Annotated in this window: 218 protein-coding genes and 3 pseudogenes (1 of these 221 running past the window's edge); 116 read left to right on the top strand and 105 right to left on the bottom strand. The window is 70.6% G+C overall.

Annotation, left to right across the window (positions count from 1 at the left end; genetic code table 11):
* Positions 1-519 carry the 5' portion of an HD domain-containing protein gene (locus ABEA10_RS31040; RefSeq protein ID WP_345469945.1) on the bottom strand. 120 nt of this gene lie to the left of the window's left edge, so 519 of the gene's 639 nt are visible here — the first part of the coding sequence; its start codon is at positions 517-519; its stop codon lies beyond the left edge, outside the window.
* Positions 520-611: 92 nt separating this feature from the next.
* Here ABEA10_RS31040 and ABEA10_RS31035 point away from each other — a divergent pair, with 92 nt between their 5' ends.
* Positions 612-1,571, top strand: coding sequence for a GlxA family transcriptional regulator (locus ABEA10_RS31035; RefSeq protein WP_345469943.1), 960 nt, complete (start codon positions 612-614; stop codon positions 1,569-1,571).
* Between the two features lie 57 nt (positions 1,572-1,628).
* On the opposite strand, the gene ABEA10_RS31030 is transcribed toward ABEA10_RS31035, so the two are convergent.
* Together ABEA10_RS31030 and ABEA10_RS31025 are read right to left on the bottom strand one after the other, a co-directional pair.
* Complete coding sequence (locus tag ABEA10_RS31030; RefSeq protein ID WP_345469941.1) at positions 1,629-3,686, bottom strand: NPCBM/NEW2 domain-containing protein; 2,058 nt, start codon at positions 3,684-3,686, stop codon at positions 1,629-1,631.
* Positions 3,687-3,968: 282 nt separating this feature from the next.
* Complete coding sequence (locus ABEA10_RS31025; RefSeq protein ID WP_345469939.1) at positions 3,969-5,039, bottom strand: DUF6348 family protein; 1,071 nt, start codon at positions 5,037-5,039, stop codon at positions 3,969-3,971.
* Between the two features lie 133 nt (positions 5,040-5,172).
* Between ABEA10_RS31025 and ABEA10_RS31020 the strand changes: the two genes are divergently transcribed.
* The 4 genes from ABEA10_RS31020 to ABEA10_RS31005 all read left to right on the top strand — a co-directional run bounded on the left by ABEA10_RS31020 (position 5,173) and on the right by ABEA10_RS31005 (position 9,479).
* Complete coding sequence (locus ABEA10_RS31020; protein WP_345469937.1) at positions 5,173-5,325, top strand: hypothetical protein; 153 nt, start codon at positions 5,173-5,175, stop codon at positions 5,323-5,325.
* 56 nt (positions 5,326-5,381) lie between these two features.
* Complete coding sequence (locus ABEA10_RS31015; protein WP_345469935.1) at positions 5,382-6,068, top strand: VC0807 family protein; 687 nt, start codon at positions 5,382-5,384, stop codon at positions 6,066-6,068.
* Between the two features lie 73 nt (positions 6,069-6,141).
* Positions 6,142-7,599, top strand: coding sequence for a hypothetical protein (locus tag ABEA10_RS31010; RefSeq protein ID WP_345469933.1), 1,458 nt, complete (start codon positions 6,142-6,144; stop codon positions 7,597-7,599).
* Complete coding sequence (locus tag ABEA10_RS31005; RefSeq protein WP_345469931.1) at positions 7,596-9,479, top strand: serine hydrolase domain-containing protein; 1,884 nt, start codon at positions 7,596-7,598, stop codon at positions 9,477-9,479. Before ABEA10_RS31010 ends, ABEA10_RS31005 begins: the two co-directional genes overlap by 4 nt.
* An 11-nt stretch (positions 9,480-9,490) precedes the next feature.
* On the opposite strand, the gene ABEA10_RS31000 is transcribed toward ABEA10_RS31005, so the two are convergent.
* Both ABEA10_RS31000 and ABEA10_RS30995 read right to left on the bottom strand, forming a co-directional pair.
* On the bottom strand, positions 9,491-10,036 hold the full coding sequence (locus tag ABEA10_RS31000) for a hypothetical protein (protein ID WP_345469929.1): 546 nt from the start codon (positions 10,034-10,036) through the stop codon (positions 9,491-9,493).
* Entirely contained in the window at positions 10,033-10,977 is a 945-nt protein-coding gene (locus tag ABEA10_RS30995) for an AraC family transcriptional regulator (protein WP_345469928.1), read from the bottom strand. Before ABEA10_RS30995 ends, ABEA10_RS31000 begins: the two co-directional genes overlap by 4 nt.
* Before the next feature lie 73 nt (positions 10,978-11,050).
* Between ABEA10_RS30995 and ABEA10_RS30990 the strand changes: the two genes are divergently transcribed.
* Both ABEA10_RS30990 and ABEA10_RS30985 read left to right on the top strand, forming a co-directional pair.
* Positions 11,051-12,055: an SDR family NAD(P)-dependent oxidoreductase gene (locus ABEA10_RS30990; protein WP_345469926.1), complete on the top strand. Its 1,005-nt coding sequence runs from the start codon at positions 11,051-11,053 to the stop codon at positions 12,053-12,055.
* A gap of 194 nt (positions 12,056-12,249) precedes the next feature.
* The gene (locus ABEA10_RS30985) at positions 12,250-12,552 is read left to right on the top strand and encodes a hypothetical protein (protein WP_345469924.1); all 303 of its coding nucleotides are present in this window, start codon (positions 12,250-12,252) and stop codon (positions 12,550-12,552) included.
* A gap of 55 nt (positions 12,553-12,607) precedes the next feature.
* Here ABEA10_RS30985 and ABEA10_RS30980 read toward each other — a convergent pair whose 3' ends face one another.
* Entirely contained in the window at positions 12,608-13,783 is a 1,176-nt protein-coding gene (locus tag ABEA10_RS30980) for an erythromycin esterase family protein (protein WP_345469922.1), read from the bottom strand.
* A gap of 254 nt (positions 13,784-14,037) precedes the next feature.
* On the opposite strand from ABEA10_RS30980, the gene ABEA10_RS30975 reads away from it, so the two are divergent.
* Entirely contained in the window at positions 14,038-14,544 is a 507-nt protein-coding gene (locus ABEA10_RS30975; protein ID WP_345469921.1) for a DinB family protein, read from the top strand.
* A 107-nt stretch (positions 14,545-14,651) separates the two neighbouring features.
* Here ABEA10_RS30975 and ABEA10_RS30970 read toward each other — a convergent pair whose 3' ends face one another.
* The 4 genes and pseudogenes from ABEA10_RS30970 to ABEA10_RS30955 form a co-directional block, all read right to left on the bottom strand.
* The gene (locus tag ABEA10_RS30970) at positions 14,652-15,404 is read right to left on the bottom strand and encodes a hypothetical protein (RefSeq protein ID WP_345469920.1); all 753 of its coding nucleotides are present in this window, start codon (positions 15,402-15,404) and stop codon (positions 14,652-14,654) included.
* Position 15,405: 1 nt separating this feature from the next.
* A complete protein-coding gene (locus ABEA10_RS30965; protein WP_345469919.1) occupies positions 15,406-15,912 on the bottom strand; it encodes a SigE family RNA polymerase sigma factor in 507 nt (168 codons plus the stop codon).
* Positions 15,913-16,012: 100 nt separating this feature from the next.
* Positions 16,013-16,666, bottom strand: a complete 654-nt coding sequence (locus tag ABEA10_RS30960; protein WP_345470000.1) for a maleylpyruvate isomerase N-terminal domain-containing protein — start codon at positions 16,664-16,666, stop codon at positions 16,013-16,015.
* A gap of 327 nt (positions 16,667-16,993) precedes the next feature.
* A pseudogene (locus ABEA10_RS30955) lies at positions 16,994-17,878 on the bottom strand (serine/threonine-protein kinase); the annotation flags it as partial.
* Positions 17,879-17,940: 62 nt separating this feature from the next.
* Between ABEA10_RS30955 and ABEA10_RS30950 the strand changes: the two are divergent.
* Positions 17,941-19,317: an SMI1/KNR4 family protein gene (locus ABEA10_RS30950; protein WP_345469918.1), complete on the top strand. Its 1,377-nt coding sequence runs from the start codon at positions 17,941-17,943 to the stop codon at positions 19,315-19,317.
* 63 nt (positions 19,318-19,380) lie between these two features.
* Here ABEA10_RS30950 and ABEA10_RS30945 read toward each other — a convergent pair whose 3' ends face one another.
* Entirely contained in the window at positions 19,381-20,148 is a 768-nt protein-coding gene (locus ABEA10_RS30945; RefSeq protein ID WP_345469916.1) for a class I SAM-dependent methyltransferase, read from the bottom strand.
* Between the two features lie 178 nt (positions 20,149-20,326).
* Between ABEA10_RS30945 and ABEA10_RS30940 the strand changes: the two genes are divergently transcribed.
* Positions 20,327-21,226 (top strand): winged helix-turn-helix transcriptional regulator, encoded by a 900-nt coding sequence (locus ABEA10_RS30940; protein ID WP_345469914.1) that lies wholly within the window; start codon positions 20,327-20,329, stop codon positions 21,224-21,226.
* Between the two features lie 72 nt (positions 21,227-21,298).
* On the top strand, positions 21,299-22,618 hold the full coding sequence (locus tag ABEA10_RS30935; RefSeq protein ID WP_345469912.1) for a hypothetical protein: 1,320 nt from the start codon (positions 21,299-21,301) through the stop codon (positions 22,616-22,618).
* Between the two features lie 24 nt (positions 22,619-22,642).
* Here the strand turns inward: ABEA10_RS30935 and ABEA10_RS30930 are convergent, their stop codons facing one another.
* From ABEA10_RS30930 to ABEA10_RS30920, 3 genes are read right to left on the bottom strand one after another with little or no spacing between them, the layout of a single operon-like run.
* Entirely contained in the window at positions 22,643-23,419 is a 777-nt protein-coding gene (locus ABEA10_RS30930; RefSeq protein ID WP_345469910.1) for an ABC transporter permease, read from the bottom strand.
* On the bottom strand, positions 23,416-24,990 hold the full coding sequence (locus ABEA10_RS30925) for an ABC transporter permease (protein ID WP_345469908.1): 1,575 nt from the start codon (positions 24,988-24,990) through the stop codon (positions 23,416-23,418). The genes ABEA10_RS30930 and ABEA10_RS30925 overlap by 4 nt, the downstream gene beginning before the upstream one ends.
* Positions 24,987-25,925, bottom strand: coding sequence for an ABC transporter ATP-binding protein (locus ABEA10_RS30920; protein WP_345469906.1), 939 nt, complete (start codon positions 25,923-25,925; stop codon positions 24,987-24,989). Before ABEA10_RS30920 ends, ABEA10_RS30925 begins: the two co-directional genes overlap by 4 nt.
* A gap of 150 nt (positions 25,926-26,075) precedes the next feature.
* On the opposite strand from ABEA10_RS30920, the gene ABEA10_RS30915 reads away from it, so the two are divergent.
* Genes ABEA10_RS30915 through ABEA10_RS30905 form a run of 3 tightly spaced genes read left to right on the top strand, consistent with a single transcriptional unit; the run spans position 26,076 to position 28,330 of the window.
* Positions 26,076-27,245, top strand: a complete 1,170-nt coding sequence (locus tag ABEA10_RS30915; protein WP_345469904.1) for a sensor histidine kinase — start codon at positions 26,076-26,078, stop codon at positions 27,243-27,245.
* Positions 27,242-27,931, top strand: a complete 690-nt coding sequence (locus ABEA10_RS30910; RefSeq protein WP_345469902.1) for a response regulator transcription factor — start codon at positions 27,242-27,244, stop codon at positions 27,929-27,931. Before ABEA10_RS30915 ends, ABEA10_RS30910 begins: the two co-directional genes overlap by 4 nt.
* 21 nt (positions 27,932-27,952) lie before the next feature.
* On the top strand, positions 27,953-28,330 hold the full coding sequence (locus ABEA10_RS30905; protein WP_345469900.1) for a hypothetical protein: 378 nt from the start codon (positions 27,953-27,955) through the stop codon (positions 28,328-28,330).
* A 62-nt stretch (positions 28,331-28,392) separates the two neighbouring features.
* On the opposite strand, the gene ABEA10_RS30900 is transcribed toward ABEA10_RS30905, so the two are convergent.
* Both ABEA10_RS30900 and ABEA10_RS30895 read right to left on the bottom strand, forming a co-directional pair.
* Positions 28,393-29,541: a hypothetical protein gene (locus ABEA10_RS30900; RefSeq protein ID WP_345469898.1), complete on the bottom strand. Its 1,149-nt coding sequence runs from the start codon at positions 29,539-29,541 to the stop codon at positions 28,393-28,395.
* Positions 29,534-30,091 (bottom strand): RNA polymerase sigma factor, encoded by a 558-nt coding sequence (locus ABEA10_RS30895; RefSeq protein ID WP_345469896.1) that lies wholly within the window; start codon positions 30,089-30,091, stop codon positions 29,534-29,536. The genes ABEA10_RS30900 and ABEA10_RS30895 overlap by 8 nt, the downstream gene beginning before the upstream one ends.
* 196 nt (positions 30,092-30,287) lie before the next feature.
* Between ABEA10_RS30895 and ABEA10_RS30890 the strand changes: the two genes are divergently transcribed.
* Positions 30,288-32,444: a peptidase M16 family protein gene (locus tag ABEA10_RS30890; RefSeq protein WP_345469894.1), complete on the top strand. Its 2,157-nt coding sequence runs from the start codon at positions 30,288-30,290 to the stop codon at positions 32,442-32,444.
* Positions 32,445-32,452: 8 nt separating this feature from the next.
* Here the strand turns inward: ABEA10_RS30890 and ABEA10_RS30885 are convergent, their stop codons facing one another.
* The 3 genes from ABEA10_RS30885 to ABEA10_RS30875 all read right to left on the bottom strand — a co-directional run bounded on the left by ABEA10_RS30885 (position 32,453) and on the right by ABEA10_RS30875 (position 36,616).
* Positions 32,453-34,144 (bottom strand): DEAD/DEAH box helicase, encoded by a 1,692-nt coding sequence (locus tag ABEA10_RS30885; RefSeq protein WP_345469893.1) that lies wholly within the window; start codon positions 34,142-34,144, stop codon positions 32,453-32,455.
* Positions 34,145-34,322: 178 nt separating this feature from the next.
* The gene (locus tag ABEA10_RS30880; protein WP_345469892.1) at positions 34,323-36,038 is read right to left on the bottom strand and encodes a WXG100 family type VII secretion target; all 1,716 of its coding nucleotides are present in this window, start codon (positions 36,036-36,038) and stop codon (positions 34,323-34,325) included.
* A gap of 173 nt (positions 36,039-36,211) precedes the next feature.
* Positions 36,212-36,616 carry a hypothetical protein gene (locus tag ABEA10_RS30875; RefSeq protein ID WP_345469891.1) on the bottom strand — a complete coding sequence of 135 codons (405 nt, stop codon included), beginning with the start codon at positions 36,614-36,616 and terminating at the stop codon, positions 36,212-36,214.
* Between ABEA10_RS30875 and ABEA10_RS30870 the strand changes: the two genes are divergently transcribed.
* Entirely contained in the window at positions 36,597-37,481 is an 885-nt protein-coding gene (locus tag ABEA10_RS30870) for an MMPL family transporter (protein WP_345469890.1), read from the top strand. The two genes, ABEA10_RS30875 and ABEA10_RS30870, sit on opposite strands and share 20 nt — an antisense overlap.
* 30 nt (positions 37,482-37,511) lie before the next feature.
* On the opposite strand, the gene ABEA10_RS30865 is transcribed toward ABEA10_RS30870, so the two are convergent.
* A complete protein-coding gene (locus ABEA10_RS30865; RefSeq protein WP_345469889.1) occupies positions 37,512-38,315 on the bottom strand; it encodes a helix-turn-helix transcriptional regulator in 804 nt (267 codons plus the stop codon).
* A gap of 74 nt (positions 38,316-38,389) precedes the next feature.
* Between ABEA10_RS30865 and ABEA10_RS30860 the strand changes: the two genes are divergently transcribed.
* On the top strand, positions 38,390-39,097 hold the full coding sequence (locus ABEA10_RS30860; RefSeq protein ID WP_345469888.1) for an SDR family oxidoreductase: 708 nt from the start codon (positions 38,390-38,392) through the stop codon (positions 39,095-39,097).
* Positions 39,098-39,259: 162 nt separating this feature from the next.
* Positions 39,260-40,000: an HD domain-containing protein gene (locus tag ABEA10_RS30855; RefSeq protein ID WP_345469887.1), complete on the top strand. Its 741-nt coding sequence runs from the start codon at positions 39,260-39,262 to the stop codon at positions 39,998-40,000.
* Between the two features lie 58 nt (positions 40,001-40,058).
* Here ABEA10_RS30855 and ABEA10_RS30850 read toward each other — a convergent pair whose 3' ends face one another.
* Entirely contained in the window at positions 40,059-41,951 is a 1,893-nt protein-coding gene (locus ABEA10_RS30850; protein WP_345469886.1) for an RNA polymerase sigma factor, read from the bottom strand.
* A gap of 150 nt (positions 41,952-42,101) precedes the next feature.
* The gene (locus ABEA10_RS30845; RefSeq protein WP_345469885.1) at positions 42,102-43,736 is read right to left on the bottom strand and encodes a hypothetical protein; all 1,635 of its coding nucleotides are present in this window, start codon (positions 43,734-43,736) and stop codon (positions 42,102-42,104) included.
* A gap of 146 nt (positions 43,737-43,882) precedes the next feature.
* Between ABEA10_RS30845 and ABEA10_RS30840 the strand changes: the two genes are divergently transcribed.
* Complete coding sequence (locus tag ABEA10_RS30840; RefSeq protein WP_345469884.1) at positions 43,883-44,434, top strand: RNA polymerase sigma factor; 552 nt, start codon at positions 43,883-43,885, stop codon at positions 44,432-44,434.
* Complete coding sequence (locus ABEA10_RS30835) at positions 44,431-45,324, top strand: hypothetical protein (protein ID WP_345469883.1); 894 nt, start codon at positions 44,431-44,433, stop codon at positions 45,322-45,324. The genes ABEA10_RS30840 and ABEA10_RS30835 overlap by 4 nt, the downstream gene beginning before the upstream one ends.
* Positions 45,325-45,345: 21 nt before the next feature.
* Here the strand turns inward: ABEA10_RS30835 and ABEA10_RS30830 are convergent, their stop codons facing one another.
* From ABEA10_RS30830 to ABEA10_RS30820, 3 genes are read right to left on the bottom strand one after another with little or no spacing between them, the layout of a single operon-like run.
* Positions 45,346-46,539, bottom strand: coding sequence for an FAD-dependent oxidoreductase (locus tag ABEA10_RS30830; protein WP_345469882.1), 1,194 nt, complete (start codon positions 46,537-46,539; stop codon positions 45,346-45,348).
* 35 nt (positions 46,540-46,574) lie between these two features.
* Positions 46,575-48,068, bottom strand: coding sequence for an amino acid adenylation domain-containing protein (locus ABEA10_RS30825; RefSeq protein ID WP_345469880.1), 1,494 nt, complete (start codon positions 48,066-48,068; stop codon positions 46,575-46,577).
* Positions 48,065-50,014: a beta-ketoacyl [acyl carrier protein] synthase domain-containing protein gene (locus tag ABEA10_RS30820; protein WP_345469878.1), complete on the bottom strand. Its 1,950-nt coding sequence runs from the start codon at positions 50,012-50,014 to the stop codon at positions 48,065-48,067. The genes ABEA10_RS30825 and ABEA10_RS30820 overlap by 4 nt, the downstream gene beginning before the upstream one ends.
* Positions 50,015-50,388: 374 nt before the next feature.
* Between ABEA10_RS30820 and ABEA10_RS30815 the strand changes: the two genes are divergently transcribed.
* Entirely contained in the window at positions 50,389-50,925 is a 537-nt protein-coding gene (locus ABEA10_RS30815; protein WP_345469876.1) for a tetratricopeptide repeat protein, read from the top strand.
* 73 nt (positions 50,926-50,998) lie between these two features.
* On the opposite strand, the gene ABEA10_RS30810 is transcribed toward ABEA10_RS30815, so the two are convergent.
* The 4 genes from ABEA10_RS30810 to ABEA10_RS30795 all read right to left on the bottom strand — a co-directional run bounded on the left by ABEA10_RS30810 (position 50,999) and on the right by ABEA10_RS30795 (position 55,370).
* Positions 50,999-52,153, bottom strand: a complete 1,155-nt coding sequence (locus tag ABEA10_RS30810) for an FAD-dependent oxidoreductase (protein ID WP_345469874.1) — start codon at positions 52,151-52,153, stop codon at positions 50,999-51,001.
* Positions 52,154-52,277: 124 nt separating this feature from the next.
* On the bottom strand, positions 52,278-52,934 hold the full coding sequence (locus ABEA10_RS30805; RefSeq protein WP_345469872.1) for a hypothetical protein: 657 nt from the start codon (positions 52,932-52,934) through the stop codon (positions 52,278-52,280).
* 87 nt (positions 52,935-53,021) lie between these two features.
* On the bottom strand, positions 53,022-54,470 hold the full coding sequence (locus ABEA10_RS30800; RefSeq protein WP_345469870.1) for a tetratricopeptide repeat protein: 1,449 nt from the start codon (positions 54,468-54,470) through the stop codon (positions 53,022-53,024).
* A 231-nt stretch (positions 54,471-54,701) separates the two neighbouring features.
* Positions 54,702-55,370, bottom strand: a complete 669-nt coding sequence (locus tag ABEA10_RS30795) for a hypothetical protein (protein WP_345469869.1) — start codon at positions 55,368-55,370, stop codon at positions 54,702-54,704.
* A gap of 130 nt (positions 55,371-55,500) precedes the next feature.
* Here ABEA10_RS30795 and ABEA10_RS30790 point away from each other — a divergent pair, with 130 nt between their 5' ends.
* Both ABEA10_RS30790 and ABEA10_RS30785 read left to right on the top strand, forming a co-directional pair.
* Positions 55,501-56,010: a SigE family RNA polymerase sigma factor gene (locus ABEA10_RS30790; protein WP_329244306.1), complete on the top strand. Its 510-nt coding sequence runs from the start codon at positions 55,501-55,503 to the stop codon at positions 56,008-56,010.
* 71 nt (positions 56,011-56,081) lie between these two features.
* Positions 56,082-56,774, top strand: a complete 693-nt coding sequence (locus ABEA10_RS30785) for a hypothetical protein (RefSeq protein WP_345469866.1) — start codon at positions 56,082-56,084, stop codon at positions 56,772-56,774.
* A gap of 131 nt (positions 56,775-56,905) precedes the next feature.
* Here ABEA10_RS30785 and argG read toward each other — a convergent pair whose 3' ends face one another.
* Positions 56,906-58,354 (bottom strand): argininosuccinate synthase, encoded by a 1,449-nt coding sequence (gene argG, locus ABEA10_RS30780; RefSeq protein ID WP_345469864.1) that lies wholly within the window; start codon positions 58,352-58,354, stop codon positions 56,906-56,908.
* Between the two features lie 308 nt (positions 58,355-58,662).
* On the opposite strand from argG, the gene ABEA10_RS30775 reads away from it, so the two are divergent.
* Positions 58,663-60,219, top strand: a complete 1,557-nt coding sequence (locus ABEA10_RS30775; RefSeq protein WP_345469862.1) for a hypothetical protein — start codon at positions 58,663-58,665, stop codon at positions 60,217-60,219.
* A gap of 11 nt (positions 60,220-60,230) precedes the next feature.
* Here the strand turns inward: ABEA10_RS30775 and ABEA10_RS30770 are convergent, their stop codons facing one another.
* Complete coding sequence (locus ABEA10_RS30770) at positions 60,231-61,400, bottom strand: helix-turn-helix domain-containing protein (RefSeq protein WP_345469860.1); 1,170 nt, start codon at positions 61,398-61,400, stop codon at positions 60,231-60,233.
* A 297-nt stretch (positions 61,401-61,697) separates the two neighbouring features.
* On the opposite strand from ABEA10_RS30770, the gene ABEA10_RS30765 reads away from it, so the two are divergent.
* Both ABEA10_RS30765 and ABEA10_RS30760 read left to right on the top strand, forming a co-directional pair.
* Complete coding sequence (locus ABEA10_RS30765) at positions 61,698-62,561, top strand: hypothetical protein (RefSeq protein ID WP_345469858.1); 864 nt, start codon at positions 61,698-61,700, stop codon at positions 62,559-62,561.
* Between the two features lie 143 nt (positions 62,562-62,704).
* Complete coding sequence (locus tag ABEA10_RS30760) at positions 62,705-63,448, top strand: dienelactone hydrolase family protein (RefSeq protein ID WP_345469856.1); 744 nt, start codon at positions 62,705-62,707, stop codon at positions 63,446-63,448.
* Here ABEA10_RS30760 and ABEA10_RS30755 read toward each other — a convergent pair.
* From ABEA10_RS30755 to ABEA10_RS30730, 6 genes are all read right to left on the bottom strand, one after another.
* Entirely contained in the window at positions 63,441-64,268 is an 828-nt protein-coding gene (locus ABEA10_RS30755; RefSeq protein WP_345469854.1) for an Imm1 family immunity protein, read from the bottom strand. The two genes, ABEA10_RS30760 and ABEA10_RS30755, sit on opposite strands and share 8 nt — an antisense overlap.
* Positions 64,259-64,771 carry a variant leucine-rich repeat-containing protein gene (locus tag ABEA10_RS30750; protein WP_345469852.1) on the bottom strand — a complete coding sequence of 171 codons (513 nt, stop codon included), beginning with the start codon at positions 64,769-64,771 and terminating at the stop codon, positions 64,259-64,261. The genes ABEA10_RS30755 and ABEA10_RS30750 overlap by 10 nt, the downstream gene beginning before the upstream one ends.
* A gap of 570 nt (positions 64,772-65,341) precedes the next feature.
* The gene (locus tag ABEA10_RS30745; protein WP_345469850.1) at positions 65,342-66,076 is read right to left on the bottom strand and encodes a DUF6348 family protein; all 735 of its coding nucleotides are present in this window, start codon (positions 66,074-66,076) and stop codon (positions 65,342-65,344) included.
* Between the two features lie 50 nt (positions 66,077-66,126).
* Positions 66,127-67,263: an ARPP-2 domain-containing protein gene (locus ABEA10_RS30740; RefSeq protein ID WP_345469848.1), complete on the bottom strand. Its 1,137-nt coding sequence runs from the start codon at positions 67,261-67,263 to the stop codon at positions 66,127-66,129.
* Positions 67,260-68,693, bottom strand: a complete 1,434-nt coding sequence (locus tag ABEA10_RS30735) for a hypothetical protein (RefSeq protein ID WP_345469846.1) — start codon at positions 68,691-68,693, stop codon at positions 67,260-67,262. The genes ABEA10_RS30740 and ABEA10_RS30735 overlap by 4 nt, the downstream gene beginning before the upstream one ends.
* A 258-nt stretch (positions 68,694-68,951) precedes the next feature.
* Complete coding sequence (locus ABEA10_RS30730) at positions 68,952-69,380, bottom strand: hypothetical protein (RefSeq protein WP_345469844.1); 429 nt, start codon at positions 69,378-69,380, stop codon at positions 68,952-68,954.
* Between the two features lie 78 nt (positions 69,381-69,458).
* Between ABEA10_RS30730 and ABEA10_RS30725 the strand changes: the two genes are divergently transcribed.
* Positions 69,459-69,620, top strand: a complete 162-nt coding sequence (locus ABEA10_RS30725; protein ID WP_345469842.1) for a hypothetical protein — start codon at positions 69,459-69,461, stop codon at positions 69,618-69,620.
* Positions 69,621-69,737: 117 nt separating this feature from the next.
* On the opposite strand, the gene ABEA10_RS30720 is transcribed toward ABEA10_RS30725, so the two are convergent.
* Positions 69,738-70,070: an ArsR/SmtB family transcription factor gene (locus tag ABEA10_RS30720; RefSeq protein ID WP_345469840.1), complete on the bottom strand. Its 333-nt coding sequence runs from the start codon at positions 70,068-70,070 to the stop codon at positions 69,738-69,740.
* 81 nt (positions 70,071-70,151) lie between these two features.
* Here ABEA10_RS30720 and ABEA10_RS30715 point away from each other — a divergent pair, with 81 nt between their 5' ends.
* Positions 70,152-70,991 (top strand): SDR family NAD(P)-dependent oxidoreductase, encoded by an 840-nt coding sequence (locus ABEA10_RS30715; protein ID WP_345469838.1) that lies wholly within the window; start codon positions 70,152-70,154, stop codon positions 70,989-70,991.
* Between the two features lie 45 nt (positions 70,992-71,036).
* Here the strand turns inward: ABEA10_RS30715 and ABEA10_RS30710 are convergent, their stop codons facing one another.
* A complete protein-coding gene (locus ABEA10_RS30710) occupies positions 71,037-71,681 on the bottom strand; it encodes an FMN-dependent NADH-azoreductase (RefSeq protein WP_345469836.1) in 645 nt (214 codons plus the stop codon).
* A gap of 86 nt (positions 71,682-71,767) precedes the next feature.
* Between ABEA10_RS30710 and ABEA10_RS30705 the strand changes: the two genes are divergently transcribed.
* The gene (locus ABEA10_RS30705; protein WP_345469834.1) at positions 71,768-72,253 is read left to right on the top strand and encodes a MarR family winged helix-turn-helix transcriptional regulator; all 486 of its coding nucleotides are present in this window, start codon (positions 71,768-71,770) and stop codon (positions 72,251-72,253) included.
* Between the two features lie 54 nt (positions 72,254-72,307).
* Here ABEA10_RS30705 and ABEA10_RS30700 read toward each other — a convergent pair whose 3' ends face one another.
* The gene (locus ABEA10_RS30700; RefSeq protein WP_345469832.1) at positions 72,308-72,775 is read right to left on the bottom strand and encodes a protein-tyrosine phosphatase family protein; all 468 of its coding nucleotides are present in this window, start codon (positions 72,773-72,775) and stop codon (positions 72,308-72,310) included.
* A 310-nt stretch (positions 72,776-73,085) separates the two neighbouring features.
* Here ABEA10_RS30700 and ABEA10_RS30695 point away from each other — a divergent pair, with 310 nt between their 5' ends.
* Positions 73,086-73,919 (top strand): GH25 family lysozyme, encoded by an 834-nt coding sequence (locus tag ABEA10_RS30695; protein ID WP_345469830.1) that lies wholly within the window; start codon positions 73,086-73,088, stop codon positions 73,917-73,919.
* A 251-nt stretch (positions 73,920-74,170) separates the two neighbouring features.
* Here ABEA10_RS30695 and ABEA10_RS30690 read toward each other — a convergent pair whose 3' ends face one another.
* From ABEA10_RS30690 to ABEA10_RS30680, 3 genes are read right to left on the bottom strand one after another with little or no spacing between them, the layout of a single operon-like run.
* A complete protein-coding gene (locus ABEA10_RS30690) occupies positions 74,171-75,058 on the bottom strand; it encodes an ABC transporter permease (protein ID WP_345469828.1) in 888 nt (295 codons plus the stop codon).
* A gap of 9 nt (positions 75,059-75,067) precedes the next feature.
* Positions 75,068-75,868 (bottom strand): ABC transporter ATP-binding protein, encoded by an 801-nt coding sequence (locus ABEA10_RS30685; protein ID WP_345469826.1) that lies wholly within the window; start codon positions 75,866-75,868, stop codon positions 75,068-75,070.
* 22 nt (positions 75,869-75,890) lie between these two features.
* Positions 75,891-76,664 (bottom strand): IclR family transcriptional regulator, encoded by a 774-nt coding sequence (locus ABEA10_RS30680; RefSeq protein WP_345469824.1) that lies wholly within the window; start codon positions 76,662-76,664, stop codon positions 75,891-75,893.
* Positions 76,665-76,967: 303 nt separating this feature from the next.
* Between ABEA10_RS30680 and ABEA10_RS30675 the strand changes: the two genes are divergently transcribed.
* The 12 genes from ABEA10_RS30675 to ABEA10_RS30620 all read left to right on the top strand — a co-directional run bounded on the left by ABEA10_RS30675 (position 76,968) and on the right by ABEA10_RS30620 (position 89,185).
* Positions 76,968-77,861, top strand: coding sequence for a DUF6282 family protein (locus tag ABEA10_RS30675; protein WP_345469822.1), 894 nt, complete (start codon positions 76,968-76,970; stop codon positions 77,859-77,861).
* 65 nt (positions 77,862-77,926) lie between these two features.
* Positions 77,927-78,766: a cupin domain-containing protein gene (locus ABEA10_RS30670; protein ID WP_345469820.1), complete on the top strand. Its 840-nt coding sequence runs from the start codon at positions 77,927-77,929 to the stop codon at positions 78,764-78,766.
* 16 nt (positions 78,767-78,782) lie between these two features.
* Entirely contained in the window at positions 78,783-79,868 is a 1,086-nt protein-coding gene (locus tag ABEA10_RS30665; RefSeq protein ID WP_345469818.1) for an ABC transporter substrate-binding protein, read from the top strand.
* An 81-nt stretch (positions 79,869-79,949) separates the two neighbouring features.
* Positions 79,950-81,059: an ABC transporter substrate-binding protein gene (locus ABEA10_RS30660; protein ID WP_345469816.1), complete on the top strand. Its 1,110-nt coding sequence runs from the start codon at positions 79,950-79,952 to the stop codon at positions 81,057-81,059.
* A 48-nt stretch (positions 81,060-81,107) separates the two neighbouring features.
* Complete coding sequence (locus ABEA10_RS30655; RefSeq protein WP_345469814.1) at positions 81,108-82,046, top strand: LLM class flavin-dependent oxidoreductase; 939 nt, start codon at positions 81,108-81,110, stop codon at positions 82,044-82,046.
* A 23-nt stretch (positions 82,047-82,069) separates the two neighbouring features.
* The gene (locus tag ABEA10_RS30650; RefSeq protein WP_345469812.1) at positions 82,070-83,077 is read left to right on the top strand and encodes a cyclase family protein; all 1,008 of its coding nucleotides are present in this window, start codon (positions 82,070-82,072) and stop codon (positions 83,075-83,077) included.
* Positions 83,078-83,090: 13 nt separating this feature from the next.
* Positions 83,091-83,771: a 3-oxoacid CoA-transferase subunit A gene (locus tag ABEA10_RS30645; protein WP_345469810.1), complete on the top strand. Its 681-nt coding sequence runs from the start codon at positions 83,091-83,093 to the stop codon at positions 83,769-83,771.
* The gene (locus ABEA10_RS30640; protein WP_345469808.1) at positions 83,768-84,436 is read left to right on the top strand and encodes a 3-oxoacid CoA-transferase subunit B; all 669 of its coding nucleotides are present in this window, start codon (positions 83,768-83,770) and stop codon (positions 84,434-84,436) included. Before ABEA10_RS30645 ends, ABEA10_RS30640 begins: the two co-directional genes overlap by 4 nt.
* Positions 84,429-85,640 (top strand): acetyl-CoA C-acetyltransferase, encoded by a 1,212-nt coding sequence (locus tag ABEA10_RS30635; protein ID WP_345469806.1) that lies wholly within the window; start codon positions 84,429-84,431, stop codon positions 85,638-85,640. The genes ABEA10_RS30640 and ABEA10_RS30635 overlap by 8 nt, the downstream gene beginning before the upstream one ends.
* A 553-nt stretch (positions 85,641-86,193) precedes the next feature.
* Positions 86,194-87,108 (top strand): LysR family transcriptional regulator, encoded by a 915-nt coding sequence (locus ABEA10_RS30630; protein WP_345469804.1) that lies wholly within the window; start codon positions 86,194-86,196, stop codon positions 87,106-87,108.
* A 285-nt stretch (positions 87,109-87,393) separates the two neighbouring features.
* Complete coding sequence (locus ABEA10_RS30625) at positions 87,394-88,278, top strand: SAM-dependent methyltransferase (protein WP_345469803.1); 885 nt, start codon at positions 87,394-87,396, stop codon at positions 88,276-88,278.
* A gap of 31 nt (positions 88,279-88,309) precedes the next feature.
* Positions 88,310-89,185, top strand: coding sequence for an alpha/beta fold hydrolase (locus tag ABEA10_RS30620; protein ID WP_345469999.1), 876 nt, complete (start codon positions 88,310-88,312; stop codon positions 89,183-89,185).
* A gap of 19 nt (positions 89,186-89,204) precedes the next feature.
* Here ABEA10_RS30620 and ABEA10_RS30615 read toward each other — a convergent pair whose 3' ends face one another.
* From ABEA10_RS30615 to ABEA10_RS30605, 3 genes are all read right to left on the bottom strand, one after another.
* A complete protein-coding gene (locus ABEA10_RS30615; protein WP_425550980.1) occupies positions 89,205-89,918 on the bottom strand; it encodes an MgtC/SapB family protein in 714 nt (237 codons plus the stop codon).
* Between the two features lie 72 nt (positions 89,919-89,990).
* On the bottom strand, positions 89,991-91,448 hold the full coding sequence (locus ABEA10_RS30610; RefSeq protein ID WP_345469801.1) for an MFS transporter: 1,458 nt from the start codon (positions 91,446-91,448) through the stop codon (positions 89,991-89,993).
* Positions 91,449-91,489: 41 nt separating this feature from the next.
* On the bottom strand, positions 91,490-91,960 hold the full coding sequence (locus ABEA10_RS30605; protein ID WP_345469799.1) for an RrF2 family transcriptional regulator: 471 nt from the start codon (positions 91,958-91,960) through the stop codon (positions 91,490-91,492).
* Between the two features lie 129 nt (positions 91,961-92,089).
* Here ABEA10_RS30605 and ABEA10_RS30600 point away from each other — a divergent pair, with 129 nt between their 5' ends.
* Positions 92,090-93,142, top strand: coding sequence for a sulfite oxidase (locus ABEA10_RS30600; protein ID WP_345469797.1), 1,053 nt, complete (start codon positions 92,090-92,092; stop codon positions 93,140-93,142).
* A 237-nt stretch (positions 93,143-93,379) separates the two neighbouring features.
* Positions 93,380-94,615, top strand: a complete 1,236-nt coding sequence (locus ABEA10_RS30595) for a cytochrome P450 (RefSeq protein WP_345469795.1) — start codon at positions 93,380-93,382, stop codon at positions 94,613-94,615.
* 248 nt (positions 94,616-94,863) lie between these two features.
* On the opposite strand, the gene ABEA10_RS30590 is transcribed toward ABEA10_RS30595, so the two are convergent.
* Together ABEA10_RS30590 and ABEA10_RS30585 are read right to left on the bottom strand one after the other, a co-directional pair.
* Positions 94,864-95,448 (bottom strand): hypothetical protein, encoded by a 585-nt coding sequence (locus tag ABEA10_RS30590; protein WP_345469793.1) that lies wholly within the window; start codon positions 95,446-95,448, stop codon positions 94,864-94,866.
* A 408-nt stretch (positions 95,449-95,856) separates the two neighbouring features.
* On the bottom strand, positions 95,857-96,165 hold the full coding sequence (locus tag ABEA10_RS30585) for a hypothetical protein (protein ID WP_345469791.1): 309 nt from the start codon (positions 96,163-96,165) through the stop codon (positions 95,857-95,859).
* Positions 96,166-96,638: 473 nt separating this feature from the next.
* On the opposite strand from ABEA10_RS30585, the gene ABEA10_RS30580 reads away from it, so the two are divergent.
* The gene (locus ABEA10_RS30580; protein ID WP_345469789.1) at positions 96,639-98,963 is read left to right on the top strand and encodes a fused MFS/spermidine synthase; all 2,325 of its coding nucleotides are present in this window, start codon (positions 96,639-96,641) and stop codon (positions 98,961-98,963) included.
* Positions 98,964-99,075: 112 nt separating this feature from the next.
* On the opposite strand, the gene ABEA10_RS30575 is transcribed toward ABEA10_RS30580, so the two are convergent.
* On the bottom strand, positions 99,076-100,329 hold the full coding sequence (locus tag ABEA10_RS30575; RefSeq protein WP_345469787.1) for a helix-turn-helix domain-containing protein: 1,254 nt from the start codon (positions 100,327-100,329) through the stop codon (positions 99,076-99,078).
* 220 nt (positions 100,330-100,549) lie between these two features.
* Between ABEA10_RS30575 and ABEA10_RS30570 the strand changes: the two genes are divergently transcribed.
* From ABEA10_RS30570 to ABEA10_RS30550, 5 genes are all read left to right on the top strand, one after another.
* Positions 100,550-100,828, top strand: a complete 279-nt coding sequence (locus tag ABEA10_RS30570; protein WP_345469785.1) for a hypothetical protein — start codon at positions 100,550-100,552, stop codon at positions 100,826-100,828.
* Positions 100,829-101,246: 418 nt separating this feature from the next.
* Complete coding sequence (locus tag ABEA10_RS30565; protein ID WP_345469783.1) at positions 101,247-101,402, top strand: hypothetical protein; 156 nt, start codon at positions 101,247-101,249, stop codon at positions 101,400-101,402.
* A 65-nt stretch (positions 101,403-101,467) separates the two neighbouring features.
* Complete coding sequence (locus ABEA10_RS30560; protein WP_345469781.1) at positions 101,468-102,028, top strand: hypothetical protein; 561 nt, start codon at positions 101,468-101,470, stop codon at positions 102,026-102,028.
* Positions 102,025-103,380, top strand: coding sequence for an SLC13 family permease (locus ABEA10_RS30555; protein ID WP_345469779.1), 1,356 nt, complete (start codon positions 102,025-102,027; stop codon positions 103,378-103,380). Before ABEA10_RS30560 ends, ABEA10_RS30555 begins: the two co-directional genes overlap by 4 nt.
* Before the next feature lie 13 nt (positions 103,381-103,393).
* The gene (locus tag ABEA10_RS30550) at positions 103,394-105,244 is read left to right on the top strand and encodes an ABC transporter ATP-binding protein (protein ID WP_345469778.1); all 1,851 of its coding nucleotides are present in this window, start codon (positions 103,394-103,396) and stop codon (positions 105,242-105,244) included.
* 22 nt (positions 105,245-105,266) lie between these two features.
* Here the strand turns inward: ABEA10_RS30550 and ABEA10_RS30545 are convergent, their stop codons facing one another.
* The gene (locus ABEA10_RS30545) at positions 105,267-106,703 is read right to left on the bottom strand and encodes a CNNM metal transporter family protein (RefSeq protein ID WP_345469777.1); all 1,437 of its coding nucleotides are present in this window, start codon (positions 106,701-106,703) and stop codon (positions 105,267-105,269) included.
* Positions 106,700-106,912: a hypothetical protein gene (locus ABEA10_RS30540; protein ID WP_345469775.1), complete on the bottom strand. Its 213-nt coding sequence runs from the start codon at positions 106,910-106,912 to the stop codon at positions 106,700-106,702. The genes ABEA10_RS30545 and ABEA10_RS30540 overlap by 4 nt, the downstream gene beginning before the upstream one ends.
* A 1,049-nt stretch (positions 106,913-107,961) precedes the next feature.
* On the opposite strand from ABEA10_RS30540, the gene ABEA10_RS30535 reads away from it, so the two are divergent.
* Together ABEA10_RS30535 and ABEA10_RS30530 are read left to right on the top strand one after the other, a co-directional pair.
* The gene (locus ABEA10_RS30535) at positions 107,962-109,218 is read left to right on the top strand and encodes an SLC13 family permease (RefSeq protein ID WP_345469773.1); all 1,257 of its coding nucleotides are present in this window, start codon (positions 107,962-107,964) and stop codon (positions 109,216-109,218) included.
* Between the two features lie 24 nt (positions 109,219-109,242).
* Positions 109,243-109,992, top strand: coding sequence for an aquaporin (locus ABEA10_RS30530; RefSeq protein WP_345469771.1), 750 nt, complete (start codon positions 109,243-109,245; stop codon positions 109,990-109,992).
* Between the two features lie 151 nt (positions 109,993-110,143).
* On the opposite strand, the gene ABEA10_RS30525 is transcribed toward ABEA10_RS30530, so the two are convergent.
* The 3 genes from ABEA10_RS30525 to ABEA10_RS30515 all read right to left on the bottom strand — a co-directional run bounded on the left by ABEA10_RS30525 (position 110,144) and on the right by ABEA10_RS30515 (position 111,946).
* Positions 110,144-110,758 carry a hypothetical protein gene (locus tag ABEA10_RS30525; protein ID WP_345469769.1) on the bottom strand — a complete coding sequence of 205 codons (615 nt, stop codon included), beginning with the start codon at positions 110,756-110,758 and terminating at the stop codon, positions 110,144-110,146.
* 222 nt (positions 110,759-110,980) lie between these two features.
* Entirely contained in the window at positions 110,981-111,283 is a 303-nt protein-coding gene (locus ABEA10_RS30520) for a hypothetical protein (RefSeq protein ID WP_329244153.1), read from the bottom strand.
* Positions 111,284-111,655: 372 nt separating this feature from the next.
* Complete coding sequence (locus tag ABEA10_RS30515; protein WP_345469766.1) at positions 111,656-111,946, bottom strand: hypothetical protein; 291 nt, start codon at positions 111,944-111,946, stop codon at positions 111,656-111,658.
* Positions 111,947-112,037: 91 nt separating this feature from the next.
* Between ABEA10_RS30515 and ABEA10_RS30510 the strand changes: the two genes are divergently transcribed.
* Positions 112,038-112,940: a hypothetical protein gene (locus tag ABEA10_RS30510; protein WP_345469765.1), complete on the top strand. Its 903-nt coding sequence runs from the start codon at positions 112,038-112,040 to the stop codon at positions 112,938-112,940.
* 150 nt (positions 112,941-113,090) lie between these two features.
* Here the strand turns inward: ABEA10_RS30510 and ABEA10_RS30505 are convergent, their stop codons facing one another.
* The 10 genes from ABEA10_RS30505 to ABEA10_RS30460 all read right to left on the bottom strand — a co-directional run bounded on the left by ABEA10_RS30505 (position 113,091) and on the right by ABEA10_RS30460 (position 125,288).
* Positions 113,091-113,375, bottom strand: coding sequence for a hypothetical protein (locus ABEA10_RS30505; protein WP_345469764.1), 285 nt, complete (start codon positions 113,373-113,375; stop codon positions 113,091-113,093).
* Between the two features lie 1,105 nt (positions 113,376-114,480).
* A complete protein-coding gene (locus tag ABEA10_RS30500) occupies positions 114,481-114,807 on the bottom strand; it encodes a hypothetical protein (RefSeq protein ID WP_345469762.1) in 327 nt (108 codons plus the stop codon).
* A gap of 251 nt (positions 114,808-115,058) precedes the next feature.
* Positions 115,059-115,445 (bottom strand): hypothetical protein, encoded by a 387-nt coding sequence (locus ABEA10_RS30495; protein ID WP_345469760.1) that lies wholly within the window; start codon positions 115,443-115,445, stop codon positions 115,059-115,061.
* A 2-nt stretch (positions 115,446-115,447) separates the two neighbouring features.
* On the bottom strand, positions 115,448-118,867 hold the full coding sequence (locus ABEA10_RS30490) for a polysaccharide biosynthesis protein (RefSeq protein WP_345469758.1): 3,420 nt from the start codon (positions 118,865-118,867) through the stop codon (positions 115,448-115,450).
* Positions 118,868-118,917: 50 nt separating this feature from the next.
* The gene (locus tag ABEA10_RS30485; protein WP_345469756.1) at positions 118,918-119,685 is read right to left on the bottom strand and encodes a polysaccharide deacetylase family protein; all 768 of its coding nucleotides are present in this window, start codon (positions 119,683-119,685) and stop codon (positions 118,918-118,920) included.
* On the bottom strand, positions 119,682-120,659 hold the full coding sequence (locus ABEA10_RS30480; protein ID WP_345469754.1) for a glycosyltransferase family 2 protein: 978 nt from the start codon (positions 120,657-120,659) through the stop codon (positions 119,682-119,684). Before ABEA10_RS30480 ends, ABEA10_RS30485 begins: the two co-directional genes overlap by 4 nt.
* Positions 120,656-121,735: a GNAT family N-acetyltransferase gene (locus ABEA10_RS30475; RefSeq protein WP_345469752.1), complete on the bottom strand. Its 1,080-nt coding sequence runs from the start codon at positions 121,733-121,735 to the stop codon at positions 120,656-120,658. The genes ABEA10_RS30480 and ABEA10_RS30475 overlap by 4 nt, the downstream gene beginning before the upstream one ends.
* Positions 121,735-122,541 (bottom strand): glycosyltransferase family 2 protein, encoded by an 807-nt coding sequence (locus ABEA10_RS30470; protein ID WP_345469750.1) that lies wholly within the window; start codon positions 122,539-122,541, stop codon positions 121,735-121,737. Before ABEA10_RS30470 ends, ABEA10_RS30475 begins: the two co-directional genes overlap by 1 nt.
* A 677-nt stretch (positions 122,542-123,218) precedes the next feature.
* Entirely contained in the window at positions 123,219-124,508 is a 1,290-nt protein-coding gene (locus tag ABEA10_RS30465; protein WP_345469748.1) for a HAMP domain-containing sensor histidine kinase, read from the bottom strand.
* A 99-nt stretch (positions 124,509-124,607) separates the two neighbouring features.
* Positions 124,608-125,288 carry a response regulator transcription factor gene (locus ABEA10_RS30460; RefSeq protein WP_329244120.1) on the bottom strand — a complete coding sequence of 227 codons (681 nt, stop codon included), beginning with the start codon at positions 125,286-125,288 and terminating at the stop codon, positions 124,608-124,610.
* A gap of 31 nt (positions 125,289-125,319) precedes the next feature.
* On the opposite strand from ABEA10_RS30460, the gene ABEA10_RS30455 reads away from it, so the two are divergent.
* The 3 genes from ABEA10_RS30455 to ABEA10_RS30445 are packed head-to-tail and all read left to right on the top strand — an operon-like array spanning position 125,320 to position 127,378.
* Entirely contained in the window at positions 125,320-125,769 is a 450-nt protein-coding gene (locus ABEA10_RS30455; protein ID WP_345469746.1) for a WYL domain-containing protein, read from the top strand.
* A gap of 60 nt (positions 125,770-125,829) precedes the next feature.
* Positions 125,830-126,603: an SDR family NAD(P)-dependent oxidoreductase gene (locus tag ABEA10_RS30450; protein WP_329244114.1), complete on the top strand. Its 774-nt coding sequence runs from the start codon at positions 125,830-125,832 to the stop codon at positions 126,601-126,603.
* A gap of 10 nt (positions 126,604-126,613) precedes the next feature.
* Positions 126,614-127,378 carry a crotonase/enoyl-CoA hydratase family protein gene (locus tag ABEA10_RS30445; protein WP_345469743.1) on the top strand — a complete coding sequence of 255 codons (765 nt, stop codon included), beginning with the start codon at positions 126,614-126,616 and terminating at the stop codon, positions 127,376-127,378.
* 55 nt (positions 127,379-127,433) lie between these two features.
* Here the strand turns inward: ABEA10_RS30445 and ABEA10_RS30440 are convergent, their stop codons facing one another.
* Positions 127,434-128,318 (bottom strand): oxygenase MpaB family protein, encoded by an 885-nt coding sequence (locus tag ABEA10_RS30440; protein ID WP_345469741.1) that lies wholly within the window; start codon positions 128,316-128,318, stop codon positions 127,434-127,436.
* A gap of 138 nt (positions 128,319-128,456) precedes the next feature.
* Between ABEA10_RS30440 and arfB the strand changes: the two genes are divergently transcribed.
* The gene (gene arfB / locus ABEA10_RS30435) at positions 128,457-128,885 is read left to right on the top strand and encodes an alternative ribosome rescue aminoacyl-tRNA hydrolase ArfB (RefSeq protein WP_345469739.1); all 429 of its coding nucleotides are present in this window, start codon (positions 128,457-128,459) and stop codon (positions 128,883-128,885) included.
* A gap of 20 nt (positions 128,886-128,905) precedes the next feature.
* On the opposite strand, the gene def is transcribed toward arfB, so the two are convergent.
* Both def and ABEA10_RS30425 read right to left on the bottom strand, forming a co-directional pair.
* The gene (def, locus tag ABEA10_RS30430) at positions 128,906-129,448 is read right to left on the bottom strand and encodes a peptide deformylase (RefSeq protein ID WP_329244103.1); all 543 of its coding nucleotides are present in this window, start codon (positions 129,446-129,448) and stop codon (positions 128,906-128,908) included.
* Between the two features lie 89 nt (positions 129,449-129,537).
* Positions 129,538-130,467, bottom strand: coding sequence for a DivIVA domain-containing protein (locus tag ABEA10_RS30425; RefSeq protein WP_345469737.1), 930 nt, complete (start codon positions 130,465-130,467; stop codon positions 129,538-129,540).
* A 263-nt stretch (positions 130,468-130,730) separates the two neighbouring features.
* Here ABEA10_RS30425 and ABEA10_RS30420 point away from each other — a divergent pair, with 263 nt between their 5' ends.
* From ABEA10_RS30420 to ABEA10_RS30410, 3 genes are all read left to right on the top strand, one after another.
* A complete protein-coding gene (locus tag ABEA10_RS30420; RefSeq protein ID WP_345469736.1) occupies positions 130,731-131,258 on the top strand; it encodes a gamma carbonic anhydrase family protein in 528 nt (175 codons plus the stop codon).
* 109 nt (positions 131,259-131,367) lie between these two features.
* Entirely contained in the window at positions 131,368-136,926 is a 5,559-nt protein-coding gene (locus tag ABEA10_RS30415) for a hypothetical protein (protein WP_345469734.1), read from the top strand.
* Positions 136,927-137,143: 217 nt separating this feature from the next.
* Positions 137,144-137,314 (top strand): hypothetical protein, encoded by a 171-nt coding sequence (locus tag ABEA10_RS30410; RefSeq protein WP_285568121.1) that lies wholly within the window; start codon positions 137,144-137,146, stop codon positions 137,312-137,314.
* A gap of 73 nt (positions 137,315-137,387) precedes the next feature.
* Here the strand turns inward: ABEA10_RS30410 and ABEA10_RS30405 are convergent, their stop codons facing one another.
* Positions 137,388-137,669, bottom strand: coding sequence for a metal-sensitive transcriptional regulator (locus ABEA10_RS30405; protein WP_345469730.1), 282 nt, complete (start codon positions 137,667-137,669; stop codon positions 137,388-137,390).
* Between the two features lie 219 nt (positions 137,670-137,888).
* Between ABEA10_RS30405 and ABEA10_RS30400 the strand changes: the two genes are divergently transcribed.
* Both ABEA10_RS30400 and ABEA10_RS30395 read left to right on the top strand, forming a co-directional pair.
* Entirely contained in the window at positions 137,889-138,506 is a 618-nt protein-coding gene (locus ABEA10_RS30400; RefSeq protein WP_345469728.1) for a DUF47 domain-containing protein, read from the top strand.
* 46 nt (positions 138,507-138,552) lie between these two features.
* Positions 138,553-139,551 carry an inorganic phosphate transporter gene (locus tag ABEA10_RS30395; RefSeq protein WP_345469726.1) on the top strand — a complete coding sequence of 333 codons (999 nt, stop codon included), beginning with the start codon at positions 138,553-138,555 and terminating at the stop codon, positions 139,549-139,551.
* A gap of 140 nt (positions 139,552-139,691) precedes the next feature.
* Here ABEA10_RS30395 and pstB read toward each other — a convergent pair whose 3' ends face one another.
* From pstB to mshD, 5 genes are all read right to left on the bottom strand, one after another.
* The gene (gene pstB / locus ABEA10_RS30390; protein WP_329244086.1) at positions 139,692-140,468 is read right to left on the bottom strand and encodes a phosphate ABC transporter ATP-binding protein PstB; all 777 of its coding nucleotides are present in this window, start codon (positions 140,466-140,468) and stop codon (positions 139,692-139,694) included.
* Between the two features lie 13 nt (positions 140,469-140,481).
* A complete protein-coding gene (pstA, locus tag ABEA10_RS30385; RefSeq protein ID WP_345469723.1) occupies positions 140,482-141,369 on the bottom strand; it encodes a phosphate ABC transporter permease PstA in 888 nt (295 codons plus the stop codon).
* Positions 141,370-141,433: 64 nt separating this feature from the next.
* Positions 141,434-142,411 carry a phosphate ABC transporter permease subunit PstC gene (pstC, locus tag ABEA10_RS30380; protein WP_425550979.1) on the bottom strand — a complete coding sequence of 326 codons (978 nt, stop codon included), beginning with the start codon at positions 142,409-142,411 and terminating at the stop codon, positions 141,434-141,436.
* Positions 142,412-142,493: 82 nt separating this feature from the next.
* Positions 142,494-143,582, bottom strand: a complete 1,089-nt coding sequence (gene pstS, locus ABEA10_RS30375) for a phosphate ABC transporter substrate-binding protein PstS (RefSeq protein ID WP_345469721.1) — start codon at positions 143,580-143,582, stop codon at positions 142,494-142,496.
* 224 nt (positions 143,583-143,806) lie between these two features.
* Entirely contained in the window at positions 143,807-144,694 is an 888-nt protein-coding gene (gene mshD, locus ABEA10_RS30370; RefSeq protein WP_345469719.1) for a mycothiol synthase, read from the bottom strand.
* 147 nt (positions 144,695-144,841) lie between these two features.
* Here mshD and ABEA10_RS30365 point away from each other — a divergent pair, with 147 nt between their 5' ends.
* The 3 genes from ABEA10_RS30365 (at position 144,842) to ABEA10_RS30355 (ending at position 146,670) form a co-directional block, all read left to right on the top strand.
* Entirely contained in the window at positions 144,842-145,516 is a 675-nt protein-coding gene (locus ABEA10_RS30365) for a hypothetical protein (protein ID WP_345469717.1), read from the top strand.
* A gap of 23 nt (positions 145,517-145,539) precedes the next feature.
* Positions 145,540-145,782, top strand: coding sequence for a hypothetical protein (locus ABEA10_RS30360; RefSeq protein ID WP_345469715.1), 243 nt, complete (start codon positions 145,540-145,542; stop codon positions 145,780-145,782).
* A gap of 456 nt (positions 145,783-146,238) precedes the next feature.
* Positions 146,239-146,670 carry an LppU/SCO3897 family protein gene (locus tag ABEA10_RS30355; RefSeq protein ID WP_345469713.1) on the top strand — a complete coding sequence of 144 codons (432 nt, stop codon included), beginning with the start codon at positions 146,239-146,241 and terminating at the stop codon, positions 146,668-146,670.
* A 42-nt stretch (positions 146,671-146,712) separates the two neighbouring features.
* Here the strand turns inward: ABEA10_RS30355 and ABEA10_RS30350 are convergent, their stop codons facing one another.
* Positions 146,713-147,414 carry a winged helix-turn-helix transcriptional regulator gene (locus ABEA10_RS30350; protein WP_329244068.1) on the bottom strand — a complete coding sequence of 234 codons (702 nt, stop codon included), beginning with the start codon at positions 147,412-147,414 and terminating at the stop codon, positions 146,713-146,715.
* Between the two features lie 141 nt (positions 147,415-147,555).
* Between ABEA10_RS30350 and ABEA10_RS30345 the strand changes: the two genes are divergently transcribed.
* The 10 genes from ABEA10_RS30345 (at position 147,556) to ABEA10_RS30305 (ending at position 153,808) form a co-directional block, all read left to right on the top strand.
* Positions 147,556-147,810, top strand: a complete 255-nt coding sequence (locus ABEA10_RS30345; RefSeq protein WP_345469711.1) for a MoaD/ThiS family protein — start codon at positions 147,556-147,558, stop codon at positions 147,808-147,810.
* 165 nt (positions 147,811-147,975) lie between these two features.
* On the top strand, positions 147,976-148,671 hold the full coding sequence (locus ABEA10_RS30340; protein WP_345469709.1) for an LmeA family phospholipid-binding protein: 696 nt from the start codon (positions 147,976-147,978) through the stop codon (positions 148,669-148,671).
* A 157-nt stretch (positions 148,672-148,828) separates the two neighbouring features.
* Positions 148,829-149,338: a sigma-70 family RNA polymerase sigma factor gene (locus tag ABEA10_RS30335; protein ID WP_329244062.1), complete on the top strand. Its 510-nt coding sequence runs from the start codon at positions 148,829-148,831 to the stop codon at positions 149,336-149,338.
* Entirely contained in the window at positions 149,335-150,045 is a 711-nt protein-coding gene (locus ABEA10_RS30330) for an anti-sigma factor family protein (protein ID WP_345469707.1), read from the top strand. Before ABEA10_RS30335 ends, ABEA10_RS30330 begins: the two co-directional genes overlap by 4 nt.
* Before the next feature lie 37 nt (positions 150,046-150,082).
* Positions 150,083-150,508 (top strand): thioredoxin family protein, encoded by a 426-nt coding sequence (locus ABEA10_RS30325; protein WP_345469705.1) that lies wholly within the window; start codon positions 150,083-150,085, stop codon positions 150,506-150,508.
* 13 nt (positions 150,509-150,521) lie between these two features.
* Positions 150,522-150,707 (top strand): putative leader peptide, encoded by a 186-nt coding sequence (locus tag ABEA10_RS51315; protein ID WP_425550978.1) that lies wholly within the window; start codon positions 150,522-150,524, stop codon positions 150,705-150,707.
* Between the two features lie 58 nt (positions 150,708-150,765).
* Complete coding sequence (locus ABEA10_RS30320; protein ID WP_345469703.1) at positions 150,766-151,188, top strand: DUF4395 domain-containing protein; 423 nt, start codon at positions 150,766-150,768, stop codon at positions 151,186-151,188.
* A 95-nt stretch (positions 151,189-151,283) separates the two neighbouring features.
* Positions 151,284-152,123, top strand: a complete 840-nt coding sequence (locus ABEA10_RS30315) for a sulfurtransferase (protein WP_329244051.1) — start codon at positions 151,284-151,286, stop codon at positions 152,121-152,123.
* Complete coding sequence (locus ABEA10_RS30310; protein ID WP_329244048.1) at positions 152,120-152,428, top strand: DUF1416 domain-containing protein; 309 nt, start codon at positions 152,120-152,122, stop codon at positions 152,426-152,428. The genes ABEA10_RS30315 and ABEA10_RS30310 overlap by 4 nt, the downstream gene beginning before the upstream one ends.
* 114 nt (positions 152,429-152,542) lie before the next feature.
* Positions 152,543-153,808: a hypothetical protein gene (locus ABEA10_RS30305; protein WP_345469700.1), complete on the top strand. Its 1,266-nt coding sequence runs from the start codon at positions 152,543-152,545 to the stop codon at positions 153,806-153,808.
* Here ABEA10_RS30305 and ABEA10_RS30300 read toward each other — a convergent pair.
* The 8 genes from ABEA10_RS30300 to ABEA10_RS30265 all read right to left on the bottom strand — a co-directional run bounded on the left by ABEA10_RS30300 (position 153,720) and on the right by ABEA10_RS30265 (position 161,631).
* A complete protein-coding gene (locus ABEA10_RS30300; RefSeq protein WP_345469698.1) occupies positions 153,720-154,319 on the bottom strand; it encodes a hypothetical protein in 600 nt (199 codons plus the stop codon). The genes ABEA10_RS30305 and ABEA10_RS30300 overlap by 89 nt on opposite strands.
* Before the next feature lie 200 nt (positions 154,320-154,519).
* Positions 154,520-155,107 carry a hypothetical protein gene (locus ABEA10_RS30295; protein WP_345469696.1) on the bottom strand — a complete coding sequence of 196 codons (588 nt, stop codon included), beginning with the start codon at positions 155,105-155,107 and terminating at the stop codon, positions 154,520-154,522.
* Complete coding sequence (locus ABEA10_RS30290; protein WP_345469694.1) at positions 155,104-155,790, bottom strand: hypothetical protein; 687 nt, start codon at positions 155,788-155,790, stop codon at positions 155,104-155,106. The genes ABEA10_RS30295 and ABEA10_RS30290 overlap by 4 nt, the downstream gene beginning before the upstream one ends.
* Positions 155,791-155,854: 64 nt before the next feature.
* Positions 155,855-156,022 carry a hypothetical protein gene (locus tag ABEA10_RS30285; RefSeq protein WP_345469692.1) on the bottom strand — a complete coding sequence of 56 codons (168 nt, stop codon included), beginning with the start codon at positions 156,020-156,022 and terminating at the stop codon, positions 155,855-155,857.
* A 48-nt stretch (positions 156,023-156,070) separates the two neighbouring features.
* Positions 156,071-156,376, bottom strand: coding sequence for a hypothetical protein (locus tag ABEA10_RS30280; RefSeq protein WP_345469690.1), 306 nt, complete (start codon positions 156,374-156,376; stop codon positions 156,071-156,073).
* Positions 156,373-160,836, bottom strand: coding sequence for an FHA domain-containing protein (locus ABEA10_RS30275; RefSeq protein ID WP_345469688.1), 4,464 nt, complete (start codon positions 160,834-160,836; stop codon positions 156,373-156,375). Before ABEA10_RS30275 ends, ABEA10_RS30280 begins: the two co-directional genes overlap by 4 nt.
* A gap of 23 nt (positions 160,837-160,859) precedes the next feature.
* On the bottom strand, positions 160,860-161,252 hold the full coding sequence (locus tag ABEA10_RS30270; RefSeq protein ID WP_345469686.1) for a YbaB/EbfC family nucleoid-associated protein: 393 nt from the start codon (positions 161,250-161,252) through the stop codon (positions 160,860-160,862).
* Entirely contained in the window at positions 161,245-161,631 is a 387-nt protein-coding gene (locus ABEA10_RS30265) for a YbaB/EbfC family nucleoid-associated protein (protein WP_345469684.1), read from the bottom strand. The genes ABEA10_RS30270 and ABEA10_RS30265 overlap by 8 nt, the downstream gene beginning before the upstream one ends.
* A gap of 319 nt (positions 161,632-161,950) precedes the next feature.
* Between ABEA10_RS30265 and ABEA10_RS30260 the strand changes: the two genes are divergently transcribed.
* The 3 genes from ABEA10_RS30260 (at position 161,951) to ABEA10_RS30250 (ending at position 164,987) form a co-directional block, all read left to right on the top strand.
* Positions 161,951-162,307: a YciI family protein gene (locus ABEA10_RS30260; protein WP_345469682.1), complete on the top strand. Its 357-nt coding sequence runs from the start codon at positions 161,951-161,953 to the stop codon at positions 162,305-162,307.
* The gene (locus ABEA10_RS30255; RefSeq protein ID WP_345469680.1) at positions 162,300-163,535 is read left to right on the top strand and encodes an RNA polymerase sigma factor; all 1,236 of its coding nucleotides are present in this window, start codon (positions 162,300-162,302) and stop codon (positions 163,533-163,535) included. Before ABEA10_RS30260 ends, ABEA10_RS30255 begins: the two co-directional genes overlap by 8 nt.
* Before the next feature lie 168 nt (positions 163,536-163,703).
* Positions 163,704-164,987 carry a S8 family serine peptidase gene (locus ABEA10_RS30250; protein WP_345469678.1) on the top strand — a complete coding sequence of 428 codons (1,284 nt, stop codon included), beginning with the start codon at positions 163,704-163,706 and terminating at the stop codon, positions 164,985-164,987.
* Positions 164,988-165,230: 243 nt separating this feature from the next.
* Here ABEA10_RS30250 and eccCa read toward each other — a convergent pair whose 3' ends face one another.
* Positions 165,231-169,196 carry a type VII secretion protein EccCa gene (gene eccCa, locus ABEA10_RS30245; RefSeq protein ID WP_345469993.1) on the bottom strand — a complete coding sequence of 1,322 codons (3,966 nt, stop codon included), beginning with the start codon at positions 169,194-169,196 and terminating at the stop codon, positions 165,231-165,233.
* Between the two features lie 132 nt (positions 169,197-169,328).
* Here eccCa and eccD point away from each other — a divergent pair, with 132 nt between their 5' ends.
* Positions 169,329-170,705 carry a type VII secretion integral membrane protein EccD gene (gene eccD, locus ABEA10_RS30240; RefSeq protein WP_345469676.1) on the top strand — a complete coding sequence of 459 codons (1,377 nt, stop codon included), beginning with the start codon at positions 169,329-169,331 and terminating at the stop codon, positions 170,703-170,705.
* A 78-nt stretch (positions 170,706-170,783) separates the two neighbouring features.
* On the top strand, positions 170,784-171,230 hold the full coding sequence (locus tag ABEA10_RS30235) for a YbaB/EbfC family nucleoid-associated protein (protein ID WP_345469674.1): 447 nt from the start codon (positions 170,784-170,786) through the stop codon (positions 171,228-171,230).
* A 12-nt stretch (positions 171,231-171,242) separates the two neighbouring features.
* Here ABEA10_RS30235 and ABEA10_RS30230 read toward each other — a convergent pair whose 3' ends face one another.
* Both ABEA10_RS30230 and ABEA10_RS30225 read right to left on the bottom strand, forming a co-directional pair.
* Positions 171,243-171,950 (bottom strand): hypothetical protein, encoded by a 708-nt coding sequence (locus ABEA10_RS30230; protein ID WP_345469672.1) that lies wholly within the window; start codon positions 171,948-171,950, stop codon positions 171,243-171,245.
* Between the two features lie 22 nt (positions 171,951-171,972).
* A complete protein-coding gene (locus tag ABEA10_RS30225) occupies positions 171,973-173,601 on the bottom strand; it encodes a hypothetical protein (RefSeq protein ID WP_345469671.1) in 1,629 nt (542 codons plus the stop codon).
* Between ABEA10_RS30225 and eccB the strand changes: the two genes are divergently transcribed.
* The 15 genes and pseudogenes from eccB (at position 173,488) to ABEA10_RS30150 (ending at position 186,363) form a co-directional block, all read left to right on the top strand.
* Positions 173,488-175,155 (top strand): type VII secretion protein EccB, encoded by a 1,668-nt coding sequence (eccB, locus tag ABEA10_RS30220; protein WP_345469669.1) that lies wholly within the window; start codon positions 173,488-173,490, stop codon positions 175,153-175,155. The two genes, ABEA10_RS30225 and eccB, sit on opposite strands and share 114 nt — an antisense overlap.
* A 219-nt stretch (positions 175,156-175,374) precedes the next feature.
* Positions 175,375-175,737: a WXG100 family type VII secretion target gene (locus ABEA10_RS30215; RefSeq protein ID WP_345469667.1), complete on the top strand. Its 363-nt coding sequence runs from the start codon at positions 175,375-175,377 to the stop codon at positions 175,735-175,737.
* A gap of 51 nt (positions 175,738-175,788) precedes the next feature.
* Complete coding sequence (locus tag ABEA10_RS30210; RefSeq protein ID WP_345469665.1) at positions 175,789-176,100, top strand: WXG100 family type VII secretion target; 312 nt, start codon at positions 175,789-175,791, stop codon at positions 176,098-176,100.
* A gap of 5 nt (positions 176,101-176,105) precedes the next feature.
* The gene (locus ABEA10_RS30205) at positions 176,106-176,417 is read left to right on the top strand and encodes a WXG100 family type VII secretion target (RefSeq protein WP_345469663.1); all 312 of its coding nucleotides are present in this window, start codon (positions 176,106-176,108) and stop codon (positions 176,415-176,417) included.
* Between the two features lie 40 nt (positions 176,418-176,457).
* Complete coding sequence (locus ABEA10_RS30200) at positions 176,458-176,979, top strand: hypothetical protein (protein WP_345469661.1); 522 nt, start codon at positions 176,458-176,460, stop codon at positions 176,977-176,979.
* A gap of 11 nt (positions 176,980-176,990) precedes the next feature.
* Positions 176,991-177,521: a hypothetical protein gene (locus ABEA10_RS30195; RefSeq protein ID WP_345469659.1), complete on the top strand. Its 531-nt coding sequence runs from the start codon at positions 176,991-176,993 to the stop codon at positions 177,519-177,521.
* 17 nt (positions 177,522-177,538) lie between these two features.
* Positions 177,539-178,435, top strand: coding sequence for a hypothetical protein (locus tag ABEA10_RS30190; protein WP_345469657.1), 897 nt, complete (start codon positions 177,539-177,541; stop codon positions 178,433-178,435).
* A 209-nt stretch (positions 178,436-178,644) separates the two neighbouring features.
* Positions 178,645-179,868 carry a S8 family serine peptidase gene (locus ABEA10_RS30185; protein WP_345469655.1) on the top strand — a complete coding sequence of 408 codons (1,224 nt, stop codon included), beginning with the start codon at positions 178,645-178,647 and terminating at the stop codon, positions 179,866-179,868.
* Positions 179,869-179,931: 63 nt separating this feature from the next.
* Positions 179,932-180,372: pseudogene (locus tag ABEA10_RS30180) on the top strand (glycoside hydrolase family 15 protein); the annotation flags it as partial.
* A gap of 521 nt (positions 180,373-180,893) precedes the next feature.
* Positions 180,894-181,331 carry a hypothetical protein gene (locus tag ABEA10_RS30175; RefSeq protein ID WP_345469654.1) on the top strand — a complete coding sequence of 146 codons (438 nt, stop codon included), beginning with the start codon at positions 180,894-180,896 and terminating at the stop codon, positions 181,329-181,331.
* A complete protein-coding gene (locus tag ABEA10_RS30170) occupies positions 181,283-182,071 on the top strand; it encodes a hypothetical protein (protein WP_345469652.1) in 789 nt (262 codons plus the stop codon). The genes ABEA10_RS30175 and ABEA10_RS30170 overlap by 49 nt, the downstream gene beginning before the upstream one ends.
* Positions 182,068-182,316: a hypothetical protein gene (locus ABEA10_RS30165; protein ID WP_345469650.1), complete on the top strand. Its 249-nt coding sequence runs from the start codon at positions 182,068-182,070 to the stop codon at positions 182,314-182,316. The genes ABEA10_RS30170 and ABEA10_RS30165 overlap by 4 nt, the downstream gene beginning before the upstream one ends.
* Before the next feature lie 72 nt (positions 182,317-182,388).
* Positions 182,389-183,678: a S8 family serine peptidase gene (locus ABEA10_RS30160; RefSeq protein WP_345469648.1), complete on the top strand. Its 1,290-nt coding sequence runs from the start codon at positions 182,389-182,391 to the stop codon at positions 183,676-183,678.
* 201 nt (positions 183,679-183,879) lie between these two features.
* On the top strand, positions 183,880-184,272 hold the full coding sequence (locus ABEA10_RS30155) for a hypothetical protein (protein ID WP_345469646.1): 393 nt from the start codon (positions 183,880-183,882) through the stop codon (positions 184,270-184,272).
* A gap of 153 nt (positions 184,273-184,425) precedes the next feature.
* On the top strand, positions 184,426-186,363 hold the full coding sequence (locus tag ABEA10_RS30150; protein ID WP_345469645.1) for a hypothetical protein: 1,938 nt from the start codon (positions 184,426-184,428) through the stop codon (positions 186,361-186,363).
* A gap of 55 nt (positions 186,364-186,418) precedes the next feature.
* Here the strand turns inward: ABEA10_RS30150 and ABEA10_RS30145 are convergent, their stop codons facing one another.
* Complete coding sequence (locus ABEA10_RS30145; RefSeq protein WP_345469644.1) at positions 186,419-186,787, bottom strand: hypothetical protein; 369 nt, start codon at positions 186,785-186,787, stop codon at positions 186,419-186,421.
* Positions 186,788-187,051: 264 nt separating this feature from the next.
* Here ABEA10_RS30145 and ABEA10_RS30140 point away from each other — a divergent pair, with 264 nt between their 5' ends.
* Together ABEA10_RS30140 and ABEA10_RS30135 are read left to right on the top strand one after the other, a co-directional pair.
* Positions 187,052-189,913, top strand: a complete 2,862-nt coding sequence (locus ABEA10_RS30140; RefSeq protein WP_345469643.1) for an ATP-binding protein — start codon at positions 187,052-187,054, stop codon at positions 189,911-189,913.
* Between the two features lie 37 nt (positions 189,914-189,950).
* Positions 189,951-190,472: a thermonuclease family protein gene (locus ABEA10_RS30135; RefSeq protein ID WP_345469642.1), complete on the top strand. Its 522-nt coding sequence runs from the start codon at positions 189,951-189,953 to the stop codon at positions 190,470-190,472.
* A gap of 17 nt (positions 190,473-190,489) precedes the next feature.
* On the opposite strand, the gene ABEA10_RS30130 is transcribed toward ABEA10_RS30135, so the two are convergent.
* From ABEA10_RS30130 to ABEA10_RS30120, 3 genes are all read right to left on the bottom strand, one after another.
* A complete protein-coding gene (locus tag ABEA10_RS30130; RefSeq protein ID WP_345469640.1) occupies positions 190,490-191,380 on the bottom strand; it encodes a DUF4429 domain-containing protein in 891 nt (296 codons plus the stop codon).
* 144 nt (positions 191,381-191,524) lie between these two features.
* Complete coding sequence (locus tag ABEA10_RS30125) at positions 191,525-191,887, bottom strand: DsrE family protein (protein WP_345469638.1); 363 nt, start codon at positions 191,885-191,887, stop codon at positions 191,525-191,527.
* Positions 191,888-191,897: 10 nt separating this feature from the next.
* Positions 191,898-192,551 carry a GIDE domain-containing protein gene (locus tag ABEA10_RS30120; RefSeq protein ID WP_345469636.1) on the bottom strand — a complete coding sequence of 218 codons (654 nt, stop codon included), beginning with the start codon at positions 192,549-192,551 and terminating at the stop codon, positions 191,898-191,900.
* A 128-nt stretch (positions 192,552-192,679) separates the two neighbouring features.
* On the opposite strand from ABEA10_RS30120, the gene ABEA10_RS30115 reads away from it, so the two are divergent.
* The 3 genes from ABEA10_RS30115 (at position 192,680) to ygfZ (ending at position 194,942) form a co-directional block, all read left to right on the top strand.
* Positions 192,680-193,165: a heme-binding beta-barrel domain-containing protein gene (locus ABEA10_RS30115; RefSeq protein WP_345469634.1), complete on the top strand. Its 486-nt coding sequence runs from the start codon at positions 192,680-192,682 to the stop codon at positions 193,163-193,165.
* Positions 193,166-193,552: 387 nt separating this feature from the next.
* Positions 193,553-193,969, top strand: a complete 417-nt coding sequence (locus ABEA10_RS30110; protein WP_329243969.1) for a Fur family transcriptional regulator — start codon at positions 193,553-193,555, stop codon at positions 193,967-193,969.
* A gap of 10 nt (positions 193,970-193,979) precedes the next feature.
* On the top strand, positions 193,980-194,942 hold the full coding sequence (gene ygfZ, locus ABEA10_RS30105) for a CAF17-like 4Fe-4S cluster assembly/insertion protein YgfZ (protein WP_345469633.1): 963 nt from the start codon (positions 193,980-193,982) through the stop codon (positions 194,940-194,942).
* Here the strand turns inward: ygfZ and ABEA10_RS30100 are convergent.
* Entirely contained in the window at positions 194,917-195,057 is a 141-nt protein-coding gene (locus tag ABEA10_RS30100; RefSeq protein ID WP_329243963.1) for a hypothetical protein, read from the bottom strand. The two genes, ygfZ and ABEA10_RS30100, sit on opposite strands and share 26 nt — an antisense overlap.
* Between ABEA10_RS30100 and ABEA10_RS30095 the strand changes: the two genes are divergently transcribed.
* Positions 195,056-195,511, top strand: coding sequence for a hypothetical protein (locus ABEA10_RS30095; protein WP_345469631.1), 456 nt, complete (start codon positions 195,056-195,058; stop codon positions 195,509-195,511). The genes ABEA10_RS30100 and ABEA10_RS30095 overlap by 2 nt on opposite strands.
* A gap of 13 nt (positions 195,512-195,524) precedes the next feature.
* On the opposite strand, the gene dtd is transcribed toward ABEA10_RS30095, so the two are convergent.
* Positions 195,525-195,959 carry a D-aminoacyl-tRNA deacylase gene (gene dtd, locus ABEA10_RS30090; protein WP_345469991.1) on the bottom strand — a complete coding sequence of 145 codons (435 nt, stop codon included), beginning with the start codon at positions 195,957-195,959 and terminating at the stop codon, positions 195,525-195,527.
* A gap of 88 nt (positions 195,960-196,047) precedes the next feature.
* On the opposite strand from dtd, the gene ABEA10_RS30085 reads away from it, so the two are divergent.
* From ABEA10_RS30085 to ABEA10_RS30075, 3 genes are all read left to right on the top strand, one after another.
* Complete coding sequence (locus ABEA10_RS30085; protein ID WP_345469629.1) at positions 196,048-196,872, top strand: beta-keto acid cleavage family enzyme; 825 nt, start codon at positions 196,048-196,050, stop codon at positions 196,870-196,872.
* A 112-nt stretch (positions 196,873-196,984) separates the two neighbouring features.
* Positions 196,985-198,490 carry a protein kinase domain-containing protein gene (locus ABEA10_RS30080; RefSeq protein ID WP_345469627.1) on the top strand — a complete coding sequence of 502 codons (1,506 nt, stop codon included), beginning with the start codon at positions 196,985-196,987 and terminating at the stop codon, positions 198,488-198,490.
* A 177-nt stretch (positions 198,491-198,667) separates the two neighbouring features.
* Positions 198,668-199,606 (top strand): asparaginase, encoded by a 939-nt coding sequence (locus ABEA10_RS30075; RefSeq protein WP_345469625.1) that lies wholly within the window; start codon positions 198,668-198,670, stop codon positions 199,604-199,606.
* Positions 199,607-199,775: 169 nt separating this feature from the next.
* Here ABEA10_RS30075 and ABEA10_RS30070 read toward each other — a convergent pair whose 3' ends face one another.
* Positions 199,776-200,069 carry a hypothetical protein gene (locus ABEA10_RS30070; protein WP_345469623.1) on the bottom strand — a complete coding sequence of 98 codons (294 nt, stop codon included), beginning with the start codon at positions 200,067-200,069 and terminating at the stop codon, positions 199,776-199,778.
* Positions 200,070-200,228: 159 nt separating this feature from the next.
* Positions 200,229-201,887: a DUF2207 domain-containing protein gene (locus ABEA10_RS30065; protein WP_345469621.1), complete on the bottom strand. Its 1,659-nt coding sequence runs from the start codon at positions 201,885-201,887 to the stop codon at positions 200,229-200,231.
* Between the two features lie 285 nt (positions 201,888-202,172).
* Here ABEA10_RS30065 and ABEA10_RS30060 point away from each other — a divergent pair, with 285 nt between their 5' ends.
* From ABEA10_RS30060 to ABEA10_RS30040, 5 genes are all read left to right on the top strand, one after another.
* Positions 202,173-203,018, top strand: a complete 846-nt coding sequence (locus ABEA10_RS30060; protein WP_345469619.1) for a neutral zinc metallopeptidase — start codon at positions 202,173-202,175, stop codon at positions 203,016-203,018.
* A gap of 27 nt (positions 203,019-203,045) precedes the next feature.
* Positions 203,046-204,479, top strand: a complete 1,434-nt coding sequence (locus tag ABEA10_RS30055; RefSeq protein ID WP_345469617.1) for a serine hydrolase domain-containing protein — start codon at positions 203,046-203,048, stop codon at positions 204,477-204,479.
* Positions 204,480-204,546: 67 nt separating this feature from the next.
* On the top strand, positions 204,547-204,954 hold the full coding sequence (locus tag ABEA10_RS30050; protein ID WP_345469615.1) for a helix-turn-helix domain-containing protein: 408 nt from the start codon (positions 204,547-204,549) through the stop codon (positions 204,952-204,954).
* Positions 204,951-205,331, top strand: coding sequence for a hypothetical protein (locus ABEA10_RS30045; protein ID WP_345469614.1), 381 nt, complete (start codon positions 204,951-204,953; stop codon positions 205,329-205,331). Before ABEA10_RS30050 ends, ABEA10_RS30045 begins: the two co-directional genes overlap by 4 nt.
* Before the next feature lie 166 nt (positions 205,332-205,497).
* Positions 205,498-205,833: a DUF2516 family protein gene (locus tag ABEA10_RS30040; protein WP_329243932.1), complete on the top strand. Its 336-nt coding sequence runs from the start codon at positions 205,498-205,500 to the stop codon at positions 205,831-205,833.
* A 51-nt stretch (positions 205,834-205,884) separates the two neighbouring features.
* Here the strand turns inward: ABEA10_RS30040 and ABEA10_RS30035 are convergent, their stop codons facing one another.
* Positions 205,885-206,604, bottom strand: coding sequence for an SGNH/GDSL hydrolase family protein (locus ABEA10_RS30035; protein ID WP_345469613.1), 720 nt, complete (start codon positions 206,602-206,604; stop codon positions 205,885-205,887).
* A gap of 49 nt (positions 206,605-206,653) precedes the next feature.
* Between ABEA10_RS30035 and ABEA10_RS30030 the strand changes: the two genes are divergently transcribed.
* The gene (locus tag ABEA10_RS30030) at positions 206,654-207,373 is read left to right on the top strand and encodes an alanyl-tRNA editing protein (RefSeq protein WP_345469612.1); all 720 of its coding nucleotides are present in this window, start codon (positions 206,654-206,656) and stop codon (positions 207,371-207,373) included.
* Positions 207,374-207,391: 18 nt separating this feature from the next.
* Here ABEA10_RS30030 and ABEA10_RS30025 read toward each other — a convergent pair whose 3' ends face one another.
* Positions 207,392-208,342, bottom strand: a complete 951-nt coding sequence (locus ABEA10_RS30025; protein WP_345469610.1) for an SDR family NAD(P)-dependent oxidoreductase — start codon at positions 208,340-208,342, stop codon at positions 207,392-207,394.
* Between the two features lie 125 nt (positions 208,343-208,467).
* Between ABEA10_RS30025 and ABEA10_RS30020 the strand changes: the two genes are divergently transcribed.
* A complete protein-coding gene (locus ABEA10_RS30020; RefSeq protein WP_345469608.1) occupies positions 208,468-209,355 on the top strand; it encodes a helix-turn-helix transcriptional regulator in 888 nt (295 codons plus the stop codon).
* A gap of 27 nt (positions 209,356-209,382) precedes the next feature.
* Here ABEA10_RS30020 and ABEA10_RS30015 read toward each other — a convergent pair whose 3' ends face one another.
* A complete protein-coding gene (locus ABEA10_RS30015) occupies positions 209,383-210,801 on the bottom strand; it encodes an MFS transporter (RefSeq protein WP_345469606.1) in 1,419 nt (472 codons plus the stop codon).
* A 287-nt stretch (positions 210,802-211,088) separates the two neighbouring features.
* Here ABEA10_RS30015 and ABEA10_RS30010 point away from each other — a divergent pair, with 287 nt between their 5' ends.
* Positions 211,089-213,353, top strand: coding sequence for a right-handed parallel beta-helix repeat-containing protein (locus ABEA10_RS30010; protein WP_345469605.1), 2,265 nt, complete (start codon positions 211,089-211,091; stop codon positions 213,351-213,353).
* Positions 213,354-213,489: 136 nt separating this feature from the next.
* Here the strand turns inward: ABEA10_RS30010 and ABEA10_RS30005 are convergent, their stop codons facing one another.
* The 4 genes from ABEA10_RS30005 to ABEA10_RS29990 all read right to left on the bottom strand — a co-directional run bounded on the left by ABEA10_RS30005 (position 213,490) and on the right by ABEA10_RS29990 (position 217,170).
* Complete coding sequence (locus ABEA10_RS30005) at positions 213,490-214,872, bottom strand: LamG domain-containing protein (protein WP_345469603.1); 1,383 nt, start codon at positions 214,870-214,872, stop codon at positions 213,490-213,492.
* 111 nt (positions 214,873-214,983) lie between these two features.
* Positions 214,984-215,586 (bottom strand): hypothetical protein, encoded by a 603-nt coding sequence (locus tag ABEA10_RS30000; RefSeq protein ID WP_345469601.1) that lies wholly within the window; start codon positions 215,584-215,586, stop codon positions 214,984-214,986.
* Positions 215,587-215,878: 292 nt separating this feature from the next.
* Positions 215,879-216,406, bottom strand: a complete 528-nt coding sequence (locus ABEA10_RS29995; protein WP_329243907.1) for a hypothetical protein — start codon at positions 216,404-216,406, stop codon at positions 215,879-215,881.
* 137 nt (positions 216,407-216,543) lie between these two features.
* On the bottom strand, positions 216,544-217,170 hold the full coding sequence (locus tag ABEA10_RS29990; protein WP_345469598.1) for a TetR family transcriptional regulator: 627 nt from the start codon (positions 217,168-217,170) through the stop codon (positions 216,544-216,546).
* A gap of 72 nt (positions 217,171-217,242) precedes the next feature.
* Here ABEA10_RS29990 and ABEA10_RS29985 point away from each other — a divergent pair, with 72 nt between their 5' ends.
* Both ABEA10_RS29985 and ABEA10_RS29980 read left to right on the top strand, forming a co-directional pair.
* On the top strand, positions 217,243-219,504 hold the full coding sequence (locus tag ABEA10_RS29985; protein ID WP_345469596.1) for an MMPL family transporter: 2,262 nt from the start codon (positions 217,243-217,245) through the stop codon (positions 219,502-219,504).
* A gap of 24 nt (positions 219,505-219,528) precedes the next feature.
* Complete coding sequence (locus tag ABEA10_RS29980; protein ID WP_345469594.1) at positions 219,529-220,461, top strand: DUF5996 family protein; 933 nt, start codon at positions 219,529-219,531, stop codon at positions 220,459-220,461.
* Between the two features lie 277 nt (positions 220,462-220,738).
* On the opposite strand, the gene ABEA10_RS29975 is transcribed toward ABEA10_RS29980, so the two are convergent.
* The 5 genes from ABEA10_RS29975 to ABEA10_RS29955 form a co-directional block, all read right to left on the bottom strand.
* Positions 220,739-221,644, bottom strand: a complete 906-nt coding sequence (locus ABEA10_RS29975; RefSeq protein ID WP_345469592.1) for a M56 family metallopeptidase — start codon at positions 221,642-221,644, stop codon at positions 220,739-220,741.
* Positions 221,645-221,649: 5 nt separating this feature from the next.
* On the bottom strand, positions 221,650-222,009 hold the full coding sequence (locus ABEA10_RS29970; RefSeq protein WP_345469989.1) for a BlaI/MecI/CopY family transcriptional regulator: 360 nt from the start codon (positions 222,007-222,009) through the stop codon (positions 221,650-221,652).
* Positions 222,010-222,094: 85 nt separating this feature from the next.
* Complete coding sequence (locus tag ABEA10_RS29965; protein ID WP_345469590.1) at positions 222,095-224,398, bottom strand: ABC transporter permease; 2,304 nt, start codon at positions 224,396-224,398, stop codon at positions 222,095-222,097.
* A gap of 3 nt (positions 224,399-224,401) precedes the next feature.
* On the bottom strand, positions 224,402-225,160 hold the full coding sequence (locus ABEA10_RS29960; protein WP_345469588.1) for an ABC transporter ATP-binding protein: 759 nt from the start codon (positions 225,158-225,160) through the stop codon (positions 224,402-224,404).
* Positions 225,157-225,663, bottom strand: a complete 507-nt coding sequence (locus ABEA10_RS29955; RefSeq protein WP_329243864.1) for a PadR family transcriptional regulator — start codon at positions 225,661-225,663, stop codon at positions 225,157-225,159. Before ABEA10_RS29955 ends, ABEA10_RS29960 begins: the two co-directional genes overlap by 4 nt.
* Positions 225,664-225,821: 158 nt before the next feature.
* Between ABEA10_RS29955 and ABEA10_RS29950 the strand changes: the two genes are divergently transcribed.
* Positions 225,822-227,093: an ABC transporter substrate-binding protein gene (locus tag ABEA10_RS29950; protein ID WP_345469583.1), complete on the top strand. Its 1,272-nt coding sequence runs from the start codon at positions 225,822-225,824 to the stop codon at positions 227,091-227,093.
* Between the two features lie 145 nt (positions 227,094-227,238).
* Positions 227,239-227,459 (top strand): annotated as a pseudogene (locus ABEA10_RS29945) (carbohydrate ABC transporter substrate-binding protein); the annotation flags it as partial.

Raw genomic sequence — 227,459 nt, 5'->3', positions numbered from 1 at the left:
GATGCCCTCGGTGAACGCGGCGAGGATCCGGTTCTTGAAGTCCGGGCGCGGGTGCGCCGCGACGACCGCCGCGCGCTGCTCGTCGGTGACCGCGTGGTAGCCGATCCCCAGGACGTCCAGCTCGACGCCGCGGGTGACCAGGGCCACCTCGGGCGCCATGTGCAGCGGGATCTCCGGGGTGGTGTGCAGGGCGATGCTCGTCCAGACGCGGTCGGCGGCCTCTCCGGTGATGCCATGGGCGCCCAGGAACCGGCGGGCCTCGTCGGCGCCGTCGATCTCGAAGCGCTGGTCGGTGCGGCGGAAGCGCGTCGTGAGCCCGAGGTCGTGGAACATCGCCCCGACGTACAGCAGTTCGGGGTCGAAGTCGAGCCGCTGCTCCCGGCCGCGCAGCGATCCCCACAGGAAGACCCGCCGGGAGTGGTGGAACAGCAGCGGCGGGGCGGCCTCGCGGACCAGTTCGGTCGCCTCCCGTACCAGGGCGGTGTCCGGGATCTCCACGCCTGCGATCAGGTCGTTCATCGTTTCTCCTCGATCGGTCATCTGTTTCCAGGGTTCCCCGGCGACGTAAACTGGGCCATGTCATTACTGCCAGGAAAACCACGGATTCGGACATGGCGCATCGGGTTGGCATCGTGGTCTTCGAGGGCGTGACCATGCTCGATGTCAGCGGTCCGTCGGAGGTGCTCCACCAGGCGGGCCGGCTCTCTCCCGGCTATGAGCTGGTGCTGGTCTCCCCGCACGGCGGCACGGTCACCACCTCCGCCGGGCTGGCGCTGACCGGCACGGTCCCCGAGGCCGACGCGGGCCCCGTCGACACGGTCATGATCGCCGGAGGCGACCTGCTGGCCCGGCAGCCGATCGAGGACGGGTTGCTGGCCGCGGTCCGCGGCCTCACCGCGCGGGCGCCACGGGTCGCCTCGGTGTGCACCGGGGCGTTCGTCCTGGCGGAGCTGGGCCTGCTCGACGGCCGCCGCGCGACGACGCACTGGCGCCACGCGGCCATGTTCGCGCGCCGTTACCCTCGCGTGCGGGTCGAGCCGGACGCCATGCACATCCGCGACGGGCGCTACGTCACCTCCGCGGGCATCAGCGCGGGCATCGATCTGACACTCGCCCTGGTGGAGGACGACCACGGAGCCGACGTGGCGAGGGACATCGCACGAGAACTCGTCGTGTTCATGCAGCGCCCGGGTGGGCAGTCACAGTTCTCCACGGCCATCACGACCCCGCCTGCCCGCGGTGACCTGCTGCGTTCGCTGATCGCATCCGTGCTCGCCGATCCGGCCGCCGATCACAGCCTGCCCGCCATGGCCGCGGCCGCCGCCGTCAGCACCCGGCACCTCGCCCGGCTGTTCCGCACCGAACTGGGCACCACGCCCGCGCGCTGGGTCGAGCGGGTCCGCCTCGACCGCGCCCAGCAGCTGCTCCTCGAAGGCCACAGTGTCACCTCGGCGGCGGTGCACAGCGGGCTCGGCACCGACGAGACCCTCCGCCGCGCCTTCGCGCGCCACCTGGGCACCACGCCGACCCACTACCGGAGGCGCTTCGCCACCACCCACCGACCGGAGTAGGCCGAAACGCCGACCGCGGCCCTGGCGGTGTCCGCCAGGGCCGCGGAGGCCGAACTGCTACGAATCCGCGCAGGTCAGCCGCGGCTGGGCGATGTCGGCGTTGTCGTAGGTGACGCCGTCACCGGCGTCGCCGACGTCGATCCGCACCACCTGCGCGCCGGTCAGCGGCACGTCGACGTGCGCGGTCGGCGTGCCGTTGGTCACGACGCCGCTGTCGTAGATCGACCGGCCGTCGGCGCTGATGCGGTACGTGACGGAGCCCTGCCCCTGGACCGAGTCGTCCAGGCCGAGGTCCGCGGTGAGCCGCGAGCACCGCCCGCCGAGGTAGTACTCGATCGAGGCGACCGCGTTGGTCCACAGGCCGTGCTGGTACGTCGTCCCGTGGATGGTCAGCGGCCCGCCGAAGTAACTCTTGTCGACGAGCACCGGCCCGTACCCGTTCGTCGCGGACAGCCACGACAGGTCGCTCAGGTAGGGCGACCCGGTGGGCCCCACGAGAACCCGTACGGTGCTCTCGGTCCGCGCCGTCGCCGCGTGCGCGCCGTCGCCCCACCGGTAGGTCGCCGTCCCGGTCAGGGTGTACGACCCGGGGCCGACGTCCGCGGGCACCGTCACCTGCCAGGTGCCGGACAGGCGCTTGCCCGTGGGCACGGCAGGCGCGCTGACGGGCCTGCCGTCGATCTTCCAGCCGGACGGACCCGTCAGGTTCAGCGTCGCGTCCGTGACCGCCGTCCGTCCGTCGTCGCCGAAGCCCGCCACCGTGGTGATCGTCTGTCCGGCCTTGGCGACGTGCAGGTCGGAGCCGGGATAGGCCGGCGGCACCTGCGGGTCGACGTCGACCTCGGTGGCCGGCGGGTAGTCGCCGGCCCCGTCCTTCAGCGGCGAGACGCGGTACAGCGCGGCGCTGTGGGCGGGCACGGAGGCGGCGATCACGCCCGCCGACTCGGCGGTCCGGTGCGCCCACAGGTCACGGACGGCGTAGGCGCCGGCGGAGGGCAGACCGGCGGCCTGGGCGGTGGTGGAGATCCTCGTCGTGGTGTCGCCCCGGTTGAGGAGCATGACGGCGCGGTCGCCGTTCGCGAGGGTGCGGATCCAGACGTCGGCGGCGTCGGTGTGGGACAGGCGCGTCGCCTGGGCGCCCCGCGGGTCCTGGTCGACGGCGATCACCTCGCGGTTGGTGAGGGTCGCCTTGGTGGCCGCGGACATGTTCCGCAGGTCGTTCCCGGCGAGCAGCGGGGCGGCGAGCATCGCCCAGGCGCTGAAGTGCGCTCGGCTCTCGGCGTCGTTCGCCATCTTGCCGACCATGAGGATGTCCGGGTCGTTCCAGTGCCCGGGCCCGGCGTACTGGGCCAGCGGCGCCTCCTGGTCGAGGTTGGCGAGGGTCTGGCTCCACTGCGAGCCGTAGTCGTTGTTGGTGCGCCACATGTTGCTGATGGCCGGCGCCCAGGTCCACGGCCGCAGCTTGGGGTCCCACTCGCAGATGCTGAAGAACATCGGCCGGCCGGTCGCCTTCAGCGCCTGGCTGTAGGCGGTGTACAGCTTCACCGCGACCTGCTGTTGCGACAGGCCCGGGAAGTCGCCGAACGGCACGTTGCACCAGTCGACCTTGACGAAGTCGACACCCCAGGACGCGAAGGTGTCGGCGTCGTCCTGGACGTGACCGTAGCTCCCGGGGTAGCCGGCGCAGGTCTTCGTGCCGACGTCCTCATAGATGCCGAGCTTCAGGCCACGGGCGTGGACGTAGTCGGCCACGGCCTTCATCCCGTGCGGGAACTTCGTGGGGTCGGCCCGCAGATGCCCGTTCGCGTCGCGGGTGGAGGCGGCCCAGCAGTCGTCGAGGTTGACGTAGCGGTAGCCGGCGTCGCGCATCCCCGAGCTGACCATCGCGTCGGCGGTCTGTTCGACGAGCTGCTCGTTGACGTCGCAGAAGAACGTGTACCAGTCGTTCCAGCCCATCGGGGGCGTGGCGGCCACCGGGGCGGAGGTGGCCGCTCGGGGCGTCTGGCCGAGCGGGCGGGCGGAGGCGGGGTTCGCGAGCGCCAGTGTGGCCACCAGCGCAGCGCCGATGGCGATGAGCGAGGTGATGAGGGAGGTGTGGCGGGTCGGGCGGATCACCTTTGCTCCTCTCGGGAGTCTGAGGCTTCCAGAACGTTGATCGCCGCGGAGGCCCGGCCGGACCGGTGTCTTCCCGTCTCGTCGAGGCGGTGATCCGGCCGATGTGATCCAGAGCATAAGGACCGTCTCGCCGGGCGGACATGTCTGAAGGAACGGCTCCCCTGGACAAAACGACGATCATGTCGCGAGGCGCGGTGCGATCGGCGGAGGTCCCTGGACGTTCCGGTGGCCCCGCCGCCTGCCGATGTCCACCCGGCGCGGCTGGTCGAGCGCGGTGGGCGGCTACGTGTTGCCGGTTGGTACGAGCAGGCCGAAGATGCGCACCGCGACTCTCCCGTCGGGCAGTGGCGCCCCGCCGTCCGCGACCACCGCCTCGCCGCCGGGCCACTGCTCGCCGTCCAGGAGCACCTCGTTGGTCTGGAGCCGGCCTTCGTGGTACGCGACGAACAGGCGGAGCCCGTGCACCGCTCGGGTGAGCGGCTCGGCGCGCAGCGCCTGCAGAAGCCGGTCGAACAGGGGCCCGGCGGAGGGCACCGACCGGTCGGTGAACAGGTTGATCTGGGCGCCCAGCACCAGTTCGAACGCGCCGCCCGGGTGCTCGTAACGCTCCCGTTCGACCTGGTCGGGGGCGGCACCGGGGCGGAGGAGGCCCTCGGCGATCGGGTGCAGCGCGCCGAGCCTGAACTTGTTCACCGCCCCGCCGATCGCGTCGCGCCAGGTGGTGCCGTGGCCGGCGAAGCTCTCCACCAGCCAGGGCCGGGCCAGTGCGGGGTGTGACACGGCGAAGTCGACCTGAGCCATCACCACGCCGGCCGGGGCGGGGTGGACGAACAGCTTCGCGTCCACGCTCGTCTCGCCGCCGAGCGGCACGCCGTGCCCGCGAAGGAAGCTCTCGAACGCGGCCCGCGGCGAGGGTACGCCGCCGTCGCCCGGCCCGACCGGCGGGAGGTCTCTGGCCAGCGCGGGCTCGCCCATCACCAGATCCGACAGCTGTGATCCGGCGTGCAGCGCGTTGTTGATCGCGTTGAACTCGCTGCTGCGCATCGCGATTCGCTCGATCTCGTCGCGGCCGGCCTGCTGCGCGCGGGCCGACGCGGCCACGAACACCGGTTCGGCCGAGAGGCTCACCCGCCCGCCGGGAGTCACCAGCGCGTCTTGGTACGAGACGTCCTGCAGCAACCGCCGCGTGTACGCCAGCGGCAGGAAGAGCAGCAGCCGCTCGGCCAGCCACGGCTCGACGCCGGCTCCGGTCAGCCGCTCCCAGACCTCATCGTCACCCGGCGGCTCGGCACCCGCGCAGAACGCGGCGATCCCCACCTCGACGGCGGCGTCGAACCCCGTTGCTTCGATCATCGCGCAACCCTACTTCCCGCCCGGAGACGGGACACGTCCACCGAGGACCTCCGTGGCCGAAGGTACGCTCCTTGCCCAGCGGAGGTACTTGCAGTACCTTCTAAGGAACTTCGAGTACCCATGAGGAGGAGTTGTGGCAATTCGACTGGCACTCGCCGGCGTCGTCCTGATCGTCGTCGGCGTCCTGGACCTCGGCGGCATCGGCCCGATCACGGCCGTGGCCGGCGCGGTCGCGCTCGTCGCGGCCGGAGTCGTCTGGAGCACCACGCGGAGGAGGACGTCATGAGCGAGCGGAGCGTGAGCACCGTGCGCCCGGTCACCACGCAGACGAAAGGAAGGCCCATGAGCGAGCACGGAGCGCCCGGTCGCTCCACCGGCGAAGCGGCGCCCACCGGAGGAGGCCGGCTCCGGGCCGTTCTGCCGAGCGTCGCGCTCAACGGCGTCGTCCCGCTCCTCGTCTACCTGCTCGCACGCCCGTACCTGCCGGGTGACGCCGTCGCACTGGCACTCGCGATGGCCGTTCCCGTCGTCTGCACCGTCGGCGCGTTCGCGTGGCGCCGGCGGGTGGACGCCATCGGGGCCATCGCGGTGGTCGCGTACGGCGTCGCGCTGATCGTCGTACTGCTGTCCGGCGGCGACCCGTTCGTGCTCAAGCTCCAGGAGGCCGTCGTCACCGGGCCGCTCGGGCTGGTGTTCCTGCTCTCGGCCGCGATGCGCCGGCCGATTCTCCTCCTCGCGGCCCGTCTGGCGAACCGGCGCGGCTCACCGGCGAGCGCGGAGGTCGAACGGCGACGCCGCCACGCCTCCACGGTGCTGACCGCGATCATGGGCGGCACGCTCGTCGTCCACGCGTCCGCGCTGACGGTGCTCGCGCTGGTGCTCTCCACGACCGAAACGCTGGCGCTGTCCCGCCTGGTCGGCCTGGCGATCCTCGGCCTCGGCCTGGCCGTGCTGCTCTGGTACCGCGCCCGGCTGCAGAGCGCCGCCCAAGCCGCCGCGCGGGCCGCCGAGGAGACCACGGGCCGGTGAACACCTCCCCATCGGCCCGTCGCCGGCAGCCTGCCCTGACGCCGGCCCCCGGAACACCCTGAAAGGGCCATCCATGCCTTCACCTCCAACCCCGCCACTCGCCGGGATCCGCATCGGGCTGTGCCGCGGCGTCTCGTACGGCCTGCTCGACTCCGCCGAGCACTTCATGCCGGCGATGCGGTCCCTGGGCTCCCGGCTCGTCCGCGTGAACCTGTACTGGTCGCAGGTCGAGCCGGAGCCCGGGCGGTTCACCTGGGACGTCGTGGACGCGTTCCTCGGCCAGCTCGACCCCGGCGACGAGGCGTGGGTCACGGTGTGTTCGAGCTCGCCGTGGGCGACGCGCCGGGCGACCCGCTTCCTGCCGTCCTCCCCGGCCCGCGACCTCGCCGAGTACCGGCGTTTCGTGGGGGAGCTCGTCCGGCACTGCGGCGGCGCCGTCCACTTCTGGCAGTGCGAGAACGAACCGTGCGTACCGCTGCTGTGGGCCGGCGGAGCCGATGAGTACCTGGCCCAGCTCGCGGTCTTCTCCCAGGTCGTACGGAAGGCGGCGCCGGACGCGCTCGTCGTGCTCGGCGCCGCCGTACCCGCCGCGATGTTCGCGCGGGAGTCCGGCGGTGACGAACGACGGGCCGGCTACTTCGAGGGGATCGTCCGCGGGGGCGGCGATCACTTCGACCTGTTCGACGTGCACCCGTACGGCGACCCGTACGCGATACCCGCGCTGATCGAGGCGTGCGGCTCTCTGCTGGCCGCCCACGGCGCCGTACGGCCGATCGTCGTCGGGGAGCACAACGGCCCGATGCCCACCGCCTTCCCGCAGAACCTCCCGCACCTCGGCGCGGTGCTCACCGAGCACCGGAACGTCTTCCTCGGGCGGACCATCCTGCCCGACGGCGGTCTGGACTTCGACCGGGAGACTCCCGCCGTGGCCGACCTCTACCGGCGGATGGACGACCTGCCGCCGACGCTGCGGATGTTCATGGCCGGCTGCCCCGCCGAACTGGCGGAGCGGCGCGACCGGATCCTCCGGGAGGAGCTGGTGATCCGCACCGTCCTCCTGCTGGCCGGCGGGGTCAGGCGCGTCGCGTGCTTCCAGCTGGCGCCGGAGGCGCCGGACACGGGTGGGCGTCTCAACGTGCGGTCGCTGATGTTCGACGCCTTCGCCCTCATGGACTACGAGAACGGGACGATCAGCGCCCGCCGTCCCGCGGCCGAGACGTTCGCGCTGATGGCGCGGGAGCTGGCCGACGCGTGCGAGGTCCGCCGGCTGGCGGCGGACCGGCCCGGCCTCCCGACGGACCGGCCCGGCCTCCACCTGTACGAGATCCGTCGCGAGACGCGTGACCCGGCCTATGTCGCCTGGAGCCGCGACGGGGAGACCGCGCACATCCCGGTGCCCTGGCGCTCCACCGGCCGGGCCGGAGGCGTCACCGCTCTGGGGGAGGACGTGCCCGTACGGTCGCGGGACGGCGAGGTCGTCGTCCCGGTCACCGCGACGCCGGTCATCGTCGGTCCGGGAGTCGCCCCGTGAGCCGGCCGGCGGCGATGCTGCTCGCGATCATGCTGGTCCTCGGCCTGCCCACGCCCGCGACCGCGGCCTCGCGTACGGACCTGCGCGGCGTCGGCGCGCTCGTCGACGAGATCGTCCCCGGGCAACTCGCACGGGAGCGGATCCCCGGCGCGGCGGTCACCGTGGTCGCGGGCGGGCGGACGGTGTTCGGCAAGGGGTACGGGCTCGCCGACGTCGAGCGGCACGTCCCGGTGAGCGCCGACCGTACGGAGTTCTTCACCGGCTCGATGGCCAAGACCATCACCGCGAACGCGGTTCTCCGCCTGGCCGCCGACGGCAAGCTCGACCTGAACGCCGACGTCAACACCTACCTGCGGCGGTTCCGGATCCCGGATGCGTACCCGGGCCGCCCGGTCCGGGTGCGGGACCTGCTCACCCACACGGCGGGGTTCGAGGACGACGTCCTCGGCAGGTCGTGGGACGATCCGGCCGAGGTCCCGTCCCTGGAGCGCATCGCCCGGCGCGTGCCGGCCCGCGTACGGCCGCCGGGCACGCTCGTCGCCTACGACAACTACGGCTACACGCTGGCCGGATACCTGGTCGAGGCGGTCTCGGGCGAGCCGTTCGACCGGTACGTGGAGCGGAACGTCCTCGCGCCGCTGGGCATGCGCGGCACGACGTTCGCGCTGCCGCACCCGCCCGCGGTCGACGCCGCGCTCGCCACGGGCTACCGGCCCGACGGCGACGGCTTCAGCGCGTACCGGCGCTACTACGGCGCCACACCGTCCGGGGTCGGCCCGGTCACCACGGCCGCGGACATGGGCCGCTACATGATCGCGCAGTTGCGCGGCGACCCGCGCCTCGGCCGCGGTGTGGCCCGGCAGATGCAGGCCCGCCAGTACGCCCAGGATCCGCGGTTGCCCGGCATGGGCTACGGCTTCGAGGAGTGGCCGCGCAACGGGCACCGCCGGGTCTACAAGGGCGGTGACGTGTCCGGATTCCACCAGGTCATGGCACTGCTGCCGGACGACGGCGTGGGGATCTACGTCGTCTACAACGGTGAGGGCCGCTCGATGGGGGAGGCGACCGTCCTGGCCGAACGGCTGGTGGACCGGATCGTCGACCGCTACTTCCCCGCCCGTCCGGGGGAGCGGCCCGCGCCGACCGGCGGCGACACGTCGGCGTACGCGGGCACGTACGTGCCGAGCCGGGTCCGCGGCGACATGCTGGGGTTCGGCACGCTCTTCTCGCCGGTCACCGTGACGTCGACCGGCGACGGAACCCTCCACACCAGCGGGCTGTCGCCCGATCCCGACCGGCCCGAGCAGGACTGGGTGCGGATCGGGCCCGGCCTGTTCGCCGAACGCGGCGGCCAGGAACGCATCGCCTTCGACGGCCACGGGCATCTCGCCGGCGGCCACACCGAGGAGGCGTCGGCGTACGAGCGCCGGACGGGGATCGCCTCACCGGTCCTGCACCAGATCATGCTGTACGCCGGCCTGACCGCCTTCCTCGTGGCGTTCGCGGCGATCCCGGTGATCGCGCTCGTCCGCCGCCTGCGCGGTCACCGTGGCACGCACCGGTCGGCCTGGTGGCTCGCCTGGCTGACCAGCGCGCTCGCGCTGGCGTCCGCGGCCGGCATCGCCTGGCTGTTCATCGTCGACTCCGACAACGCCGGGGACGCGATCTTCCTGGGCTCGACGGTGCTGACCGGCGCGCTGGTCGCCTCCTCGACGGCGTTCGTGCTCACCGCCGGTCTGGTCGCCTTCGCCGCGACCGCGTGGCTGCGGCGCTGGTGGCGGCCTGCCGGACGTGTCGCGTACACGCTGCTCACCCTGGGCGCCGCCGCCTTCATGACGGTCGCCTACGTCTACCACCTGGTCGGGGGCGTCTTCGCGTGAGCGCCGAACCGTCAGGGGGCGATACCCAGATCACGCCGCATCACGGTTCTCATGGTCGCGATCGGTTCCCATGCCCTGAGGCGCATGTCGTCCGCCTCCTCGACCGTTTCTCCTTCTTCGGGACTTCCACTGTCAATGCGCTTCAGTACTCCGTAAAGAGCGCCGAGTTGGCTGTTGACCTCGCGGGCGGCGGTCAGGACCGGGTCGGGCACGATCATTTGCGCCTCGGCGTGCCGCGCTCGATGCTCACGCCGAGCCTCCTCGACCTTCTCGCGAGCCGCGTCGGTGGGCTTTCCCGCCTGCAGGTCATAGAGGTAATTCGCCAGCTCTGTCAGAAAGAGCCGTGCCGCCGTGTTCAGTGCCACGTAGCACGCGCGGCGCGCTTCAACGGCCTCCTGCCGGGCCTGGTATTCGCGTTCTTCTCTTCGCTGCCGGTCCGCGTGCTCGAGCTCTCGCCGCTTGCTGTTGTTGGCGCTGTGCTGCGTCAGCAGCGCCGAGGCGAGAGTGCCCACAATGCCCAGGAACGCGATGAGGAGGGCACTCGTGGTGGAGCTCATGCCGACTCGCCGCGGGCCGACGACTCGTTGCGCACCCGGTACCGGTAGCGCAGCGGTGACTCGCCCACCTCCCGTTTGAACGCGGTGCTGAAGGCGCTCTCGGAGCCGTACCCCAGCTCGGCCGCCAGCGACCCCACGCGGACATCGCTGTCGCGAAGAGCGCGCTGCGCCAGCAGCATCCGCCAGCGGTTGAGATAGGCCAGCGGCGGGATGCCGGCCATGGTCCGGAAGCGTTCGGCGAACGACGTCCGCGACATCGCCGCGGCGCGCGCCAGGTCCTCCAGGCCCCACGGCCTCCCGGGTTCGGCGTGCATGAGGCTGAGCGCCGGGCGCAACCGTTCGTCGGCCAGCACCCGTAGCCACCCCGGGGGGAGTTCGGCCTGGCCGACATAGGCGCGCAGCACCTCGAGCAGCAGGAGCTGGCCGTACTGCCGGATCGCGAACGCCGCCCCGATCCGGTCTCCGGTCACCTCGTCGAACAGCCGGTCGAGGCTGCCGCGCAGGTTGGTCGCCGCGGAGGCCGATGCCCGGACGTGCCCCACCGGCGGCAGCGCCTGCAACAGCAGCGCCTGACCGGCCGCGTTGAGGTCGACGCGACCGCCGATGACCACGTCATCCGTGTCGGAGTCGGCGCCGATGAGGCCGGGGGAGGAAAAGCCCTCCTCGGGTATGACGTCGCGGGGCGGCCCGTCGCCGGTGCCGCCCTCGAGCTTCAGCCATGATCGGTTGTTGATGATGGCGACGTCGCCCGGCTCCAGCTCGATCGGCCCGTGGCCGGCGTCGGTGGTCAGCCGGGCCCGGCCGCACACCAGCGCGATGAACTTCAGCGGGTCCGCGATGGGGGTCTGTGACACCCAGGGGCCGCGTACCGCGAAACCGCCCGACAGCACACCGCGGACCTCGACGACGTCGAACACCTCGGATAGTTGATCACCGGACATGTCCGTACTATCGCGCAAGAAACGCGAACTGACAACTATTCAGAGTCCGGGAGGTCGGGGGCAGCCTGGTGGCATGACACAGAAACAGCACCCGATCGGATCCGGATTCACCGCCGCGTCGACGGCCGATGATGTCCTCAAGGGCATCGACCTGTCCGGCAAGAACGTCGTCGTCACCGGCGGTCACGTGGGCCTCGGCCTGGAGACCACCCGCGCGCTCAGCAAGGCCGGCGCGTCCGTCACCGTGGGCTCGCGCGACCCGGACCGCGCCGCCCCCGCGCTGGCCGGGATCGAGCGCGTCGAGGTCGGCCGGCTGGACCTCCTCGACCCGGCGTCGATCGACGCCTTCGCCGCCCGCTACGTGGATTCCGGCCGCCCGCTCCACATCCTGGTCAACAACGCCGGCATCATGAGCGGCCCGCTGCTACGCGACGCCCGCGGCTACGAGTCGCAGTTCGCGACCAATCATCTCGGTCACTTCCAGCTGACGCTGGGCCTGCTGCCCGCACTGCGCGCCGCCCACGGCGCCCGGGTCGTCAACGTGACCTCCGGGGGCCATCGGCTCTCCGACATCCGCTGGGACGACCCGCACTTCACCACCGGCTACGACGGCATGCTCGCCTACGGCCAGTCCAAGACCGCCAACGTGCTGTTCGCCGTGGAGCTGGACCGGCGGTGGGCCGAAGACGGAATCCGCGGCTATGCCGTGCACCCGGGCATCGTCGTCACCACGAACCTGGGACCCTCGCGAAAGGAGGACGGGCGTGCGGTGACCGATGACCAACTGCGGGCCATGGGGCTACTCGACGACGCCGGCCGTCCGGTCATCGACCCCGAGCGTGAGATGAAGACGCCGGGGCAGGGCGCCAGCACCAGCGTGTTCGCCGCGACCAGCCCGCTGCTCGCCGACATCGGCGGCGTCTACCTGAAGGACAACGACATCTCACCGCTGGACACGCCGAGACCCATGAACTTCGGCGCCGACCAGGACATCCCGTCCGACGTCGTACCGCACGCCGTCGACCCGGAGTCGGCGCGACGCCTGTGGGAGCTGAGCGAGCGGCTGCTCAAGGCATGAGCCCCGCTGCGATCTCGGCGTGGGACGCGGCCGCGAGCGCCGCTCACCACGCCGAGATCGTACGGCGGTGCGCGTCTTTACCGGGGAATGTTGGGGAACAACCGGTTCTGATAGTTTTCGCGGCGATGCGATGGCGGGACGGTAATGGTGACAAATGGCGGCTCCGGCAACGTCGGCTGGCCTGGCCCGCGAAAATGCCTCTCGGGGCGGCCGCCGACATGATGCCCAGCGGGGTCGGTGATGATCCGATCTCCGCGATCATCGCGCTTCCGGGCGTGGCCGTTTTCCTCGTCGTGCTGGCCCTGTGGCTGGTGGAGCTCGTTCTCCGCCTGCTCTTCGCCCCGGTGGCCATGGTGTTGCGGCTGCTCGGCGCGATCTCCTACCGGCTGGACCTGTTCTACAACGGGCGTCACGTCGAGACCTACAGGGTGACCGGCCTGTCCGGATTGTGGAGGGAACGCAGGCGCCTGGCCGCCGGCGGCGCGTACCAGGGATAGCGGGGCCGGTCAGGTCCTGTCGGCCGTACGATCTGCGAGCCCTGATGGCGCCTTGTCACCCCAGCGCACCCAGGTCGACGGCCCGCTTGAGGAAGACGATGCCGTCCATCAGGTCGAGCCGGGCCGGGTCCAGCGGGAAATAGGCGAAGTCGCGGGAGACGCGCGGGGCGGGCTTCGCGACCGCCTCGGCCAGGCGGCGGGCGTCGATGAGAGAGCGGTCCCACGGGAGCGTGGACAGGATGCCCTCGACGGTGTCCGGGGCCGGGGTGTCGCCGCCGGCCGTGCCGAGGGCCGAGGCCAGGAAGGCGTACCGGTCGCCCAGGTGCGTCGCGGCGATCGCCCCCGCGCTCCACCATTCCAGAACCTGGTCGCCGAACGGCATGGCGCTCCTGGCCCGCTGCAGGTGGAGATTGCTGGAGAAGACCAGGGCCGGGCCCTGCTCGGCGATGGCACGCAGGTTGGCGGCCATCATCGTGGCTCGCAGCGCCGACAGCCGGGTCCACCGTGCCGGGGAGGCGTCGGCCAGCCAGTAGTGGTAGCGGAGCAGGCCGGTGGCGGTGCGTCCGTACAGTGCCGCCCGCGCCCTGTCTTCCGCGCTCAGCTGCGGCTGCTGCGTGTCGAGCAGCGCCACCAGGTCGTCGGCGATCAGTCGCAGCCGCTGAGCGTCGGCGGACCGGCCGATCGACTGGGACGGATCCATGGCCGTGGCCTCGTTCGACCACCGGTCGTCCGGGCCCAGCAGCGTGTCCAGGGTCTCCCTGCTGACCACGGTGGAGGGGAGCGGTCCGTCGAGCAGGGCATAGAGTGCGGTGAGCGCCTGGCGCGGGCTCGCCGCCCAGTACTCCAGGGGGCCGTCGAACCCGAAGAACCGGAGCTTCTCGTCATGCTCCTCGTTGTACGCGCGCATCCAGCGCACGAGCTCACGGTTGGCCGGTGACTCGCCGAAGCGGTGGCTGAAGCCGCGTTCCATGACGTCATCGAGCGTGCCCGCGCCCGTCGTGACGTAGTCGTCCACGACGAGACCCATGAGGCAGTCGCTCTCGATGGCGAACGCCCGGTAGCCCTCGTGCTCGACCAGATGCCGGAAGATCTCGTTGCGCACCTCGCCCAGTTCCCCCACGAAGTGCCTGGCCTCGCCCAGGCCGAGCAGCAGGGGATTGGCGGGCAGCGACCGGAGGAACGCCGAGACGCCCGCGCCGTCGAGTGCACGGGCCATGTCCTTGATATCCATACCTTTGACGCTACCGTTGAACCTCCGATAGAGACTTTCACGCAGATTCTGCAACGCCATTTGCCGTGAACCTTCAATCGGTGAGGCATCCATGCGGGCGCCACGGGGAGAGTGGAATCTCCTGACTCGTGTCCCGGATTTGCCGGTTCGGCAATTTTCCGTGCGATCCACGGCGGCTCCGGGCGAGAGTGGTCGCCGTACCCGGCGTGAGGGTCATCCGCCGGACGGAGGCCCCCTGATCGAAGAGGACGACCATGCCGTCAACGCACCGCTCCGCCGCGCGCCGTCGCGACGCCGGGCCCCCGAAGACCGGACCCGGCGAGAAGGACGTGCTGCTGGGCTTCCTCGACTACCTGCGCGACTCGGTGATCGCCAAGACGCACGGCGTCCCGGAACCGCAGGTCCGCACGCCCGGCGTGACGTCGGGAACGAACCTGCTCGGGCTCGTCAAGCACCTCACCCACGTCGAACGCCACTGGTTGCTCGGCCATTCGATCTCCGACTGGGGAGCCACATTTCGCCCGGAAGCGCACGAAAGCGCCGACGACATTCTCCTCGGCTACCGGGAAACCGCGGCCCGCGCGAACGAGGTGATCGCCGCCTGCCCCGACCTCGCCACGGCCGGACCGCGCCCGGGCGGACGGCCCGGCCCGGCACCGTCCCTGCGCTGGACCCTCACTCACCTGATCGAGGAGACCGGGCGCCACGCCGGGCACGCGGACATCCTGCGCGAACTCATCGACGGCGCCATCGGACGCTGACCCGCCCAAGCCGGAAAAGGCAGCCGCCCCGGGCTCGGCGGCGTACGCGCCGAGCGGCTCGGCTTCTCCGGCCGAGCCGGGATCGGCCCGGCCGGAGAAGCCCGGCGTTACCTCGTCGGCGTGACCGACGGCGGCAAGGTCGGCGGGCAGCCGTCGCCCTTACAGGTTCCGCTGTAAACGGCGGCCGACCAATCGGCCTTCTTCACCGGTGCGTCCTTCAGATACCGGCTGATCGTCTTCTTGCCCGCGTAGCCCTCGATGCGCATCTTCTCGGCGCTGAGGCCGTCGGGGACGATGGCCACCGTCTTTCGCACGGTCGCGGGCAGTACCACCATGTCCAGCACGACCGGCTTCCCGACGGGGAGGGGCCCCGCGTCCGGAGCGCTGATCGTCGTGGAGCCCAGGAGACTGCCCCGCTTGTTGCAGTCCCCATAGCCCGAAAGATGACCGTTGGTCCAGGTGACGGCGATGGAGCCGGGGCGGCACTGGATCGTGGTCTCGGTGTTGGGGCCCGTGGGGGTGAACGTGATCCGCATCTTCTTCCCGCTCACCGAGAACCGCTGGGCCGCGATGCGCCGCATCCCCAGGTGCTCGTCGGGCAGTGCCGTGCCGCTCGACGCCGACATCACGGCGGCGACGTTGATCGTCGCGGGGCCGGTGTCGCCCGGTCCGGCGCCCGAGCCCGGCACCAGCAGGCCGGCGACTCCCAGCGCGGCGACCCCCGCGACCGCTCCCCCCGCCACCCGCATCCGGTTCCCCCGGCGGATCCGCCGCCGGACCTCGGCCACCCGGCCGGTCCGGTCCGGGGCGTCCGCGCTCGCCTGGTCCAGCACCTGGCGCAGCTCTTCGACCGTCGGCATCTCAGTTCCTCCTCGAATTCGCGGTGGCGGTGACGATCTGCGGATCGACGCGCAGCTTGGCCAGTGCCTTGCTGGTCTGGGACTTGACGGTGCCCACCGAGCAGTCCAGGATCTCGGCCACCCGAGCCTCGCTGAGATCCTCGAAGAACCGCAGCACGAGCACGGCACGTTGCCCGCGCGGGAGTCTGGCGAGGGCCTCCCACAGCAGGGCCCGGCTGTCCGCGGCTCCCATCGCGTCGCGGGCGTCGACGGTGTCCGGTGGCGCGGACGTCGGGATCTCACCGCGCCACCGGCGTCGCCACCACGACGCGTGGGTGTTGACCAGGGCCCGGTAGACGTAGGGGTCGGGATCGTCGCCGATCCGCCGCCAGGCCCGCCAGACCTTGACCAGCGCCGTCTGCAACAGGTCCTCCGCCTGCGCCCAGTCGCGGCAGAGCAGGTACGCGGTGCGCAGCAGCCTGGGCGACCGCGCCTCGACGTAGGCGGTGAACTCCGCCCGATCTCGCATAGGCCAACCTTCCGTTCGTCTCTCTGCCCGGTACTACCGGCGAGGTACGTCCGGAGGTTGCCCGCACAGCGGAATCAGCCGGGTGCTGGGACCGGACCGCTCAGCCGAGGATGAGCGGGAGCCTCCCGGCGAGGTCGCCCAGCGCGGCCTTCTCCGCGTCGGCCGGTGTGCGACGTCCGGTACCGATCAGCAGCGCGTCCTGGTCGGAGAACGAGCCGGGAAACGGGGCTCCCGCGATCTTCTCCAGCGACGCGCGTGCCGCTGCGAGGGTCTCGGCGGGAGGCGCGGCGGCCGACGGCAGATGCACGATCAGGTCGAGGTGGTGCAAGGTCCATTCGAGCACGTACGCGGACAGGTAGTCGCCGACGGTGAGCACCTCGTCCTTGGTGCTGACGCGGACGGCGGGATCGGCGAGCCCGGCCGCGCGGCCCGCGGCGGAACCGACGTCGTCGAGGTGGAACTTGAGCAATCGCGGATCACCGTACGCGGCGGCCAGCCGGGGGATCAGCGCGTCGAGCGGGTCCTCGCCGGTCGGGGGTTCGACGAGGTTCCAGTAGGTGACCGCGTCCACGGTCGGCGCCGTTTCGGCGGGCGTGACAAGGGTGATCAGGACGTCCTGGGCGTCGATGACCAGGTGGCACACCAGGTCACGGACGAGCCAGCCGGTACAGCCGGACGGCCGTTCGAAGTCCTCGTCCGGGACCTCGGCGACCGCCGTACGCAACGCCGTCCAGGAACGCGAGAAGAGATCCACGGCGGCACGGTAGTGCCCGGCCGGAACGGCGGACAAGCGCATTCGGACGCCACGCGCACCCGGACGGCGGGGTGACGGGGTCCACGACTCAGGCAGCGCGAAGGCCCCGGCACCGGCCAGTGCCACCGCGAGCACGCCACCGACGGCGGCGGCGACGATGCCCTTCCGGACCTTCGGTGCCTCGACGACGGAAGACGCGGTGACCGTCGTCGCCTCCTGGGACCGCTCCACGGGGCGCAGGTACCGTGGCGGGCCGGGGGGAGAAGCGGCGGTGTGCCCGGACCGGCGTAGGAAGTCTCGTACGGCGGCGGCGCCGACGGGCCTCCGGTCGGGTTCCTTGGCCAGCAGGTCCAGCACCAGCCGTTCGAGATGAGCGGGGATGTCCGGACGGTGTGAACGCGGCGGCAGAGGCGTCTCGTTGAGGTGCTTGTACATGATCGCGGCGAGTCCCGGGTCGTCCGCCTCGAACGCGGGCACCCCGGTGAACAGCTCGTACAGCACCCCGCCGAGGGCGTAGAGGTCCACGCGGTGGTCGACCGGCTGACCGCGGAATTCCTCCGGAGCCATGTAGCGAGGCGTGCCGAGCAGCCCGCCGGTGGCGGTCAGCGTCGTACGGTCGACCAGCCGGGCGATGCCGAAGTCACAGACCTTCACCCGGCCGTCCTGCTGCAGGAAGAGATTGGCCGGCTTGATGTCCCGGTGAACGACCCCGCGTGCGTGCGCCGCCGCGAGCGCGTCGGTGATCTGCTCCGCCAGACCGACCGCCTGGTCGATCGGCAGCCCACCGGGATTCGCCGCGAGGAGCTTGGCCAGATCGGTGCCCTGGAGGAGCTCCATCACCAGGAACATCACGGAGCCGTGGGTGTCGATGTCGAAGGCCGAACAGATGCCCGGGTGTTGCAGGCCGGCGGCGGACTCGGCCTCCCGGCGGAACCGCGTGACGCCGGTCGGGTCCTGCGCCATCTGCGCCGGGAGGATTTTGATCGCGATCGGGCGGTTCAGGCCGAGGTCGACCCCGCGCCACACCTGCCCCATGCCGCCCGCGCCGATGGGAGCGTCCAGCCGGTACCGCTGGGCCAGCAGCAGCCCCGCCTCCAGGCTCAGCTCACCCGGCGGTGTGTCTCCCCCGAAGCGATCTCTGATTTGTTCCAGATATTTCCACCACAAAGGGCGGCGAAGGGGAGAGAACTTAAGGGCGGGGAGAATGTCCATTTGGCGGTGGTCTCCATAATAATCATCGCTCTTACGATCGCCGGAATGACTGGAGGCCACCGTTGCCCTCGATCCATGACCTCGCGACCTGGGAACCGCTGCTGAGGCTCCTGCGGGCGGGCAGCGCGGAGAGTCTTGTCGCCCCCGGCGGTCACGTGGCGGGACGGATCGGCCGCGCCGGGTGGAGCGTCCCGCTGCCGCCGCGGTTCCCGCCGCCCGGCCGAGCCCTGCAGGTGGAGGACATGCAGGACGAGTTCGACGCGGTGGAGCGGGTGCAGAACGCGCTGGCGGACGTCGGCGCCGACGGCATCTCCTTCGTGGTGGAGATCTCACCGAACGGGCGGACCGTGCTCTCTCTGCTGGTCACCGGTCCCGCCGTGGAGGCCGGCTCTGGGGCGTACCCCGGTTCGCTCCTCCTGGTCGAGGGCGCCGTTCCGGAGCCCTGGCGCCGCCTTCCCGATCCGATACCCGCGGCGCCTGCCTCGTCGGCGGACCTGGCGTTGCTGGAACGGACGCTTCGCGAGCGGATACCCGGTGCCAGCGGCGCGACCGAAGCCGAGATCGCCGCCGCGGAGGCGCGCCTCGGCGTCGCGCTGCCCGACGAGCTCAAAGTGCTCTACCGGGTGACGCGGGGGCGGTGGGGGGACTGGGGGGATGACCACGCGGCAGCGCAGCGCGTCTCCGAGGCGGTCGGCTGCGAGCTCTTCCCGCCGGATGAGGTGTACATCGCCGACGCGCCGTCTCGCTTCTGCCCGTGGCAGTTCGCGGCGATGGAGGCGGTCGTCACCCCGCCCGACGCCGCCGTGCAGGGGCTGGTCGGCTCTCCCGGCTGGATCGCCTTCGGTGACACCGGCGGTGGCGATCGGGTCGCGACCGACCTCACCCCGGGCCCGCGCGGGCACCTGGGGCAAATCATCGTGCTCGATCATGAGCAGAGCATCGGCGCCGACCTGCTCGCCGACTCCCTCACGGACCTGGTGGTGAACCGGCGCAGGGACTGGTATTCCGGCCGTCGCCGGGACGAGCCGCCGGTCGTGGCCAGGGTCAACATCAGAAGCCTGACGAGCGTTCAGGCCGCCGCCCACCCCGAACTGGAGGTTCTGAGCATCGGCGTCTGGGAGGGCGAGCCGCTCGGCCTCGCCCCTGTCATCGGGCTGCCCCGGCTGCGGACCCTCACCGCCTATCCCGGTACGCTCGCCGACCCCCTGGAGATCGCCAAGCTGACCGGGCTGGAGTTCCTCGAGCTGGGGCCGGAGGAGTGGCGCGTTCTCCTCGACGCCGAAGCCGTCCCGCGCGGCCTGTCCGCCGCCGGGATCGTGGTGCACGGCGATCGGCACCCGGTTCCGGTCGTGGGCATCGCCAACGAACTCCTCGCCCTCTGGGACCGTCCCCCGATCACCCAGACCATCCTGGAAGGTGACCTCGGCCCCGTGGCCTGAGTCACCGGTGGCGGCCGACGGATCCGGCGCGCGACCGTGACCTGGTCGCCGCCGGTCACGACGTCAGCCGGGTAGTGCGGTGATGAGGCGCAGGGAGCCGAGGAAGTACGGCTGCTGGCGTAGGTGACCGTGACGGCGATCCCACGCGCCATCGGCGAGGTCGGTTCGCAGCCGTTCGACGGCGCGGCCGATCGCCTTCTGGTCGACGAATCCCCAGGCGGACTGCGACTTGCGGACGAGGGGGTCGAGGAAACGCTCCGGCCGTGCGTAGTAGGCCTCGGTGAACCCGTCGACGCAGTCGATCGGGATCGGGACAGAGGTGATGGTGGTGGTGCCGCCGAGCACCTGCCGTACGTGGGCGATGTCCGGGTAGCGGCGCCGTTCGGCGGCGATCAGTTCGGGGGCGTACTCCGCCAGCCACAGCAGGTCCAGAGCGTCGCCGTCGAAGGTCAGGATGACGACCGGCCCGCGGCTGACGCGGCGCAGCTCGCGCAGGCCCGCGTCGGTGTCGGACCACTGGTGGATGGTCACGGTGGCCATGGCGGCGTCGAAGGCGTCGTCGGGAAAGGGCAGGTTCTCCGCGGTGGCGTTGACCGCGGTGGCCAGGTGGCCGGGACGCTGCGAGCGCATCGACGCGGAGGGCTCGACCGGCGTCACCCGGCGGTCCACCGGCTCGTACGACCCGGCGCCGGCGCCGACGTTGATCACGGTGCGCGCGTCGCCGAGCGCCGCGTGGACGTACGCGGCGATGCGGGGATCGGTGCGTCGCTGGACGGCGTAGCCGGCGCCGTGGGTCTCGTAGTCGAAGTCACCGGCGATCGGTCCGCTCACGAAGAGCCTCCTGTTCAGATGGACGGGTAATAAGCCGCATCCGGCTCGGGCCGTGGTCGTGGCCGCGGCTCGCCGGCCGGCGGTGCCGATCCTCTCCGCCATGCGTCCCGCCCCGAGTGAGTTCCGAATCGGAACTGACTATACTGAACGGCGATCACACCACGGAAGGCTGGGCCGGATGCGGTACCCCGACGTCGCCGACAGCGACTGCGCGATCGCCCAGGCTCTCGGCGTGGTCGGCGACTGGTGGACGCTGCTGGTGCTCCGCGATCTGGCCGGCGGCATCACGCGGTTCTCCGACCTGGCCGACGAGCTCGGCATCAGCCGCAAGGTCCTGACCGAGCGGCTGGGCGCCCTGGTCGAGCACGAGGTGGTCGAACGCCGTCCGTACAGCGACCGTCCGCCCCGCTACGAGTACCACCTCACCGAGAAGGGGCGTGGCCTGCTGCCCGTACTCGTCGCGCTGCAGGACTGGGGCGGCCGGTTTCTGCTCGGTGACGGATCCCTGACCGCGACCACCACGGCCGGATCGGCGGAAGCCGTACGCGTGCACGGCCTCGTCGGTCATCGCGTCCCGCCGCAACTGCTGGCCGACCGCCGGAACGGCCGTACCGACCCGGTCGCCGGCACCGAGTGGACGGTGCTGTACTGCTTCCCCGGCGCCTGGGCGCCGGGCACCACTCCCGGGAACCCCCCGGGCTGGGACACCATCCCCGGCGCGCCCGGCTGCACGCTCGAATCGAGCACCTTCCGCGACCGGCTACCCGGCTTCGCCGACCGCGGGGCGACCGTCCACGGGGTGAGCACGCAACGGCCCGACCAACTCGACGCGTTCGCCGAGCATCACCGCATCCCGTTCTCGCTGCTGTCCGACCAGGACCTGGAGCTGACCACGGCGCTGCGACTGCCGACCTTCCGCGCCGCAGGCGTCGACCGGCTCAAACGACTCACCCTGGTGATCGACCGCGCCCGTACGATCCGCGCGGTCCTGTACCCGATCTCCGACCCGGCGGGCTCCGTCTCCGACGCCTTGGCCCACCTCGACGCCCTGAGCCACGGACCGGCCGTATCCGGGTAGAGCCGCGCGGCGAGGTCACGTGGGGCCGTCCGGTGATGCCTTTCGGTCCCGGGGCCGCGCATACTGACGCGCATGGCCTTCACCGACGACATCAGCGGGTGGATCAGCGCGACGGCGAGTCTCCACGAGAGCACCGTCTCCGACGAGTTCGCCGACGACGCCGGGCGTGCGGCGGAGACGCTGGTGGACGGCTCCGGACTCCGCGACGCTCCAGCCGACGTCATGCGGATGTTCACCCGTCTGATCGAGGTCGGCTACGCCCAGGCGCTCCGCGACGTACGCGACGGCGAGTACGACGACGGCATCGGCGAACGGCCTGAGCCGGGCACGTCTCCGGCGCCGGCGGTGGCACCCACGGAGAACCTGTTCGACGGTCAGGCTCGCGGAGTCATCCTCCAGGCCCGCGACGTGAACCTCCGCGGCGCGACCATCACCACCGGATCGGAGGCCGCCGCCGGAAGACTCATCGCGGTGCCGGCGGTGCACGCCCCGGAACCGGACGCCCCCTTCTCCTACACGAGCCGCCACGAGGACGACGGGCGCCTGGTCATCGCGCCGCACGCCGACCACCTGAGCCTGCTCCGAGCCGGCGGTCCGCTGTCGACCGACCGGTACGCGCGGCTGCCGTGGGTCCGCTCCTTCGACTGGCCCACACTCGACCTCACGGTCGTCAACAACACGCGCGAGGTCGCGCACTTCCACGAGGCGCTCTTCACCGTCGCCTCCTCCCGTACCGATCCGCGGCCGGTCCCGGTGATCCTCGGCAGCGCGAAGGGGCCGGGCGTGACCCTGGAGAACCTGGGCTGGGGGCCGATGGACGACTGCGTCCTGCGTTTCCACCTGGAACACCCGGGGGAAGACACGCCACGGACCGCCGAGCGGACCTGGCCGCTGAACGGCGACGGCCGGCCCACGGATCGGACCGCCATGGACGACGCGCTCGCCGAGGCCGGGGTGAACGTCGCCATGGTGGAGAAGTTCCGGTACAACATCGGCCGTGCCATGCGCCGCGCTCTCGGCCCCTTCTCCTCGGGCGAGATCGCCGTCGTCGGGACGCTGGAATTCACCCAGGCCGAACCGGACGGAAGCCGGTCACGGCGCGTCCACCCGTACCGGGGGATCATCGACTTCTCCCTGCCTCCCCTCGACGTTCCCCGTCCGGCCACCGCCGCCAGGCACCAGGTACGGCTCCGCGCCGATGGCGACGGCTACACGGTCGCCACGCAGATCTCCCAGTCGCTGACCCCCGGCCAGACCGGCCGCTTCACCGTCGCGCTCGGAGCCGACCGTTCCTCGGTCCACGACCTGACCATCGACCTGCGATACAACGGCGCCGAACGGCTCGACTGCGGCGCGGTCGCCCTCGAACTGTTCCGGCCACGCACCGAATAGCGATGCGCGGTACGGCGGGCGGGGTCACGCGTCGCGCAGGCGGAGCAGCAGTCCGCCGCACAGGAGGGCCGCGGCGCTCCAGGCGGCGAGGACGCCGAGGCCGGCCCAGGGGCCGAGGGGCAGGCTCCGCAGATCGGTGGTGGCCTGGATGGCCAGCCCCGCGTCCATCGGCGAGACCTGCCACAGCCGCCGCTGCCAGTGCGGGTCCGCGACCACGTGGCCGACGATCGGGAAGAGATAGAGCAGGCCGAGCACGGAGCCGACGGCGGCCGCGGAGTCCCGTACGGCGGTGGCGACGCCGAGGCCGAGCAGGGCGATCAGCATGAGATAGAGGACGGAGCCACCGGCCGCACGCAGCGTCGCCCCGTCGGCCAGGGACGGCAACGGGTGGCCGTGCGCGGGGGTGAAGCCGCTGCCGGGCAGGATCAGCCGTGCGGCCAGCACCGACCCGAGGACACCGACCGTACCCGCCGCCATCGTCAGGCCGGACAGGACGGCGGCCTTGGCGGCGAGGACGGCGGCCCGGCCCGGCATCGCGGTGAGCGTGGTACGGATCATGCCGGTGCCGTACTCGCCGCTGACGCCCAGCACGGCGAGCAGGGCGACGGCGGCCTGACCCAGCTGGACCCCGGTGAGGCCGAGCTTGGTGGTGTCCGTGGCGCAACCGGTCGATGGGCAGGTCACGGCGGTGGCGGCCACGGCGCTCAGCGCCACCGTCAGCCCGGCGACGGCGAGCAGCAGCCAGGCGGTGCCCGGCACGGTGCGCAGCTTCGTCCACTCCGCGTGCAGGTGGCGCCTCATGCGTCCCTCCGCCGCAGCCGGAGGACGGCCAGGCCGAGGGCGAGCGCGGCGTAGGCGCAGAGCACGGCGAGGCCGGCCCACGGCGCCAGCGGATAGTAGCCGTCCTGCGGCACGTAGTGGCCCGTCACCTGGGGATACTCCGGGATGCTCTGCTGGACCGCGAACGCGGCGGCCGGCGTGAGCCGCAGCAGCCACTGCGCCGCGCCCTCGGGCAGGACGGAGGCGGTGGCCAGGACGTGGGGCAGGGCGAGCACCACGACGGCGGCGGTCACCGCCGCGACGCTCCGCCGGAACAACGCGCCGAGGGCCAGGGCGAAGACGGCCGCGGCGGCGAGCAGCGCCGCGGTGCCCACCACCACCCGCAGTTCGGTCGGCCGGGTCACCGGAAGGACGTAGTTGCCGTTGGCGCGCAGGATGTGCGTGCACGCCGGGACGGCCACCACGGCGGCGATCAGCCCGGTGACGAAGGCGACCAGGCCGATCACGATGGCCTTAGCCGCCAGCACGCGGCCACGTCGCGGGCCGGCGAGCAGGGTGGTACGGATCAGGCCTCGCCGGTACTCGGACGTGATGAACAGCACCGCCACGATGACCAGCACGATCATCCCGGCGAACACGCCGGTGAGGGTGTTCTCGATGCGCATGCCCTCACCGGAGCCGCGCGGCGCGATGTCGCCGCTCCCGGTGACGGTGAACGCGCCGCCGGACTCCTCGACGCCGGCCGGCCGGTGGTACCGCTCCCAGTCGGTCTTCTCGCCGGTGGCCCCCACCTCGTCGTGGCTCCACGCGCCACCGGGCGTCTCGCCGCGCACCGTGACGTGGTCGAACACGCCGGTGGCCTGGGTGAAGCGCTCCTGTTCGACGCTGCCGCCGAGAGCGCCCTGCTTCACCGTCAGGTCGCCGGGGGAGGTGACGAGGAGCCCGACCTGCGCCGTGGACGGGAGCCCGGCCGGATGAGCCGTGCCGACCCTGGTCCAGTGCGTGCCGTCGGACGATTCGTAGCCGGTGAGCGTGTCGCCGGAGCGGGTCAGCCGCAGCCAGCGCGGGGACGCCGCGGAGGCGCCGCCCGGGCGACCCGCCGTGTCCTCCGTGAAGTCGTGCTGCATCCGCACGCCGTGCCTGCCGGTGAGCACGACGGCCGCGTAGGCCGATCCCGGCCGCGTGCCGTCCTTGATGATGACTCCGGCCTTCGCCCACGGCACGAGGCCGGGAACGATCGCGTCGTGGTCCGGCGGGGGATAGGTGATGATGCCGGTCAGCGAGGTCAGCCGTACGGTGATGGAGCCGTCTCCGGTGAGCGACCGGTGGACGAAGAAGAAGCGGTCGTTCACGGCTTCGCCGCCCGGTCCCACCGGAACGGCGGGGCAGGCGGTCCCGGCCGGACCGCCGGCGCACGAAGAGTGGCTGCCCTGCGCGGAGAACAGCCCGAGCAGCACGGTGACCAGTGCCGCGACCGCCATGGCGATCACCCAGCCGCGGACCGTACGGAACTTGGTCCACTCCGCGTGCAGCAGGTGGACGAAGCCGGCCCGCACGCCCGGCCGGTCGGGTGCGACGGTGGCGCTCGTCATCGTGCCTCCCCCCGGGCGGTGGCGGCGCGGAACTGGACCGCGTCGCGCGTGAGCTCCATGTAGGCCTCCTCCAGCGTCGCGCGATGCGGTGCGACCTCCGAGAACGGCACCGCCCTGGCACCGAGGAGGGCCACGACCCTCTCCGCCGCCAGCCCGGAGACCGTCAGCGTGTCCCACCCGGTGGCGGTGACGGTGGCGCCCTCGGGCTCCAGTACGCTCGCGGCCACCGAGCCCGCCGTGGTGCGCAGCGTCACCCGGTCGCCGGCGGTGGCGGCCAGCAGCTCCGCCACGCCGGCGTCGGCGATGACCCGGCCGCGGCCGACCACCACCAGATGGTCGGCGGTGTCCTGGAGCTCGCTCATCAGGTGGCTGGACACCAGGACCGCGCGCCCCTCGGCGGCCAGCGACCGCAGGAGACCGCGGATCCACACGATGCCCTCGGGGTCCAGGCCGTTGAACGGCTCGTCGAGCATGAGCACCGGCGGGTCGCCGAGCAGCGCCGCGGCGATCCCGAGCCGCTGCCGCATGCCGAGGGAGTAGCCGCCCGCCCTCCGGCGGATCACGGCCCGCAGCCCGACCTGCTCGACCACCTCATCGACGCGCCCGGCGGTCAGCCCCTGGGAGTGGGCCAGCCACCGGAGATGGTCGCGGGCGCTGCGGCTCGGCTGTAGCGCCGAGGCGTCCAGCAGCGCTCCGACCTGGCTCAGCGGGCGGCGCAGGCTCCCGTACGGCCGCCCGCCGACCAGCGCGTGGCCCTCATCGGCCGCGTCCAGGCCGAGGATCACCCGCATCGTGGTGGACTTTCCCGCACCGTTGGGGCCGACGAAGCCGGTGACCCGCCCCGGCGCGACGGCGAAGGACATCCCGTCCAGCGCCACGGTCGGCCCGAAGCGTTTGCGCAGGCCGTTGACCTCGATGGCTGCTCTGGTGCTCATAGCGTGACGTGTCCTTGTTCGTTCGGCTCTGACGGGGCGACACCGAACGATGCGCCGAACGCCATAACGTGGGCCGAACGGAGGCCGTCATCCCGTTGTTAGGTCGCTCCGGGCATCCTGGAACGTCAGGACGAGCGCGGGGGAGGACCGATGAGAATGCGGCTGGGACTGTCGCGCCGCACCGTGAGGTCGCGCTTCACCGCGCTGTACGGTGCCGTGTTCCTGCTGTCCGGCGCCGGGCTGCTCACCATCGTGGCCGTCGTGGTGTCCGGTGGCACGCGGGTCAGCGAATCCGCGCCCGCCGGACCGCCCGCGAACGGGCAGACCCCGGAGAACGCCCTGCCCCGGATCCACCAGCTGCAGGACCAACTGGCCCAGGCGCACGCGAACCAGTCGCGTCAGCTCCTGATCGCGTCGTTGATCGCGCTGGGCGTCATGGCGGTGGTGTCGGTCGTGCTGGGGCATCTCATCGCGGGCCGCGTGCTGCGCCCGCTGCGGACGATGACGGCGGCGACCCGGCGGATCTCCGCGGACAACCTGCACGAACGGCTGGCCGTACCCGGCCCCGCCGACGAGGTGAAGGACCTCGCCGACACCATCGACGAACTGCTCGAACGCCTGGAGCACGCCTTCGATGCCCAGCGCCGTTTCGTCGCCAACGCCTCCCACGAGCTCCGCACCCCGCTGGCCACCATGCGGGCGTCGCTGGACGTGGCGGTGGGCAAGCCGGGGCACGTTCCGGCGCAGACGACCGCGCTGGCGGGCAGGCTGCGCGCCGAACTCGACCAGGTCGACGAGCTGCTGGACGGGTTCCTCGTCCTGGCCCGCACCCGGCACGGTGAACTCCCCGACCGTACCCCGCTCTCGCTCGGCTCCGTGGTGTCCGAGGCCCTGTCCGCCCGCGCCACGGACATCGCCGCCAAGGGCCTGACCGTGCACGAGACGATCGGCCGTGACGATGGGCGGGTGCGCGGCAGCCGTACGCTGCTGCGCCGCATGGTCGACAACGTCATCGACAACGCGATCGCGCACAACCACGACGGAGGCTGGATCCGTCTCGCCCTCGCGGCCGACGGCACGACGGTGCGCCTGGTCGTCGACACCGGGGGACCGGTGCTCGACGCGCGGCAGGTCGCGGAGCTGGCCCAGCCGTTCCGCCGGCTCGGCGCCGACCGTACCGGCACCGGGGCCGGGCTCGGGCTCTCGATCGTGGCGGCCGTCGCCGCGGCGCACGGCGGCGAGCTCGACCTGCGCGCGCGTCCCGAGGGCGGTCTGCGGGTCGTGATCGCGCTGCCGTCGCCGGTGGGGCTCGCGTCGTGAGGGTGCTGGTGGTCGAGGACGCCCGGTCCCTCGCCGACGTCCTGGTCGAGGGCCTGCGCGACCAGGGCATGGCCGTGGACGTCGCGTACGACGGGCTGGAGGCCGCGGCCAAGCTCGACCTGGGCGGGTACGACGTGGTCGTCCTCGACCGTGACCTGCCGGGAATCCACGGCGACACCCTCTGCGAGATGATCGCCGAACGCGACGACCGGGCCATGGTCCTCATGCTGACCGCGGCCGGCTCGCCCGGGGACCGGGTCAGCGGGCTGAGCCTGGGGGCCGACGACTACCTCGCCAAGCCGTTCCACTTTCCCGAACTCGTGCTGCGCATCCGCTCCCTCGCCCGTCGCCGGCCCACCGCGCGGGCCCGCACCCTGCGCGCCGCCGGGATCGAGCTCAACCCGCTGCTGCGCACCGTCACCCGCGACGGCCGCCCGCTCGACCTGTCGGTCAAGGAGTTCGGGGTCCTGGAGGCGCTCCTACGCGCCCTTCCGGCCTTCCTCAGCACCGAGGACCTGCTCGAACAGGTCTGGGACGAGCACGCCAACCCCTTCACCAACACGGTCACCGTGACCATCGGCCGGCTACGCCGCAAGCTCGGCGACCCACCCGTCATCATCACCAAACCGGGAGTCGGCTACCGGATCATCAACACGTCGACCGACGGCCCTGTCACCGCGGTCTGATCGTCTCTACCCTTCCTGATCATGACCACACCACCCGAGACGCCCGCGGAACAGCGATCCCGGCCGCCGGCCGACGAATCACAGCGTCGCAACCTCCTGGCCGTCACGGCGGCGACCTTCGCGGTGCTCTCCGGGCTGGATACCTTCAGCTCGCTCATGCACCAACGGCCGGCGGACTGGGGCACCGACTATGCCGTCGGCCGCCTCGGCGCGCCCCTGCCCTTCGCGCTCGTCGCCCTCGCGTGCGGCATTCCCGCTCTGCTGAGAACCAGGAGACCGGCCGACCGGACCGGCCGCTCGTGGGGCGGCAGGGAGCCCGCGAGCGTCGCCGTCGTGGTGGGAGCTCTCGTCACCGTCGTCGCGGTGATTCGGATCGCTCTGTTCCTCGGCTCGCGGTAACGGCGAAGTGCCGCCCTCGCCCGCGACTTCCGGGCGGGCGAGGGCGGCGAGGTGGTTGGCGGTCAGTGGAAGGGGAGGGCGGCCGGCGGGGTCGGCTTGGTGTCGGTCCACCCCGACGAGCGTTCGGCGATGTAGTTGATGATGAACCCGGGCCTCATCTCCGCGTACGGGCCGCCGGGCTTGGTCACCTCGTCCTGTACGGACAGCAGTGCCCCGGTGCGTTGATCGAAGATGATCACTGTGCGAGAGCGGTAGGTCCCCCGCTCGGCCTTCGGCTCGCCGAACTCACCGGTGACCGTCGTGGTGCGGTCGTCGGAGGCCAGGGCGACGCCCCTGCGGTCCAGCGGGTCGGTGTCCTGGCCGATCGAGTGGATGCCCGGCTGGTCGGCCAGCGCGCGCATCAGGCCCGCCCGGACCTGCGAGGACACCGGGGCGGACAGGAGCGCGGACACCCTCATGAGCTTGAGGCGGGACGTCACCCCCTTATCCGCGAACTTGGGGCCCGTCAGCTTCTTCATCTCCTCGTCGCCCATGAACATCTCGGCGAGCTTGGTCTTGTCGGTCGGCAGGTTCGGCAGGTCTTTGGCCGACACCCCGCCCAAGAACTCTCCGCCGCCGCGGGGGTTCGTCCCCCGGTTCGGGCCGTCCAGCTGCCACTTCTGCGCCTTGGCGGTGTAGGTGTAGTAGTGGTCGCTGGACCAGACGCGAAAGCGCGACGGCGACCCGGCCTTGCGCCACAGCGCCGCGTCCCGCGCGGTCGACGGGTGGGCCGGGAGGTCGCGGCCGTAGTAACCCTCGCCCATGCCGCGCTTGGCGCCCCACCAGGCGAACGACTCCGTGGTCGCCCCGGTGATCGCGTACGTCCCGGTCTTCGGCCGCATGATGTAGGACTGGCCGTCGATCCGGTCCTCGTGCCAGTACTTGCCGGTCGGTTGCTGTTCCGCCTTCTCCGCCGCCGCGAGGACGAGCGCCCTGTCGTCCAGGTGTACCGGGCCGGACGGCCGCGGCGGGGCGGGCGTGTTCCCGCCGACGACCGTGAGTGCCACGGCCGTCGCCGCACCCGCCGCGACCACGCCGCCCAGCCCCCACAGCAGCCGGGGCCGTGAGCGGCGGGGCGGGTCGTTCAGCAGTGCCTTCGCCCGGGCGATCTCCCGGGCGGTGGGCGGCGCGGGCTCGGGGTAGGAGTCCCGGACCATCCGCACCTCATCCATGTTGTTCCTCCAAAGTGAGCATCGGATTGGTCCCGCCCAGCGCCTTGCGCAGTGTGGTTCGGGCACGGTTCAGCCGGGAGCCGACCGTGCCATAGGAGATCCCCAGTGCCGCCGCGACCTCGTTGTGGCTGAGGTCGGCCAGGGCCACGAGCAGCAGCACGTCGCGCTGCCCGCGCGGCAGTGCCGCGATCGCCCCGGCGAGCTCGCCGCGCAGGCCCTCGGCGCTGACCCGCGCGTCGACCCGTTCGGTGTGCTCCTCGGCGCCCCGGCCCGGACCGAGGCGGGCGCGCGCCCGCAACGCGCGTGTCTCGGTCCGCTGGTGCCTGCCGAGGACCTTGGTCGCGATGCCGTACAGCCAGGTGCGCACGCCCGCGCGTTCCGGGTCGTAGCGGTGGCGTTGCCGGAACGCCTCCAGGAACGCCTGCGCCGCGACGTCGGCGGCGGCGTCGGGGCCGAGCCGCTTGGCCGCGTACCGGTGGATCTCGGCGAAGTACGCGTCGAAGACCTCGTCGAACGACTCGGCAGGATGGGGCGGAGGATCCCCTGTCATGTGGTGCCTTTCCATAGCGCGGATGGCGGTCACCTGGGTATCAACCGCAACCGGCCTTCACTTTCCACGCCCGGCGCCGCCGGCCCCCCGGGAAGGGAGGGGGAGCCTGTGCGCGCGCTAAGCCCTTCGCCGCAAAATGATCGGCAACCGTCGTCGCCACCCGTTAGTCTTCTCGCGCTATTTGGGAGGCTTTGTCGTGGGGTGGCACAGAACCGAGGTCGACGGAGTCCCGGCCTACTGGGCGGAGGGCGACGAGGACCAGCGTCGCGTTCTCCTTGCGTTCCGGGTCGGCATCGCCGATGAGCAGCTCGCGTGGCGCGGGGTCACCCATCTCGTCGAGCACCTCACCATGCACACGGCCGGCGGGCACGTGCACGAGTCGAACGGGAGGGTCGACGCGGTCACGACGGTGTTCGCCTCCCAGGGAGGCGACACGGGGATCGCCGATTTCGTGGCCGGGGTGTGCCGGTCACTGCGGGCGTTGCCGTTCGACCGGCTCGAACTGGAGAACCAGGTTCTGCGCGCCGAGGCCGACAGCCGCGCGCCCGCGTTGTCGGATCCGCTCATGATCTGGCGTTACGGCGCCGCCACCTACGGACTTCAGGCGTACGAGGAGTTCGGCGTCGGCCGGCACACCCCGGACCGGCTCAGGGCGTGGGCCGACCGGTGGTTCACCCGGCGGAACCTCGTCCTGGTCTTCGGCGGTGGGCCCCCTCCGCCGGATCTCAGGATCGACCTGCCGGAGGGCGAGCGCATCCCGCCGCCGGAGCCGTCGTCGGCGCTCCCGCGAACGCCCGCCTACTTCCGGCAGCCGGACGGCATCGTCGCCATGACCTCGCTGGTGCGCCGGTCCACGGCCGCCCAGGTGTACGTCGGCCTCCTCGGTGCGCGGCTCCACCGCAGCCTGCGACAGGAGGCCGGGATCAGCTACACCCCGGGTACGTCCTACGCCCCCCGTGACGCGCGGTACGCGCACGTCACCGCGTGCACGGACGGTCTCCGCGACAACCACGACCGGCTACTGACCGCCTTCCTGCACGAGATCGAGCTCCTCGCCGACCATCCGGCCCCACGCGAGGAGATCGCTCGACTCCGCACTCGTGATGGTGCCCGGCTCCCGTGCGCCGTCGGCGAGGTACCGTGCGGCGCCCGGGTTCTCGTACGGCGTCGTGGACGGCGAGGTGCTGCGCAGCGCCGACGCCCCGGTCGACACCTCACGTCTCATCGTCGGCGCCGACGGCGTGAGCCTGGTCCGCGGCCCGCAGTACATCACGGAGCCGATACGCGCGGGTCCGTGCCCGCTTCAAGCGTTGAGAACCAAGGAGACATCATGTGCGCTGCCCTTGCCAAGCTGTTCTCCGCCAGAGCCAGACGGGCATCCCGGGTGGTGGCGGACGGGCCCGATCTGTTCGACGACCCCGCCCTGCCCGCGGCCGTCGCCGGCGCCGCCAACGGCGTGCTGGAGCCCGGCCGGGCGCTCCTGGCCGCGTCCTCGGCCGACCACGAGCTCCGCAGCGCCCGGCTGGGGCGGCTGGCCACCGCCGTGGTGCCCCACATCGCGGCGCTGAGCAGCCTTCAGCGGGAGAACCCCGACGACGCCGACCTCGCGTTGTGGCTGGGCGACGCGCACATCCAGCACGGCTGGCAGGTCCGCGGCAGCGCGGTGGCGAAAGACACGGAGCGACGTAAGTTCGAGGAGTTCTGGCTGATCCTCGGCCGGGCGTACGAACCGCTGGCACGGGCGGCCGAGCTGCGGCCCGGCGACCCGAACCCGTGGGAGCGCCTGCAGTGGTACGGCCTGGGCGCGCAGCGTCCACGCCAGGAGCTGGACGACTTCTGGGCCGAGCTCCAGCGGCGTGGCCCGGCCTTCTTCGCGGGTCACGCCTCGCGTTTGCAGGTGCTGTGCGCGAAGTGGCAGGGCTCGAAGGAGGAACTCACCGCGTTCACGCGTGCCGCCGCGGCCGACGCGCCGGTCGGCAGTCCGCTACCGGCGCTGCTGGTGACCATGCACATCGAACTCGCGACGGACCAGGAGGCCGACCCGAACCTCTACTTCATGCAGAACTCCGTACGCGAGGAGCTGGCGAGCGCGGCCGACGCGTGGTGTGAGAAGCCGGACGGCGGCGTACGGACCGCTGAGGCGCACCACCTGTTCGGTCATGCGTTCTGGCTCGACGGCGACATCTTGCGCGCGCGGCGTCACCTGTCGCGGGTGAGCCCCTGGTCCATTCCGAAGAACCTCCCGTGGTTCCGGTACGCCGAGAACCCCGCTGCCCTGTACCTGCACGCACGTTCGGAGGTCGGCGTGGTCGACGGCACCGTCTTCGACTTCGACCCGGGCCCGGCCCGGTAGGCGGCGGGTCAGCGTGGGCGGCGGCCGGCCGCGTCGCGTTCTCGGCGGATCGTCGGTTTGCGGCCTTTGATCGTGGTGCGTCGCAGCGCCTTGATCACCTGATCGGCCGCGGCCTCCGGGACCTCGACGAGCGAGAACCGGTCGGCGATCTCGATCGCGCCGATGTCGCGCCCGGCCAGGCGTGACTCGCCGGTGATCGCGCCGACCAGGTCCTGCGGCCGGATCGCCGCGCTGCGGCCCAGGCCGACGAACAGGCGCGTCATGCCCTGGGCGGGCGTGCCGCCGCGCCGGTCGCGGCGCCCTCCGGCGCCTCGGCGGTCGCGTCCATCCCGGTCCGGCTTCGGGGCGATCTGCGGGATCTCCTCTTCGTCGGCCGCCGCCCCGCTGGACTCGTACGCCAGCTTCACCGCGGCGAGCGCCACCTCCATGACGTCGAACTCCTCGGTGAGCGGCTCCACCACCGCCAGGAAGTGCGTCAGGTCGTCCTCCATGAGGCTCTCCTGCAGCGCGGCCCGGGTCAGCTCCAGGCGCCGCGCGCGCAGGTCGGCGACCGTGGGGACCTTCTCGACGGTGATGCGCTGCTTCGTCACCCGCTCGATCGTCTTGAGCATCCGGTGCTCGCGCGGCTCCGCCAGGGTGATGGCCACGCCCTCGCGGCCGGCGCGGCCCACCCGGCCGATGCGGTGCACGTACGACTCGGGCGCGGACGGAACGTTGTAGTTGACGACATGGGTCAGCTGCTCGACGTCGAGCCCGCGCGCGGCCACGTCGGTGGCGATGAGGAGTTCCGCCGTGCCGCCGCGCAGCCGTCCCATGACGCGGTCGCGCTGGTCCTGGCTCATGCCGCCGTGCAGCGCCTCGGCGCGGTAGCCGCGTCCGTTGAGGGTCTCCGTCAGCTGGTCGACCTCCTCGCGGGTGCGGCAGAAGACGATCGCGGCCGTGGGCGACTCCACGTCCAGCAGGCGTCCGAGCGCCGCGGGCTTGTGCGCCCGTGCGACCACGTAGGCGTTCTGCCGTACCAGCGGGGCCTCGCCGGGAGGCGCCTCCTCGCGGCCGATCTGGATCTTCACCGGGTCACGGAGGTAGCGGCCGGTGAGCCCCTTGATCCGCGGCGGCAGCGTCGCGGAGAACAGCACCGTACGGCGATCGTCGGGGGTCGCCCGCAGGATCTCCTCGATGTCCTCGGCGAAACCCATGTCGAGCATCTCGTCCGCCTCGTCCAGCACGACCGCCTCCACCTGCTGCGGGCGGAGCGTGCCACGGCCGATGTGGTCGAGCGCGCGCCCAGGGGTGGCGACCACGACGTCGACGCCGCGTTCGAGCGCCTTGATCTGCCAGCCGATCGGCTGCCCGCCGTAGATGGGCAGGACGCGCACGCCCAGCCCACGGCCGTACCGGTGAAACGCCTGGGAGACCTGGACGGCCAGCTCCCGCGTGGGCACCAGGACCAGGGCCGCCGGGTCGGTGCGCCCGCCGTCGCCGGACAGCTGCTGCAGCACCGGCAGCGCGAACGCCGCCGTCTTTCCCGTGCCCGTGGCGGCCTGACCGATGAGATCCCTTCCCTCCAGCAACGGCGGGATCGCCTCCCGCTGGATGGGCGTGGGCTCCTCGTAGCCCAGGCCGGACAGCGCGTTCAGCAGCTCCGGACACAACCCCAGGTCCGCGAAGCTCGTCACGCCATCGGACACGTTTTCACTCACCGTCGACTCGTCCCTCCCGCAAGGCTTTCCTCTAGGCCTACACCCTCTGGCCCGGGCGCTCCGCCGCGCCCCGGCCTTGGCCGTCCGCGCATCATCTCGTGTCAGAGGGAGGGACGACGACACGAGGACCGTACGGGCAGGGTGGCCGGTCGCGTCGGACGGAGGAGCCTCGCGCAGGTCAGCCGATCAGAGGCGGTGACACCTCGTCGTCCGGGGAGAACATGTCATCCTCCTCCACAAGGGACGTCGTGCGTTGCCGTTCCTTGTCCTTGTCGGATCCGGCCGCGCCCATCGGCATCGGCATCCCCGCCATGCCCCGGGCCGCGGCGGCGTTGCGCAGGGCCGCCGCCTCCTGAGCCGCCCGGTCCGCAGCGTTGAGCGCGCCGTTGGCACGGGAGTTGAGCCCTCCGTCGCGGCCGCTCGCGACGTACGGCAGGCCGCCGCCGGGAAAGCCGGTGCCGCCGTTCGGCAGCGGGCCGTTGCCGGTCCCCGCCAGGTCCGTCCCGGTCCCGGTCCCGGTCCCGGTCCCGGTCCCGTTTCCGATCCCGTTGCCGCCCAGGGGGTTGTCACCGTTCACGCCCGACAGGTCGGTGCCGGACGGGCCGGCTGAACCGCTCATGTCCGGGTAACGGACGCCGTTGGCGAGCGCGCCGGGATCGATGCCCGGGCCGGTCAGGCCCGTGGTGTCGTAAGAGGACGGATCGATGGGGCTGGCCGAAGGGCTGGGCAGCGTGAACTTCACCTTCTTCGGCAGTTCGGGCAGGACGTAGCTCGTCGTCGACCGCGCCAGCCCGTCATGCTCATGCTGACCCGTGGCGTTCATCCAGTCGCGAGCCTTGTTGAGCGCGGCGTTGTAGTGCTTTTCGTAATCGGTCTTGCGATCTCCGATCAGGAACGGGCCCATGCCCCAGTTGTTGGCGAGAAAATAGTCCTTGGCGTGCTGCCAGTCGTTTCGTGGCGTCTGCTTTATCGTGTCGGCCAGCTTGACGAGCTTGTCGAGATCCCCGGCGTGAGCCTCGACCGCGATCCCCACCTGTCCGGTCGCGTCGGCCAGTGCGCAGCTGCTGAAGTAGAGGTTCTTCAGGCTCTGCTGCATCGTGTCGCCGGCTTTGCCCTTCCACGCGTCGGCGAGTGCGGATCCCTGGGTGTAGAGCACATCCCACGAGTCCATGAGCTTCGACTGCGCGCCCAGCCAGGCTTTGCTCGCCGCGCGTACGGCGCCCGGATCGACACTCTTCGCGAGGGCCCTGAAGTCCTCGAGCTCTCCGCTCCACTTCCCCTTGGGGTGCGCGGCGTCATTGACCTGGAAGGAGACATCGGCCGGTGTCACGCCGGCTCCGGCGTTCGCCGCCTGGTCCGCGGATCCGGTGCTGACCCGTATCAGGTTGGCGTCCTCGGCCTCGTTGTAGTTGGTGATGGAGTCGCTGAGGGTCTTGATCACCGCGTCGTAGGACTGCAGGAAACTCGCGTAGAGTCCGGATCCGCTCTTCGGGGCGATATTCGCCTGAGCGTTCTGCAGATAAACCGCGAGTACCCTGCCCGCGGGGTACCCGGTCCTGTCGTCGAAGCCTCCGCCGACCGCATTGGCGTCGCTTACGTCGCCCCTGTTCTGCAGGTCGTGGACGTTCCCGTCGCCCTTGTCATAGCGTGCTCGGTCGACTTTCAGGGCGTTGATGACGGTTCGTATGGGGCTGGGGTGGAACTCGATCTCCCCGTCTTTGGAGTTTCCCCACGGCCACTTGGTGGGCCGGCCGGGAGGCGCGGAGGGATAGGCAGAGGTCCCGGGCTTTTCGGTGTCCATGCCGAATTCGCTCGGTGGGTAATCTTCCGCGTCCGGTGCGGTGCTCCCGTCCGGACGTAGAAGATCTTTATACGAATACTGTTTCGGTGCCACGTCCCCTGAGGCCTTCCCTGCCGCCCGCCGGATTCAACGCAGGTCGAGGGTAAGAGAGTTCGTCGAACTCAGGTCTCCAATGCACGCACGGCGGCTCGCCACTTCGCGCACGGTTTTATTGCTCTGACGGACATGTTCCACCCCGTCCGTGCCGACGAGGAGGGCCAGGCTTCTCACGTCCTTTCCATCCCGCGCTGGAGGGAGGAAGACGCGCGGACTCCCTCGTACGGCACGCCACCTCCGTCCCGGGCAGCGAATCGCAGCGCGCCTCGGACCTGCTCGACCGGCTCCAGCCGTCGTCCGACACCATCACCGCCGTCGTGTCCGGAGCCCCGGTCGCGGGGCTGAAACACCAGATCACCCAGGTGACGGACGCCGTCCGGCACGTGCCGGAGGTGACCGACGTCACCGATCCGTACAGGACACCCGGCCTGGTCGCGCCGGACGGACAGGCCGTACTGATCGAGGTCGCCTTCGGCCCGGACGCGCACGACCACAACTACGACCGTGCGTACGACCTGCTGCACGGCATCAAGGCGCCGTCCGTACGGGTCAGCGGTGGCTCGCTGCTCAACCACGAACTCGATCGGCGGTATCGCCGGAGCCCTCCTGATCCTGTACGGCTTCAGCCGCCTCACCGAGGTCTCGGCCGCCGCGATGCGGGTCACCACCATGCTCGGCCTCGGGTTGGCGGTCGACTACGCGCTTTTGATCCTCACCAGGTTCCGGGAAGAACGCGGCGAGGGCGCCGAGGTGACCGAGGCGGTACGCCGCACGGTGGCCACCGCGGGCCGTACCGTGCTCTTCTCCGGTCTCACGGTCGCCGCGTGCCTGGCCGGGCTGCTCGTCTTCCCCGCTCCGGCGCTGCGCAGCATCGGCATGGCCGCGGCGGCCGTCATCGTCGTGGACATGCTGGCCACGGTGACGTTGCTGCGGGCACTGCTCACCCGCTTCGGCGGCACGATCCCGCCGAGGGTCGTCGCCGCGGACGGCGGCTTCTTCGCCCGGATCGCCAGAAGCTGCACGCGCCGTCCCATCGCCGGGCTGCTCATCGTCGGCGCGGCACTGGCGGTGCTCGCCCTGCCGGCCACCGGGATGAAGCTGGCGGACGCCGACGCCCGCTCGCTGCCGCACCGCTCCGAGTCGCGGCAGATGTACGACGCGCTCACCACGCACTTTCCCGCCGCGTCCTCCAGCAGTCCGGTCACCGTCATCCTGCGCCCCGGTGCCGATCCGGGCCGGGCGGTCGTGGACGGCCTCAGCCGGACCGGGCGGGTCGTGACCTGCGCGGCGCTGCTCCTGGTTCCCGCCACGATGGCCCTGCTCGGGTCCCGCGCCTGGTGGGCGCCGGCCCCGATGCGCCGGCTGCACGCGCGCTTCGGCGTCCGGGAAGAGGCCGAGCAGGTGCCCGCCACCGGCCCACGTGCCGGCGCCCGGGTGTGAGCGGGACGCCCGCGGGCACGCGGAGACCGGTCAGGAGAGCCGGGCGGCCAGGTGGTGCAGGGCTCGGGCGGTCGGCGTGTCCGGCTCGGCGGTCATGAAGACGACCTGCTGGTCGTCCTCGGGGACGGCGAGGACGTCGCAGTCGATGTGCAGCCGGCCGAAGTCCGGATGGGCCATCGTCTTCGTCCGGTGACCCGGGGCGCGTACCGGGTTGGTGGCCCAGATCTGGCTGAACTCCGCGCTTCCCGCCCTGAGCTCGGCCAGCAGGGCCGCCAGGCCCGGGTCGTGGGGATACCGGTCGGCGGCCGCCCGCAGCCGTGCGACCGCGTAGTCGCCGAACTCCTCGTGGCCCGAGGTCATCACCTCGTCGCGGAGCAGGAAGCGCCGGCGGGCCAGGTTGGGCTGCCCTCGAAGGTCACCGAGCAGCGCCTCGGCCAGCGGATTCCAGGCGATGACGTCGTAGGTGGCCGCGGTGACGACGACCGCGGTCTCCGGCATCCGGTGCAGCAGGCCCGCGACGTACGGGCGGACGTGCCGTGGCGGTCCGGCAGGTGGCTCCGGGGGCACACCGGCCAGCCGGAACAGATGGGTCCGCTCGGGCGGCGAGAGCCGGAGCGCGTCCGCCATGGAGGTCAAGATCCGCGGGGACGGGCGGGGTCCTCGTGCCTGCTCCAGCCGGACGTAGTAGTCGACCGACATGCGGGCCAGGTCGGCGACCTCCTCGCGGCGCAAGCCGGGCGTACGGCGCCGGGGTCCCGCGTGCAGGCCGACCTCTTCGGGGCGCAGCCCCTCCCGCCGGTCGCGCAGGAAGCGGGCCAGCTCGGCTCGTGCCATCGGGTTCGTCCTCCTTCTCCCTGGTATCGATTGTGCCTGGATCGGCGGCCTCGCCGGCACGCACCCTCGATGGCATGGACAACTCGATCGCACTGGTCACCGGTGCCAACAAGGGCATCGGCAAGGAGATCGCGCGTCGGCTCGCCGACGCGGGCCACACCGTCTACGTCGGCTCGCGCGACACCGTGCGCGGAGAACGCGCCGCCGAGGAGATCGGCGGCGACGCGAGGCCGCTCATCCTCGACGTGACCGACGCCGCGAGCGTCGCCGAGGCCGTACGACAGGTCGCCGCGCTGGACATCCTGGTCAACAACGCCGGCATCTCCGGCGAGAACAGAACGCCGGAGCGCGAGGACACCGACGCCTTCCGCCGTATCTACGAGACGAACGTCTTCGGGGTCGTCACGACGACCAACGCGTTCCTGCCGGCGCTGCGGCGGTCGGAGCACCCCCGGATCGTGAACATCTCCAGCGGCACCGGATCGCTGACCTGGTCGACCGGACCGGAGTTCCCGCACCAGGGCACGTACGCCGCCTACCGGTCGTCCAAAGCGGCGCTGAACGCGCTGACCGTGTTCTACTCCCACGCCCTGGCCGATGACGGGATCAAGGTCAACGCGCTCGCGCCCGGCCTCCGCCGGACCGATCTCAACGCCACCGCCGCCGCCAGCGACGGCGATCCGGCGGAGGCCGCGGCGGGCGCCGTACGGCTGGCGCTGCTGCCGGACGACGGCCCCTCGGGAGAGTTCTTCTCCTGGGACGGTACGTCTGTGCCGTGGTAGGAGACCTGGTCACCGCCGCGGAGGAGGTCCCGGCGCCGGAGCGGGCGGGCGCCGGGACCTCGCCCCGGCCGGAACCCGGTGATCTTCGGGGGCGTCCTATTTCCACACGGGAGGGGTGACCGCTCCCAGGCGGGGAGCGCGCCACCGTGGGAGAGGAACACGGTGCCCAGCTACCTACAGACGCTGCCACTGCACACGATCACCGAGGTCTACGGCGAGGCCGGCCTGCGCGACCGGTTCTCCCGTGAGGTCGAACGGTTCGAAGAGCGCGACTGGCGCCGGCTCAACAAGGCGCTGGCCCTGGCGAGCGACCTGCACCGCCAGGACCGCAGGGCCCGGGAACCCGTCGTCAACCATCTGCTCCGGGTGACGCTGCGCGTGATGTGTCACTACGAGGTCGACGACGTCGACGTCCTCGTCGCGGCCCTCCTGCACGACTCCGTCGAGGACCATCCCGTCGAGCTGGCGGGCGACGGTCACGACGACCCGGCGGAGGCCGCCCTGGAGATGCTGTCCGGGGAGTTCGGTCCGCGCGTCGCCGGGCTCGTCCGCGCCGTGACGAACCCGGTGTACGACCGCACCCGCGACGTCCACGCCCAGTACCGCGCCCACGTCACCGCCAGCCTGGACCGTCATCCGACGGCCCGGATCATCAAGGTGTCCGACTTCACCGACAACGGCGTCGGGCTCATCCACACCACCGGGCCGAAGGTCCGCAAGCTGGCCATGAAGTACCGCCCGCTCGTGCCGGGGCTCAAGGAGCTGATCAACCGCCGCGACACTCCGCTGCCGGACCGGATCAAGCACCGCATCACGGAGCAGCTCGACCGCGCCGACCAGCGGTTCACCGCGATCCTCCGCCTCGGCGTCCTTCCCGGCGGCGGTCCCGCCGAGGCCGGATAGCGATCCGGGCGCCGCTCGCCCATCGTGGCGGACGGCGCCCGTGCGCGTCACCGGGGTCTCACCGCTGAGGGCCGCGCCGGCCGTCGCCCGGAGCCCTGGGGCCGGCCGGTCGGCCGCCGCCGTCGTCGCCGCCGGGGTTCCAGGGGCGCGGCCGAGCGCACTGTCCGCCGCACGTGCGATCGGGGTCTCGGCGGCCTGCGGTTCCGCGGCCGTCGCCGGGCATGCCGTACGGCGCGGAGGTGTGACGCGGCCTCGGCCTGGTCGTCGGCCGGTCGGGGCGTGCGGTCGCCCTGGCCGAGCGGGTCGGTTCGGCGGGTGAGGCCGGCTCGGACGACGGGGTCCGGTGGGGCGACGGGGTCCGCCTGGGCTTCGGCGTCCGCCTCGGCTTCGGCGTCCGCCTCGGCTTCGGCGTCCGCCTGGGCTTGGGGGTCCGCCGGGCCGTCGGGGTGGGGCTCGCCGAGTCCGACGCCGAGTCGCCGGAGGAGGGGCTGCTGCTGGGAGTGGCCGAGCCGGAGTCGTCGGAGGAGGGGCTGCTGCTGGGAGTGGCCGAGCCGGAGTCGTCGGAGGAGGGGCTGCTGCTGGGAGTGGCCGAGCCGGAGTCGTCGGGGGAAGGGCTGCTGCTCGGAGTGGCCGAGCCGGAGTCGTCGGGAGAGGGGCTGCAGGTCGGGGACGCCGAGGCCGAGTCGCTGGTGGAGGGGCTGCTGCTCGGGGACGCGGAGGCCGAGTCGTCCGCGGAGGCGCTGCTGCTGTCGGATTTCGTGGCCTTGGGCTCGGCGGCGTCACCGGTCGGCGTCGTGTCCGGTTCCGAGCCGGCCTCCCGCGGCGGCGGGGGCGTCGGGTCGCTCGACGGCGCCGGCTGGACCGGGCGGCCGGAGCCGGGGCTCTGATGGACGATCGCGCTGGTTCGGTTCGCGTCGTTCGAGCCGGGCCAGGCGAGCGCCACGCCGGTCGCCGCGGCGACGCAGGCCACCAGGCCCACGGCCGCGAGGGCCCGGCGGCCGGCGACCGGCTTTCTCCGCCTCGCGTGCGTGCCGCGGGCGGGCGGCTGTTCGTCCGTGCTCGCGTACTCGTCCGGCCCCGAGCCCACGGACTCCAGGCCGACCAGCGTCGCCTCGACGAACCCGTCCTCGGGGAACCCGGAATACGGTGGCTCGGCGGGCGGTGGCTCCGCGGGCGGCGAGCCGTCGGGCGCGGACTCTTCCGGCCGCGTGTCCGCGGAGGTCGCGTCGACCGGGTGCGGCGGCGTGGTGGGCTCGTCCGGAGAGATCTTGGAGAACTGGTGGGTGGCGTCATCGGCCTGCGCGGAGAACGCGTCCGGCGGGAGCGGTGTCCCGTCGGCGCCGAACACCGCCGCCCCGCCGCGCGCCCGTACGGCCGCCGCGCACGAGGACAGCACCTGCTCCCGTTGTCCCGCCGGAGGCTCGTACCCCAGCGTCACCAGCCGGTGCAGGGCCTCCCCGCTCAGCGCGGTGAGGGGCGCCGAGTCCCGCGTCTCCCGGCCGCCCACCGATGCGGCGGCCTGCTGCAGGCGCCACCGCGCCTCCCGTACGAGAGGCTCGGCGGTGTCCGGCGCCACGCCGAGGACCTGGGCGGTCTCCGCCGGGCTGAGAGCGGTCGACAGCGCCAGGACCTCGCGGTATTCGGGGCTCAGGAGGGCCAGCGCGCGTCGCAGCGGGTCGGTCGACGTCGTCGCCACGACGCCGCGCCGGAAGGCGCCGCGCCGTACGCACCCGGCCCGGGCGAGTGAGTGCAGCCACACCGCCAGCTCCGCGTCGTCGCCGGGGACGGAGTCCGGGCGGCGTGCGACCGTGACGAAGGCGTCGCGCAGCGCGTCGCCCGCCTCATCGCCGACCATGACATAGCAGTAGGCGTAGACCGCTGCGGCGTGCTCGTCATAGAGCGCGCCGAACGCCTGGGGAGCACCCGCCCGTAGTGCCTCGGTCAGGGCCATCGGCACCTCCGTCCCAATCAGATCGCCTCTATCCGGACACCGCACGCATAACGGCAGGAACCGGATACTACCGGTCAAACCACTCAAGTAATAGGCCTGAGCAGGCAAGACGTCGTCCGGCAGAGACCGCAGAGGCCGATCCGCGATGCGTCAGCCGACGCCGTACGCCCTGATGACCGTCTGGTCCACGACGCCGGCGACGGTCCCGCGGAGCGATACGTAGCCGGACGCCGGGTTGCGGACCTGCGTGGTCCAGCCGCTCCCGCTCCTGTGGAGGGGCGTGCTGGTCCACCTCTCGCCGTCGTCGTAGGAGACCTGCAGCGCCGGGGTTCCGCCCGTCCCGTCGGGTGTGACGGTGATGGTCTGGTTCCGGCCCGCGCGGGCGCGGCCGTCGGCGTCGAGCGCGGTGGCGTATCGCAGCACGGGCAGCGCCACCCGCGCGGCGTCGTCCACGGTGAGGTTCCAGACGACGTGCTGTCGCGTGGCGAGGTCGGACCAGGGCGCGTCGCGGTTCGCGTCCACGGTGAGCGTGTACTTCCCGGGCGCGGGGTGCGTCCAGTCGTTCGCGCTGCCCGGCTGGTCGCTCGTGGCGATGACCCGGCCGTTCGCGTCGCGCAGGGTCGAGGTGCCGGTCATGTGCGCGTACGGCGCGATCGAGCTCTGGGCGTCCTGGGAGGACAGCATCCGTACGACCAGGGCCGGCTCCTGACCGGTCTGCCAGTGCAGCGACCCGGCCGCGGGACCGGCGGGCGCCGCGCTCCATCGCCGTGCGTACGATCCGGCGCCCGGGTACCGCTCGGTGCGGCTCCGTACGTCGGTGTCGTCGAAGGCGAACCCGCAGTCGGTGCCGGTGACGTACTCCGAGCGCAGCCAGTTCAGCCCGGGGGAGAGGTATTCGGTGCGGGTGGCCGGCAGCGGCCCCTGGCCGGTCCATCCCTCGACGCTCAGCCCGGTGCCCCAGTCGACGCCCGCCGACGTCCCGACGCAGGCCGGGCCGCCCTCGCCGGCGTACCCCGTCCGTACCGCGGCGAGGTCCCGGGTGCGGACGCTGAGGCCGGGATCGGCCGGGATGCCGTCGCGTGCGGCACCGATCGCGTAGAGGTACGGGCTGGTGGCCGCGCCGTCCTTGGTGAGCTGCGCCTGGAGCCGGAAGGTGAGCTCGGAGTCGCCGCCGGTCGGCGTGACGAAGTTGCCCGGGCCGTCCAGCAAGGCGACGGTCTCCACCCTGGAGCCGAGCCTCTGGGTGAGGACGGCGGCGATGCCGACGGTCCGGGCGTCCGCCCGGTCGACCGCCGCCCGGATCGGCCGTGCCGTGCGGGCGTCGAGCGTCAGCGCGGTGTCCCTGGTGACGGAGACCTTCGACCGGTAGATGAGAGTGGTGGACGTCTCGCCGTTCGCGCCGGTGGACATCACGTACGCCGACACCGCGTACGCGCCGGCGGGCACCGCGGCCTCGGCGTGGCCGTCCCGTACCTCCGCGCTCAGCCAGTCACCGCCGTCGAGCGGTATGAACAGCACAGAATCGATCTCGTCGGTGGTCGGCGGCTTCCCGCTCCGGTCGAGGACGTCGATGGTCACCTCGGGCGCCGCGGCGGAGAACGATCGCGTACTGAGCGGTCTCGCGTGGCGCATGGGCGTGCCGACGATGCGCGACCTGGCGAGGCCGTACGGGAGGCCGGTCCGCCGGGGTGCCGGTGGCGCGGGTGCGGCGTGGGCCGGCTGGGCGGTGCCGGGGGCCAGCAGGGCCAGGGCTCCGAGGACGACGGCGGCTCGTCTGCCTACCATGGCATCTCCTCTCATCGGGGCGCGCCCGGATGGCGGGCCCATGCCGTAGGTGTCCGTACCGAGGCGGGAATTTCGCGCGAAATGCCCCGGCGGGTGCGGACACGTAGGGGGTACGACGCACCACGCGTCCAGCGAGAGGAGAGGGCTTGCGACCCCCCGATGAGAGACGCCGAACCTTCGAACAGGTCTACGAGGCCTGCCACGACCCCGTCCTCGGGTACGTCCTGCGGCGCGCCGACAACGCTCACGACGCCGCGGACATCCTGGCCGAGACGTTCCTGACCGCCTGGCGGCGGCTGGAGGACATGCCGCGCGGCGACGCGGCGCGGCCCTGGCTGTACGGGATCGCGCGGCGCGTCCTGGCCAACCACTACCGCGGCGTACGCCGGCGGCTGGTGCTCACCGAGCGCCTGCGCGCCGAGCTCGCCGCCTCGTACCGGCCCGTCGAACACGACGACGACCTGACCGCGGTCGCGGCCGCCTTCCGCGCGCTGTCCGACGACGACCGGGAACTGCTCTCGCTGGTCGGCTGGGAGTCCCTGGACCCGGGGCAGATCGCGACCGCGCTCGGCTGCTCACGCAACGCCGTGCGCGTCCGGCTGCACCGCGCGCGCAGGCGCTTCGCCCGTGAGCTGGAGGCGCGGGCGGTGGGAGGACCGACCGTCCGGGCGCGTGTCGCGAAAGGAGAACACGCATGAACCACGATGACCTGATCTCGAGCCTCGCGACCACCACTGACGAGGAGGTCGCCGGCATGGTGAGCACGCGGACCAGGAGTGAGCTGGCCGAGCACATCATGAGCACCCCCGTCGAACCGGCTCCGGCACGGCGGCGCCGGCGGGGCCTTGTCATCGGCGTGCCGCTGGTCGTGGCCGCCGCCGGCACGGCGGCCGTGGTCGTCGCCGCGACGACCGGATCTCCCGCCTCCCCGGGAGGCCCTCCGCTGAGGGCGGAGCCGGCCGTGCTGACCTTCTCGACCCAGGGGAAGTACCTGGTCGTCAAGGTCAAGGACCCGCTCGCCGACCCCGCGCGGTACCGGAAGGAGTTCGCGGCTCACGGGATGAACATCCGGCTCACCCTGGTCCCCGCCTCGCCGTCGGTGGCCGGCACCGTGGTCGAGGCGGACGGCGGCGACGGGATCCAGATGATCAGCGGAAAGGGCAAGTGCTTCTCCGGAGGCGGCTCCTGCCCGGTCGGCGTGAGGATCCCGATCGGTTTCCACGGCAGCGCGAGCATCACCTTCGGCCGCGCCGCGCGACCGGGCGAGCAGTACACCAGCACCAACAGCGCGTTCGCACCCGGAGAGGCACTGCACTGCGTCGACATCCGGGGCCGCACCGTCGATGACGCGCTCGCGACGCTCCGGCGGCACAAGGTGTCGGCGCCGATCTTCCACTACGAAGAAGGAGGCAATGGCGGCCAGGCCTACAACGTGGGCCGCGACAAGATCCCCGGCACCTGGTACGTGACGACCGCCGACCCGTGGGCGCCCGGCCAGGTCATGCTCTGGGTGCAGCGGACGCGGCCGGAATCGCACGGCGACGCCGCCGCCTACTACCGGCGCCTGATGTCGGGCTGCCCTCGCTGAACGGCACGAGCGTCCTGAGCGTCAGCCGGCCAGGCGTTCCAGGAGTTCCGGGGTGTAGAGGGCGCTCGTGGTGACGATGCCGGCGACCATGTCGAAGTAGATCGAGGTGAGTTCCGGCACCGTCTGGACCGCCCGCAGCAGGGCGAGGCGCCGGTCGTGCGGTGGGGCCAGGCGGGCCACCGCCAGCGTGGACTCATACCCCGGCATCAGCGTGGCGTCACGCTCCTCCGCGTACCGCCGCAGTGCCTGGTCCAGCAGGGCGGGGTCGCCGCCGAGCCGTTCACCGACCCGCCCTGCCAGGGACTCGGCCTGGAAGAACGCGTCGCTGATACCGCGGGCGGTGATGGAGTCCTTGTGGTGCCCGGCGTCGCCGACCAGGGCCCAGCCCGGGCCGGCCGCCTGCCGGAAGAAGTTCTGCTGGTCGCCGGTGCCGCGCAGCCGCTCGACCTGTTCCTTCCCGCGCAGCCGTTCGTCCAGGGCGGGCGCGGTGGCCCGTATCCGGTCGCGGTGGGCGCGGTCCGCGTCGACGCGGACCTCCTCGAAGCGCGACTGCGGGAAGTAGGTCAGGACCAGGGTGGCGTCGTCGTGCGTGGGGACGGCGGCCACCCAGCTCCCGGTCGACTCGTACAGCTCCAGGGCCGCCGGAACGCCCGCCCAGTACGAGTAGTAGGCGCAGGTCAGCTTCGGGTCCCGGACGGTGTACGGGGCCCGCGCTAGCCGCGCGACGGTGGAACGCATGCCGTCGGCGCCGATCACCAGGTGGGCCCGTTCGGAGAAGCGCCGGCCACCGTGGTGGCCCTCCACCCCGATGACGCGTCCGGTCTCGTCGTACAGCAGGCGGGTGACGCGGCAGTTCTCCCGGAGTTCGGCGCCGGCCGCGGTCGCGGCCTCCACCAGGATGGCGTCCAGGACGTGACGGCGCGGAGAGTATCCGGCACGCTGCCCGTCCACCCCACGGGCGCAGCCTTCGAGGCGGACGTCGGCGACCTCGTACACCGCGCGGTTCAGCGGCGGGCAGCCGGAGGCACGCAGGGTCTCCAGCAGGCCCCAGCGGGCGAGCGCCGCGACTCCCGGCTGATGGATCAGGTGGGTGGACAGGGTGTCGGAGGGGAACGCGGCCCGGTCGATCAGCAGGACCCGGTGTCCCGCGCGGGCGAGCAGCATCGCCGTGGGGGAGCCCGCGCAACGGGCCCCGACCACGATGGCGTCGAACATGGGTGCCTCGCAACAGACGTAGGGATGATGCCGGGTCAGCGTCCGAGTTCTATGAGCAGGGACCGCCGGTCGAGCTTGCCGTTGGCGTTGAGCGGCAGCTCGCCCAGCACGCTGATCCGGCGCGGCAGCATGTACGGCGGCAGCCGGTCGCAGAGTGCGGCGTACAGCCGCTCGGGGACACATCCGCCGCCGGTGACGGCGGCGGCCAGCTCGGGCTCGCCGCCGGCGGTCGGCACGGTGAGGACGGTCGCGTCGCGGACGCCGGGCAGCTGCCGCAGCGCCGCCTCGATCTCGCCCAGCTCGATCCGGTGGCCGCGGATCTTGACCTGGTGGTCGATCCGTCCGAGGTGGACCATGACGCCGTCCTGCCAGGTCACCCGGTCGCCGGTCCGGTACCAGGCCTCCTGGGGCGTGCCCGCGGGCAGGAAACGCCCCGCGTCGTGCACCGGATCGAGATAGCCGGCGAAGCGCTGCGGGCCGCGTACGCACAGTTCGCCAGTGTCGGCCGGGGCGCCGTTCTCGTCGAGCACCAGGCCTTCCAGCGTCGGATGACAGGTGCCGATCGGGACCGTGCCGTTCGGCGTGCGCGGCCAGTCGGCGGGGTCGGGCGGCAGGCGGTAGGCGGTGCAGGCGATGGTGAGTTCGGTCGGTCCGTAGAGGACCTCCAGTCTGCTGTCCGGCGCGGCGACCTGCCACTGGCGCGCGGCCTCGAGGGGGACCGCCTCGCCGCCGAACAGGCTCCACTTCAGCGTCGGCATGCTGCCCGGCCCCAGTGTGCCGAGGCGCGCGGCGAAGGAGACCAGCGATGGCACCGAGAACCAGTGGGTGAGCCGCAGGGCGTTGACCGCCTGCACCGGAGAGAGGAGCCCGCCGCGCTGCGGCACCACCAGCGTTCCGCCCCGCGCCCAGGTGACGAACAGATCGTGCACCGAGCCGTCGAAGGTGAGGTCGAAGTTCCCCGAGACCCTGCTGCCCGGGCCGATCTCGTACCGGGACGCCACCTGGCCCAGGTACGAGCCGAGGTTGCGGTGCGTGATCGGCACCGCCTTGGGAACGCCGGTCGACCCGGACGTGAAGATGATGTACGCGATGTCGTCCGGGCCGGCGTCACGGAACTCCGGCACCGCCGGGCCGTCGCCGGCCTCGTCCGCGTCCGCCACGAGTTCGGGCGCGCCGAGCCCGGCGCCCGCGTTGGCGGCGTCGGTCAGGACCAGGTCGATCCCGGCGGCTTCGACGATGCCGCGCGTACGGGAGACCGGGTGCTCCGGATTCAGCGGCACGACCGTCGCACCGGCGCGCAACACGGCGAGATAACCGGCGTACGCGGTCGCCGAGCGGCTCGCCAGCAGCCCGACCCGCCGTGTCGGTGCGCCGCCCGCCCCGCTCAGCCGGGCGGCGAGCCGCTCCGCCCGATCGCGCAGCTCCGCGTACGTGAACCGCTCCCCGCCGACCTCCAGGGCGGCGTGGTCGTGGCCGAGCGCGTCGGCCGACCGGGCGAACCAGCCGTAGGCGTTCTGGGGATCGCTCATCGGGCCACCGCCTCCAGCTCCCGCGTCCACCGGCGGAGCTCTGCCACGGTGCGCAGGCCACCGATGACCTCGGGGTCCAGGTCGCGACCGGTCCTCTTCCGCAGCTCGATCATCAGCTGCAACTTCGCCAGCGAGTCGATACCGATGTCGGCGAGGGTGGACTCGGCGTGGAAGTGGGTGCGCGCGTGCTGACGCAGGATCCAGGCCGCGAGGTCACCGCCGTCCTCTTCCGCGCCTTCTTCGCCAGGCCAGTAGCGCCTGGTCTGCCACGGGTAGGTGGGCAGCGGCACGTACCGGCCGTCCGGGCCGAAGATCGCCGCCCAGTCGACCGTCCCACCGGCGCGGTAACGGGCGGCGACCTCGGCGAGGGCCGGGTCCCCGGGGGGCTCGCCCGTCCCGTCGAGCGCGGCCACCAGCTCTTCGTGGCAGGTGCCGGCGACGGCCAGGCGGTGTTCCAGGTGCTGGCGGCGCAGCGCGGCGCCGCGGCAGATGTCCCGCACGGCGTACGCCGCACCGGGACCGCCGGGGGAGAGGTAGGCGGCGTAGGCGCGTGCCAGAGCGTGGAGAGCCTCGGGGGTGCGGGCCGACAGGGGCAGAAGGTACGCCGCGCCGCTCCCGTCGTCATCGGCCGAGGGCGCGGCGGGTTCCGCCTGCCGGAGCACCACGTGGGCGTTGAGGGCCGAGGAGCCCTGCCCGGACACACCCGCGACGGCCGGCCGGCCGAGGTCGGGGAGGTCCGTGAGCGCCGACGGTATGGCCACCGGCAGGTCTTCCCACGCCACGCCGGGACGCGGAGTCTCGGCGTGGAGGCTGGCCGGAACCCTGCCGTGCTCCAGGCACAGCACCGCCTTCATCAGGCCGGCCAGACCCCCGGCGGCCTCCGCGTGGCCGATGTTCGACTTGACCGAGCCGACCAGCAGCGGCCGGTCCGACGGCCGCCCTTCCCCCAGGACCAGCCCCAGGGCGTTCAGCTCCAGCGGATCCAGGAGCGGCGACCCGGCCCCGTGCGCCTCCACGTAGTCGACGTCCGCGGGCGCCACCCCGGCGTCCTCGTACGCCCAGCGCAGCACCTCCACCTGGCCCGCCATCGACGGGTTCAGCACGGAGTCGCTCGTACGGCCATCGTTGCCGATCGCGCTGCCGACGATGACGGCGCGTATCCGGTCGCCGTCGGCGAGAGCGGCGGCCAGCGGCTTGAGCACGATGACGACCACGGCGTCGCTCGGCGCGTGCCCATCCGCACGCGCGTCCCCGAACTTGCTGCGGCCGTCGCCGGCCAACGTGCCGGCCTGCGCCATCATGACGCTCTCGTCCGGCCTGAGCGGGATGTTCACGCCCGCGGCGAGCGCGAGGGGACTCTCACCGGCGCGCAGGCTCAGCACCGCCTCGTGCACGGCCACCAGCGACGACGAACAGGCCGTGTCCACCAGGACGCTGGGCCCCCGCAGGTCGAAGAAATAGGACAGGCGCGCCGGGAGCAGCGAACGGACGTTGTTGAACTGCGAGGCCGTCGCCGCCTCCAGGCCCTGCCGGAAGACGTTCTCCAGGTGATCCGAGCGCGAGTTACCGACGAAGACCCCGGTCCGGCCGCCGGCCAGCAGGTCCGCACGCTGGCCCGCGTCCTCCAACGCCTCCCAGGCCACCATCAGCAGCAGTCGCTGCTGCGGGTCCAGCTCGACCGCCTCGGCGGCGGACATGCCGAAGAACCCGGCGTCGAAGTCGGCCATGCCCGCCACGTAGCCGCCGCGCCGGGCGGTCATCTTTCCGGGCGCCCGCCGCGCGGAGTACACGGCGTCCACGTCGTAGCGCTCGGGCGGGGTCGTACCGGTCGCGTCGACGCCGTCACTGAGCAGCTCCCACAACTCCTCGGGCCCTGACGCTCCGGGAAGTCTGCAGGCCATCCCGACCACGGCCACCGACCGCGGGTCCACGGCACATCCGTCCATCGGCTCGCTCCTTCGCTGCGTCCGCAGCAAGGTACTGCGGGTGCCAGTTAAGGTACTATTCGTACCTACAAGTCGCAAGAGAATAAGCTCGCCTGGTGGCTGCAAGGTACTCGGGAGGCCTCTACCGGCCGGAGTCGATCGACGAGAGGTGACGCCGCCGAACAGTCCCCGTGAGCTCGGTTCGGCCATCATGGGTTCGTGGATCTCGATGCCCTGTACCTGCGAGGAGAGGACGCGTATTTCGCGGGTCTGCCGGACAAGGCCGAGCCGTTCCTACGTCAGGCCGCCGAAGGGGGCCACGTCGAGGCCGCCTGCCGCCTCGGGCGGTTGCACGACGCCGCCGACCGTAGGACCAGGCGATCCGGTGGTACCGGGTGGCGGCCGAACGCGGGAACATCGCCGCGATGATCAACCTCGCGATCGTCATCGAGGACGACGATCGCGAGGCGGCACTGCGGTGGACGCGCCGTGCCGTGGCCCTCGGCGGCGGGCTCACGGCCCACTACAACCTCGGCATCTTCCTCGAAGAGGACGGTCTGCTGGAGGAAGCGGAGCGCTGTTATCGGACGGCGGCCCGCGTGGCGTATCCGGAGGCCCGGAACCGCCTCGCCACGCTGCTCAGGGAGACCGGACGGCCGGTGGAGGCGGAGGAGTGGTACCGCCGCGCGCTGGACGAACGGGACCTTTCATGCGACGTCCCAGGTGACGATGAGTACGGGGCGAATACGGCGATCATGTACAACCTCGCGATCCTCCTGGAGGAGACCGGTCGGCCGTACGAAGCGTTGTCGCTCTTCCGTCATGCCGCGAGGAGAGGGGACACTGAGGCCGCACGCGAGGCCGTCCGGCTCGGCGGAAGGTCGCGGAGGCCACGGTCGTCCGGCTCTGGCAGGCCGACGCCCGGCGAATGACGGATGGCCCGGCCGCGCGTGTGCGTGGCGGCCGCGCTCCCCGCATCGTGATCCCGCGAGTCGTACGAGACGGTTACCCGTGATCGTGGCCGGGTCTCTCGGATCGCAGTCGGTTGCTGATCCTGTGATGGAGGGCGGCGACGCCGCGGGTGGCCATCCGGGAGGGGACGGCGCCGGCCATGCGCATCGGTCGTTCGCCCTGGAACACCGTCATCGGCCCGGCGACGGCCAGGCTCCGGGTGGCGATCAGCGAGGCCAGCGCGGCTCGCCTGCGGCGGTCGCGTTCGTAGGTTCGCGGTGCCGTCGCCGGGTCGGCGGACAGGCGGCGCAGGAGCACCCAGACGTCCTCCAGCGCCTGGTTCGCGCCCAGTGCGAACGTGGGAGGCATCGCATGGGCCGCGTCGCCCAGCAGCACGCACCGGCCCCGGCTCCAGCGCCGTACCCTGAGCCGGTGATGGGGGAACGCCTCCAGCTCCACGCCGGACAGCGCCTCCAGGAGCTCGGGGACCGGCGAGGCCCAGTCTCCGTACCGCTCCCTCAGCATCTCCAACGGCTTGTCGCAGGCCGTGGCCGGCGGCCAGGGGACGTCGCAGAACCACTGCGCGAGCCCGTCGCCGGCCGGGCTGAGCCCGACGTCACCCGCCCGGCCCACCATCATGAGCCCGCGTGATCCCAGGTCGACCGGCGCGGGGATCAGGCCCTGCCAGCTGGCCATCCCGGTCACCGGCGGCTCGGCGTCGCCGCCGAGCGCGACGCGCACGCGGGAACGCACCCCGTCCGCGCCGATGAGCAGGTCCGCGGTGTGCTCGGTGCCGTCCTCGGTCCAGACCCGTACCTCCGAGCCGCACTCTCGCAGGCGGCTGAAGCGCGTTCCGAACCGGACCGTGCCCTCGGGCAGGCCTTCGGCCAGCCGGGCCAGCAGGGAGCTGCGGGGGATGACCACCGCGGGAGTGCCGAGCCCGGCCCGGAGCCGGTCGATGTCGACCGCGGAGACCAGGCGGCCCGACGCGGTACGGGCCTCGATGGCGGTGAGCCGCCGGCCCGCGCCGCGGAGGTCGACGTTCAGGTCGGCCAGGACGGCGGGTCCGCCGCCCCACACGGTGATGGCGCCGCCGCCCGTCCGTAGCTCGGGCGCGCGTTCGAGCACCGTCACCTCGTGCCCGGCGGCGAGCAGGCCACGGGCGGCGGCGAGCCCGCCGATCCCCGCTCCGACGATGACCACTCGCATCGAGTCACCTCCACGACAACGTGTAGTACTACATTGTGTAGAGGATTAGCGGCGCCGCCGCAAGCCCCCTGAGCGGGTTCCCGCTCCCGATGGCGTCCTGCCGTACGCGCGGCGGCCGGGCCGGTCAGGTGAAGTTGACGCCGTTCGTGGTGGGCTGAAGCGTGCCCAGGACGAGTGAGTCGCAGATCGGCGGCCTGTTGCCGTTCAGGCCGAGGTACCGCAGCGGAATCCAGGAGCTGTGCCAGGCGACGCCGAGTCCGGAGGTGGTGCCGCAGCCCGAGCCGGTGTGCCATCTCATCCCGGCGAACGCCGAGCCGCCGGCGTGCAGGGTGATGTTCGTTCCGCGGCCGGGGTAGTCGACCCGGGTGGCGGGAAGCGGCGTGTAGTCGTACGGCCCGCCGGTGCCGATCGGCGCCCAGCCGGCCGGAAGCAGGCAACTGTGGTTCGACCTGTTCCTCAGGATCAGCGTGCCGATGCCCTTCTCCTCGGAGTTGGACGTCTGCACCTGAAGCTCGGCGCGGAGTTCGGCGGCCATGCAGCTCGGCGTGTCGCTCCGGCCGGCGTGCGGCGTGCGGCCGGCGTGCGGCGTTCGGCCGTCCTTGCCGCGGGCGCCGTCGCTCTTGGACGACACCGCGCCCGCCGATGCCGCCGGTCCGGAGGGGCGCGCCGAGCCGGATGACGCCGACGTGTCGCCGCTGGAGTTGCAGCCGGTGAGGGCGAGAGCGATCATCCCGCCGCCACAGGCCGCAACGGCGGTGGTGTGCAGGCGCTTGAGCTTCACTTGTAAGACCTCCCCGGACGGTTGCTTACATGTCCAGTTAGACCTCTATGAAGGGACGAAGGTTCGCGGTGAAATCCCCCTTTCCGCTCACCGCTTGATCAGCGACCGGAAGCCGGCGCGCACGTCGGACTCGGACGCTTTGACGTACTGCTTGGAAGGCGGGCCGGCGTCGAGGCCGGCGTACGTGGTGTAGTGAATGACCCTGGGGCAGGTCGCGCCGCTGATCTGTATATCGCGCTTGGCCACGCGCTTTCCGGTCCGCAATTCGTATACCTTCACCGGAATCGCGATCTTGTGGAACGCCACGTACGTCAGGGAACCGGTCCCGAATTTGCTCCGGTACGGGCACCTCTGGACGGTGCTCCCGTAGTGCCGCTCGCCCGCGCAGATCACGAGCACGGCGTGGGCGGGGTCGGTGGTCCGCCATGAGCCCGGGAGCTTCTTGCGGTAGGTGTCGTTGCCGTAGAACAGCGCGCGATTGGTGCCTTTCCCGTACGACGCGGCGCCGCTGTACTTCGCCGGCTTGGAGCAGTACGCGGGCTGGTCGTCGGTCGAGCCGTCGAGCAGGCTGCGGACGTTCTCCAGCTCGATGGTCTGCGTGGCCTTCTTGACTCCGTCGCGGGCCCTGCTCGTGAGCTGGTCGCCGGGATACCGGTCGAGCAGTTGCTGATAGCGCGTCCGTGCGCTCGCCCAGGCTCTGGCCGCCATCAGGCTGTCGCCGCAGCCGACGAGCGCGGCGGGCGCGGTCTGCCCGACGATGCCGGCGGACCGGTCCAGCGCGTCGTGGGTCGGCTGCCGGTCGCGGAGCCAGTCGGTGACCGCCGCGGTATGGCAGGGATCCTTGGCCGGCAGGCCGCCGAGGAACCCGTTCAGGACCGTCTCGACCGTCTTGGCGTTGCCGGGCTCGTCGAGGACCGACCCGAGAGTGGCGAACCCCGCCTTCAGCGCGCCGGTGTCGCCGGTCAGCCCGGTCGCCAGCTGGGTCCTGGCCGCCCGCAGCCGGCGGCACGCGTGGGCGGCCTCGTCGCTGCGCCCGGTCAGCGGGGCGTCGGCGATGCGGACACCGATCCACACTCTGCCGTGGGCGCTCAGCACCCGCGCGCAGTCGCCGCTCTCACGGGCCTCGGTGACACTGTGGTGGATCCGGGAGGCGTCGAACCGCAGCAGCCCCACGGCCAGCAGCACCACGACCGTGACCCCGAGCGCGATCAGACGCTGCCTGCGCACCGCGTTCCCGGCGTCGCCCCGCCCGCGCGCCAGGAACCATCCGTGCGCGATGACCGCGGCCCACCACAGCAGCACAAGGACCTCGAACCAGGTACGGGCGACCGAGACCAGCACGGACACGAGCACGATGGTGACCAGCACCGCGGCGAGGGCGAGCCTGCGCCGGCCCAGCATGAGGTAACCGACGCCGAGCAGGGACGCGTTGCCGAGGGCCGCCGCGGCCGGATCGCACGCCCGCGGCGCGGGCGCGGCGGGAGGCGGCGTGGGGGGTGGTTCGGGGGGCGGTGCGGCATACACCGGATGATCCATCGTCGTCACTCCCTGTCCCGGTACGGGCGCGGCCATGCCGATTGTCCGCCCAGGTTCTCGGGACGGGTCCCGAGAACGATGACGATCGCCGACCGGCTCCGGCCACCCGGGTGAGGGTTCAGAGGCGGCCGGCGCCATGGTGATCACGAGCGCGATGTCCCCGATCCGTCACCGGGCCGGTGCGCCGCCTCGGCGGAATCGCGAGAGGCCGTCTCCTACCGGGCGCCGGCGTTACCGGCGGGCGGGTTCCAGGCCGAACCGGCCTGCCAGCCGGCGGGTGATGTCGGCGGCGGGCGTGTGGCCGTCGACCGTGATCACGTCCAGCCCGTGGGCCCGCGCCTGACGGCGGACCTCGTCGTCCCACAGGGCGTCGCGGGCGAGGCGCTTGGCCAGCATGGCCTCGGGATCCTGGTCGCCCCAGTTGGCGCGGGCGCGGGCCGGATCGGCGTAGCGCTCCCGGAGCTTCCTCGCCCGGAACCCTGCCGTGGGCACCAGGAAGACCGCGTGGTCCGGCCGGTGCAACAGCGGCAGGAGATGGCCGGGCAGGATGCCGAAGTAGTCGACCACGGTGATGCGATCGGACGGCGCGGCGGCGAGGTCCTCGGCCAGGAATCCGACGGTCTCTCCTTGCAGACTCGCCATGCCCGCGAAGACCTCCTGCGGCGAGCGCTCCGCCCACAGGGCGCCCGGCGGCCGGTCCCGCGCGGCGTGCAGGTGCGGGTGGCGGTCGGGTGTGCATCGCGCCAGCCAGCGGTGTTCGGCACGGTCGCCGTCGTAGACCCGGACGCCGTACCGCTCCGCCAGGGCGGCGGCCACCGTGCTCTTGCCCGCCCCGGTCCCGCCGGCGATCCAGCGCACGTGGGTGAGCGGGCCGCCCGTGCCGCCCCCGCGATCCGTCATGGAGTCCATGGTCGCAGCGAAGGGGCTCGGCCGCGGAATGTGGCTCCGATAAGTTCGGGCCGCAGGGGGAACCGCGCCGCCGTAGAACCTTTTCGCCGTCGTGTTCCGTCTAGGCCGTGAGGAGGTACACATGATCCGAACGGCCCGGGACCGTGAGTTCTCGGATTTCGTCGGTGCGAGCCGGGTGAGTCTGCTCCGCACCGCCTGCATGTTGACGGCGGGTGACCGGTTTCTCGCCGAGGACGTCGTCCAGACGGCGCTGGCGAGGGTGTACGTCGCCTGGCCGCGGATACGGCAGAGCGCCGAGGCGTACGCCCGCAGGGCCGTCGTCTCGGCCTTCCTGGACGAGACGCGACGGCCGTGGTGGCGGCGGGAGAAGACGACCGGCGAGCTGCCCGACACGGCCGCGTCCGGTGACGCGTTCGGCGACGTCGACGGCCAGCTCGACGGAGGTGCGGTACGGCGGGCGCTCGCGGGCCTGCCGCCACGGATGCGAGCCGTGGTCGTGCTCCGTCACGAACTCGACCTGAGCATCGAGGACACCGCCTCCGCCCTGGGCTGCGCGAAGGGGACGGTCAAGAGCATGAACGCCAAGGCCCTCGACCGCCTGCGCGCCTCACTGGTCGCCGCCCCGTCCTGATCCGTCCCGGTGGGCCCTTCCTCAGCCAACTCTCGACTCGGCGGTGGCCGAGTCGGTCGAAAGGATTCTCGATGAACGACGTGCGTTCCCTGCTGTCCGAGGTCGTCCCGGAGGACATCCGTACCTCCGGTCCCTGGCCGGACGCCGAGCCCGACATCGCCCGGGGCCGCGCCCTGCTGGCACGGCGGCGCCGCCGTCGTGCCGCCCTCACCGCGGGAACCGGTGTGGTCGCCGCCGGTCTCGCCGGTGTGCTCCTGCTGGCCGGCACTCCCGCCGGGGACTCCCGTCCGTCCGCGGGCCCCGGCTCCTCGACCGGCGGCCCGGCGACGACGGGCGTCGCCCTGGTCGCGTACGAGGGCGCGCAGCCGAAGGGCTACACGCTCCGGTCGATCCCCCAGGGCTGGGAGGTCGCCTCCGCGGACAGCATCGCCCTGGTCCTGCACCGGGCCGGCACGCCCAAGGGCGGCTCGTACAAGGACAAGATCGTGGTCGAGGGCGACCTCAACCCGTTCCCCAAGTCCGGTGATCAGGCCGTCGAGGTCAACGGGCACAAGGGATGGTTCTTCGCCCACAAGGGCGCGGGCTACTCGGTCACCCTCATCTTCCGGACCGACCAGCGAGGCCGGCCCGCCCCCGGGCTCGCCGAGGTTCCGCTGAACGTCATGGTCCAGCTGCCGCACTCGCTCAACTGGAACGTCACGACCATGGTGAAGTTCGCCTCGGGCATCACCGTGGCCGACGGCGCCCGCGGCGCCGTCGGCTGACCCACGGTCCCGCCACCGGTGGCGGCCGCCGCCCTGCGGTTGCGGCGCGTCAGCTCGCAGCGCCCGGTTCCCGCGCCCCCGAGGCGCGGGAACCGGCGTGCCGCCGTCCGGCGTGCCGGCCGCCGGTGGGGTCAGTCGTTGCCGGCCTCCATGGCGGCGTGGTCGAGCAACTCGTCGTCGCCCGTGACCTCTCCGCGGGAGGCGATCGCCTCGGCTCCGCCCTTGGGCATCGCGCCGATCAGGCCCGTCGAGGCCGCCTGGGCGGCGCCGATCAGCATCGGCTGCCGGCTGCCGACCATGCCGAGCCCGGCGTACTGCTCGAGCTTGGCACGCGAGTCGGCGATGTCGAGGTTGCGCATCGTCAGCTGGCCGATGCGGTCCACCGGGCCGAAGGCGGAGTCCTCGGTGCGCTCCATGGAGAGCTTGTCCGGGTGGTAGCTGAACGCCGGCCCGGAGGTGTCGAGGATGGAGTAGTCCTCGCCGCGCCGCAGCCGTAGGGTCACCTCGCCGGTGACCGCCGTACCGACCCAGCGCTGCAGCGACTCGCGCAGCATCAGCGCCTGCGGGTCCAGCCAGCGGCCCTCGTACATCAGCCGGCCCAGCCGCCGGCCCTCGTTGTGGTAGCTGGCGAGGGTGTCCTCGTTGTGGATCGCGTTGACCAGCCGTTCGTACGCCGCGTGGAGCAACGCCATGCCCGGGGCCTCGTAGACGCCACGGCTCTTGGCCTCGATGACGCGGTTCTCGATCTGGTCGGACATGCCCATGCCGTGCCGGCCGCCGATCGCGTTGGCCTCCAGCACCAGGTCGACGGCGGAGGAGAACTCCTTGCCGTTGATCGTGACCGGCCGTCCCTGCTCGAAGCCGATCGTGACGTCCTCGGTGACGATCTCGACCTTGGGGTCCCAGAACCGTACGCCCATGATCGGGTCGACGATCTCGATGCCCGCGTCGAGGTGTTCGAGCGCCTTCGCCTCGTGGGTCGCGCCCCAGATGTTCGCGTCGGTGGAGTAGGCCTTCTCGGTGCTGTCGCGGTAGGGCAGGCCGCGGGCGAGCAGCCACTCCGACATCTCCGTACGGCCGCCGAGCTCGCTGACGAAGTCGGCGTCGAGCCAGGGCTTGTAGACCCGCAGCGAGGGGTTGGCGAGCAGGCCGTAGCGGTAGAACCGCTCGATGTCGTTGCCCTTGAAGGTCGAGCCGTCACCCCAGATCTGCACGTCGTCCTCGAGCATCGCGCGGACCAGCAGCGTGCCCGTGACGGCCCGGCCGAGCGGGGTGGTGTTGAAGTAGACGCGGCCACCGGAGCGGATGTGGAACGCCCCGCAGGCCAGGGCCGCGAGCCCCTCCTCCACGAGAGCCTCCCGGCAGTCGACCAGCCGGCCGACCTCCGCGCCGTACGCGGTGGCGCGCCCGGGCACCGAGGCGATGTCGGGCTCGTCGTACTGGCCGATGTCGGCGGTATAGGTGCACGGCACGGCACCCTTCTCGCGCATCCACGCGACCGCTACCGATGTGTCGAGGCCGCCGGAGAAGGCGATCCCGACACGTTCGCCGACAGGCAGAGAGGTCAGCACCTTGGACATGAGTAGAAGTATGCACACTAATGCATGATCATGCAACGTCGGATTCGGTAAAGCGCTCCCAACGCGGCAGGACGGTACGGGAGCCGAAGGTCGCGCGAGCCGGTCAGTGCCCTGCCGATGTGGTTCTTCGACTCCCGGGAAGAGCCGGCCGGCCGAACTGCCGGCCGCGTGCGCGGTCACCCGACGTCGTCGGCGTCGGACGTGGATTATCCACAACCAGCGTTCCTTCAGCGTACGGCCGCCCTGATTCGTAGGAGACTCGATCGGACCCCAACGGGATCCGACGTGACCGCGGTGATGGGAAGCGCATGCGCAAGGAGAAGATCGGCTGGCTCGGCGTGCTGTTCGGCGTCTTGATGCTGGTCGCCGGCTGGTTGATCGTGACTCACGCGGTGCAATCAGGGCATGACGCGCCCAGAGCCGAATACACCGGCACGCCGAGCTGTGACGGCAAGCAGATGAGCCCGGGGGACCGCTGCATAGTCACTGGCTCGCGTGCCTGGCAGAACCGCACTTTCACGTACGAGGAGGCGATCAGGAACGGCCGGAAGGACGCCAAGACCGACCAGTGGGCCGGGGCGGAGGTGCTCGGAGGCGTCGGCGCCGTGCTGGTGTTCCTGGGAGTGGGCACGGCGACCAGCGCGGCGCGCCTGTCCCGCGGCATCCGCGGCGTACTGGTGCCGCTCGTCGCGTCGCTTCCGCTGACCGCGGTCGCGATCATGCTGTGGCCCATGTACGAGCGCACGAGAGAGGCGTCGCCGGTCCCGGTGGGAAACCTGGGAAAGTACCTGCACTTCCCCTATCCCACCGTGTTGGCACTCCTGGTCGTGCTCCTGGGCACCCTCGGGACCGTCGCACCGGCGGCGAGTGAGAGCGACGTCGCGCGGGACGAGCGGCGGGAGACCGAGCGACGGGAGGCCGAACGGGCGCGCGCCGGAGGGCCCGAGGCGCCGACTCGGCAGGAGAGCCGCCAGCAGACGTCCCGGGGCCTGACCGCGGAGCAGCGCGAGGCGCGCGAGCGGTTCGACAAGGGAGAGTCCGACGACCCCTGGGAGTCCTGGCGGCTCCGGCCCCTGCGCGAACCGGCGGCCGGACAGGTCACGCGGCAGCGCATCGCCGCCGCCCTGGGCCAGGTCGTCGTTCTCCTGGCCGTCGTCCTGGCCGTGAGCTCCCACCCTCTGAGGCTGGAGCTTCCCACCGTGGTGGGAGGCCTGGCCGCCGTGGCCGGTTACGCGCTCATCGCGGCACCCACCGTGAGCCGCATCGACAGCGCGCCGTCGGCCTGGCGCTGGGGCCTGCCGGCGCTGCTGTCGCTGGCGGGAGCCGCGGTGGAGTCGACCATGTCGACGACGACCTGGTCCGGGCTGCTGAACCTCACGCTGTTCCTGTCCTGCTGGGGAGCGTTCACCTGGCGGTTCGGGGCCGCGCTGCCGCAGCCGCCCGTGACGGGCCGGGTGCTGTTCACCGCGTTGGGGCTGCTGTCCTGGCTGGCCGCGGTCCGGGTGGTGGTCGTGGCGGCGGCCCCCGGGTCCCACGGTGTCGCGGAGATCGTGGCGTACGTCCTCGCCGCCGTCGGAGTGGCCCTGGGCGCGGGCGCCTTCGGCACGGCGCGGGGGACCGAGGCGCGGAACGCCGTTCCGCGCTCCCTGACGGTCGCGTGTCACCTCACGACCGCCGTGGCACTGGTGGCCGCCGCGTGCTACGCCGTCCTGGCCGGCGGCACCGTGATCGCCTGGATCATGGCCGGGGTATGCGCCGTCAGAGCGATCGTGGACGTGCGTCGTTGCGTACACCGCGCCGAGCAGCCGGTGGCGCAGAGCACGGGTGAAGAGCAGCCGTCCGCCGACGCACGTCCGCTGCCCTAGAGCCGGCGCTCTTAGCCTTCGAGCGCGACCTCTCGGGCCATGCGGCGCAGGTCGGGGGAGACGTGGGCCATCTCCTCGATCAGCTCGCCGACCAGGGGGTACGCCGGGCCGTGGTCGCGGAACGACCGGCGGGACAGGCTCTCGGCCTCCTGCAGCGTCGACTCGGCCGCCCGCAGGTCCATGAGCTGGGCCTGGGCCTGGGCCACGTCGAGCAGGTGGCGGCCGTACATCGCGCGCGGGAGGTCCTCTCGGTGCACGGCGCCGGCCGCCTGCAGGGCCAGGCCGGGCTCCCGCAGGAGCGCGTACGCGTGCGTGGCGTGCATCGCCACTTCCGACGGGCCGAACCGTACGTGGTAGTCGAGGCGCTCGCCGTCGAAGCGGTCCGCCGCCGAGCGGGCCAGTCCCACGTAGTCGTTCACCGCGCCCGCCCTCGTGGTCGTGCCCGCGGCGGCCATCGCGGTCAGGATGAGGTTGCCCCACACCGTCAGGCGGCGGAGTTCGGCGGCCCCCAGCGGCGGCTCGGTGTCCTCGGCGATGTGCACGGCGTGGTCCTCGCAGATCCGGCAGCGGTTCTGGTGCAGGAGCGCCGAGCAGTACGAGCCGTGCAGCGCCGTCCATCGCAGTTCGTCGTCGCCGCTCTCGGCGGCCTCGATCGCCTCCCGCGCGGCCAGCGCCGCCAGGTCGGTCTCGCCCAGGCTCGACAGCAGGCGCGCGGCCAGATGGTGCGCGTCGGCGAGCGGTGTCGCGGCGCGCGCACCCAGGCCGCGGTGGGCGAGGCGCGTCTCGCCGAGCAGGCCCGGAAGTCTCATCGCCACGTGCGGCAGGTCGCCCGACCAGTAGGCGCGCCACGTGCCGTCGACGGCGCGGCGCAGTTCGCCGAGGTCGGGGGTCTCGCCCGCGTCGTCCGGATCCATGCCGGGAGTGGACTCCGGCGCGGTCACGGCGTCGTGTACGGCGCTGCCGGAGCGGCGGGGCCCGCCGAGCAGGCCGGACAGCTCCGTCCTCAGCGCGCCGGCGAGCTTCATCAGCCAGGTGACACGGGCGGTCTGCCGGCGTCCGTGCTCCAGCTTCTCGATCACATCGGTGTTCACCCCGGACCGGTCGGCGAGCTCTCCCCGGGTCATGGAGCGTTCGTGCCGGAGGAGCTTCAGCCGGTCACCGAGGGTCGTGGCATCGGACACGATCACTGCACCCCCCTGCAGCCGTGCTAGAACCCACGTTACGGTCCGTCCTTCGGGGTTGACCAGGGGCCTCGACGCCGGTTCACCTGCGCTCATACGTCGTATACGCCGCGGCGAGGGACGGCCGTCCCGGCGATCGGGTGGGCGCTCCGACCCGCCCGGCCGCGTACGGCGCCGGTTCGGCCATGGCCCGGTACTGATCGTCATCGGACCTGGCAAAAGGGCCTGCGGCGCGCCCGTGGCGCACTTGGGCGGGTGATGGCGTCGGTCTCTGAGATCTACCTACAAGGAGCTCAGATGATCAAATCGCTCGGCAGGCGCGCCGTGACCGCCACGACGGCACTCGCGGTCGGTGGCCTCGGCGTCGTCGTGGGGCAGGCGCCTGCCCAGGCCTCCGCGTTCTCCGCCGCCTTCACCTGCAACATCGGCAACCTCGGGCAGACCGCCGCCGTCCTCAACGGATGGCTCGCCTCGCCCGGGACCACGTTCGACGGCCCGTCCCGGTTCCGTCTGCACATCTCGAGCCTGAGCCTGCAGGCGCCGCTTCCCATCTCGTCCTGGAGCGGGGCGGCATGGATCAACGTACGGGGCGCGGAGCGCTCGACCTTCCAGGTCACCGGGGGCGGCGGGGCCGTGCCGGCCCAGGGGACGCTCACCGGCGACATGGTCGGCGACTGGGCCCCGGTCATGGGCGGTACCGACCTGCTGAGCGTCGGCGGCATCGAGCTCACCGCCAACAGCGCGGAGGCGGGCAGCGTGCCGGTGCAGTGTGTTCCGGCCGACGCCGCGGTCGCCGAGGTGCTCCGCGTCGCCTCGCCGTACCAGGGGACCTGGGTCCGCCCGGCCGTCCCGATCTTCCACATCGGCGGCTGGTACCACCGGGGCATGGTGCTGCACCGGCCCGTGTGGGTCCGGCCGGGCCGCCCGGGCTGGAACCGCCCGGTGCATCCCGGCAATGGCTGGAACCACCCGGTCAACCCGGGCGGCGGCTGGAACCATCCAGGCCATCCGGGCGGCGGCTGGAACCACCCAGGCCGTCCGGGTGGCGGCTGGAACCAGCCGGGCCACTCGGGAGGTGCCTGGAACCACCCGGGCGGCGGCTCGAACCGGCCCGGCGCTCCGGCCCACCACGGCGGTCCCGGCATGTCTCACCACCACTAGAACGTGAGGCGGAGGGGGCGGACGCGCGGCGTCCGCCCCCTTCTCCATTGAGACGCAACCGCAATTAGGAATTGCTATCCAAATTCAATTAATTGTGATATGATGGAGCAATAGAAGCAATTCCCGGTGTTAGCCTCCATCGCATGTTGAATACTCCGGAAAGAGCCACTTCCCCCGCCATCGCGGCGCGCGATCTGCCGTACTCCGACGGAGACGTCGAGCTGCACGGCCGGTTCTTCTGGGACGAGACCCGCGACGGTCCCCGGCCCGGCATCTTCCTCATCCACGGCGGCGCCGGCCTCGACGATCACGCGTGTGACCAGGCGCGACGGTACGCCGAGCTGGGATATGCCGTCCTCGCCTGCGACATGTTCGGCGCCGGCGTCAGGGGCGACCGCGAGCGGACCATGGCCACCATCATGGCGATGCGCGACGACCCCGGCCATCTCGTGCGGCGGGCCCAGGCCGGGCTCGACGCCCTCACCGGGTGCCCCGAAGCCGGAGCGGGCCGAGCCGCCGTCGGTTTCTGCTTCGGTGGAATGGCCGCGCTGACGCTCGCGCGTGAGGGAGCCGACCTCGCCGGCGCGGTGAGCGTGCACGGCACGCTCGCGACCTCCCGGCCCGCCGAGGCCGGGGCCGTCAAGGCGAAGATCCTCGTCTGCCACGGCGCGGCGGACCCGCACGTGCCCATGAACGACGTGGTCGCCTTCACCGAGGAGATGAACCGCGCCGACGCCGACTGGCGACTCACCGTCTACGGCCGCGCCCAGCACGGCTTCACCCACCGGAACGCGGTACCGGGATCGGGCGGCGTCGCCTACGACCGGCCCACCGACGAACGCTCGTTCGCCGCCATCCGCACGTTCCTCGCCGACACGCTCACCTAGCGAGCCTCCCGGTTCGGATCTCCTCCACCCGGGACGGCGGCGGATCGGCGTTCCAGCTCAGGCAGGTCGGTCGCCGGCCCGTCTCGACGTACTCGCGGGCGGCGCGGATCGCGGTCGCCGGGGTGACGCGGGCGCGCTCCGGCGGGATGGTGACCGGCGGGCGCTTCGGGTGTTCCTCGACGACCAGCGGTTCGTCCGGGTCGACGCCGGACTCCACGCCCGCGCTGCCCTGCCACGAGACGGCGGCCCGGCCCGCGGACGTGTCGATGTAGATCCGCAGCGGGGCCTGTTCGCGTTCGCCCCTGCCGAAGCGGATCGCGACCCCGCGGGGCCCGTCGGTCAGGAGGCGGTCGGCGGCCTCCCCGATGACGCTCTCGGCGGTGCCGGCGTCGGCGACCTCCCGTGACCTCGTGCCCCACCAGCCCATGTACGGCCTCTCCTCGGGGGCCTCGGGCTGCTCGGGACGCTCGGGCCTCGACACCGCGGTGCCCTTCTCCCCGCCGCGGCGGTGCGAGGTCGTCACCGCCGGTCCATCGCCGGCCGCGGCGCTCGGCGCCTGGCCGAGGCGGTTCAGGAAGACGGGAAGCTCGCCCGCGACCCAGCCGAACAGCCCGGCGATCTCGGCCAGGCGTTCCTGCGCGAGGAGCAGCGAGCGTACGGCCTGCTCGGCCTGCGGATCACGGGAGGCGGCGAGCACGGCGGTCAGGCGTCGAGCCGCCGCATCGACGAGTTCGCCGGCCTCCTCCACGGACTCCCGCGCCTGCGCCGACAGCTCCATCACGCCGACGACCTGTTGCCGGACCTCGCCCGTTATCGACACGACCCATCTCCCGCTGCGGCGTCCTCACGTACGTCCCACCCCGGAGACGCCGGGAAACCCGATTCCCGCCGGGCGAGACGGGATCTGATGCCTCGCCGCAACCGCGCCGACGCACCCGGCAGGCCGGCCAGGCTCAGAACCTCGTCCCGCGTGAGCTCCGCGCGTTCAGCGAGGGCGAGCACGGCGGCGAAGGGCCGGTCTCCGGCGGAGAGCCGGTCTCCGAGCTCGTCGAGCAGGCCGAGCAGGACGGCCCGATCGGCGCGTGGATGGCCGGCGATTCGAGCCAGCAGCAGGTTGTCGTTCCAGACGCTGTCCCGTTGGGAACGAAGCCGCCCGAGCACGTCGGGCGGGGTGCTCGGGTTGGCGGCCAGGGCCTGCCACACGAAGGGGTACGGGCTCCGCGCGAGGCCGCGCAGCACATCTTCCCCGGTCGAGGGGTCAGCCGCCGGCGCGAGGTGGTCCGCGGGCGTGTGAAGATGGCGCAGCACCTCCTCCGGCTCCATCCCTCCATTGTGATCGCCCTCGTCAGGGCCCGTCGAGGATGTTCGGCACGTCCGGAGCGCGCTGTTCGCCGTCCGTGAGCCCCTCCGACGTGTGGACGACCGCGACGCGCGGGCGGTTGAGGAAGAAACAGCAGATCCTCGTGTTCGGCCGTGGCGGTGTCGTCGCTCACGACGGGCAGGGTGACGCGTTCGGTCAGGCCACGGCCGGCCGTGCCGGACCCGGGCTCGCTGCGGGTCGGCCGCGCCGGCCGGGCAGCAGGACGACCGCGACCACGACGAGGACGTACCCGACACGCAGCAGCGACCGCGAACGTCAGCGCCAGGACGTCGTCGAGATGGCCGGCGTGGGTGACCGGCTCCGCCCACGCCGGCAGGAACGACAGCCCGCCGGCGAGCAGCCTCGACGGCCTCTGCCACGGCCGTACGCCGGCGCGGTCGTGCGGTCTTGTGCATTCGGCCGTCCCCCCGCTCGTGGTGCGGACAAACGTAGGAAGCGGCTGGTCAGCGCAGGGGAGGACGAAGGTGAGCGCCGGCCTCACGGACGGGCGCCGACGTCGGCGGTGCCGGGGATCAGTGCGCCTCGGGGCCGTGGACGAGCAGGATGAACGTGCGCGCGTAGGTGCTGCCGGCGGTGCGGGGCCAGGCGATGTCCCGCAGGGCCTGGGAGGCGGCCGGGTGGACTCTGCCGTTGACGCGTACTTCCGCGGTGTCGGTGCCGTCGGTGCTGCCGAAGAAGACCTTGACTCCGATGAGGTGGTCGCGCTCGAACGGTTCGCCGGTCAGGGCGGGCGCCAGGTCGGGCAGGACCGCGTGGTCGCCCAGCCACTGCGACGCGGCTTCGTATCGTTCGCCCGTGCCCCAGCCGATGACGCCGCCGTGGATGGCGTGCCAGCCGGGCAGCCCGTCGGGATCGTCGGGGGCGAGGTGGGCGGCGAAGCGGCCGTTCTGCGCCAGGAGTTCCAGTACCGCCGAGACCGTGGTGCCCGCCCACATCTCGACCGCTTGGCGAACCTTGGCCTCGGGACTTTCGCCGTACCCGGCCACGCAGTCGGTGATCGTGGTGTCCTGCGGGCGGTCGACGTTGAGCACGAAGTCGAGGTCCAGGTGCCCGTCGCCGCCCGCGTGGTCCGGCCGCTTCGCGAGAACGACGGCGGTCGACCCGGGTCCCTTCACGCGGCCGTTCTCCAGTTCGAAGGGACGGCCGGACATCTCGCTCAGCTGTTCCGCGACGATCGCCAGCACCGCCTGTTCCGGCAGCGCCGCCAGTCCATCACCGTCGGCGTTCCGCCGCCACCTCGATCTCATGGGGACACCTTAGGGACGCAGGGGTCTCCGGGCGGCCTCGCACCGCGATCTCAGCCGGCGCGGCGGCGGGCGCGGTAGTGGTCGCGGACGTCCTGGCGGAGCAGGTGGCCGAAGCCGGCGTTCTCGATGCGGCGGCCGAGTTCGGGCTCGGTGACGCCGAGCGCGGTGGCGGTGCCGGGCAGGCTCCAGTCGTTCGCGGCGAGGACGGTCAGCAGGCGGCCACGGCGGACCTGGTTCTCCGACAGCCGGAACGTCTTCAGGTACGCGACCTGCCCGCTCTCGCCGGTGATCACCTCGCCGATGTGGTTGTCGCGCCGCCGCTCGAACGGCGGCAGGAACCGGGACAGCCGGTACGGGCCCAGGTCGTACACGCGCTCGTAGGTGTAGTCCGCCTCCAGCAGCCCGGCCGCCATGGCCCCGTCGTGGAAGGCCGCCCACTCCTCGTGCTGCCGCGCGGCCTCGGCGCGCAGGTCCGCGAGCGAGCGCACGTTCGCGTCCGCGACGCGCGCGCGGAAGTCGGGCACCGGCATGCTCAGCATCGCGTAGTGGTAGATCAGCTCGCCGTACAGGTCGAGGAGCAGAGTGGCGTGCAGGGCGCGGTAGTCGGCGGGGTGCGGCACGACGAAGGCGGAGGCGAGGGCGTCCGCGACGTACACGAGCAGGCCGCACTGACCGGCGTGGATCTCGAAGACGCGGAGGGCGTCGTCCAGGCCCCGCACCAGCGCACCGGTGTAGGCCTCCTCGACGCGGGGCGAGAGCCCGTGGCGGATCGCGCGCTGCGACCACTCCTCCCACGCGATCTCCGGCCCGCCGAAGTGCAGCGCCAGGTAGCCCTCCAGGGCAAGGTGCAGCGGCAGGAACCGCAGGCGGTTCTTGTCCACGCGGCGTGCCATGCGCCGGTGGAACCGCAACGCCATCCGGTCGGGCGCTCGCGTCCGATCGGCCGGGTCCAGGAGCTGGGTCCCGTACGCCGCCGCGGGCGCGTGGTCCCACGTCGCCACGTACCCGTGGGGGATGTAGGAGTAGTAGGCGGTCCGCGGGTCGACCGCGACCACGCCGAAGTCTTCGTCGTAGAGCCGGACGTCGAGCCGCAGATCCTCGATCGGCGTCTCACGGACCAGCGGAACGAGCCGTACGCCGCCCCAGACCTGGGCGGGACGGGTGGTGAGGCCGGTCAGCTCGATCACGTCTGCTCCCCGAGGAAGGCGGCGACGCGGCGGTCCAGGTGGGCGCGGAGCGCGGGCAGCCCGGTGCGTCCCTCCGCGAACCGCGCCAGCTCCGCCAGGGCGACCAGGTCCTCGGCGTCGCGGATGCCGGCGGTCGGCACGGTGGGGGCCAGCCGGCGTACGTCGAAGCCGGCGGCGTCGTAGACCGGGTTGAGATGCACGATGCCGCAGGTGTGGCCGGGGTCCAGCCGGGTGCGCCAGACCCGGAGCACCTCGCCGGCCAGGCCCGGCGGCGCGTTGTCCCAGCCGTCCGAGACGATGACGAGCCGCTCGGGGCCGCGGTCGAGCCCGTCGAGGATGCGTTCGCCGAGCGGCGTCGCGCCGTGCGGGTGGACGAGCAGCGCGTCGTCGCGGCCCGACACCCACAGCGGCGTGTAGTCGGCGGCGAGCGCCTCCAGCAGGAAGTGGCAGGCGAGCGCGACCGCGAGCGGGCGGCGGCGCTTGGTGCCCGACCCGTACGCCGAGAAGCTGTCGTCGAGGACGGCGACCACCCGGCCCCAGCGCCCGGCCTGGTCACCGGCGGTACGCCGGGCGGACGCGCGCAGCGCCCCGGTCAGCTCGCCGCGGCGGCGCGCCCGCTCGTCCATCGAGAGACCGAGCACGTACGAGGCCAGGCGGGTGAGCGGCATGGTCGTCAGATCGGCCCGTACGGCGCCGGCTCCGCGTTCGCGCGCGGACTCCTGCAGGCGCAGCCGCTCGAGCCGGGTGAGCCGGGGCGCGATCCGCTCCAGGAACGTGGCGCGCGGGATGCGGTGCTTGGCCGCGAACCCCTCCGCCACCGTGTACGGCAGGTCGTAGAGCGCGGCCTGCTCGTAGTGGGCCCGTCGCCAGGTCTCCAGGATCGGCGTCCAGTACGCGGCCGGCCGCCGGAACGCGAACAGGAACGGCCCGAGCTCGCCGTCCTCCTCGCGGTCCGGGCGCAGGTGCGCGTGGCGTACGGCGTCCTTCACCGCACCGCGGTACTTGACCGCGTCGAACGCCGGGTCGGGGCGCGCGGCGAGCCAGTCCCGCATGATCGCCCGGGTACGGCGGTTGTTGACCCTCGCGCGGCGCAGCTCGCGGAACAGGGCGTACACCCGCGGGGGCGGCAGCAGCTCCAGCCTCCGCGCGATGAGGCGGCCCTCGGCCCGCCGTCGCTCGACATCGACCTCGGCCGCCGTGACCAGCAGGTTCCGCACGATCAGCGCGGCGTTGTGGTCGTTGATGTCGAGTGCGAGCGTGGCCGCGTACAGGTCGCGGTAGTTGACGAGCAAATAGCGGTGCAGGAAGCCGAGCGAGAGGCTCTGCTCCTCCGCGCCGGAGTGGAACTCACGCTGGCCCGTGGAGGTGATCGCCGCGTTGACGAACAGCAGGACGTCGTCCGCGGCGATCAGGTCCGCCATGGTCTCCATCGGAATCCCCCTCGAGCACCGGGACCGGCCGGGGAATGGGGGCACGAGCTGCGAATCATCGCTTACAAGGCGGGTTCCGGAAGTCGCACCGGAGTCCCGCGGCCGGCCTCGGCACCGTAACACCGACATGCCGGTCGACACCGCTCATTTCCGGCCGCCCCTGTGCTCCGGCGCTCGGGTCTTCCGGCGGTACCGGCCCTCGCGGCCTTCGCCGGCCGTCGGCTCGCGGGCCGCCCGTCGGCCGTACGGGAGGAGGGGTCAGTGCTTCCGGCGGTCGGCGACGGCGCCGGCGAGCAGGTCCAGGCCGATGCCCAGCATCCAGACGTCCTTGCTGACGCCGAGGCCCGCCTGGCTCGGCCAGATGCTGCCGGGCTTGCGGAACGCCGGGGTGCGTGCGTACAGGGCGAGCATGCCGCCGGAGAAGCCGGTGAGCGCGGCGCCGGCCAGGGCCGGCGGGACGACCGGAGCGAGCAGCGCCGTGCCCGTGGCGATCTCCGCGGCCGACAGAAGGCGCAGGAACCGGCGCGCGGGGATGCTCTTCAGGAACGGGAACGCGTTCGAGGCCATCGTGTGGAGGCCCTCCGCCTGCTCCTCGCCGCCGTTCCAGTGCTCGAGCCCGCTGTGCAGGAGGTACCCGCCGGTGGTCACCCGGCCCGGCAGGGTCCTCGCCCTCAACGGAAGTCTCATCCGGTGCCTCCTGGTTGATCAGGTCCCCTACCAGGACGTTAGTCCTCAAGACCGGACGCCACGTACGAGGGGTAGGCGGTGTCTCGCCCGGGAGAACCGAGCCGCGCGGCCGACGGCCGGGGGCCGCCGGACCCGGCGCTGCCCGACTGGAACAAGACCCGGGACGCCGACCGGAGCTCCTGGCAGGCCGCGTCCGACATCTGCCCGAACGCCGCCTCGGGCAGCTCCATTCAGGCCTAGTTCGGGCATGGGCACCTGCGAGGCCACGGCCAAGGCCGGCGAGCGTACGGCGGTGACCGTGTACGCCGAGCACGCGGCCGGCGCGGCCCATCTCGGCACGGCGGAGCGCACTGGGCGTCAGCGCGCCTCGGCCAGCACGAGGGCCAGCAGGCCGGGGAAGCGAGCGTCGAATTCGGCCCGCCGCAGGCGGTTGAACCGGCGGGAGCCCCGGTCCACCTGTTCGAGCAGACCGGCGGCGCGCAGTACGGCGAAGTGGTGGCTCGCCGTGGCCTTCGACACCGGAAGGTCGAAGGTGCCGCACGCGCGGCTGAAGTCGGGCTCGGCGGACAGTTCACGCAGAATCGAGCGGCGTACGGGGTCGGCGAGCGCGTCGAGCACGTCCTGCAGCGAGACCTCGGCGGGGTCCGTGTGGACCAGGTTCCGGGCGCGTCGTGTCGCCGGTTCGGTCATGGCGGCCTCCGGATTGACATGTTCGATGCCGATCGTACACTCACAGGTGTTCGATCTGCATCTAACACTTGGGGGACCGTCATGACAGTCGCCGTGGTCACGGGAGCCAGCCGTGGGGCGGGCAAGGGGATCGCCGTCGCGCTCGGGGAGGCCGGGGCGACTGTGTACGTGACGGGGCGCAGCCGTACGGCGGCCGACTCGCCGTACGGCGGAACGGTCGCGGAGACCGCGGCGCTCGTCGACGAGGCGGGCGGCACCGGCGTTCCCGTTCACGTCGATCACGCCGACGACGAGGCCGTCGCGGAGCTGTTCGCCCGCGTGCGGCGCGACCACGGCCGGCTCGACATCCTGGTCAACAACGCGGCCAAGCTCGTGGACATCACGGAGCCCGGCGGCTTCTGGGAGAAGCCGCTGGAGACGGCCGATCTGATCACCGTCGGTCTGCGGTCGCACTACGTCGCGAGCTTCCACGCCGCGCCCCTGCTGATCGCGAACGGCCGCGGGCTGATCGTGAACACCGGCCACTATGGCGCGGTGGCCTACTACCACGGGCCCGCGTACGGCGCGCAGAAGGCGGGCGCGGACAAGATGGCCGCCGACATGGCCAAGGAGCTCCGGCCGTACGGGGTCGCCGCCGTCTCGGTCTGGATGGGCGGCCTGGACACCGAACGTGCCCGCGCGTACCTCGACAAGCTGCCGCCGGAGGCCCGGCCGGCGACGAGGCGTGAGTCGCCGCGATTCACCGGCCGGGTGATCGCCGCGCTGTACGCCTCGGCGGACCTCATGACGTACTCGGGCCGGGCGCTGATCGGCGCCGAGCTGGGCGCCCGCCTCGGCGTCACCGACATCGATGGGACGGTTCCGCTCTCCCTGCGGTACGAGCTCGGCGGGCCACCCGAGCCCCACCCCACACTCCGGTGAGGAAACTGCCCGAGGGGCCTGTCCCATGAGACAGGCCCCTGGCGATCAGACCGCGACGGACGTCGGCGTCCAGAGCCGGTCGATCGCCTCCACGGCCTGGGCGAGGCTCTTTTCGGCGAGCGGGATCAGCTCGGCCATCGCGGGCGTGCTCTCGGCGAGCGTCAGCTCGGCGGTGATGAAGCGCGGCTCCAGGCCGGTCATCGACAGGCCGTGCGGCAGCCACTGCTCGGCGTGGTCCCATCCGTCGCGGGGCGTGCCGGGGGCGTAGCCGCCGCCGCGGCTGGCCAGCACGATGAACTCGCGACCGTCGAGGAGACCCGTCCCGCTCTCGTAGTCGACCGAGCCCGGCCCGATCAGGTGGTCGACCCAGGACTTGACGCTGCTCGGTGCGCCGTAGTTGTAGAGCGGCAGGCCCAGCAGGATCGTGTCGGCCTGCCTGACCTCCTCGATCACCTCCTGGGTGAGCCGCCACGACGCCGCCTGCGCCGGCGTGTGGTCTTCCGGCGGAACCATCCGCGCCAGGCCGCCCGCGGTGTCGAGGTGGGGGAGCGGATGTGCGCCGAGGTCGCGGTACGTGACGGTCCCGCCGGGGTGAGCCGCGCGCCACGCGTCGGCGGCGCGGGCGCTGAGCTTCCGGCTGACGGACTGGTCGCCCTTGATGCTCGAGTCGATGTGCAGCAGATGAGCCATGGTAGTTCGTCCCTGGTGAATCGTTTGTGTAGGGCAAGCTATTTGTACCACATGGATCGATGGCGGTTTCGGCTAGAATCTTGTTCGTGGTCGAGCACTCCGTGGTGAACCAGCCGGTGCACCGGTCCGGCGCGCTCCTCGACCACCTCGCGCGCCGCATGCGGCTGCGCGCGGAGTCGGTGCTGGCGCCGCTGGGCCTGCGCCCGCGGCACCTGGTGACGCTGACGGTGCTGCGCCAGCAGGGCGGCTGCCCGCAGCAGGAGCTCTCCGACACGCTGGAGATGGACGGCACCAACGTCGTCGGGCTGCTCAACGACCTGGAGGCCGACGGCCTGATCGAGCGCCGGCGCTCACCCCAGGACCGCCGGCGTCACGTCGTCGTGCTCACCGAGAAGGGTGGGCACGTACTCGCCAGGGCCGAGTGCGCGCTCGCGGCGGTCGAGAACGACGTGCTCGGCTCGCTCGACGACACCCAGCGTGAGACGCTCTACGGCCTGCTTCAGCAGGCCGTCAACGGCACACAGGTCATCTGCACCGAGGCCGCGGACGACGACTCCGACGGCGCCTGCTGAAACCCGCGGCCGGCCGTGAGGCCGCCGGGGCGATCGCGGCTCCGCGCAGGTGTGTCAGGGGGTGGGGAAACGCGCGATCCAGCGCCGCTGCCAGGGCGTTTCGACGGCCCGGCGGTGATGGTTGGCGCGGGTCCAGTCGACGGCTTCGGACGGGTCCAGCCCGCTCAGCACGGCGAGACACGCGATGACGGTCCCCGTACGGCCCACGCCGCCGCCGCACGCGACCTCCACCGGGGCGCCCGCCCGCGCCCGCTCATGCAGCGCGCGGATCTCCCGTACGGCCAGGTGCCGGTCGCGCGGCACGCCGAAGTCGGGCCAGTCGATCCAGGAGTGCGGCCAGGACAGCGCGGCGTCGTGCCGGCGGCGGAGCCGGCCGGAGCCGAGGTAGAGGCCGAACGCCGGGCGCGGGCCATCGGGCGCCGGGTAGCGCAGGCCGCGACCGCGCACCCACGAGCCGTCGGGTAGCCGGATCGCGCCGTCGAGCCGCGAGCACGGCGCCGCACCCTCACCTTCTCCGGTCATGGGTGGCATTGTCGCGCGCCGGGGGCGCGCTCCGGCCGGATGATCGCTGACAGCGCAGCCGAAAGTTCAAGGATCGTTCAACCGTCCGGGATGGCCTGGGCGCCCCGACCGACCGCGGATCGTCAAGGCCGTACGCCTGGCCGGATGAGGCCGGGTGGCGGGGGAGGCGCCGTTCACGAGGCGAAACTCACCGGTGGGTAAACCCGAGGTAAGGAAAATACCTTCGGCGCCATTGCAAAGATGGTCAGAATCTGTCGAAATCGAGGTGCTGCCAAGTCCTCTTGGAACCCGCCCCTTGAAGGAGCCCCCCATGGCCGCATCCCCCCGCGTCACCCGCCGCCTGAGGTCCCTCATCACCGTCGCGGCCGCCATCGGCGCCGCGACCGTCGGCCTCACGGTGCCCGCGCACGCCGCCACGCCCAACCCCATGGCCCACCCCGAGCGCGACTACATGGGCTCGACCGTCGCCGCCCACGAGCACCGGACCGGCGCCACGCCGCTCCTGGCTCCCGGAGGCCTGCCCGGGCTCGACGTGAGCCACTGGCAGGGCACCATCAACTGGACCACCGTCAAGAACCAGGGCGCGCAGTTCGCCTACATCAAGGCGACCGAGGGCACGTCCTACCGTGACCCGAACTTCAGCGCCAACTACACCAACGCCTACTACGCCGGCCTGGTCCGCGGCGCGTACCACTTCGCGCAGCCCGCCAGCTCGAGCGGCGCCGCCCAGGCCGACTACTTCGCCGCCCACGGCGGCGCGTGGTCGGCGGACAACCAGACGCTGCCCGGCATGCTCGACATCGAGTACAACCCGAACGGCTCCACCTGCTACGGCCTCAGCCAGGCGTCGATGCGTTCATGGATCACCAGCTTCCTGAACGAGTACCACGCCAAGACCGGCCGCTGGGCCACGATCTACACGACCACCGACTGGTGGACGACCTGCACCGGCAACACCAGCGCCTACGCGAGCAACGACCCGCTGGCCATCGCGCGCTACTCCAGCAGCGTCGGCACCCTCCCCGCGGGCTGGGGCTTCTACACCTTCTGGCAGTGGGCCGACTCGGGCACCTTCCCCGGTGACCAGGACGTGTTCAACGGCTCGCACGACCGGCTCCTCGCCCTGGCCAACAACACACCCTGATCTGTCCTATACCGAAGGCGCCCGGCGAAGGCCGGGCGCCTTCGGCATGCACCCATGCACTCCAGGGATACACAACCTCAAGCAGCTGACCGGTCACGGTCACGGGACATCGCGGTGACCTGCGGAATGGGCTCGGCGCTGGCGCCCGCGTCCAACACCCGCTGGACGATCCCGTGGTCGTGGTCGGAGCCGGTCATCTGATCCAGTTGCCCAGCGGGACGCCGCGGTCCGCGGCGAACAGGTCCGGGAGTTCAGAGATCACGCGCGTGCTCTTTCCTGGACGGTGCCCAGAACACCAGCCACCGGTTGGCCGTGACGACGACGGCGTGCAGGCTCATGCCGATGACCGAGAGCATCACGACGACGGCGAACGTCCTGGCCACGTCCATGTTGAAGTTGGTGGCCTGGATCGTGTAGCCGAGACCTCCCGTGGCGCCGACGAACTCGGCGACGACGGCACCAGTGACCGAGAGGATCACGGCGACGTCCAGGCCCGCGAAGATGTGCGGCAGTGCCATGGGCACCCGCAGGCGGCGCATGATTTGGAACTCGCTGGCGCCGAACGATCTGAGCATCTCGATCTGCTCGTGCTCGGCCGAACGGAGCCCGAGGATGGAGTTGACCAGGAGCGGGAAGTAGGCGATCAGCGCGATGGTCAGGACCTTGGAGGTCATCCCGATGCCGAACCACATGAGCAGCAGCGGCGCCATCGCGACTTTCGGGATGGTCTGAATCAACACCAGGATCGGCAGGAACGCCTTGTCGACGATGCGGAACTGGGTGATCAGGCCCGCCGACACCAGTGCCAGGCCGATCGCGAGGCCGAAGCCGATGAGGATCTCCTTCAGCGTGATCCACATGTGCTCCAGCAGGAACCCGCTTTGCAGGCCGTCCACCAGCGAGCGCACGACGTCCGACGGGGCCGGTACGAGCACGATCGAGACGCCGAAGGCGCGCACGACCAGCTGCCACATGCCGACGAGGATGAGGAACAGCCCCCAGCTGAGGACGAAACCGGGGATCTGCCGCCGGGGAGCCGGCCCGGCCTTCGGCCGGCGCGCCGGCGTGTGGCCCGCGCCGTCGCCGGCACCCGGGCCGGGCACGACTCGCTCGTCCGCCCGCGTGTTGCCAAGCTTCATGACCACTCCCTAGTGCGCGCTGTGTTCGGAGTTGAGAAGGACGCGGATGCGGGAGGCGATCTCGCCGAACTCCGGGGTGTTGATGACCTCCAGGCGGCGGGGCCGGGCGAGGTCGACGTCGATGACCTCGGCGATGCGGCCCGGCCGCGGGGTCATGACCACGACCCGGTCGGACAGGAGCACGGCCTCGGGGATGCTGTGGGTGACGAACAGGACGGTCTTGCGGTCCCGCTCCCAGATGTCGAGCAGGTCCAGCCCCATCTGGTCGCGGGTCATGGCGTCCAGGGCGCCGAACGGCTCGTCCATCAGCAGGATCCGCGGGTCGTGCAGGAGCGCGCGGCCGATGCCGACCCGCTGCTGCATGCCGCCGGACAGCTCGCTGGGGTACTGGTCGGCGAAGTCGCGCAACCCCAGCATGTCCAGTTGCTCGGCGACGCGCTCGTCGAGGTCGGCGCGCGGGCGACGTGGCCCGACGTCGTGGGAGATCGTCATGTTCTTCGCGACGGTGCGCCATGGCAGCAGCAGGGGCTGCTGGAAGACCATCCCCAGCAGGTTCTCGTGGTCGCGCGCGGGGCCGAAGGCCACCTCGCCCTCGCTCTGCCGGGTCAGGCCCATAATGATCTTGAGCAGGGTGCTCTTGCCACATCCGCTGGGGCCGACGATCGAGAGGAACTGGCCCTCGGGGACGGTCAGGCTGACTCCGTCCAGCGCCAGTACGGTCCTGCCCCGCTTGGCCTTGTAGCGCATGGTGATGTGGTGGAGTTCGACGGCGGTGTCGGTGACGGTGGGCGGGTGCGATGGGGTGGGCATGCTCTCGTCCTAATCGCTTGGGCTACTCGCTCGGGTGGCTCTCGGGACCGGGCCACGTTCCGCCCATCTCCCTGGTCAGGGCCATGGCGGTCTCCCGGGCGGCGACGGCCGTCCGGGCGTCGGGGGCCGACGGCAGCATCCGGTCGGTGCCGATCGCCGCGATGGTGGCGCAGACCCCCGAGTCGGCGAACACCGGTGCCGCGATGACGCTGATGCCGCGCCGGTTGGCCGGGTAGATGCTCAGCCCGGTCGTCCGGGTGGTTTCGATGCGCTCGACCAGCCCGGCGCGCTGGGCCGCCGGCAGGGACGCCAGCAGCCGGTCGACCTGAAGCTGGTCGGGAAGGTAGGCCAGGAACGCGATGGCCTGCGCGGTTTCCAGGGGGAGCTGCGAGCCGACACGCACCGTGACGATCGTGCCGTGCACGGCGTCCTCCTCGACCAGTGACACCACCGGGCCGGACGGCCCCCACAGTGAGAGCACGGACGTGACGCCCGTCCGTTCGGTCAGTTCCCGCAGGTGGTCGGGGGCGAGCTGGATGACGCGCCGCTGCCCGATGGCGAAGGCGCCGAGCTGGATCATCAGGCTGCCCGGTGTGTAGCTGGCGGGCTGGCCGCCGCGTTCGAGGAGCCCGGCCGCGGTCATCGAGGTGAGGTACCGGTGCACCGTGGTCCGGTTGAGGCGCAGCCGCTCCGTCGCTTCCGACACCGACAACTCCGGGGCCTCTGGTCCGAACAGACCGAGCATCTGGGCCATCCGGCTTACGGCCTGGATGTCGGACTGGCCCTGCTCTGCCATGCGCTTCCCCCTTGGTAACGCACTCCGGCGCCCTGGTCAGGATCTGAACTGGATGTTCACATTACGCATCATCAACGACGACATCAAAGTGACCTGGGTCACACAACCGCAACCGCGACTTGACAGGCCTGTCGATGAATCGCTGGGGAATTGATCAGGTCAGTGCGCCGAAGTCTTAGCTTGCGCCGACAAGACTGAGAAGAGGTGGTCGGCCGACCGGGTAGGCCGCGAATTCGCAGGTTGATCATTGACGTTCACAAAGTGGGCATCTAGTGTGCATCGCGAACATTGAGGAGGTTGCCGATGCCCGGACCTAGTAGCGCGATCACCACCGTGCTGCGCGGCGCGATCGACCTGCACTGCCATTCGGGGCCGAACCCGTTCCCCCGGCGCTTCGACCACGCGGACGCCGCCTTCGACGGCGAGCGGCTGGAAATGCGGGCGATCCTGGTCAAATCGCACCACCACAACACGGTGATGGACCTGCTGGCGATGGGCGACCGGCTGGCCAAGAGCTCGACCCGGGTGTTCGGGGGGATCGCGCTCAACAGCCAGGTCGGCGGGATCAACCCGTTCGCCGTGGCGATGTGCCTGCGCATGGGCGGCAAGGCCGTGTGGTTCCCCACCTTCTCCTCCGGCCGGCACATCGAGTGCCATCCAGAGGGGGGCGGGTTTCCGACCGCGACCGTCGACGTCCCGTCCGCGCGGGTGGACGTCCACGACGACGCCGGTGGACTGATCCCCGAGGTGCACGAGGTCCTCGACCTCATCGCCGAGAGCGGCGCGATGCTCAGCGGCGGTCACCTCCCGCCCGAAACCATCGCCCAGCTCTTCGACGAGGGCCGTCGCCGCGGCGTCACCCGGATGGTCATCAACCACCCGAACTTCGTCATCGGCGCCGAGCCGGAGCAGTGCCTGGAACTCGTGCGCGGGGGCGCCTATGTCGAACACGAGGTCGGCATGTACGACCCCGAGGGATACCGCAAGTGGGACCCGAAGGACCTGCTCACCTGGATCGAGAAGATCGGGCCCGAGCGCACCGTCCTGGCCTCCGACCTCGGCCAGGCGAACCGGCCGCTGCCCGTCGACGCCTTCATCCGGGTCGGCTCGGCGCTGCTCGACCTCGGGCTGAGCGAACAGGCCCTACGTCAGATCACCTGTGTCAATCCCGCCCACCTGCTCGGCCTGGACGACTGAACCGGCCAGAACACGAACCGACCGCAGAACAGGAGCCTCCAGTGCAAGCGCAGCAACCGGCCAGCGTGCCAGCGCATTACATCGAGTTCCCCGGCCTGGAACCGAGCACGAAGTCCGACGCCGGCACGCGGACCTGGCTGGCACGCGGTCAGAACTTCGTCATCGCCTACTCCAGCGCCGTCGCGGGTGACGAGCTCGCCCGGGACGGCCAGGCAGACGAGTACGTCGTGGTCCTACCCCACGAGGGATGCGCGGCGACCGTGCGCACCGACGACGACGAGCGGTCGGTGACGGGCCAGGCGGTGATCGTCATGCCGCCCGGGCGGTCCACGGTCGTCGCGGACGCCGACTGTGACCTCGTGCGGCTGTTCACGGTAGCGTCCGCCGGGCCCCTCGCGCACGACAGCGTCAACCAGGAGAGCTACGCCGAACCCAACCCCCGTGTCGCCCCGCTCAAGCCGTGGCCGGACCCGCCCGAGGGCCACCGCATCCGCGCGTACCCGCTGTCGGAGGTGCCCGTCGATCCTGAGCGGTTCGGGCGAATCTTCCGGTGCAGCACGTTCATGGTGAACTTCCTGAACCCGCGGACGGGCGTCCGCGACCCCGAGGCGCTCTCCCCGCACCAGCACGACGACTTCGAGCAGTGCTCCCTGGCGGTCGAGGGCGACTTCGTCCACCACATCCGCACCCCGTGGACGCGCCGGATGAGCGATTGGCTCCCCGACGATCACTACGCGTGTGGCAGCCCATCGATCGCGGTGATCCCGCCGACGGCGGTGCACACCACCCAGTCCGTGGGGCCGGGCCGCAACCAGCTGATCGACATCTTCTGTCCGCCACGGGCCGACTTCTCCGCACGTCCGGGCCTGGTCCTCAACGCCGATGACTACCCCACCCCATCCTGACCCGGGAGGACGGAACATGAAACGCAAGTCCCTGGCGGGTCTGGCGGCGGTCGTCCTGGCCGCCGGCACTGCCGTCTCGTGCGGGTCGTCCGACCCGGAGGTCACCTCTGACGGCCGGACCGTGCTCAAGCTGGCGATCGCGACCCCGACCTGGAACGCCGGTTTCGCGACGCTGGCGGTCGCCGAGGCGCGCAAGTACTTCGCCACGGAGAAGGTCGACGTGCGGGTCTCGACGTTCGCGTCCGGCACCCAGGTCGCGCAGCAGGTCATCGCGGGGCAGTCCGACGTCGGGTTGATGACGGCCGAGCCGGTCGGCATCGGACGGGAGAAAGGCACCAGGCTGGTCTATTTCGCCGGCTACTACCCCAAGTGGATCTCCAACATCCAGGTTCCCAAGGGGTCGGGCGTCCGGACCATCCGGGACCTGCCCGGCAAGCGCGTCGGCGTCACCGCGGTGGCCAGCTCCGGCACGACGTTCGTCCGCACCGCCATGAAGATGGAGGGGCTGGACGCCGCTACGGTCAAGTTCATCCCGATCGGCGGCGGGTCTGAGCAGATCAACGCGATCAAGAGCGGCAAGGTCGACGCGCTCGGCCTCTGGGACACCCAGTACCAGATCGTGAAGAACGCGGGGATCAGCCTCACCCCGATGCCGGTCGCCTCCACGGCCGGGATCTTCGGCGGCGGCTTCGCGGTCAAGCCCGACATGCTCAAGAAGAGGCAAGACGACCTGACACGCTTCGGCAGGGCCATGGCCAAGGCGATGGTCTTCGCGCAGGCGAACCCGAGCGCTGCGGTCCGCGACATGTGGAGGCTGCACCCCGAGAGCAAGCCCGAGGCGTCCGGCTCCGAGGACACCGTGCTGGCCGGCCAGGTCAAGGTCCTGCAGGTAAGGCTGGACGGCCAGGGTGTCGAGCCGGGCCACGACCGGTGGGGCGAGATGAATGAGAAGGCCGTCACCGCCACGGTGTCGTTCATGCGGCAGGCAGGGCTGATCGACAAGGCGTTCCCGGCGGCCGACATCTACACCAACGACCTCATCCCCGCGATCAACAAGTTCTCCTTCGCCGAGGTCCGCGCAGCGGCGAAGGCCGCGCAGTGAACGGTGCGGCGCTGTGAACGGTGTGCAGTTCCCCCGCCACCACTCCACCCCACCCGAGCAGTCCACAGCTAGGGGGACCTCGTGAAACTCAACGGACATCGCAGGCCGGCGCCGCTGGTGGCGCTCGCCGCGGCGGCGCTGGTTCTGGCCGGATGCGGCGGCTCGTCCGGCGGCGAGTCGGCCGACGGACGCGACCGGATCCGACTCGGCATCGGCTCGCCGAGCTGGAACGCCGGATACGCCACCCTCGCCGTCTCCGAGGCCAGGGGCTACTTCGCCAAGGAGAACCTGGACGTCGACGTGCAGCTGTTCCCGTCCGGGACCCAGGTCGCCCAGCAGGTGGTCTCCGGGCAGATCGACGTCGGGCTCGTGACCCCGGAACCCGTCGTGATCGGGCATACAAAGAACACCGGGCTGACCTATTTCGCGCAGTACTGGACACGCTGGATCTACAGCCTCAAGATCCCGGAGAACTCCTCGATCACCTCCCCCGCTGACCTCAAGGGCAAACGCGTCGGCGTCACCGCCGTGGCGAGCTCCGGCGGGACGTTCGCGCGTACCGCGATGAAGATGCAGGGTCTCGACCCTGAATCGGTCAAACTGGTGCCGATCGGCGCCGGCGCCGAGCAGCTCAACGCGATCAAGAGTGGCAAGGTCGATGCGCTGGCGCTGTGGGACACCCAGTACCAGATCGTCGAGAACTCTGGCGCGAAGCTGAAGCCGCTGCCGGTGCCCGGTACCGAGAACCTGTTCGGCGGCGGGTTCGCGGTGAGGAAGGACGACCTGCGCAAGAAGCAGGACCTGCTCGTCCGGCTGGGCAGGGCGTTCGCGAAGGGTGTGGCGTTCTCCGAGGCCGCCCCGGAGGCCGCGGTGGGCGACCTGTGGAAGCTGCACCCCGAGACCAAGGGTGCGTCCTCAATCCCGGAGGACCAGTTGCTGGCCGGGCAGGTCAAGGTCCTGAAGGTGCGTCTGGACGGCCAGAAGGTCGGCCCTGGCGAGGGTGACCGCTGGGGCGCGATCGACCCGGCCGCCGTCACCGGCACCCTCAGATTCATGACCACCGCCGGGCTGATCGACAAGGAGTTCCCGGCCACCGACATCTACACCGACGACCTCATAGCGAAGATCAACGCCTTTTCCTACGACGAGGTCCGCACCGAGGCGAAAAAGGCGGCCTCGCATGGCGCTTGACATGCGCCCCGATGCGGGGCCGGATGCGAGGCCGGCATGAGGCTCGGTGTGGCGATCGACCTGGGGTCGGCCGCGCCGACGCGTCCCCAGGTCGACAGGGCGACACGACTGCTGGAGACGGCCGAGGCGAACGGGTTCTCGTCGGCCTGGCTGGGCGAGAGCTACCACGTCCGGCCTGAGGTGTTCCACCTGCCCGCCGCGCTGATCGTGCTCGCGCACCTGGCCGGGCGCACGAACCTGCCTCTCGGCACGGCAGTGCTCCTGGCCCGCGCGTACGAACCCCGGCGGCTCGCCTACGAGGCGGCACTCCTGGATCAGCTATGCACCGGACGGCTGACCCTCGGCCTCGCCCTGGGCAACGCCGATCTGGCGGAGCGGGTGGGCGGCGGTACGGACGGCCGGAGCCCGGGCGAATGGTTCGCCGCCATGGTCACTGTCCTGCGCGAGACCTGGTCGGCCTCGGCCGCCGGTGGGCCCGGTGCCCAGCCTGTCGCCCCGCCGCCCGCGCGGCCGGGCGGCCCGCCGATGTTCCTCGGCGGGCGCACGCGCGCGGCGGCGCTCAGGGCCGCGACCGTCGGTGACGGCTACTACGCGGCCACCAACTACGACGACGACCTGCTGACCGCGCGAGCCGCCGAGTACTGGGACGCGCGAGGAAACGCAAGCGGCGACGTTGCGGTCACCCGGCTGTGCCTGGTGGCCCCGGACGCCAACGATGCCCGCCGGATGGCGGCCGGGTACTTCGCCGCAGTCGTGAACTACTACACCGGCCGACGCGCGTGGATGGGGCTGGACGGAGCGGTGACGCCCCGGTTCCCGCTGGTCGGGAGCCCTGCCGATGTCGCGGCGGCCCTGCGGGGGTACGCGTCGTCCGGCGTCACGTCCGTCCAGCTCCGGGTCGCCCCGCACGGGACGCCGCCGGAGGTGGCGCGGCGGACGCTGGAGCTGGTGGGGGAGGCCGTCCTGCCCGAGCTGGACGAGTCCTGAAACCGACGGAAAGGGGAACACAGGTGAACACGCGGGACGGCATCCCGACCTACCGGGAGCTGCTCGAACGCCAGGACGCGCCGCCCGGCTCGTCCTGGGGGATCTTCGGTACGGCCGATCAGCTGGGCACGCTCAATTTCATCGGTCCCGACCAGGTGAGGGACGCGGTCGGGCTCGTCCGGCGAGGTGCGGTGTTCAATCTCGACTATCCGCTGAACACCTTCGTGCCGCCACCTGCCGGGACGCGCCCGGCGACCGTGCACCGGATCTTCGCCAACAACCCCAACCACCGTGACGACTGGTTGGACTCCTTCTACCTGCAGTCGACGTCCCAGATCGATGGGCTCCGCCACATCCGCCACCCGCGCTACGGCTTCTACGGAGGCGTGCCCGACGAGGACATCGCCGAGGAGACACCGGCCCTCGGCATCCAGACGGTGGCGCAGCGCGGGATCGTCGCGCGTGGCGTCCTGCTCGACCTGGCCCGGCACTTCACCGACCGCGGCACCCCGCTCGACCCGGCCGGCAACTACATGATCACCCCGGCCGACCTGGACGCGGCCGCCGCCGCGCAGAACGTGGAGTTCCGGCCGGGCGACGTGCTCCTGCTGCGCGTCGGCTGGGCTCCGTACTGGCTCAACGAGGTCGGCGAGGAGGACCGGCACGCCTTCCGCACCAGGATCCAGCACCCCGGCCTCGTCCAGTCACCGGAGATGATCGAGTGGCTCTGGGACCACCGCTTCGCGATGGTCGCCTCCGACGACCTCGGTGTCGAGGCCCACCCGGTCAACCCGCACTCCGGCCTGATCGACCCGGACGAACCGCCGCCTGAGCGCGGCGTCGTCCACAACGGGATGATGCACCGCCCGCTGATCGCGCTGCTGGGCCTGTTCCTCGGCGAGCTGTGGAACCTGGAGGCGCTGGCCGAGGACTGCCACGCCGACCGGACCTACGAGTTCATGCTGACGGCCAAACCGCTGAACCTCATCGGCGGCGTCGGATCGCCGCCCAACGCCATGGCGATCAAATAGGAGGAACGCGACGGTGAACGACCGGCTGGAAATCGCCGGCGATCCGGACGAGGCCGTCCGCGGGGTGACCGACGGCTCCACGGTGCTGATCGGCGGGTTCGGGCCCGCCGGCCTGCCCGTCGCTCTGGTCGACGCGCTCCGGCGCGGCGGCGCTCACGACCTGACGGTGGTGAGCAACAACGCCGGCAACGGCACGACCGGCCTCGCCGCTCTGCTGGCGGCCGGGCAGGTCCGCAGGATCATCTGCTCGTTCCCCCGGCAGCGCGACTCGTTCGTCTTCGACGAGCTGTACCGCACCGGCCGGATCGAGCTGGAGGTGGCGCCGCAAGGCAACCTCGCCGAACGGATCCGCGCCGCAGGGGCGGGCATCGGCGCGTTCTACACACCGACCGGCGCCGGCACCCTCCTGGCGGAAGGCAAGGAGACTCGCATGATCGACGGCCGTGAACACGTTCTCGAACACCCCATCCGCGGCGACATCGCGCTGATCCGCGCCCACCGGGCCGACCGGATGGGCAACCTCGTGTACTACAAAACCGCACGCAATTTCGGGCCCATCATGGCCACAGCCGCCGCCCTCACCGTGGCCGAGGTGGACCAGGTCGTCCCCACCGGGACGCTCGACCCGGAGACCATCGTCACCCCCTCGATCTACGTGGACCGCGTCGTGGTGACGAGCCGGGCCGTGGCATGAACCCCGATCGCAGGCCCCTGGATCGTCGGGAGCTTGCCGCCCGCGTCGCGCGCGACATCCCGCCCGGCGCCTACGTCAACCTCGGGATCGGGCTTCCGACGACGGTCGCGTCCTATCTCGACCCGTCGGCCGGGATCGTCCTGCATACCGAGAACGGCATGCTCGGCATGGGCCCCGAAGCCCACGGAGACGACATCGACCACGACCTGCTCAACGCGGGGAAGGTTCCGGTCACCGAACTGCCTGGTGCCGCTTACTTTCACCACGCCGACTCGTTCGCGATGATGCGCGGCGGGCATCTCGACGTCTGCATCCTCGGGGCCTTCCAGGTCGCGGTGAACGGCGACCTGGCCAACTGGCACACCGGTGCGGCCGACGCCATCCCGGCTGTCGGCGGCGCGATGGACCTCGCCATCGGTGCTAAGTCGGTCTACGTGATGATGGACCTCTTCAACTTCGCCCGGGACGGCACCCCCAAACTGGTCCGCGCCTGCACCTACCCGCTCACCGGACGCGCCTGCGTGACCCGCGTCTACACCCGTCACGCGGTGTTCCACATCGACTCGGCGGCGGTCCGCCTGGTCGAGACCTTCGGCATCGGTGGGGACGAACTCGCCCTGCGCCTCGATATCCCTCTTGTCATTGAAGGAGAACATGGTGCGTGAAACGGTGATCTGCGAGCCACTGCGTACCCCGGTCGGCCGGTTCGGCGGAGCGTTCCGCTCGGTCCCGGCCGCCGAACTGGCCGCCACGGTGATCAGGGCGCTGCTCGACCGCACCGGACTGCCCGGTGATGACGTCGACGACGTGTTGCTCGGGCACTGCAACCCGAGCGGTGAGGCACCCGCGATCGGCCGCGTCGCCGCCCTGGACGCCGGCTTGCCGGTCACCACGGCGGGTCTGCAGGTGGACCGCCGCTGCGGTTCCGGGCTGCAGGCGGTGATCAGCGCCGCTATGCAGGTGCAGACAGGAGGCGCCGATGTCGTCCTGGCGGGCGGCGTCGAGAGCATGAGCCAGACCGAGTTCTACGCCACGGACGTCCGCTGGGGCGCGAAGGGACCCGACGTGCGGCTCCACGACCGGCTCGCCCGCGCCCGGGTCACGGCCGGGGGAGCCGGTCACCCCGTCCCGGGCGGAATGGTGGAAACCGCCGAGAATCTTCGCCGCGAATACACGATCCCGCGCGAGGAACAGGACCGGCTGGCTCTCCGATCGCACCAGCGTGCCGTCGCCGCCGCCGAAGCGGGACGCTTCGACGACGAGATGGTCCCGGTCACCGTTCCCTCCAGGAAGGGGGCCGTCGTCGTCGACCGCGACGAACACCCGCGGGCGGACACGACCCTCGACAGGCTGGCCGCCCTCAGACCCGTCATGCTGGACGCCGACGGCGAAGCCACGGTGACGGCGGGCAACGCCAGCGGCCAGAACGACGGCGCGGCCGTCTGCCTGGTCACGACGCGGGAACGCGCCGAACGGCTCGGCGTGCGCCCGCTGGCGCGGCTCGTGTCCTGGGCAGTGGCCGGAGTACCACCCCGCACCATGGGCATCGGACCGGTACCCGCAACCCGACGCGCCCTACAACGTGCCGGCCTCGAGCTGCACGACATGGACCTCATCGAGCTGAACGAAGCCTTCGCCGCCCAGGTACTCGCATGCACCCGTGAGTGGGCGTTCACCGACATCGACTTCGAACGCCTCAACGTCAACGGCTCCGCGATCTCACTGGGACATCCGGTCGGTGCCACCGGCGCACGGATCCTCGCGACACTGCTGCGCGAGATGGACCGCCGAGAAGCGCGCTACGGCCTGGAGACCATGTGCATCGGCGGCGGCCAGGGCCTGGCCGCCGTGTTCGAACGCGTCAGCTGAGGCCACAGGCACGATCTACCGGCTCGTTCGACCAGCTCGCAACACCGATCCCACCGAAGGGCCGCTCGGGGTGAGTCACGAACGCGCGCACTTCCCGCAGAGTGAAGCCGACGACGACTGTAGAGCCCTTCGTTAAACTTCACCCATCCGCGACGCGCATTTACTGGAGGCCCGGTACGACCTCGTTGAGTGTCAACAAGGTGCGTCCGCTGTTTTAATTGCCGGTCGTCCGTTCGGAAGAACTGTCAGCAGTTCGGCGTAAGCCGCCCGGACCTTTCCGGCCCGGCCGCGGAGGCGGTGTCCGCTATTTTCGCAGGGCCCCGGCCCGCGTAGGCCCGACCGGGAGCGGGTGGCGCCCAACGACCGCCCGCGCCCGCTACCACATCGGTCGCCGTACTCGGGCCGTCCGGCCGGGCCGGGCGCCTCCGCCGCCCGCTCGACACACCGGGGGAAACACCGCCTACCTTGAGAAACGACGTTATGCCGCCTGCTCGTCATCGACGTTCACGGGGTCCATTACCCGCGTGGGCCGCCGGCCTGGCACACTTTTCAGGTGGAGTTGAGGCAGCTTAACTACTTCGTGGCTGTGGCGAACGAGAAGAGTTTCACTCTGGCGGCCAAACGGTTGCACGTCGTGCAGAGTGCCGTGTCGGCGGCGATTGCGTCTCTCGAACGCGATCTCCGGGTCACGCTCTTCGAGCGGAACGCCCAGCGGGTCGTGCTCACCGAGGCCGGCAGCGCCCTGCTGCCCGAGGCGCTGGCGGTGCTGGACGCCGCGCAGGGGGCGCGAGACGCCGTGGACGAGCTCGGCCGCGGCGTGCGCGGCTCCGTGCGGGTCGGCATGCTCGCCGGCCTGGGCCTGGTGGACCTGCCAGGGCTGGCCGGCGACTTCCGGCGCCGTTACCCCGAAGTGGAGATGCGCCTGCGGGTGGAGTCCGGCGGTTCGGCGGGGATCGCCGCCGCCCTGCTCAGCGGCGAGGTGGACGTCGGCCTCCTCGGCGTCGCCGACACGCTCAACCGGGAGCTGGAGGGACGCGAGCTCGTTCGCGTGTCCCAGGTCCTCGCCGTACCCGCCGAGCACCCGATGGCCCGCAGGCGCGTCGTCTCCGTCGCGGACCTGGCCGACGAGGAGTTCGTCGACTTCCCGATCGGCCACGCCGCCCGGGCGGTCACCGACCGGGTCTTCGCCGCCGCGCGGATCGAACGCCGCATCGCCGTGGAGGTCGACGCGCTCGACGCCGCGGCCGGTTTCGTACGGCACGGCGTCGGAATCGCGATCGTCCCGCCGTTCGTGGTCCGGGGCGACGACGCCGTACGCATGGTCAAGATCAAGGACGAGAGCATGGAGTGGTCGCTGCACCTCGCGACACCCCGCAGACGCAAGCCGACCGCCGCGGTACGCGCCCTGACCGGCCTGGTCGACGCCCACCTGAGCCGGCCCGAAGAGGCCCTCTCCTCACGACGGTGAGACGCCGACCGGCTCACCGAGGCGCACCGGGCCGTGGCGAAAAACGCCGGGCCGAGTCGCGGTCACTTCGTGCTTGGACGGGACGCGTACCTGCGCATTCGCCCTACTTTCAGGGGGACTGTTCTCGTTGCCTGGCACACGGGTTTGCCGTCCGCTAACATCATAACCGGCGAAACATACTCAGAGTAATAAACGTGGCGATATAATGGTAAATATCGATACTCTCGGTTAAATCTTGCGCCATAATGGCTTGACAGCCCCGGCCGTGTTCTTGGAGGCCAGTCAATGACGCTACCGCGGAGCGCGGCCGTCGACATGACACGAGCGAACGCCGCACGGCTCTACGATTACGTTCTCGGGGGAAAGGACCACTTCGCCGTGGACCGGGCCGCCGCGGAGCGAATCACGGCCGTTTACCCGTTCGCGCCGCTGACCGCCCTGGAGGGCCGGGCCTTCGTCGGCAGGGCGGTGCGGTATCTCTCCCGCGTGGCCGGCATCCGCCAGTTCATCGATCTCGGTTCGGGGCTGCCCGCCGCGGAGAACGTGCACGAGGTGGCGCACCGGATCGATCCCGACGCCCGGGTGGTCTACGTCGACAACGACCCGGTGGCCGTCAGCCACGGGCAGGCGCTGCTGGCGGTGGGCGGCAAGGTGGAGATGATCGAAGGCGACCTTTGCGAACCGGAAGAGGTCATCCACCACCCGGAGTTGCAAAAGCTCATCGATTTCGATGAACCGGTGGCGATCCTGATAACGAACGTCCTGCAGTGGATCACCGATGACGAGGATCCGTACGGCGCCGTGGCCCGGTACAAGCGCGCGATGCCGCGGGGCAGCTACCTGGTCCTTTCTCACTGCGCCATTCCGGACCCGGAGGAGGATCTGGCCTACCGGCGCCCGGTCGAGGCGATCTGCCGTGAGATCATCTGCACGCTGACCTCCCGGCCGTACGACGAGATCCTGCGCTTCTTCGACGGATTCGAACTCCTCGAGCCCGGTCTGGTCCCGGTCACGGACTGGCGGCCTGAGGTTCCTCACCTCGTCGCCGTTCCCACCTGGGACGAGACGAACGACAGGCTGGGTGAGCCGAGCCGGGAGGTCGCCGCGGTGATCAAGGATCGGAAGAACCGAAAGTGGCTTCTGGACGGCGGAGTCGGCCGCAAAGTGTGAGCCGGAACAGTATCTTCGGTCCGTGACTCAAATGAAAACCATTACGGCGAACGGCCTGAAATTCGGCTACCTGGAAGAAGGGCCTTCGGACGGGCCTCTCGCGCTCATTCTTCACGGATTTCCCGACTCCCCGCATTCATGGCGCAATCTGTTGTCAGAAATGGCCGCCGCGGGTTTTCACGCAGTCGCACCCTTCATGCGGGGCTACGCCCCCACCGAGATCCCCTCCGACGGCGCCTACCAGATCGGTGCGCTGGTCGCCGACACCAACGCGCTGCACGAAGCTCTGGGGGGCACCGACGAGGCCGTCATCATCGGGCATGACTGGGGCGCTCCCACCGTCTACGGCGCCGTGGCGCACGCACCCGACCGCTGGCGCCGGGCCGTCACCATGGCCGTACCGCCCCTGCAAACGGCGTTCGACGGCGGCTTCTTCGGCCTGGACTACACCCAGCTCAAGCGCTCGTTCTACATGTTCCTGTTCCAGACGCCGCTGGCCGAGCCCGCCGTGTCAATGAACGACCTGGCGTTCATCGACGGGCTGTGGCGGGACTGGTCGCCCGGCCTGGAGGCGCCCGAGGAGATCGCCCGCACCAAGGACTGCCTCCGCGAGCCGGCCAACCTCACCGCCGCGATCAACTACTACCGTGCCCTGTTCGACCCCTCGGTCCACGTTGCGGCGTACGCGGCCGAACAGCAGGCGGCCGAACAGGGCGTCGGGAAGTGTCCCGTCCTGTACCTGCACGGCACCGGCGACGAGTGCATCGGCGCCGACGTCTCCGTGGGGGCCGAGCAGCACCTTCCCGTGGGATCGCGCATCGAGCTGATCGAGGGCGCCGGGCACTTCCTGCACCTGGAGCGGCCCGAGGAGATCTCCCGGAAGATCGTCGACTGGCTCTCCAGGTGAGCGGTGCCTGAGGCGAGTTCTAGAGTTGCGGGGCGTTCGTGTCGTCGGTGGAGACGGTGAGCACGCCGTCGATCTCCGACAGCCTCGTGGCCAGCCCGCTGACCGAGCCGCCGCCCTGGACGGCCAGCGTCACCGAGACCGTGCCGGACTGGGGGTCGCTCTGGTCGACGGACAGCCGGCCGATGACGAAGCCGTGCTCCGTGCAGTACTCGATCACCCGGCGCAGGATGCCCCGGCGGTCGAGGTAGGTGAGGTGCAGCAGCGCCGGCGCGTACTTGGAGCGGGGCAGGCGCGCCGCCAGCGGTGTCAGCACCACCATGACCACGAAGTACCCGGCCGTGACGAGCAGCGCGAGCAGCCAGAGCCCGGCCCCGGCGGCCATGCCCACGGCGGCGGTCAGCCACACGGCCGCCGCGGTGGTCAGGCCGCGCACCACGTCGCGGCGGACGAAGATCAGCCCGCCGCCGATGAAGCCGATGCCGGAGACGATCTGCGCCGCGACCCGGGAGGGATCCAGGGCGATGTGACCGTCCAGCACGTCGGTGAAGCCGTACTTGGACACCAGCATGATCAGCGCGGAGGCGAAGCCGACGAGCGTGTGCGTGCGCAGCCCGGCGCTCTTCTGCCGGATCTCGCGTTCGACGCCGATCGCGGCGGACAGGACCAGGGCGATCAGGAGCTCACCGATCTGCACCATGCCCTGACCGGTGGGTTCGCCGAATGCCGCAATCACCCGATCAAGGCTACGACGTGGCCCCGGACATTCGCGCACTCCGTTCGCTGATGGGCGAACGGCGGAGAGGGCTCACCGGACCCACGTACGCGCGGGCTCGGCGGAGGCGTCCAGGGGCAGTTCGGCCTGGACGGTGAAGCCGCCGTCACGGCGGGGACCGGTGTGCAGCCGGCCGCCGAGGGCGGCGACCCGTTCACGCATGCCGGTCAGGCCGATGCCCGGCTCGGGCGGCGTGCCCGGCCTGGCCAGCCCGTCGTCGTCCACCTGCACCGTCAGGTGGTCCGGGCGGTAGGCGATCCGCACCAGCGCGGACGCGCCGCCGGAGTGCCGGGAGACGTTGGTCAGGGCCTCCTGGACGATGCGGTACGCCGTACGGTCCACCTCGCAGGGCAGCAGACGGCGCTCACCGCTGACGGTCACCGCCGTGGGCACCCCGGCCGAGCAGGCCCGATCGATCAGGCCGGACAGCTGGTCGAGGCCGTTGCCGGCGGGCTCGCTGTCGGGGTCGCGGAGCAGGTGCAGGGCCACGCGGAGCTCGCGCATGGCCTCCGCGCTCGCCTCCTCGATGGCCAGGAGGCTCTCCGGCACGGGTTCGTCGCGCCGGCGGGCCAGGTGCACCGCGATGCCGGCCTGCACCTTGATGAGCGTGATGTTGTGCGTCAGCGAGTCGTGCAGCTCACGGGCGATGCGGCGGCGCTCCTCGCCGGCGCGGCGCAGCCCGGTCACCAAGTTGGCGAACATCGCGCCCAGCCCGTACGCGAAGAGCACCACCACGGCGGCGGCGTCCGGCAGGCCGATCGCCTTCAGTTGCGGGACGAAGTAGGCGTAGACGCCATAGGCGACGGCGACGCAGAGCACGGCGATCGGCACCACGGCGGGCAGACCGGGCCGGAGTGCCGGCCGCATGCGGGCGCGGGCCCGGCCGGGCAGCGACGGCAACGTGAGCGCCACGGCAGCCCCGGCGAGCAGGCAGACCAGGGACACCGTGCCGAGCACGGCACGCCAGCCGAGCCAGCGGCCGGCGACGTCGCCGAGGGCCAGTCCCAGCGTGATGGCGATCGCCATACCGCTGATGATCACGATCAGCGCGGCCAGGCGAGCCCGGGGCCGTACGAGCGTGGTGCACACCTGGGCGGCGATCGGCGTGTACGTGGCGGCGCCGGCGGCGGCGAGCATCCGGCCGGCGATGAGGACCGGCAGGGTCGGCGCCAGCGCCGAGACGAGGTTGGCCAGGCCGATGACGACCAGCGCGCCGGCCAGGAGCACCCGGCGCGGGACGCGTGCGGTCGTCGCGAAGAGCACCGGCGCGAGGACCGCGTAGGTGAGCACGAAGACGGTGATCGCCCGGCCGCCCGCGGCGGTGGACACGTGCAGCGTGTCCGTGATCGACGGCAGGAACCCGGCGATGACGAAGGCGTCGGCGCCGACGGCGTACGTGCCGAGGACCAGGACCAGCGTCGGGCTCAGCTCGCCCGGTGCCGCCAGGCCGCGGCCGGGAGACCGGCTCGGCGAAGACGAGATACAGGACATCGGAAGTCTCCTTGTACCCGTGCGACCCCCGTGCGACGGCGTCAGCCGACGGCGAACCAGTCGCGGGTCCGCTCGGCCGCCACGCCCGGCGCCCCCGCCAGCAGGTCGGCGAGCGTGTGGGAGGCGAGTTCGCGCCGCCACGCGAGTTCCGCCTTACGCATCGCGGTGGTGATCACACACTGTCGTTGGAAATCTTGCGGCCGGCCCTTCCCCGCGCCTCGCTGCCGGATCTCGGTGCAGCGGAAGGCGTACTCGGCGCCCTCGATCGCCGCCACGACCTCCATGACGGTGATCTTCTCGGGGGATCGGGCGAGCCGGAACCCGCCATGGGCTCCGGGGGTCGAGCTGAGCACGCCCGCGCGGACCAGCGCTTGAAGACGCTTGTTCAGATAGGCCGGCGGAAGCTCGAAGACCGCCGCGAGCTTCGCCGTAGGCACCGGCTCGTCACTCTCGAGCCAGCCGAGCGTGAGGAGGCAGTGCAGTGACCACTCCACTCCCTCGCCCATGCGCATACCTGGACATTACACGTCCAGATAGCTTCGCGCGACCCCGATATGCCCTCTGACCTGCGACGATCACGTGAACGGCCCGCGTTCTCCGGCCGGCCGGCTCGGGTATCTCCGCTGGGGGAGGGGTGTCCGATGGCGCCGTGGGGCAAGCGCGACGACATGATCACGCACGACACGGAGCCGTACAACGCGGAGCCGCCGCCCGAAGCGCTCGCCGGACGGACGCTGACCCCCGTCGACACCTTCTTCGTCCGCGGTCACGGCCCCATCCCGACCCTGGACCCGGACGCGTGGCGCCTGTCGGTCGGGGGCCTGGTCGAGCACCCGATGACGCTGTCGCTGGACGATCTGCACGTCCGGTTCCCCCGCCGCGACGTCGTCGCGACCCTCCAGTGCGCGGGCAACCGGCGCGTCGGCCTCCAGGCGGTGCGCCCCATCCCCGGCGAGACGCCCTGGCGTTCCGGGGCGATCTCGACCGCGCGCTGGACCGGCGTCAGCCTGGCGGACGTCCTGGCCCACGCGGTGACGCGGCCGGACGCCGCCCACGTGGAGTTCACCGCGCCGGACGTCTCCCCGGAGGCACGGCCGTCGCAGGCGTACGGCGGGTCGATCCCGCTGGCCAAGGCCACGGCCGGCGAGGTGCTGCTGGCGTGGACCATGAACGGCCGTCCGCTGCCGGCCGTGCACGGCGGCCCGGTCCGCGTGGTCGTGCCCGGGTACCTCGGCGCCCGCAGCGTGAAGTGGGTGACCGGGGTGACCGTACGCGACCGGCCCTCGGAGAACTACTTCCAGGCCGTCGCGTACCGGCTGCCCGAGGGCGGCGCGCTCGGGCCGGTCGCGCCGGGCTCCGACATCCTGGCGCCCGGCGAGAACGCGGTGCTGCCGGCCGGGCCGGTCATGGTGCACGGGTACGCCTTCGGCGGCGAGGACCGCGGTGTCGACCGGGTGGAGGTGTCCTCGGACGGCGGTCTCTTCTGGCGCCCGGCCGACCTCGACCCGGCGTACGGGCGGTGGGCGTGGCGGCTGTGGCGCGCGGTCCTCGACCTGCCGGTGGGCGAGTCGACCCTCGTCGCGAGGGCCTGGGACACCGACGGCGCCTGCCAGCCCGAGTCCGCCGCCTCCCTGTGGAACCCGGGCGGCTACGTCAACAACGCCTGGCCCCGCGTACGCGTCGTGGTCGCCTGACCGATCGCCGGAGAGCCGCGCCGGAGACCGGCCCGTGACCAGTGCTTGGCAACGCTCGGTGATTACGCGATGCTGATGAGTCACCGAAGAGGATGCCGGGACACTCTCCCGGCCGACCCGTGAGGTCTGCGTGTGGGCGCCGGTGCCGAGAGTGGCGCGATCCGGCCGGTGCCGCGCGTGACCGCCCCCGCGGCCACCGGCGTCCAACCAGTTGACACCCCTACGCGATGAGGTCCGATGAGCGACGATCTCGCCACACTGGAGTTCTGGGCCCGGCCCCCGGAGGAGCGGCTGCGGGTGTTCGCCCGGCTGCGCGCGCGGGACCGGCCCGCCTTCTTCGCCGAACAGCGGATCCCCTTCGTACGGGCGGGCCGCGGCTTCTACGCGCTCGTACGTCACGAGGACGTCGTGCACGCGAGCCGCAACGCCAAGGTGTTCAGCAGCGAGCCCGCCGCGACCTCGCCCGAGCCGCCGCCGTGGGTGTCCCTGCTGTTCGGGCGTCCGATGGTGAACATGGACGACCCGCGGCACGCGCGGCTGCGGCGCATCGTGTCCCGCGCGTTCACCCCGCGCCGGCTCGAGCAGATCGACGAGCACATCGCCAAGACCGCCACCGAGATCGTCGACGACGTCCTGCGCGGCGGGTCCGGCGACTTCGTCGCCGACGTGGCCGCCCGCCTGCCCATCAAGGTCATCTGCGCCATGATGGGCGTCCCCGAACACTCCCACGCGATGGTCGCCGCCTCCGTCGACGCCATGACCGAGTACTCCGGCGTCCGCGGCGACGTGGCGCGGCTCCGTACGCTCCGGCTCTTCGGTGGCAACCTCCGGGCCATCGTCGACCTGCACCGCCTGGTCGCCCGCCTGGGCCGCGAACGCCGCGAGGCGCCGGGCGACGACCTCATCTCGGCGCTGGTCACCGCCGACGTCGACGGCGAGCGGCTCTCCGTGCGCGAGCTGGGCGCCTTCTTCGACCTGCTGCTGGTGGCGGGCAACGAGACGACCCGCAACGCCATCGCGCACGGGCTGAAGCTGTTCACCGACCATCCCGACCAGCGGGCGATCCTGCTGGCCGACCTCGATCGCCGCGTCGGCGGCGCGATCGAGGAGATCGTGCGCTACGCCTCGCCGATCATCCAGTTCCGGCGGACGCTGACCCGCGACTACGAGATGAACGGCCACACGTATCGCAAGGGTGACAAGGTGGTGTTGTTCTACCTGTCCGCGAACCGCGACGAAGACGTCTTCGCCGAGCCGGACCGGTTCGACATCACCCGGCAGCCGAACCCCCACGTCGGGTTCGGGGGGCCCGGCCCGCACGTGTGCCTCGGCTCGCACCTGGCCCGGCGTGAGCTCGCCGCGATGTTCCGGGAGCTGTTCACCCGGATCCCCGGCATCCGCGCGGCGGGGGAGCCGGAGCTGCTGCTGTCCAACTTCGACAACGGCATCAAACGCCTCCCGTACCGTACGTAGCCGTCCGCCGGGCGCGTCAGGCGCCTGCCTCGCCGGACGGGGCCTGGGACGCGTCCGGCGGCCGGACGAGCGAGACCGGGTGAGGGGATGATCCCCGCACCCGGTCCACTCTGGGCGGCTCCGCGACCCGGCGGTCTTTGCGACCGTTCTTGGCCAGGGTCGCCGACGCGATCGCTCAAAACGCCGCATCCGCCGCTCAGGGGCCCGTCTCACGGCCCCCGATGGGGACGTCGAGCCGGGCCCTGGTCTCAGCGCCTCGCGCCGAAGTCGTTGCCGACGATGATGTTGTCGCCGCGGTCGTCATCGTCGCGGTCGCGGTCGCGGCCGAAGTCGTCGTCGAAGCCGAACCGGCCGCAGCCGAAGCGGCAGCGGTGACGGAACAGACCGAAGTCGCTGTCGCGGTCGAAATCGCGGAACCCTCGGTTGAACCCGCCGCCGGCCCAGGCCGTGTTGATGTTGCGGTTGCGGACGTTCACCCGTACGAGGACTCGGTTGTGATTGCGATTGAAGTTGAGGTTCCGGTTGTGGTTGCGGTGGCTCGAATAGTGGTGGTGGTGGTGCCGATGACCCTGAACGAGCGCACCGGCGTACGCGGGAGAGCCAGTGATCAACACGCCGCCCGCTGCGGCAACGGCCAGACCAGCAAGGGCGTATGTCCTCTTCTGCACGTCGTCTCCTTCTTGCGAGAAATGGCGCGAAGGCCAGTGATGCCCGATTTGGGCGCCATGGCGTACATTCCCGGCCAGTTTCGAGACGTGGATATGACGGGGTAAGACGCCGACAAAGAGTGGTGAAATCGGCGGATTTGGGCGTGTGGTGTAACGATTTCGCATCGCGTGCGCCGGGAGGTCGGCGGTGGGTTCGGGGGCGTTCGGCGGGCCGGTGGCTGAGGGACGGGCAGCGGCTTGGTGGTGGCGGCGGGCCGGTCGGCGGGGCGGTCGGCGGGGCGGTCGGCGGGGCGGGGCTGGGGGTGGGGTGGCGGTTCGGTGGTTGCGGCTCGCGTCACTCTGCCGGGCGGTCCCGGGCGGGGCGGAGCGCCGGAGGGGGCGTTGCCCGGCGGTTCTCTCGCGTCGTCGCGACGCCGTGCTCGCCGGGCGGGAGACGAAAAAGGTGTGGCAGAGCGATGGCTCTGCCACACCTTTCTGCCAGGCGACTCGACCGCTCAGGGAGGCGTTCCCTGGGGCGTGTTCCGTCGCACTGTGGCGGGACGGCCTCTTCGGCCGCTCTCAAGGCCGGTCCGATCAGAGGCCGCCGCCGGTGGTCGTGCCGACGCCGAGCCCGGTGTCGCGACCGCCACGGCCGCCCGGACGAGCGACGGCGATGTTGTTGTTCCGGTTGCGCAGCCGCAGCCGGATGCGGTTCAGATTATCGTTCTCGTTACCGCTCCAGTTCCTGGTGCGGTTCGCCCCGCCGAAAGCCCGGTGGGAGCTGGCGCAACAGCCACCACCCCCCCACGCCGGAGTCTGGGCGGACGCGGTTCCACTGAGCAGGGCGGTCCCGGCGGCTGCTGAAGCCAGGACACCGGCGGCCGCGATGATTTGCTTGAGCACGGTAAGTCTCCTTCGCTGTTCGGAATTGGAGCGATGGCTCTCACGAACAGGCACTCCCGTAAGTTATTGAGAGCGCCCGTCATGAAATGTTCCCCGGCCCCATCGCGACAAAATATGGAACGAGTAAGGCGGCCACAAAGAAGACATGGGCGATAATTAATGCCGTATATCTGCGCGCCGTGCTTTCTAATATTCCCGTGCGTTCGCCGGCGAAGACAATCGCCAAGTAAGATGAGCGCAAAGAGCGTATGTGTCATTAGATATCGGGACGAAAGTGTGCTTCGCCGTGCCGTTCGGCGGCGCGGTTCCGGGCGCGGGAGAGTGGTCGAATGTGTGACTTCGGCGTTATGTCGCAGTACGTCTCGCGATAAAGGTCATCTGCCTCGGAGCGGGCCGATGTCACGTTTGTCCAGATGAGTTTCCGCCGAGCGAGGCAAGGGAATAGCGGAAGCTGCAGCGCCTACTGTGCAGAATTGAACGCGAAAAAACGCGCGCACCCGTCAGTGTCGCGGCCCGGCGCATCGAATTCTTTAGGCCGCCTTGGGAGAACAGCTATGAGCGTAGCCGAAATCAAGCCAGACCTCGATGTCGCGAAGGGGGCACCACCCAGACGGGGGGCCGTCGGCGTCGCGATCGTGGTCTTCACCTTAACGACACTGGTGGCTGCGAGTCTGCTGTTCACGGTGGAGCCGATGGTAGCGAAAATGCTGCTGCCGATTTACGGCGGATCGCCGATGGTGTGGAACACCTCCATGCTGTTCTTCCAGGTCGCGCTCCTCCTCGGTTACACCTACGCGCATCTCTCGCAGCGGCTGCTCGGCGCTCGCTGGCAGCCCCTGGTCCACATCCTGCTCGTGGTGGCACCCCTGCTGGCGCTGCCGATGTCGTTGCCCGGCTGGTCGGTGGAGGGTGGATCGGCGCCGGTCGCCCTGTGGCTGCTGCTCGTACTGACGGCGGTCGTCGGCGCGCCGTTCACCGTGCTGTCCACGATCGGCCCGCTGATCCAGCGCTGGTATTCCTGGGCCGGCCTGCCGCGGTCCAAAGACCCTTACTTCCTCTACGCCGCCAGCAATGTCGGCAGCATGCTCGCGCTGCTCGCCTATCCATTCGTCATCGAACCAGCGGCGGATCTGGAGGCTCAGGCGCGCTGGTGGGCGTTGGGCTATCGCGTATTCGTCGTCCTGGTGGTCGCGTGCGTGCTGGTCATCCGATTCCGTACGTCCAGGGCGCCCGCGGAAACGCCGGCCGAGAGTGAGACGGCGGCGGAGGCGGTGGCCGAGAAGATCACCTGGCGGCGCCGAATGCGCTGGCTGGGCCTGGCCTTCATTCCGTCGTCTCTCATGCTCGGCGCCACCACCCATATCTCGACCGACATCGCTCCGGTGCCGTTGATGTGGGTGGTGCCGCTGGCGCTCTACCTGGCGACGTTCATCATCGCCTTCGGGTCGAAGAAGCACCGTTGGCTGAGGTACATGGTCACCATCGCCGCGATCTCCGCCGCGTTGATTCCGTGGACCCTCTACATCATCGGTCCCGACTTCATCGGGATATTGCTCGCCCTGACGCTCGTCCTCGTCGCCGGACTGGCCTGTCACGGCCTTCTCGCCAAGGACCGGCCGGACCCGCGCCGGCTGACCGAGTTCTTCCTGATCGTCTCGCTCGGCGGCGCGTTCGGTGGGGCGTTCAACACGCTGGTCGCCCCGGTGGTCTTCAACTGGACGGCGGAGTTCCCGCTCGTGGTGACCAGCCTCGCGCTCCTGCCGATCCTGCTGCGGAAGTCGGACGCGCCCACGCGCTGGGCCTTGCCCGGATTGGCCGTGTCGGTCAAGGTGTTCGTGCTCGCCGGACCTCTCGTCCTGCTGGCCGCCACGATCGTTCTCCGGCTGGACGCGTCCTCGTTCATCCCCGCGGCCCTGCTGGTCGGCATCCCGTGGTGCGTCCTCGCGATACGGCGGCCCCGCATGATGGCGATCGGCGTCGCGCTGTCGACCGCGCTGCTCCTGTGGTTCCGGATGCCGACGGACTCGATCCGGGAGCGGACCTTCTTCGGTAACTACCACGTCTACATGGACGGCAGCGGCCGGCGGATGTTCGGCCACGGTTCGACGGTGCACGGCTTCCAGTTCACCGGCGGGCCCCTGCGGACCACTCCGGTCGCCTACTTCGGGCGCTCCGGACCGTTCGGCGATCTCTTCGCCGCGTACGGCGAACACAGCAGTCGCGTGGCCATCGTCGGCCTGGGCACCGGTGTCATGGCGGCGTACGGGCACAAGGGCCAGACGATGGACTTCTACGAGATCGATCCCGTGGTCCTCAAGATCGCCTCCAACTGGTTCAGCTACCTGAGCGACAGCCAGGCCGATGTGAACGCCATCATCGGCGACGGACGCCTCGAGCTCGAGAAGGTGCCCGACGGGTCGTACGGGATGATCGTCCTGGACGCGTTCACGTCCGACTCGGTGCCGCCGCACCTGCTGACATACGAGGCGCTTCAGCTGTACATGCGCAAGCTGGCGCCGGGCGGCGTGCTGGCGTTCAACGTCACCAACCGGAGCCTTGACCTCGCGCCCATGCTCGCGGCCACCGCTCGCGCGGCCGGCCTGGTGTCGATGACCGGCACCGGCGCCGAGGATCCGCAGAAGATCTACTACCACTCGCGCTGGGTCGCCATCGCACGCAAGGACGCCGACCTGCGGCCACTGCGCGCCAAGTCCTGGCGATGGCACGCGCCGCCGGCGGGCGGCCCGGTCTGGACCGACGCCCATTCCTCACTCTTCGGCGTCCTGGACCTCGGCTGAGCGAGGCGGTCCGTCCAGGGCATCGGTCGTGACGACGCGGGCTCCCGTCCGGCAGGGCGCGGAGCCCGCGTCGTTCACCTGGACAGCGGAGGCGGCCGAGCGCTCGCCGCGATCAGATCCGGCCGAGGTAGCCGTGCCACTTCCTGGGCTCCGGCAGGTTCCGGATCTGGAGGAGGTGACGCAGGCAGGTCAGGGCGGCGTCGACGGCCGCATCGGTCATCCTGTGCTGGAAGAGCTCGAAGTCGTTGTCGCTGAAGACCCGGGCGTCGGAGATGTCGACGATCATGCCGCGCTGGGTCGGTAGTTCCTCGCAGGCGCTCTCCAGCTTCTTCGCGGTCAGCAGGCATTTGTCGGGGTCGTAGCCCGAGACCTCGGCCGAGCGCTGGACGAGCTGCGGCCCGACGCGGACGTAGATGACGAACGTCTCGTGGTCGGCGCGGGGGAGGAGCTGCGGCACGTCGGTGAGCGCGTCCGGGAAGGCGCACGACCAGACCATCCGGTCGAGCAGCCGGCTGCGAGGGTGGAGCAGCGAAGCCGTGAAGATCTGTGCGGCGGCGCGGCCGACCGTCTCCTGGTCGGCCCCCATGAGCAGGCCCGCCTCGGCACACGCGTCGGTCTTCATGTTGCGGTAGCCGTAGTCGATCGCGTCCGCGATGAGCGAGCCGACGAGCTCCGCGTGGGTCCAGGGGATCCCGAGAGTGACGATGGTGTTCGGGAAGTCGGTCATCGGGGCGAGCCCCCGCCCGCGTGTCTGCTCGTCCTCGGGCACCTCCAGCAGCAGGGCCGGGCGTTCCCGCCAGCCGGGGACGTCGTGATGACGCCAGATGACGCCCAGGGCGGCCAAGGCCGCGCCGAGGTCGTTCTCGATCTTCTGCCGGAGTGCGAGCAGGGACTCGCCGCTGGGCCGGGACCGCTCGAGCCCGATCACCGTGTGCGGAGCGAGAGCGTGCTCGATGCCGCGGAGCTCGGGCCGGATGGTCACCTGCCAGCCGGGGTCCCGCTGCAGGATCAGGCCGGCCGCGCGGGCGGCGGCGCCGAGACCGGAGGCGGTGAGCGCCTGCTCGGACCACCGCCGCACGTCCGCGTACAGGCGCTGCTGCGACTCGATCGCCTGCGTGGCCATGACGGCCGGGGAGTAGTTCTCCGGGAGGTAACCGGCGAGCTCGTGCAGGCGCCACAGCGCAAGGCCCGAGACCTTGGCGATCGCCGGCAGGGCCTCGACGTTCGGCCGCGTGGCCCCGCTCATCCACGCGGCGAACGTCGCCGGGCTGACACCCACCATCTGAGCCGCCGCGTTGTTGCTCACACGCCGCTCGCGCAACGCGGCTCCGACGACAGTGACCCACTCGGACATCTCGGACTTCATTTCCTCACCCCCGTGTTTTCTCAACAGTAACCCGATTCTGACTGAGCGCAACATGGCAAGAGAAGAGATTGTCAATCTGCTAATGGATGTCTTCGGTGGTTTGGCAGGAGCGGTGAGCGGCCATACCGTCAGTGACACCGGCAACCTGAAGGGATCGGCAATCTGAGGAGTGATGATGTCTCGTCCGTTGCAGCGATGGTTCGGCTTTACTCCGCCTCACATGCGTCCGCGTCACGTCCACCCGCAGCAGCACGATCCTCATCCTCATCCACACCCCGGCGCGGCCATGCCGTGGGGCTATCCAGGGCTGTCGCACGAATCGCTGGTCACCGTGCTCGGTGACGAGAACGCCGCCCACACGGCACGGCTCGTGCTGGACCGGGCGCCCGACGAGATGCGCGTGATCGTGGACCTGCTCATCCGGCTCCAGCTCGACCAGAGAACAGCCGCCGACCAGGGGCGACATGCCCCCGGCGCCGAGGACGAGCCGACGTCCTGACGTCCCGGGCGCAACCGCGGTGCCGCCGGCCCCGCCCCACCACGGCCAACGTCCCGTACGGCCATTTCGCCGCTAGATAATTCCCAACAAAACTTCACCGTGAGTTGGCGATATCGTGGCGAACAAAAGCCTTGTCAATCAATTGACAAAAGCGCGCATCAGGTTGACAGCTACCTTGACGCATGAATAACATTCAGTGATATCAGCGAACCAGTATGTGAAAACCGCCATGTGAGGAGAAATGATGCCTCGTCCGTCGCAGCAAGGGCCCGGCTACCCGCCGCCTCACGAGATTCCGCGTCACGTACACCCGCCGCAGTACGATTCGCATCCCCACCCTCATCCCCATCCCGGCGCGCCATGGGGATATCCGGGCCCGTCTTTCGACTCACTGGTCGCCGTCCTCGGCGATGAGGACGTGGCGCACACGGCGCGCCTCGTGCTGGACCGGGCGCCGGACGAGATGCGCGTGATCGTCGACCTGCTCGTCCGGCTTCAGCTCGAGCGCTGGCAGGCAAACGGGCACGAGGCCCCGAAGCAGGAGCGCCCACCTGACAACGCGGCGACGTTCTGATGTTCCCGGCCACGTCTGTTCCCCAGAGCCTGGTCGATCACGTTCAACACCTGGGACCGTTCACCGTGGCCTACGAGTTGCAGGGAAGGCCCCAGATCGGCCTTCCCGCGCATCCCGCCATCGGCCGCGACTTCCGTACCCGGATCACGAGCGTGCTCGCCAAGCTCATGGCGGACTGCCGGATCGGCCACCTCCTGGTGGCCGGTCCCGAACAGGTACTGCTCGAGGCCCTCGCCGACACGGCGCCGGCGCCGCCGCCCGTGACGATCTGGCTCGACGCCGGATGCACGAACGAGGTCGCGTCCGGGGTCCGCGGCAACATCCCTCGCGGGCTCGACGCCAACGTGGTGATGGCGCCCGAGCTCCCGACACCTCGCGGGTCCTGCCCGGCTCTCCTCACGCTTGGACTTCACGTGTCAGGCCTCAGCTACGTGGCGCCTGCCGTGCGCCCGCTCCTCAGCTACTTCGACAGTCGTGTACGCGGTGAAGTTGTGCTCATCGATCCCACCGACGGCGACCCGGCCGCCGTACCCGCCGGCTGGCCGGCCATCTGGACGCACAAGTACTTCACCCACGTGTACTCCTCTGCTCCGACGGATCTGGAGAGCGGAAGGCGAGCGTCATGACGGTGACCCTTCTGCCATCGGAACGGCAACCGCGTCCGCAGAGCGCCTCGCCGCAGGGCGGACGGTTCTCGGCTCTTGTGGAGAACCCCTTCCTGCCGCTCGCCGTGGTCACGGTGGTCATCGCGGGACTCTCGGCGGCTCACATCGGTCATGTCGCCGACGCGGCACGGCGCTTCCCGTTCGAGATTCTGGCGATCTTCATCGCACTCGAGTTCTACACGGCGATGGTGATCGGCACCGGTGTGGCCAGCGCGCTCGCCGTACGCCTCGCCCGATGGGGGCGGGCGAGCCGTGGCATGACCCTCGTCACCAGCGTGATCGTGTTGATCGCGACGTGTGCGATGGGCAACAACCTCACCCACGTCGGGCTGGTTCTGCCCATCCTCCTGGTGCTCCTGCGCACCCTGAGCGCGGACCGTCGCTACCTCGTCGGATACTTCGCCTGCGTGATGACGGTCGTGAACCTGGCGGGTGCGAGCACGCCGGTCGGCGACTTCCCGGCACTGACGATCCTCGCGTCGGGCATCACCAGCTTCAACTCGTACCTGGCGCTCGCGTTCCCGCTGTTCGCGATCCTGACGGCCGGCACGCTTCTGATCCTCTACCTGGCCCTGCTACGGCCGAGGGCGGGAGCGGCCGGCGCGAACACCGATCTTCAGGACGCGGGGGTCGTCCTGCTGCAGGCGCGGTACCGGCACGCGCAGGTCGACAAGCGCTCGCTGCTCGCGCTCCTCGCCGTTCTCGCCGGCATGTTCGGCGGCTGGGTCTTCCTGCACTCCGTCCCGCCGTGGGTCGTCGCGTGGGCGGGCGCGGCCCTCGGCTCGGTCGTCGCTCCCCGGGTGCGGTCGGCCGCACGCGTGGACGCCGCGGATCTGTACCCCGCGTTGAAGATCGGTGCGTTCCTGGCCGGCGCGACCTATCTGTCGACGACGGGACTCCTCCAGTTCCTGGCGCGCCTGCTCCAGGACCATCTCCACACGCCGACGCTGATGATCGTGGCGCTCATGGCGGTCGTGGCGGTCATGACCGCCTTCCTGTCGGCCGGGCCGACGGCGGCCACGCTGCTGCCGCTCTGCCAGGCCCTGGTAGCGCCGGGCGCGGTGCTCGCGGGGAAGGGCAACCTGCTGGCCGTGGCCTTCGCCGGCGCGATCTGCGCCGGTTCCAGCGCCCTCCTGTGGTCCGCGACCGCCGGGCCGCTGATCGCTCGCAAGGTCCAGAGCGCCGGGCTACGGGACGACAGCGGACGGCCGGTCGCGTTCACGGCACGCGCCTACCTGCCATGGGGCCTGCTCAACGCATCGATTCAATTCATAGTCGCCGTCATATATGTGCTCATTATGTATCGCATTTGAGGGGAGCATTTATATGCGCAAGAGTAGAGGATCACCGGAGATAAGCGCGGCTCGGCTCGCCTGGCGTGCGCTGTGCCAGCTGCACGTGAGGCAGCGCGTCTTCCTCGCGATGGCAGCGGTGGCGATGCTGGCCTCTGCGTTTCTCACCGCGATCGTGCCCGTCGTGCTGGGCCAGCTCGTGAACAAGGTCGTGGCACAACCGCACGTCATCCATCGGGCTCTCCTCACCGGACTGATCACCGTCGCCGCCGTGCTGCTGATAACACAGCTTCTGCAGGTCATCCGCAGACAGCTCGTCGAGTCGGTCTCGACGGCGTTTGAACGCGATACTCGCGAGCTGGCGTACGAGCACGTCCTTCACCAGGACCTCAGCTACGTTCAGCAGGGCAAGATCGGCGGTATCTACGGTCGGATCAACCGCGGCATCGAGGGTTCGACCAGGCTGTTGAAGCTGAGCTTCATGGACTTCCTGCCGACCGGGGCTCTGGCGCTCGCCGCCGTGGCGATCTCCTTCAGCCGCAATGTCAGCGTGGCGCTGGTCATGGCGTGCGTCATCCCGACCGGGCTGCTCCTGGTCCGATGGCAGATCCACAGCCAGGCCGGCATACGCGTCGCGGTCCGCAACCACAAAGAGGAGATCGACGGCCAGGTCGTCGAGCTGCTCCCCGCGCTGGAGACCGTGCGGGCCTACAACGCGCAGGACTACTTCAGCGCGCGCGTGGCCGTTTCGGCGGGCGAGCTGCGGGGCGCCGAGATGCGGCACCACCGCGCGATGGCATGGTTCGACGCCGCGAAATACGCGAACGAGGCGTTGTGGTACGTCCTCGTCCTCAGCTTCGCGATCGGGCTCGTGACGGTCGGCCGGCTGGGGCCGGGCGAGGTGCTGGCCTACGCGCTGCTCTTCAACAACATCATCGCTCCGCTGCGCGACCTTCACCGCATGCTGGACGAGGCCGCCGAGAGCGGACAGCAGGCGCGCGACCTCGCCAACCTGCTCGATCGGCCCAAGGACGTCAGCTTCAGCGTGAGCAACCGCCGCGCGGTCGTGCGCGAAGCCGCCCGCCAGGCCGTACCGGTCGGAGCAGGGGTGAAGGGGCCCAACGCCGGTGCGTTCTGCGACGAGGTCGTGCAGGTGCGCGACGTGATGTTCTCCTACCCGGGGGGCGACGGCAGCCGAGTGCTCGACGGCGTCAGCCTCTCCGTCCGATCCGGTGAGCGCGTCGGGCTGGCCGGACCTTCCGGCTGCGGAAAGTCGACGTTACTGAAGATAATCGACCGGCTCCAGCACGGTTATGTCGGCGACATCGAGCTCTTCGGCGTGCCGCTGTCGAGTTACAGCCGGGCGGAACTGGCCAGACGCGTCGGCTACGTGAGCCAGCGTTACTTCCTCTACCGGGGCACGATCTACGACAACATCGTGTTCGGTCTCGAAGACGAGGTCATACCCTCGCAGGTCGAAGACGCCGCGCGCCGCGCCAACGTCCACGACGTGATCAAGAACCTGTCGGACGGTTACCAGACGCTCGTGCACGAGCGGGGCGACAGTCTCTCGGGCGGCCAGGCGCAGCGCATCTGCCTCGCCCGCGCGCTGCTGCGCCGGCCGGACCTGCTCCTCCTCGACGAGCCCACCTCGGCGCTGGACAACGAGTCCCAACGCGCGGTGCAACGGGCGATCGAGGAGCTCGAGGGGATAACGATCATCGAGGTCGCCCACCGGCTCGACACCCTGCGGAGCGCGGACCGGATCTGCGTGCTCGAGGACGGCCGGCTCGCGGAGCAGGGAACCTATGACGAACTGGCGTCGTCCGACGGGGTCTTCGCCCGGCTCCTGCGGAGCTCTCACGACGAGGATCTCCGCGGCTGACGGGGCGTTCACCCATCTACGATCACCAGGAGTTCTCCGATTCTCTTTTGAATTCCCACCACAAGAGTGAGTACTCCGCCCCCTGGACGGGGTAGATGACTCGCAATCGGTCTTTTCCGGAGACCGCGGTGCGGGTGAGTTTCACCGTCTCCTCCGGGATTTCCGTACCGGGGCCGACCAGGGCGACTCTGCATTCACGGATGGCGATGCCCAGGTCGGCTTCGCGGTCGGACATGACGGCGATGTCGTACTCCCGGCAGGGCAGACCGATGGTCTCCTGCCACATGTAACATCCATCGAGCTCGGCGAACGCCCCCGTGTCGGATTCGGCCTCGACCTCGTACAGGAAGGCCACCAGGGGGCGGACCGGCATGTCGTCCTCGGCCTCGGGCCAGCAGCTCTCCGGAAGGGGCTGCCCCTGGATCAGCCAGATCGCGTGCTGGCCGTTCCCTTCCCAGTCCGATTCTTCGATCGACACGTCGACGCTGCCCACCCACTCGGAGATTCTGTTCTTCAGGCCGAGCCGGTTGAGGGCACTGGTGTCCTCGTCGAAGATCGCATCGAGCGTGCCGGTCATGGACTCCAGGCGTTCGGGCGTCGGCAGCACGTGCATGGATTTCAGGGTGATGACCGGCGGCTTTCTGAACATCGAGTTGCTGTCGACGTATCCGTACACGTGCGCGTGGCGTCCGTACAGGAACAGGATCAGGAACTTCTTGCGGATCGTGGCCGCCCCGCTCCGCCCGATCGACAGGTTCGTGGACAGTTTGTCCAGGGCGAAGCCGTACAGGTGGGCAGAGGTGTTGTAGTGCGCGGACCTGCTCGGCAGCAGCATCCTCTCGTGGCGGAACGGCGTGATCCTGCGGGCGAGCCCGAACAGCTGGTCGGTGGGGCCGGGCAGGCCGAGGAGGGAGATGGCCCGGATCGCGGTCCACACGAACTTGCTGTATCCGAGGAAGGCCTCGGAGTTGGCGACCGCCAGCCTCTTGGGGGTGACCTGGGAGAACCAGAGCACGGTCAGCGTCACGAAGCACAGGCTGAACCAGAAGGTCACCGAGTGATTACGGGTTTCGCCGTAGAACGGGACATAGATCCAGTCGTACGAGGTCGCCAGGCTGGCGAACGACACGATGAGCACGACGAAGACCTGCCGCTGGGCGAAGAAGAAACCCGAACGCCGCTGTATCGCGCTCAGGAGTTCCCGCGTTCGCCGGTCGCTGACCTGAGAGGCGTCCTTGTCGAGCAGGTCCGCGACCGCCAGCTCCATGCCCTCCGCGAAGGACAGGAGCACGAGGAGGGCGACCGTCGTGATGGCCAGCAGCAGAGGAGTCGAGTCGTGTTCGTCCAGGTGCCGCAGCAGCGTCGAGACCCAGATCGCGAGGAGCAGCACCCAGGCGATCCACAGGATGAGCGAACGCCCGTAGGACAGGATCCTTGCCACCGTCTCCCGTGACTTCATTCCTCGCCTCCGCCGAGTCTGAGGTTCGCGATCTCATCGGCCAGCCGTCTCACCTGGTCGGCCAGCTCTTCGAGCTGCCGGCTGATGTGTTCGAGGCCTTCGTAGGTCTTGAAGTGCGGTGGAGGTTGCTTGCGGGGTGGTCCGACGTGGACCTGTCCGGGGCGGGGGCCGGGGTTTTCGGATTCACGTGGCGCTTTCCAGTGAGTCATCTGCGCTCCGGGAATGACAATTCGAGGAACCCGTCATGTGGCCGGCCGGCCTGGGGGAGATGCCCGGTCTGCGGTCGATCACTCGCCCCGCCTTGCCATACCTTCAATTTGACATCAATCGGCGCGAAAGCAAGCGAACGCGTGAAATAATCGAACGCAAGAGGTGTACATGTTATAACAAAAGGGGCATAATGTGTCGCCGGGAGCTTTTTAGTGGCCATTAATCCCCTGACCTAAGTGCATATTATGAGCCGCCCCGAGTTCCGTCGCGGCTTCTCGCGGCGTGATCGCCGGGGTCGGTCGCGGCTCGTCCGGCCGCCGTGGTCCCGCACGCGTCGTCGATCATCTTCCCCGGTCGCGGGCGTATCGCCTGCGCGATCCGTCGGGTCGCGTTTGCCGCGGTGGCGAGATGACTAACTGTCGACAAGTGCATGACCAGATCAGTCAGGGCAGCATCACCGGCCAAATAAAACGGCAGGTTGAAAGTTGTCGTCAAAGTCGGCGCGGAGCGTACCTTTTGTCGCTTTTCGGCGGCAGATTGTGCGGTCGATATCCGAGCTATATGGCGGATCGGGGGATCCGTGTGGCGGGCTATAGGGCGACATGGTGTCCATGGCCGGTTTCGCGGAGAAAGTACCGTCCGGCGATCGGCCGATCGGCGCGGCGGGGCGAATGCGGTTTCCGTGAGGTAGGGCATCCCGTTTCGAAGGATCTTCGCAGGTGAGAGACTTGAGCGGAGCCTGAGAATCATTGGAGGACATGCTGAGGGTCGCCATCCATTGGACGGGTGTGGCGATCAGACGGAGAGAAACGGACGTTCATCGCCGGAGAGGTCTGCGGTTACGGCGTAAGCGAACGGGCGCTCGGCTCGAACTCATTAAGAGCTCCGTTAAGCGTCGTGACTGAAAATCGCGCAGATGTCTCATCCAACACGCCCCGAGTGCGTACGAGCCTGCCCGCATCAAATGCGGTCGCCGCAAGACCGTGGTTTTGAGTCGCTCGGGCGACAGGTGCATTGATCAGACCCAGAGACTGATCGTGAGGTCGACATGAACACCGCGATTTCCATCGTGCTCCTGATAGCGGTCTTAGGCTTCGTCGTGGCCCGTCCCGGAGGTCTTCCGGAGGCCACCGCCGCGGCGCCGGCGGCGGTCCTGGTCGTGACGTTCGGGCTGGTGCCGGTGCACGCGGCCTGGCACGAGATGGGTGCGCTCGGGCCGACAGTGGGGTTTCTCGCGGCCGTCCTCGTCCTCGCCCACCTGGCCGATCGCGAGGGCGTCTTCGCCTACGCCGGAGCCGTGGCGGCCCGTTGGAGCCGAGGCTCCCCGCAACGCCTGCTGGCCAGGGTCTTCGCGATAGCCGCGACGGTGACGGCGACGCTCAGCCTCGACGCCACGGTCGTCCTGCTGACTCCCGTCATCTTCGCGACGGCCGCCACGGCGGGCGTCCGGCCGCGACCGTACGTCTATGCGTGCATCCACCTCGCGAACTCCGCGTCACTGCTGCTGCCGGTCTCCAATCTGACGAACCTGCTGGCGTTCTCCGCCAGCGGGCTCAGCTTCGGCGACTACAGCCTGCTCATGATCGCCCCGTGGTCCGCGGTCGTCGGGGTCGAATATCTGATCTTCCGCTGGTATTTCGCGGCCGATCTCGATGCCCGGCAACATTCGTCGACCCTGGTGCGCACGAAGGCACCGACGGTGGCGATCGTGGTGCTCGTCCTCACCCTGCTCGGCTTCGGCCTGCTGCAGCCCTTCGGCATCCATCCCTGCCTGGTCGCACTGGCCGGTGCCGGGGTGCTCACCGTCCGGCGGCTGCGCGGACTGCGGGCCGGCGAGCGCCTGAGCGTGGTCAGATCGATGGCCGTCGCGACCAATCCCGCCTTTCTGCTGTTCGTGATCGCACTCGGCCTGGTCGTGCTCGCCGTACGGCGGAGCAGCGCGGGCGAACTGGTCGCCCGGATCGTGCCGCACCACGGGAGCTTCCTCGGGCTGCTGACCGTCACGGTCATCGCCGCGGTCCTCGCCAACATGCTGAACAACCTGCCGACGACGCTCGTCCTGGTGCCGCTCGTGTCGAACTCGCCGACTCTGGTGCTGGCCGTCCTGCTCGGCGTCAACATCGGTCCCAACCTGACCTATGTCGGCTCCCTCGCCACGCTCCTGTGGCGCCAGCTTCTCCGCTCGCATGACCACCCACCCGACGTACGGGACTTCCTGCGGCTCGGAGCGCTGACCGTGCCGGCCTGCCTGATCGCCGGGGTGCTGACGCTGTGGCTCAGCCTGCGCGTGCTGGGCAGGCACTGACATGTCGGCGATGGCGGGTGCGCGGTGAGCGGGGGGCTGTGGCGGCGGGCCCTGGCCGAGTTCGTCGGTACGGGACTGCTGGTCACGGTGGTCATCGGCTCGGGGATCATGGCCGCACGGCTGTCGTCCGACCCGGGCCTGGCACAGCTGGAGAACGCCTCAGCGAGCGCGGCCGGGCTGACCGCGCTCATCCTGTTCCTCGGGCCGGTGTCCGGTGCCCACTTCAACCCGGTCGTCTCCCTCATCGACTGGGCGCTGGACCGCAAGACCCGCGGTGGCCTGTCCGGCCTGGACCTGCTGGTCTACCTGCCGGTCCAGATCGCCGGCGGGATCGGTGGCGCGATCCTGGCCAACGTGATGTTCGCGCTCCGGCCGGTCAGCGCCTCGTCGAAGGACCGTTTCAGCGGACACCTGTGGCTGGGAGAGGTGGTCGCCACCGCGGGCCTGGTGGCCCTGATCTTCGCCTTGGCCCGCTCAGGCCGTACGAACCTCGCCCCCGCGGCGGTCGGCGTCTACATCGGCGCGGCCGGCTGGTTCACGTCGTCGACCTCGTTCGCCAACCCCGCCGTCACCATCGCCCGGGCCCTCAGTGACACCTCGACCGGCATCGCTCCGGGCTCGGTGGGACCGTTCGTCCTCGCCCAGCTCGTCGGCGCCCTCATCGGTGGCGTGCTCGTCGTCCTGCTCTATCCGAAGGCGGTCGGCGAGACGGGCGTCCTCGTTCCGCACGGCGATTCCGAGTCCGACGACCCGGCCCGGGGCGTCTCCGCCTGAGCCCGTTCGCGAGCCGTCCATCCCCATCGGCGGACGGGGAGAACGAGACATCGAGTAGGGCGCCGGAGTCGGTCTCCGGCGCCCGAAAATCAGCTGGTCAGGCGTAGGTGCTCCTCAGTCTGCGCCGGTCGTTCGCCGGCGCGGGGCGTCGTCAGGACGTCGGAGTACCGTCGCTGAAACTCTCGTCGTTGCCCCGGCTGCCTGCGCCGGTGGCACCCTGGTAGTCGCGCGGGGCGTTCTGCCGATCGGTGTTCGCGCGGGTGCCGCCATCGTCCCTGGCGGCCGCGCGCCGGTCGTAGGCGTCGCTCCGGCCCGCCGGACGATCAGTGGTTCCCTCGCTGGCTCCGATGCCCCGGCCATCGCGGGCGTCGGCGCCGCGGGCGCCGCGAGCGTCATCGCCCCGGACAGCGCGTGCGTCACCGGCCCGGCCGGCGCCTGGGCCACCGCCTGGGCCACCCGGGTCGCGGCGTCGTGAGATCCGGTCGGCGTCCGAGAAGCGTCCGCGCTCCGGCCGCGCTACCGCGATCGCACGGTTGTTGTTCTTGTTGTAGATGTAGATCCGGATGAAGATACGGGGACGGTTGTGGTTCCCGTTCCAGTTCCGGTTGTGCGAGCGGTGGTGAAACCGGAAGTGGTGACCATGGTGACGATGGTGATGCGAACCGCGCACGAGATCGACTTGAGCATTCGCGGGCGAGTTTGCGAGCAGGGCGCCGGCGGCTGTGGCGATCACCAGGCCGATATAGGCGCTTGTCTTGTTCAGCACGTCGGTTCTCCTTATTGCTCGATCCGCCCTTGAGCTCGTGAATCAGCGCTTTTTTGAAGGCGCCCTTTCGGTAGGCTCCGGGAAGGGCGCCGGAGTTGTTACCCCGACGCCCATTCCACGTGGGCGGTTTAGCGACTCAGCGGCGCATGGCCGCTCTTTTGGCGTGAGTCACTGACGAGGCTGTATGACAGCTACGTCGGTCGTTCCGCCGTCAGACCTCGATTACTTGCCCTTCTCCTGCTGGCGCTCAATGATGAGCGGGCGCCGGTCTTCCTCGTCGTTGCGCGCGACCGCGATGTTGTTGTTGCGGTTGTGGAGGCGGAGCCGGATGTGGTTGAGGTTGTCGGACTCGTTGCCGTTCCAGTTCCGGTTCCGGGCGTGGTGGAAGAAGCTGGAGTGCGAGCTGGCGCAGCAGCCGCCACCGCCCCACGCGGGCATCGACGCGAACGCAGGCACGCTGGTGGCGACGGCACCGCCGGCTGCGGCGATCAGCAACCCGGTGACGATGCTTTCCTTCTTAAGCACCTTAAGGTCTCCTTCTTGATCGGAATGGCGCGATAGCCTCATGAGCCGGCGCTCCTATTGTTCCGATGAGCGCCGCATTTTCTAATATTCCCAGGCGCCTTCGCGGCAACATGATCGACGGGTAAGATGACAACAAAGAGCGATAGGGAATAAATTGAAGGGCGCCGGAGTGAGCCTCCGGCGCCCTGTACGTGATGACTCATTGATTTTAGATACGCCGCGCCGAGTTGCCGGTGCGGTCAGACCTGATTCCTCTGGTGGGCACCGGACCGGACGATTAGGCCGGTTGGCGGTGACCCGTTGACCGGGCATCAACGGAACCGTCCATCAGCCCGTGGTCCAGTCGCTTTCCTACGGATTTACGAGAACCGATTACTTGCCCTTCTCCTGCTGGCGCTCCAGGATGATCGGACGCTGGTCCTCATTCCGAGTGCGCGCGACCGCGACGTTGTTGTTCCGGTTGCGGAGGTGGAGCCGGACGTGGTTGAAGCCCTCGTTCTCGCTCCCGTTCCAGCTTCTGTTCCGGTTGCCGTGACCGAATGAGGAGCAGGAGGAGCCGCAGCCGCCCGTGAGGACCTGCGCGAACGACGGAACGCTTGTCATCACGACGCCGGCCGCCGTGGCGACCAACAGACCGCTGGCCAGGGTTGTCTTGCTGAGCATGTTGTATCTCCTTGTTATCGGAATTGCGTGATGGCTTCTGACGAACCGGCGCTCCGGCGTATTGGAGTGCCGTATCCGCCATCACATTTATATGGTCCGCAGCAAATGGTTGCTGCCTGCGGCGATAAAGATCGAAATCGGTCAGGTGGCGAACGGCCGGCTGCGCCCTGATCGCGCCGGGTCCTTCGCCGCGTCAGCGACGCCTGCGGTGTTCGCCGTTCCTGCCGTGTTCGGCGCTCTTGCCGTGCCCGCGCTCTTCGGTGCGACCGGCGTTCTCGGCGCGACCGGCGTCATCCCCCCGGACATCCTCACGTCCGCGGGCGTCACCGCGGGCGTCGTCGCGTCCGCGGGCGTCACCGCGGGCGTCATCGCGTCCGCGGGCGTCACCGCGTCGGCGCGGTTCGCCGGTCGTGTCGACCCCGGCGAACTCGGGCGCTCCGACGCCGCCGTCAGCGCCGACGTCGCCACCGCCACCCGGACCGCCCGGACCGCCGGGACCACCAGGACCGCCGGGACCGCCCGGACCGCCGCGAGGCGGAGGAGGCGGACCGCCCGGGTCGCCACCGGACCGGCCGAGGATGAGACCGTCGAGCGGATCACGGTTGCCGCTGGTTCGCGCGACGGCGATGTTGTTGTTGCGGTTGTTGATGTGGAGCCGGATTCGATTGAAGCCCTCGTTCTCGCTCCCGTTCCAGTTCCGGTTGCGGTGGTGATTGAAGATGTGACTGCGGGAGTGAGCGCCGCAGCAGCCACCCCCCCACATCGGAGCCTGGGCGAGCGCCGGGAGGCTGCTGCCGATGATGGCCCCGGCCGCGGTGACGGTGAGAAAACCGCCGGCCGTGAGCGTCTTCTTGAGCATGATCGATATCCTTCTTTCTCGGAATGGTGCGATGGCTTTCGCGGGCCGACACTCTTGGTGGCGCGAGGAGTGCCGCTTCTTCTTTCGTTCCCTCATGCTCCAGTGGTAGTGCGGTTCACGCTTGATGCGTGGTAAATAATGTGCGAACCACCAAAGCCGATGAGAGCGTGGGAAAGTGGCGCCCGTGCCCGAATTCCGAGGCGGGCGAGTTAACCGGCCGGGGCGGCCCGCGAATACACGGACTGCTACCCCGAGATATCCAACTTGTCCCTAGTGGTGCTGATCTCAGCCGCCGTCCGTAGGCCTGATGATCTCCGCGCCGTCGTTGCGGCGGTTGTTGCCGCGCGTCCGGGCGACGGCGATGTTGTTGTTGCGGTTGTGGAGGCGAAGCCTGATGTGGTTGAGATTCTCGTTCTCGCTCCCATTCCAGTTCCTGTTGTGGTTCATCACCAGGTGAGTCTGGGAGTGTCCGGCGAGCGTCGGTGCGGCGAACGCGGGTGCGCAGGTGACAAGGACGCCGGCGGTTGCGGTGATCAGCAGGCCGGCAGCTGCGGCCGTCTTCTTCAGCACGTTCGATCTCCTTCTATGTCGGAACGGTGCGATGAATCTCGCGAATAGACGCTCTCGGATCTTTCCGGGAGTGCCGCGCTTTCTAACATTCCCCGGTGATTTCTGGGCAAGATAATCGACGGGTAAGATGATGTTTATAAAGAGCTTACGTAGCGCTAAGTGCGAGGGCGCCGGAGTATTTACTCCGGCGCCCGATATACGCGGATTCTATGGGTTGAGCGAGATTTGCAGGAGTTTATGAAATGGATCCGGCGGCCGGGCGACGAGAAGGGCGGAGCGCGTGATCGTCCCTGGTGCGCCGATCCGTGCTCACCCGGTAGGCGCGCCGTCGCGTCCCCGGCCGACACCTGCGCCGCCCGCGCTGGTGGCGCCCGGGTCCGTGCTGCCTGCACCCGCACCCGCGTCTACGCCGGCGGTGCCGGTGCGTGTGCCGTCCGCGCCTGCGATCCCACTTCCGGGGAGCGCCGCGGTCACCCTTGGGCCCCGTCGCCCAGGTGACACGAGGTCGCGCCCGTGCCTACGGTCGCACTGCCTGGGTGGCCCGCGGCCACGCCTGCGGTCCCGCTGCCCGCGTGCGCGTTCCGTGCCGGGGCGCGTGTGCCGGCTCTCGGGTGGTCTCCCGCGATCGGGTCCGTATCCCCGGCGGGCACTCCGGGCCGGACTTCTCGACGGCAGGGCCGGGCGATCACGGTCCGGGCCCGGTTGCCGTTGCCGTTGTATTCGTGGATTCGGATGAGGATCCGGGGGCGGTGCCGGTCGCGGTTCGGGTTCCGGTCCCGGCCGTGTGAGCGATGACTGTGACGATCGTGGTCGTGCCGGCCCTGAAGAAGATTCGTCAGGGCGTCCACCGGTGCGCTCGTGAGCGGAGCGCCGGCGGCTGCGGCGACGGCCGGCGGGAGAGAGGCCTTTGTCCTTGTGAGCACGTTCGCCCCCTTACCGCCGAGATCGGCTGTCCGGTTGCTCGCGGTGGCGAGCGAAGGGCGCCGGAGTCGTCACCCCGGCGCCCGATGTTCGCGGGCGACTTGGCGACTCAGCGGCCGGTCGGCCGCTTCATGCAAAGAGTCGCGACGCGGCTGGAGTGACAGCGGCGTCCGTCGTCCCTGTGTCAGCCGTCGAGGCCCCCGAGGCCGAGCCCGCCGCCGATGCCCAGGCCAAGACCGTCATCGCGGCGGTCACCGCGGCCGTTCGTGGCGACGGCGACGTTGTTGTTCCGGTTGTGGATACGGAGCCGGATGTGGTTCAGGTTCGAGTTCTCGTTGCCGTTCCAGTTGCGGTTGTGATGCCGAGAGAAGTGACGGAAGGAGCTGTGTGCGCCACAGCAGCCACCACCGCCCCACGTTGGAACCTGAGCAGACGCGGGCGAGCTAGTAAGCAGAGCGCCGGCGGTGGTGGTGAGAAGCAGACCACCGATGGCGCACGTCTTCTTCAGCACGTCGGTCTCCTTTTTTGGTCGGAATGGCACAATGGCCCTCACGAACCGGCACTCCCTGAATGTCCAGGAACGGTGCCGTGCTTTATAGCATTCCCCGCCCCTTTCTCGGCAAGATAATCACAAGGTAAGATGACAACAAAGGGCAGCGAATTGCTGAAATGGGAGATCTAGCCGCTTATCGTACGAGCTAGCGCGCAATGTCCGAAAATGAGCGTTATGGGAATCGCCGAGAGAAGGGGACTCCCGGCCGGTCAGGATTCGTGAGCGGGCTCCCCGGGAGGCGGGGCGGTGGCGGGCTCGACCGGCCGGACGCGACGCCGCAGCACGACGGCGGCGACGCCGAGGGCCGCGCAGGCGATCGCCGTCGCGACGACGCCACCCCGCGGCGACCAGCCCGCGGTCACCAGCATCACCTCGGCGATCGCCCCCGCCAGCGCCACGGACGCCGTGCCCGCCACGATCGCGCGGGCGAGGAGGTCCAGGCCGCTCAGGAGCAGCGCCACGCACAACGCCGGCGTGAACAGGACGAAGACCAGCGTCAGCGGGCCGGTCACCGGCGACCGTACCCCGGCCAGCGTGAGGGCCGCGCCGGTCAGGCCGGCGACCGCGAGAGTGCCGAGCAGCAGCAGAGCGCGCATCACTACCCCAATATCAGGAATCGCTCGACGATGACGACGGCGAGGACGATGACCAGGAAGCTCGACCACACCGTCAGTGGCTGCAGGCGCCACGTCTCGCCGGGACGGATCCGGATCCGCAGCACCTCGCGGGCGACCAGGATGACGATCAGCAGCGGGAGGGCGCACAGGCCGATCGGGGTCCACGTCGTGTGCCGGACGCCGAAGTGCGGGGCCCTGGCCGGCGGCGCCGACGCTCCCGGCGGCGGCTGGCGCAGCGCGTACACGGCCGCGTCCTCGCTCACCGTCACCGGGCGCAGCTGCGGCGAGGAGGCCAGCGCGGCGCGCATGCGGTCGGCGTACGACAGCGGCAGGCCGTAGTTGAAGTGGTTGTACGCCTCGTTGCCGCGCGTCGTGATGAAGTAGCCGCCCGGCCGGTCCAGCAGCGCGTGCATGATGTCCGTCAGGTCGGACGGGTCGGCCGGTGCCTTCACGGCGGAGTAGTCGAAGTGCTCCATCTTCGTGGCGCCCCACGGCATCATCGGGAAGTATCCGGCGTCGTCCGCGGGGTCGGCCAGCCACACCACGTTGATCATGCCGCGCGGCGTCTCCTTCAGCATCGTGTTGAACGCGCGGACGTCGGCCGGGTGCACCTCCTCGAAGTTCTCGTTGCCGAAGCGCACGAACAGGAAGCCGCCGGCGATGAGGAGCCCGCAGACGGTCGCGGTGAGCACGGCGAGCGTACGGCGCGGGGCGGTGAACGTCGTGGGGAAGAACAGGTACGCCGCCAGGACGCAGGCGCCCGGGATCACGAACAGGTACACGCGCAGGGCGATCTCGCCGCCGTAGTTCTGCAGGCCCGCCGCGAGGAACGGCACGGCCAGCAGGACCAGCGCCACCCGGTCGTCGATCCGCCGCAGCCGCCGCCGCAACAGGCCGAGCGCGGCGACGATCATGACGGTGGCGGCGATCAGGATCCGGCCGGTCTGGACGGTCGCGAGGCTCTCGCTGCCGTTGCTGACCCGGCCCGCGACGCCGCCGGTGAGGTTCGACAGCAGCGCACCCATGCCGGAGAACAGGTCGCCGACGTGCCCGGCCCAGTACGCCGTGGCCATGAAGCTCACCCACGCGGCCGCCATGACGCCGAGCAGGATCGGCAGGCCGCGCAGCGTGCTCCGTCGTACGAGCACGAGCGCGCCGCACACGAACAGGATCAGGAACGGGGTCAGCTGGTGGCTGGCGGTCGTGACGGCGAACACCGCGACCAGCACGAACAGCAGGACCGTACGCTCACCGACCGAGCTCGCGGCGGGCGGCCGCTCGCCGGGGGCGAACGGGCCGCGGACGAACGAGCGCAGCTTTCCGCCGCCCGCCGCCCACGCCGCCGGACGTGCCTGCGGCCGGAACCAGTTGAGCAGAATGCCGATGAACACCAGGTACAGCAGGTAGCCGAAGCCCTGCGGCGAGAAGTAGTCCTGGCCGACCCAGTCGGCCGCGGCGAACAGCCAGATGGCGAGCCACTGCGCGCGCCAGTTCGCCCGCATCACGCGCAGGATGAGGTACATCGGCGCGAGATAGAGCAGCTGGCTGGCCACCGGCGCCCAGTGCAGGAGGGGTTCGATGTTGTGAATCCCGGCGGCACGCGTGACGAAGGCGATCAGCGCGAAGAAGCCCGGCCAGCTGAACCGCGCGTCGAGCGCGTAGTCGGCGGCGCCGGTACGGCTGATGTACTCCACGAACCCGTTGTGCTGCCAGGCCGTCTCCGGCCGGGCGTACGTCTCGAGGGCGGGCGCCAGGCCGTGCAGCGACATGATGATCGCGACGAGCTGGAGGAACAGCAGCACGCGGTACTGGCGGCGCAGCCAGAGCGTGAACATGAACGCCGCGACGAGCAGCCCGCCGCCGACGAACGTCGCGATCGGGAGCACGGACACCAGGCCGTACCCGTCCATGCGCAGCATGTTCACGTGGCGCAGCGGCACCCAGTAGAGGCCGAGGCCGGTCAGGAACAGCGCCCAGGCGATCAACGCCCCCCACGGCCGCCGGCCCGCGGGTTCGGCGGACTCCGGCACGTCGCCGGGCTCGCCGGGCTCGTCCCGCACGATGCTCACGGAGGCGCCCGACTGGGCGAGCGGCACGGGCTGGGCGAGCGTGTCGTCCTCGTCCTCCAGCAGGGAGACCGGCGCGGCCGGGATCGGCTTGACGGCGCGGAGCAGCGCGGGCAGCACGGCGACGGCGATCGCGACGGTGACGGCCAGCACGGCGTACCCGGGACCGGCGACGTCGTGCCGGTCGCTGAGCAGGAGCACGAGCGCCAGGACGCCCGCGAAGCGCACGGCCTGCAGCAGGGCGATGAGGCGGGTCCGGCGCTGCACCCGCAGCACCCCGATGAACAGCTCGATCAGCGCCTTCGGCAGTGCCGCGAGCGCGAGCAGGCGAAGCAGCGGCGCGCCCTGCTCGGCGTAGCCGGGACCGAACAGCGACAGGCCGGGCTCGGCGGCGAAGAAGATCACCGCGGTGATCGGCACGAGGATCAGCGCCATCCGCCGCATCGCCGAACGGGTGGCGACGGCCAGCCCGTCGGCGTCGAAGGCGCCCTCGACCGTCAGCGACATCGCCATGTTCACGGCGAGCACGTCGACCGTCGCGCCGAGCACCCAGGACATGTAGAAGTACGCGTTGTCGCTCGCCGAGAGCGTGGTCGCGACGACGACCGGCACGAGGTTGCACAGCGCGTAGTAGAAGAGCGTGCCGGTGTAGTCACCGGCGAGGTAGCGGCCGATCTGCCCGCCCGAGGGGATCGGCCGGTCGCCGCTCGTGTCCTCGACGTGCCGGGGGATGAGCCGACGCTGCACGAGCGCCTCGACCGGCAGCAGCACCGCCACCGCGGAGACCACCCACGACACCGTGATCCCGTCGCCCGGCAGCGAGCTCGCCAGGGCCACCAGCAGCATGATCTTCAGGCACGCGAACAGGGTGTTCTTGCCCAGCACCCACGTCGCCCGCCGCAGCCCGGTGAGCAGGCCGTCCTGGGCGGTGAACAGGCTCCAGGACACGACCGCCAGCACGAAGAACAGCCCGTGGCGCGGCGTGGCCAGGCGCGAGAACGACGGGCCCCACCACCGCAGCGTCAGCAGGAACCCCACGGCGAGGGTGGCCGCCGCCAGCACGCCGGCGAGGTAGGTGCGCAGCGCCAGGGCGCGGGTGCGCGGGCCCATCTCGGGGATGAACCGCATGAGGATGAAGTTCAGCGCGGTCAGCCCGCCGAGGAACATCATCGCCTGGTTCTGCGCGGACTGCCGCCCGACCTCGGCCGGGTCGTAGATCCGCGCGGCGAGGAGCCAGTAGCCGAGCCCCAGGACACCGGTCAGGCCGCCGTTGATCATGAGGGCGTACGCGTTGCGGAACAGCGGGTTGGACAGCTCACCCCGGAGCGCCATCATGCGCTTCAGTCTGGTGTCCTCCCGGGAACGCGCAAGGACCCGCGGCCGCGTCACGCGACTCCCCGCAACCGCCGGGCGGCGTACCGGGACCGGCGTACGACGGCGTACCCCTTGGTCAGCAGGTGGTCGGTACGGAATCCCCGGCCTTGGAGGGCCTGTTCGAACCCGTCGAGAGAGGTCGTCGCGCGTACGGTCAGCCGGGGCACGGCGAACCGCTCGTCCCGTCCGGTCATGACCGCGTTGGCGACCGCGCAGGCCGAGGTGTAGCCGCACGCGCGTACCTCGCGGCGGACCCGCGCGCTGGAGTAGCCGTACGGGTAGGCCATGGTGTGCACCGGGCGGCCGAGCCGCTCCTCCAGGAGCCCGCGGCTGCGCCGCAGCTCGTCGCGCAGCGCCGCCTCGCCGAGCTGGTCGAGCTGCGCGTGGCTGTGCCCGTGCGCGCCGATCTCCACGCCGGCGGCGGCGACCTCCGCGGTCTGCCGCCAGGTGAGCATGCGGCCGGGCGGCGCCCCCGCGGCGTGGCGCCCGGCGTCGTTCAGCCAGCCGGTGGTCACGAACAGCGTCGCGGCGAAACCGTACCGTTCGAGCACCGGCAGCGCGTGCTCGTGGAAGTCGGCGTAGCCGTCGTCGAAGGTGATCACTACGGGGCGTACGGCGGGGCGCGTGCGTTCGCCGAACGGCAGCGGCGTGTGGCCGTGCTCCTTGAGCCAGGCCATCTGCTCGGCGAACGCCTCGGGCCGTACCGCCAGCCGGTCGGAGCCGCCGATCGAGTGGTACATCAGCACCGGCACCGCGCCGGCTCGTGTCGCGTCGTTCACTGTGCCTCCCGTTCGCGCCGGCCCCCCCGGCCGGTGCGGATGCTCATCGACGGCGGATGGCCGTCGCGCGCCAGGAGCGACCCGGCGGCGTAGCCGAACGTCGTGAACGTCAGTCCGGCGACGATCGAGGCCGCGCGACCGAGCCCCGACGGGTCGCCGGTGACCGCCGCGCGCAGTCCGCGGACGACGCCACGGGGCAGCGCCACCATGGCGTGCCGGCGTTCGCTGGCCAGGCCGTCGCCGACTCCCACACTCCGCGTCACCAGCGCCTTCGACAGCCCCTCGGCGTAGCAGCGGCTGCGGAAGTAGGCGAAGCGCGCGCGTTCGGCCGGGACGCGGTGCCAGATCACCGCGTTGTCGTCGTACAGCAGGACGGTCTCGGGCGCGGCCTGCCGCAGACGGATGCAGAACTCGGTCTCCTCACAGCCGAGCGGCCGTCCGCTCGCCGTGCGCCCGATGCCGCTGCGAAAGCCGCCGGCCACGTCGAAGACCTCGCGCCGGAACGAGGCGTTGCCGCCCATGAGGTTGCGGATCGGCCCGCGGACCATGCCCCGGTAGGTGCAGCCGACGACCCAGGCGAACTCCTCGGGGAACCAGCGCGGAACCGCGCCGTCCCACTTGGGAAGGGTCAGGCCGCCGACCCCGGCGACGTTCGCGCCGTCGTACCCGCTCGCCATCGCGGCCAGCCAGCCGGCCTCGGCGACGGCGTCGTCGTCGAGGAAGGCCACGACGTCGCCGGCCGACGCCGCGACGCCGGTGTTCTTGCCCCCGGACAGGCCCTGCGGCCCGGAGTTGGGGATCACCTTCACGTCCGGCAGCGCCGGCCGGAGCCGGCCGAGCAGCGCCGGGTTGTGGTCGACCACGAGGATCACCTCGTGCGCCGCGAGGCTCTGGGCCCGTACGGACGCGACGGCGGCCAGCACGTCGTCCCACCGCTTCTCGGTGTAGGCGCAGATGACCACGGAGATCTTCACGCCGCGTCCCCGGCGTGACCGCGCAGCCGCGCGTAGGTCTTCAACACCCGGTCGGCCCGTGCGTACAGGGCGGGATGGGCGAGGACGGCGCTGCGCGCCCGGCGCACCGGGGTGCCCTTGACCCAGTGCAGCCCGGCGGCGGCCGAGGCGCGGGCCACGCGTCCCTCGGCGATCGGGAACTCCCCGTTCTTCAGCCAGTCCTTGTACTCGCGTCCGCCGCGGCCCATCGCGATCTGCGTGACGCCGGCCTCCGCGGCGGCCTCGGCCATCCGCAGGTGACCGATCATGCCGGGGGAGTACTTGGCGAACTCCGGGTCGTACGCGGGGAACCAGCCGGCCATCACGCTGCCCGTACGCAGCCCGAGGTGGGCCGAGACCGGGCGACCGCCGGCGCGCAGCACGCTGAGCACGCCGGTGCCGGTGGCGTGCAGGTGCTCGGCGAGCGCGACGATCCATGCCTCGGCGAACCGGTCCGTACGGCCGGTGCGGCGGTACTGGGCGGACTTCCATGCCATCAGCCGCCGCAGCTCGGCCGGGTCGGTCTCCGCGAAGGTGTAGGTGACCTCGCCGGCCTCGCGGCCGAGCTTGCGCTCCTTGTAGCGCACCGTCTTGATCGTCTTGGGCGAGCGTTCGCGCGCTTCGTCGGCGTAGGCCGCGAAGCCCTCACGAAGGTCCATGACGGGTTCGGCGCGGGTCTCGGCGTGGTACGGCGCGAAGGCGGTCTGCTCGGCGAGCAGATGGTCGAACTCCCACACCGAAAGACGACAGGCGCGCAGCAGCGCGCGTACGTCGAACTCCAGGTCGGCGGGGGCGATGAGGCCCTGGCAGTCGGTCAGCCCGGCACCGATCGGCCGGCCGATGCCGAGCACGTGCCGCTCGTACGGGAAGAAGCCCGCGACGCCGCCGCCGTCGCTGAGCACCGCCACCCGCGCGCCGGCGCGGAACCGGCCCACGGCCAGCGTGAACTCGGGGGACAGGAAGGGGTTGGCGAGGGTGGGGGTGGAGGCCTGGAGGCCGCGCCATCGGCGCAGCTCGGCTTCGCCGAGTTCTTCGGGACGGATGACCTCGATCCTCATCAGCCCGCCTCCTCGAAACCGGGCTCGTAGCGGGGGAGGACCGGGGGCGGGGGCGTGCGGCGGCCGCGCATCATCGTGCGCAGGACCCGCAGGCCGTCGCGGCGCGCGTTGAGCTTCGACTCGCCCGACCTGCGGTCGAGTTCGTGGCTCGGCACCTCCGCGACGCGCAGGCCGGCGGTGATCGCGTTGACGCACAGCTCGGTCTCGATCTCGAAGCCGTCGGCCTCGAGGCCGAGCCGGTCGACCACCGAGCGGCGCAGGGCGATGTAGCCGTAGCACAGGTCGGTCCAGCGCACGCCGTACAGAACGTTGGCGAGCCGGGTCAACCACAGGTTGCCGGCCCGGCGGAGGAGGGTGAGGTCGTCCGAACCGCCGCCGACGCAGTAGCGGGAACCCTTGACGACGTCGAACCCGCAGCAGATCAGCGCGACGAACGCATCGATCTCCTTCGGGTCCATGCTCCCGTCGGCATCGATCGAGACGATCACGTCGCTGGTGGCGGCCTGGAAGCCGGCGCGCATCGCGGCTCCCTTGCCGATGGGAGGTTGCTCGATGAGGACGGCGTCCGGGCGTAGCTTGCGGACGATGTCGGTGGTGCCGTCGTCGGACTCGCCGTCGACGATGATGATCTCGTTCACCCCGGAGAGCCGGGGCAAGAGCCATCGAAGATTCTCGGCCTCGTTGAGCGTTGGGATGACGGCGGAGACCGTCGGCCAGGAAGCGCGGTGGCGTGCGGCGTCGAGGTGGTGCAGGACCGCGCCGGATTGCATGCCGTCGGTGAGTTGGACAGAGTCCGGCTCGTGCATTTGGGTGCCCCCGTTTGGCAGATCGATGCTCGGAGAACCGGGGTTCTCCAGCCGAGGCTCGTGCGGGCTGACACCATCGATCGTCGGGCGCGGGGTACGGAAAACCCTCCCCCGGCTGACGCAACCGAACTACGTCACCGGGATGGTTCCACTAGGTAATCGCCCTATTGCAGATGGTTATGAACCATTCCCTGACCTGGGTGAACGTCGAGCGTCGTCATTCCGGGCGTGCGGCTATTTGTTCGGTCAAATACCCCAAAAAGGGGCGGCCTGTCGAACGTCTGGAGGGCGCGCTCTGATCGAGCGACAAAGCGCGCTTCGCGGCGGACCGGCGCGAGCGCGACGGCGCGGAGTGGACGTGAAAGAGGGGGCGGGCCGTGCGTGGGTCAGCGCAGGGCCCGCCCCCGGGGGCGGGTATCCGGGTTGGCTCGGGAGGCCGTGCGGTGACGGGGGGTCGCGTACGGCTCGGGAGGTTTCACTGTGAGGTGCGTCGGCGACGACGCGGCGAACGCCCTGGCGGGTGAGCGCTTGCCCTGGGGGGAGCTCATCGCCGACGCACCTCCCCGGATGTGGAACAGCCCTTGTGAACGTCCCTCACGTTAGGGCCGCCGGCGGCCTTCGTCTGCGTCCTTAAGGTCCCGTTAAGGAGGATCTAAGTGAGACATAGCGGACGCGGCTCACAACCGTCGCGCGTCCGCCGCCGGGAGCCAGATCTGGATCTGGGCGCCGCCGAGTGTCGAGCGGTCGATGCGCACGTCACCGCCCGCCGCCTTGGCCATGCGGCGCGCGATGTCGAGTCCGAGGCCGGTCGAGCCGCCGCCGCTGGCTCCCCGGCGCAAAGCCGTGTCAGAGTCGTCGATCCCCGGGCCGGCGTCGGCGACCAGGATGACCACCCGGCCGACGCCCTCGTACAGCGTCACCACGAAAGCCGTCCCCTGGGGCGTGTGCCGGAACACGTTGCCGAGCAGGGAGTCCAGTACGGCGCTGAGCTCGCCCCGGGCGACCGGGACCGCTACCGGGTGCTCGGCGCCGACCAGCTCGCAGTCGCGGTTCTGGTCCTCGGCCAGGGCCGACCAGAACTCCATCCGGTCGCGCAGGACCTCGGCGGCGTCGCACAGCGCGCGCTGCTGCTTCGGCCGGCGCGCCGCGCCGATGATCCGGTCCACCTCCTCCTCCAGGCGCTGGACCGCCAGGCGGGTCTGCTCGGCCGCCGGTTCGGGGCCGAGGGCGGCGGCGTTCAGGCGCATCGCGGTGAGCGGGGTGCGCAGGCGGTGGGACAGGTCGGCGACCAGCTCCCGTTCGGCGGCGAGCAGCGCCTCGACCCGGTCGGCCATGGTGTTGAAGGCGCGGCCGGCCTCGCGCAGCTCGGGTGGTCCCTGCGGGTCGATCCGGGTCCGCAGGTCTCCGCCGCCGAGGATCGTGGCCGCCTTGGCGAGCGTGCGCGCGGAGCCGACGACGCGGGCGGCCAGGCGGTCGGCGACCACCACGGAACCGAGGACGAGCGCGGCGGCGACGCCGGTGAGCACGATCCAGGCGGACCGTACCCCGCGTGTCAGGTCCTCCTTCGGCAGGTACACCTCGACCACCGTCGTCCGGTCCTGGTCCAGGGCGACCGGCTGGAGCAGCACGTACCCGCCGGCCGCGCGCGCCGAGAACGACCGACCCCGCGCCATGGCCGTCTGCAGGTCCGCCAGGTGCGCGTGCGTGGTGCCGATCGTGGCGCGGCCGGGCAGGTGCACGGCCACCCGGCCGGCCTCTCCGGCCTGGGTGCTCGCGACCGCTCGTTCGATCGCGGCGCGGTTGGTGGAGATGGCCAGCGCGGGGGCGAGCGAGCCCGCCTGCCGCTCGGCGTCGGCGAGCGCGCGGTCGCGGGCGATCTCCCGCACCATGAGCCCGAGGGGGACGAGGAAGGCGAGTGCGACCATCGACGTGACGGCGGCCGACACGAGTGCGAGGGACCGTCTCATGGCACCTTCTTCGTCGGAGAGATGAGACCAGGTACACGTGCCTTTTGATTCACTCGCTCCGCTCGCTCATGGGCGGCTCATCCGATGCTCGTCACCGGCTCATGCGGGCGGCAGCAGCTTCACGCCGACGCCGCGGACGGTGTGCAGGTAGCGGGGGCGGGAGGCGGTCTCGCCGAGCTTGCGGCGCAGCCACGACAGGTGGACGTCGATCGTCTGGTCGTCGCCGTACGACTGGCGCCAGACCTCGGTGAGCAGCTCGCGCCGGGAGACCACCTGACCGGCGCGGAACGCCAGGTGCGCGAGCAGGTCGAACTCGCGGCGGGTCAGGTCGAGCGGCGTGCCGTCCAGGAAGGCCTCGCGCGCCTCGAGGTCGACGCGCAGCCCGCCCACCTGGCACGTACGCGGGGGAGCGGACCGGCCGCGGGCGCGGCGCAGAACGGCGGACAGCCGGGCGATCAGGTGCTCGGCGGAGAAGGGTTTGACGAGATAGTCGTCGGCGCCCGCGTTGAGCAGCCGGACGACCTCGGTCTCGTCGTCGCGGGCGGTCGCCACGACGACGGGGACGTCGGAGACCGCGCGCAGCATCTTCAGCGCCTCGGCCCCGTCCAGATCCGGTAATCCGAGGTCGAGGACCACGACGTCCGGCGCGTCCTGCGACACCTCGCGCAGGGCGTCGAGCGCCGTGCTCGCGCTGCGGACGGTGTGGGAGCGCTCGGTGAGCTCACGAATGAGTGCAGAGCGTACGAACTGGTCGTCTTCGACGACTAGTACATTCGCCATATTCCGTAGCCTAAGGGGCAGCATGGCACCCGTGCGGCGTGTGATGACTTATGTGACGGTGTGGGGCGGAGCGACCGCGCTCGCCATCCTGCTCGTCTGGTTCGGCGCCCGTCCGGTGCTGCACAACGCGGTCTTCGGCGAACCGCCCGCCGCCCGGCCTCTCGTGGGCGGGCGGCAACCGGTGAACCCGCCGCCGGTGACCGCCTCGCCGCCCTCCGACTCCTCCACCGTCGCGACGCCGTCGCGGACCCCCTCGCCGACGCCGCGCGACCGTACCTATGCCATCCACGGAGGCAAGGTCGTGCTGTCGGTGACGGCGACGGCGGCGCGCCTCGTCTCGGCCACCCCGAGCCCCGGATACGAGATGCGGACCTGGCACGGCGAGGGCTGGCTGCGGGTCGACTTCACCAAGGGATTCCAAAGCTCCAGCCTGTTCGCGACCTGGAACGGTCACGCCCCGGACGTCCGCGTCGTCGGGTGAGCCGCCGAGTGATCGACGTCACCAGAATGCGGTTCGGTCCGCTCCGGTAACCTCCTGCTTATGGATGTCAACGGAGCTGCAGCCATCGTCACCGGCGGCGCGAGCGGGCTGGGTGAGGCCACCGCACGCGACCTGGCCGCACATGGCGCCAAGGTAGTCATCGCCGACCTCAACGAGGACCGCGGGAAGGCCATCGCCGACGAGATCGGCGGTGTGTTCGTCAAGGTGGACGTCTCCGACGAGGCTCAGGTGCAGGCCGCCGTCGACGCCGCCGTCGCCACCGGCGCGCCGCTGCGCGTCGTGGTGAACAGCGCCGGCATCGGATGGGCGTCGCGCACCGTCGGCCGGGACGGTTCGCCGCACGACCTCGCGTCGTACAAGAAGGTCATCGAGGTGAACCTCATCGGCACCTTCAACGGCATGCGCATCGGCGCCGCGGCGATCGCCAAGACCGAGCCGCTGGACGAGTTCAACACGCGCGGCGTGGTCATCAACACCGCGTCCGTCGCCGGCATCGAGGGCCAGACCGGTCAGGTCGCCTACTCCGCCTCCAAGGGCGGCATCATCGGCATGACCGTGCCCGCCGCTCGCGACCTCGCCGCCATCGGCGTCCGCGTGAACACCATCTGCCCGGGCATCATCGACACGCCGATCTACGGGCAGGGCGAGCAGGCCGAGGAGTTCAAGAAGAAGCTCGCCGCGCCGGTGGTGTTCCCCAAGCGCATGGGCCGGGCCTCGGAGTTCGCCCACCTGGTGCGCTCGCTCGTGGAGAACGACTACGTCAACGCCGAGACCGTCCGCTTCGACGGCGGTATCCGCTTCCAGCCCAAGTGAGGTCCGCGCCATGTCGGATGCAGTTCTGACCGAGGTCGGCGACGGCGTCGCCGTCATCACGATCAACCGCCCCGAGGCCAGGAACGCCGTCAACGGCGCGGTCGCCAAGGGCATCGCGGGCGCGCTGGATGAGTTCGACGCGCGCAAGGACGTGTCGGTTCTCGTGCTGACCGGCGCGGGCGGCACGTTCAGCGCCGGCATGGACCTCAAGGGCTTCCTGACCGGGGACAGCCCTCTCGCCGAGGGCCGCGGCTTCGGCGGCATCGTCGAGCGCCCGCCGGCCAAGCCGATCATCGCCGCCGTCGAGGGGTACGCCCTGGCGGGCGGGTTCGAGCTGGCCCTGGCGTGCGACCTGATCGTCGCGTCCTCGGAGGCGAAGTTCGGGCTGCCGGAGGTCAAGCGCGGTCTCGTCGCCGGCGCGGGCGGCCTGCTGCGCCTCCCGCGGCGGATCCCGTACCACGCCGCGATGGAGCTGGCGCTGAGCGGCGACCACTACCCGGCGTCGAGGCTGGCCGAGTTCGGCCTGGTCAACCGGATCGCGGAGCCGGGTGAGGCCCTGGCCACGGCGCGCGAGTTGGCCGCCAAGATCGCTGAGAACGCGCCGCTCGCCCTCGCGGCCACCAAGCGCGTCATCGTCGAGTCGCCCGACTGGGACAGCGCGGAGCAGTTCGCCAGGCAGGGCGAGATCATCAACCCGGTCTTCGGGTCCAAGGACGCGTTGGAGGGCGCCGCCGCGTTCGCGGAGAAGCGCCGTCCGTCCTGGTCCGGCGAGTAAGAGTCCGCGCGGGCTCTGACGTCTCTGTCTGAGGGCGGCCCGCTCCGGGTCGTCCTCAGGCGTTCTTGGGCATGCGCCGGCGCAGGTCCCTCAGGTAGTGGTCGCGCGGGAAGGTACGGACGCGCAGCGGCAGGCGCGGGTACACCAGCCGCAGGGCGGACATGAGCAGGTGGAAGCGGGCCCGCCGCGCCCGGTCCCAGCGCCAGCCGTACTGCCGGCGGATCGGCTCGGGCATCAGCCCGGCGGTGATGAGGCGGATCGCGGCCAGCCCGGGTTCGTTCAGCGCGCCGCCACGCAGGCGCGGGTGCAGCACCTGGTGGGCGACGGCCCGTGACGCGTCGCTGATCCGCAAGGACGCGAGCGTCCTGGCGTAGTACGCGCGGAAGTCGGAGTAGGTCGCCGGCATCATGGCGTACGGGCAGCCGAGGATGGTCGCGTAGATCTTGGTCTGCTCGTAGTAGGCCGCCCGCTCGTCATCGGAGAGACGGCGGAAGAGCAGCTCGTACGCGTGCACGGCCGTGGCGAAGAGCGTCGCGGCCACCCACACCTGAAGCTCCGGGTCGTTCGCCGTGTAGCCGGGTCCGGTGACCCGGTCGTGCATGCCGCGGACGATCCGGCTGAGCCGTTCGGCCTCGGTACGGGCGCCGAAGCCGACCGCGTACACCCACTGCATGGTGCCACGCAGGCGGCCGAACGGGTCCTCGGCGGTGTGGCTGTGGTCGAAGACGCCCTGGGCGATCTTCGGATGGGCGGTCTGGAGGAGCGAGGCCGCGCCGCCCGCCGCGATGAGGAACCCTTCGCGGCCGATCACGCGGATCAGGTCGTCGTCGCGGAAGAGGCCGTCGTGGCCGGCCGTCGCGTCACCGGGGGCGTCGCTCGTGGCGCCGTGAGCCGGGCGACCGCCCGGCACGCCGCCGGTCGCGAGGTCGTCGGGGAACATTCCCTCATTGTAAGTAACCACTTTCTTGGCTGGCCAGAGCGCGTCTGAGGGATGCCGGAGGACGCTCGGGTACGTCGCGGCGCGCCGGGCGGGAAAAGCGGACGACATCCGGGGCATGGACTGGGGATAATCGGAGCTATGTCCGGCCCAGTACGTGTCCGCGGCTCGGTGGTGATCCCCGACTCCGAGCTGAGCTGGCGATTCTCGCGTTCGTCGGGGCCGGGCGGGCAGCACGTCAATACGAGCGACACCGCCGCCGAGCTGTCCTTCGACGTGGCGGGCTCGACCGCGCTGCCGGAGCCGTACAGAGAACGCGCGCTGCACCGTCTCAGCGGCCGGCTGGTGGGCGGCGTGCTCACGGTCCGGGCGGAAGAGCACCGTTCCCAGCTGCGCAACCGCGAGGCGGCCAAGGCGCGCCTGGGGGCGCTGCTCAACGAGGCGACCGCGCCGCCGCCCAAGGCGCGCCGCCCGACCAAACCGAGCCGCCGGGTGCAGGCCCGCCGCCTGGAGAACAAACGCCGCCGCGGTGAGCTCAAACGCGGCCGCTCGGGCCGGTTCGACGACTAGTTTCGGCTTCTCCGGCCGGTCTACGAACTCCAGGTGGCCGAGCGTACGGCGCGCAGCGCCTCCTTGCGGGTGGCGCCCTTGAGCGTGTCGACGTACAGCTGGCCCTTGAGGTGGCCGGACTCGTGCTGGAGGCAGCGCGCGAAGTAGCCGGTGCCCTCGATGCGCAGCGGCTTGCCCGTCATGTCCACGCCCTCGACCACGGCGTGCGCGTGGCGCGGGGTGGCGAACCGCAGGCCGGGCAGCGACAGGCAACCCTCGTCGTCGTCGAGCAGCTCACCGTCGGCCGCGACGAGCGTGGGGTTGACCACGTGACCGACGTGCCGCCGTCCGGCGTCGTCGGCGCAGTCGTAGACGAAGACCTGGAGTGACACCCCGATCTGGTTCGCCGCGAGACCGGCGCCGTCGGCGGCGTACATCGAGGCGAACATGTCATCGATCAGCCGCTTCAGGTCGGCGTCGAACGTCGTGACCTTGTCACACTCGACGCGCAGCACGGGATCGCCCATGTAACGGATCGGGCGTACCGTGCCCGGGCCCGGGCGGCGACGTCGTTCAGCTCCCACGAAATCAAGACCTTAGTGCGCCCGCGGCGCGAACGCCGAACCAGGCGATCACCCCGGCGGCCGAGAGGCCACCGGGGTGATGCGGGAGCTCACTCGGCGGGCTCGCCGGCCGGCGGCATCGGGATCACGTGCGGCGGCTCCGGCATGTTCGCCGGCGGCATCGCGTGCGCCCCCTGCGGCTGGCCGTGCGGCTGCGGCGGAACCGGTTGCGGCGGGAACGGCGGCTGCTGCGGAGGCTGGGGGTGCTGTGCCTGCGGCTGGGCATGGCCGCGGGGCGCGTCGGGCTGGTGGTCCGGGCGCTCCTGGCGGTCGTGGCGGGAGGCCTGGGCGATCTCCTCGACCATCTTCTCCAGCGGACCGGCGCTCTCCTCGGCGCGAAGCAGGACCGAGAGCGTCTCGCTGATCTCGCTGAGCCGTCCCAGCGCCTGCGAGTGCTGCCGGGTCAGCTGGGTCAGCCGCTCCGTGGCGTCCTCGTTGATGGCCGACGCGCGGCGCTCGGCGCTCGTCAGGGTGCGCTCGGCCTCGTTGCGGGTGTCGAGGAGCAGTTGGTCGGCCTCCTGCTTGGCGCTCGACCGGATCCGCTCGGACTCCTGCTTGGCCGCCGCCAGCATGTGGTTGGCGTTCTCCTGGGCCTGGGCGACGGTCCGCTCGGACTTGCCCTGAGCCTCGTCGACGACCCGCTTGGCCTCCCGCTCGGCCTCCTGGCGGATCTGGTTTACCTTCTGGTCGGCGTCACCCAGCTTCGACTGAGCCTCTTCCTCGGCCAGGTTGATGATCTGGCGGAGGCGTTCGCTGAGGTCGTCACCGGTGGGCCGGCGGCTCTCGCGGACCTCGGCCATCTCACGGCGGGTGCGCTCGACCTCGTCGAGGGCCCGGGACAGCCGTGCCTCAAGCTCGCGGATCTGGTTACGAGTGCGGGCGATGTATTCGTCGACCTGGCGGCGGTTGTAGCCGCGCATGACGATCTCGAACGACTCCTCCCGGAGGAGGTTTGGCAGAATCTCGGCTTCGTTGCTCATAGGCCCAAGGGGTTGAAGGTAGGTCCTGGACGACTCTCGACGCTTCCACCCCTTCGCGCAAGGGGAATGCGGCGTCTGGTAAGAATCGGTGACACTCCGTTGTCGCGCAGCGGGGGTTTGCAGACGATTTATATCGTCAAATGGCCGTTTCGGGAGGCAGAACCCGTTCATCCGGAGCCGATGTTTCGCACGAACCCCCTGCGCCGTCCGCCGACGGGGGCGGATCGCCGGTCCCCTGCCGGTCGCTTCTACACTCGACGACCGTGGCTGACTTCTACCTTGGCGCGCTGGGCGAACACGAACCGAAGATCCACCCGGAGGCGTGGGTCGCGCCCGGCGCGGTCGTCGTCGGCCGTGTGACGCTCGGCGCACGTGCCAACGTCTGGTACGGATCGGTGCTGCGCGGCGAGGACGAGGAGATCGTCGTCGGCGAGGAGTGCAACATCCAGGACCTGTCCTGCCTGCACGCCGACCCCGGCGAGCCCGCCGTGCTAGAAGACCGCGTGAGCCTCGGGCACAAGGCGATGGTGCACGGCGCGCACATCGAGACCGGATCGCTCATCGGCATCGGCGCGATCGTGCTCGGCGGCGCGCGGATCGGCGCCGGCTCGCTCGTCGCCGCGGGCGCGGTCGTACCCCCGGGAAAGACCATCCCGGCCGGGGTCCTCGTCGCCGGCGTGCCCGGCAAGGTCGTACGGGAGCTGACCGACGACGACCGTGCCGTACTCGCCTACACCCCCGGCGCGTACGTCGAGAAGACCCGCCTGCACCGCGAGGCCCGCTGGATCTGAAAATTACTCGTGATCGCCTTCACGCTGGTGATCCGTTTACCATTGCGTGGTGGTCTGGGGGCAGGCATATGGGGATGTTCCCTCGTCCGCCGCACATGATCCCTTTGCGGTGGCCGAGCGGGACATCCGTGCCATGGTCTCCTCCGGCTGGTGGTCCGGCACACCGCCGCAGCAGCGTCAGCACCTCATCGCCGGCCGCATGCTCGCCCTCCCCGACGGCTCGTGGTGGATCTTCGGAGCCTGGGGCCGCTGGTACCGCCTGACCCCCGCCGACGCCCAGTGGCACCTCTGCCCGCCGCCGCAGCTGGCGATGACCCGCGGGTCCGCGCGCCCGCTCCAGCAGGGCATGCCCGTGCCGCCGGTCCCTCCGCACGTCGTCCCGACCGGCCCCGACCTCGCGTACGCGCCGCCGTCGGCGCTGGCCTTCGTCGACGCCGGCATCCGGCCCGAGGTGACCTCCCGCGTACGCGCCACCGTCGAGTCGGCCGCCGCCCTTCCGACGCACGACTATCCGCACTGGTGGGGGCTGTTCTCCTCCGGCGTCCCGAGCACGGTCGCCGTCACCTGGGGCGTGATGCTGTGGTGCGCCACCGCTCCGGTCTTCGACGCGCGCCTCGACGCGCAGATGCTCGCACTGTGGTCGTCCTACCGAGCACGGCCGCTGCCGGACATCGACGGCCCGCGCTGGCTGACGCCGCCGCCGCTGGAGGCGCTGGTCGGCCTCTACACCGAGCGGCTGCGCTCCGGCCGCGTCGACGCGGCCGTGGTCATCCTCCGCACGATGTGGGCGATGGCGGGCGCGCTGCGCGAGGACTCGCGGTTCCAGCCGCGCGCCGACGCCCTGATCGCGATGCTCGGCGTGACCCTGCAGAACCCCACGGTCGACTACGGCGCCCTGTCGTACGGTGACCAGGCCGTCGTCCAGCAGTGGCTCACCCGCTGCCCGCCGTCCCTGGCCCCCGCCCTGCGCGTCGAGGCCTCGGCCGGCGAACACTTCCGCAACGCCTACTACGACCTCGCGCTCGCGGTCACCCCGATCGCCGGCGACCCGGCCTCGCGCGGCTACGTCGAGCCCCGGCTGATCGCCGCCGCCCTGCTCGCCGCCGACCTCGCGGTCGTGCGCCAGGACGTCTCCGGCCAGGTGATCGGCTGGCTCGACCCGCAGGTCAGCGACGCCATGCGGGCGATGCTGATCCAGCGCGACCATCCGCTCCGCCCGTTCTGGCCCGACGGCGACCGGCTGCCGCGGTCGCTGCGCGACGGCATGGAGGCCACCGAACCGGCCGTCCGCAGCACGCTCCTCGCCACGATGTACGCCGCGGACCTCGCGTGGTGCCGCCTCGGGGGAGGCATCCCGGCCCGGCCGCGCGGCTTCCCGTCCTCGGTGGCGGTCCTGGCCGAGATCATCGGCCCGACGCGCGCCACGTCGGCGACCGCGTCCGAGCCGGTCTCCCACACCCCGGGCATCGCCCCGCTCGCGCACCAGTACCCCGCGAACCCGGCCGCGTCACCACAGACGCCGGGCGTGCCCATGGCCCAGCAGCCCCCGACCGGCCCGCCGGGCCAGGCCCCGGCCTGGACGTCGCCCGCGTCGAGCGCTGCGGGTGGCGGCGGCGCGGCGGACGCGCCGCCTCCCGCCACGGAGGCGTGGGACGGAGCCCAGCCCTGGCCCGCCACCCCCGCGCGCGAGACGCCCAAGGCCGCCCCGCCGCCGGCGACCGAGGCGTGGCAGGGAGCGTCCGACCTCCCCGCGAGCACACCGCCGCGAACCGAGGCCTGGCCCGGTACGGAAGGCGCACCGGCGTCATGGCCGGGAGCGGGCGGCGGCGAGACACCGTCCCGCCCCCCGCCGACCGAGGCCTGGTCCGCCGCCGAAGGCGCGGACCCGAGCCCGGCCGCGCCGACGCCTGCCGGCCCGGAGCCGCCGGCACCTCCACGAACGGAGGCCTGGCCCGGCACCGATCCCGCCCCACAGCCGCCCCCGCCTCCGCCGACCCAGGCCTGGCCGGGCACGGATCAGGGTTCGGGTGGCGCGGGAAGCTTGCCTCCGGCGACGCAGGCATGGCCGGGTACCGACCCCGGTTCGGGCGCGAGTCAGGGGCCGGGTGGCGTGGGTGGCTCGCCTCCGGCGACCCAGGCGTGGCCGGGTTCGGGCGTGGGTCAGGGTTCGGGTGGCGTGGGTGGTTCGCCTCCGGCGACGCAGGCGTGGCCGGGTACGGATCCCGGTTCGGGCATGGGTTCCGGTCCCGCCGGTTTGGAAGACGCAGCTCCGGCGGGGGAGGCCGGGCCCGGTTCGGGGCCGGAGCCGAGCGAGGCCGGGACGGCCCCGCCCGCGACCGGCGCGGGGGCCGGTGCGAACGCGCCGGGTACGGATGTGTCCGCCGTGCCGGGTACCGGCGCGGGCGGGCCTGTGCCGCCGCCCGCGACTCAGGCGTGGCCGGGGACGGACGGTGGATATCCCGGCGTGTCCGATGCGGAGGTTCAGCCCGCTGAGCCGGACACTTCCGCGCCATCGACCGAGCCGGGCCCGGAGCATTCCCCGGCGGGCGGTCTGACTCCACCGATCTCGGCGCAGGCCTGGCCGGCGGCCGGTGCGGACGCGGAAGGACGGCAGGCCGCCGCCCAGGCGGGGTCCGGCGGGGATGCGGCCTACTCGTCGCCTGAGCCGTACGAGGAGGGTGCCGATACCGGTGCGTCGGTGTCCTCGCCCGCGGCGGAGGTGGGCGCGGGTGAGGCCGCGGCAGGCCTTTCCCCGGCGCCGGCGGAGCAGGGCGGGGAACCTCAAGGCTCCGTGCCGGGCGCCGGATCGCAGGCGGTGGACGCTGGTGATCCGGCGTCCTTGCCTGCCATGCGGGCGGATGACGGACACGCGCCGAAGGCCGCTTCGCCTGCCGAGGGCGTCGAGGCGGCGTCCGGCGCCGGGTCTTCGAGTGGTGAGGACGCCCTGTCAGGGTCGCCGTCGGCGGCGCAGGCGGGAACGGGGGAAGGCGCGGCGGCATCCGGCGGGCCGGTCGCCGGGCCGGGGATGGGCGAGAGCGCGTCGGCGCAGGATCGGGCCGGCGTGAGAGATTCCGCCGTCGGCGGTGATCCGGGCGCGGTGCGGGCCGATGCCGGTGAGGAAGGCTCGCCGTCCGCGGTCCGGATGTCGTCTCCGGCCGAAGGGATCGCCGCCGGGCACTCACCGGTCGCCGCGCGCGACGTGGCGGACCAAGGTGCGTCTTCTCCGCCCGATGGTCCGGCCGCCGTGCCGGAAGAGACCCGTGCCGAGAACGGCGGCGCTGTGGGCTCCCCGGTCGCCGGTACCGCCGGCGTCGGGCCTACGGGCGACGACACCGACGGCATTGATGACACTGAGGGCTCCAAGAGCACCGGCGACGGCGACGCCGAAGGCACCGACGACACCGGCGGCACCGAACGCACGAACGGAACCGCCAGCACCGGCAGCACCAAGGACGCCGCCGACGCCGTCCAGGAGGCCGCTGAGGGCCGTTCCGGTGCTTCAGGGACCTCGGAGGCCTCCGAGGTCCCTGGCGCCCCTACGGCCGCGTCTGAGGCGGTCGCCGCTCACGCTGCCGCGGGCGACGGCTCCCCGGCTCCACGGCCCGGCGTCTTCGCGAGCGCTTCGTTCCACGAACAGACGATCGCGGATCCCCGGGTGCCCCAGTATCCGAAGTATCCGAGCGCCAAAAAGGACGACGACACCGCCGAGGACGACGACACCGCCGAGGACGACGCCACCGTCGTGGACGGTGAGGACGACACCGTCGACGACCAGGCCCTCGGCCTCACCATGATGGACTCGCTCGAAGAGCACGTGAACCACGCCACCAGCCTGGACGCGATCGAGCAGGCCAAGAACGCCACCTACCTCGACTGGATCGGCGGTACCCGCGCCGACGCCGGGTCCATCCCCATCGTCCTGCCGCCCTCGCCCGTGTCCCCCGGGCCGCCGCGTACCCGCATGCTCGAGCAGCAGGAGCCCGAGCCGGCCGAACGGCCCGGGACGCGCATCATGTCGGAGGCGGACCTGTTCGGCAGCGCGCCGATGCCCGAGCGCCCCGTCGAGCAGATCGCACCGCCGCCCCCTCCGGCGCCGATGCCGAAGGTGGTCGAGCGGTTCGGCATCCGGTTCCTGTGCGGGGCGGACGACGCGACCGAGCTGTTCAACGGGCTGTATCGCGGACCCCGGTCCGGCCGGCCCCTGGCGCTGCTCATCGTCGGAGATCCGCACACCGGGCAGCGGCGGCTCACCCGGCTCCTCGCCCGTACGCTCGCCGGCGCCGGGGTGGGCGACGGTTCGGTCCGTACGGCCGACGGCTCGGAGCTGCGCGGCGACCACGTGACGGCGGTGACCGCGATCCTGCGCGGTGCCGGGCCGCCGTTGCTGTTCGAGCGGCTGGACCGCGCCGTCCTCGACGCCACCGATCCCGCGCGGGTCGTGGCCGCCGTCACCGGCGCGCGTGAGAACAAGGCCGCGCTCATCGCCACCTGCGACCCCGCCTCGTACGAGCGGCTGCCCGCCGAGCTGACCCGGGTCTTCCAGGTCTTCCGGCTGCCCGACCTGACGAACACCCAGGCCCGGATGGCCCTGCTGCACGTCCTGGCCGACGAGCGGCGGGTGACGATCAGCGCCGCCGGGCTCGACGTCGTACGGGCGGACCTGACGCGGCTCACCGGCCACGGCGACCTCGTCGGCGCGCGGCTCGTCGAGGCGTACCTCGACCGCGCGGTCGCCCGGCATATCGACCGGGCCGGCGCCCCGCGTGACCGGATGGTCCTCGTGCCGGTCGACTTCGTCGGGGTGGCCGAGGAGATCGAGCCGGCGCTCCGGCCTCCTCGTGACGTGGACGGCTACCTGCGCGGGCTCGAGGAGATGATCGGGCTGGACGAGGTCAAGCGGACCGTCGGCGGGCTGGTCGCCGAGGCCCGCATGGCCGCCGACCGGGCCGTGCGCGGGCTGCCGTCCGGCAACCCCAGCCGTCATCTGATCTTCCTCGGCCGGCCGGGCACCGGGAAGGCGACCGTCGCCGGGCTGATCGGCGGCATCTACGCGGCGCTGAACCTCCTCGACACCGGGCAGCTCGTCGTGTGCGGGGCGCGCGACTTCGCGGCCGGCGACACGGCGGCCAAGGTCGCGGCGTCGGTGGACCGGGCCATGGGCGGCGTCCTGTTCGTCGAGGACGCCCACCTGCTGGACCGCATGCCGGCCGCGGTGGAGGAGCTGTCGCGCCTCATGCGGGAGCGGCGCGACAAGTTCATGGTCATCTGCGCGAGCCTGCCCGACGAGATGGAGGGCTTCCTGCTCGCCAACCCGGGTTTCCGCGCGGAGTTCGGAGCGATCATCGAGTTCGGTGAGCCGACAGAGCGGCAGCTCGTGCAGCTCTTCTCCCGGCTGGCCGAGCGCGACCTCTACATGCTCGACGAGGAGCTGCGGGTGGAGCTGATCGAGCGGTTCGCCGGCATGCGCAGGTACCCGGAGTTCGCGTTCGCCGACACCGTACGCCGCCTGTTCGACCAGATCGTCGCCCGCCAGGCGGCGCGGCTCTCCGGGTCGCGCGTCGACCCGGCGGCGGTGGCGCGGCTGAGCGTGGGCGACCTGCCGGACTCCCAGGCCGGGCAGCTGCTGCACGAGCTCCACCCCGACCGGCGCCTGCCCCCTCACGCCTAGGGCGTGCCGCACGGTGCGTTCTCGCCGTGAGGGTCGACGAGATCGTCGGTGCCGGCGGCCGGAGCACGTCGTACGGGTCGCCGGGACCCGTACGGGGAAGAACCATGCGACTAGACCATGGGGACCACTCGGGAGATGGCCGCCGAATGGCCCTCTTGGGTCATGTCCCGATCGGTCGGTGACGCGTAGCCTCGATGGCAGGTGGGGACGAGCGGAGGTGGACGCGGTGCGTCAAGCAAATGTGGATCTGCGCGTCCACGACCGGGTCGCGCTTGATGAGATCGAGCTCTACTCCGAGATGCTCAGTGCCGTCGCTTCGGCCGAGCGGCCGCTGACGGTCGACGAGATCGACATGGTGCTCGGGATCGGTCACACAGCCCAGTCGTGAGGGCCGCCGTGGTCGGAAGTCTCCGTGGGGGCACGGAGGCGGCCACGGCGACCGCGGCGGAATGTGAGCTTTTTCACGAACGAACGAGTCGGGCGATCGCGGCCGAGGCCTCTTTGACCTTCGCCTCCGCTTCGGGGCCGCCCTCGTCGATGGCCTGCGCCACGCAGTGGCCGAGATGGTCTTCGAGCAGCCCGAGCGCGACCGACTGGAGCGCACGGGTCACCGCCGAGACCTGCGTCAGTACGTCGATGCAGTACTCATCCTCGTCGACCATCCGCTGGAGACCACGCACCTGACCCTCGATCCGCCGCAGGCGGGTCAGGTAGGCGTCCTTGTCCTTCGCGTAGCCGTGCATGGGCGCAGCGTATACCCCTGTGGGGTAACTGGCAACAGATCGTTTGATTCACACTATTTGGGGTAAAGCACGCGGGCACGGTCAGTGATCACCTCAGACCAGGATGAACGTGCCCCCTTTGAGGAGCATGCGGTCGGTAGCGTGGGGGCGAAGGTTCGCTTTCCTGCTGGTTAGCCGTACCATCCTCTCCGGACTGTTCCCGCACTTCAGGAGAAGGACGTGCGATTCCGACTCACGCCGCGTGAGGACAGCTACTACGACATGTTCGCGGACTCCGCGAACAATCTGGTCACCGGCGCCAGGTTGCTCGTGGAGCTCATCAGCGACGGCGGCAACCGTGAGGGGATCGCGGAGAAGATGCGCGCCTGCGAGCACGCAGGCGACGAATTCACTCACGCGATCATGCGCAGGCTCAACGAGAGCTTCATCACGCCCTTCGACCGAGAGGACATCTACCGGCTCGCGTCTTCGCTCGACGACGTCATGGACTTCATGGAGGCGGCGGCCGACCTCGTGGTGCTCTACAAGATCGATGAACTGCCCGGAGACGTCGTCGACCAGGTCGAGGTGCTCGAACGCGCCGCCGAGCTGACCGCCGAGGCGATGCCTCGCCTGCGCGGCATGAAGAACCTCAGCGAGTACTGGATCGAGATCAACCGTCTCGAGAACCAGGGCGACCAGGTCTACCGCCGTCTCCTCGCCGAGCTGTTCGGCGGTGAGTACGACGCGCTGACCGTCCTGAAGTTCAAGGAGGTCGTCGACCAGCTCGAAGCGGCGGCCGACGCCTTCGAGAAGGTGGCCAACACCGTCGAGTCCATCGCGGTCAAGGAATCGTGACCGCGCGCCGGGCCGACGTGGCCATCGAGGGGAAGGACACGCGAGAGTGGAGTTGACGGCCCTCATCGTCGTGGTCGCCATCGCGTTGTTCTTCAACTACACCAACGGCTTCCATGACGCGGCGAACGCCATCGCCACCTCGGTCTCCACCCGCGCGCTGACCCCCCGCGCGGCGCTGGCGATGGCCGCCGTGATGAACCTCGTCGGCGCGTTCCTGGGCACGGGCGTGGCCAAGACCGTCGGCAGCGGCATCATCGATCCGCCCAAGGACCTGCACGGCCTGACGATCGTCGCCGCCGCGCTGGCCGGCGCGATCGTGTGGAACCTCATCACCTGGTATTTCGGCCTGCCGTCCTCGTCCACGCACGGGCTGGTCGGCGGGCTGATCGGCGCCGCGCTCGCGGCGTCCGGCAGCGTCCTGTGGGCGGACGTGCTCGAGAAGGTCGTCCTGTGGATGGTGCTGTCGCCGATCATCGGGCTCCTCCTCGGCTACCTGGTGATGACCGGCTTCCTGTGGATCTTCCGCAACTCCTACCCGGGCCGGGTCGGCCGCCGCTTCCGCATCGCCCAGTCGCTGAGCGCGGCGGCGATGGCGCTCGGACACGGCCTCCAGGACGCGCAGAAGACCATGGGCATCATCGTGCTCGCGCTGGTCACCACCGGCTACCAGGACGCGGGCGACTCCCACGTGCCGGTCTGGGTCATCCTGGTCTGCGCGGCGGTGCTGTCCCTCGGCACGTACGCCGGCGGCTGGCGGATCATGCGGACGCTCGGCCGGCGCGTCATCGAGCTCGACCCGCCGAAGGGCTTCGCCGCCGAGGCCACGGCGGCGAGCGTCCTGTACGCCACGGCGTTCATCTGGCAGGCGCCGGTCTCCACCACGCACACGATCACCGCGGCGATCATGGGCGTCGGCTCCACGAAGCGGCTGTCGGCGGTGCGCTGGGGCGTCGCCGGAAACATCGTGGTGGCCTGGATCCTGACCATCCCGGCCGCGGGAATCGTCGCCGCCATCGCGTACGGGATCATCAGCCTGTTCCACTGACCGGTATCCGGCGCGGAGCGCAGCGTAGTGCCAGATACCGGTCAGTCCGGGTTTCTGCGCCTCCTTCGGGAGGCACTGCGCGTACGCCGGTGTCCGGACGGTGCCCCCGCTCCGTCCGGACACCGGCGTACGCGCGAGGATCACCCGAAGCGGCCGGTGATGTAGTCCTCCGTGGCCTTCTCGCTCGGGTTCGTGAAGATCTTGTTCGTGTCGTCGATCTCGATCAGGCGGCCCGGCTGCCCCTGGGCGGCCAGGTTGAAGAACCCGGTGGTGTCGCTCACGCGGGCGGCCTGCTGCATGTTGTGGGTGACGATCACGATCGTGTACTGGTCCTTCAGCGACGCGATCAGGTCCTCGATGGCGAGGGTGGAGATCGGGTCGAGGGCCGAGCACGGCTCGTCCATGAGCAGCACCTGCGGCTCGACCGCGATCGCCCGCGCGATGCAGAGCCGCTGCTGCTGCCCGCCGGACAGGCCCGCGCCGGGCCGGTTCAGGCGGTCCTTGACCTCGTTCCACAGGTTCGCGCCGCGCAGGGACTTCTCCACGATCTCGCCGAGCCGGCTCCGGCCGCGGACGCCGTTCAGCTTCAGGCCCGCGGCGACGTTGTCGAAGATCGACATCGTGGGGAACGGGTTCGGCCGCTGGAAGACCATGCCGACCGCACGCCGGACCGCGACCGGGTCCACGTCCGAGCCGTACAGGTTGAGGTCGTCGAGCATCACCTTGCCCTCGACCCGCGCGCCGGGGATCACCTCGTGCATGCGGTTCAGCGTGCGCAGCAGTGTCGACTTGCCGCACCCGGAGGGGCCGATGAACGCGGTCACGGAGCGGGGTTCGATCGTCATCGAGATGTCCTCGATGGCCCGGGTCTTGCCGTAGTAGGCGTTCAGCCCGGAGATCTCGATCCGCTTGGCCATGGGGGCACTACTCCTATCGGGAAACGGGCTTGCGCAGGCGGGCGACGACGCGCGCCACCAGGTTGAGCAGCATGATGATCACGATCAGGGTGAGTGCGGCCGCCCACGCCCGGTTGATCGCGGCGTCGTTCGGCCGCCCCGCCTGGTCGAAGATGAAGAGCGGCAGGGCCATCTGCGGCCCCTGGAACGGGTTGTTGTTGATCGCCGAGGTCACGAACACCGTCAGCAGCAGGGGAGCCGTCTCGCCCATGACACGGGCGATGGCCAGCATGATGCCGGTGATGATGCCGGTGAAGGACGTCGGCAGCACGACGAAGCAGATCGTCCGCCACCGGGGCACGCCCAGCGCGTACGAGGCCTCGCGCAGGTCGTTCGGGACCAGCTTGAGCATCTCCTCGGCGGCGCGGACGACCGTCGGCATCATCAGGATCGACAGCGCCAGCGCGCCGGCGAAGCCGGAGAAGCTGAAGCCGAGCAGCAGGAGCCAGAACGCCAGGATGAACAGGCCCGCCACGATCGAGGGCAGGCCGGTCATGACGTCCACGAAGAAGCTGACGAGCTTGGCCAGCCTGCTGTCCCGCCCGTACTCCACCAGGTAGACGGCGGTCAGCACCCCGATCGGGATGGCGATGACGCTCGCCAGCAGCACCTGCTCGACGGTTCCGATGATCGCGTGGTACGCGCCGCCGCCGGTGTCGTTGGCGCCGATGCCGTTCAGGGAGTGGGTGAAGAACTCCGGGTCGAACCGCTTGATGCCCTTCGACAGGACCGTCCACAGCACGGACAGCAGCGGGATGACCGCGAGCAGGAACGCGACGTAGACGAAGACCTGGACGATCCGGTCCTTGGCCTTGCGACCGGCGGAGACCTCGCTCAGCGTGGGCTGGTTGAGGGAACTCACGAGACCTCCTTCGTCGGGTCGTGAGTGACACTGCTGTGCTTGCCGGTTCGCTCGCTTCGCTCGTTCACGAGAACTCCTTGCGGCGGGCGACGATGGCTCGGGCGAGCATGTTGACGACGAGGGTGATCACGAACAGCACCAGGCCGGAGGCGATGAGCGCGCCGCGGCCCATGTTCCCGGCCATGCCGAAGGTGTTCGCGATGTTGGCGGCGAAGGTGTTGCCGCCCGGCTTGAGGATTCGCAGCGAGATGCCGGCGGCCGTGGACAGCACCATCGCGACCGCGATGGTCTCGCCGAGCGCCCGGCCCAGGCCGAGCATCGCGGCGCTGACCATGCCGGAGCGGCCGAACGGCAGCACGGCCATCCGGATGACCTCCCAGCGGGTCGCGCCGAGCGCCAGGGCCGCCTCGACGTTCGCCCGCGGCACCTGGAGGAACACCTCACGAGAGATCGAGGAGATGATCGGCAGGATCATGATCGCCAGCACGACGGCGGCGGTCAGGATGGACTGCCCGCCCACGCTGTCGCCGCCGAAGAGCGGGATCCAGCCGAAGTGGTCGTGCAGGAAGTTCGCGACGTGGGCCATCTTCGGCACGAAGAACTGCAGGCCCCACAGCCCGTACACCACACTCGGCACCGCGGCGAGCAGATCGACCACGTAGCCCAGGCCGGACGCCAGCCGGCGTGGGGAGTAGAAGGCGATGAACAGCGCGATCCCGATCGCCACCGGCGTGGCGAGGATCAGCGCCATGAAGGACGACAGCAGTGTGCCCCACGTGAGCTGCAGGATGCCGAACCGCGGCTGGGCCGCGTCGGGGCTCCACTCCTGTGAGGTGAGGAAGTTGGCCTTGTCCGCCTTCAGAGCCGGGACGGCCTTCGCGATGAGGAACACCGCGATCGCCGCGATGATGAGGAGCAGCAGGATGCCGGAACCGCGGGCAGAGATGCCGAACAGGCGATCCCCCAGGCGGCCGGTGCTGATCCTGCGTCCCCGTCCCCTCTGGGCGCCGGTGGCACCCTGCTCAAGGGTCTCGCTGGTCACTCGTTCGCACTCCTCGTTCTCAGGGCTGGGTATGCCGCCGAGCCGACGCGGTCGGTCCGCGCCGGCTCGAAGACCGTCTCGGTCAGGACAGGCCCTTCACGGCCGCCTGGACCTTGGTCAGGATCGCGTCGGGGATCGGCGCGTACCCGAGGCCGCTCAGGATCGACTGACCCTGCTGGCTGGAGGTGTAGGTGAGGAAGGACTTGACGAACTTCGCCTGCTCGTCGGGGAGGCCCTTCTCGCAGACGATCTCGTACGTGACCAGGACGATCGGGTAGCCGTCCTTGGCCTTGTAGTCGAGCGTCAGGGACAGGTCGTCGCCCTGGCCGGAGACCTGCGCGCCCGCGATCGCCTTGGAGGCGGTGTCGGAGCTGACCTCGCTGTACTGGCCGGAGCCGTTCTGGATCTTGGCGGTCTGCAGCTTGCCGTTGGTGGCGTAGGACAGCTCGGCGTAGCCGATGGTGCCGTCGCCCTGCTTGACGCCGGTGGAGACGCCGTCGGAGCCCTTGAGGCCCTGGCCGCCGGCCGCGGACGGCCAGGTCTTGCCGCCCTCGAACTTCCAGACGTCCGGCGCGGTGGCGAGCAGGAACTTGGTGAGGTTGTCCGTCGTGCCCGAGTCGTCCGAGCGGTGCAGCGGCTTGACCGGCGTGGCCGGCAGCTTCACGCCGGAGTTGTCCTTGGCGATCGCCGGGTCGTTCCAGGTCTTGATCTTGCCGGCGAAGATGCTCGCGAGCGTCTTCGGCGACAGCTGGATGCCGTCCACGCCCTTGAGGTTGTAGATGATCGCGATCGGGCCGCCGACCATGGGCAGGTCGAGCGCCTTGCCGCTCTTGCAGCGGGCGTCGGCGGGGCCGTGCTCCTCGGGCTTGAGCGCCGAGTCCGAGCCGGCGAAGGCGACCTGGCCACCGGTGAACGCCTGGACACCCGCCCCAGAGCCGCTGCCGTTGTAGTTCACGTTGGAGCCGGGGCAGCTCTGCTGGTAGCCCTTGATCCACTCGCTCATGGCGTTCGCCTGAGCCGTGGACCCGGCCGCGTTGACCGTGGACTTCACGCAGTCACCGCTGGCGGCGGTGGTCTTCCCACCGTTGTCGTCCGTACCGCACGCGGTCAGCGAGAGCGCACCCGCAAGGGCCACGCCGCCGAGGGCGGCCAGCCGTGTGCCGATCTTCACCGAAACTTCTCCTCAAGGTAGTTGGGCGGCCCGCCGGGCATTTGTCCAGGTTGGGACCACCGTCGATGCCGACGCTAAGGAGAAGAGGTGTCCACTCACTCTGATCTAGGTGAACGCGGAATGAACTCAGGTGTGATGTCTGGGAAAAGTAGGTGTTACGTGAGGCGACCGTACGGTTAACGGCCCCACATCCGGGCGCGTCGGGGCTGGTGACGCTCCGGTGACTACCTGGTTGACCGCGAGTTGCGGTACATGGCGTCGGTCGAGCGGAGTTCGAAGCCGAGCTTCGTGTAAAGGGCCGTGGCCGCGGTGTTCGACTCGTCGACGTACAACATGACCGCCGGCAGGCCCCTGCTCTCCAGGTGCCGCAGCCCGGTGACGGTCAGGACGCGGCCCAGCCCGAGCCCCTGGGCGGACGGGTCGACGCCGACCACGTACACCTCGCCGATCGGGCCGTCCTCGTGCACCTTCGTCCAGTGGAAGCCGAGCAGCCCGCCGCCGGCCTCGTCCTCGGCCGCGTCGTCGCGCACGGCGAGGAAGAAGCCCTCGGCGGAGAACCACGGCTCGCGCTCACGGCGTTCGAGGTCGGCGCGCGTCCACCGGCCCTGCTCCGGGTGGTGGGCGAAGGCGCGGGCGTTGACGCGGACCCAGGCGTCCTCGTCGCGGCCGGGCGTGAACGTGCGAAGCCGTACGCCGGGCGGTGGGGCGGCCTCGGGCAATGGGGCGCCGGCCGGGCGCTCCATCTTCCACAGGGCGCGGAACCGTTCGAAGCCGAGCGCCTCGGCGAGCGCGATGGCGCCGGGCAGCTCGCCGTGGGCCCAGACGTTCAGCGTCTCCACCTGACCGGCCAGCGCGGTGACGAGCGCGCGGCCGTGCCCGCGCCGCCGGAACGCCGGGTGGACCGTGAGCTCACCCGCGTCGCCGTCGAGGACGGCCACGCCCGCCAGTGCGTCACCGTCGTAGGCGAGGACGGCGCCGCCGCCGTCCCGCAGGCGCAACAGGGCGCTCTCGCCGACCGGCCGCACGCCGTCGGCGCGGGTGGTCTCCGCGGTGAGGGCGAGGACCGCCGCCACCTCGTCGTCCGTCAGTTCGTTCCGTACGACCAGGCTCATGCCCGGAGCCTACAGAGCCGGGTTCGCGGGGCCTGTTCCGAGGTCTCCTGTCACGATGTGGTTTCAGGGTGTATGCGCCTCCTCCCGCGAGCGTGGTCCGGTGCCATAGCATCTGGGCGCACTGGCTGCGCGCGGAAGGCGGTCGTCGTGGGCGATCCCGGAATGCCGATCATGGCGGGGCTGCTCGCCGTGCCCGTCTTCGTGCTGCTGTTCGTGATCGTGCTGGCCCTGATGGGCCGCCGGTGGGCCTCACCCGCCGCGCTCGCGGACGCGCCCTTCGAGGACGACTTCGACGAGCCGGTGCCGTACGCGAAGCCGTGGGGGTACTACGAGCCGCCGCCCGCACCGACCCCGACGCCGTCCGCCGAGAGCCACGGCCCCGCGCAGCAGTGGCCCGCTCCCCGGCACGCCCTGCCGCCGGCCCCACGGCCACAGCACGCCCTGCCGCCGGTCGCGCGGCCCCAGCACGCCCTGCCGTCGGCTCCGCGGTCCCAGAGCGCTCTGCCGCCGGCTTCACAGCCTCGCAACGCTCTGCCGCCGGCCGCGCACTCCCAGCACGCTCTGCCGCCCGCACAGCCGTCGCAGCATCGGTCCCAGCCGTACGGAGGGCAGCCGGCGCTGCCGCCGGTGGAGAGCCCGCCGGCCCTGCCGCCCGCGCGGCCCGCCTACCTGCCCCCTCCGCCGGAGTCCTACGCGCGGCCTGAGCGGCGGGACCCGTACGGCCGCCCGTACGAGCACGACCCGTACGGCCGCCCGGGTCAGCCCGAGCCCGAGGATTCCTCGCACGGCGCCTTCCCCTACGGCCCGTACCGCCAGCAGTAGGAAGCCCCGAGCCGGGAGTGTCATTGCTCATCTACGTACTGCCGCTGCTGCTCATCCTCGCGGTGTTCGCCCTGACGCTCCTGTGGGCCCGGTTCCGCGCCGGTGGCAAGCCGGCGCCGCCGCCCTGCGGACCGCCGGGATACCCGTATCCGCCCGGACAGAGCGCATACGGGCCGCAGACCCCTCCGTACGCGTCCCAGGGGTACGGGCCGCCACCTGGACAAGAGTGGCCACCGCCGGGGCAGGGCGGCCACGGGCCGCAGTGACGGCGAACAGGGCGGCTTCGCGATTGAAAGAACGAACCTGTTCGTCCGACCGCTTTACCGCGGATCGTAGGGATTCACAGTCGCTACGATCGACCCCGGAATGAACGCGCGCCCTTTGGGGAGTGGGTCTCTGTGCAACCCCCGCAGCCGCCGTACGGCGGGCCTTCGGGCCCGGGTTTCGGTCCTCCGCCCGGCCCGCCGGGGCCCCCTGGGCCATCCTGGCCTCCCGGCCCGTCCGGCCCAACGGGGCCGCCTGGCCCACAACGCCCCTCTGGTCCAATGGGCCCCTCTGGACCACAAGGCCCACCTCTGCCGCAGGGTCTGTCCGGCCCGCAGGGTCCGTCCGGCCCGCAGGGTCCGTCCGGCCCTCAAGGCCCGTCGGGTCCGCAGGGGCCGCCTGAGTGGGGACCACCGCCGCCCGACCCGCCGGACCCGCCCGGGCCGAAGAGCGGCGGTGTGGTGGTCATCGTGGTCATCGTGGTGTTCGTACTGCTCATCGGCGGTGGGATCGGCCTGGCGTTCACGTACGGGTCCGACCAGCCGGAGAAACCGAAGGCGGCCCCGCCCTCGTACAGTCCGCCGACCACGCTCACGCCCCCGGCCTACAGCCCGCCCGCCTACAGCCCGCCGCCGGAGCCCTCCGAGACGCCGTCCGACACGCCGTCGACGGCGGCGCCGGTGTTCGACCCGCAGCCGGGGCAGTGCGTGAAGAACACGGGGACTCCCGCGAAACCGCGCCTGGTGATCTCGACGTGCACCCCGGGTCGCTACAAGATCATCGACCGCATCGACGGCACCACCGACATCAAGAAGTGCGACTCGACCGACTACACGTACGCGGTCTGGTTCAACCACCCGAAGTACGTGCTGTGCCTGAAGGACCTTTGAGGAAACCGTCCGGGAGCCCGGCCGGCGCAGGGTCGCCGACGGTCAGTGGGGCGCCGGCGCCTCCTCGGCGCGGTGGTCGGGGACGAACCGGTAACCGACGTTACGGACCGTTCCAATGAGCGACTCGTACTCCGGGCCGAGTTTCGCTCGCAGCCGTCGTACGTGCACATCGACGGTGCGGGTGCCACCGAAGTAGTCATAGCCCCAGACCTCCTGGAGCAGCTGGGCCCGCGTGAAGACCCGGCCCGGGTGCTGCGCGAGGTACTTCAGCAGCTCGAACTCCTTGAACGTCAGGTCGAGCACGCGTCCGCGCAGCCGGGCGCTGTAGGTGGCCTCGTCGATGGTGAGCTCGCCGCGGCGGATCTCGCCGGGCACGTCGTCCGGCTCGGCGGCCGTGGTGCGCCCCACGGCCAGCCGCAGCCGGGCCTCGACCTCGGCCGGGCCCGCCGTCTGGAGCAGCACGTCGTCCAGACCCCACTCGGGGGTGAGCGCCGCGAGACCGCCCTCGGTCACGATGGCGAGCAGAGGTACGTCCAGTCCGGTGGTGCGCAGCAGCCGACACAGGCTCTTGGCCTGTGCGAGATCGCGGCGAGCGTCGACGATCACCACGTCGGACGGGGGCGCGTCCATCAGCGCCACCCCCTCGGCAGGAGCCACGCGGACCGAGTGCAGCAGCAGCCCGAGTGCTGGGAGTACTTCATCGGACGGCTCGAGCACGTTCGTCAGCAGAAGCAGAGTGCTCAATACGGCCTCCTCGCTTGGCGGCCCCCAAAAAGACGTCGAGGATCCGAGGGCAGCGCTGCCCGGATCCCTACTACGGGAGGATATCCAATGACCGACGGCAGCTCACTACCGAGTGGTGTAGACCATGAAAAGGGGGCATCCATGGCGAAGGGCCTGATCAGATACTGGGCGGCCGCGCGAGCGGCGGCCGGTGTCGCCGAGGAGCCGTACGACGCGGCGACGCTGGGAGAGGCGCTGACGGCCGCGGCGGCCGGCCGTGGCGACGAGTTCCAGCGTGTGCTCGCCCGCTGTTCCTTCCTCGTTGACGGCGCCCCCGCGGGCACCCGCGACCCGGCCTCCGTCCTCCTGCCCGACGGTGCCACGGTCGAGGTCCTGCCTCCGTTCGCCGGCGGATAGCCGCCGCGGAGCGCGCGGCGTCCGCGACATCCCACGGACGGTCTGACCGGGGGCACGCGAGTAACCCGGTGGAGCGATCCTGCCCTCGCGAACGTCATTACCGGAGGTGACTCGCCGGGGCCTGGGGCGCCGGTAATGTGATCACGAATCGGCGACGGGAGAGACATGCGCAAGGTACTGGTGATCTTCCTGATCTTGCTGATCGGGCTGGTCATCGCCGCCGATCGGATCGGGTTGTGGGTGGCGCAGGACCAGATAGCCAAGGAGGCCGCGTCGCAGTACGACCTCGACCACAAGCCCAAGGTCAAGATCAAGGGCTTCCCGTTCCTGAACCAGGCGCTGAACGGCAGGTACGGCGAGATCGACATCAACGTCGGCGACGTGACCCAGCTGGGCGTGCACCTGACCGACACGGAGGTCACGCTGAAGGGCGTCGACGCGCCGCTGTCCGACGCTCTCCACGGCGACGCCTCGAAGATGGTGGCCGACACGGCGACCACCACGGCGACCGTCTCCTACGACGACGTCAACAAGCAGGCGCCGCACGGGATGAAGGTCTCGGCCAAGGGTAAGGCGCTGCAGGTGCGCGGCCCGGTCACCGTCCTCGGCATCAGCCGTACGCTCAGCGCCACCGTGTCCGTGCGGCCGTCCGGGCGTAAGATCCGGGTGGTGCCGCAGACGGTCGACGCCGGTGGCACGACGATTCCCGTCACGCTGGTCCAGCAGGCCTTCACCTTCACCCTGCCGGTGAAGGGCCTCCCGGCGAACACCACGATCAGCGACGTCGAGGTCCAGCCGGACGGCCTGCGCGTCACGACCACGGGACAGCACGTCAACATCGAGAGCCTCGCCGAGCGCTGACCCGGGATGCGGGCTTCCGCGCTCACCGGTGCTGCCGATCGCGTGAGAGCCGGTCCGGGAGGGCGACCGTTCGCCGTCCGGGCCGATCTTTTCTGGACCGGTCCGGGATCAAGCGCCTTATGGTGAACCTACCGGCGTCCTGGTACGTGTCTGAGGTGTGGGACCGACTGCGAACGAGGGCCTTCTCCGCGCCCTGTACGCCGAACACGGGGGGCCGCTCCTGGGTTATGTCCTGCGCCTGACCGAGGGTGATCGGCACCAGGCGGAGGACGTGGTCCAGGAGACGCTGCTGCGCGCGTGGCGACATCCGGAGGCGCTCGACGGCCGGCCGATCCGGCCGTGGCTGTTCACGGTGGCCAAGAACCTCGTCCTCGACGCCCACCGGGCGCGCCGGTCGCGTCCGCCCGAGACCGGTGAGGCCGGGCTCGCGGCCGTTCCGGCCACCGATGAGATCGGCCGTGCGCTGGAGTCGTGGACGTTCGCCGAGGCGCTCGCCGACCTGAGCCCCGAGCACCGGGCGGTGCTCATCGAGACCTATTACCGGGGACGGTCCGTCGCCGAGGCGGCGGCGACGCTCGGCGTGCCGCCCGGCACGGTGAAGTCGCGGTCCTACTACGCGCTGCGCGCGCTCAAACTCGCACTGGAAGAACGGGGGTTGGCGCCATGACATCGAGCACCGAATGCTCGCGGCTGCGGCTGTCGCTCGGTGTGTACGTCCTCGGCGCCATCGAGCCCGCGGAACGCGCCGAAGTGGACGCCCACCTGAGTGTCTGCCGGCGCTGCCGGGACGAGCTCGCGTCGCTGGCCGGCCTGCCCGCCATGCTCGGGCGGGTCACCGAGGAGCAGCTCGAGCAACTCGCCCCGCCACCCGCGGAGCTCCTGGACTCGGTCCTGAGCAAGGCCGCGAACGAGAACCGCGCCCGGCGCCGCAGGGAACGCGCCCTGTGGATCGCCGCCGCGGCGGCGCTGATCGTCATCGTCGGCGTCGGCATCCGGGCGATGGTGGGGAGCGGCGGCGGCACCGTCGCCGAACGCTCCCCGCGCCCGCCCCGTCCGCCGGCCACGACCACCGCCCCGGTCCGGACGGTGAGCGCCAAGGATCCGGCCACGGGCGTCCGCGCCCGGATCGACCTGCAGCCCAAGCTGTGGGGCACGGCGTTCAACGTACGGGTGAGCGGCGCGCCGCAGGGCTCCCACTGCCATCTGGTCGCCACGGACAAGAAGGGCCGCAAGGACATCGCCGGCGGCTGGGAGGTGCAGTACATGGGCGGCTCCGCCAGCTTCGCCGGCGCGTCGATGATCCACGAGAACGACCTCGCGTCGGTCGAGGTGCTCACCACCGAGGGACGGCGGCTGGTACTCGTGAAACTCTGAGGGAATGCCGGGGGCGGCACACTCCTTGGAGTAGGTGATGATCGGTCTTTACGTCGCGCTGGTGGCACTCGCCGCCGCCACCGCGCTCGGCCTGGTGTGGCGGAGGCGCAACGGCGTGCTGCGCGAAAGCCCGGAGCGGAAGGACGGCGAGGTGGAGCGTCTCGGCGAGACGGAGCTGGGTGCGGCGCTGGGCGCGCGGGCGACGTTGGTGCAGTTCTCGTCGGCGTTCTGCGCTCCGTGCCGCGCGACCCGGCGGGTCCTGACCGAGGTGACCGGCCTGGTCGACGGCGTGGCCCACATCGAGATCGACGCGGAGTCGCATCTGGACCTGGTTCGCCGCCTCAACGTGCTGCGCACCCCGACCGTGTTCATTCTGAACGCCGACGGGCACATCGTCCGCCGCGGCTCGGGCCTTCCTCGCAAGGCGGACATCGTCGCAGCCCTCGGCGAAGCCGTCGCCTGAGCGGTTGCCCACGATGAATCCCCCGGCGCCGACGTCGCAGGTCGATGGGGAAATTCTGATCTCGATCGGCGAGACGGCATTTTACGCGGAGCGAGACGCCGCTTACTATCGTGTCGTGCGATCCTGGACAGAGCTGCTGACCAAGCGGCGGGCGGTCGACTTCTGCCGCGTCGCGACGGCGCTCTGTCGTACGGCCTGAGCTGGTTGGCCCTCTCGTAGCCCGTCTCACTCGCCGCCGTCATCAGGAGCATCTTCCGATGCAGGTCGACCCCAGAGGCCAGCGTTTCGCCGCGGTTCTCACATCCATCGTCCTGATCGTCGTCTTGGTGACCAGCAGCTGGCTGCTGCTGGCGGTTCAGGCCGTGGTGTTCCTCGTCGGAGTCCTGTTCGGTCTCCGGAGCGCGCCGTACGGCCTGATCTACCGGGCGCTCGTCCGCCCTCGGCTCGGCCCGCCCGCGGAGCTCGAGCCGGAGGCCCCGCCCCGCTTCGCGCAGGGGGTGGGTGCGGTGTTCGCCCTGGCAGGAGTGGTCGGGTACGCCCTGGGTATCCCGGCGCTGGGGATGATCGCTACGGCGTTCGCGCTGGTGGCGGCCTTCCTTAACGCCGCCTTCGGGCTGTGTCTGGGCTGCGAGGCCTATCTGCTCATCCGCCGGCTCACCCCTGGGCGAGCGACGTCCTAGGGCGTGTTCGCCTAGGTACGCGTTCGCCCGGCTCGTGACCATGCCGCGAGTGCCCGTAAGACCCGTAATGCCACTCCAACTAGGAGGACAACAGCATGAGCCGCTCCGACGTCCTGGTCGACGCCGACTGGGTGCAGGCGCACCTCGATGACCCCGGGATCGTCCTCGTCGAAGTCGACGAGGACACCAGCGCGTACGACAAGGGTCACATCCGTGGCGCCGTCCGTATCGACTGGAAGACCGAACTGCAGGACCCGGTACGCCGCGACTTCGTGGACAAGACCGGTTTTGAGAACCTTCTCTCGGAGAAGGGCATCGCCAACGACGACCTGGTCGTCCTCTACGGCGGGAACAACAACTGGTTCGCCGCGTACGCGTACTGGTACTTCCGCCTCTACGGCCACCAGAACGTCAAGCTCCTCGACGGCGGCCGCAAGAAGTGGGAGCTGGACTCCCGCGACCTCGTCCAGGACACGCCGTCCCGGCCGAAGACCGACTACACCGCCAAGGAGCAGGACGCCGCGATCCGCGCGCTCCGCGACGAGGTCGTCGACGCGATCGGCGACAAGAACCTCGTCGACGTCCGCTCGCCGGACGAGTTCACCGGCAAGCTGCTCGCTCCGGCCCACCTGCCGCAGGAGCAGGCGCAGCGCGGCGGCCACATTCCGACGGCCCGCAACATTCCCTGGTCGAAGGCGGCCAACGACGACGGCACGTTCCGCTCCGACGACGAGCTGCGCGCGCTGTACGAGGAGGCCGGCGTCGACCTGTCCAAGCCGACGATCGCCTACTGCCGCATCGGCGAGCGGTCGTCCCACACCTGGTTCGCCCTGCACGAGCTGCTGGGCCTGCCGGACGTGAAGAACTACGACGGATCCTGGACCGAGTACGGATCGCTCGTCGGTGTACCGATCGAGCTGGGGGAGGCGAAATGACGGACGGCTGCGGGGCACCGGCTCAGACGGCGAGCCTGCCCGCCACGGTGGATCTGACGAACGAGGCGGTCATCCAGGGCACCGTCGTACGCGGAGGCGACGCCGTCTCCGGCGCGTACGCACGGCTGCTCGACGCGACCGGCGAGTTCACCGGCGAGGTCGTGACCAGCGACGAGGGCGTGTTCCGGTTCTTCGCCGCGCCCGGTGACTGGACCGTGCGCGTGCTCGCGCCGGGCGGGGTCAGCATCGACTCGGCGGTCACGGCGCAGACCGGTGAGGTCGCCAACGTCAAGGTCGCCATCTAGGCGCCGACAGCACGACGAGATCCCGCCGTCCGTCCGGACGGCGGGATCTTTTACTTCGAATCACGTGAAATCGTGACTCGGGTGACCAGGGAGTACCCGCTACGATCGCGTACTGTGCTGCGCTCGTCCCCCGTGACCTTGCCCTGGACCACGCTTCGGCTGGCCGGGCGCTTCGCGGTGCCGCTGGCGCTCTGGTTCACGATCGGCCAGGTCCTGCGCTATCTGCTGTTCCTCGGGGGCTACCACTTCGGGATGCATCACGCGTCCGTGCCGATCTTCGTCATCAGCCTGATCGTCATGGTCACGCTCGGGGTCACCGTGGCGATGCTGCACAGCGTCAAGGACGGCCTGCCCGGGGTCAAGAAGCGCGAGCTCGACGAGTCCCTCACCTCCTGGACGGCGGCGGAGGAGGAGACGATCCTCGACGCGGTCACGCGCGCCATGCTGCCGTTCATGATCTTCTATCTGGCCTGGAGCTGGTACGCCCAGGACGCCCAGGACTTCGAGCAGTCGGCGGCGGGCCGGGGCAACGCGCAGGGCGGCGTCTTCGGCCAGATCCAGGCGATGAAGCTGACCGTCGCCCTCGATCACCACGTCTGGGTAGCGATCGGGCTGACCGCGGCCTTCCTGGTGCTGAAGTTCATCGCCGAGCGGTTCGTCGAGCCGCGATGGCCGCGCTTCGGCGGCATCACGATCGCGCTGTTCGAGGTGAACTGGACGCTGTTCGGGATCTTCAGCGTCAACAAGGCCCGCAACGGCCTGACGGACTGGATCACGGGCCGCGTCTTCTGGCACTGGCTCGGAGAGATCACCGGACCGGCGTTCGGCTGGTTCGACGCGCTGTGGCCCTCGTTCAAGGAGGCGGTGCTCGGCGGTCTCGTCTGGCTGGTCATCGCCGGCGTCGTGCTCGGCGTGGACGCCGACGAGGAGACCCAGCTCGGCCGTGGCAGGGTCGGTCGCGGCCTCGCCTCGGCCAGCGGCATGGACCGGCCGCGCACGCCGTGGGAGGTCATCACGCGCGAGTGGCGCGACAAGTGGCTCCCGACCGTCTACGGATTCCGGATGGTCTTCCGCTCGGGCCTGCTGCCGTTCATGGTGTTCTGCGTCCTGTTCGCCGGGCTGGACGATGGTGCGCTCCTGCTCCAGCGCGGCGTCTATTACCTGCTCGGGCCGCACCCCATCGGCTACTGGATGACGACGCTCCAGGTCATCTACTTCTTCGCCGAGCTCCTCCACCAGATCCTGCGTGTCTGCCTGATGGCCGCGGCGTTCGACATGGTCGTCACCCGGGTCAGTGGGCGAAGCGCAACACCGGCGTCGGTTCCGACGGCTTCCGCGTCTGCAGTCCGCCCGGCCGGGCCTCGAGTACAACCGAACTGACCAGGTTCGCGGGCACGGTCGCGCCGACCGACACCTGCGACACGGTGCCGGCCGTCGGCTCGCGGTCGGGATCGGTCTCCCCGCCGGCCGCCCACACGTGCCCCGCGCGGTCGCGGACCGTGTAGGCGATGGCCGACAGTTGCTTGACGCCCTGGGCGTCGAGAGGCTGCGCGTCCACGATGAGCTTGAGGTGCACGGACCCGGCCGGCGCACCGGTGCTCTTGGCCGACCCGGTCGTGTCACGGCCGAGCAGCCGCAGCCGCACCCGCCCGAGCGTGCCGGTGCCGCCGCGGCGTACGACGGTCACGCGCTCCCTCGTCTGGTACCCCCGCGACTGGTGGTCGGTGTCGATCCACTGGACCGTGAGGAACCCGGGGACGAGCAGGATCACCCCCGCCACCTCGATCGCCCGCCGCGTGCCGTTGCTCAGCCGACGGCGCCGCTCGACCGGATCCGGGACCGTCTCTTCGAGCGGGTCCCGTATCGTCCACTCCATCGGGTCGTAACTCATGAGGCCTCCTTCGTCGGAGGGGTGACCATGAACGCTGCGTTGTTGATTCGCTCACTGCGTTCGCTCATGAGGCCTCCTTCGTCGGAGGGGTGACCATGAACGCTGCGTTGTTGATTCGCTCACTGCGTTCGCTCATGAGCCCTCCTTCGTCGGAGGAGGTGGCCCCAGGCGCGTGCCTTCGATTTCCTCGCATCGCTCGGTCATGACGTCTTCAGCGCGTAATCGGGGGTGGGATGGGCGGCGAGTCGCGCGGCCCGGTCACCGTCGATGCCCAGGTCGATCGATGTCTCACCGCTCAGGTTGTTGTAGAGGTCGGCGGCCCCGACCACGATGCGCGCGCCGGCGAGCCGGTCCTTGGGGATCTCGAAGATGTACGTCGCCGGCGCCCACAGCATCGGCTGGAACCCGCTGCTGATGTCCGGAAGGTCCGCCCGCCCGGTCTCGTCGTACGCCACCCCGCCGCGCGTGACCAGCCGCACGTGGCCGGGCGTGAACGGCTTCTTGTTGCTCTTGATCTGGGCCTGCACGATCACGAAGAGGCCAAGGCTCTTCATCACCTTGCCCTTGGTGCCCAGGAACGACGGCTTGCTGATCGCGCTCGCCACGTCGACCTTGGCGACCTTCACGCTGAAGTCCGGGGTGTCGACGGCCGCGCCGATGCGTCCCTTGCTCACCAGGGGGTCCTGGAGGCGGTCCTCGATGTGCGGTTTGACGGTGTAGAGCCACATCGTCAGCGCCGCCAGGCCGGCCGTCAGCACGGCCGCGACGGCCTTCCGCGCCGCGCTCATGACGTCGCTCCCAGGCGTACCGGCACCTTCACCTCGGCCTTGATGGGGGACTGCTTGGTGACGCTCCAGTAGAACTCGTCGGTGGTGAAGCTCTGGCCGTACTCCCACAGGCGCAGTGCCACGGTCAGCGTACGCGGCGCGGTGGCGTTGCCCAGCTTCCAGACGACCTGCACGACGACGGGCAGCCGCGGATGGATCTCGCTGGTGACCTGCCCGTTGATGTCGCCCTGGGTGTCCATGAGGTCGGGCTCGGCATACTTGCCGGGCTTGGGTTCGGCGGTGACGCCCTCGACGAACGAGCCGACGCCGTACGACTTGTCGCCCAGGTCGGTGACCCGCATCCGCACGATGAGCAGGTTGGCCACCGGGTCGAAGGAGCTCAGCTTCATCCGCCCGGAGCGCGCGTCGAGGATCTGGATGTCGAACAGCCCCTGGTTCACGGTGCGCCCCGCGACGCTCTGGACCGGCCCTTTCGGCTGCGCCCGCAACCCCCCGGCCGCGGCCGTCACCGCGGTGAGCACCACAAGGACCCCGATGATGATCAGGGTCACCCGCAGCCGCCGGCGCGGCTTCGCCTCGGCGGGCGGGCGCGGCGCCACCGGCTGGTCGTAGTAGACGTTGATGGGCCCCTCTCCGCCGGGAAAGGGACCAAGCGCGCCGTTCCTGTTGGTCCGCTCGGTCATGAATCCTCCTGCGTCGGGGAGGGCGACCACAGGGGCGCGTCTTCGATTCCCTCGCTTCGCTCGGTCATGTGATCATTGCCTCAGATCCTGCATCCACCAGGGACGGGTTGTCGACGTGCCCGGCCAGCAGGTACCGCAACCGCTCGGCATCTTGAGTGTTCGACGCACCGATCATTCCCTCGCCGGAGGAGGTCGACGTGGCGGGGACGGCCGTGTACCCGTCGGCGGTCACCTCAGTCCTTTCCGCGGCGGGGCAGCCGCGCAGCCAGGTCCCTCAGAGCTAATCCGAAGTTTCGGGATCCCGAAAACCGTACAGCCGGTCCGGCGCCTCTTCCTGGAGGATCTTATAGCCCTCGGCGTAATGGATCCTCATGGGGCCGAAGATCTCGACGCGCCGTTCGACAGGCCAGCGCTGATCGGCGAGTTGCCGGAGTATCCATTCCGGGTCTCGCTCGTCGAGCGTACCGACTGCGAACATCAGAATGTCGTCGTCGAATATTTCTGGATGGGAGTCTTCGTTCACTTCTCCAGAGAGATATCGAGTAATGAATGTGCGTGCGGACGTGAGAGTCTCATCGATGCTCAAGGTGTACTCCGGGGAAGGTTCTGGTGGGGTGCCTCAGGGTCGATACCGAATTTCGCGAACCGCTCCAGTGCAGCCTGCAGCAGATCGGCGCGACTGGCACCCTCCATGTTCTTGCCGAATAGAGCATTATAGATCGTCTTGGCGCGCACGGTACCGAAACTTTCGCCACGAACTTGTGGTTCAGCGCCTCTGCTGACGCCTTCCATGACCTGCTCCGTCATGGCAGGAGTCGACCACATGAAAGCATCGGGGTTTCTTTCGCGGTATTGGGCGAGCCAATCGATCACCTTTTTCGCGGCCGCGTCGTCATTGGCGTAAAGCACGATATTATCAGGTCTATTTCCGACCGATCGATGACTGCTGATCTTTGCGGCGTAGACTCCTGGAAACTCGGCTGGGGAATCCACCACCTCTCGCACCATTGCCGACATCAGTTCGGGTGCGTGATCCGCGCGGGCGTTGATGTACACGCGTTCGGTGACAAGATTAACGTCGGCACCCATGCGCCGGAAGTGAAAAAAGCCGCCGTTGTTCATCATCTGAAGTGTCAGATGCCCATTGTCGCGGAGGGTTCTGAGATCCATCCAGGACCGCTGAATGATCGCCTCTGCCCCGGGGGGTCTGCTGTCGGCCAGCGCGACTAGGGAATTCGCGTAGGACTCGGGTGATCGAGTGATGGGATTCGGCTCGGTCGCCGATGCATAAAGGCGATATATTTCCATGGGACCGTCACGAAGATGGTCGCGATTGTTCCAAACCTCGTCCAAGAAGGTGTCGAGGCGCTCCCGTGATATAGCGGGAGGCTCCATTCCGTGCTCGAGGTAGGACAGCTCTCGCAACGCGGCTATGTGTTTGAACGGCAGGTCTCTGTGCAGCCCGTCCAGCATGTCCTTGAGCTCGCCGACCGTGTGCGGAGCCGCGGTCAGTTCGGGGTGTTCGGCCAGGAGGGGGGCGAGCGCGTCGCGTATCTCGGGCGTGGCGGCTCTCTCGGCGGGAGCCGGGGCGTGGGCTTCAGGGGCATGGGGAGGCGCCGCAGGCTTGGGATGCTCGACCGGGGGAGAAGCGGGTGCGTCGGGCCTCTCGGGCGTGGCGGCCCTCTCGGCGGGAGCCGGGGCGTGGGCCTCAGGGGCATGAGGAGGTACCACCGGTGTGTTTCGCACGGCGGCCGGGATTTTCATCCGCAGCTTGTTGTCGGCTCCGAAGTCGACGACGTCCCCCGCCTTGAGCCTGACCTTCTCACCGGGGAGGATCTCGACCCCGTTCACTCGTGTCCCGTTCGTCGAGCCCTCGTCGCGTATCCAAGGCGTTCCGTCATGGTCGAGACCATAGGTCGCGTGTCGCCGGGAGACATCGGAGAGATCGGCCAGCATGGCTCTCATCGGTGATGACGTGCTACGACCGATGAGGATCTCTCCTCCCCGGGGGATCCGAAGATTGCCGGATGAATCGCCGGCCTCGACCCATGCGTGGTCAGTCGGCCGCGCGGCCTCCGGCTGGGCCGGGCCGGCGCCGGCCGGATCCCGCGGGGCGGGTGTCTGCTCTGGAGGGGGAGAGACCGCTTCTTCCTTCGCGCCCGGCGGGTGACCTTCTGCTTCGGCCTGCCTCGGCGGGTGCTCCGCGGCGCTCAGTTCATAGTTTTGGCCGAGCCGGACACGGTCGCCAGGCTCCAATGGCACCTTCGTGTGCGGCTCAATGCGCTCACCGTTGACATAAGTACCATTCGTGGAACCGAGGTCGCGAATCCATGCCCTGCCGGCTCGGTCGACCTCGAGTACGGCGTGTCTACGGGAAACGTACTCATCCGGTCGGGCTTTACTCAGCGGCGATTCGTGGCTCCGGCCCAGCATCACCTCATCGCCGGGGCCGACGCGTAGGGCTTCGCCACCTCCGGCGGTGAACACCATCTCGGCCGGGGGGCCAAGAGCGTTCAACTCCGCCTGTTTCCTCATGATCGCGTCGTCCAGCGCGGCGATCCTAGGATCTGGGTCGTGGTGGTGTAGCACGGCCGGAGAGGGGCGTTCGCCCTCATTCGCCATCGCCAGGCGGACGCGCTCCTGCTCCAGATGCGCGATTTGCTTGGCAAGGAGTTCACGGGGATGAGCCGGACGGGCTGCTTCGGGGACCGCGGTGCTCGTCTTCGGTGATCCGGGCGCGGCCTGATCGACACGGCGTATGGGCGCCGTCACAGCGGGCTCTGCCCGTTCGCCGCTGACGGCGTTCGTGTCCGCCCTGGGCGGATCGGGGGTGACGGACGGTCCGTCGGCTGGGGAGTCGGGTGCCGCGCGGCCGCTTTGGTCGTGAGGCACGCCCGCGACGACGACATCGCGGGGAGGTTGCGCGGTCGCGCTGTGGTTGTTCGGTCTGTCGATGACGGTGCCGATGCGGCCATCGTCCCCGGCGGGCTTGTCCACCTGCGGGTCGACGCCGTCCCGGACCGGGTGCGCGCCTTCCTCGCCTGGCCGGGCGTTCTCCCCTTGAGCAGGCGTGCCTTCAGGCGCATGGCCGGTGATGGGGGTGTTCTCAGATCCGCGCGGTGTGGGCCGTTCCGGTACAGGTCCGGGCGGTGTGGGTCGTTCCGGTGCGGGGCCGGTGGGGCGGTCCGGTGCGCGTCCTGTTGTGGGCGTGGGGTGTTCTGTGGCGGGGGTTCGTCCGCCGGTCTCCGGTCGGGGCGTGGTGGGTGAGGTTTTGCCCGAGAGGATGTCGGCGATGTTGGGGCGGCCGGTCTCTGGGGTGGGTGGGCCGGCCGGGCGGTCGCCGGGGGTGTTCATCATGACGGGCGTGGCCTCGGTCTCGGACCGGGGTGACGGTGTGGGTCGTCCGGCCGCCGAGTCGGGTGCGTGGGGAACGCCGTGGTCGGTTGTCGGGGCGGGGGAGTGTGGGGTGTCGTTTCCGGCGAGTCGTGTGTCGTTCCCGGCGGGTGGCGCATCGGAACCGCCGGGCGGTGGCGGTCCGCCGCCGTCGTCGTTTCCGGGGTGGGTGGTCGTTCTGGAGCCGCTGGAGGGTGGTGGTGGCGGTCCGCCGCCGTCGTCGTTCCCGGAGCGGCCGGCCGGTGTCGTCTCGCCGCCGTTGCCGGTGCGTGTCGTTGCGGGGAGCGCCGGGTCGGCTCCGGCCGTGGAGTTGCGGCTGGGGCCGAAACGGTTGGCGGCGTATCGGCCGGCGCCTTTGGCGCCTTCGATGCCGGCCATTCCGAACCCGAATTCGGCGGCCTGCTTGAGATCGAAGTGCTGGTCGAAGACGCCTTGGGAGGCGAGGTTGCCGGCGGTGCCGGCCACGCCGTTGAAGGCCACCTTGGCCGCGCCGGCTTTGAAGCCACCGTGGTTCATGAACGATGACAGTGCGGTGGTGAAGCCGTTGCCCTCGCGTGCGACCCAGGCGCCGGCTCCGCCCATCACGCCGCCGGCCAGTGCGCCCTCACCGCCGGCTTTGGCGAGTTCGGTGAGGCTGAAGCCGTCCTGTACGCCTTCGTGGATGCGGGCGTACTGTCCGACGGCGTCCAGTCCGCCGCTGTAAACCGCACCCATCGCGGCCCCTCGCACGATCAGTGATCGGCCGACCACCGATTGGGCGATTCTTTGCAGGAAGAGTCTGAGGGCGCTTCCCTCCGCCTCGGTGGTGGCGGTGGCGGCGCCGACCGATCCGCCGCCGGTCAGCCACGAGACCGCCAGCGCGATCGCCCAGACCGCGGCCAGGAAGGCGATGGACAGACCGAACTGCAGCCGTGCGGCGTTCTTCTGCTTGATCAGAAAATCGGTCGAGTCACCCAGCGACTTGCAGGCCGCCGCCAGCCAGCGCAGGCCGCCTTCATCGCCTCCGCCCTGGAGAGCCGCGGCGAACGAGGCGAACTGCTGAGTCGTCTCGCCCTCGTTGTTCGCCGTGATGGTCTCGGTGTGGCCTGAAACCTCGTCGGCCACCGTGTCGATCGTTCCGGCCGCCTTGTGGAAGGCGTCGCGCATCGATGCCAGCTGTTCCAGGCTGCCGTCGGGCCAGTCGCATCCGAAGACGAGCGTGCGCAGCAGCGAGATGACGAATTCGAACCCGCCGGGTGGCGGGTCGGACTTCGCCAGCCCTTGGGCGACCTTGGGCAGGCTGTAGGGGTCGACGGCCGCGAGTGCTCCCTTGTCGGCGCCGGAGGGCAGCGCCGAACCGATCGTGCTGGCCTTCTCGGCCACCGAGTAGGTGTGACCGGAGATTTTCAGCAGCCCGCCGGTGGCCCGGACGAGGTTGACCATGTCCGCGAGTTCGGCCAGCAGCGTGTCGCGCGCCTTGCCGAAGCCCGGGGTCTTGTCGTCGCCGTTGAAGAACGACCGTCCGATGTCGTCGTTACCCCAGCACTCGCCCGCCTCGCCCAGTTCGCCGCACAGCGTGTCAACGGCGGTGGCCAGCTTGTTCGACGCACCGATCATTCCCTCACCGGAGGACGTCCACGTGGCGGGGACGGCCGTGTACCCGTCGGCGGTCACCTCAGTCCTTTCCGCGGCGATGCTCAGCCCGGCAGGTCGTCTTTGAAACTGGGCGCGTCCGGCAGGAACGCGCCGAGGTCCTCCTCCCCGTCACGAAGCCGCGCAGCCAGCTCCTCCGGGAGGAAGGCGGCGGTGATCTGCCGGGCCCGCCCGGACGCCTCCTGCGTCGCTTCTCCGGCCAACTCCATGATCGTCCGTGCGAGACGCTGCGGATTCATGCGCTCATAGGCGCGGGGGCCGAGACGGATGTCCCGCAGCTGTCCCTGAGCGCCCACCTCGACCGACACCGAACCGTCGCGGGTGCGGGCCGTGGCAGTCACATTCTGGACATCCTGCTGCATCTTCCGCAGCTCGGCCAGTCTCTCGTGATAGTTGTCCGAGATCTGGTGCAGCGACGCGCGTGTCCGGTCATCCATTCCGGGGCTCCGTGTCCTCGGCGTCCTCCGTCTTCGGAAGGAAGCCGGAGAGGTCGATGCCTTCGTCCGAGGTGCCGGCCGGAACGAAGGGAGTCATGATCGTTTGCATCTGCTTGGAGACCTCGGCGGTGGCCTGGGAGATCATCTCCATGATGGCGGCGGCGAGTTCGCCGCTGTCGAGCTTCCGGTAGACGCGGGGGTCGAGCCGGATGTCCTTGACCTGACCTTGCGATCCGACCACCACCGTGACGAGCCCGTCGGGTCGCTTCGCCGTGGCACCGACCTCGGCGAGTTCGCGTCGCATCTCCTTCAACTGTTCGATGCGCCGCGTGTAGTCGTCACCGAGAATGCCGAGGGGGGCGTCAGGTTCTGCGCTCATCCACCACCTCCGGTGGTCACGTGTTCTTTGCCGGCTTGAACAGGTGGGACGTTGATCTCGTCTGGACGGTTCCCTCTCGCAGTATTTCAGGCGACCAGGGAGTATCGAGCATAAGACAGATGCGCGGAGCCCTCAGCGGCTCTTCGTCTCTGAGGCTCCGCGCCGTACGGGAGAAATGGCCTTGTCGGCGGTTTCTCAACAGCCCGACCATGCGCCGGAGCGTTCAAATCTCGTGCCGAGGTGTCGAATCGGGGCCGAGCCGTTCGTACGGAGGGTGAGATGCCGGCACGGCGCCGGCGGTGACACAGGGAGGATCATCGTGAAGCACTACCTGCTCGCCATCTACCAGCCCGACACGGACGCCCCTCCGCCGCCCGAGTTCCTGGAGCCGATCATGCGGGAGGTGGAGGCCGTGAAGGCCGAGCTCAAGGCGGCCGGCGCCTGGGTGTTCAGCGCGGGCCTGCATCCTGCGAGCACGGCCACCGTGGTGCGGCGGAAGGGCGATGAGACGCTCACGACCGACGGCCCGTACATCGAGGGCAAGGAGCACCTCGGCGGGTTCACGGTCATCCAGGCGCCCGACCTGGACGCCGCCCTGGAGTGGGGCCGCAAGCTGGCCGGGGCGACCACCCTTCCCATCGAGGTCACGCCGCTGCAGGACGGATCGTGTGGCTGACGCGCCACGGGTGGCCACGGCGGTGATCGAGCGGGTCTTCCGCGAGGAGTACGGGCGCGCGGTGGCCGTGCTGACCGGCGCCTTCGGTGACATCGGCGCCGCGGAGGAGGCGGTCCAGGACGCCTTCACCGAGGCCGTACGCCGGTGGCCGGCCGGCGGCGTGCCGCCGAGCCCGGCGGGCTGGATCGTCACCACCGCACGCAACCGGGCGATCGACCGGTTCCGCCGGGAGGCGTCCCGTGCGGACCGGCACGCCCAGGCGGCGCTGCTGCACAGCCCCGGCGAACCGTCCGAGGAGGGCCCGGTGCGCGACGACCGGCTGCGTCTGATCTTCACCTGCTGTCATCCCGCGCTCGCCCCGGCGGCGCGCGTCGCGCTGACCTTGCGGCTGCTGGGCGGGCTCACCACCGCGGAGATCGCACGCGCCTTCCTGGTGTCCGAGCCGACCATGGCCCAGCGGCTGGCCCGCGCGAAGGGCAAGATCCGCGACGCGGGGATCCCCTACCGTGTCCCCGTCGACGCCGACCTGCCCGACCGCCTGCGGGCCGTTCTGGCCGTCATCTACCTGGTCTTCAACGAGGGGTACACGGCGAGTTCGGGCGAGCGGCTCGTCCGGGCGGACCTCTGCGCGGAGGCCGTACGCCTCGGACGGCTTCTCGCCGAGCTCATGCCCGACGAACCGGAGGTCATGGGGCTGCTCGCGCTCATGCTGCTCACCCAGTCGCGCCGGGCCGCCCGCACCACCGCGGACGGCGAGCTGGTGCTCCTGGCCGACCAGGACCGCGGCCTGTGGGACCGGAACCTCATCGCCGAAGGCCAGGCCCTCGTCCGGCGATGTCTTCAGCGCGACCGGCCCGGCCCGTACCAGATCCAGGCGGCGATCAACGCCGTCCACAGCGACGCGCCGACCGCGGCCACCACCGACTGGCCGCAGATCCTGCGGCTGTACGACCACCTCCTGTCGCTGGCCCCGAGCCCGGTCGTGGCTCTCAACCGTGCCGTCGTGGTGGCCGAGGTCGACGGACCGCAGGCGGCGCTCACCCTCGTCGACGCCCTCGACCTCGACGGCTACTACCTCTTCCACGCCATCCGCGCCGACCTGCTCCGCCGCCTCGGCCGGCGCGCCGAGGCGGCGTCGTCGTACGAAGCCGCGATCGCCCGCACCGGCAACGCGTCCGAACGCACGTTTTTGCAGCGCAGGCACCAGGCGCTCGTCCGGTCCGGGTGAGCCGCTCGTACGGACCGGGCCGGGCGAGGCCATCGCGCGTCGAATTCGCGCCGTATTTCGCGCGACCATTCGCAGTAACATCACCTTTTGTGCCACCTTTGCCGGTGTGTCGTGCCTGGCACTGCGCCACCGGCGGATACCGGACTCGGACCGGCTGAAGGGGGATCCGTGAGGGCAGTGAAGCTGGGCGGTCTCGCCGTCGCGGGAGCCCTGGGCCTCGTGGCGTTCACCAGCGCACCTCCCGCCGTGGCCCTCAAGCCGACGCCCAGTACCACACCCTCTGCCAAGCGTTCGAGCAAGCCGCCGTCCACGCCCACGACCGCGCCCTCGCAGCCCATCGAGTGCAATCCGCCGCAGGCGGTCGCGGCGCTGACCACACAGCCGTGGGCGCAGCAACGCCTGGACTTCACCCAGGTCTGGAACCTGACCAAGGGGAAGGGCGTCACCGTCGCGGTCGTCGACAGCGGCGTCGACGTGACCCAGCCGCAGCTCGCCGGGCATGTGACCTCGGTGGACGTCACGCATACGAGGACCACCGACTGCGTCGGGCACGGCACCGCGGTCGCCGGCATCATCGCCGCCCAGGACCGGCGGTCGCAGAACATGCCGGTCGTCGGCGTCGCGCCGGACGTGCACCTGGTCTCGGTGAAGTTCACCAATCAGGAGCACATCGAGGGTTCCGATCCCAACCTCGCCAAGGCGATCCGGGAGGCCGTGGCGCTGAAGGCCAAGGTCATCAACGTCTCGGTGCAAGCGCCGGACACCCCCGATCTGAAGTCGGCGGTCAAGTACGCGCAGTCGCGCGACGCGGTCGTCGTCGCCGCGGCGGGGAACGTCAGCGACCAGAACAGGGGCACGGTGGGCCCCGCCTATCCCGCCGAATACCCGGGTGTCATCGGTGTCGGCTCGCTTGCCCCCGACGGCACCGTGGCCGGCTCCTCCAACACCACGACGAAGGTCAGCGTGAGCGCCCCGGGCCAGGCCGTGGCCACCCTCTGGCCCGGCGGTTATGCGCCGAACGAGGAGGGCAGCAGCTTCGCCGCGGCGTTCGTCTCCGGCACGGCGGCTCTGGTCCGCGCCTACCACCCCAAGCTCAATTACAAGCAGGTCAAGGCCAGGCTCGAGGCCACGGCCGACGGCTCGGCCGGCGCCGGTTCCGGCGCCGGCATGATCAACCCGAGGCAGGCGGTCACGGCGCTGCTGCCGGGTGAGGAGCCCGGCTCGGCCGGCGCTCCGCCCGGCGCCACGGAGCCGGGCAGCGGGCATGCGATCCGCGTGGCCTACCGCGAGCCGCCGGACCGGCAGACGCGCTCGGTCGCGTTGGTGGTGGCGGGCGCCGCGCTGGGTGGTGCCGCCGTGGTGGTGGCCGCGGGCGTGTTCGTTCCGATGGGCCGCCGTCGTGGCTGGCAGCCCGGCCGCCGCCCCACCGGCTCGGACGGCACCGACACCTGAACCCGCGGCGGAGACGCCCGCCACCGGTCCGCCCACACGCGACGGCCTGCGTCCGCCCGTACGCGGCGGCCCGCGTCGGTACGGACGCCCGCACCCGGCCGTACCAGCGGACGTGACAGCCGCACCCCGCCATACGCGACAGCGCACGCCCCGTACGGAAGCGCACGTCGGTACGGACGGCCGCACCCGGCCGTACCGACGACGTAATGGCGCGCACGTCCGGACGTGACGGGTTCGGGTGGGTCAGCCGGTCTCTTCGCCGCCCAGGTACGCGGTCTGGATGAGGCGCGTGCCGCTGCGCCGTTCGACGAAGTAGCCCCGGCCCGGCGGCAGCGGGCTCGGCCGTACGTTGCCGAACAGAGCGCCCTCGTCCTTCGAGCCGGACAGGATCAGAGCGGGGTTGGCCATGTCCTTGATGCGCTGGATCACCGGGTCGAACATCGCGCGTCCCGCGCCGCCCATCGCGCGGGCCAGCACCACGTGCAGGCCGATGTCGCGGGCCTGCGGCAGGAGGTCGACGATCGGTGCCAGGGGATTGCTCGACGTGGCCACGAGGTCGTAGTCGTCGATGATGAGGTAGAGGTCCGAGCCCTGCCACCACGACCGGTTGCGCAACTGCTCCGGCGTCAGGTCCGAGGTCGGCAGCCGGGTGACCAGCGCGCCGTGCACGTCCTTGAGCAGCGAGACCGCGGACGTGCTCGCCGCGGCGTACCCGATCCGATGCTCGGTGTCGGCGGTGTCGAGCAGCGAACGCCGGTAGTCGAGGAAGATCAGCCGTGCCTCGTCCGGCGTGTTGCGCGCGATGATGCCCTCCGCGATGAGGCGCAGCAGGTTGGACTTGCCGGACTCGGTGTCGCCGACGATGACGAAGTGCGCGTCGTTCTCGAAGTCCAGCAGGACGGGCGACAGGGTGTCCTCGTCGATGCCGATCGCGATCCGTTTGCCGGACGCCGCAGCGGTCGGCAGTGTCGCGAGTTCGAGCCTGGCGGGCAGCAGACGCACGGGAGGCGCGGCCGGGCCGGTCCACGCGGCCGCGACCTGGTCCACGAGTGCCCGGACCCCGTCCGAAAGGTCGTCCGCGACCTGGCGGCCGTCGACGCGCGGCAGCGCACCCAGGAAGTGCAGTCCGTCGGGAGTGAGTCCGCGTCCGGGCGAGTTGTGCGGCACGTTGTCGGCGAGCTTGCGGTTGATCTCCGATTCGTACGGGTCACCGAGCCGCAGCTCCACGCGCGTGCCGAACAGGTCCCGGATGTTCATCCGGAACTCCGACCACTTGTTGCTCGCGGCCACCACGTGGATGCCGAAGCCCAGGCCGCGAGCGGCGAGGTCGGTGATGCCGGCCTCGAGCATGTCGAACTCCTGGCGCAGCAGCAGCCAGTTGTCGACGACCAGGAAGACGTCGCCGAACCCGTCGCCGGGCACCTTGCCCTCGGCGCGCAGCCGGCGGTAGGTCGTGATCGAGTCGATGCCCCGCTCGGTGAACTCCCGCTCCCGCTGGGTGAGCAGGGTCGTTATCTCCGCGACCGTACGCCGGACGCGGTCTCCGTCGAGGCGGGACGCGACGCCGCCGACGTGCGGCAGCCCCGAGAGCGACGAGAGCGTGCCGCCACCGAAGTCGAGGCAGTAGAACTGCACCTCCTGCGGCGTGTGCAGGAGAGAGAGCGCGCCGATCAGGCTCCGCACTATCGTCGACTTGCCGCTCTGCGGGCCGCCGACGACCGCGACGTGCCCGGCGGCGCCGCTCAGGTCCACCCACATCGGGTCGCGCCGCTGGTCGAAGGGACGGTCGACGATGCCGACCGGGGCGCAGAGCCGCCCCCGGCCCTCCCAGCCGGGCGAGGTGAAGCCCTGCTCCGGCGTGGCCCTGAGCCCGGGGATCAGCTGGTCGAGCGTCGAGGGGTCGTCGAGCGGCGGCAGCCAGATCTCGTGCGCGGGCGGGCCCTGGCCGGCGAGTTGCCGGACCACGATGTCGAAGAGGCTGTCCTCGACGCTCGACTCGTTCACGTCATGGGTGCGGTCCGGCTCCGGGTCCGCGATCACGTGCGGCGCCAGGTAGTCGGGCATGAAGGGCACGATCTGCGGGACGACGCGCGGACCGCCGGCCTCCTCCACGCCCTCCTCCGGCTTGTAGGTGCCGGAGACGTACGCCGCCTTGAACCGCGTCATGCCGGTCGTGTCGAACTTCAGGTAGCCGTTGCCGGGCTGTGAGGGCAGCTCGTACGCGTCGGGCACACCGAGGACGACGCGGCTCTCCATCGCTGAGAAGGTGCGCAGGCCGATGCGGTACGACAGGTGGGTGTCGAGACCGCGGAGCTTGCCCTCCTCCAGGCGTTGCGACGCGAGCAGCAGGTGCACGCCGAGTGATCGTCCGAGGCGGCCGATCATCACGAAGAGCTCGGCGAACTCCGGTTTGGCCGACAGCAGCTCGGAGAACTCGTCCAGCACCACGAACAGCGTGGGCATCGGCGGGATCTGGGCGCCGCGCTCGCGCGCCGCCTCGTAGTCGCGCAGCGAGGCGTAGTTGCCGGCCGCCCGCAGGAACTCCTGCCGCCGCACCATCTCGCCGTGCAGCGCGTCGTACATGCGGTCGACCAGCGGCAGCTCGTCCTCCAGGTTGGTGATGACCGCCGCGACGTGCTGGAGACCGTCGAGGCCGAGGAAGGTCGCGCCACCCTTGAAGTCGACGAGGACGAAGTTGAGCACCTCGGACGAGTGCGTCACCGCGAGACCGAGGACCAGGGTGCGCAGCAGCTCGGACTTACCCGAACCGGTGGCCCCGATGACCAGACCGTGCGGGCCCATGCCGCCCTGGGCCGACTCCTTGATGTCCATCTCGACCGGCCGGCCGTCGGCGGAGACGCCGATCGGGACGCGGAGCCGGTTGCGCGGCGGACGCGGGCGCCACAGGACGCGAGTGTCGAGACGAGTCGGGTCGTTGATGCCGAGCAGCGAGGTCAGGGTGCGGTTCGCGTGCAGCGCGCTCTGCTCGGGCTCGCTCGCACCGCTGGTGCGCAGCGGGCACAGCTGCCGTGCGAAGCCGTCCGCGGCCACGAAGTCGAGCGCGTCCGGCTTGCCGAGGCGCTGGAAGACGTCCTTGCCGGTACGGTCGCGCTTGACGATGCTCAGCCGGTCGGGGCCCACGTCGAGCCGGAGCATGGTCGACTCGGGGGTCGGCGTGATCACACCGGTCAGGTCGATGACCGTGACGCCGTCGATGCCGTCCGCGCTGATCTGGCTGTCCACGCTGACGGACCCGCCGTCCACGATGACGATGTGGTACGGCATGTCGTCGGCCGACAGGCCGGGCGTGAACCGGGGGCGGTCCTTCAGCTCGGCCCCGAGCATCTGCTCCAGCTCGGACATCGACTTGGTCATCAGCCGCACCGGGCCGGCGGCGTCGGTGTCTTCTGGGTGCATGGTGTGCGGGAGCCACTTCATCCAGTCCCACATCGGCATCCGGTCGGCCGACGCGCACACCGAGATGCGCAGGTCGTCGGGGGAGTGGAAGGCCGCGGCCTGCGCCACCAGGGCGTACACCAGCTCGCGTATGGCGCGGGGCTCGCCCACGGGCAGGATGCGCGCGAACGACGACAGCGACACCGCGATGGGCAGGTTCGGCACGGTGGAGTGCGCGCGTACGAACCGCCGGAGCGCGCCGGCGGTCATCGGTTCGAGATCCTCGACCGGTTTGGTCTCCGGTGGGATCAGCTGGATCGCGAGCCGCTGCGGGCCGCTGCCGATGCGGATGTGGCCGAAGTCGGCGTCACTCGCCCGGCGTTCCCAGAGCCGGGCGCTCATCACCAGCGACCACAGGGACCCGGGGTCGGGGCTGTTCCACTCCAGGGCCTCCCGCTGCTGCGCGCTGGCCCGGCGGACCTTCTGGCGGACCTGGGACAGGTAGCGGAAGTAGTCGCGCCGGGCGCCGTTGAGGCGCTGCTTGCGGTCGCCGGTGCCGCGGGAGATCTGTCCGAGCATCATCCCCATCATCGACAACGACATCATGCCCGAGGACAGGAACATGGTCGGGCTCGAACCGGGCGCCACGAGCATGAAGGCCATCGCCCCGCCGCCCGCGAGCATCGGGATGTAGGTCAACATCGCCTGGAAACCCGCGGACTGCGTCTCCGGGATTTCGGGCGGCGACTCGAGAAGGATCTCACCGCGGGGCATCTCCGGCGGAGGCCGGCGTTCTTGCCTGGTGATGATCACCGTGCTCAACCGAGTACCTCCACGGGCCGCTGGCATTAAGCGTGAGTAGGCGCCATCCTATAAAGCCGGTTCACCATGTTCCGTACGAATTCGCCGATGGGGGAGTCCGTGAGCCCGAAAGCCGGAGCCGACTTGTGTCGGATCACGATCGTCGCACCGGATCGGCGGATCGACCTGTCGCTGCCGGCCGAGGTTCCGCTGGTCCAGATGCTGCCGACACTGCTCCGCGCCGCAGGACGTGACCTGGCCGACGCGGGTCTCGCCCATTCGGGCTGGGTGCTGCAGCGGCTCGACGGCCCACCTTTTGAGAACGGGCTCAGCCTGGCCCAGCTCGACGTCCGCGATGGCGAGGTGCTGTATTTCCGTCCGCGCATGACGCTGATTCCCGAACTCGTCTACGACGACGTGGCCGACGTGGTCGCGACGGGCAAGAACGACCGCTCCGACCGCTGGCGCCCCGAGACGACACGCCGCTTCGGGCTGTTCGCCGGCACCGTGGCTCTCATCCTCGGCGTCATCCCGATCCTCCGGGCGGGGCCGCAGTGGCACGCCGCGGCCGTGGCGTCGGCGCTCGTCGCGTTCGTGCTGCTGACGATGGGCGTGACGCTGTCGCGGGCGGTCGGCGACTCCGTCGGCGGCGCCGCTCTCGGCTGCGCGGCGCTTCCGTACGGATTCCTGGCCGGCCTCCTCGCACCCGCGCGTACGCACCTGCCTCTCTCGGACCTGGGCGGCCCGCACCTGCTGGCGGCGTTCGCCGCGACCACCGTGATCGCGGTCCTCGCGGGCTTCGGCGTGGCCGACGGCCTGCCGTGGTTCGTCGGCGTCGGGTTCGCCGGCGTGGTGGGTACGGCCGCGACGGCCGTCGCCCTGCTGGTCAGCGGTGTCGATCCGGCGGGCGTGGCCGCGTGCGCGGTGGTGGTCGTCATGGCGCTGAGCGCCCTCATCCCGACGTTGTCGTTCCGCCTGGCCAGGGTGCCGCTGCCGCCGATCCCCACCAGCGCCGAGGAGCTGCGCAGCGAGGCGACGGTCGTCGACGGCAAGAAGCTCCTGCGCCGGGCGAGCGTCGCCGACCGGTTCGCCACCGGGCTGGTCGCCGGTATCGCGCTGGTGGCCGTCGTCGCGCTGGTGTTCCTGGTCTTCGATCCGGGCCGGTTCGGGCCGACCATGGCCGCCGTGCTGTCGTTCTCGCTGCTCCTGCGGGCCCGCATCTTCCGCGGGCGGTCGCAGCGAAGCTGGATGCTCGTCGCCGGTCTCGGCGGGCTCGGGCTGCTCGACGTCGCGCTCTCGCTGCGGGCATCGCCCGTGGAGACCCTCGCGCTGGTGCTGCCGGGGATGCTGGCGATCGCCGCCATCACCCTGACGATGGCGATGTGGCTGCCCGGCCACCGCCTCAGCCCGTTCTGGGGCCGAGCGGGGGACATCGTCGACATGTTCGCCATCATCGCGCTCGTGCCACTGGCGCTCGCCGTGCTGGACGTCTATTCGAAGGTGCGCGGACTCAGCGGTTGATCCGCGGCGCGCATGCCCGGTCACTCGGTGGTGCGGATCATCGTGTTCCTGCATACTTCGTGATGAAGGGGGTCAAGCATGAGCGAATTCGGGGACCTGGGCAACCTTGATATCCAACGCCTCATCCGTATATCGGAAGAACATTCGGCGAAGGTCCAGGAAATGCAGGAGCGCTCCGCCGAGCTGAGAGGCGTGGCGGAGACCAAGGACCGCAGGATCAGGGTGACCTGTACGATCGCCGACGGCGTGACCGACATCCACATCGACCCTCGCGCCATGCGCATGCCGGCGGACAAGTTCGCCGAGACCCTCAAAGAACTCATCCACGAGGCCAACGCGGATGTGCGGAACCAGCTCAACGACCTCATGGACGAGACCTACGGCAAGGACGCGAACCCGATGGCGCTCATGCAGGACCAAGAGGCCGTCCAGGAGAGGCTCCAGGCGGCTGCGGCGGTGTTCGACCGTACGCTGGACGACGCGATGGCCGATCTCGAGCGCATCGCCAAGCAACTCGGACTCTGAGGCCCCTGTGATTCACTTGCCGTGGGCCGCGGTGGGCTGGGGATCCCCAGGCCAGATACTGGTGTTCGCCTGCGTGGTGCCCGTGAGCATCGTCTTGCCCACGAGGCCGCCGCCGAAGCCCAAACCGGCGAGCATGAGCAGACCTTTGATCTTCGTCAGCAGGCGGCCCACCGTACCGATCACTGTCACGAGCCCATTCAGGACGGTGCGGAATACTCCGCTCGAGGTCTCCGCCGTCGCCGTCGCCGCGCCCTCGGCCGCCGCGTTCACGCCAGGGATCCAGGAAACGCCGGCGACCGCCACCGCACAGGCCGCCATGATGCCGCCGATCGTCGCGGAAAGCAGACCGGCCCCCATATAGACCTTGGCCAGAGTGCCCAGCGAGCCGCCGATCCCCTTGTGCAGCTCCGAGGTCTGGTCTAGCGCGGTCTGGTACGGGGTGAGGTTGCTTTGCTTGAAGGCCTGTGCATCATTTCCGTCCCATTTGTCGTCTTTAGCGTGCTTTTCCACCGCTTGGGTCAGCTGGTGCTTGGCGTCCTCCGCCTTGCCTGCCAGGGCCGTGTGCCGGTCTCCGGTGTGCCAGATCTGCGCCGGGTCCGAGATGGCCGTGCCCTGCATCATCGCGAGCGGAATCGCGGCGGGTATGGCGAAGCAGGCCGCAGTGGTGAGCCCTGCTCCGAGAACACTAGGCGCCGAGTCGATGAAGTCGTCGAATCCCATGCCGATGTCTTCCTTCTAGAGCCTACTTCTTCGTAACACCGTTGACCGCGGCCTGAGAGGCGTTCTCCGCGCTCTGCGACTTGGTCACCGTCGCGTTGAAGTTCGGCACCCAGTTCGAAATGGATTTGTAACCGTTGGCGAACTGCGTCGCGCCGGTGTCGCGTACTTCGACGTGAGCCGAGCCCAGCCCGAGCGCGTTGCCCGCGATACCGAAGCCGGGATACCCGATGTTCGCTCCTGCGGCATCTTTTTGCGCCTGATCCATGACTGAAACAGGGCCGTCCGCGATGTCTTTCCCAAGATTGGTGACGGAGTCCCGGCTGATGGTGGAGAAGCCGGTCTCTTGCAGGTTCTTCATATCCGGCTTGTCCGGTGTCTTCGGCGTGTCCGGTGTCTTCGGTGTCTTCGGTGTCTTCGGCTGGGGCTGGCTGGGGCTCGGGACACCACCGCCGGTGTTGGGTGTGCCGGCGCCGGGTGTGCCGGTGCCTGGGGTCTGCGGGGTGGGGATGCCCGGGCTCTGCGGTGTCTGCGGGACGCCGCCGTCCGAGCCTCCGGTGCCGGGCTGCTGTCCCGCGCCCGGCTGGTCCGAGCCGTTGCCGTATCCGGGGTTCTGGCCCGCGGGTCCCTGGAGACCCGGCCAGTCGTCCTGCTGGTCCTTGGGATGGTCGTGAGCGTCGATCTTGATGTGCCCGTCCTTGTCGCGGGTGATGTTCAGATCGACGTGCTTGTCCGGATCGACGTGGATCTTGATTTCGTGCGGGTTGCCGTGGCTCTTGGGGATGGTCAGGTCGAAGCTGCCATCCTTGTTCGGGTCGACGTGCACGGTGATGGCGTGCGGGTTGTCCGGGCCCTTGGGGATCGTGATGTCCTGGGTGCCGTCGGCGCGCTCGTGGATGATCGGCGCCTGAGTCGTGGCGTTCGGCCCGTGCAGCGCGAGGTCGACCTGGGCGGCGTGGTCGCCGATGCCCTTCAGGTGCTCGACCTGAGCGTGGTCCTGTGACGGATCCTGGGTGGTACCGGTCGGGGCGTACTGCCCGTTCGACAGCGGGGACCCGTCGCTGCCGGTGCTCACCGGCTGGACGGTGCCGTCGGAGGACTGCGTGCCGTCCTGGGCCATCCCGGTCTGGTTCCACTGCCCGTTCAGTGTCGAGCCGTCGCCGGAGGACTGCGTGCCGTCCTGGGCCATCCCGGTCTGGTTCCACTGCCCGTTCAGTGTCGAGCCGTCGCCGGAAGACTGCGTGCCGTCCGCGTACTGGGTGCCGTTCGGGTACGTGGCGTTGGCGGCCTGCGTGCCGTCCTGGCCCTGCCCATAGAGCGGCGTTTGCCCGTACGGCGTGGTCGTGGGTGTCTGCGCGTGCTGGCCGGTGGTCGGCTGTGCGGCCGGCTGCGTCGAATCCTGGGGGCCGTGCACGACGTGGGTGGAGCCGTCCGGCGCGATGTCGATGCTGAGGCCGGTATCGCCGGCCGCGACCTTGTGGCCGTCGACGGTGATGAGCGCGTCCGGTGACGAGTCGATGCCGAGCTGCTGGTGAGTCGCGTGCTTTCCGGCCGCGACGTCGTAGCTGACCGTCCCCTGCGTGGTGTCCGTCGTGGGGCTTGTGGTCGAAGTTCCATTGAGCAGAGCCGCGATGGCGTTCTGCCGCTCGCTCATCCGTCCTCCATCGAGCCGGACCGACACGTTCCATTACTCCTGGGTCGCCTATTAGATTACGGTGCTGGACCGGGGGTTCCGCAATGTTTGAAATATCGGGAGGTGCCGGTGCAGAGCCGTCGTGACCTGTATCAGGCGCATCGCCTGATGATGCAACGCGTGGGCATGGCGCTTCTCGCCGGCGAGCCCGACCTTGCGGAACCGCCCACTCGCCGGATGACCGTGTCGACCTTCGCGGGGCTGATGATCGGTGTTCTCGTCGTCGCCGGATTCGGGGTCTGGGGGCTGTTGTCGCCCGGTGGCGCCACCGGCCTGGAGGAGCCGGGCACGCTCATCATCGAGAAGGAGACCGGCACCAAGTACATCTACAGCCAGCAGGACAAGAAGATGTACCCGGTGGCCAACTACGCGTCGGCCCGGCTGATCCTCAACACCGACAACGTGAAGCGCAAGCTGGTCTCGCAGGGGTCACTCGCCAAGTACGACCGCGCGCAACCGGTCGGCATCCTCGGCGCGCCCGACTCCCTCCCCACCAAGGACCACCAGGTGACCGGCCCCTGGTCGGTCTGCGGGCACAGCACGGAGAACGCCACGGGTGGCACCGTCTCGTACTCCTCCCTCGTGGTCGGCAAGGGCGTCGGCGGGCAGTCGCTCACCGACCGGCAGGCCGTCATCGTCCATGGCGCGGGCGCCTCGTGGGTGGTGTGGCGCAACCAGCGGATGAAACTGCCCGCCGAGGAGGTGCGCGCGCTCAGCGGCCCCAACCCTCCTCCGGAGGTGTCGGCGACCTGGCTGAACGCCGTGCCGTCGGGTCCGGACTTCGCACCACCGCCCGTCCCGAACCGCGGTACGGAGGTCACCGGCCCCGACGGGGGGAAGGCGGCGGTCGGGACGATCTACGTGGCGCGCGCAGTCGGCGGCCAGGACCGCTGGTACGTCCTGATGAGCGACGGGCTCGCCCCCATCAAGCAGACCGAGGGCGTGCTCCTGCAGAACGATCCGGCGAGCAGGAGCGCCTACAAGGGACGTCCGGTCAAGCCCGTCCCGATCGCGCCGGCGACCGCGAACGCCATGCAGAGCTCGGCCGACAAGGTCTCCGCGGACGGCCTGCCCGACGTGATGCCCAGCATGATCTCCTACGACGAGACCACGCCCCTGTGCGTCGTCTACTCCGATCTGGAGTCGGGCGGCCAGGCCGCGCGCGTGGCGGTCGGCGGCACCGTCCCGACCCCGTCCGGGCCCTCCTCGACCGCACCGGGAACCGGCGCCGCCAAGGGCGTGGTGGACCAGGTCGTACTCCCGCCGGGAGACGGGGCGCTCCTCGGCCTGGTGCCCGCGCCCGGCCAGGTCAAGTCGATCAGCACGTACTCGGTCCTGACGGATCAAGGATTGCGGTTCGCGGTTCCGTCGACCGATATCGCGGCCAAACTCGGCTTGGACGTCAAGAAGGTCGCACCGGTTCCAGGAAATCTTCTGCACTTGATCCCGGAAGGGCCGGCGCTGGATCCCAAACAGGCCACGCAACCTTTGGCTTATCCCAGGTCAGGGGGGTGATGCGTGGCGGTGACCGCCCCCTTGTTCGACGGTTACGTGGAGATAACAATTAGGTAGCGTCGGTCATAAGCATTGACTTTTTCATATCTACTGGACAGGTCGCCGCAATCTCTCGTATGGTGACGATGTTTTGGCGGTCACGGTGGCTTGGAGCCGCAGCTGAGAGGGCGGTGGTGCTGAGCGTCAGGCCGCCGCCTGATCTATTCATGGAGGTGTCACATGCCTGACGTTGGCATCAACCCGACGACCGGCCAGGCTATCGATGTTGGAAAGGCCAAGCAGGCAGCTGCCCGGCTGGACCACGCCCACGACGTCATCAGTGGCCTCAGGCTCCGTCTCAAGGGCCACCACGACGCGCTCCAGCGCAACTGGTCGAGCAAGGCCGCGCTCTCGTTCAGCCAGGTCTTTGACTCGTTCGACGGGGATTTCAACCGCCAGCTCACCGCGCTCGCGGACATGCACCAGCGGCTCATCAAGACCAACGCGCATTACGAGAGCTCCATCCAGCAGCAGGAGGATGCGGTCAACCGGGTGAACCAGCTGATCAACAACACCGTCAACCACGCTGGAACGGCTCAGTGATCCACTGCCGATCGGCGTCATCCGCTGACGGATGAAAACTGGAGGCTCAGAATGACAACCCCCAACCTTGGTAGCGACGACTACACCAGCGTCAATTTTCACGGCATGCAGCAGGCGCAGGCGGACTTCGAGGTCATCTACCGCGCCGTGCGCGACGAGCTGGAAGACCTCAACAAGGACCTGAGGGCCCTGCTGGGTGACTGGATCGGTAACGCGAACAACCAGTACGGCCAGACGATGAACACGTGGAACAGTGCGGCCGACGACATGGCCGGCAAGCTCAACGCCTTGGGCCTCACGATCGGTGACGTGCACTCGAACTACTCGGAGGCCGAGATCCACAACGTGAAGCTCTGGAGCTGATCGGAGTGTCGACCTCGGCTGCCGGACAGGCGAGGTCGGCCTCCCCCCAGGCTGGCAAGGCCGGCAGCACGCACGAGACGGCCAAGTCCGAGTGGAACACCGCCGCGAACGACATGTCCAGCACGCTCCAGCGCCTGGGCCTGACGATCGGCGACGTTCACCAGAACTACTCGGCCGCCGAGAAGGCCGACAACGATCTGTGGAGTGGCGGCGTCATGGAGCACGCCGGGTGCCTCGGCTATGCCGGGCGGCCGGACATCGAGGATCGGCGGCGGAACCGGGCGGACCCGGCCGCCGTCGTACTCATGAGAACATAGGAAGCATCTCTCTGTCGGACCGTGGTGAGAGGAAAGAACCATGCCGCCAGATTTTAATACCGGCCCCGCCTATCCGTGGGGGGACGATCCATGGCCCGGTACCGAGCACATCAAGAATGAACTCAAGAATCATCCCAATGCGAAGGACGAAGTCTGGTTCTCTCAGGGGGAGTTCGACGCCCTGATGGCAAGGCTCAAGTCGAGGCGAAGCGAGTTCGACAACCGCAAGGTGGGCGGGAAGACCGCGAGAGAGAATCTCGTACAGGCCGCCCAGTTCAATATTAAAGACATCGGGCAGTGGGCGGCGGCCCGCGAACTTTACACCAGCGCGAGCGGCGCACAGAGTCTGATGCTTCAGGCCTATGACTACTTCATCAGTGCTTTCGATGCAGTAATCAAGCGCATGGAGACCACGAAGAACACCAACACCGGTGTCGAGGTGGACAACGTTGACACCGTGACGTTCCACAACGTCCTAACGCTCGACCTGGGCCAGAAGCCCAAACCGCCGGCCCAGCCGAACACGCCGGGTCAGCCGGCCAAGCCGGGAAGTTACTCCTAGGAGGGGTGGTCATGGGCGAGGTCAAGGGCGAAATGTTCGGTGGGCCGCTCAAGGGTGACACTCCCACCGACAGCGAGCACATCTACACCGCCGAGGAGATCCGGCGCTGGGCGCTGGACACCAATCCCGAAGCCGTCACCGCCGCCGGTCAGGCCTACAACGACTTCAAAAGCGCCTTCCAGGGCGATGGCGACGATGAGCTGCTGGGCTTCCTCAGGAAATTCGGGTCCGACCTCGACACCGCCTGGGGTGGCCCCAAGAGCGGCGCGCCAGAGTGTCAGAAACAGTTGGCGATGCTGTGGCAGTCCGCGAAAGAGCTGATCGATACGGCCGAAGTGCTGGGAATTTCACTCAAGGGTCACGGCGAAAACCACCTAAAGCCCTTCAAAGCTTACTTCCAAGGCAGTGACACACAGTACAGCCAGTTCCAGATGGACGTCATGAGCTCCGGAATCTTGGTGGATGCGGACAAGTTCGGGCCTATGCCGGCGCCCGATTCAAGCTACGGCGACGGTGAGTCGGGAATAGTGCCGGGGCTGTGAGAGAGGAGACGGTCTAAATGGCCGGTATGGCGGACGTCAACGCCAAGGCTTGGGCAAAGCTGAAGGAGCACAACGGCTTCATCGGTGACACCTACACCGGCATGCCGGGTTACCTCACGCTCGAACTGCCGCCGGGCACGCTTCCTCCGGAGCAGAAGGACCCCAGCGTTCAGGATCCCAACAAAAAGCACCCGACCGATCCAACGAACCCGACCAACCCAACGAACCCGACCAATCCAACGAATCCCTACAAAGGAAGCCCGACTTACAATCCGACGAGCAACCCGTACAGCTCGACCGGAAAGCCGGGAAGCGTCACTCCGACGGCGACGACGCACACGACCGGGGGAACGGACCTGTCGGGGATCAATAATCCGACCACCACCACGCCCACGGGCACGTCGCTGCCGACCGGCGATACCCGTACGCCGAACTATCCGACCGTGCCCACGACGCCCACGACGACCACCCCCACGACGACCTATCCGACGACCTATCCGACGACCTATCCGACGACCACTATGCCGACCGGCACGTCGAAGATCCCGACCAGCAGCACCAAGTTCCCCAGCGTGAGCACCGGCAAGGTGCCCGGCCTCGGGACAACCTCGGGTTCCTCCCCGTCGAGCGGGCTCATCGGCGGCAACAACGGCTCGGCGGCCAACACCGGGCGTGTGCCGGCCGGCAGCGTCAACGAGGCGGCGGCGGCCAACGCCTCCAAGGCCCTTCAGGCGGAGCAGGCCGAGGCGGCGACCGCGGCCGCGGCTCGTGGCTCGGGGGTCATGCCGATGATGCCGATGGCCGGTGGCATGGGCGGCCAGAACAACCAGGACCGCGAGCGAAGCGCCTGGCTCACGGAGGACGAGGCCGTCTGGGAGTCGGACGACGACGTCGCTCCGCCTCTCATCGGATAAGCGCCGGTGGTTCGTCTCGAATCCGCAGGCCGGTGCGTCACCGTGACGGCCGGGCCCCGCTGGGGCGGGGAGTGAGGGCGCCTGTGCGTGCTGGACACCGGGCGCTCGTCGCCTTGGGGGCGGTGGGCATCGCCGTAGCGTCGGCTCTCCCGGCCGCGGCGGCGGTTCCTGCTCCCCGCTCGTCAGAGTGGTGGTTCCCACCGTGGAGCGTGGAGCAGAGAATCTGGCCGACCACCCAGGGCGAGGGCGTCACCGTCGCCGTGCTCGACAGCGGGGTCAACGGTGCGATGCCGGAGATCGCGGGCGCACTTCTGCCGGGCGGTGACACGTCCGGGCGTGGCACGGACGGTCGTACCGACTTCCACAAGACCGGACACGGCACGAGCATGTCCGTGCTCATCGCCGGTCAGGGAGGAGGTCGGACGCGACTCGTCGGCATAGCGCCGCGGTCGAAGATCCTGCCCGTGGACGTCACCGGTGGCACCATCACGACGGACCAGCTGGCGTCGCCGCTGGCAGCGGGTATCCGGTTCGCCGTCGACCACGGCGCGCAGGTCATCAACATGTCGCTCGCGGCCCCCGCGACGGCGGGGTGCCCGTCGGCGGTCATGAGCGCGATCGCGTACGCCGTCGAGCACGACGTGGTGCTCATCGCAGGGGCCGGGAACACGGGAGACACCGACAACTCGGCCGAGTTCCCGGCGATGTGTCCAGGGGTCCTCGCGGTCGGCGCGACCGACAAAAATTCGCAGCCGTGGAAGCGGACGCAGGCGCAGGACTACGTGTCGGTGGCGGCACCGGGTGTGGACATTCCCACGACCGGTAAGAACGTGAATTACTATTACCCCCACTCGGACGGGACGAGTGACTCCGCCGCGCTGGTGTCGGGAGCGGCCGCTCTCGTCCGGTCGGCCAACCCCACGATGCCGGCCCGCGAGGTCGTTCACCGGCTCATCGCCACGGCCCTGGACGTGAACACGCCCGGCCCCGACGCGCAGACCGGCTACGGGATCGTCCGTATCAACCGCGCGATGGACCCGGCCTATCGAGTTCCGGCGGGCTTCCCGAACCCCCCGTACGACCGCCTCGGCGAAGGCCGGAACCCGAAAAGCGGCACGCCGCGGGCGACCGCACCTCCCCCCGACTCGTCGGACGGCGCCAGCCTGGGCCTGGTCGTCCTCATCATCGTGGTCGCGCTGGTGGCCTGTGTCCTCGCGGCGCTCATCGTCGGAAGGTTCGTCCGGCGGGCCGCGCAGCCGCGAGGCCTGACCGGGGACGGCCCGGACGTCACGTCCGATCCTCCCCACCGCCCGACGGCTCTGGGCCCCCTCGACCCGTCGAGCCGGCGCGATCCGGTTCCTCCGGCCGGTTTCGACAGGAGCACCCGGCCGACGTTCGAACCCCCGCGCGAAGATCACCCGTCCGACGAGTAAGGCCACGTCGGTAGGCAGTCCCGGCGGGCGGCGGTACGGACACCGGCGCACCGGACGCGGTGCCTGTGGGAGATCCGCGGCCCGCGGCGGCACTTCGTCCATTCGAAGGTCATGGCCTGGGTGGCGGCCGACCGGGCCGTACGGATGGCCCGGAAGCTCGGCCACACCGGTCCCGTCGAACGCTGGCGGGCCATGCGGGACCGGATGACCGACGGCTTCGTGCTGCGCTATCCGACCTCCGAGAGCAACGACATCGACGGGCTGCCCGGAGCCGAGGGGGTCTTCCTCGCCTGCAGTTTCTGGCTCGCCGAGGCGTTGGCCCTCATCGGGCGCAAGCACGAGGCCACGGAGCTGTTCGAACGGCTGCCGGCCCTCACCGACGACGTCGGCCTGCTCGCCGAGGAGTACGACTCCATCCAAAGGCGCCAGCTGGGCAACTTCCCCCAGGCGTTCCCCCACATCAACCTGATCCACACGGCCGAGGCGCTCAGCCGGCGCTCCGGCCGAGGCGGCCCGGCAATGCCGGTTTCGTGCTTCTTTTTGTCATTTGATCGTGATTTTATCGCGATGTCATCGGTCGCCATTAGAGTCATTGAGTAGTCGTCGGAGGTGCGTCTTTCAGTTCGGAGGAGCCATTGCTCGGCAAAATCGCCATCGCGGCTGCTTGGCGGCCCGGATTGCAGTGAGGGAATAAGGAGCCATGTCGCCAGAGCCGGACGGTGGTTACGGCTCGCCCCCTGATCAGTCACCGCAGAAACCGGGTGAGAGTTGGTCGGACTACTGGGCGAGGGTGCATCGCAACAGCAGTGGCAAGGCTCGTTATCCGTGGGGGAATGACGCGTGGCCTGGTGCCGACAAAAGCGACGACAAGCACACTGGCCGGACAGAGTTGGTGAGCATCGCCAAGTCTCTGCGACAGGATCTCGAGAACTTTTTCACGGGCGGTGCTTCGACGGGCGGCTCCGGGAGCAAGACCAAGCCCACCAGTCAGCTGTTGTCTGACACGTACGGCATCTCGCAGTTCCATGGGTGACGAGCCCATGGGCGACGCGGCGAAATATCAGTCGCACGAGATCGTCGACTTCGCGAATTCCGTCGATCCGGGGACGGTGCAGCAGCTCGGTGCGACCTACGAGGGGATCGCCAAGAACTTCGGTGACTCGCTGCAGTCGTCTCAGAAGAACGCTCAGCGGTTGTCGGAGGCGTGGAAGGGTGAGGGTGCCTCGCAGGAGGCTTGTCGGCAGCTCGCCCTTCTCTACGTTGCGGCGTTGACCATGCAGATCAACGCAAATCAGATCGGTGGGGTCCTCAAGAACCTAGGCTCCGACAAGCCGGATTTCTCTAAGACGACTTTCCTTTACGGCGGCGCCTATGGCATCCCCGAAGTCACGTCGATCGAGAACAACGACGGTGCATGTGGGAGAACAAGAAGATGTCGCTGGCGGAGTTCAAGCACATGGTGACCTCCAACGGTGACTACTTCGCCGGTAAGGATGTCGACCCGGTCGACGGAATAGGGAAGGACTCGGATCAGCCGGGTTTTGTTTACGCCTACGAACCAGATTCGACGTCGAAGAATAATTTTGCTCTCGTCGACAAGTCCACTCCTGCCGACCAGCGTGGAGTCTACGCTCGGTACCTTCTGTACCAGGGGAACAACGGGATCTTCACTACATGGCAGGGCATCCCGCAGAAGGTGACGTTGGATCTGCCGCCGAAGCTGTCGGACACCAGTGACAAGCCGACGGACGACGGTTCGAAGAACAACAAAAATCCTAGCCCCACAAACCCTACCGGACCCACCGGCACGCCAACCCCGACGAATTATCAGACGCCGAACCTGTCGACCGGTTCGCCTACGTCGTCGAACAGTCTCGCTAACGTGCCTACGAGCCCGACTGATTCGAACAATCCTGGTAATACTGATCTGTCCGGGGCCAACAGCCCTACCGGTACGGATCTGTCCGGGTTGCAGAACCCGAGCCTGACCAATCCCGGCGGCACGAACCTGAGCACTCCGCCGACGACGGGTGACGGCGGTGGGACAAGTCTCACGGATCCGAGCACGGGGCGTGTGCCGACCACTGGCCTGGGCAATCCGTCCACGCCGTATACGCCCGGTTCGCTGAAGACTCCGAGCATCGAGAGCGGCGGCCTCAGAAGCAGTTCGAACCCCTGGGTCTCAAAACGGGGTCAGGTATGACCCCGGCGGACGGCGTCATCGGTGCTCGTTGGGCGGTCAACACCGCGGCTGCGGCTGAGGAAGCGGCCGCGGGTACGGCGGCGACGAATGCCGCCGCCCGGGCCGGCGGCTACATGCCGATGATGCCGCCGATGATGGGCGGGCAGCAGGGGCAGAGCCAGGATCGCGAGCGCAACGCCTGGTTGACCGAGGATGAGGACATCTGGGGTGCGGACGACGACATGGCTCCGCCGCTCATCCGCTGACCGATACCGCGACCCGGGCAGGGCGAGTGATACTCGCCCTGCCCGGGTCGCTTCTCCGAGAAAGAGGGTCGGGTGCGTTCGCTGAGGTTTCTTGCTTCGGCGCTGGTCATGTCCGCTGGCGCCGTCGCGACGACGATGCCGGCCGGAGCGGCGAGCACGCCGACACCACACTCCGAGTGGTGGCTTTCGTCCTGGGGAATCGACAAGATCTGGCCGATCACCCAGGGGAAGGGCGTCACGGTCGCCGTTCTCGACACCGGGGTGAACGCCCGGCTTCCCGACCTCTCCGGGTCGGTGCTGCCCGGTGGTGACGTGACCGGGGCCGGGACCGACGGTCGTACCGACACCGACAGCATGAGAGGTGGCCACGGCACCGCGATGGCGGCCCTCATCGTCAGCAAGGGTCAGAGCACCGGAGTGCTCGGGGTGGCGCCACAGGCGCGCGTGCTGCCGGTGACCGTCGGCAACGGTGCGACGACTGCGGAGGCCTTCCATGTACGCATCGCCGAGGGAATCCGCTACGCCGTCGACCACGGGGCGAAAGTCATCAGCATCTCCCAGGCATTCCCGGCAGACGCCTATCCGGAGACCTGCCCGACGGACATCCTCGACTCGGTGGAGTACGCCGCGCGGCACGACGTGGTGATCGCGGCGGCCACCGGTGACGACGGAGGCGTCGGGAACTCATCGCAGGCGCCGGCGTCCTGTCCCGGCGTGCTCGCCGTCGGGGCGGTCAACGCCGACACCCGTCCGTGGCAGCGCACCCAGCAGGTGTCCTATACGGCCGTCGCCGGGCCGGGCGGCACCGTCGGCTGGGTGGGCAAGGACGGAAAGCCGGGGCGCACGGCTTCCGGTACGAGCCAGGCCACCGCGTTGACGGCGGGCGGGCTGGCCCTCGTTCGCGCGGCCAATCCGCACATGTCCGCCCGTGAGCTCGTGCAACGGGCGATGGCCACCGCGCTGGACTCGGGCACTCCCGGACGGGACGACCAGACGGGATGCGGCGCATTCCGCATCCACCGGGCCATGGATCTCGGCTTCACGGTGCCACGGACGGCTCCGAATCCTCCGTACGAGCGGCTCGACCGGGTCATGGCGCAGAACACCCCGTCGGCCCCCTCGTCCACGTCGTCGGCCACGTCCGGGCAGGCGGAGAAGAAGAAGTCCGGCGGTGGGCTGATCGCACCGATTGTCGGCGTCGTCGTGTTCCTCCTGGTGATCGTCATCGTGGTCGCGCTGATCCTCGCCCGGAGGCGGTCGCCCGACGGCGGATCGTCGAGCGGGGATACGCCCGACCGCAGGCCGGACACGACGCCGCAGTCCTTCGGCCGGCCAGGTCAACGGAATCCAGGTGGCCACTGACGGTCAGATGGGAGAACCGCCGGCCGTTCGCCCGCTTCACTCGGCGATCATCGGAAGAATGGCGCGGCATGTACCGCGTGACCACGTAGGCGTACGATGCGCCGTGAGGCGGGTCATGAGGAAATCCGACCGCCATGACCGGTGGTCCAATTGGCACGATGGTGAGCCTCCAGGCTGGACGCTCCCGTTCTCAGGAGATTGGTGAGGCAGATGCCGCTCGCGTATGTACACGGCGTTTACTATGCGCCGATCAGGCTCGTCATCTACCTGATCATCTTCGCCGTCGTGGCCACCATCGGCGCGATCGCGCGCCGCTCCCGGCGCAAGAACATGAACCAGTACGGTCAGGTGCCGGGCCAGCAGTGGCAGCAGCAGGCGCCGCCGCCCGGTTACGCCGCGTGGAACAACCAGCAACAGGGCTATCCCCAGCAGGGATACCCCCAGCAGCAGGGCTATCCCCAGCAGGGATACCCGCAGCAGCCCGGGTACGGCGGTCAGCAGGCGCCGCAGGGGTACCAGCAGCCGCAGGGTCAGGTGCCCCCGAACTACAATCAGCCTCCTCAGCAGCAGGGATACCAGCAACCGCCGTGGTGAGGGGTAGCGGGATGGTTGTTGCCATCTGTCGCGATATGTCCGGTAATGCCACTCCTGGTCACTCGACAACACCTCTAGTCGGTTGAAACCACACCCCACTTCACGCGAAGCTTTCTACGCTGTGCCCCTAGTGAAGCCGACGAAGTACGGGACGTGGTCGATGTGACAGCCCGCGAAGCCCGGTTACTGCAACCGGGCCGCGTCTACGTCGGCTGGCGCTATGCCCAGGTCCACGACGACCCCGGGCCTCCACCGAAACGCCCGACTCCTCCCGAGTCGGAGAAGGTCGACCACGAGTGGCTGGCCTCGCAGCGGCAGAAGGAGAACCTCTTCAACCGGCCGCTGCGGATGGTCGGCTTCGCCACGGGAGTGGGAGCGCTCCTGTTCATCGTGGCCGGGCTCACCGGCACGCTCCCGTGGGCGTTCTCCATCGCGGGCCTCGTGGCCTGCGCGGCCGTCGCGGCGATCACCGGCTACTCCATGTGGCAGAGCGAAAAGGCGCTGCGCGCGCGGCTGGCCGAGGAGCACGAGCGGTACGAGCGCCGGGAGGAAGAGCGGCGCCGCCGCCTGGAGGCGGCGCACGCCGCGCACGCCCGCGCATACCAGGAATGGCAGCACCGGCGCGAGGCCTTCGAGTCGCAGCACGAGTGGTACGCCGTCACCGTGCCGCAGGGCGTGGGCCGCGTGGACGTCGCCGGCGGCACGCTCTCCGGGTGGTCGGCGATGGTCACCATGATGGGCGCGGCACGGCTCGCCGGCGGCTCGCAGGTGACCGTCCTGGACCTGTCGGAGGGCGCGGTCGCCAAGGAGCTGATCGAGCTCGGACACGACCAGGCCGAGCGGCCGCTCGTCTGGGTGCTGCCGGGCGACCTTCCGCAGCTGGACCTGACGCACGGCCTCGGTCCGGAAGAGCTCGCCGACGTGCTCTCCCTTGTGGTGAGCGTGAGCGAAGAACAGTCCAGCACCCGCGACCTGTCCTTCGACAACGCGATCCTCGAACGGGTGCTGAGCGTGTTCGGCGGCCGGGCCCCGATCCCGCGCATCACCGCGGCCCTGCGCGCCCTGGCCCAGGTGGGCGATCCGCGCGACGACCTGCGGAGCGGTCTCATCACCGACGAGGAGCTCGCGAAGATCACCACGATGTTCGGGCGCGGCGCCGCCGACCGCGTCGTCATCGAACGCGCCTGGGCCCTGGAGTCGCAGCTGCGCAAGCTGGAGAAGCTCGGATCCAACCCGACGCTGCTCCCGCCGAGCCGGTTGCGCGTCATCACCACCGACCGCCGCGCCGGTGTGCTCACCAACCGGGTGCTGGGCACGTACGTCGCCGCCGCGCTGACCCACGTGCTCCGCGCCTCCAAGCAGGGCGAACCGTGGGCCCACACGCTGATCCTGTGCGGCGCGGAGAAGCTGCGCGGCGACGTGCTGGACCGCCTCATCGACTCGTGTGAGGCGACCTCGACCGGCCTGGTGCTGATGTACCGCTCGATCCCGCCGCACGTGAAGGAGCGGCTCGGCCGTGGCGACGCCGCCGTGGGGTTCATGCGGCTCGGCAACGCCGAGGACGCCCGGGTCGCCGCCGAGCAGATCGGCGCCGACAAGCTCCTCGAGATCGCCGAACTCACCGACAAGATGAGCGAGGCGGTCGCGGCCGACGCCGAGAGCGGCGCGTACGTGAGCACGGTCGGCCGCTCCATGCCGACGGTGTTCGAGGACACCGGCACCTCGGAGGAGGAGCTTCCCGAGGGCATCGGGCGCGCGACCGCGTGGGGCCAGAACACCTCCCGGGCGGCCGACGCCGGCAAGGGCTCGCGCGAGCTGGCGGTCGAACCCCACGAGCTCCAGCAACTGCCGCCGACCGCCATGGTCTTCACGCATCCCGACCCGTCGGGCCGCCGCATCATCCTCGTGGACGCGAACCCGGGCATCATGACGCTGCCGACCGCCAACATCCAGGAGTACGAAGAGGCCACCGGCCCGACCCGTGCCCGCCACGCCAAACCGGACATCACGCCACCGGACGGCTCCCCGCGTACCACCCCCAACCTCGGCCCGCCCCCGGAGCGCCTGGACTTCCGCAAGAAGAAGCGCTGACGCGGCGACACCGGGTACCCGCCGTCGTCGGCGGGCACCCGAGGCACCGGTCGTACTATGCGGGCAGCCGGTCGAGCACCTCACGCAGCATCCGGCCCTGCTCGCTGAGCATCTGCTTGTGCTCCTTGAGCATCTGCCCATGCTCGGCCTGGGTGCGGCGAACGCCGCTGACCTCAAGCACCAGCCCGCCGAGAATGTCGGCCTGCCGGAGGAACTGGGCGTGGTGTTCGGAGTGGGTCATGCCGATCGCGTTGAGGACGTTCCGTTGCTGCCCGGCGGCGATGCGGAGGTCCGCCACCTCCTTGTCGAGCGTCCCGAACAGGTCGGTCACGTGCTGAGCCTGCTGCCTCCACTCGCGGAGGCTCGCGGTTTCCTCCTCCACGGCGGTCAGGCGCCGGCGGACGTCATCCAGTTCGCTGATCAAATGAAATCCTTTCGGTTTCGGGGAGGGTGAGGACCGCGCGGCGGAGTCACCCGATGAGGGCGCCGTTGCCGTCAGGGGAGGGGGTGCCGGGCGGACAGCAGGAACGCTAGCCCCCGTAAACACGGAGCGCAATCGGTTCGCCACAGAAGGTTAAGCCGGGGTAATGCGAGCCGCGAGGGCGGCGACGTGCGAGGTTTCGTTCTGGTGGGTCCCGGTTCGGGCTTTCTCTGGCACGAACGGGCGTGGAGCGGTAAACCTGCATGCGTGGCAGGGGTTGCTGGGGGACTTCAGGGGCCGTGGTACCGGGTTCAGGCGATTCTGTCGCCGGCGCGCGGTGCGTCCGCCGAGTGGGACTTCGTCACGGTGCTGCCGGCGGTGCTGTCGGCGGCGCAGAGCGGCCGGCCGTTCGTCGTCGGATGGATGTCGCGCGGAGGCGGTGCGCCGCTCGAACTCATCACCAACGCCGGGCCGCTCACCCCGTCCGCCGAGCCGCAGCAGGGTCTCCTCTTTCCCAACGGCGCACGCGGGGTGGAGATCGGCGACGACTGGCTCGCCGACGCCGCCGCGATGACCTGGAGCCGCTGTCCCGCGCGGCTGGCGCCGCCGCTCATGTCCACGCGGGCGGACGGCGGGCCCAGCCTCTTCGAGTCCACGCTGGTCACTCTCATGGGCCGGCCGTTCGGCTGGCTGGTCATCGCCGAGCAGTGCGGCGAGCAGGTGCTCAAGGACGAGGTCACCGACCTGCAGTACGAGCTGCAGGTGCAGCGCCGCGGCGACGACGAGCTCGCGGTCGAGCGCATCGAACGCCGGATGGCCGAGCTGGAGGCCTTCCAGGAGGCCGGCCTGTGGCGGGTGCGCGTGCTGGCCGGCGCCGAGTCCGCGCGGGAGCTGGACCAGATCGCGCCCGTCCTCGTCGGCTCGGTCGAGATGAGCCACCATCCGTACCGCCTGCGGTCGGGGGAGCGCGCCGTCCGCTTCCACGAGGCCGTGCACGTCGACACGCAGGACCAGGACCTGCGCTCGCCGTTCGTCGCGACCGCGGGGGCGCTGGCCGCCCTCGCCGGGCTGCCGCGCCGTGAGGTGCCCGGCCTGCGGGTGCTGGACGCCGGCTACTTCGACGTGACCTCCGAGGTGGCCGGCGCCGCCGACGAGAGCCTCGCGCTCGGCGCGGTCCTCGACGGGCAGGACCGCCAGGTCGGCACGTTCACCGCGCCCCTGCAGACGCTGAACCGGCACGTCTTCGTCACCGGTTCGACCGGCGCGGGCAAGTCCCAGACCGTACGCCACCTGCTCGAACAGCTCACCGAGGCGGGCATCCCGTGGCTCGCCATCGAGCCGGCCAAGTCGGAGTACGCCACGATGGCGGGCCGGATCGGCGCGCCCGTCACCGTGGTGAACCCCTCCGACCCGGACGCGGTGCCCCTGTCCGTGAACCCCCTCGCGCCCGCGCCGGGCTATCCCGTGCAGGCGCACATCGACATGGTCCGCGCGCTGTTCCAGGCCGCCTTCGACGCCGAGGAGCCGTTTCCCCAGATCATGTCGCAGGCCCTGCAGCGGGTGTACGAGGCCAACGGCTGGGACGTCGTCACCGGGCGTGGTCGCCCGGGCTCGGCGATCGAGCCCGCCGTGCCGACCCTCGAACAGCTGCAGAAGGCCGCCCTCCAGGTGATCGGCGACGTCGGGTACGGCAACGAGCTGATGGCCGACGTCAAGGGCTTCGTCGACGTGCGCCTGCGGTCGCTGCGCATCGGCTCGGCCGGCCGGTTCTTCGAGGGCGGGCACCCCGCCGACATCGAGGGCCTGCTCGGCAAGAACGTCGTGCTCGCCATCGAGGACGTCGCCAACGACGAGGACAAGGCGTTCCTCATGGGCACGCTGATCATCCGGATCGTCGAGCACCTGCGGCTGCGCGCCCGCCGCGAGAGCGGCACCCGCGACCTCGAGCACGTCATCGTCATCGAGGAGGCGCACCGGCTGCTGCGCAACCGCGGCGAGGGCAGCGCCGGAGCGCACGCGGTCGAGCTGTTCGCGGGCATGCTCGCCGAGATCCGGGCGTACGGCGAGGGCATCGTCGTGGCCGAGCAGATCCCCACCAAGCTCGTCCCCGACGTCATCAAGAACACCGCGCTGAAGGTCGTGCACCGGCTGCCCGCGCACGACGACCGCCGGCTCGTGGGCGCCGCGATGAACCTCGACGAGGACCAGTCGCGTGAGGTCGTGTCACTGCCGCCGGGCGTGGCGGCGGTCTTCGCGGACGGCATGGACCGCCCGCTGCGGATCCGCGTACCGCTCGGGCGCGACCGCGAGCGCGCCCTGCCCGGGCCGGTGCCGCCGCTCGACGGGCGCCGGTCCGCCGCCTGCGGCGGCGAGTGCCGCCACGGCCGTGCCTGCACGCTGTACGAGCTGCGGGAGGCGGACCTGCTCGCCTCCGCGGCCGAGTGGGCGTGGCTGCGGGTCTGGGCGGACACCCTCGTGCTGTCCCACCTCGTCGACCGCCCGATGCCGCGGGTGCCGGACGAGCTCGCCCGGTCCTGGGCGGACCGGCCCGTACGGCTCCGCGAATGCCTGCTCGCCACCGTGCTCGACCGCGCCGTCGGGCGGCGGTCCGGCGCGCTGCGCGCCGCGTACGCGCCCGAGGAGCTCACCGAGCGCGTGGCGGGCGTCGCCGAGCGGCTCCTGGACGGCGTGCGGCCGGAAGCGTCACCCGGACCCGCCTGGGTGATCCCGCAGCTGCGGTGGCTGCACGAGATGAGCCGGCTCTTCCCGCGCGGCCCCGGCGTCCCGGACAAGCACGATCCGGTCCCGCCGATGGACTACGAGCTGCCCGGCCTGAAAGAGCCGCCGGAGCCGCTGTTCGGCCACCGCGTGCGTGCGCTGCGCCGCCACCCGCTGTCGATGGCGCTGGCGTCGAACCGGCCGACCGTGCGCACGGCCGTCCTCGGCGACGACGACCACGCGAGCGTCGTGGCCGACCTCGCCGTGGTGGGCATCGGGGTGGAGCCGCCCGAGCGGATCGCGTACGCCGCCGAACGGATGCGGGTGGTCTGGCTGGAGGACGTGCTCGACTGGCCCGACCGGTTCACCGCCGCGTTCGAGGACCCGGCCCTGCCGTTCTTCGGCGCCTGACGCTTTTCGTCGGTGGCACCGGGCAGAGTGCGAGGGTGTGTTCAGGAAGTCACTCGCCGCCGGATGCCTGCTGGCCACGGGCTGCGGTCCGGGCCCGCCGGGACGGCTCCAGCAGCGAGTGGCGACGACGACGGCGGTCGTGGCCCGCGTGGTCGACGGCGACACGCTGATCCTGCGCGGGCAGGGCCGGGTCCGGCTCATCGGCGTGGACGCGCCGGAGACGTGGCGGCGGCACGACTGCTTCGGCACGGAGGCGAAACGGGCGCTGCGCCGCCTGACCCCGCCCGGCGGGGCCGTACGCGTCGCCGGCGACGTCCGGCCGCGCGACCGGTACGGACGGCTGCTGCTCTACGTGTGGACGCCCCGGGGTGTCTTCGTCAACGCCGCGCTCGTACGGGCCGGGTTCGCGCGTGCCCTCGCCGTGCCACCGGACACCGGGCGCGCGGCCGTCCTGCGCGACGCCGAGGAGGCGGCCCGGCGCGGGCACGCCGGAATGTGGCGTCCCGCTCCGGCCGGGTGCGTCACCGGCGGACGAGCCGCTCGCACCAACGTTGGCTGATCGTCGGCGGGGAGCGTTCAGGGCTGGGAGCCTCGCAGCAGTATCCGCTTGGCGGCGGTGAACTCCTCGTCGGTGAGCACCCCATCGCGGTGCAGGTCACCGAGCTCACGCAACCTGCGCAGGAGCGCGTCGGGATCCTCGCCACGCCCGGCATCGGGGGCGGCCTCCACCCCGGCCGGTGCGTCAAGGGCGTGCGGGGGAGCGCCGAAGGGGTGCGGCAGGCGGGCGACGACCGCGGCGGCGATCAGCAGCGTCGTCCCGCCCAACTCCCGCATTCCCCACGTCAGGCAGTGCGGGTCGTGTTTGGGCTGGGGGTTCGCGGTCGCGCCCCTGAGCCGGAAGCGAAGATGCCCGTTCTCGAAGCCGGCGAGGGGTTTCCACTCCACGGCGGCCAGGTCCTCCAGCAAGAGGTGCTGAGGCCCGGCCGACTTCTTGCTCTCTTCCGTCCAGCCGTTCCACTCCAGGCATACCCGAGTGCCGTCGAAGCTCACGGTGCCGTCGCCGGCCGATGCCGTCAGCGGCACGCGCGGCCCCGGCAGGAGGTACCGGTCGCTGGGACCGTCCGGCACCTGCTCGATCAGCAGGGCGTTGCGCACCTCGTCGGCGAAGTACTCGGCGACGCCGGTGCGAATATCGGTGCTCATGGCGAGCTGGTAGGGGTCGGCCGCATCGGGAAGTTGCCCGCGCGCCGCCTGGCCGAACGGGTCGGCGCCATCGCGCAGCCGCAGCCGCAGGCGGCCGCCCTTGCGGCCCGATTCGTGAGCGATACCCGCGACCGCGAGCAGGGGTACTGCGATCTCGCCCACGGCCTGCCGCAACTTGTGCACGCCTCGGTCGTGTCCCGGCACGATCCGCACGCATTCGCCGTCGAACGTCCACGTGCCGTCCCGCGCGATGACCTCAGCCATGACGCGTGCGGGCCGGGAGGCGCCCATTCCGGGCGATGGTCGCCACGCAGGCCCGATGGCCGCTGCGGCGCGGCGCGAGCGCGATGAAGCGTGGTTCGGTCATGTCCGCGACACTATCCGCCGGGCGAGGGACGTCAGTGGACGTCAGTAGACGAGCGCCTGCACGCCCTCGGTGGTGACCTCTTCGACGAACGTCGGCGCGCCGGCGATGCGGACGCCCGGCAGCACCTCGTCGTCGGTGATGTCGCGCCGTGCGGCGCACTGGGTGCAGACCGTGACCTGGGCGGCGGAGAGCAGGATGTCGAGCAGGTCCTCCAGCGGGGTCGCGTGCGGGAGCTCGAACTCCTTGGCCCGGCCGGGCAGGGCGAACCACGACGACTCTCCGGTCAGCCAGAGAGACACCTTCACCCCGCTCGCCACCGCGGCCGCCGCGACCGTGAAGGCCTGGTTGCATCGTTCGGGTGCCTCTGCGCCCGCTGTCACCTTGATCACGAGTGATCGTGCCATATCCGGCAGACTAGTCCTGTCCGGTGGGGACCTGCATCGGCGAGGGCCGCGTGATGATGAACGGCTGCATCGCGGGCTTGCCGATCACCAGGTCACCGAGCTCCGTTCGCGCCTGGCCGACGACGTACAGCGGATCGTCGACGGCGACGACGTGCTCTTCGACGAGGAAGCCGAGGGTGCGGTCGCGGTGCCGGGGGCGCAGCCGGTCGCCGAGCAGCGCGGCGATGCGGGCGGCGAGCGCGCCGCTCGGGTTGTCCTCGAACTCGGAGAACACCGGGTCGCCGAGCTCCAGAGCGGCCCCGCGCGGATCCACGCGTACGGCCGCGGTGTCGCCGGTCACGTGCAGAGGCCCGCTGAGCTGCTGGGCGACCCGGGCGTCGCGGATGACGTCGGTCGGGCCGAACGGGCCGGGCCGCCACGCCCGGTAGCGCTCGTACACCGTCACGGAGTACCAGGCGCAGGGGCGGCCGGACAGCGGTGCGGTGACCGGGCCGCCGGGCCCCGCCGTGACGCGCCCGTTGATCTCGCGCAGGCCCGCGGTGTCACCGGTGATCGGCGCGGCCTTGTGGATCGCCCGTCGCCGGCGTGCCGTGCCGACCTTCTTCGACACCACGCCGGCACTCGCCTCGAGTCCGGCCGACAGCAAAGTCATGAGCGCGTACAACCGTTGTCCTCCTCGACCATAGGAAGATCAGACGTGACGCCGACCGGATCGGTTTCAGTTCACCGGTGAAGTCCTGATCGCGGGTTTGATCAGGCTATCGCGTGCAAACCCGACTACGCTGGCCGTACATGGAGCCTGAGCTGCACCCCGACCTCGAGCCCCTGAAGTTCCTCCTCGGAGACTGGGAGGGCGCGGGAGTCGGCGGTTACCCCACCATCGAGAGCTTCCGTTTCGGACAGGAGATCTCGTTCCGTCATATCGGCAAGCCGTATCTGATCTACACGAGCCGCACGTGGCGCCTTGACGACGAGGGCAACCTCGGTGAGCCGCTGGCGCAGGAGAGCGGTTACTGGCGCGCCCACTCAGGCGGACGGGTCGAGCTGGTGCTCGCGCACCCGACCGGCATCGCCGAGATCTACATCGGCGAGGCGATCAGCGCGCGGGTCGACCTGCGCACCGACGTCGTCGCCCGCACCGAGACCGCCAAGGAGTACACCGCGGGCCACCGCCTGTACGGCCTCATCGGCGAGGACCTCGGCTACGCCTACGACATGGCGGCGGAGGGCCAGGGCCTGCAATCCCACCTGTCCGCCCAGCTGAAACGGGTCGCGTAGAAACGCCGGTGTCGTGTGAGGGGCCATCGACCCGGCTCCGGCGGGCCGGCAGGCCCCCTCACAACACACCGGCACGGGGGTGGACATGAGACGACCCCCGGGCTGTTCCTGCCGGAGCAGGGGTCGACAGGACTGGGTCGACCGGCCACGGGGGTCGGGTGTCTGCCTGGTTTTCGCCGGCCGCGTCCTCGGCCGGTTGCCTACCTCCTGTGAGGAGGCGAAGGCGGGACGGCGACTAGCGGACAGCCACCTCACGAGTCCTCGTACTATGCATAAGTTTCGGACCACCTCCTTTCCCGCTTATCCCGCACGCTAGATCAGCGCACGCACCGAAGCAAGTGGGTTTTCCATCCGTACCGGTACCGAGCGGCGGCATAGACTCGATCCGTGACGGAACTCTGGCACAAGGAGCTGCGAGCGCGGGGCTACCGCGTGACGCCCCAGCGCCAGCTCGTGCTGGAGGCGGTGACGGCGCTGAGCCACGCGACTCCAGAGGAGATCTGCGCCGAGGTGCAGCGCACGGCACGCGGGGTGAACATCTCCACCATCTACCGCACGCTCGAACTGCTCGAACAGCTCGACCTGGTCAAGCACACCCATCTGGGGCACAAGCCGCCGACGTACCATCTCGCCGCCGAGGCCGAGCACGTCCACCTCGTGTGCCGCGGCTGCGAGGCCGTCTACGACGTGGATCCCTCCGTGGCGGACGGTCTGGTCGAGCGCCTGGAGGACGACTTCGGCTTCGAGACCGACGTGCAACACCTCACGGTCTACGGGCGCTGCCGCGACTGCCGCAAGACGTAGTCTTTCGGGTATGGAAAGCCCGCTGCTGAGCACCCCCGGGGCCGTACCGGCCGATCCCCCCGACGCGCAGGTCGCGGCGCACTACGGTGAACCCTCCGCCGAGCAACGGGCGCTCGCGACGGGCGCGGCCGTGGTCGACCGGAGCAACCGCGGCGTCGTACGCGTGGCCGGCGCCGACCGGCTGCGGTTCCTGCACAGCCTCACCAGCCAGCACCTCGAGTCGCTGGCTCCGCACACGCCCACCGAGGCGCTCCTGCTCAGCCCGCACGGCCACGTGGAGCACCACATGGCCCTCGTCGACGACGGCGAGGCGGTCTGGGCGCACGTCGAGCCCGGCACGGCCGGGGCGCTCGCGGAGTTCCTCGACCGCATGCGGTTCCTGATGCGCGTCGAGGTCACCGACGAGACCGCCTCGTACGCCGTCGTCACGCTCGCCGGCGTCGCGCCGCCCGAGGACGCCCTCCTCACGACCGACGGGCTGATCGTGCCGCGCGAGACGCTCGACCGCGACTGGCACGCGCGCCTCGCCGGCCTGTGGGCGCACGAGGCGCTGCGGATCGCCGCGCACCGCCCGCGGTTCGGCCTGGACACCGACCACCGCACCATCCCGCACGAGGCTGGCTGGATCGACGTCGCCGTGCACCTCGACAAGGGCTGCTACCGGGGTCAGGAGACGGTCGCGCGGGTGCAGAACCTCGGCCGTCCGCCGCGCCGCCTGGTCTTCCTCCACCTCGACGGGAGCGTCGACCACCTGCCCGCGCACGGCGATCCGATCGAGTTCGGCGGGCGCACCGTCGGGTTCGTGGGTTCGGCCGCCCGGCACTACGAGCTCGGGCCGGTCGCGCTCGGCATGGTGAAGCGGAACACCCCGGTCGAGGAGACGCTGCTCGCCGGAGGCGTGGCGGCGTCACAGGAGATCATCGTGTCCCCGGATACCGGATCTACCGTCAAGATTGACCTTCGTCGCCGATAATGCCGATAAACCACAGCAGAACAAGATCATAACGGGCGGCGCTCATGGGAAGGTTCTTCTCGTCGGATGGTGCACCGGAGGGTGCGCCGGAGACCTCGGCGAGGAAAGGGAACATGGGGCGACGGCGGCGTCGGTGGCGGGAGCCCGTTTACGTCTGGTGGGTGGCGATCGCGGCATTACTGATCGCTTCTGTGCTGCTGAGCGCGTGGCGGCTCGCGCTCCTGGCTCTGCTGATGTGGTGCGTGTACGAGTTCGCGCTCAACCCCACCGTGTGCCGGGTGATGACGCGGCAGGGGTTCGTCTGCCACGAGCCGGTGCGCGGCAGGCTGTTCGCCTGCTCGGCCGCGCACCAGCGGATGAAGAACGACGCGATCTGGCGTGCCGCCGGCCTGCCCAACCCGTTCGCCCGCGCCACCTCCCAGGACCCGAACCGCGACACCGGGGTCGTGGTCTACTCGCCCGACGTCCGCGCGCGGCTGGCGCAGAACGACCGGATCATCCTGACGATCGCGGGAGTCGCCACCCTGGTGACCATCCTCACCGCCGTGGTCGGCATCGTGAGCCTCTGACCGGGAGGGCTCGCTAGATCTCCAGGATGAGGGTGATCGGACCGTCGTTGGTCAGCGTGACCTTCATGTCGGCGCCGAACCGGCCGGTCTCGACGCGTGCGCCCAGGCGCCGCAGGGCCGCGACGACCTCGTCGACGAGCGGCTCGGCGACCGGTCCGGGCGCGGCGGCGAGCCAGGACGGGCGGCGGCCCTTGCGCGTGTCGCCGTACAGGGTGAACTGGCTGATCACGAGGAGCGGCGCGCCCAGGTCGGAGCAGGACGCCTCGGCCTGCGGCCCGTCGAAGACGCGCAGGCCCCACAGCTTGGCGGCGAGCTTGGCCGCGTGCGCGGGCGTGTCGTCGTGGGTCACGCCGACGAGGACCATGAGGCCCGGCTCGTCGATCGCCCCGACGACCTCGCCGCCGACGGAGACGCTCGCCCGGCTCACCCTCTGCACCACCGCTCGCACGGACCGCATTCTGCCTCATCCGCGCCCAAGGCGATAATTACGAAGATTTTCTCGCCAACTCGGGTGTTGGCTTGAAATCATGTTGTTCATGGTCAGCACACTGATAACTGTTGCGCCCACCGGCGCCGAGGCCGACAAGGTCGCCGCGCCGGCGCTCCCGGTGACGCTCGATGAGCTGGTCCAGACGGCGAAGGAGTGCGAGGAGGCCGGCGCGGCCGTCATCCACGTCCACATCCGCGACGCGGAGGCCCGGCCGACGCTCGACCCGTCGCGGCTCCGCGACACGGTCGCCGCCCTGCGGGAGAACACCGGTCTGATCGTGCAGCTGTCCACCGGCGGGGCGGTCACCGACCCGTACGAGCACCGGCTGAAGGTCCTCGACGCCATGCCGGACGCCTGCTCGCTCACCTGCGGCACCGTCAACTTCGGCGACGACGTGTTCATGAACCCCTGGCCCTTCATGGCCGAGCTGTACCAGCTCACGCAGGCCAAGGAGGTCGTGCCGGAGTTCGAGCTGTTCGACCTCGGTCACGTCGCCGCGCTGCACCGCCTGCTCGACACCTACGGCGCGCCGTACGGCGGCCACGTTCACTGCGACCTCGTCATGGGGGTGCCGGGCGGCATGCCGGGGGACGCCAGGTCCCTGGTGGCCGCGGTCGCGGCACTGCCCGAGGGCGCCACGTGGTCGGCGACGGGCATCGGCCGTACGACCCTTCCAGTGATGTACGCGGCCCTGTCGGCCGGCGGTCATCTGCGGGTCGGCATGGAGGACACGCTGACGTACGCCAAGGGGCAGCCGGTGACGTCCAACGCCCAACTCGTCGAGCGCGCGGTCGCCCTCACCCGGATTGCCCAGCGTGCGCCGATGTCTCCGGTGGAGGCGCGGTCGTTCCTTGGTGTCAGAGGATCGTGACGTCTAGTTACGTAAAGCATCATTTGCACAAGACGGCACAAAGCTTGAAATTAGTCACATAACGAACACTCTCGGCGAATCGGCGACCACTCTGTGTATGGTCTTGCGGACCATGGTCAACAACGAAGAGGCTCCGCCGGAGAAGCTGGGACCCTACCGTCGGCTGACCCGACTCGGGTCCGGCGGTATGGGCGTGGTCTACCGCGCGGTCGATCCGGCCGGCAGGGACGTCGCGATCAAGGTGCTCAGGCCGGAGCTGGCGGCCGACCCGACGGCGCGGCAGCGGCTCGCACGCGAGATCGACACGATGAGGCGGGTGCACAGCCCGCACGTGGCCGATGTCCTCGACGGTGACGTGACCGTCGCCCGCCCCTTCGTGGTGACGCGCTTCATCGAGGGTCGGCAGCTCGACAAGGTGGTCGCCGAGGACGGGCCGTTGGGTGGGGACGCGTTGCGGCGGCTCGCGCTGGGCCTGGCCAGGGCCCTGGTGGCGATCCACCGGGCCGGGGTCGTCCATCGCGACCTCAAACCGAGCAACACGATGATGGTCGAGGGCGAACCGGTCGTCATCGACTTCGGGATCGCACAGTCCGCCGATTCCGCACGGCTCACCCAGACCGGCATGGTCACCGGTACTCCTGCGTACATGGCGCCGGAGGTCTTCGACGACAAGCCGCCGTCGCCCGCCACCGACGTGCACGCGTGGGCCGTCACCGTCGCGTTCGCCGCCACCGGCCGCTCGCCCTACGGGGCCGGCGGTTTGAACGCCATCATCCTCAACGTCGTTGAGGGCAGGGCGAACCTCGAAGGCGTTCCGCCACAGTTGCTGCCCCTCCTGCGTCCGGCGCTGAACCGGGACCCGGCGCGGCGGCCGAGCGCCGCGGCGCTGGTCGAGGCGGTCGCCGCTCTGGGCGACGGCATGGCCTTCGTGGCGGAGAAAGCCGGGATGCCGTTCGGGAACACGGCGACGCCACCCGAGGGTCCCCCGCGGCCGTCCGCTCCGACGCGTCCGTCCACGCTCCCAGAGCAGCGGTATGCCCCGACGGGTCCGGAGCAGCCGCCCGCCCCCACACGGCCGCCCGACGCACCGGAGCGACACCCGACCGGCCCCCGCGATCCCCACCTCTCGTCACCGTCGCCCCCGGGGCATCCGCACGGCGCGCGATCCCGGCGGAAGTGGCCGCTTGCCGTCGTCGGAGTCGCGCTGGTGGCCGGCTTCGTCGCGTGCGGCGTCGCGCTCCAGGGCGTCGTCACGCACGGGACCGCGACCGCGCACGACGTCCCTTCGTCGGCACCTTCGTTCGAAGCGTCGAGCCGACCCTCCGTGCCGGGCGAGGCGGTACCGCGGAGTCCGGTCGATCGTCATGACGGAGCATCGTCGCCGAGCGCGCCATCGCATCGGAGGACACGGCACACACCGGCCGCGACGTCGACGTCCCGGAGGCCACGGCCGCACCCCAGCACGACCCGGCCGACGTCATCCGAGTCCCCCCGAGTCGTCACACCGGGGGCGTTCTGCTCACCGGAAGGTGCGACGGGAGTCACGAGTGCGGGAACGCCGATGGAATGCGTTCGCAAGGAGGGTGAGGACCAGGCACGGTGGCGCCAGGCCGCGTGACGCCTCCGCGGATCGGCGCCGTCGTCCCCGGCCGGCTGGGCGGATAGGCTGATGTTCGCCCGAATATCGCCCTGCTGCGGCGAACGCCCAGCTCACCCGGCGCTTGGGGTGAGTCCAGCAGGCGAAGCCCGGCCGTCACAAGTCACCGCCGGGCTCGCAACGCTCCCAAGGGGGAAGATGAATCCGGTCCTCGTCGAGGTGGAACGTTCCGGCTTCGTGGAGTCGCGGCATCGCGGCTCCGTGATCGCTCTGGACGCCGACGGCTCCCCGGCGCTGAGCCTCGGCTCCCCGGACGAACCGGTCTTCCCCCGGTCGGCGAACAAGCCCCTGCAGGCGGTCGCGATGGTGCGGCACGGCCTCGGCCTGGAGAACGAACTCCTCGCGCTCGCGGCGGCCAGCCATTCGGGTGAGGACTTCCACGTCGAGGGCGCGCAGAAGATCCTCGCCGGGGCCGGCCTGACGGCCGACGCGTTGCGCTGCCCGGCGCAGTGGCCGCTCGACATCGAGCTCGCCGTCGTACGAGAGAAGTCGCGGCTGCGGATGAACTGCTCGGGCAAGCACGCGGCGATGCTCGCGACCTGTGTGGTCAACGGCTGGCCCACCGGGTCGTACCTGTCGCCGGAGCATCCGTTGCAGGTCGCGGTGCGCGAGACGGTCGAGGAGCTGACCGGCGAGCAGGTCGTCGCCACGGGCGTGGACGGCTGCGGGGCCCCGCTGTTCGCGTTCGGCCTGACCGGGCTGTCCCGCGCGTTCCGGGCTCTGGTCCTCGCCGATCCCGGCACGCCGGAACGGCGGGTGGCGGACGCGATGCGGGCGTACCCGGAGTGGACGTCGGGCACCGACCGGGAGGAGCGGCGCCTCATGGACGCGGTGCCGGGCCTGCTGGTCAAGTGCGGCGCGGAGGGCATCGACGCGTTCGCCCTCGCGGACGGCCGCGCGGGCGCCATCAAGATCGACGACGGCGCGATGCGCGCCCGTACGCCGGCCACGGTGGCGACACTGCGGGCGCTGGGCGTGGACGGCGCGCTCGGCGAGCTGTCCACTCTGCCGGTGCACGGCGGCGATTCGGTGGTCGGCGAAATCCGCGCGGTCGGCTTTCAACACCCGGGATCTTAATCGCCGGAGCCTTGTCAAGGTGATCCGGGCGCCGTGAGAACCGGCGCCCGGTCCCAGGGAATCAACCGCCCGATTCGTGCGGCAGGGCCGAGGGTTCTTCGCCTTTCACACCCCGTGGAATTTCCGCCGGCCCTTGTCCCCGGTTTCGCCGAATCCGTGACCGCCCCGGTCAGTACCGGTGGTGGTAATGACGGTGGTGGTAGTGCCGGTGGTGACGGTGGTGGCGACGGTGCCGGCGGTGGTGGCGGCGGCGGTGGCGGTGACGGCGCCGGTGGTCGTCCGAGGCGACCGTGCGCGCGCTGGTGGAGGTCGTCTGCTGAACGCCGGCCGGGATGAGGCCGGCGGTCACGGCGGGTGTGACCGCGGCGGTTTCCTCCATGGCGTACGCGGGCGTGCTCGCGATCAGGGCGCCGGCTGCCGCTATGGTGACGAGGCCGGCGGCCGCGCTGAACTTCTTTCGCACATCGTCTCCCTTGGTTGCCGGGAATTGGCACGAGACACATCGACTATCGGCGCTCTCGTGGTCCTCTACAGTTCCAGTATCCCGGCGTACCATCCAGGTCACACAATGCGCAGGTAAGCTCATTACAAAGCCGGATATTTCCTGACTATGACTGATTAGTCAGGACAGAGTTCTGAACTGCCGCGAGGCCGAGATGGCCCCGGACGTCGCCAGCGTGAAGCTCCGCATCGACTCCGCGAAGTTGGACAGGTCCCACTCGGCCGGGCCCTCGTACCAGTAGAGGTTGTCGGCCCGCTCGCCCTCGCCGCCGATGTCGGCGACGGTTCCGGCCCAGCGGGCCACCGAGTCGAACACCACCGCGTAGGGCAGGTAGCGCGAGAACATCGCCACCCGGTCGCCCGACGGCGCGTCCGTCGTCTCGCCGCGGTACAGGTACGCGCGGAAACCCAACGTGTGCGCCAGCACGGTCGCCCCGCGCGTGGTCTTGGCGGGCATGTACTGCCCGCCGATGGCCAGTGCCGCCCCCGCGATGACCAGCGCCAGGCCGATGAGCGCCAGGTTCGTGTACAGGGCCAGGGCGATCGTGCCGATGATGCCGAGACCCGCGAGGGTCGTGCCGGCGGTGGTCCAGCGGGTGCGCTCGGAGTCCGGCCGCCGCGCGAACCACCCCTGCCGGACGACGTCCTCGTACAGGGCGCCGCGCACCGCCGCGAGCTGGTCCGCGAACGTGCCGCCCAGCTCCGACAGCCGGACCACGTCGCGGCCGGCGAACAGCGCGTCGTAGAGCACCCGTTCGTACGGCATCAGCTCGTCGGCCGGCCGGTCCAGCCGCCGCAGCTGCCAGTCGAGCCGACCGTACGTCTCACGGGGCAGCTCCTCGATCAGCAGGTAGTGCCGGACCGCGAGATCGATGATCGTGGCGGTGACGTCGACGACGTCGGCCTGCTCGTCGATGAGCGTGCCGATCTGACCCGGCCGTACGCCGTCCGGCGGCGAGAACTCCCCGTGGTCGAGCGGCGCGTGGTCGCCCTCGGCCGCCTTCTTGCTGACGATGCGCGCGTCCCGGCCGCGGGTGGAGTACAGCAGGGCGACGCCGCCGAGCAGCAGCACGAGCAGGCCGACCAGGGCCGCGCCCGTGACGGTGTTGACCGTGAACGCCGTCGCCAGCGTGTGCCGCTGCTCGTACGCCGGCGTGCCGGACGTCGTGCCGGGCGGGTAGCCGATCACGATGGTCAGGTACTCGCCGGGCTGCAGGTTCTCCTGCCGGAACTCCGCCTGGACGTGCGAGTGGTTGGTGAAGAACTGCGTGCAGCCGACCGTGCTGTCCAGCTCGCCGGCGAAGCAGTTGAGGTCCTGTACGGCGGCGCCGCTCTCGACGGTCACCTGGGTCTGGGCCACGGGGACGTTCCAGCCGCCCGCGGCGACCCAGTCGAGCTGCTGGCGCCCCCGCAGCGGCGTCATCGCGCCGTGCACGGTGTAGGTCAGCGTGACGGTGCGCCGGCCCGGACCCCCGCCGCCCGACGGCGTGAGGACCGTACGGTCGCCGTCGACGGTCACCGTGCCACCGTGGACGTCACCGATGTCGAACCGCCGGTCCCGGCGGTCGTCGACGTGCTTGAGGCGGACGAAGGCGCGTTTCACCCCCGTGCCCTCGAACGTCACCGTCTCCTTGGCGTGCAGGACGCCGTCTTCCGTCGAGGTCAGCGTGACGTTGTCGGAGACGACCTGACCCGACGGGCTCGCGTACGCGGGAGCCGCGCAGGTGAGGAGCCCGCCGACGGCGGCGACGGCGGTGAGGAGCCGGGTCCGTACCAGCATGGGCGCACAGCGTACCGGGGAACGCCCGGCCCATACAGGGATGACCTGCGTGGGGAGGTCGTGATGCATTTTTTCCCTGCTATGCGATGATTCTGGTCGCGGTCGCCTCCTGCCCGTACGGGACCGGGGCACGGCGGGGACGGCCGCGAGGAGGGACGGAAGCGAGTGGCAGATCCTCGTCGATCGCCTTCGCAGAGTGGCCCGGCGTCCTACGTGCCGTCCGCACAGGCACCGGACTACGGTTACCGCCGGCCGGCCCGTCGGCCGAGACGCACGGCGACAGGCGTGGTCCTTGCCACTCTGGGGGGCGTCGCGGCGCTGTTCGTCGTCGCGGTCCTCGGGTACTCGCTGGCCGGCACCGGCTCGAAGGCGGGCGAGAAGGGCGACGGCACCCGGCTGCGGTCGGGCAGCAGATCCGCCGCGCTCACCAGCCCGCTCTACGTCAGCGGCACCCTGCCCCGGGTCGAGTGCCGGCTGCCCAAGATCGCCGAGCACGACGACGCGTCGATGCTGCGCTTCCTCGACACCCTGTCCGACTGCCTCGACCAGGTCTGGGAGCGGCAGTTCGCCAAGGCCGGGGTCCCGGGCTTCACCGCGCCGCAGCGCGTCTTCTGGAGCCTGCCGGGCAGCAGCCCGTGCGGTTCGTACCCCGCGCCCGGCGCGTCGGCGTTCTACTGCCCGGCCAACGACACGATGTACGTCGGCCTGAGCAACGTCGTGGACACCGCGGGTGGCGAGCCGGTGTCGCACTACGCGGTGTACGCGCGGGTCATCGCGCACGAGTACGGTCACCACGTGCAGGAGGACGCGGGGATCCTCGAGTACGGCCACGAGCTCATGTCCGCGGGCGGCACCGACGCCCGCACCGAGGCGAGCCGGCGGATCGAACTCCAGGCGCAGTGCTTCGCGGGCGCCTTCCTGTCCGCGGAGCGCCGCACACTGCCGATCACCCGCGCGCAGTACGAGGCGATGATCGCCGACAACCGTGCGCGCGGCGACGACGAGTCACGGCCCGACCTGCGCGACCATGGTACGGGGCGGCACTACGCCGGCTGGGTCGTCCGCGGCTATCGCCACGGCGTGCTGTCGGCGTGCAACACCTGGACGGCCTCGGCCTCCGACGTTTCGTGACCGGGGACCTTTCGTGAAGGGGAATGGATGACCGAAGACGTCGACGCGCTGCTCCGCTCCGTGGTGGACGAGGGCGCCGCTCTCGGGATCGGCTACGGCGTGGTGGACCGTACGGGGCTCGTCCACGCGGGCGGTCACGGCGTGATCAGCGAGGGAGGCCCGCGTCCGGAGCCGTCGACGGCGTTCCGCATCGCCTCGATGTCCAAGAGCTTCACGGCCGCCGCGGTCATGCTGCTGGCCGAGCGCGGCGCGCTGTGCCTCGCCGACCCGGTGAGCCGCCACGTGCCGGAGTTCGCCGCCGTACGGCTGCCGACGTCGGACTCTCCGCAGGTCACCGTGGAGATGCTGCTGTCGATGTCGGCCGGGCTGCCCACCGACGACCCGTGGGCGGACCGGCAGGAGTCGATGAGCCGGGAGGAGTTCGGGCGGCTCCTGACGAGCGGTGTCCGTTTCGTCAGCGTCCCGGGCACCGCGTACGAGTACTCCAACCTGGGGTACGCCCTGCTGGGCCGGGTGGTCGAGGCCGCCTCGGGGGAGTGCTTCCACGCGTTCGTGCGCGAGCAGCTGATCCAGCCGCTGGGGCTGACCTCGACCGGCTACGACACGTCGGTGAAGGCGCCGGGCGGCGTGGCGACCGGGCACGTCCGCGTCGACGGTCGCTGGCAGGCGCTGCCGTTCTCCGAGCCGGGCGTCTTCTCGGCCATCGGCGGGCTGTTCAGCACGGTCGAGGACCTGGCGCTGTGGGTGCGCTGGCTCGCCGACGCGTTCCCGGCCCGCGACGGCGCGGACCCCGGGCCGCTGAGCCGCGCGTCCCGCCGCGCGATGCAGCAGGTCCAGCGGGCCCGTCCGGCCGGAGACGGCCCGGTCGGGTACGGCTACGGCCTGGTGATCCACCACGAGCCGGAGTGGGGGACCGTCGTCTCGCACAGCGGCGGATACCCGGGCTTCGGCTCGCACATGCGCTGGCACCCGGACAGCGGCCTCGGCGTCGTGGCGCTGACGAACGCGCGGTACGTCTCCGGTTCGGAGAAGGTGGCGGAGGCGTTGCGGACCGTGCTGGCGGAGGCCGCCGACCCGCCCGGCCCCGCGCCGCTGTGGCCCGAGACGTCCGAGGCGAGGACCGCGGTCGAGCGCCTGCTGCGTGAGTGGGACGGCGCGTCGGCCGGCGCCTGGCTGGCCGGGAACGTGGCGATGGACCTCGACCTGGCGCGCCGCCGGAGCCGGATCGAGCGCCTGGTCGAAGAGGTGGGCCCGCTGCTGGAGCCGTCGGACGCGCTGCTGCGCACCGACTCCCCGGCGCACGCGGTCTGGGAGATCAGGGGCGAGCGCGGCTCGCTGCGCTGCGAGATCCGGCTCACGCCGGAGGATCCGCCGAAGATCCAGACCCTGAACGTACGGCGGCTCGGCGCCAGGGACCGGCGCGAGGCGACTCGTGCCGCCTCGCGTCACAACGCGATGTGACTCGTTTCACGCCGCACTGCTTGCAGCTGCGCTTGCAATAGCAAGCGCGGCGACGCAGAGTAGAGGCATGGCGACTTCCAAAGTCGGCTCCATCGGGGAGTACATCCGGGAGCAGCGCCAGCGGGCCAAGGTCTCGCTGCGGCAGCTGGCCGATGCCACGGGTGTGTCCAACCCTTACCTGAGCCAGATCGAGCGGGGGCTGCGAAAGCCGAGCGCGGAGATCCTGCAGCAGATCGCGAAGGGTCTGCGCATCTCCGCCGAGGCCTTGTACGTCCAGGCGGGGATCCTCGATGACCGCGAGTCGGACACGGATGTCCAGGCCGCCATCCGTGCGGACGTGGGCCTGTCGGAGAGGCAGAAACAGGTCCTGCTCGACATCTACGAGTCGTTCCGCAACGAAACGGGGAGCACCGCGGCACCGGACGCCGAAGCCGCCACCGGCACGACCCCACCGACGGAAGGAACGAACACATGACCATCACCGAGAGGCTGCGTGACAGCAAGGCCTTCTACGCCGCCGCCGGCGCCGGCGACTACGCGGTCGAGAAGCTGCGTGAGATGCCGGACCGCATCAACCGGATCCAGGAGAAGACCGACCCCAAGGACCTGCCCGGCGCCGCCGTCGCGTACGTGACCCAGGTGGGCGCCCGCGCGGCCGAGGTGTACGACGGTCTGGCCGAGCGCGGAAAGCGCATCGTCAGCCGGGTCGACCGCCAGAAGGCGACCCAGGAGCTCGAGGCGCAGGCCAAGTCCACGGTCCGCAAGGCCCGTTCGGCCGCCGGCTCCGCTCGGCAGACGGCGCGTACGGCCACCAGGGCCGCCAGTGACGCCTCCAAGAAGGTCGGCAACTGACCGCGCCGTAGACGTCACCGACGACGGCCCGGACGGGGTGTCCCGTCCGGGCCGTCGCACGTATTCCTCGTCCGAGTCGGGTGTGCCGCCGGGGAAAACGCATACGCTGGGGCCTGTCAAGCAATGTCGCGGCGTTCCGGCGCCGTCCACCACAGGGAGTTCAGCCGTGCTCGGAGGAGCCCAGGGTGTCGTGGCCTACCTGTTCTGGGCCGTGGCGATCGTCGCGTTCGTCATCGAGGTGTGGGCGTTCATCGACGCCGTACGCCGTCCGGCCGGCGCGTACGCGGCCGCGGGCAAGCTCACCAAGCAGCTCTGGTTGATCATTCTGGGGATCGCGCTGCTGTTCGGCCTGGCCGGCGCGGTGCAGCTGGTGTCGATCATCCAGATGCTGCCGATCATCGGCTTCATCGCGGCGGCGGTCTACCTCGCCGACGTGCGCCCCGCGGTCCGGCAGTACGGCCGGGGCGGGTCCTCCTCCTCCGGGCCGTACGGGCCCTGGTGAGCCGCGCCGTCGCGGATCACCGGGCCCCGTCTCGAGGCCTTGGTACCGGCCCTACGGCCTGGCGAGCTTGAGCGCGCGGAGGTCGGCCACGAAGCGCCCGGCGATGTAGCGGGCGCCGGCCGTGCTCGGGTGGACCCCGTCGCTCAGGATGTACAGCGGCGCGTTGCCGGTGCCCTGCACGCGGTCGCCGGTGATCCAGCGCTCGCGCAGCGGGTCGACGAACGGCACGTTCTGCTCGCTCGCGACATTGGCCAGCTCGTCACGGATGAGCTCCACCGAGCGCGTCGGGTCGCCGCTGCCCCACATCGGGCCCATGAGCAGCATGCGCGTGTCGGGCCAGGTCTGCCGGATCGTCGTCAGCAGCTGCCGGGCCGCGCCGGCCACCGTCGCCGGCGGGTGGTTGCGGTCGTTGTGGCCGCCCGAGACGATGACCAGGTCGGGTGCCGGTCGCCAGGCGAGCTGCTCGGTGAACAGGTCGGCGAAGTTCTTGTGCACGCTGCCCTCGGCCACGAACCCGGTGCCGCGGTAGCCGCCGAGGATCACCTGCCAGCCGAGCGTGCGCGCGGTGTCGGCGGCGTAGGTCAGCTCGGGCACCTGCCCGAGGCGTCCGGTCGTGTAGCTGTCACCGAGGAACATCACGACCGGCGCGCGCCGCGGCGCGGCCTTGGTCGGGGCGCTGTCGGCCCGTGCCCTGCCCGCCGCACCGCCGCACCCCGCCGTCGCGAGGAGAGCGGTGACGGCGGCGACGCTGTTCAACACGCGTCGTCTCATCCCGCCCCCTGTACCCGCGCCCGGCAAGCGGGCGTCCTATGGTCCTGTTATGGCGACGACGCACCGGCTTGAACTGACCGACCAGACACTCCGCGAATGGGATGCGAAAGTAATCTCGTCCGGTCCTGACGGAATCGTCCTCGACCGTTCCGCATTTTATCCAGGCGGAGGCGGGCAACCGGCCGATCTTGGAGTTCTCCTGTGGCAGGGAGTCCAGACGCGCATCGCCGGCGTGCGCAAGGGCGACGAGCTCTATCTGATTCCCGCCGAGGGAGACCCGCTGCCACCTGCGGGAATCCCGGTACGCGGCGCGATCGAGGACGAACGCCGCACCAGCCTCATGCGCACACATTCAGGTCTGCATGTTCTCTGCGGTGTCGTGTTCCGCGACTACGGCTGCCTCGTCACGGGCGGCAACATGGAGCCCGGGGTGGCGCGCATGGACTTCAACCTGCCCGAGGTGCCGCCCGGCTTCAAGGAGGCGGTCGAGGACGCCTGCAACGCCGAGATCACCGCAGACCGGCGCATCGACGTCCGTACGCTGCCCCGCGCGGAGGCGTTCCAGATCCCCGACATCATCCGCACCGCGACGAACCTCGTCCCGCCGGAGGTGGAGGAGGTGCGCATCGTCGACATCGTGGGCCTGGACACCCAGGCCGACGGCGGCACCCACGTGGCCTCCACCCGCCAGATCGGCCGGCTGCGCGTCGCCAAGGTGGAGAACAAGGGCCGTGGCTTCCGCCGCGTCCGCATCCGCATCGAGGACTGACCCCGGCCGCCGCCGGTTCTACGCGGTGAGCTTCTCCGAGAGGTTCCACAGGCGTTCGGCGCGGCCGGGGTCGAGCAGGTACGGCAGGTAGTGGCCGTGGGGCGGGTCGTCGTCGACGGTCCAGGGCCGGGCGATCGCGCAGTTGTCGAGGTAGAGGCCGCCGCGCCGGTGGAGTTCGGGCGCGACGGCCGCCCACACGGAGGTGGCCGCGCCCTGCGGGACGGTCTTCCACCCGGGCATGTCGGTGCGCGGCCGGCCGTGTTCGTCGGCCCAGCCCCGGGCCTTCAGGTCGGCGGGGGAGATGTGCCGCATCAGGTCGGTCATGATCGTGCCGGGCATGACGGCGTTGGCGGTGATCCCGTCGTCGCCGTACCGTGCGGTCAGACCGACGGCGAACAGGCCGTTGGCGGTCTTGGACTGCCCGTACGCCTGCCAGGCGTCGTAGGGGCGGCGCTCGTAGTTGGGGTCGTCGAAGTCGATGTCGCTGCGGCGGTGTGCCCGCGAGGACAGCGACACCACGCGGGCGGTTCCCGCGGCACGCAGCGCGGGCAGCAGCCCGGTCGTGAGGGCGAAGTGACCGAGGTGGTTGACGCCGAACTGGGACTCGAACCCGTCGGCGGTGCGCGTGAACGGCGCGCCCATGACGCCGGCGTTGTTGACGAGCAGGTGCAGTGGTCTGCCGGTGGCCAGGTATTCGGTGGTGAAGGTGGCCACCGACGCCAGCGAGTCCAGCCGCAGTGCGCGGAATTCGATGTCCGGGTTGCCGGTCGCCTCGCGCATACGGGCGGCGGCGTCCTCGCCGCGGGTGCGATCGCGCGTGGCCAGGACGACGCGGGCACCGGCCGTGGCCAGAGCCCGGGCGGTCTCGGCGCCCAGCCCGGAGGCGCCACCGGTGACGATCGCCTCCGTGCCGGTCAGATCGTGGCCCCGCAGCACGTCGTCGGCGGTGCTGTGCGCATCGAAGGTCATCGTGTTCTCCCTGCGAACGTGTTCTCTGCTTCGTCTTCAGGGTGGGGGCTGCGGGTCGGCCGAGTAAGGCCGTGCCATACCTGGCAGCGTCGCTGCCACCCTGGCGGATTTGCCACACTTGTGCGGTGGCAGAGAACGACAACCGCCTCGGCGCGTTCCTGCGGGCCCGGCGGGCGCGGATCCGCCCGGAACAGGTCGGGCTGCCGCCGGGCGCGGGCCGCCGGCGCACCCCCGGCCTGCGCCGTGAGGAACTGGCCACACTGACCGGCGTCAGCGTCGACTACCTCAACCGGCTCGAGCAGGGCCGCGAGACCAACCCGGGCAACGGTGTCCTCGACGCCGTCGCCCGAGCCCTGCTGCTGAATGAGGAAGAGCACGAGCATCTGTACGCGCTGGCGCGCCACGCGGCGCGGGCGGACCCACCGCCGATCCGGCCGGACCACACCCTCAGGCCGGGAATCCTGATGCTGCTGGAGAACCTTCGCCCGTGCCCCGCCTACGTCCTGTCGCGGTACAGCGATGTTCTCGCCGCCAATCCCGAAGGCCTGGCTCTGCACGTCGGCCTGGGCGAATGGCCGGCCGAGAAACGCAACACGGTCAGATATCTGTTCCGTGACCCGATCACCCGGGAGTTGTTCCCGGACTGGGAATGGCTCGCGCGAGTGACCGTCGCCCGGATACACCGGCTCCTCGGCGAGGACCCCGGCGCTCTCGAACTGGCCGCCCTCATCGAGGAGCTCCGCGAGCACAGCAGGGAGTTCGCCGACCTGTGGGAGCTCCACGACATCGCGACCCGTGGCAGTGACCGCCGCCTGTTCCGGCACCCCGCGGTCGGCGACATCACCCTGGAGTCGGAGACGCTCTACCTCGGCGACGGCGGCCTGCGGATGACCGTCTACCAGGCCGCGCCGGGAACCGCCGACCACCGCGCCCTGCTCGAACTGGCCCGCTCGGCCGGCGGCGCGCCGCCCGCCGCCGGACCCGCCCCGGCGGCCGAGAACCCCGGCACCTGACGGCGCGCTGTACGCCGTGGGGTGTCCTCACCTTCCGGTGCGCAGGGTGCGGTCGAGCAGTGTGGCGGCCAGCAGTGCCGCCGAGCCGATGACGAGCACGGTGGCCAGGGTGTGCAGGCCCCGATCGGTGGCCTCGCCACCGAAGGTGAGGTTGATGAGACTGGCCGAGGCGATCGCGCCGACGTACATGAAGCTGCGCATCAGCCCGGCGGCGACACCCGTCTGGTCGGCCGGGGCCTGGGCGTACATCGCGGCCTGGCCGGCGGTGATGTTGAGCCCGTTCTGCACCCCGAACACGACACCGATCCCGGCCAGCGCCCACAGCGGCGCGGCGGCGCCCACGACCAGCAACAGCAGGCTGCCGGTGGTCAGCACGGCGGCGCCGGCCACCAGAAGCCCCCACACGGCCTGGCGGCGGGCGGCGAACAGGGAGACGAGGGTGGCGGTCGCGAACGACGGCATCATCAGCGCACCTGCGACGGTCGCGGAGTGGCCCGCGCTCTGCTCCAGCCAGATCGCCCACCCGTAGACGAAGCAGTAGGTGATCAGCATCGTCACTCCGTAGCGCAGGTAGGTCGCGGTCAGGGCGTGGTTGCGAGCCAGCATCCGCACGTCGATGAACGGGGCACGCGCCCGCAGCTCCCACACCGCCAGCGCGGCGAACAGGACGGCCGTCAGGACCAGCAGCCACCAACGCGGGTGGGCGAGCCCCATCATGAAGACCATCAGGGCGGTCAACGCGCCGGCGAACAGCGCCAGGCCGGGCGCGTCGAGGACCACGCCCAGCGGCTCGCGGCGGTCCACCGGATCGTCCACGGGCAGCCACGACAGGGCCAGCACCGCGCTGACCAGCCCCAGCGGGACGTTCACCAGGAACGTCAGCCGCCACCCGCCCAACGCCATCAGCCCACCGCCGAGCACCGGGCCCACCGCCATGCTGACCTGACCCATGATCGCCAGCACGCCCAGCACCCGTCCGGGCGCCGGCCGGCGCAGCCGGACGGACTGGCGGCGTACCAGGGCCATCGCCGCGGGATACGCCGCCGAGGTGCCCAGTCCGATGATCACGCGTGCGACCACCAGCATGCCCAGGCTCACGGCGGCCCAGCCGATCACGCCGCCGGCGGCCACGAGCACCGACCCGGCCAGGTACACGCGCCGGGGACCGAGGCGGTCCGCCAGCCGGCCCATCGTCGGCTGACCGATCGCGGTGGCCAGGTAGAGCACGGAGACCAGCCACGCCGTCGCGCCCGCCCCCACGGAGAAATCGCGGCCGATCGCCACCAGAGCGATCGCGATGATCGAGGAGTTGACCGGGTTCAGCACCGAGCCGAACGAGACCGCACTGACGAACCGCCGTCCGAAGCCGAGGCGCTCCGCATCCGCACGGAACCGTCCGGCGACGACGTTCGAGACGGTTCCGGAAGGACCGGTGACACTGTTCATGCGTCGATCCTGAGCACGGCGCCCGGGCCGAGGAAGGCCGCGCGATACCTGGCAGTCGCGGTGCCACCCGGGGATGACGGCGACGTCCGAACGGCCGGGCGACGGCCGGTTCTGGAAAAACGGCCGTAATTGCCACGCCTTTTCGTACATCCCCTTTTTACGGCCGGTTACCGTCCGGCCGTTCTTCGGTTATACGGCGCGATGAACAACATTCATCCTGTTAACGTCCCGGCTCGGTGATCATGCTGAGGTTTCGGGTCGAGCCGGCCCGGGAGAGGAAGGCGCGGATGCGCCCGAAAGCAGGCAGGCTGGTGGCCGCCCTGGCCCTGGCGGTCGCGGGCCTGGGCGTGCTCGGCGGTACGGCGGGGGCGGCCGATCCGCCGTTGGCGATCGTTCCGACCGACTATCCGATTCCGTCCGGCGCGCTCTTCGTGAGCCCGTCCGGCGACGATTCGGCCGCCGGCGACCAGGCCCATCCGCTGAAGACGGTGCACAAGGCGGTCACCGCGGCCTCGGCCGGCGGCACGATCGTCATCCGTCAGGGCACCTACCGTGAATCGCTGGGCAGCATCGGCAAGAAGCTGACCCTGCAGCCGTACCCGGGCGAGCAGGTCTGGTTCAACGGCGCCTCGGTGGTCGCTTCGAGCCGGTTCACCGCCGACGGCGCGACCTGGCGGCTGGACGGCTGGGATCCGCCGATCTGCCAGCCCGAGTCGGGTACGCCGCCCGCCGCCGACCTGCACAACTGCGTGAACCCCGACGGCCTGTCCTCGGCGAACCCGATCGGCGCCGACCCGGAGATGGTCTTCGTGGACGGCACGCCGCTGACCGAGGTCACCGCCAAGTCGGCGGTCGGCGCGGGCAAGTTCTACTACGACAGCGTGGGCTCCAAGCTGTACATCGGCACCGCGCCCACCGGCCACACCGTGGAGGTCGCGGACAAGAAGCTCGCCCTCCAGCTCTCCGCCGGCGCGGCCGGGACGGTCGTACGCGGGCTCGGCTTCATCCACTACGCCTCCGCGCCGGACGAGACGACCGGCGCCGCCGCGCTGATCTCGCAGGCCCAGGGCGCCGTGTTCGAGAAGGACACGATCGCGCTGAACGCGGCGGGCGGGCTGAGCCTCAGCCTGCAGTCGGGCATGCGGGTCAGCGGCAACCTGCTGCTGCGCAACGGCTACGACGCCATCCTCACGCACAAGGCCACCGGCCTGACCGTCGAGGACAACCAGGTGTACGGCAACAACACCGAGCGGCTCGGGATGGGCTCCAGCGCGATCACCGGGGCGGGCATGAAGGCCACCCGGCTGCGCGACTCGGTGGTCCGCGACAACGTCTTCGACGGCAACACCGGCACCGGCTTCTGGTGCGACCTGGCCTGCAACAACGTCCAGGTGCTGCGGAACGTCGCACGCGGCAACAGCAAGCACGGCCTGTACTACGAGGTGTCGGCCCACGGCCTGATCGCCTCCAACCTCAGCACCGGCAACGGCGGCTACGGACTGAAGATCAGCGGCTCGGCGCACGTCCGGACGTACAACAACACCTTCGCCGGCAACGCCCAGGCGATCGAGGTGGCCGAGGACCCGCGGCCGACCGAGCCGTGCAACAACGACCTGAACCGCTGCCCGACGGCGGAAGACCAGGCGCTCGGCGTCACGTACGACACCGCCGACGTGACACTGGTCAACAACATCTTCGCCGGGGCGACAGGGGAGAGCGCGGCGCTGTTCGACACCGTCGCCAACAAGACCACCGGCGTCGGTGCCGCCCAGATGATCCCGGCCGCGCAGATGGACCACAACGGTTACTACCGCGCGAGCGCCACGGCCCCGGGGACGCTGGTCAACTGGCAGTCGGCGACCGCCGGCACGTCCTATACGAGCCTGCCGGCGTTCCAGGCCACCGGCCGCGACGCGCACGGCCTCTACCAGGAGGGCTCGGCGTCGTACTTCACCGACGCCGCCGGCGGCGACTACCGGGTGGTGCCCGGCAGCCCGGCGGAGACCGCGGGCGCGGCCCTGCCCGCCGACGTCGCCACCGCGATCGGCGTGTCGGCCGGGACCCCGGTGGCACTCGGCGCGCTCGCCTGGCCCGGCCGTTCGACTCCCGGCACGCCCACGCCGGTCCTGGACGCGCCCGTCACCCGGCTGCACCACCCGCAGAACGGCGACACCCTGCTGACCGCGAGTGGCACCGAGGCCACGAACGCGGTGCAGAAGTACGGCTACGTCTCCGACGGCACCGCCTTCTACGCCTCCGGCACGCAGGCGGACGGCATGGTCCCGGTGTACCGGTTGCAGAACGCCACGACGCACGACCGGCTCTACACGACCACGACGTCCGAACGCGACTCGGCCGTCGCCGACCACGGCTACACCGACGAGGGTGTGAAGTTCTACGCGGCCGGCGCCACGGGCACCGGGCTGGTCGCGGTGTACCGGCTGCAGAAGAGCGGCCTGCACACGGTCGCGGTCGGCGACACGGAGAAGAACGCCGACGTCGCCGACGGATGGAACTACGAGAAGGTCCTCTTCTACGCCCGGCCGGCCTGAGCGACCGCCCGGAACCCTTGCCCGTCGCCCGGCAGGGCATGGGTTCCGGGCGTTCTCGGCCGGTCCGTGACGCGGGCGCGGATGCCGGCAAGGCGTTCGTCCGTCTTCGCCGGCGACGCGGAGGGCGGGGCCGCGGTCATGCGCGGTCCGACGCGACCTCGTGGATCTGCGCGCCGGTGAGGGCGCCGGCGAAGACGCGTACGTCGTCGATGGCGCCGTGCCAGCCGTCGACCGGCTCGCCGTCCGCCAGTGCGCGCCCGATGTCGAGCGGACCGGCCGCCCGCGTGAGCGAGGCCCGCGTACGGCAGGCCTCCAGCCGGCCGTCGACGTAGAGGCAGACGCGCCGGCCGGCGGGATCGTGGACCGCGGCCAGGTGGGTCCATCGGCCGGGTACGGGCCGCAGACCGCTGAAGACCGTCTCGTCGCCCATCGCCCAGCCCTTGCGGCGGTCGGGCATGAGGAACGCCCATTCGCGGTGATCGGCGTCGTAGTCGAGCAGTACGACGTCGGCGTCGCGGCCGGTGCCGTGGTCGCTGACCACCGTGCCCCAGTCGCCGGTCCCGTCGAGGCGTGCCCACGCCGTGATGGTGAAGGCCTCATCGGTCCGGACCACCGGCCCATGGGTCACGGCGTGGCCGTTCCCCGCCAGGACCAGCGCGTGCCCGCCGCCGGGCATCGCGGCACGGACCGCGTCGCCGCCGATCGTCGCGTTCCTGCCATGGCCTGAGGAGTCCCACGCGGCCGGGCCGCCCGTCTCCTCGAAGCGCCACCACGCGGCGGGGAGGGGAAGAAGGCGGCTGCTGTTCGCCGACAACCGCGCGGACGTGCCGTCGGGACGTGAGGGGCGGGAGACCGGCCGGCGTACGTCCGGCGGATGGGGCGAGGCCCCCGCGACCAGCAACCCCGCCAGCAGCACGGCCGCGAGGCGCGCCGGCCGGCCGAGCCGCCGCACCCGGCCGCTCCCACGCGCGGCAGCCGCCACCGCACCGGACGGAGCCGCCGTCTCCCCGCCGGGCGTGCGCGTCGCTTTCGTACCGGGTGGAGCCGCGGTCTCGCCGCCGGGTGGGCGGGCCGTTTCCGTGCCGGGCGCAGCCGCCGTGTCCCCGCCGGGTGGAGTCGTCGTCTCCTCGCCGGGCCGGCGCGTCGGTTCCGTGCCGGAAGAGCCGGTGTCCGCGGACGGGGCCGCCGCCTCCGCGCCGGGCGCGGGATCGGCCGGGGACGGCGCGGACACCTCACTCGCGCTCAGCCGGCGGCGTGCGTCCACCCAGAGGGCCACCGTCTCCTCGTCGCAGCCGCAGGCGCTCACCAGAGCCGTGACGAGTTCGGTGCGGGGGAGCGACCGGCGGGCCAGGGCCGTGGCGATCGTGCTGTGCGGCAGGGCGTACCCGCGGCGGGCCGCCTCTTTCTCGAGGCGGCGGTAGGTCCGGTCCGACCATGCCTTGAGCCGTCTCAACTGTTCGACGAACTCCGCGGGTGACGTCGCCTCGCGCGGGTCCGGAGCATGGTTGTCTAAAGGCACGAAACGAAATCTATCGCGTCGTATTCCGGCGACCGTCATTTTCCCCAATCCGACCTCGAACGGCGGTGATGGGGGCCGCCCCCGCTTTCCGCACGGCCCCCACCCGACCTGCTACTTCACATTCTTGTAGCGAATGCCGTAGTAGTGGTTCGACTTGATGTACTTCCACGACCAGTACTGCTTCTGGGCGTAGCTGCCGGTGTGCGGCTCGGCGTAGACGTACACGCCCTTCTCGCCCTTCGAGACGACGAGGGCGACGTGGCCGCGGGCGCTGCTCTTCGGGTAGTGGGTGAGCGCGTCACCTTTGGCGACCTTCTTGACGTTGCTCACCTTCTTGGAGACGCCGAGCAGGCTGCCGGTCCAGTACGACGTGTGCAGGCCCCAGGCCATCGAGACGAACCCGGAGCAGTCCCTGCGGTAGCGGCCGTAGGAGTTGCAGTACGGCGTGCCGGTCTGGGAGTACGGGACCTTGGCCGTGACCCAGCTCTTGCCCCGCTTGAGGATCGTGGTGCGCGAGAGGTGGAGGTTCTTGGACGGCGTCTTGCCGCACTTGTGCGGGCCGACGGCGGAGGTGGCCGCCGCCGGAGCGGCGCCGGCGCGCACGGCCGCGTGCTCGCCGCCGTCCCCGGCGAGCCCCGCTCCGGCGAATCCGGCCGCGGCGAGGGCGAGAGCGGCGGTCCCCACGGGCAGGAGTACTTTTCGATCGACGTTCACGGCGTCTCCTTTTCGGGTCCCTTTCGTGGGACGCGATCGGTTGGTCACAGGTGTAGTCAGGTGACCTTCCAAGGCGCAATGAATACTGTGTTCGGCCCTGTTCGGTGCTGTTCGCACCTGCTCGACCTGCGCATTCGACAAAAAGGGACGGGAGACGCCTGGGGCGCGTCTCAAAGTCAGCGGGGCTTTGAGACGCGCCCTGGGCCGCCGAAATGGCTCGCGGTGGTCCGCGAATCGGCGAGTGCGTGCCGGCCGGCTCCGCGACCCGTCGTCGCGGGCCGGCCGGCCGGGGTCAGTTGACGGTCAGGGTTTCGGCGACCGGGCGTGGGCTGTTCGGGGTGCACGGGATGGTCAGGGTGCCGAGCAGCGATACCGACGCCTTGACCGTGACGTTGCCGCCCTGGACCTGGTCCGTACCGGCCGCCGTCGGCGTCCAGTCGCCGCTCAGGTCGCCGGTGATGGGCTGGTTGGCGGGCACCGAGCCGCCGCTGCCGGTCACCGAGAACGAGGCGGTCTGCGCCCCGGTCACGTCGAGGGCGGCCGTCGCGCTCCAGGAGTTGATCGCGACCGGCGAGGACAGGCTCAGGTTGGAGATGTGCAGCGCGAAGTGGGTGGAGGTGCCCACGGTCGACGGGTTGGGGGATGCGGTCAGCGTGCCGGTGATGGTGACCGTCTGCGACCCCGACAGCGGGATGCTGCAGGTGTAGGCGGCCGAGAAGTCGGAGGCGTGGGCGGGCGCCTGGAGAGCGAGCGCGCCGAGTCCGCCGAGTGCCATGACGGTGGAGGTGGCCGCGACACGCCTGGCGAGGGACCTGGTCATCGGGGGCTCCTTTCGTCCGGGATGGCGGGTATGACTGGTTGACCCGGACTCTTTACTTATCCGCAACGCGTTGGTAATGGGTCAACTGACTCATGAGTAAGTTTCACGTTTGCCGGTGGATGTCGGCGGTCGGGCGGTCAGTGGGCGTCGGTGGCCGGGCAGGTCAGGGCGGGGACCGACTCCAGGACCTTTTCGACGATGGCCAGGGCGTGGGCGGTCGCCTCGCGGGTGCGGTCGGCGTCGTAGCGCTCGGCCCGGCAGTAGGTGATCGCGGCGCGCAGGCCGCCGAAGGCGACCCCCATGACCGTCGCCGCGGTGACCGCGTCCAGGTCCGGGGCGATGCCGCGCAGCACCTCGACGAACCCCTCCTCCGCGTCCGCGAAGCGTTTCAGCGCCTGCGCCTGCAGGGACGGGCGGTCGCGGATGAGGGCGACCTGGATCGCGCCGTCCTCGTCCTCGGCCGAGATGGCCTCGACCAGCGCGTCGGCCACGCGCCGGAACGTCGCCAGCGGGGTCTCGTCGCTCGGGCGCTCCGCGAGGCGGGCGCGGATGTCGGCCAGGCGTTCGTCCATCTCGGCGAACACCACGTCGTCCTTTGACGGGAAGTAGCTGAAGAAGGTCCGGGGCGACACGTCCGCGGCGGCGGCGATGTCGGAGATCGTCGTCTCCTCGAAGCCGCGCTCGTCGAACAGCCGCAGGGCGGCGGAGGCGATGGCCCGGCGCGTGCGGAGCTTCTTCCGCTCCCTCAGCCCCATGTGATCCATTTCACCAATATATACACTCGATGCGAAGTTGCAGCCGTTGCACGTTTTTCCGTGGCGTGCTGTCCTTGCACCATGGCACGGATACTGGATCGGCTGGGGCGGTTCTGTGCCCGGAACCGGCGGTGGGTGTTCGGGGTCTGGGCCGCCGTCGTGCTCGCGACCGTCGTCCTCGGGGTGGCCGGCGGTGGCACGTTCGTGCAGCAGGACCGGCTGCCCGGCACCGAGACCCAGGCGTCGATCGACCTGCTCCGCAAGAACTTCCCCGACGTCACCGGCCCCACGACGACGATCGTCTTCCACCCGCAGCGCGGCGTCTCGCTGAACGACTGGCGCGTCGCGGTGCAGGTCGGCCAGGCCATCAAGCAGGTCGGCGAGCTGCCGCGCGTGGCCACCGTCGAGAACCCCTACGGCGGCACGGGCGGCGCCAAGGGCCCGAACGCCGTCGTCGCGGTCGCCCACCTCAAGGGCACCGCACGCGACCTGCGGCCCGAGGACATGAACGCCCTGGAGGAGGCCACCGAACCGGCCCGGCTGGCCGGCGTCGACGTCGACTACGGCGGCATCGCCTCCATGATCCTCAACCAGCCCAAGGCCGGGCCCAAGGAGGGCGTAGGCGTCGTCCTGGCGCTCGGCGTGCTGCTGCTGGCCTTCGGGTCGTTCCTCGCCGCCGGTGTGCCGATCGTGGTGTCCCTCGCGGCCCTCGCCGTGGCGTACTCACTGATCCACTTCGGCGCGTCGCTCGTCCAGGTGCATCCGACCGCGCCGATGGTGGCCGCCATGCTCGGCCTCGGCGCGGGCATCGACTACTCGCTGTTCGTGGTGACGCGACATCGGCGGCAGCTCGCCGACGGCATGGACGTGGAGGCCTCGATCGGGCGGGCGCTGGCGACGTCCGGGCACGCCGTCGTCTTCGCGGGCGGCACGGTGGTGTTCGCGATCTGCGGGCTGTGGTTCTCCGGCATCACCTTCATCGGCATCATCGGCCTGGCCAGCGCCATCGGCGTGCTCCTCATGGTGACCGGCGCGCTGACCCTCCTGCCCGCGGTGCTCGGCGCGCTCGGCACGGGCATCGACCGGTACAAACTGCCGCGGGTGCGGCCGGACAAGTCCACCCACCGCTGGGAGCGCTGGGGCCGGCACGTGGACCGCAACGCCTGGCCGTACGCGATCGCCGCGACCGCCTTCCTGCTCTTCCTCGCGACCCCGGTGCTCAGCCTGCGCTTCGGCATCATGGCCGACAGCACCCTGCCGCACTCCAACACCGCGCGCCGGGCGTACGACGTGACCGCCGAGAACTTCGGGCCCGGCTGGTACAGCCCGTTCGCCGTGGTCGCGTCCGTGCCCTCGCCGGAGCATCCGCCGCAGGCGGACGAGTCGACCAAGACGGCGAAGGGCTGGTCGGCGCTGCGCCGCGAGCCGGGCGGGCGGCTGAACGTCAGCCCCGACGACCGGCCGGCGCCCAACCCACAGGCGCGGCGGCTCGGCGAGGAGCTGCAACGGCGGTTCCGCGGTGTCCACGACGTCGCCGCGGTGGACAACATGGTCGTCGCCGGTGACAGCGTCATCATCACCGTCGTGCCGGCGTCGCGGCCGGAGACCGCCGCAACCGCCGACCTCGTACGGAACCTGCGCGAGAACGTGATCCCGCCGATCGTGAAGGCCCACCCGGGCGCACGCGCGTACGTCGGCGGCGAGTCGCCCGCGATCATCGACATGGCCACGATCGTCAAGCAGCGCATGCCGTACGTGGTCGTCGTCGTGGTCGGCGTCGCGCTGATCCTGCTGGTCATCGCGTTCCGCTCGGTGCTGGTGCCGCTCAAGGCCGCGCTGATGAACATGCTGTCGATCGGCGCCTCGTACGGCGTGGTCACCGCGGTCTTCCAGTGGGGCTGGGGCATCCGCCTGATCGGCCTCGACCAGCCGATGCCGATCGTGTCGTTCGTGCCGCTGTTCATGTTCGCGCTGATCTTCGGGCTGTCGATGGACTACGAGGTGTTCCTGCTGTCCCGGGTGCGCGAGGAGTACCTGCGCACCGGCGACCCGCACGAGAGCGTCGTGAAGGGCATCGGCTCGACCGCCCGGCTCATCACGTCGGCCGCGCTCATCATGATCTTCGTCTTCCTGAGCTTCCTCGGCCAGCCGGACTCTATGGTGAAGATGATGGGCATCGGCCTGGCCTCGGCCGTCGCCGTGGACGCGACCGTGGTGCGCCTCGTGCTCGTCCCGGCCCTGATGAGCCTGCTCGGCCACGCCAACTGGTGGTTCCCCGGCCGCCGCCGCCCGTCCCCGCCCAGCCCTCGGCCGGCCGAGCGCGAGCTCGAACCGGTGCGCTGACCCGCGGCGGGGAAGGACCGCCCCATGGAGACCTTTCCCGCCATGCCACTGGCCGGCTGGCACGACACCAAAGAGACCCTCCATCGGTACGCCCAGGTGGTCGGCAAGATCCGCCTCGCTTCCGGCGTCCGGCGCAACCACTGGTGGAGCGTGCCGTTCCACCTCACCGGGCAGGGCCTGACCACGCGTCCGATGGGCCAGGTGGACGGCAACCCGATCTTCACCATCGACTTCGACCTCGTCGGCCACCGGCTGCGCGTCAGCACCGTCGAGGGACGGGCGGTGTCCTTCGCGCTGCCCGGCCGGTCGGTCGCCTCCTTCTACAGGGAGACGATGCGGGCGCTGGACAGCGTGGGCGTCCACGTTGACCTGGCTCACCCACACCCGTTCGATCTGCCCGACTCCGTCCGGCCGTTCGCCGAGGACACCGAGCACGCGAGTTACGACCCGGTCATGGTCACGCGCTACTGGCAGGTGCTCAGCCAGGTGAACCTGCTGCTGGAGGAGTTCGCCGCCCGCTTCTCCGGCAAGATCAGCCCGGTCCACCACTTCTGGCACACCTTCGACATCGCCTGCACCAGGTTCTCCGACCGAGTCGTGGACCAGCCGGCCGAGGCCGATCCGGTGACGCGTGAGGCCTACTCCCGGGAGGTGGTGAGCTCCGGGTTCTGGTTCGGTGACGAGGGCTTTCCCGAGCCGGCGTTCTACTGCTACACCGCGCCGGAGCCCGAGGGGATGGAGGCCGAGCCGCTGCTGCCCGCGTCCGCGCGGTGGATCGAGCAGCGCGGTGGCCACCTGGCCGTCCTCCGCTACGACGACGCGCGCGCCGAACCCGATCCGCGCGCGGCGGTGCTCTCCTTCTACGAGAGCGCCTACCAGGCCGGCGCGGGCCACGCGGGCTGGGATATCACCGGCCTCGCCTCCCCCGGCGGCATCACCGACCCTTGCCTGCGCTGAGCGTGTGGCCGGGAGGCTCCCCGCCCCGACCTTGAACCGGTGCGCCGGCCCTCAAAGGTTCCGTGGAGGCGTCACGAAGGCTGGCACGCCGGTCGGCGGAAATGCTTTCGGTGCTCTACCAGCCGTATTCGAACGCACCTTTCCGGTTCTTCGCGGCGCGGTCGACGTGACCGAAACGCCGTGCTTTGCCGCGAGAGACCGTACGGTGCGAGGTCCAACTCCTGATGAATTCTCGTTGTAATCAGTGATCACGCGAGCCGCCGCGGGGTGCGGCGGCTCAGGCCGGGATGGCGTAGAGGATCAAGGGAAGGGTGGCGACCAGAGTGGCGCCGGCGAGCATCGCGCCGCGCACCGGGCGGGGCAGCGGGGCCGGGGTGAGCAGCCGCCGGACGCGGACGAGGATCGGGTTGGTCTCGTCGGCGCCGATGATGCCGAGCGTGCCCAGGGGCGCCGGGTTGGCGCCGGCCGACGCGAAGCGCAGCAGCGCCGTCGCCAGCTCCTTGGCCGGGCGGTGCCGCCGGGCGCGGTCGTCGGCCGCCATCTCGATGAGGAGCTCGACCGCGTCGAGCGTGCGGGCCACCGTGCGCGACTGCGGGAGCATCCGGCGCAGCGACGTGAAGGGCAGCAGCACCAGGTCGTGCCGCTCACGGGCGTGCGCCCGCTCGTGCGCGAGCACCGCGGCCAGTTCGTACGGGCCGAGCAGCTGCAGCGTGCCGGCGCTGACCACGACCTGGGAGCGGACGCCGGGAACGCAGTAGGCGGCGGCGACCGGATGGTCGACGACGAGGGTGCCGGGCACCTCGGGGTCGCCGTGCGCGACCAGGGCGAGCAGGGCCCGGTGGCGCCGGCGGGCGCGGACGACGCCGGCGATGGCGACCATCAGCACGCCGAGAAGCATGAGAGCGAGCAGCAGGCCGGCCGCGAGGGCGGCCAGATGGATCGAGGACAGCGGCCGGGGATCGCTGAGGGAACGGCCGACACCGGCGACGATGCCGTCACCGTACGGTGCGACGCCGAAGCCGAGAAGGGTGCCGATGGAGGCGAGACCCCAGGCGAGGCCGAGGGCCTGCCACAGTGCGATCGCGGTGCGGGGGGTGCGCCAGGTCCACCGGGCGCGGGTCAGCAGGTGCGCCCCCAGGGCGCTCCCGGTCGCGACCAGGGCGAGCAGGGCCGTGCCGGTCATCCCGGTTATGTCCCTTCCACCTCATCGAGGACGCGGCGGAGCAGCTCCGCCTCGTCACCGGACACCGAGCGTGCGAAATGCGCCAAGGCGGCGTCGCGGTCACCGGTCATGTTGAGCGCGCCCAGCATGAGCTCGGCCACGTATGCCTCTTTGGTCGCGATCGGACGGTAGCGCCAAGCGCGCCCTTCGCGCTCCCGTACGAGGAAACCTTTTTTGGCGAGCCGGTCGAGCACCGTCATCACCGTGGTGTGCGCAAGGTCGCGATCGTCGGCGAGCGCACGGCTCACCTCACGCGCGGTGGCACCGTTCTCGCGGTGCCACAGGACCTCCATGACCGTACGTTCAAGCTCTCCCAGACCCTTCACATCCCCCATGCTATCCATCGTAGTACTACATCACGTAGTACTATGGCCCGTAGTCTCGGGGTGCGGCCACCGGTGGAAGGTCGGCTCAGAAGCGCGACACCTCGCGTACGTCGATGTTCGTCGCCTTGCGCGCCAGCATGAAGGCCATGAGCGCGGCGAGTGCCAGCGCGACGACGGCGGCCACGACCAGCTCGAGCACGCTCGGCGCCCGTCCGATGCCGGCGCCCACCCCGCTCGTACGGCCCTGCAGGTCGATGAGGCGGGTGGACATCGCGAGGCCGCCGCCGATCCCGGCGATCACCGCGATCAGGGCCAGCACGCTCGTGCCCGACACCAGCGTCGTGGTCACCTGCCGCGGCGTCAGGCCCATGGCGCGCAGCACGACGATGTCGCGCATGTGGTCGCGCAGCCCCACCGAGGCCGCGGTCAGCAGGTTCGCCACGCAGATCAGCGCGAGCACGATGACGAGCCCGAAGATCACGACCCGGACGACGAAGAGGCGCTGGGCCGGGTTCTGGGCGGCCTGGATGTCGAGGCGGTCCTGCGACTCGCTCAGCAGGCGCTTGCGCGCGGTCTCCACTGAGGCGCCGTGCCGCAGGACGATCCGGTACGACGGCGACGGGGTCGTACGCACCGCCTGGTCCAGCGTGTCCATGCCGAAGGACAGCACCTCGCCGCTCAGCGAGGGCTCGATCGTGCGGCCGACGATGTGCACGATCACGGGAGCGCCGCCGATGGTCAGGCGTACGCGGTCGCCGACGTGGACCTGCAGGAGGTCGAGCAGACCCTGGCCCGCGACCGCCTCGCCCGGCTTGGCGTACATCCGGCCTTCCTGCACGGGGAACGGGTACGGCCGCTTGGACGTGCCGAGGGCCCGCGCCTGGATGGTCCGGGTCTGCCCGGGCAGCAGCGCGTCCATCTGCACCTCGGGGTAGACCGCGGTCACGTCCTTGTCTGCGGCGATGACCGCGCTGGCCTCGTACGGGATCAGGCCGACGGGATGGGCGACGAGCGCGCCGGCCAGGCCGATCTGCTCCGGATGGTCCTCGAAGTTGTCGAGCGTCGACCAGCAGCCGAGCGCGATCGTCACCATGACCATCGGGATGGCCAGGCCGCCGACCGTGATGGCGGCCCGCATCCGGCGGGTGAACGCGTCGCGGGCACCGAGGACCAGCGCCGGCGGGAGGCGTACGAGCAGGGCGACGCGGGCGAACCGGGACAGCCGGCCGCTCGGCGGCTCCGCGGTGACCGTGCTGGTGGGGGAGACCCGGCTGCCCCGCCAGGCGGGCAGCAGGGTGGCCACCACCACGGCCAGCAGTGTGGCGATCGCGATCAGGGCCAGCCGGCCGAACGACAGGGGTGCCGCGGCCACGCCGGTGACGGAGCCGAACAGCCGCTGGGACAACGAGGAGTCGGTCAGCACCGAGCCGAGCACACTGCCGGCCACCACTCCGGCGATGCCCAGGCAGGTCTGCTCCAGCAGCAGCATCCGCCGGATCTGCGCCGGGGTGAACCCCAGGGCCTTGAGCAGGGCGATGTCCTGGAGCAGGGACAGGATGCGCCCGCCCGTCGCGTTGCCGATGGCCAGCGCGGCGGCGATCAGCGCGACGACGCCGAACATGCCCATCAGCAGGCCGAGCAGGCGGCTGTCCGTCTCCATCGACGCGCGCGCCTGCTGCCACGTCGAGACCCGGTCCACGTGGTCGCCGCCGAGAACGGTGACCACGTGCTGGACGAAGAAGGAGCTCGCGCTCGGGTCGGACAGCTTCAGCCCGACGAGGAGTTCGGTGCTGGCGGTCTTCGGCTCGATGCTGTTCATCACCCCCGGCAGCACCCAGGCGATGCCGGGCGTCACCGAGGGATAAGGGCCCTGGTCGGAGGCGTCGGCGATGCCGGCCACCGGCAGGTCGTAGCGCCGCCCGTCGAGTCCCCGGACGCTGAGGCTGTCACCGACCCCGGCGCGCAGGGTCCGGGCGAGCGTGCGCTCCAGGACGACGCCGTCGGGCCGGGCCGGGTCGAGCCAGCGGCCCTTGGCGAGCACCGGCCGGCCGACCTCCGGCAGTTCGCTGCCCATCGCCCGCAGTTCGAGCGGTGCCCGCTGCCCTTCGTGCACCGCCGTCGCGACCGCGGTCTGGAACGGCCCGGAGACACCGGTGACGCCGCTCATGTCCGACAGCGAGGACAGGTTGGTGCCGGGACGCGCATGGATCCACACGTGCGCGCCGTGGGAGCGCGCGAACACGCTCTTCCACGGGTCCATCGCGCCCGCGAGCATCGTGGTCGCGAGGATCAGCGCCGTGACGACGCCGGCCACGACGCTCACGGACAGGACGGCCTGGCCGGGACGGGTGCGCAGGTCGGCGCGTATCCAGCGGATGGTGGCGTGCACTGTCTACAGATCCAGGATCGAGCCGATGGCGTTTTTGTTGTCCGACGGCGGCCGTACGTCGGCGTCGTCGACGATCATGCCGTCGAACAGGGATATCACCCGGTCGGCGGCACTCGCCACTCGAGCGTCATGCGTGACGAGCAGGATCGTCTGCCCCTGGTCGTGCACCTGTTCGAGCAGCCGTACGACGTCGCGCGTGTTGGTGCTGTCGAGGTTGCCGGTGGGCTCGTCGGCGAGCAGCAGGCTGGGCTCGTTGGCCAGGGCCCGAGCCAGGGCGACTCGCTGCTGCTGGCCGCCGGACAGGCGCGCGGGCGAGGCGTCGGCGCGGTCGCTGAGGCCGAGCTCCTCCAGGAGGTACTCCCGGCGCTCACGCGCCTGTTTCGGGTTGGCGCCGGCGAGCAGCGCGGGCAGCTCGACGTTGTCGGCGACGGACATGTTCGAGATCAGGTTGAAGAACTGGAACACCACGCCGATGTGGCGGCGGCGCAGCACCGCGCGTTCGGCCTCGGTGAGGTCGCTCAGGCGGCTGCCGCGCAGCCAGATCTCCCCGCTGGTCGCGGGGACCAGGCCGGCGAGCAGGTGCAGCACGGTCGACTTGCCCGAGCCCGAGGGACCCATCACGGCGACGAACTCCCCGGGGTGCACGAGGAGGTCGATGCCGCGGATCGCGTGCACGTCGGTGCCGTCGGAATGGTGGACCTTGACCAGGTCCTTGGTACGGATCATCGCGGCGTCCGGGGCCGGCTTCTCGGCGGGGCTCACGTCAGCGCCTCCTGGCAGCGCTCGAGCCATTCGAGGTCCGCCTGGAGGTGCAGGCGGGCACCTTCGACGAGCAGGCTCGCGATGGGATTGCCGCCTTGCGCTGGCTGGCCGGGTTGGGACAGGCCGCGCATGAGATTGAGGCAGTGGCGGCGCTGCCGGTTGATGAGGGTCATACGGTCGGCGGCTCCGGTCAGCGGGACGAGGGCGAGTTTGGTGAAGAACTCACTGCGAAGGCGGGGTCCCTCACTGCGTGCGTCGAGCCATTCGGCGACGGCCTCGCGGCCGGCCGGCGTGAGCTCATAGACGCGCTTGTTCGGGCGGTTGCTCTGGGTGACATCTTCGCCCCTGACCAGGCCGTCTTTCTCCAGCCGTCCCAAGGTGACATAGATCTGCCCGATGTTGGGTGAAGGGTAGGCGGGGCCGAATGTCTGCTCCAAAGCCTGCTTGAGCTCATATCCGTGAGCGGACTCCTTGGCCAGCAGGGCCAACAACACCGATCGCACCTGCGGCCACCTCCTCACGATTCCTGCATGTCAGGCATGTTAGGGGTGAAGGTGATGCCTGGACATAGGTAACGAACTTGAAACTTGTCGTTGACACCTGGATTACGGGTGTGCATAACATGCATGTACCCCACTGAGGGGTCACAGAGAGGTTGACGATGGTGCGGTCGTTGGCAGGCGGTCTCCTTGCGATGGTGCTCGTCGCGGGCTGCGGCATGTCGAGTCCGTCCCCCGCGGCGAGCGATGGCTCGACGGCGGCGACGAGTGGCCCGATCACGCTCGTCACCGGCCCGGATTTTACGGGTTACATGCGGCCATTGGTCGACAAATGGAACTCGGTGCATCAGTCCGAGAAAGTCACCCTGCTCACGCTCCCCGACGCCGCCGACGACCAGCACGCCCAGATGGTCACGAACCTTCAGGCGAAGAGTGACCGCTATGACGTGCTCAACCTCGACATCGTGTCGACGGCGGAGTTCGCCGACGCGGGATGGATCATCCCGCTCGACCGGCGGCAGTTCCCCCTCGACCAGTTCCTCAAGCCGGTCGTGGACACCGCGGTGTACGGCGGGAAACTGTACGGCGTCCCCTACACGAGCAACGCCGGCCTGCTGTACTACCGAAAAGACATTCTGGATAAAGCTGGCAAAAAGCCGCCCAAGACCTGGGCCCAGCTCCGCCAGCTCGCCATGACCCTCGGGCCCAAGTACGGGCTCGAGGGCTACGCCGGCCAGTTCTTCCCCTACGAGGGGCTGACCGTCAACTTCGCCGAGGCCGTGCAGTCCGCCGGCGGGGCGATCCTCACCGACGACGGCACCAAGGTCGCGGTGAACTCCCCGCAGGCGCGGCAGGGCCTGAACTTCCTCGTCCAGGGCCTGCGCGAGGGCTGGATCACCAAGCGGTCCCTCAAGTTCAAGGAAGAGGAGTCCCGCAAGGAGTTCCAGGACGGGCGGCTGCTGTTCCTGCGCAACTGGCCCTACGTGTACGGGCTCGTGTCCCGCCCGGGCAGCAAGGTCAGGAAGAAGTTCGGCGTCACCCTCCTGCCCGGCCAGGACGGTCCGGGCTCCAGCGTGCTCGGCGGTGCCAATCTCGCCGTCAGCGCCTACTCGCGGCACCAGAAAACCGCGATCGCATTCATCAAGTACTTCACGGGTCTCGACAACGAGCGGGCCGTCCTCACCCAGGGGTCGTTCCCGCCCGTGTGGGCGCGGCTCTATGACGACCCCGCGCTGATCAAACGCTTTCCTTACCTTCCGGTGCTCAAACAGAGCATTCTCGCCGCCAAGCCACGGCCGGTGAGTCCGAACTACAACCAGGTGAGCCTCGCGATCTCCAATGCCGCGAGCGGGGCGCTCGCCTTCCGTCAAACTCCCGACGCAGCCATCGCACAGATGGCCGGAGATCTCGGGAGCGTCATCACCAACCGCTGATTTTCTTCGAACAACGGTATTCACCGAGGTGCCCCCTGGCCTTTTTCAGGGGGACACGGAAAGCATCGCCAGGAGTTCTTTCTGGCATGCCCTGAATGCCTACATGGCCGACTCGGGGGCCGGAAAAATGCAGAAAGGTACGCAGATGCAAGCAAGAAGTTTCTGGGCGACCGCGGTGACCGCGGGTCTGCTCGTCGCCACCGCCGCGTGTGGTGGCAGTGACGACAAGTCCTCCGACTCGCCCAGCTCCGGTGCTGGGGGTCAGGAGCTGAAGGGCGTGACCATCGAGGTCGCGGCGAAGTGGACCGGGGTGGAGCAGCAGAACTTCGAGAAGGTGTTGTCGGCCTTTGAGAAGAAGACCGGTGC

The organism is Actinoallomurus oryzae, from assembly GCF_039541955.1.
GTDB classification, from domain to species: Bacteria; Actinomycetota; Actinomycetes; order Streptosporangiales; family Streptosporangiaceae; genus Actinoallomurus; species Actinoallomurus oryzae.
Note: the sequence above shows the minus strand (reverse complement) of the source record. Positions and strands in the feature narration are given on the sequence as shown.

Coding starts and splice junctions, on each gene's coding strand:
- ABEA10_RS31035 (WP_345469943.1), top strand. CDS start 612: ATGGCGCATCGGGTTGGCATCGTGGTCTTCGAGGGCGTGACCATGCTC.
- ABEA10_RS31025 (WP_345469939.1), bottom strand. CDS start 5,039: ATGATCGAAGCAACGGGGTTCGACGCCGCCGTCGAGGTGGGGATCGCC.
- ABEA10_RS31015 (WP_345469935.1), top strand. CDS start 5,382: ATGAGCGAGCACGGAGCGCCCGGTCGCTCCACCGGCGAAGCGGCGCCC.
- ABEA10_RS31010 (WP_345469933.1), top strand. CDS start 6,142: ATGCCTTCACCTCCAACCCCGCCACTCGCCGGGATCCGCATCGGGCTG.
- ABEA10_RS31000 (WP_345469929.1), bottom strand. CDS start 10,036: ATGAGCTCCACCACGAGTGCCCTCCTCATCGCGTTCCTGGGCATTGTG.
- ABEA10_RS30995 (WP_345469928.1), bottom strand. CDS start 10,977: ATGTCCGGTGATCAACTATCCGAGGTGTTCGACGTCGTCGAGGTCCGC.
- ABEA10_RS30990 (WP_345469926.1), top strand. CDS start 11,051: ATGACACAGAAACAGCACCCGATCGGATCCGGATTCACCGCCGCGTCG.
- ABEA10_RS30985 (WP_345469924.1), top strand. CDS start 12,250: ATGCCTCTCGGGGCGGCCGCCGACATGATGCCCAGCGGGGTCGGTGAT.
- ABEA10_RS30980 (WP_345469922.1), bottom strand. CDS start 13,783: ATGGATATCAAGGACATGGCCCGTGCACTCGACGGCGCGGGCGTCTCG.
- ABEA10_RS30975 (WP_345469921.1), top strand. CDS start 14,038: ATGCCGTCAACGCACCGCTCCGCCGCGCGCCGTCGCGACGCCGGGCCC.
- ABEA10_RS30970 (WP_345469920.1), bottom strand. CDS start 15,404: ATGCCGACGGTCGAAGAGCTGCGCCAGGTGCTGGACCAGGCGAGCGCG.
- ABEA10_RS30965 (WP_345469919.1), bottom strand. CDS start 15,912: ATGCGAGATCGGGCGGAGTTCACCGCCTACGTCGAGGCGCGGTCGCCC.
- ABEA10_RS30940 (WP_345469914.1), top strand. CDS start 20,327: ATGCGGTACCCCGACGTCGCCGACAGCGACTGCGCGATCGCCCAGGCT.
- ABEA10_RS30935 (WP_345469912.1), top strand. CDS start 21,299: ATGGCCTTCACCGACGACATCAGCGGGTGGATCAGCGCGACGGCGAGT.
- ABEA10_RS30930 (WP_345469910.1), bottom strand. CDS start 23,419: ATGAGGCGCCACCTGCACGCGGAGTGGACGAAGCTGCGCACCGTGCCG.
- ABEA10_RS30925 (WP_345469908.1), bottom strand. CDS start 24,990: ATGACGAGCGCCACCGTCGCACCCGACCGGCCGGGCGTGCGGGCCGGC.
- ABEA10_RS30920 (WP_345469906.1), bottom strand. CDS start 25,925: ATGAGCACCAGAGCAGCCATCGAGGTCAACGGCCTGCGCAAACGCTTC.
- ABEA10_RS30915 (WP_345469904.1), top strand. CDS start 26,076: ATGAGAATGCGGCTGGGACTGTCGCGCCGCACCGTGAGGTCGCGCTTC.
- ABEA10_RS30905 (WP_345469900.1), top strand. CDS start 27,953: ATGACCACACCACCCGAGACGCCCGCGGAACAGCGATCCCGGCCGCCG.
- ABEA10_RS30900 (WP_345469898.1), bottom strand. CDS start 29,541: ATGGATGAGGTGCGGATGGTCCGGGACTCCTACCCCGAGCCCGCGCCG.
- ABEA10_RS30895 (WP_345469896.1), bottom strand. CDS start 30,091: ATGACAGGGGATCCTCCGCCCCATCCTGCCGAGTCGTTCGACGAGGTC.
- ABEA10_RS30865 (WP_345469889.1), bottom strand. CDS start 38,315: ATGGCACGAGCCGAGCTGGCCCGCTTCCTGCGCGACCGGCGGGAGGGG.
- ABEA10_RS30860 (WP_345469888.1), top strand. CDS start 38,390: ATGGACAACTCGATCGCACTGGTCACCGGTGCCAACAAGGGCATCGGC.
- ABEA10_RS30850 (WP_345469886.1), bottom strand. CDS start 41,951: ATGGCCCTGACCGAGGCACTACGGGCGGGTGCTCCCCAGGCGTTCGGC.
- ABEA10_RS30845 (WP_345469885.1), bottom strand. CDS start 43,736: ATGGTAGGCAGACGAGCCGCCGTCGTCCTCGGAGCCCTGGCCCTGCTG.
- ABEA10_RS30835 (WP_345469883.1), top strand. CDS start 44,431: ATGAACCACGATGACCTGATCTCGAGCCTCGCGACCACCACTGACGAG.
- ABEA10_RS30830 (WP_345469882.1), bottom strand. CDS start 46,539: ATGTTCGACGCCATCGTGGTCGGGGCCCGTTGCGCGGGCTCCCCCACG.
- ABEA10_RS30825 (WP_345469880.1), bottom strand. CDS start 48,068: ATGAGCGATCCCCAGAACGCCTACGGCTGGTTCGCCCGGTCGGCCGAC.
- ABEA10_RS30820 (WP_345469878.1), bottom strand. CDS start 50,014: ATGGACGGATGTGCCGTGGACCCGCGGTCGGTGGCCGTGGTCGGGATG.
- ABEA10_RS30810 (WP_345469874.1), bottom strand. CDS start 52,153: ATGCGAGTGGTCATCGTCGGAGCGGGGATCGGCGGGCTCGCCGCCGCC.
- ABEA10_RS30800 (WP_345469870.1), bottom strand. CDS start 54,470: ATGGATCATCCGGTGTATGCCGCACCGCCCCCCGAACCACCCCCCACG.
- ABEA10_RS30795 (WP_345469869.1), bottom strand. CDS start 55,370: ATGACGGATCGCGGGGGCGGCACGGGCGGCCCGCTCACCCACGTGCGC.
- ABEA10_RS30790 (WP_329244306.1), top strand. CDS start 55,501: ATGATCCGAACGGCCCGGGACCGTGAGTTCTCGGATTTCGTCGGTGCG.
- ABEA10_RS30785 (WP_345469866.1), top strand. CDS start 56,082: ATGAACGACGTGCGTTCCCTGCTGTCCGAGGTCGTCCCGGAGGACATC.
- argG (WP_345469864.1), bottom strand. CDS start 58,354: ATGTCCAAGGTGCTGACCTCTCTGCCTGTCGGCGAACGTGTCGGGATC.
- ABEA10_RS30775 (WP_345469862.1), top strand. CDS start 58,663: ATGCGCAAGGAGAAGATCGGCTGGCTCGGCGTGCTGTTCGGCGTCTTG.
- ABEA10_RS30765 (WP_345469858.1), top strand. CDS start 61,698: ATGATCAAATCGCTCGGCAGGCGCGCCGTGACCGCCACGACGGCACTC.
- ABEA10_RS30760 (WP_345469856.1), top strand. CDS start 62,705: ATGTTGAATACTCCGGAAAGAGCCACTTCCCCCGCCATCGCGGCGCGC.
- ABEA10_RS30750 (WP_345469852.1), bottom strand. CDS start 64,771: ATGGAGCCGGAGGAGGTGCTGCGCCATCTTCACACGCCCGCGGACCAC.
- ABEA10_RS30745 (WP_345469850.1), bottom strand. CDS start 66,076: ATGAGATCGAGGTGGCGGCGGAACGCCGACGGTGATGGACTGGCGGCG.
- ABEA10_RS30735 (WP_345469846.1), bottom strand. CDS start 68,693: ATGGAGACCATGGCGGACCTGATCGCCGCGGACGACGTCCTGCTGTTC.
- ABEA10_RS30730 (WP_345469844.1), bottom strand. CDS start 69,380: ATGAGACTTCCGTTGAGGGCGAGGACCCTGCCGGGCCGGGTGACCACC.
- ABEA10_RS30720 (WP_345469840.1), bottom strand. CDS start 70,070: ATGACCGAACCGGCGACACGACGCGCCCGGAACCTGGTCCACACGGAC.
- ABEA10_RS30715 (WP_345469838.1), top strand. CDS start 70,152: ATGACAGTCGCCGTGGTCACGGGAGCCAGCCGTGGGGCGGGCAAGGGG.
- ABEA10_RS30710 (WP_345469836.1), bottom strand. CDS start 71,681: ATGGCTCATCTGCTGCACATCGACTCGAGCATCAAGGGCGACCAGTCC.
- ABEA10_RS30700 (WP_345469832.1), bottom strand. CDS start 72,775: ATGACCGGAGAAGGTGAGGGTGCGGCGCCGTGCTCGCGGCTCGACGGC.
- ABEA10_RS30695 (WP_345469830.1), top strand. CDS start 73,086: ATGGCCGCATCCCCCCGCGTCACCCGCCGCCTGAGGTCCCTCATCACC.
- ABEA10_RS30690 (WP_345469828.1), bottom strand. CDS start 75,058: ATGAAGCTTGGCAACACGCGGGCGGACGAGCGAGTCGTGCCCGGCCCG.
- ABEA10_RS30685 (WP_345469826.1), bottom strand. CDS start 75,868: ATGCCCACCCCATCGCACCCGCCCACCGTCACCGACACCGCCGTCGAA.
- ABEA10_RS30680 (WP_345469824.1), bottom strand. CDS start 76,664: ATGGCAGAGCAGGGCCAGTCCGACATCCAGGCCGTAAGCCGGATGGCC.
- ABEA10_RS30675 (WP_345469822.1), top strand. CDS start 76,968: ATGCCCGGACCTAGTAGCGCGATCACCACCGTGCTGCGCGGCGCGATC.
- ABEA10_RS30665 (WP_345469818.1), top strand. CDS start 78,783: ATGAAACGCAAGTCCCTGGCGGGTCTGGCGGCGGTCGTCCTGGCCGCC.
- ABEA10_RS30640 (WP_345469808.1), top strand. CDS start 83,768: ATGAACCCCGATCGCAGGCCCCTGGATCGTCGGGAGCTTGCCGCCCGC.
- ABEA10_RS30625 (WP_345469803.1), top strand. CDS start 87,394: ATGACGCTACCGCGGAGCGCGGCCGTCGACATGACACGAGCGAACGCC.
- ABEA10_RS30620 (WP_345469999.1), top strand. CDS start 88,310: ATGAAAACCATTACGGCGAACGGCCTGAAATTCGGCTACCTGGAAGAA.
- ABEA10_RS30610 (WP_345469801.1), bottom strand. CDS start 91,448: ATGTCCTGTATCTCGTCTTCGCCGAGCCGGTCTCCCGGCCGCGGCCTG.
- ABEA10_RS30605 (WP_345469799.1), bottom strand. CDS start 91,960: ATGCGCATGGGCGAGGGAGTGGAGTGGTCACTGCACTGCCTCCTCACG.
- ABEA10_RS30600 (WP_345469797.1), top strand. CDS start 92,090: ATGGCGCCGTGGGGCAAGCGCGACGACATGATCACGCACGACACGGAG.
- ABEA10_RS30595 (WP_345469795.1), top strand. CDS start 93,380: ATGAGCGACGATCTCGCCACACTGGAGTTCTGGGCCCGGCCCCCGGAG.
- ABEA10_RS30590 (WP_345469793.1), bottom strand. CDS start 95,448: ATGCGAAATCGTTACACCACACGCCCAAATCCGCCGATTTCACCACTC.
- ABEA10_RS30575 (WP_345469787.1), bottom strand. CDS start 100,329: ATGAAGTCCGAGATGTCCGAGTGGGTCACTGTCGTCGGAGCCGCGTTG.
- ABEA10_RS30570 (WP_345469785.1), top strand. CDS start 100,550: ATGCGTCCGCGTCACGTCCACCCGCAGCAGCACGATCCTCATCCTCAT.
- ABEA10_RS30555 (WP_345469779.1), top strand. CDS start 102,025: ATGACGGTGACCCTTCTGCCATCGGAACGGCAACCGCGTCCGCAGAGC.
- ABEA10_RS30550 (WP_345469778.1), top strand. CDS start 103,394: ATGCGCAAGAGTAGAGGATCACCGGAGATAAGCGCGGCTCGGCTCGCC.
- ABEA10_RS30545 (WP_345469777.1), bottom strand. CDS start 106,703: ATGAAGTCACGGGAGACGGTGGCAAGGATCCTGTCCTACGGGCGTTCG.
- ABEA10_RS30540 (WP_345469775.1), bottom strand. CDS start 106,912: ATGACTCACTGGAAAGCGCCACGTGAATCCGAAAACCCCGGCCCCCGC.
- ABEA10_RS30535 (WP_345469773.1), top strand. CDS start 107,962: ATGAACACCGCGATTTCCATCGTGCTCCTGATAGCGGTCTTAGGCTTC.
- ABEA10_RS30515 (WP_345469766.1), bottom strand. CDS start 111,946: ATGCTCAGCAAGACAACCCTGGCCAGCGGTCTGTTGGTCGCCACGGCG.
- ABEA10_RS30510 (WP_345469765.1), top strand. CDS start 112,038: ATGGTCCGCAGCAAATGGTTGCTGCCTGCGGCGATAAAGATCGAAATC.
- ABEA10_RS30495 (WP_345469760.1), bottom strand. CDS start 115,445: ATGCGCGCTCTGCTGCTGCTCGGCACTCTCGCGGTCGCCGGCCTGACC.
- ABEA10_RS30490 (WP_345469758.1), bottom strand. CDS start 118,867: ATGATGGCGCTCCGGGGTGAGCTGTCCAACCCGCTGTTCCGCAACGCG.
- ABEA10_RS30475 (WP_345469752.1), bottom strand. CDS start 121,735: ATGAGGATCGAGGTCATCCGTCCCGAAGAACTCGGCGAAGCCGAGCTG.
- ABEA10_RS30470 (WP_345469750.1), bottom strand. CDS start 122,541: ATGCACGAGCCGGACTCTGTCCAACTCACCGACGGCATGCAATCCGGC.
- ABEA10_RS30465 (WP_345469748.1), bottom strand. CDS start 124,508: ATGAGACGGTCCCTCGCACTCGTGTCGGCCGCCGTCACGTCGATGGTC.
- ABEA10_RS30460 (WP_329244120.1), bottom strand. CDS start 125,288: ATGGCGAATGTACTAGTCGTCGAAGACGACCAGTTCGTACGCTCTGCA.
- ABEA10_RS30450 (WP_329244114.1), top strand. CDS start 125,830: ATGGATGTCAACGGAGCTGCAGCCATCGTCACCGGCGGCGCGAGCGGG.
- ABEA10_RS30445 (WP_345469743.1), top strand. CDS start 126,614: ATGTCGGATGCAGTTCTGACCGAGGTCGGCGACGGCGTCGCCGTCATC.
- ABEA10_RS30440 (WP_345469741.1), bottom strand. CDS start 128,318: ATGTTCCCCGACGACCTCGCGACCGGCGGCGTGCCGGGCGGTCGCCCG.
- arfB (WP_345469739.1), top strand. CDS start 128,457: ATGTCCGGCCCAGTACGTGTCCGCGGCTCGGTGGTGATCCCCGACTCC.
- ABEA10_RS30425 (WP_345469737.1), bottom strand. CDS start 130,467: ATGAGCAACGAAGCCGAGATTCTGCCAAACCTCCTCCGGGAGGAGTCG.
- ABEA10_RS30405 (WP_345469730.1), bottom strand. CDS start 137,669: ATGCACGGCTACGCGAAGGACAAGGACGCCTACCTGACCCGCCTGCGG.
- pstB (WP_329244086.1), bottom strand. CDS start 140,468: ATGGCCAAGCGGATCGAGATCTCCGGGCTGAACGCCTACTACGGCAAG.
- mshD (WP_345469719.1), bottom strand. CDS start 144,694: ATGAGCCTGGTCGTACGGAACGAACTGACGGACGACGAGGTGGCGGCG.
- ABEA10_RS30345 (WP_345469711.1), top strand. CDS start 147,556: ATGGCGAAGGGCCTGATCAGATACTGGGCGGCCGCGCGAGCGGCGGCC.
- ABEA10_RS30340 (WP_345469709.1), top strand. CDS start 147,976: ATGCGCAAGGTACTGGTGATCTTCCTGATCTTGCTGATCGGGCTGGTC.
- ABEA10_RS30330 (WP_345469707.1), top strand. CDS start 149,335: ATGACATCGAGCACCGAATGCTCGCGGCTGCGGCTGTCGCTCGGTGTG.
- ABEA10_RS30325 (WP_345469705.1), top strand. CDS start 150,083: ATGATCGGTCTTTACGTCGCGCTGGTGGCACTCGCCGCCGCCACCGCG.
- ABEA10_RS51315 (WP_425550978.1), top strand. CDS start 150,522: ATGAATCCCCCGGCGCCGACGTCGCAGGTCGATGGGGAAATTCTGATC.
- ABEA10_RS30320 (WP_345469703.1), top strand. CDS start 150,766: ATGCAGGTCGACCCCAGAGGCCAGCGTTTCGCCGCGGTTCTCACATCC.
- ABEA10_RS30315 (WP_329244051.1), top strand. CDS start 151,284: ATGAGCCGCTCCGACGTCCTGGTCGACGCCGACTGGGTGCAGGCGCAC.
- ABEA10_RS30310 (WP_329244048.1), top strand. CDS start 152,120: ATGACGGACGGCTGCGGGGCACCGGCTCAGACGGCGAGCCTGCCCGCC.
- ABEA10_RS30300 (WP_345469698.1), bottom strand. CDS start 154,319: ATGAGTTACGACCCGATGGAGTGGACGATACGGGACCCGCTCGAAGAG.
- ABEA10_RS30295 (WP_345469696.1), bottom strand. CDS start 155,107: ATGAGCGCGGCGCGGAAGGCCGTCGCGGCCGTGCTGACGGCCGGCCTG.
- ABEA10_RS30290 (WP_345469694.1), bottom strand. CDS start 155,790: ATGACCGAGCGGACCAACAGGAACGGCGCGCTTGGTCCCTTTCCCGGC.
- ABEA10_RS30270 (WP_345469686.1), bottom strand. CDS start 161,252: ATGGATGACCGGACACGCGCGTCGCTGCACCAGATCTCGGACAACTAT.
- ABEA10_RS30265 (WP_345469684.1), bottom strand. CDS start 161,631: ATGAGCGCAGAACCTGACGCCCCCCTCGGCATTCTCGGTGACGACTAC.
- ABEA10_RS30235 (WP_345469674.1), top strand. CDS start 170,784: ATGAGCGAATTCGGGGACCTGGGCAACCTTGATATCCAACGCCTCATC.
- ABEA10_RS30230 (WP_345469672.1), bottom strand. CDS start 171,950: ATGGGATTCGACGACTTCATCGACTCGGCGCCTAGTGTTCTCGGAGCA.
- ABEA10_RS30225 (WP_345469671.1), bottom strand. CDS start 173,601: ATGAGCGAGCGGCAGAACGCCATCGCGGCTCTGCTCAATGGAACTTCG.
- ABEA10_RS30215 (WP_345469667.1), top strand. CDS start 175,375: ATGCCTGACGTTGGCATCAACCCGACGACCGGCCAGGCTATCGATGTT.
- ABEA10_RS30210 (WP_345469665.1), top strand. CDS start 175,789: ATGACAACCCCCAACCTTGGTAGCGACGACTACACCAGCGTCAATTTT.
- ABEA10_RS30200 (WP_345469661.1), top strand. CDS start 176,458: ATGCCGCCAGATTTTAATACCGGCCCCGCCTATCCGTGGGGGGACGAT.
- ABEA10_RS30195 (WP_345469659.1), top strand. CDS start 176,991: ATGGGCGAGGTCAAGGGCGAAATGTTCGGTGGGCCGCTCAAGGGTGAC.
- ABEA10_RS30190 (WP_345469657.1), top strand. CDS start 177,539: ATGGCCGGTATGGCGGACGTCAACGCCAAGGCTTGGGCAAAGCTGAAG.
- ABEA10_RS30175 (WP_345469654.1), top strand. CDS start 180,894: ATGGGTGACGAGCCCATGGGCGACGCGGCGAAATATCAGTCGCACGAG.
- ABEA10_RS30170 (WP_345469652.1), top strand. CDS start 181,283: ATGTGGGAGAACAAGAAGATGTCGCTGGCGGAGTTCAAGCACATGGTG.
- ABEA10_RS30165 (WP_345469650.1), top strand. CDS start 182,068: ATGACCCCGGCGGACGGCGTCATCGGTGCTCGTTGGGCGGTCAACACC.
- ABEA10_RS30130 (WP_345469640.1), bottom strand. CDS start 191,380: ATGGCTGAGGTCATCGCGCGGGACGGCACGTGGACGTTCGACGGCGAA.
- ABEA10_RS30125 (WP_345469638.1), bottom strand. CDS start 191,887: ATGGCACGATCACTCGTGATCAAGGTGACAGCGGGCGCAGAGGCACCC.
- ABEA10_RS30115 (WP_345469634.1), top strand. CDS start 192,680: ATGGAGCCTGAGCTGCACCCCGACCTCGAGCCCCTGAAGTTCCTCCTC.
- ygfZ (WP_345469633.1), top strand. CDS start 193,980: ATGGAAAGCCCGCTGCTGAGCACCCCCGGGGCCGTACCGGCCGATCCC.
- ABEA10_RS30095 (WP_345469631.1), top strand. CDS start 195,056: ATGGGGCGACGGCGGCGTCGGTGGCGGGAGCCCGTTTACGTCTGGTGG.
- ABEA10_RS30100 (WP_329243963.1), bottom strand. CDS start 195,057: ATGTTCCCTTTCCTCGCCGAGGTCTCCGGCGCACCCTCCGGTGCACCA.
- ABEA10_RS30085 (WP_345469629.1), top strand. CDS start 196,048: ATGGTCAGCACACTGATAACTGTTGCGCCCACCGGCGCCGAGGCCGAC.
- ABEA10_RS30080 (WP_345469627.1), top strand. CDS start 196,985: ATGGTCAACAACGAAGAGGCTCCGCCGGAGAAGCTGGGACCCTACCGT.
- ABEA10_RS30075 (WP_345469625.1), top strand. CDS start 198,668: ATGAATCCGGTCCTCGTCGAGGTGGAACGTTCCGGCTTCGTGGAGTCG.
- ABEA10_RS30065 (WP_345469621.1), bottom strand. CDS start 201,887: ATGCTGGTACGGACCCGGCTCCTCACCGCCGTCGCCGCCGTCGGCGGG.
- ABEA10_RS30055 (WP_345469617.1), top strand. CDS start 203,046: ATGACCGAAGACGTCGACGCGCTGCTCCGCTCCGTGGTGGACGAGGGC.
- ABEA10_RS30050 (WP_345469615.1), top strand. CDS start 204,547: ATGGCGACTTCCAAAGTCGGCTCCATCGGGGAGTACATCCGGGAGCAG.
- ABEA10_RS30045 (WP_345469614.1), top strand. CDS start 204,951: ATGACCATCACCGAGAGGCTGCGTGACAGCAAGGCCTTCTACGCCGCC.
- ABEA10_RS30035 (WP_345469613.1), bottom strand. CDS start 206,604: ATGAGACGACGCGTGTTGAACAGCGTCGCCGCCGTCACCGCTCTCCTC.
- ABEA10_RS30030 (WP_345469612.1), top strand. CDS start 206,654: ATGGCGACGACGCACCGGCTTGAACTGACCGACCAGACACTCCGCGAA.
- ABEA10_RS30025 (WP_345469610.1), bottom strand. CDS start 208,342: ATGACCTTCGATGCGCACAGCACCGCCGACGACGTGCTGCGGGGCCAC.
- ABEA10_RS30015 (WP_345469606.1), bottom strand. CDS start 210,801: ATGAACAGTGTCACCGGTCCTTCCGGAACCGTCTCGAACGTCGTCGCC.
- ABEA10_RS30010 (WP_345469605.1), top strand. CDS start 211,089: ATGCGCCCGAAAGCAGGCAGGCTGGTGGCCGCCCTGGCCCTGGCGGTC.
- ABEA10_RS29995 (WP_329243907.1), bottom strand. CDS start 216,406: ATGACCAGGTCCCTCGCCAGGCGTGTCGCGGCCACCTCCACCGTCATG.
- ABEA10_RS29990 (WP_345469598.1), bottom strand. CDS start 217,170: ATGGATCACATGGGGCTGAGGGAGCGGAAGAAGCTCCGCACGCGCCGG.
- ABEA10_RS29985 (WP_345469596.1), top strand. CDS start 217,243: ATGGCACGGATACTGGATCGGCTGGGGCGGTTCTGTGCCCGGAACCGG.
- ABEA10_RS29980 (WP_345469594.1), top strand. CDS start 219,529: ATGGAGACCTTTCCCGCCATGCCACTGGCCGGCTGGCACGACACCAAA.
- ABEA10_RS29975 (WP_345469592.1), bottom strand. CDS start 221,644: ATGACCGGCACGGCCCTGCTCGCCCTGGTCGCGACCGGGAGCGCCCTG.
- ABEA10_RS29950 (WP_345469583.1), top strand. CDS start 225,822: ATGGTGCGGTCGTTGGCAGGCGGTCTCCTTGCGATGGTGCTCGTCGCG.